General features: G+C 65.2%; 215 protein-coding genes, 1 tRNA gene, 1 pseudogene and 1 riboswitch (1 of these 218 cut by a window edge). Of the genes and pseudogenes, 93 read left to right on the top strand and 124 right to left on the bottom strand.

All coding sequences use genetic code 11. The features are described from left to right. The 3 genes from DSD28_RS01085 to DSD28_RS01075 all read left to right on the top strand — a co-directional run. Positions 1–662 carry the 3' portion of a DnaJ C-terminal domain-containing protein gene (locus DSD28_RS01085; RefSeq protein ID WP_119254507.1) on the top strand. It extends 397 nt beyond the left edge of the window, so 662 of the gene's 1,059 nt are visible here — the last part of the coding sequence; its start codon lies off the left edge, out of view; it ends in the stop codon at positions 660–662. A gap of 132 nt (positions 663–794) precedes the next feature. Next, a complete protein-coding gene (gene fabI / locus DSD28_RS01080) occupies positions 795–1,613 on the top strand; it encodes an enoyl-ACP reductase FabI (protein ID WP_119254947.1) in 819 nt (272 codons plus the stop codon). Positions 1,614–1,632: 19 nt separating this feature from the next. Then, positions 1,633–2,214: a histidine phosphatase family protein gene (locus DSD28_RS01075; protein ID WP_119254506.1), complete on the top strand. Its 582-nt coding sequence runs from the start codon at positions 1,633–1,635 to the stop codon at positions 2,212–2,214. A gap of 101 nt (positions 2,215–2,315) precedes the next feature. On the opposite strand, the gene DSD28_RS01070 is transcribed toward DSD28_RS01075, so the two are convergent. Beyond that, positions 2,316–2,576, bottom strand: coding sequence for a DUF1344 domain-containing protein (locus tag DSD28_RS01070; RefSeq protein ID WP_119254505.1), 261 nt, complete (start codon positions 2,574–2,576; stop codon positions 2,316–2,318). A gap of 275 nt (positions 2,577–2,851) precedes the next feature. Between DSD28_RS01070 and DSD28_RS01065 the strand changes: the two genes are divergently transcribed. The 4 genes from DSD28_RS01065 (at position 2,852) to DSD28_RS01050 (ending at position 9,483) form a co-directional block, all read left to right on the top strand. Continuing rightward, the gene (locus tag DSD28_RS01065) at positions 2,852–5,983 is read left to right on the top strand and encodes a bifunctional diguanylate cyclase/phosphodiesterase (protein WP_162911169.1); all 3,132 of its coding nucleotides are present in this window, start codon (positions 2,852–2,854) and stop codon (positions 5,981–5,983) included. A gap of 257 nt (positions 5,984–6,240) precedes the next feature. Then, on the top strand, positions 6,241–7,338 hold the full coding sequence (aroC, locus tag DSD28_RS01060; RefSeq protein ID WP_119254503.1) for a chorismate synthase: 1,098 nt from the start codon (positions 6,241–6,243) through the stop codon (positions 7,336–7,338). A 9-nt stretch (positions 7,339–7,347) separates the two neighbouring features. After that, on the top strand, positions 7,348–8,448 hold the full coding sequence (gene ribB, locus DSD28_RS01055) for a 3,4-dihydroxy-2-butanone-4-phosphate synthase (protein WP_119254502.1): 1,101 nt from the start codon (positions 7,348–7,350) through the stop codon (positions 8,446–8,448). Between the two features lie 75 nt (positions 8,449–8,523). Further along, on the top strand, positions 8,524–9,483 hold the full coding sequence (locus tag DSD28_RS01050) for a hypothetical protein (protein WP_119254501.1): 960 nt from the start codon (positions 8,524–8,526) through the stop codon (positions 9,481–9,483). A 165-nt stretch (positions 9,484–9,648) separates the two neighbouring features. Here DSD28_RS01050 and DSD28_RS01045 read toward each other — a convergent pair whose 3' ends face one another. Continuing rightward, positions 9,649–10,848, bottom strand: coding sequence for a winged helix-turn-helix domain-containing protein (locus DSD28_RS01045; protein ID WP_119254500.1), 1,200 nt, complete (start codon positions 10,846–10,848; stop codon positions 9,649–9,651). 382 nt (positions 10,849–11,230) lie between these two features. On the opposite strand from DSD28_RS01045, the gene DSD28_RS01040 reads away from it, so the two are divergent. The 15 genes from DSD28_RS01040 to DSD28_RS00970 all read left to right on the top strand — a co-directional run bounded on the left by DSD28_RS01040 (position 11,231) and on the right by DSD28_RS00970 (position 22,611). Then, positions 11,231–11,911, top strand: coding sequence for an energy-coupling factor ABC transporter ATP-binding protein (locus DSD28_RS01040; protein WP_119254499.1), 681 nt, complete (start codon positions 11,231–11,233; stop codon positions 11,909–11,911). Beyond that, positions 11,905–12,510: an energy-coupling factor transporter transmembrane component T family protein gene (locus tag DSD28_RS01035; RefSeq protein WP_119254498.1), complete on the top strand. Its 606-nt coding sequence runs from the start codon at positions 11,905–11,907 to the stop codon at positions 12,508–12,510. The genes DSD28_RS01040 and DSD28_RS01035 overlap by 7 nt, the downstream gene beginning before the upstream one ends. A 48-nt stretch (positions 12,511–12,558) precedes the next feature. Further along, positions 12,559–13,122: a biotin transporter BioY gene (locus DSD28_RS01030; RefSeq protein ID WP_119254497.1), complete on the top strand. Its 564-nt coding sequence runs from the start codon at positions 12,559–12,561 to the stop codon at positions 13,120–13,122. A 4-nt stretch (positions 13,123–13,126) separates the two neighbouring features. Then, positions 13,127–14,077 carry a zinc-dependent alcohol dehydrogenase family protein gene (locus DSD28_RS01025; protein ID WP_119254496.1) on the top strand — a complete coding sequence of 317 codons (951 nt, stop codon included), beginning with the start codon at positions 13,127–13,129 and terminating at the stop codon, positions 14,075–14,077. A gap of 69 nt (positions 14,078–14,146) precedes the next feature. Then, positions 14,147–15,073 carry a histone deacetylase family protein gene (locus DSD28_RS01020; RefSeq protein ID WP_119254495.1) on the top strand — a complete coding sequence of 309 codons (927 nt, stop codon included), beginning with the start codon at positions 14,147–14,149 and terminating at the stop codon, positions 15,071–15,073. 2 nt (positions 15,074–15,075) lie between these two features. Continuing rightward, positions 15,076–15,324 (top strand): exodeoxyribonuclease VII small subunit, encoded by a 249-nt coding sequence (locus tag DSD28_RS01015; RefSeq protein WP_119254494.1) that lies wholly within the window; start codon positions 15,076–15,078, stop codon positions 15,322–15,324. A 97-nt stretch (positions 15,325–15,421) separates the two neighbouring features. Continuing rightward, positions 15,422–16,345 (top strand): pirin family protein, encoded by a 924-nt coding sequence (locus DSD28_RS01010; protein WP_119254493.1) that lies wholly within the window; start codon positions 15,422–15,424, stop codon positions 16,343–16,345. 193 nt (positions 16,346–16,538) lie between these two features. Next, positions 16,539–16,862, top strand: coding sequence for an ArsR/SmtB family transcription factor (locus DSD28_RS01005; protein WP_119254492.1), 324 nt, complete (start codon positions 16,539–16,541; stop codon positions 16,860–16,862). After that, entirely contained in the window at positions 16,859–17,293 is a 435-nt protein-coding gene (locus DSD28_RS01000; RefSeq protein WP_119254491.1) for an SRPBCC family protein, read from the top strand. Before DSD28_RS01005 ends, DSD28_RS01000 begins: the two co-directional genes overlap by 4 nt. After that, positions 17,290–17,496 carry a hypothetical protein gene (locus tag DSD28_RS00995; RefSeq protein WP_119254490.1) on the top strand — a complete coding sequence of 69 codons (207 nt, stop codon included), beginning with the start codon at positions 17,290–17,292 and terminating at the stop codon, positions 17,494–17,496. Before DSD28_RS01000 ends, DSD28_RS00995 begins: the two co-directional genes overlap by 4 nt. Before the next feature lie 9 nt (positions 17,497–17,505). Further along, on the top strand, positions 17,506–17,928 hold the full coding sequence (locus DSD28_RS00990; RefSeq protein WP_119254489.1) for a DUF1801 domain-containing protein: 423 nt from the start codon (positions 17,506–17,508) through the stop codon (positions 17,926–17,928). Positions 17,929–17,967: 39 nt separating this feature from the next. Further along, the gene (locus DSD28_RS00985) at positions 17,968–18,372 is read left to right on the top strand and encodes a DUF1801 domain-containing protein (RefSeq protein ID WP_119254488.1); all 405 of its coding nucleotides are present in this window, start codon (positions 17,968–17,970) and stop codon (positions 18,370–18,372) included. Between the two features lie 250 nt (positions 18,373–18,622). Continuing rightward, positions 18,623–20,545, top strand: a complete 1,923-nt coding sequence (gene dxs, locus DSD28_RS00980; protein ID WP_162911168.1) for a 1-deoxy-D-xylulose-5-phosphate synthase — start codon at positions 18,623–18,625, stop codon at positions 20,543–20,545. A 60-nt stretch (positions 20,546–20,605) separates the two neighbouring features. After that, the gene (locus DSD28_RS00975) at positions 20,606–21,358 is read left to right on the top strand and encodes a TlyA family RNA methyltransferase (RefSeq protein ID WP_119254486.1); all 753 of its coding nucleotides are present in this window, start codon (positions 20,606–20,608) and stop codon (positions 21,356–21,358) included. Beyond that, complete coding sequence (locus DSD28_RS00970; RefSeq protein WP_119254485.1) at positions 21,355–22,611, top strand: class I SAM-dependent RNA methyltransferase; 1,257 nt, start codon at positions 21,355–21,357, stop codon at positions 22,609–22,611. The genes DSD28_RS00975 and DSD28_RS00970 overlap by 4 nt, the downstream gene beginning before the upstream one ends. 49 nt (positions 22,612–22,660) lie before the next feature. On the opposite strand, the gene DSD28_RS00965 is transcribed toward DSD28_RS00970, so the two are convergent. The 4 genes from DSD28_RS00965 to DSD28_RS00950 form a co-directional block, all read right to left on the bottom strand. Continuing rightward, positions 22,661–24,730: a methyl-accepting chemotaxis protein gene (locus DSD28_RS00965; protein WP_245424722.1), complete on the bottom strand. Its 2,070-nt coding sequence runs from the start codon at positions 24,728–24,730 to the stop codon at positions 22,661–22,663. 199 nt (positions 24,731–24,929) lie between these two features. Beyond that, positions 24,930–25,691 carry a crotonase/enoyl-CoA hydratase family protein gene (locus DSD28_RS00960; RefSeq protein WP_119254483.1) on the bottom strand — a complete coding sequence of 254 codons (762 nt, stop codon included), beginning with the start codon at positions 25,689–25,691 and terminating at the stop codon, positions 24,930–24,932. A gap of 159 nt (positions 25,692–25,850) precedes the next feature. Then, positions 25,851–27,623 (bottom strand): acyl-CoA dehydrogenase, encoded by a 1,773-nt coding sequence (locus DSD28_RS00955; RefSeq protein ID WP_119254482.1) that lies wholly within the window; start codon positions 27,621–27,623, stop codon positions 25,851–25,853. Between the two features lie 180 nt (positions 27,624–27,803). Next, complete coding sequence (locus DSD28_RS00950) at positions 27,804–28,349, bottom strand: BA14K family protein (protein WP_245424698.1); 546 nt, start codon at positions 28,347–28,349, stop codon at positions 27,804–27,806. Positions 28,350–28,524: 175 nt separating this feature from the next. Here DSD28_RS00950 and DSD28_RS00945 point away from each other — a divergent pair, with 175 nt between their 5' ends. Next, complete coding sequence (locus DSD28_RS00945; protein ID WP_119254481.1) at positions 28,525–29,616, top strand: glycoside hydrolase family 25 protein; 1,092 nt, start codon at positions 28,525–28,527, stop codon at positions 29,614–29,616. On the opposite strand, the gene DSD28_RS00940 is transcribed toward DSD28_RS00945, so the two are convergent. Continuing rightward, positions 29,617–31,551, bottom strand: a complete 1,935-nt coding sequence (locus DSD28_RS00940; protein WP_119254480.1) for a DUF2207 domain-containing protein — start codon at positions 31,549–31,551, stop codon at positions 29,617–29,619. A 14-nt stretch (positions 31,552–31,565) separates the two neighbouring features. Then, positions 31,566–32,114 carry a LemA family protein gene (locus DSD28_RS00935; protein WP_119254479.1) on the bottom strand — a complete coding sequence of 183 codons (549 nt, stop codon included), beginning with the start codon at positions 32,112–32,114 and terminating at the stop codon, positions 31,566–31,568. Positions 32,115–32,272: 158 nt separating this feature from the next. Here DSD28_RS00935 and DSD28_RS00930 point away from each other — a divergent pair, with 158 nt between their 5' ends. Beyond that, on the top strand, positions 32,273–32,470 hold the full coding sequence (locus DSD28_RS00930; protein WP_119254478.1) for a hypothetical protein: 198 nt from the start codon (positions 32,273–32,275) through the stop codon (positions 32,468–32,470). A 177-nt stretch (positions 32,471–32,647) separates the two neighbouring features. Here DSD28_RS00930 and DSD28_RS00925 read toward each other — a convergent pair whose 3' ends face one another. The 6 genes from DSD28_RS00925 to DSD28_RS00900 all read right to left on the bottom strand — a co-directional run bounded on the left by DSD28_RS00925 (position 32,648) and on the right by DSD28_RS00900 (position 37,390). Next, positions 32,648–33,604 (bottom strand): glycine--tRNA ligase subunit alpha, encoded by a 957-nt coding sequence (locus DSD28_RS00925; RefSeq protein ID WP_119254477.1) that lies wholly within the window; start codon positions 33,602–33,604, stop codon positions 32,648–32,650. A gap of 93 nt (positions 33,605–33,697) precedes the next feature. Next, positions 33,698–34,768 (bottom strand): dTDP-glucose 4,6-dehydratase, encoded by a 1,071-nt coding sequence (locus DSD28_RS00920; protein ID WP_119254476.1) that lies wholly within the window; start codon positions 34,766–34,768, stop codon positions 33,698–33,700. 209 nt (positions 34,769–34,977) lie between these two features. Beyond that, entirely contained in the window at positions 34,978–35,169 is a 192-nt protein-coding gene (locus DSD28_RS00915) for a hypothetical protein (protein ID WP_119254475.1), read from the bottom strand. Positions 35,170–35,199: 30 nt separating this feature from the next. Continuing rightward, a complete protein-coding gene (locus DSD28_RS00910) occupies positions 35,200–36,075 on the bottom strand; it encodes a S49 family peptidase (protein ID WP_119254474.1) in 876 nt (291 codons plus the stop codon). A gap of 78 nt (positions 36,076–36,153) precedes the next feature. After that, entirely contained in the window at positions 36,154–36,933 is a 780-nt protein-coding gene (locus tag DSD28_RS00905) for a tRNA1(Val) (adenine(37)-N6)-methyltransferase (protein WP_119254473.1), read from the bottom strand. Between the two features lie 235 nt (positions 36,934–37,168). Next, a complete protein-coding gene (locus DSD28_RS00900; RefSeq protein WP_119254472.1) occupies positions 37,169–37,390 on the bottom strand; it encodes a DUF2007 domain-containing protein in 222 nt (73 codons plus the stop codon). Positions 37,391–37,498: 108 nt separating this feature from the next. Between DSD28_RS00900 and DSD28_RS00895 the strand changes: the two genes are divergently transcribed. The 4 genes from DSD28_RS00895 to moaB all read left to right on the top strand — a co-directional run bounded on the left by DSD28_RS00895 (position 37,499) and on the right by moaB (position 41,965). Beyond that, on the top strand, positions 37,499–38,515 hold the full coding sequence (locus DSD28_RS00895) for a polyprenyl synthetase family protein (RefSeq protein ID WP_119254471.1): 1,017 nt from the start codon (positions 37,499–37,501) through the stop codon (positions 38,513–38,515). A gap of 163 nt (positions 38,516–38,678) precedes the next feature. After that, on the top strand, positions 38,679–40,529 hold the full coding sequence (locus DSD28_RS00890) for a tetratricopeptide repeat protein (protein ID WP_119254470.1): 1,851 nt from the start codon (positions 38,679–38,681) through the stop codon (positions 40,527–40,529). A gap of 4 nt (positions 40,530–40,533) precedes the next feature. Next, on the top strand, positions 40,534–41,430 hold the full coding sequence (locus tag DSD28_RS00885) for a 4-(cytidine 5'-diphospho)-2-C-methyl-D-erythritol kinase (RefSeq protein WP_119254469.1): 897 nt from the start codon (positions 40,534–40,536) through the stop codon (positions 41,428–41,430). Next, positions 41,417–41,965 carry a molybdenum cofactor biosynthesis protein B gene (gene moaB, locus DSD28_RS00880; protein WP_119254468.1) on the top strand — a complete coding sequence of 183 codons (549 nt, stop codon included), beginning with the start codon at positions 41,417–41,419 and terminating at the stop codon, positions 41,963–41,965. Before DSD28_RS00885 ends, moaB begins: the two co-directional genes overlap by 14 nt. A 9-nt stretch (positions 41,966–41,974) precedes the next feature. On the opposite strand, the gene DSD28_RS00875 is transcribed toward moaB, so the two are convergent. Continuing rightward, a complete protein-coding gene (locus tag DSD28_RS00875) occupies positions 41,975–42,505 on the bottom strand; it encodes a glycosyl transferase (protein ID WP_119254467.1) in 531 nt (176 codons plus the stop codon). Between the two features lie 147 nt (positions 42,506–42,652). Here DSD28_RS00875 and DSD28_RS00870 point away from each other — a divergent pair, with 147 nt between their 5' ends. The 3 genes from DSD28_RS00870 (at position 42,653) to DSD28_RS00860 (ending at position 45,300) form a co-directional block, all read left to right on the top strand. Beyond that, the gene (locus tag DSD28_RS00870; RefSeq protein ID WP_119254466.1) at positions 42,653–43,810 is read left to right on the top strand and encodes a PA0069 family radical SAM protein; all 1,158 of its coding nucleotides are present in this window, start codon (positions 42,653–42,655) and stop codon (positions 43,808–43,810) included. A gap of 299 nt (positions 43,811–44,109) precedes the next feature. Further along, on the top strand, positions 44,110–44,760 hold the full coding sequence (locus tag DSD28_RS00865; protein WP_119254945.1) for a ribonuclease HII: 651 nt from the start codon (positions 44,110–44,112) through the stop codon (positions 44,758–44,760). 108 nt (positions 44,761–44,868) lie between these two features. Further along, positions 44,869–45,300, top strand: a complete 432-nt coding sequence (locus DSD28_RS00860; RefSeq protein ID WP_119254465.1) for a nuclear transport factor 2 family protein — start codon at positions 44,869–44,871, stop codon at positions 45,298–45,300. A 97-nt stretch (positions 45,301–45,397) separates the two neighbouring features. Here DSD28_RS00860 and DSD28_RS00855 read toward each other — a convergent pair whose 3' ends face one another. The 12 genes from DSD28_RS00855 to DSD28_RS00800 all read right to left on the bottom strand — a co-directional run bounded on the left by DSD28_RS00855 (position 45,398) and on the right by DSD28_RS00800 (position 56,794). Next, on the bottom strand, positions 45,398–45,883 hold the full coding sequence (locus tag DSD28_RS00855; protein WP_119254464.1) for a F0F1 ATP synthase subunit B: 486 nt from the start codon (positions 45,881–45,883) through the stop codon (positions 45,398–45,400). Positions 45,884–45,894: 11 nt separating this feature from the next. Then, on the bottom strand, positions 45,895–46,530 hold the full coding sequence (locus DSD28_RS00850; RefSeq protein WP_119254463.1) for a F0F1 ATP synthase subunit B: 636 nt from the start codon (positions 46,528–46,530) through the stop codon (positions 45,895–45,897). Between the two features lie 88 nt (positions 46,531–46,618). Continuing rightward, positions 46,619–46,846, bottom strand: a complete 228-nt coding sequence (locus tag DSD28_RS00845) for a F0F1 ATP synthase subunit C (RefSeq protein WP_119254462.1) — start codon at positions 46,844–46,846, stop codon at positions 46,619–46,621. A gap of 66 nt (positions 46,847–46,912) precedes the next feature. Further along, on the bottom strand, positions 46,913–47,665 hold the full coding sequence (locus DSD28_RS00840) for a F0F1 ATP synthase subunit A (protein ID WP_119254461.1): 753 nt from the start codon (positions 47,663–47,665) through the stop codon (positions 46,913–46,915). A gap of 61 nt (positions 47,666–47,726) precedes the next feature. Next, positions 47,727–48,122, bottom strand: coding sequence for an AtpZ/AtpI family protein (locus tag DSD28_RS00835; RefSeq protein ID WP_119254460.1), 396 nt, complete (start codon positions 48,120–48,122; stop codon positions 47,727–47,729). Positions 48,123–48,399: 277 nt separating this feature from the next. Further along, a complete protein-coding gene (locus DSD28_RS00830) occupies positions 48,400–49,590 on the bottom strand; it encodes a cell wall hydrolase (protein WP_432430828.1) in 1,191 nt (396 codons plus the stop codon). A 235-nt stretch (positions 49,591–49,825) separates the two neighbouring features. Next, entirely contained in the window at positions 49,826–51,727 is a 1,902-nt protein-coding gene (locus DSD28_RS00825; RefSeq protein WP_119254459.1) for a potassium transporter Kup, read from the bottom strand. Between the two features lie 15 nt (positions 51,728–51,742). Beyond that, positions 51,743–52,726, bottom strand: coding sequence for a magnesium transporter CorA family protein (locus DSD28_RS00820; RefSeq protein ID WP_119254458.1), 984 nt, complete (start codon positions 52,724–52,726; stop codon positions 51,743–51,745). A gap of 138 nt (positions 52,727–52,864) precedes the next feature. Continuing rightward, positions 52,865–54,046: an iron-sulfur cluster carrier protein ApbC gene (apbC, locus tag DSD28_RS00815; protein WP_119254457.1), complete on the bottom strand. Its 1,182-nt coding sequence runs from the start codon at positions 54,044–54,046 to the stop codon at positions 52,865–52,867. Between the two features lie 124 nt (positions 54,047–54,170). Continuing rightward, positions 54,171–54,914 carry a helix-turn-helix transcriptional regulator gene (locus DSD28_RS00810; protein ID WP_119254456.1) on the bottom strand — a complete coding sequence of 248 codons (744 nt, stop codon included), beginning with the start codon at positions 54,912–54,914 and terminating at the stop codon, positions 54,171–54,173. A gap of 84 nt (positions 54,915–54,998) precedes the next feature. Continuing rightward, positions 54,999–55,736: a helix-turn-helix transcriptional regulator gene (locus tag DSD28_RS00805; RefSeq protein ID WP_119254455.1), complete on the bottom strand. Its 738-nt coding sequence runs from the start codon at positions 55,734–55,736 to the stop codon at positions 54,999–55,001. 269 nt (positions 55,737–56,005) lie between these two features. Then, entirely contained in the window at positions 56,006–56,794 is a 789-nt protein-coding gene (locus DSD28_RS00800; RefSeq protein ID WP_119254454.1) for an IclR family transcriptional regulator, read from the bottom strand. 102 nt (positions 56,795–56,896) lie between these two features. Between DSD28_RS00800 and DSD28_RS00795 the strand changes: the two genes are divergently transcribed. The 5 genes from DSD28_RS00795 to DSD28_RS00775 all read left to right on the top strand — a co-directional run bounded on the left by DSD28_RS00795 (position 56,897) and on the right by DSD28_RS00775 (position 61,050). Then, complete coding sequence (locus DSD28_RS00795; protein ID WP_119254453.1) at positions 56,897–57,658, top strand: SDR family NAD(P)-dependent oxidoreductase; 762 nt, start codon at positions 56,897–56,899, stop codon at positions 57,656–57,658. Then, positions 57,658–58,599 carry a 2-dehydro-3-deoxygalactonokinase gene (locus DSD28_RS00790; RefSeq protein WP_119254452.1) on the top strand — a complete coding sequence of 314 codons (942 nt, stop codon included), beginning with the start codon at positions 57,658–57,660 and terminating at the stop codon, positions 58,597–58,599. The genes DSD28_RS00795 and DSD28_RS00790 overlap by 1 nt, the downstream gene beginning before the upstream one ends. Before the next feature lie 15 nt (positions 58,600–58,614). Beyond that, positions 58,615–59,253, top strand: a complete 639-nt coding sequence (locus DSD28_RS00785) for a 2-dehydro-3-deoxy-6-phosphogalactonate aldolase (protein WP_119254451.1) — start codon at positions 58,615–58,617, stop codon at positions 59,251–59,253. After that, positions 59,250–60,134 (top strand): SMP-30/gluconolactonase/LRE family protein, encoded by an 885-nt coding sequence (locus DSD28_RS00780; protein ID WP_119254450.1) that lies wholly within the window; start codon positions 59,250–59,252, stop codon positions 60,132–60,134. Before DSD28_RS00785 ends, DSD28_RS00780 begins: the two co-directional genes overlap by 4 nt. A gap of 214 nt (positions 60,135–60,348) precedes the next feature. Continuing rightward, positions 60,349–61,050: a PRC-barrel domain-containing protein gene (locus DSD28_RS00775; protein WP_119254449.1), complete on the top strand. Its 702-nt coding sequence runs from the start codon at positions 60,349–60,351 to the stop codon at positions 61,048–61,050. A gap of 122 nt (positions 61,051–61,172) precedes the next feature. Here the strand turns inward: DSD28_RS00775 and DSD28_RS00770 are convergent, their stop codons facing one another. From DSD28_RS00770 to DSD28_RS00755, 4 genes are all read right to left on the bottom strand, one after another. Further along, complete coding sequence (locus DSD28_RS00770; protein WP_119254448.1) at positions 61,173–63,221, bottom strand: NADH:flavin oxidoreductase; 2,049 nt, start codon at positions 63,219–63,221, stop codon at positions 61,173–61,175. A 217-nt stretch (positions 63,222–63,438) separates the two neighbouring features. Next, positions 63,439–63,774 carry a PilZ domain-containing protein gene (locus DSD28_RS00765; RefSeq protein WP_245424697.1) on the bottom strand — a complete coding sequence of 112 codons (336 nt, stop codon included), beginning with the start codon at positions 63,772–63,774 and terminating at the stop codon, positions 63,439–63,441. 127 nt (positions 63,775–63,901) lie between these two features. Further along, positions 63,902–65,257, bottom strand: coding sequence for a putative bifunctional diguanylate cyclase/phosphodiesterase (locus tag DSD28_RS00760; protein WP_119254447.1), 1,356 nt, complete (start codon positions 65,255–65,257; stop codon positions 63,902–63,904). Positions 65,258–65,449: 192 nt separating this feature from the next. Next, positions 65,450–67,147 carry a response regulator gene (locus tag DSD28_RS00755; protein ID WP_162911167.1) on the bottom strand — a complete coding sequence of 566 codons (1,698 nt, stop codon included), beginning with the start codon at positions 67,145–67,147 and terminating at the stop codon, positions 65,450–65,452. A gap of 298 nt (positions 67,148–67,445) precedes the next feature. Between DSD28_RS00755 and mutL the strand changes: the two genes are divergently transcribed. Both mutL and DSD28_RS00745 read left to right on the top strand, forming a co-directional pair. After that, positions 67,446–69,251 (top strand): DNA mismatch repair endonuclease MutL, encoded by a 1,806-nt coding sequence (mutL, locus tag DSD28_RS00750; RefSeq protein WP_119254445.1) that lies wholly within the window; start codon positions 67,446–67,448, stop codon positions 69,249–69,251. A gap of 67 nt (positions 69,252–69,318) precedes the next feature. After that, on the top strand, positions 69,319–69,558 hold the full coding sequence (locus tag DSD28_RS00745) for a DUF2093 domain-containing protein (protein WP_119254444.1): 240 nt from the start codon (positions 69,319–69,321) through the stop codon (positions 69,556–69,558). A gap of 75 nt (positions 69,559–69,633) precedes the next feature. Here the strand turns inward: DSD28_RS00745 and lpxK are convergent, their stop codons facing one another. From lpxK to DSD28_RS00715, 6 genes are all read right to left on the bottom strand, one after another. Continuing rightward, positions 69,634–70,674 carry a tetraacyldisaccharide 4'-kinase gene (gene lpxK, locus DSD28_RS00740; RefSeq protein WP_119254443.1) on the bottom strand — a complete coding sequence of 347 codons (1,041 nt, stop codon included), beginning with the start codon at positions 70,672–70,674 and terminating at the stop codon, positions 69,634–69,636. 274 nt (positions 70,675–70,948) lie between these two features. Continuing rightward, positions 70,949–71,683, bottom strand: a complete 735-nt coding sequence (locus DSD28_RS00735) for an HAD family hydrolase (protein ID WP_119254442.1) — start codon at positions 71,681–71,683, stop codon at positions 70,949–70,951. Positions 71,684–71,694: 11 nt separating this feature from the next. Continuing rightward, positions 71,695–73,011 carry a lipid IV(A) 3-deoxy-D-manno-octulosonic acid transferase gene (gene waaA, locus DSD28_RS00730; RefSeq protein ID WP_119254441.1) on the bottom strand — a complete coding sequence of 439 codons (1,317 nt, stop codon included), beginning with the start codon at positions 73,009–73,011 and terminating at the stop codon, positions 71,695–71,697. 162 nt (positions 73,012–73,173) lie between these two features. Then, the gene (locus DSD28_RS00725) at positions 73,174–73,410 is read right to left on the bottom strand and encodes a DUF4170 domain-containing protein (RefSeq protein WP_119254440.1); all 237 of its coding nucleotides are present in this window, start codon (positions 73,408–73,410) and stop codon (positions 73,174–73,176) included. Positions 73,411–73,469: 59 nt separating this feature from the next. After that, positions 73,470–74,276, bottom strand: a complete 807-nt coding sequence (locus DSD28_RS00720) for a 3'(2'),5'-bisphosphate nucleotidase CysQ (RefSeq protein WP_119254439.1) — start codon at positions 74,274–74,276, stop codon at positions 73,470–73,472. Positions 74,277–74,280: 4 nt separating this feature from the next. Next, positions 74,281–75,627: a TldD/PmbA family protein gene (locus DSD28_RS00715; RefSeq protein ID WP_119254438.1), complete on the bottom strand. Its 1,347-nt coding sequence runs from the start codon at positions 75,625–75,627 to the stop codon at positions 74,281–74,283. A 106-nt stretch (positions 75,628–75,733) separates the two neighbouring features. On the opposite strand from DSD28_RS00715, the gene DSD28_RS00710 reads away from it, so the two are divergent. Beyond that, positions 75,734–77,536, top strand: a complete 1,803-nt coding sequence (locus DSD28_RS00710) for a monovalent cation:proton antiporter-2 (CPA2) family protein (protein ID WP_162911166.1) — start codon at positions 75,734–75,736, stop codon at positions 77,534–77,536. A 54-nt stretch (positions 77,537–77,590) separates the two neighbouring features. Here the strand turns inward: DSD28_RS00710 and DSD28_RS00705 are convergent, their stop codons facing one another. Genes DSD28_RS00705 through DSD28_RS00695 form a run of 3 tightly spaced genes read right to left on the bottom strand, consistent with a single transcriptional unit; the run spans position 77,591 to position 80,949 of the window. Further along, positions 77,591–78,460, bottom strand: coding sequence for a patatin-like phospholipase family protein (locus DSD28_RS00705; protein WP_119254436.1), 870 nt, complete (start codon positions 78,458–78,460; stop codon positions 77,591–77,593). A 41-nt stretch (positions 78,461–78,501) separates the two neighbouring features. Beyond that, complete coding sequence (gene rsmD / locus DSD28_RS00700; RefSeq protein WP_119254435.1) at positions 78,502–79,062, bottom strand: 16S rRNA (guanine(966)-N(2))-methyltransferase RsmD; 561 nt, start codon at positions 79,060–79,062, stop codon at positions 78,502–78,504. A 6-nt stretch (positions 79,063–79,068) separates the two neighbouring features. After that, positions 79,069–80,949 carry a pseudouridine synthase gene (locus tag DSD28_RS00695; RefSeq protein ID WP_119254434.1) on the bottom strand — a complete coding sequence of 627 codons (1,881 nt, stop codon included), beginning with the start codon at positions 80,947–80,949 and terminating at the stop codon, positions 79,069–79,071. Between the two features lie 70 nt (positions 80,950–81,019). Between DSD28_RS00695 and DSD28_RS00690 the strand changes: the two genes are divergently transcribed. After that, a complete protein-coding gene (locus DSD28_RS00690) occupies positions 81,020–81,469 on the top strand; it encodes a nucleoside deaminase (RefSeq protein WP_119254433.1) in 450 nt (149 codons plus the stop codon). Between the two features lie 6 nt (positions 81,470–81,475). Here the strand turns inward: DSD28_RS00690 and DSD28_RS00685 are convergent, their stop codons facing one another. The 6 genes from DSD28_RS00685 to DSD28_RS00660 all read right to left on the bottom strand — a co-directional run bounded on the left by DSD28_RS00685 (position 81,476) and on the right by DSD28_RS00660 (position 88,116). Beyond that, positions 81,476–81,961 carry a GNAT family N-acetyltransferase gene (locus DSD28_RS00685; RefSeq protein WP_119254432.1) on the bottom strand — a complete coding sequence of 162 codons (486 nt, stop codon included), beginning with the start codon at positions 81,959–81,961 and terminating at the stop codon, positions 81,476–81,478. Between the two features lie 3 nt (positions 81,962–81,964). Next, positions 81,965–82,579, bottom strand: a complete 615-nt coding sequence (locus DSD28_RS00680; RefSeq protein ID WP_119254431.1) for a hypothetical protein — start codon at positions 82,577–82,579, stop codon at positions 81,965–81,967. 175 nt (positions 82,580–82,754) lie between these two features. Beyond that, on the bottom strand, positions 82,755–85,646 hold the full coding sequence (gene ileS, locus DSD28_RS00675; protein ID WP_119254942.1) for an isoleucine--tRNA ligase: 2,892 nt from the start codon (positions 85,644–85,646) through the stop codon (positions 82,755–82,757). A gap of 266 nt (positions 85,647–85,912) precedes the next feature. Continuing rightward, a complete protein-coding gene (locus DSD28_RS00670) occupies positions 85,913–86,200 on the bottom strand; it encodes a hypothetical protein (protein WP_162911165.1) in 288 nt (95 codons plus the stop codon). 67 nt (positions 86,201–86,267) lie between these two features. After that, positions 86,268–87,248: a bifunctional riboflavin kinase/FAD synthetase gene (locus tag DSD28_RS00665; protein ID WP_119254429.1), complete on the bottom strand. Its 981-nt coding sequence runs from the start codon at positions 87,246–87,248 to the stop codon at positions 86,268–86,270. 19 nt (positions 87,249–87,267) lie between these two features. Then, a complete protein-coding gene (locus tag DSD28_RS00660; RefSeq protein ID WP_119254428.1) occupies positions 87,268–88,116 on the bottom strand; it encodes a TIGR01459 family HAD-type hydrolase in 849 nt (282 codons plus the stop codon). 319 nt (positions 88,117–88,435) lie between these two features. On the opposite strand from DSD28_RS00660, the gene groES reads away from it, so the two are divergent. The 3 genes from groES to DSD28_RS00645 all read left to right on the top strand — a co-directional run bounded on the left by groES (position 88,436) and on the right by DSD28_RS00645 (position 91,331). Continuing rightward, positions 88,436–88,732 carry a co-chaperone GroES gene (gene groES, locus DSD28_RS00655; protein ID WP_119254427.1) on the top strand — a complete coding sequence of 99 codons (297 nt, stop codon included), beginning with the start codon at positions 88,436–88,438 and terminating at the stop codon, positions 88,730–88,732. Between the two features lie 53 nt (positions 88,733–88,785). Continuing rightward, positions 88,786–90,423, top strand: coding sequence for a chaperonin GroEL (gene groL, locus DSD28_RS00650; protein WP_119254426.1), 1,638 nt, complete (start codon positions 88,786–88,788; stop codon positions 90,421–90,423). Positions 90,424–90,884: 461 nt separating this feature from the next. Further along, positions 90,885–91,331, top strand: coding sequence for a hypothetical protein (locus tag DSD28_RS00645; RefSeq protein WP_119254425.1), 447 nt, complete (start codon positions 90,885–90,887; stop codon positions 91,329–91,331). 24 nt (positions 91,332–91,355) lie between these two features. Here the strand turns inward: DSD28_RS00645 and DSD28_RS00640 are convergent, their stop codons facing one another. The 6 genes from DSD28_RS00640 to hisS all read right to left on the bottom strand — a co-directional run bounded on the left by DSD28_RS00640 (position 91,356) and on the right by hisS (position 100,154). Further along, positions 91,356–94,154: a bifunctional diguanylate cyclase/phosphodiesterase gene (locus tag DSD28_RS00640; protein WP_119254424.1), complete on the bottom strand. Its 2,799-nt coding sequence runs from the start codon at positions 94,152–94,154 to the stop codon at positions 91,356–91,358. Between the two features lie 175 nt (positions 94,155–94,329). After that, positions 94,330–95,547, bottom strand: a complete 1,218-nt coding sequence (locus DSD28_RS00635; RefSeq protein ID WP_119254423.1) for an NAD(P)/FAD-dependent oxidoreductase — start codon at positions 95,545–95,547, stop codon at positions 94,330–94,332. A 96-nt stretch (positions 95,548–95,643) separates the two neighbouring features. After that, positions 95,644–96,351: a glutathione binding-like protein gene (locus tag DSD28_RS00630; RefSeq protein WP_119254422.1), complete on the bottom strand. Its 708-nt coding sequence runs from the start codon at positions 96,349–96,351 to the stop codon at positions 95,644–95,646. A gap of 287 nt (positions 96,352–96,638) precedes the next feature. After that, positions 96,639–97,334, bottom strand: a complete 696-nt coding sequence (gene hisG / locus DSD28_RS00625; protein WP_119254421.1) for an ATP phosphoribosyltransferase — start codon at positions 97,332–97,334, stop codon at positions 96,639–96,641. Beyond that, positions 97,331–98,464, bottom strand: coding sequence for an ATP phosphoribosyltransferase regulatory subunit (locus DSD28_RS00620; protein WP_119254420.1), 1,134 nt, complete (start codon positions 98,462–98,464; stop codon positions 97,331–97,333). Before DSD28_RS00620 ends, hisG begins: the two co-directional genes overlap by 4 nt. A 175-nt stretch (positions 98,465–98,639) precedes the next feature. Further along, a complete protein-coding gene (gene hisS / locus DSD28_RS00615) occupies positions 98,640–100,154 on the bottom strand; it encodes a histidine--tRNA ligase (RefSeq protein WP_119254419.1) in 1,515 nt (504 codons plus the stop codon). Positions 100,155–100,304: 150 nt separating this feature from the next. On the opposite strand from hisS, the gene DSD28_RS00610 reads away from it, so the two are divergent. Both DSD28_RS00610 and copM read left to right on the top strand, forming a co-directional pair. After that, positions 100,305–100,625, top strand: coding sequence for a hypothetical protein (locus DSD28_RS00610; RefSeq protein WP_119254418.1), 321 nt, complete (start codon positions 100,305–100,307; stop codon positions 100,623–100,625). Positions 100,626–100,693: 68 nt separating this feature from the next. After that, entirely contained in the window at positions 100,694–101,077 is a 384-nt protein-coding gene (gene copM, locus DSD28_RS00605) for a CopM family metallochaperone (RefSeq protein WP_119254417.1), read from the top strand. A gap of 234 nt (positions 101,078–101,311) precedes the next feature. On the opposite strand, the gene DSD28_RS25715 is transcribed toward copM, so the two are convergent. Beyond that, positions 101,312–101,527 (bottom strand): hypothetical protein, encoded by a 216-nt coding sequence (locus tag DSD28_RS25715; RefSeq protein WP_162911164.1) that lies wholly within the window; start codon positions 101,525–101,527, stop codon positions 101,312–101,314. Positions 101,528–101,686: 159 nt separating this feature from the next. Continuing rightward, complete coding sequence (locus tag DSD28_RS00600) at positions 101,687–102,316, bottom strand: DNA-3-methyladenine glycosylase I (protein WP_119254416.1); 630 nt, start codon at positions 102,314–102,316, stop codon at positions 101,687–101,689. Between the two features lie 214 nt (positions 102,317–102,530). Here DSD28_RS00600 and DSD28_RS00595 point away from each other — a divergent pair, with 214 nt between their 5' ends. Together DSD28_RS00595 and DSD28_RS00590 are read left to right on the top strand one after the other, a co-directional pair. Then, on the top strand, positions 102,531–103,268 hold the full coding sequence (locus tag DSD28_RS00595) for a L,D-transpeptidase (RefSeq protein ID WP_119254415.1): 738 nt from the start codon (positions 102,531–102,533) through the stop codon (positions 103,266–103,268). A gap of 194 nt (positions 103,269–103,462) precedes the next feature. Continuing rightward, positions 103,463–104,173, top strand: a complete 711-nt coding sequence (locus DSD28_RS00590; protein ID WP_119254414.1) for a L,D-transpeptidase — start codon at positions 103,463–103,465, stop codon at positions 104,171–104,173. A 39-nt stretch (positions 104,174–104,212) separates the two neighbouring features. Here DSD28_RS00590 and glcF read toward each other — a convergent pair whose 3' ends face one another. From glcF to DSD28_RS00575, 3 genes are all read right to left on the bottom strand, one after another. Continuing rightward, a complete protein-coding gene (gene glcF, locus DSD28_RS00585) occupies positions 104,213–105,535 on the bottom strand; it encodes a glycolate oxidase subunit GlcF (protein ID WP_119254413.1) in 1,323 nt (440 codons plus the stop codon). A gap of 174 nt (positions 105,536–105,709) precedes the next feature. Continuing rightward, complete coding sequence (locus DSD28_RS00580; RefSeq protein WP_119254412.1) at positions 105,710–106,909, bottom strand: FAD-binding protein; 1,200 nt, start codon at positions 106,907–106,909, stop codon at positions 105,710–105,712. After that, on the bottom strand, positions 106,906–108,342 hold the full coding sequence (locus DSD28_RS00575) for an FAD-linked oxidase C-terminal domain-containing protein (RefSeq protein WP_119254411.1): 1,437 nt from the start codon (positions 108,340–108,342) through the stop codon (positions 106,906–106,908). Before DSD28_RS00575 ends, DSD28_RS00580 begins: the two co-directional genes overlap by 4 nt. Positions 108,343–108,603: 261 nt before the next feature. On the opposite strand from DSD28_RS00575, the gene aphA reads away from it, so the two are divergent. Then, positions 108,604–109,293, top strand: coding sequence for an acid phosphatase AphA (gene aphA / locus DSD28_RS00570; RefSeq protein WP_119254941.1), 690 nt, complete (start codon positions 108,604–108,606; stop codon positions 109,291–109,293). A gap of 23 nt (positions 109,294–109,316) precedes the next feature. Then, complete coding sequence (locus DSD28_RS00565) at positions 109,317–110,213, top strand: LysR family transcriptional regulator (RefSeq protein ID WP_119254410.1); 897 nt, start codon at positions 109,317–109,319, stop codon at positions 110,211–110,213. A 23-nt stretch (positions 110,214–110,236) separates the two neighbouring features. Here the strand turns inward: DSD28_RS00565 and DSD28_RS00560 are convergent, their stop codons facing one another. Next, positions 110,237–111,514, bottom strand: a complete 1,278-nt coding sequence (locus tag DSD28_RS00560; protein WP_119254409.1) for a DUF3422 family protein — start codon at positions 111,512–111,514, stop codon at positions 110,237–110,239. 142 nt (positions 111,515–111,656) lie between these two features. Here DSD28_RS00560 and DSD28_RS00555 point away from each other — a divergent pair, with 142 nt between their 5' ends. The 6 genes from DSD28_RS00555 (at position 111,657) to DSD28_RS00530 (ending at position 117,876) form a co-directional block, all read left to right on the top strand. Beyond that, entirely contained in the window at positions 111,657–112,451 is a 795-nt protein-coding gene (locus tag DSD28_RS00555; RefSeq protein WP_119254408.1) for a FadR/GntR family transcriptional regulator, read from the top strand. Between the two features lie 92 nt (positions 112,452–112,543). Beyond that, the gene (locus DSD28_RS00550) at positions 112,544–113,056 is read left to right on the top strand and encodes an NUDIX hydrolase (protein ID WP_119254940.1); all 513 of its coding nucleotides are present in this window, start codon (positions 112,544–112,546) and stop codon (positions 113,054–113,056) included. An 82-nt stretch (positions 113,057–113,138) separates the two neighbouring features. Then, positions 113,139–114,641 carry an inorganic phosphate transporter gene (locus tag DSD28_RS00545; RefSeq protein WP_119254407.1) on the top strand — a complete coding sequence of 501 codons (1,503 nt, stop codon included), beginning with the start codon at positions 113,139–113,141 and terminating at the stop codon, positions 114,639–114,641. An 8-nt stretch (positions 114,642–114,649) separates the two neighbouring features. After that, positions 114,650–115,387, top strand: a complete 738-nt coding sequence (locus DSD28_RS00540) for a 16S rRNA (uracil(1498)-N(3))-methyltransferase (protein WP_119254406.1) — start codon at positions 114,650–114,652, stop codon at positions 115,385–115,387. Between the two features lie 165 nt (positions 115,388–115,552). After that, a complete protein-coding gene (locus tag DSD28_RS00535; RefSeq protein WP_119254405.1) occupies positions 115,553–116,926 on the top strand; it encodes a glutamate--cysteine ligase in 1,374 nt (457 codons plus the stop codon). Between the two features lie 107 nt (positions 116,927–117,033). After that, on the top strand, positions 117,034–117,876 hold the full coding sequence (locus tag DSD28_RS00530) for a DUF937 domain-containing protein (RefSeq protein WP_119254404.1): 843 nt from the start codon (positions 117,034–117,036) through the stop codon (positions 117,874–117,876). Positions 117,877–117,879: 3 nt separating this feature from the next. Here DSD28_RS00530 and DSD28_RS00525 read toward each other — a convergent pair whose 3' ends face one another. After that, positions 117,880–120,132, bottom strand: coding sequence for a methyl-accepting chemotaxis protein (locus DSD28_RS00525; protein ID WP_162911162.1), 2,253 nt, complete (start codon positions 120,130–120,132; stop codon positions 117,880–117,882). 265 nt (positions 120,133–120,397) lie between these two features. Then, positions 120,398–120,694, bottom strand: a complete 297-nt coding sequence (locus tag DSD28_RS25710) for a DUF1127 domain-containing protein (RefSeq protein WP_162911161.1) — start codon at positions 120,692–120,694, stop codon at positions 120,398–120,400. Between the two features lie 276 nt (positions 120,695–120,970). Between DSD28_RS25710 and DSD28_RS00515 the strand changes: the two genes are divergently transcribed. Next, positions 120,971–121,924 carry a LysR substrate-binding domain-containing protein gene (locus DSD28_RS00515; protein WP_119254401.1) on the top strand — a complete coding sequence of 318 codons (954 nt, stop codon included), beginning with the start codon at positions 120,971–120,973 and terminating at the stop codon, positions 121,922–121,924. Continuing rightward, positions 121,918–122,490, top strand: coding sequence for a GNAT family N-acetyltransferase (locus DSD28_RS00510; RefSeq protein ID WP_119254400.1), 573 nt, complete (start codon positions 121,918–121,920; stop codon positions 122,488–122,490). Before DSD28_RS00515 ends, DSD28_RS00510 begins: the two co-directional genes overlap by 7 nt. On the opposite strand, the gene DSD28_RS00505 is transcribed toward DSD28_RS00510, so the two are convergent. From DSD28_RS00505 to DSD28_RS00480, 5 genes are all read right to left on the bottom strand, one after another. Continuing rightward, positions 122,487–123,362 carry a dienelactone hydrolase family protein gene (locus DSD28_RS00505; protein ID WP_119254399.1) on the bottom strand — a complete coding sequence of 292 codons (876 nt, stop codon included), beginning with the start codon at positions 123,360–123,362 and terminating at the stop codon, positions 122,487–122,489. The genes DSD28_RS00510 and DSD28_RS00505 overlap by 4 nt on opposite strands. Positions 123,363–123,444: 82 nt before the next feature. After that, entirely contained in the window at positions 123,445–123,864 is a 420-nt protein-coding gene (locus DSD28_RS00500) for an MAPEG family protein (RefSeq protein WP_119254398.1), read from the bottom strand. 103 nt (positions 123,865–123,967) lie between these two features. Further along, positions 123,968–124,327, bottom strand: coding sequence for a hypothetical protein (locus tag DSD28_RS00495; protein WP_119254397.1), 360 nt, complete (start codon positions 124,325–124,327; stop codon positions 123,968–123,970). A 144-nt stretch (positions 124,328–124,471) separates the two neighbouring features. Beyond that, positions 124,472–125,968, bottom strand: coding sequence for an IMP dehydrogenase (gene guaB, locus DSD28_RS00490; RefSeq protein WP_119254396.1), 1,497 nt, complete (start codon positions 125,966–125,968; stop codon positions 124,472–124,474). Between the two features lie 361 nt (positions 125,969–126,329). Continuing rightward, the gene (locus tag DSD28_RS00480; RefSeq protein ID WP_119254394.1) at positions 126,330–127,322 is read right to left on the bottom strand and encodes an MBL fold metallo-hydrolase; all 993 of its coding nucleotides are present in this window, start codon (positions 127,320–127,322) and stop codon (positions 126,330–126,332) included. A gap of 299 nt (positions 127,323–127,621) precedes the next feature. Between DSD28_RS00480 and DSD28_RS00475 the strand changes: the two genes are divergently transcribed. Next, a complete protein-coding gene (locus DSD28_RS00475; protein WP_119254939.1) occupies positions 127,622–129,031 on the top strand; it encodes a DHA2 family efflux MFS transporter permease subunit in 1,410 nt (469 codons plus the stop codon). Positions 129,032–129,225: 194 nt separating this feature from the next. Here the strand turns inward: DSD28_RS00475 and DSD28_RS00470 are convergent, their stop codons facing one another. From DSD28_RS00470 to DSD28_RS00460, 3 genes are read right to left on the bottom strand one after another with little or no spacing between them, the layout of a single operon-like run. Beyond that, a complete protein-coding gene (locus DSD28_RS00470; RefSeq protein ID WP_119254393.1) occupies positions 129,226–129,609 on the bottom strand; it encodes a VOC family protein in 384 nt (127 codons plus the stop codon). After that, entirely contained in the window at positions 129,609–130,325 is a 717-nt protein-coding gene (locus tag DSD28_RS00465) for an RlmE family RNA methyltransferase (RefSeq protein ID WP_119254392.1), read from the bottom strand. Before DSD28_RS00465 ends, DSD28_RS00470 begins: the two co-directional genes overlap by 1 nt. Continuing rightward, positions 130,322–131,863, bottom strand: coding sequence for a Ppx/GppA phosphatase family protein (locus tag DSD28_RS00460; protein WP_432430827.1), 1,542 nt, complete (start codon positions 131,861–131,863; stop codon positions 130,322–130,324). The genes DSD28_RS00465 and DSD28_RS00460 overlap by 4 nt, the downstream gene beginning before the upstream one ends. Here DSD28_RS00460 and DSD28_RS25705 point away from each other — a divergent pair. From DSD28_RS25705 to DSD28_RS00450, 3 genes are all read left to right on the top strand, one after another. Then, positions 131,751–132,059 (top strand): hypothetical protein, encoded by a 309-nt coding sequence (locus DSD28_RS25705; protein ID WP_162911160.1) that lies wholly within the window; start codon positions 131,751–131,753, stop codon positions 132,057–132,059. The two genes, DSD28_RS00460 and DSD28_RS25705, sit on opposite strands and share 113 nt — an antisense overlap. 41 nt (positions 132,060–132,100) lie before the next feature. Continuing rightward, positions 132,101–132,174 (top strand) — tRNA-Gln (locus DSD28_RS00455). A gap of 137 nt (positions 132,175–132,311) precedes the next feature. Next, positions 132,312–133,514 (top strand): hypothetical protein, encoded by a 1,203-nt coding sequence (locus DSD28_RS00450; RefSeq protein WP_119254390.1) that lies wholly within the window; start codon positions 132,312–132,314, stop codon positions 133,512–133,514. Between the two features lie 62 nt (positions 133,515–133,576). Here the strand turns inward: DSD28_RS00450 and DSD28_RS00445 are convergent, their stop codons facing one another. From DSD28_RS00445 to DSD28_RS00425, 5 genes are all read right to left on the bottom strand, one after another. Next, positions 133,577–133,771 carry a hypothetical protein gene (locus DSD28_RS00445; protein ID WP_119254389.1) on the bottom strand — a complete coding sequence of 65 codons (195 nt, stop codon included), beginning with the start codon at positions 133,769–133,771 and terminating at the stop codon, positions 133,577–133,579. Position 133,772: 1 nt separating this feature from the next. Next, positions 133,773–134,153, bottom strand: coding sequence for a hypothetical protein (locus DSD28_RS00440; RefSeq protein WP_119254388.1), 381 nt, complete (start codon positions 134,151–134,153; stop codon positions 133,773–133,775). A 93-nt stretch (positions 134,154–134,246) separates the two neighbouring features. Continuing rightward, entirely contained in the window at positions 134,247–134,780 is a 534-nt protein-coding gene (locus DSD28_RS00435; RefSeq protein WP_119254387.1) for a hypothetical protein, read from the bottom strand. Between the two features lie 70 nt (positions 134,781–134,850). Further along, complete coding sequence (locus DSD28_RS00430) at positions 134,851–135,048, bottom strand: hypothetical protein (protein WP_119254386.1); 198 nt, start codon at positions 135,046–135,048, stop codon at positions 134,851–134,853. Between the two features lie 310 nt (positions 135,049–135,358). Continuing rightward, entirely contained in the window at positions 135,359–135,901 is a 543-nt protein-coding gene (locus DSD28_RS00425) for a hypothetical protein (RefSeq protein ID WP_162911159.1), read from the bottom strand. A gap of 678 nt (positions 135,902–136,579) precedes the next feature. Here DSD28_RS00425 and DSD28_RS00420 point away from each other — a divergent pair. Then, on the top strand, positions 136,580–136,831 hold the full coding sequence (locus tag DSD28_RS00420; protein ID WP_119254384.1) for a hypothetical protein: 252 nt from the start codon (positions 136,580–136,582) through the stop codon (positions 136,829–136,831). Here DSD28_RS00420 and DSD28_RS00415 read toward each other — a convergent pair. The 14 genes from DSD28_RS00415 to DSD28_RS00345 form a co-directional block, all read right to left on the bottom strand. Further along, entirely contained in the window at positions 136,828–139,479 is a 2,652-nt protein-coding gene (locus DSD28_RS00415; RefSeq protein WP_119254383.1) for a phage tail tape measure protein, read from the bottom strand. The two genes, DSD28_RS00420 and DSD28_RS00415, sit on opposite strands and share 4 nt — an antisense overlap. Positions 139,480–139,490: 11 nt before the next feature. Continuing rightward, positions 139,491–141,137 carry a terminase large subunit gene (locus DSD28_RS00410; protein WP_119254382.1) on the bottom strand — a complete coding sequence of 549 codons (1,647 nt, stop codon included), beginning with the start codon at positions 141,135–141,137 and terminating at the stop codon, positions 139,491–139,493. Beyond that, the gene (locus DSD28_RS00405; RefSeq protein ID WP_119254381.1) at positions 141,130–141,537 is read right to left on the bottom strand and encodes a phage terminase small subunit P27 family; all 408 of its coding nucleotides are present in this window, start codon (positions 141,535–141,537) and stop codon (positions 141,130–141,132) included. Before DSD28_RS00405 ends, DSD28_RS00410 begins: the two co-directional genes overlap by 8 nt. Next, on the bottom strand, positions 141,534–141,851 hold the full coding sequence (locus tag DSD28_RS00400; RefSeq protein ID WP_119254380.1) for a phage head closure protein: 318 nt from the start codon (positions 141,849–141,851) through the stop codon (positions 141,534–141,536). Before DSD28_RS00400 ends, DSD28_RS00405 begins: the two co-directional genes overlap by 4 nt. Continuing rightward, complete coding sequence (locus DSD28_RS00395; protein WP_119254379.1) at positions 141,851–142,267, bottom strand: DUF3168 domain-containing protein; 417 nt, start codon at positions 142,265–142,267, stop codon at positions 141,851–141,853. Before DSD28_RS00395 ends, DSD28_RS00400 begins: the two co-directional genes overlap by 1 nt. Then, complete coding sequence (locus DSD28_RS00390; RefSeq protein ID WP_119254378.1) at positions 142,264–142,695, bottom strand: HK97-gp10 family putative phage morphogenesis protein; 432 nt, start codon at positions 142,693–142,695, stop codon at positions 142,264–142,266. The genes DSD28_RS00395 and DSD28_RS00390 overlap by 4 nt, the downstream gene beginning before the upstream one ends. Further along, complete coding sequence (locus DSD28_RS00385) at positions 142,685–142,987, bottom strand: head-tail connector protein (RefSeq protein WP_119254377.1); 303 nt, start codon at positions 142,985–142,987, stop codon at positions 142,685–142,687. Before DSD28_RS00385 ends, DSD28_RS00390 begins: the two co-directional genes overlap by 11 nt. Further along, complete coding sequence (locus DSD28_RS00380) at positions 142,984–143,925, bottom strand: hypothetical protein (RefSeq protein ID WP_119254376.1); 942 nt, start codon at positions 143,923–143,925, stop codon at positions 142,984–142,986. Before DSD28_RS00380 ends, DSD28_RS00385 begins: the two co-directional genes overlap by 4 nt. Then, complete coding sequence (locus DSD28_RS00375; RefSeq protein WP_119254375.1) at positions 143,922–144,275, bottom strand: HNH endonuclease; 354 nt, start codon at positions 144,273–144,275, stop codon at positions 143,922–143,924. Before DSD28_RS00375 ends, DSD28_RS00380 begins: the two co-directional genes overlap by 4 nt. Beyond that, positions 144,272–144,844 (bottom strand): hypothetical protein, encoded by a 573-nt coding sequence (locus DSD28_RS00370; RefSeq protein WP_245424696.1) that lies wholly within the window; start codon positions 144,842–144,844, stop codon positions 144,272–144,274. The genes DSD28_RS00375 and DSD28_RS00370 overlap by 4 nt, the downstream gene beginning before the upstream one ends. Positions 144,845–144,905: 61 nt before the next feature. Further along, entirely contained in the window at positions 144,906–146,456 is a 1,551-nt protein-coding gene (locus tag DSD28_RS00365) for a phage major capsid protein (protein WP_119254373.1), read from the bottom strand. Next, complete coding sequence (locus DSD28_RS00360; protein WP_119254372.1) at positions 146,453–146,914, bottom strand: gene transfer agent family protein; 462 nt, start codon at positions 146,912–146,914, stop codon at positions 146,453–146,455. Before DSD28_RS00360 ends, DSD28_RS00365 begins: the two co-directional genes overlap by 4 nt. Before the next feature lie 67 nt (positions 146,915–146,981). Further along, positions 146,982–148,220, bottom strand: a complete 1,239-nt coding sequence (locus tag DSD28_RS00355; protein WP_119254371.1) for a phage portal protein — start codon at positions 148,218–148,220, stop codon at positions 146,982–146,984. A 399-nt stretch (positions 148,221–148,619) separates the two neighbouring features. Then, positions 148,620–150,416, bottom strand: coding sequence for a site-specific integrase (locus DSD28_RS00345; protein ID WP_119254369.1), 1,797 nt, complete (start codon positions 150,414–150,416; stop codon positions 148,620–148,622). A gap of 229 nt (positions 150,417–150,645) precedes the next feature. Between DSD28_RS00345 and DSD28_RS26455 the strand changes: the two genes are divergently transcribed. Further along, entirely contained in the window at positions 150,646–150,912 is a 267-nt protein-coding gene (locus tag DSD28_RS26455) for a DUF6538 domain-containing protein (protein ID WP_432430826.1), read from the top strand. A gap of 458 nt (positions 150,913–151,370) precedes the next feature. Here the strand turns inward: DSD28_RS26455 and DSD28_RS00340 are convergent, their stop codons facing one another. Further along, positions 151,371–151,814 carry an NUDIX hydrolase gene (locus DSD28_RS00340; RefSeq protein WP_162911158.1) on the bottom strand — a complete coding sequence of 148 codons (444 nt, stop codon included), beginning with the start codon at positions 151,812–151,814 and terminating at the stop codon, positions 151,371–151,373. A 934-nt stretch (positions 151,815–152,748) separates the two neighbouring features. On the opposite strand from DSD28_RS00340, the gene DSD28_RS00330 reads away from it, so the two are divergent. Further along, positions 152,749–153,489, top strand: coding sequence for a hypothetical protein (locus tag DSD28_RS00330; RefSeq protein ID WP_119254366.1), 741 nt, complete (start codon positions 152,749–152,751; stop codon positions 153,487–153,489). A gap of 95 nt (positions 153,490–153,584) precedes the next feature. On the opposite strand, the gene DSD28_RS00325 is transcribed toward DSD28_RS00330, so the two are convergent. After that, a complete protein-coding gene (locus tag DSD28_RS00325) occupies positions 153,585–154,481 on the bottom strand; it encodes a LysR family transcriptional regulator (protein ID WP_119254365.1) in 897 nt (298 codons plus the stop codon). A gap of 137 nt (positions 154,482–154,618) precedes the next feature. Here DSD28_RS00325 and DSD28_RS00320 point away from each other — a divergent pair, with 137 nt between their 5' ends. Beyond that, a complete protein-coding gene (locus DSD28_RS00320; protein WP_119254364.1) occupies positions 154,619–155,392 on the top strand; it encodes an SDR family oxidoreductase in 774 nt (257 codons plus the stop codon). Positions 155,393–155,479: 87 nt separating this feature from the next. On the opposite strand, the gene DSD28_RS00315 is transcribed toward DSD28_RS00320, so the two are convergent. From DSD28_RS00315 to DSD28_RS00300, 4 genes are read right to left on the bottom strand one after another with little or no spacing between them, the layout of a single operon-like run. After that, positions 155,480–156,190, bottom strand: coding sequence for an ROK family protein (locus tag DSD28_RS00315; protein ID WP_119254363.1), 711 nt, complete (start codon positions 156,188–156,190; stop codon positions 155,480–155,482). 14 nt (positions 156,191–156,204) lie between these two features. After that, positions 156,205–157,584: a glucose-6-phosphate dehydrogenase gene (gene zwf, locus DSD28_RS00310; RefSeq protein ID WP_119254362.1), complete on the bottom strand. Its 1,380-nt coding sequence runs from the start codon at positions 157,582–157,584 to the stop codon at positions 156,205–156,207. Continuing rightward, complete coding sequence (gene gnd, locus DSD28_RS00305) at positions 157,581–158,609, bottom strand: phosphogluconate dehydrogenase (NAD(+)-dependent, decarboxylating) (RefSeq protein ID WP_119254361.1); 1,029 nt, start codon at positions 158,607–158,609, stop codon at positions 157,581–157,583. Before gnd ends, zwf begins: the two co-directional genes overlap by 4 nt. Positions 158,610–158,612: 3 nt before the next feature. Continuing rightward, a complete protein-coding gene (locus DSD28_RS00300; protein WP_119254360.1) occupies positions 158,613–161,045 on the bottom strand; it encodes a glucan 1,4-alpha-glucosidase in 2,433 nt (810 codons plus the stop codon). A gap of 170 nt (positions 161,046–161,215) precedes the next feature. Between DSD28_RS00300 and DSD28_RS00295 the strand changes: the two genes are divergently transcribed. Further along, entirely contained in the window at positions 161,216–161,917 is a 702-nt protein-coding gene (locus tag DSD28_RS00295; protein ID WP_119254359.1) for a hypothetical protein, read from the top strand. Between the two features lie 138 nt (positions 161,918–162,055). After that, positions 162,056–162,238 carry a YegP family protein gene (locus DSD28_RS00290; RefSeq protein ID WP_119254358.1) on the top strand — a complete coding sequence of 61 codons (183 nt, stop codon included), beginning with the start codon at positions 162,056–162,058 and terminating at the stop codon, positions 162,236–162,238. Between the two features lie 45 nt (positions 162,239–162,283). Here the strand turns inward: DSD28_RS00290 and DSD28_RS00285 are convergent, their stop codons facing one another. Next, positions 162,284–162,832, bottom strand: a complete 549-nt coding sequence (locus tag DSD28_RS00285; RefSeq protein WP_119254357.1) for a cupin domain-containing protein — start codon at positions 162,830–162,832, stop codon at positions 162,284–162,286. Between the two features lie 239 nt (positions 162,833–163,071). Between DSD28_RS00285 and DSD28_RS00280 the strand changes: the two genes are divergently transcribed. Both DSD28_RS00280 and DSD28_RS00275 read left to right on the top strand, forming a co-directional pair. Then, positions 163,072–164,409, top strand: a complete 1,338-nt coding sequence (locus tag DSD28_RS00280; protein WP_119254356.1) for an aspartate aminotransferase family protein — start codon at positions 163,072–163,074, stop codon at positions 164,407–164,409. A gap of 57 nt (positions 164,410–164,466) precedes the next feature. Next, on the top strand, positions 164,467–164,826 hold the full coding sequence (locus DSD28_RS00275; RefSeq protein WP_119254355.1) for a winged helix-turn-helix domain-containing protein: 360 nt from the start codon (positions 164,467–164,469) through the stop codon (positions 164,824–164,826). 2 nt (positions 164,827–164,828) lie between these two features. Here DSD28_RS00275 and modC read toward each other — a convergent pair whose 3' ends face one another. From modC to DSD28_RS00255, 4 genes are all read right to left on the bottom strand, one after another. Continuing rightward, on the bottom strand, positions 164,829–165,902 hold the full coding sequence (modC, locus tag DSD28_RS00270; protein ID WP_119254354.1) for a molybdenum ABC transporter ATP-binding protein: 1,074 nt from the start codon (positions 165,900–165,902) through the stop codon (positions 164,829–164,831). Continuing rightward, the gene (modB, locus tag DSD28_RS00265; RefSeq protein WP_119254353.1) at positions 165,899–166,600 is read right to left on the bottom strand and encodes a molybdate ABC transporter permease subunit; all 702 of its coding nucleotides are present in this window, start codon (positions 166,598–166,600) and stop codon (positions 165,899–165,901) included. Before modB ends, modC begins: the two co-directional genes overlap by 4 nt. Positions 166,601–166,768: 168 nt before the next feature. Beyond that, entirely contained in the window at positions 166,769–167,542 is a 774-nt protein-coding gene (gene modA, locus DSD28_RS00260; protein ID WP_119254352.1) for a molybdate ABC transporter substrate-binding protein, read from the bottom strand. Positions 167,543–167,712: 170 nt separating this feature from the next. Continuing rightward, positions 167,713–169,437 carry a type VII secretion target gene (locus tag DSD28_RS00255; RefSeq protein WP_119254351.1) on the bottom strand — a complete coding sequence of 575 codons (1,725 nt, stop codon included), beginning with the start codon at positions 169,435–169,437 and terminating at the stop codon, positions 167,713–167,715. 364 nt (positions 169,438–169,801) lie between these two features. Here DSD28_RS00255 and DSD28_RS00250 point away from each other — a divergent pair, with 364 nt between their 5' ends. From DSD28_RS00250 to DSD28_RS00205, 10 genes are all read left to right on the top strand, one after another. Next, positions 169,802–170,128 carry an STAS domain-containing protein gene (locus tag DSD28_RS00250; RefSeq protein WP_162911157.1) on the top strand — a complete coding sequence of 109 codons (327 nt, stop codon included), beginning with the start codon at positions 169,802–169,804 and terminating at the stop codon, positions 170,126–170,128. Then, complete coding sequence (locus DSD28_RS00245) at positions 170,128–170,496, top strand: response regulator (RefSeq protein WP_119254349.1); 369 nt, start codon at positions 170,128–170,130, stop codon at positions 170,494–170,496. Before DSD28_RS00250 ends, DSD28_RS00245 begins: the two co-directional genes overlap by 1 nt. Beyond that, the gene (locus DSD28_RS00240) at positions 170,493–172,493 is read left to right on the top strand and encodes a chemotaxis protein CheA (RefSeq protein ID WP_119254348.1); all 2,001 of its coding nucleotides are present in this window, start codon (positions 170,493–170,495) and stop codon (positions 172,491–172,493) included. Before DSD28_RS00245 ends, DSD28_RS00240 begins: the two co-directional genes overlap by 4 nt. Beyond that, positions 172,490–173,008 carry a chemotaxis protein CheW gene (locus DSD28_RS00235; RefSeq protein WP_119254347.1) on the top strand — a complete coding sequence of 173 codons (519 nt, stop codon included), beginning with the start codon at positions 172,490–172,492 and terminating at the stop codon, positions 173,006–173,008. The genes DSD28_RS00240 and DSD28_RS00235 overlap by 4 nt, the downstream gene beginning before the upstream one ends. 17 nt (positions 173,009–173,025) lie before the next feature. Next, positions 173,026–174,720 carry a methyl-accepting chemotaxis protein gene (locus tag DSD28_RS00230; RefSeq protein ID WP_119254346.1) on the top strand — a complete coding sequence of 565 codons (1,695 nt, stop codon included), beginning with the start codon at positions 173,026–173,028 and terminating at the stop codon, positions 174,718–174,720. 184 nt (positions 174,721–174,904) lie between these two features. Then, positions 174,905–176,710 (top strand): methyl-accepting chemotaxis protein, encoded by a 1,806-nt coding sequence (locus DSD28_RS00225; RefSeq protein ID WP_119254345.1) that lies wholly within the window; start codon positions 174,905–174,907, stop codon positions 176,708–176,710. A gap of 2 nt (positions 176,711–176,712) precedes the next feature. Continuing rightward, on the top strand, positions 176,713–177,207 hold the full coding sequence (locus DSD28_RS00220) for a chemotaxis protein CheW (protein WP_119254344.1): 495 nt from the start codon (positions 176,713–176,715) through the stop codon (positions 177,205–177,207). A gap of 16 nt (positions 177,208–177,223) precedes the next feature. After that, complete coding sequence (locus DSD28_RS00215; RefSeq protein WP_119254343.1) at positions 177,224–178,075, top strand: CheR family methyltransferase; 852 nt, start codon at positions 177,224–177,226, stop codon at positions 178,073–178,075. Beyond that, positions 178,075–179,163, top strand: coding sequence for a protein-glutamate methylesterase/protein-glutamine glutaminase (locus DSD28_RS00210; protein ID WP_119254342.1), 1,089 nt, complete (start codon positions 178,075–178,077; stop codon positions 179,161–179,163). Before DSD28_RS00215 ends, DSD28_RS00210 begins: the two co-directional genes overlap by 1 nt. Positions 179,164–179,269: 106 nt before the next feature. Beyond that, positions 179,270–179,974 (top strand): ParA family protein, encoded by a 705-nt coding sequence (locus tag DSD28_RS00205; protein ID WP_119254341.1) that lies wholly within the window; start codon positions 179,270–179,272, stop codon positions 179,972–179,974. Between the two features lie 536 nt (positions 179,975–180,510). Here the strand turns inward: DSD28_RS00205 and DSD28_RS00200 are convergent. Both DSD28_RS00200 and DSD28_RS00195 read right to left on the bottom strand, forming a co-directional pair. Then, the gene (locus DSD28_RS00200; protein ID WP_119254340.1) at positions 180,511–180,657 is read right to left on the bottom strand and encodes a DUF1127 domain-containing protein; all 147 of its coding nucleotides are present in this window, start codon (positions 180,655–180,657) and stop codon (positions 180,511–180,513) included. Between the two features lie 162 nt (positions 180,658–180,819). After that, entirely contained in the window at positions 180,820–181,956 is a 1,137-nt protein-coding gene (locus DSD28_RS00195; protein WP_119254339.1) for an aminotransferase, read from the bottom strand. Positions 181,957–182,027: 71 nt separating this feature from the next. On the opposite strand from DSD28_RS00195, the gene DSD28_RS00190 reads away from it, so the two are divergent. Continuing rightward, complete coding sequence (locus tag DSD28_RS00190) at positions 182,028–182,585, top strand: XRE family transcriptional regulator (RefSeq protein ID WP_119254338.1); 558 nt, start codon at positions 182,028–182,030, stop codon at positions 182,583–182,585. Positions 182,586–182,588: 3 nt separating this feature from the next. Here DSD28_RS00190 and chrA read toward each other — a convergent pair whose 3' ends face one another. After that, positions 182,589–183,977: a chromate efflux transporter gene (gene chrA, locus DSD28_RS00185; RefSeq protein WP_245424695.1), complete on the bottom strand. Its 1,389-nt coding sequence runs from the start codon at positions 183,975–183,977 to the stop codon at positions 182,589–182,591. Positions 183,978–184,244: 267 nt separating this feature from the next. Between chrA and DSD28_RS00180 the strand changes: the two genes are divergently transcribed. Then, complete coding sequence (locus DSD28_RS00180; RefSeq protein WP_119254336.1) at positions 184,245–186,806, top strand: GcvT family protein; 2,562 nt, start codon at positions 184,245–184,247, stop codon at positions 186,804–186,806. A gap of 173 nt (positions 186,807–186,979) precedes the next feature. Here DSD28_RS00180 and DSD28_RS00175 read toward each other — a convergent pair whose 3' ends face one another. The 3 genes from DSD28_RS00175 to DSD28_RS00165 form a co-directional block, all read right to left on the bottom strand. Beyond that, the gene (locus tag DSD28_RS00175; RefSeq protein ID WP_119254335.1) at positions 186,980–188,173 is read right to left on the bottom strand and encodes an amidohydrolase family protein; all 1,194 of its coding nucleotides are present in this window, start codon (positions 188,171–188,173) and stop codon (positions 186,980–186,982) included. An 84-nt stretch (positions 188,174–188,257) separates the two neighbouring features. Next, the gene (locus DSD28_RS00170; RefSeq protein ID WP_119254334.1) at positions 188,258–188,965 is read right to left on the bottom strand and encodes a L,D-transpeptidase; all 708 of its coding nucleotides are present in this window, start codon (positions 188,963–188,965) and stop codon (positions 188,258–188,260) included. Positions 188,966–188,981: 16 nt separating this feature from the next. Further along, positions 188,982–189,917: a L,D-transpeptidase family protein gene (locus DSD28_RS00165; RefSeq protein ID WP_432430834.1), complete on the bottom strand. Its 936-nt coding sequence runs from the start codon at positions 189,915–189,917 to the stop codon at positions 188,982–188,984. A 460-nt stretch (positions 189,918–190,377) separates the two neighbouring features. On the opposite strand from DSD28_RS00165, the gene DSD28_RS00160 reads away from it, so the two are divergent. Continuing rightward, positions 190,378–190,794, top strand: a complete 417-nt coding sequence (locus DSD28_RS00160) for a MerR family transcriptional regulator (protein WP_119254332.1) — start codon at positions 190,378–190,380, stop codon at positions 190,792–190,794. Between the two features lie 99 nt (positions 190,795–190,893). Here the strand turns inward: DSD28_RS00160 and DSD28_RS00155 are convergent, their stop codons facing one another. Together DSD28_RS00155 and DSD28_RS00150 are read right to left on the bottom strand one after the other, a co-directional pair. Beyond that, positions 190,894–191,460: an SCO family protein gene (locus DSD28_RS00155; protein WP_119254331.1), complete on the bottom strand. Its 567-nt coding sequence runs from the start codon at positions 191,458–191,460 to the stop codon at positions 190,894–190,896. Next, complete coding sequence (locus tag DSD28_RS00150) at positions 191,457–193,733, bottom strand: heavy metal translocating P-type ATPase (protein ID WP_119254330.1); 2,277 nt, start codon at positions 193,731–193,733, stop codon at positions 191,457–191,459. Before DSD28_RS00150 ends, DSD28_RS00155 begins: the two co-directional genes overlap by 4 nt. A gap of 517 nt (positions 193,734–194,250) precedes the next feature. On the opposite strand from DSD28_RS00150, the gene DSD28_RS00145 reads away from it, so the two are divergent. Next, the gene (locus DSD28_RS00145) at positions 194,251–195,351 is read left to right on the top strand and encodes a carboxynorspermidine decarboxylase (RefSeq protein ID WP_119254329.1); all 1,101 of its coding nucleotides are present in this window, start codon (positions 194,251–194,253) and stop codon (positions 195,349–195,351) included. Positions 195,352–195,388: 37 nt separating this feature from the next. Next, a complete protein-coding gene (locus tag DSD28_RS00140; protein WP_119254328.1) occupies positions 195,389–196,627 on the top strand; it encodes a saccharopine dehydrogenase family protein in 1,239 nt (412 codons plus the stop codon). A gap of 92 nt (positions 196,628–196,719) precedes the next feature. Here the strand turns inward: DSD28_RS00140 and greA are convergent, their stop codons facing one another. The 4 genes from greA to DSD28_RS00120 form a co-directional block, all read right to left on the bottom strand. Beyond that, a complete protein-coding gene (gene greA, locus DSD28_RS00135) occupies positions 196,720–197,202 on the bottom strand; it encodes a transcription elongation factor GreA (protein ID WP_119254327.1) in 483 nt (160 codons plus the stop codon). 101 nt (positions 197,203–197,303) lie between these two features. Continuing rightward, positions 197,304–197,513, bottom strand: coding sequence for a hypothetical protein (locus DSD28_RS00130; RefSeq protein WP_119254326.1), 210 nt, complete (start codon positions 197,511–197,513; stop codon positions 197,304–197,306). A 167-nt stretch (positions 197,514–197,680) separates the two neighbouring features. Continuing rightward, on the bottom strand, positions 197,681–198,973 hold the full coding sequence (gene rhaI / locus DSD28_RS00125) for an L-rhamnose catabolism isomerase (protein ID WP_119254325.1): 1,293 nt from the start codon (positions 198,971–198,973) through the stop codon (positions 197,681–197,683). A 24-nt stretch (positions 198,974–198,997) separates the two neighbouring features. Next, positions 198,998–201,094 carry a bifunctional rhamnulose-1-phosphate aldolase/short-chain dehydrogenase gene (locus tag DSD28_RS00120; RefSeq protein WP_119254324.1) on the bottom strand — a complete coding sequence of 699 codons (2,097 nt, stop codon included), beginning with the start codon at positions 201,092–201,094 and terminating at the stop codon, positions 198,998–199,000. A gap of 202 nt (positions 201,095–201,296) precedes the next feature. On the opposite strand from DSD28_RS00120, the gene DSD28_RS00115 reads away from it, so the two are divergent. From DSD28_RS00115 to DSD28_RS00085, 7 genes are all read left to right on the top strand, one after another. Continuing rightward, positions 201,297–202,109, top strand: coding sequence for a DeoR/GlpR family DNA-binding transcription regulator (locus tag DSD28_RS00115; protein WP_119254323.1), 813 nt, complete (start codon positions 201,297–201,299; stop codon positions 202,107–202,109). A 50-nt stretch (positions 202,110–202,159) separates the two neighbouring features. Next, positions 202,160–203,155 carry a rhamnose ABC transporter substrate-binding protein gene (gene rhaS, locus DSD28_RS00110; RefSeq protein ID WP_119254322.1) on the top strand — a complete coding sequence of 332 codons (996 nt, stop codon included), beginning with the start codon at positions 202,160–202,162 and terminating at the stop codon, positions 203,153–203,155. A gap of 64 nt (positions 203,156–203,219) precedes the next feature. Beyond that, the gene (locus tag DSD28_RS00105; RefSeq protein WP_119254321.1) at positions 203,220–204,755 is read left to right on the top strand and encodes a sugar ABC transporter ATP-binding protein; all 1,536 of its coding nucleotides are present in this window, start codon (positions 203,220–203,222) and stop codon (positions 204,753–204,755) included. 12 nt (positions 204,756–204,767) lie between these two features. Beyond that, positions 204,768–205,757 (top strand): ABC transporter permease, encoded by a 990-nt coding sequence (locus tag DSD28_RS00100; RefSeq protein WP_119254938.1) that lies wholly within the window; start codon positions 204,768–204,770, stop codon positions 205,755–205,757. Further along, a complete protein-coding gene (locus DSD28_RS00095; protein ID WP_119254320.1) occupies positions 205,754–206,758 on the top strand; it encodes an ABC transporter permease in 1,005 nt (334 codons plus the stop codon). The genes DSD28_RS00100 and DSD28_RS00095 overlap by 4 nt, the downstream gene beginning before the upstream one ends. Then, the gene (rhaM, locus tag DSD28_RS00090) at positions 206,758–207,072 is read left to right on the top strand and encodes an L-rhamnose mutarotase (protein WP_119254319.1); all 315 of its coding nucleotides are present in this window, start codon (positions 206,758–206,760) and stop codon (positions 207,070–207,072) included. The genes DSD28_RS00095 and rhaM overlap by 1 nt, the downstream gene beginning before the upstream one ends. Further along, positions 207,069–208,436: an FGGY-family carbohydrate kinase gene (locus DSD28_RS00085; RefSeq protein ID WP_119254318.1), complete on the top strand. Its 1,368-nt coding sequence runs from the start codon at positions 207,069–207,071 to the stop codon at positions 208,434–208,436. The genes rhaM and DSD28_RS00085 overlap by 4 nt, the downstream gene beginning before the upstream one ends. Positions 208,437–208,439: 3 nt before the next feature. Here the strand turns inward: DSD28_RS00085 and DSD28_RS00080 are convergent, their stop codons facing one another. The 3 genes from DSD28_RS00080 to DSD28_RS00070 all read right to left on the bottom strand — a co-directional run bounded on the left by DSD28_RS00080 (position 208,440) and on the right by DSD28_RS00070 (position 212,595). Continuing rightward, entirely contained in the window at positions 208,440–210,383 is a 1,944-nt protein-coding gene (locus DSD28_RS00080) for a MacB family efflux pump subunit (RefSeq protein ID WP_119254317.1), read from the bottom strand. 9 nt (positions 210,384–210,392) lie between these two features. Then, positions 210,393–211,670, bottom strand: coding sequence for an efflux RND transporter periplasmic adaptor subunit (locus DSD28_RS00075; RefSeq protein WP_119254937.1), 1,278 nt, complete (start codon positions 211,668–211,670; stop codon positions 210,393–210,395). A 124-nt stretch (positions 211,671–211,794) separates the two neighbouring features. After that, a complete protein-coding gene (locus DSD28_RS00070) occupies positions 211,795–212,595 on the bottom strand; it encodes a pseudouridine synthase (RefSeq protein ID WP_432430833.1) in 801 nt (266 codons plus the stop codon). Positions 212,596–212,692: 97 nt separating this feature from the next. Between DSD28_RS00070 and prmB the strand changes: the two genes are divergently transcribed. Continuing rightward, positions 212,693–213,616, top strand: a complete 924-nt coding sequence (gene prmB / locus DSD28_RS00065; protein ID WP_245424694.1) for a 50S ribosomal protein L3 N(5)-glutamine methyltransferase — start codon at positions 212,693–212,695, stop codon at positions 213,614–213,616. Here prmB and DSD28_RS00060 read toward each other — a convergent pair. From DSD28_RS00060 to DSD28_RS00050, 3 genes are all read right to left on the bottom strand, one after another. Then, positions 213,603–214,187, bottom strand: a complete 585-nt coding sequence (locus DSD28_RS00060) for a hypothetical protein (RefSeq protein ID WP_119254314.1) — start codon at positions 214,185–214,187, stop codon at positions 213,603–213,605. The two genes, prmB and DSD28_RS00060, sit on opposite strands and share 14 nt — an antisense overlap. Before the next feature lie 64 nt (positions 214,188–214,251). Beyond that, on the bottom strand, positions 214,252–215,004 hold the full coding sequence (locus DSD28_RS00055) for a CbtA family protein (RefSeq protein WP_119254313.1): 753 nt from the start codon (positions 215,002–215,004) through the stop codon (positions 214,252–214,254). A 9-nt stretch (positions 215,005–215,013) separates the two neighbouring features. Next, the gene (locus DSD28_RS00050; RefSeq protein WP_119254312.1) at positions 215,014–215,223 is read right to left on the bottom strand and encodes a CbtB domain-containing protein; all 210 of its coding nucleotides are present in this window, start codon (positions 215,221–215,223) and stop codon (positions 215,014–215,016) included. Positions 215,224–215,430: 207 nt separating this feature from the next. Between DSD28_RS00050 and DSD28_RS00045 the strand changes: the two genes are divergently transcribed. Further along, a complete protein-coding gene (locus tag DSD28_RS00045) occupies positions 215,431–216,054 on the top strand; it encodes a histidine phosphatase family protein (protein WP_162911156.1) in 624 nt (207 codons plus the stop codon). A 46-nt stretch (positions 216,055–216,100) separates the two neighbouring features. Here the strand turns inward: DSD28_RS00045 and fdhA are convergent, their stop codons facing one another. The 8 genes and pseudogenes from fdhA to DSD28_RS00005 form a co-directional block, all read right to left on the bottom strand. Then, the gene (fdhA, locus tag DSD28_RS00040; RefSeq protein WP_119254310.1) at positions 216,101–217,291 is read right to left on the bottom strand and encodes a formaldehyde dehydrogenase, glutathione-independent; all 1,191 of its coding nucleotides are present in this window, start codon (positions 217,289–217,291) and stop codon (positions 216,101–216,103) included. Positions 217,292–217,617: 326 nt separating this feature from the next. Continuing rightward, entirely contained in the window at positions 217,618–218,607 is a 990-nt protein-coding gene (nrdF, locus tag DSD28_RS00035; protein ID WP_119254309.1) for a class 1b ribonucleoside-diphosphate reductase subunit beta, read from the bottom strand. A 15-nt stretch (positions 218,608–218,622) separates the two neighbouring features. Beyond that, a pseudogene (nrdE, locus tag DSD28_RS00030) lies at positions 218,623–220,758 on the bottom strand (class 1b ribonucleoside-diphosphate reductase subunit alpha); the annotation flags it as partial. A 65-nt stretch (positions 220,759–220,823) separates the two neighbouring features. Further along, positions 220,824–221,222 (bottom strand): class Ib ribonucleoside-diphosphate reductase assembly flavoprotein NrdI, encoded by a 399-nt coding sequence (nrdI, locus tag DSD28_RS00025; protein ID WP_119254307.1) that lies wholly within the window; start codon positions 221,220–221,222, stop codon positions 220,824–220,826. 10 nt (positions 221,223–221,232) lie between these two features. Continuing rightward, the gene (gene nrdH, locus DSD28_RS00020) at positions 221,233–221,454 is read right to left on the bottom strand and encodes a glutaredoxin-like protein NrdH (RefSeq protein WP_119254306.1); all 222 of its coding nucleotides are present in this window, start codon (positions 221,452–221,454) and stop codon (positions 221,233–221,235) included. 245 nt (positions 221,455–221,699) lie between these two features. Beyond that, a riboswitch (cobalamin riboswitch) is annotated at positions 221,700–221,916 on the bottom strand. A 151-nt stretch (positions 221,917–222,067) separates the two neighbouring features. Further along, positions 222,068–222,922 carry a methylenetetrahydrofolate reductase gene (locus DSD28_RS00015; RefSeq protein WP_245424693.1) on the bottom strand — a complete coding sequence of 285 codons (855 nt, stop codon included), beginning with the start codon at positions 222,920–222,922 and terminating at the stop codon, positions 222,068–222,070. A 172-nt stretch (positions 222,923–223,094) separates the two neighbouring features. Further along, the gene (locus tag DSD28_RS00010; RefSeq protein ID WP_119254304.1) at positions 223,095–224,324 is read right to left on the bottom strand and encodes an aromatic ring-hydroxylating oxygenase subunit alpha; all 1,230 of its coding nucleotides are present in this window, start codon (positions 224,322–224,324) and stop codon (positions 223,095–223,097) included. A gap of 116 nt (positions 224,325–224,440) precedes the next feature. Further along, positions 224,441–224,941, bottom strand: a 501-nt coding sequence (locus DSD28_RS00005) for a pyridoxal-phosphate dependent enzyme (RefSeq protein ID WP_119254303.1), incomplete at its 5' end; no start/stop codon positions are given.

Raw genomic sequence — 224,941 nt, 5'->3', positions numbered from 1 at the left:
CGGCCCAGCCGCAGCCGGCCGCGGCGCAGGATGCCCGCAAACCCGCGGACGAGCCCGCCGCCACCGACGAGACGATGCCGGCGCGCGGCAGCGCTCCGGGCGGCGCCATCATCTCCGCCATCATCCGCCGCATCCGCGGCAGCCGCGCAAGGATCGACAAGGCGCCGGATCTCGTTACCGACATCACCGTGACGGTGGAGGACATCCTCAACCGGGTGCGTCCGACCATCGAGACGCCGGAAGGCCAGACGATCCGCGTACCCATCGGAGCGGGCACGACGGACGGGCAGGTCATCCGCCTCAGGGAGGCCGGATACCGCATCGAGAATCTGCGGCGGGGCGACGCCGTCGTCACCGTGCGAGTCGCGCCCGGCCGCTTCCGCACCGACGGTTTCGATCTCAGGATCGACCTGCCGATCACCATCGAGAACGCCGTCCTCGGCTGCGAGACGACGATCGACGGGCCGCTCGGCCCGATCCCTGTGACGGTTCCGGCCTGGTCGGGATCGGACCAGACGATCCGCATCGAGGGCGAGGGACTGACGAAGGACAACGGCGAACGTGGTGATCTCATTGCCGAAATCCGCCTTCTCCTGTGGGAGAAGCCGGATGCCAAGATGATCGATCTCATGCGGTCGCTGCGCGAAGGTCTCTATCTTTAATCGATTTATGATTCTTCTGTGAAACATGCACCCAATGTTACGGATGCTAACAGTTCCTGAACCCCCGCGCGCTTGAACCGCATTGCCGCCTATGCCATAGGCAATTTCGACTTTGATATCAGGGGGCAAACCATGGTTCAGGCATCTGGTCTGATGAAGGGCAAGCGCGGCGTCATCATGGGCGTCGCCAACAACCGTTCCATCGCCTGGGGCATAGCCAAGGCTATCCATGCACAGGGCGGCGAAATCGCCTTTACCTACCAGGGCGATGCCCTGAAGAAGCGCGTCGAGCCGCTGGCCGCCGAAATCGGCGCGGTGCTGGCCGGCGACTGCGATGTTTCCGACGAGGCGTCGATCGACGCCGTCTTCGACAATATCGAGAAGATGTGGGGCAAGATCGACTTCATCGTGCACGCCATCGGCTTTTCCGACAAGGAAGAGCTGACGGGCCGCTATGTCGACACCACGCCCGGCAACTTCGCCAAGACGATGCAGATCTCGGTCTATTCCTTCACGTCGGTCGCCCGCCGTGCGGAAAAGCTGATGACCGACGGCGGCTCCATGCTGACGCTGACCTATTACGGCGCCGAGAAGGTGATGCCGAACTACAACGTCATGGGCGTCGCCAAGGCCGCGCTCGAGGCGAGCGTCAAGTATCTCGCCGTCGACCTCGGCCCGAAGAACATCCGCGTCAACGCCGTCTCGGCCGGCCCGATCAAGACGCTCGCGGCCTCCGGCATCGGCGACTTCCGCTATATCCTCAAGTGGAACGAGTACAATGCGCCGCTGCGCCGTACCGTCACCATCGAGGAAGTAGGCGATGTCGGCCTCTATCTCCTGTCGGACCTGTCGCGCTCCGTCACGGGCGAGACGCACCATGCCGACAGCGGCTACCATGTCATCGGCATGAAGGCCGTGGACGCACCGGACATTTCCGTCATCAAGGACTGACGCACTTCAGGGACCCGCCTTGCTCATCTACATGATCCGACACGGCCAGACCGCGTGGAATGCAGAGGGCAGGCTGCAAGGCCAGAAGGACATCCCGCTCAACGACACCGGCCGCCGCCAGGCGGCCGGCAACGGCCATGCCCTCAAGGGCATTCTCGGCGACACCGTTCCGGATTTCGATTTCGTGGCGAGCCCGCTCGGGCGCACGCGCGAGACGATGGAGATCCTGCGCCGCGCCATGGGTCTCGACCCGCTCGCCTACCGCACCGATCCGCGCCTCGTCGAACTCTCCTTCGGCGACTGGGAAGGTCATACGCTCGCCGAGCTGAAGGCGAGCGCCCCGGAGCGGGTGGAAGAGCGCGCCCGCGCCAAATGGAACTTCATTCCCCCGGGGGAGGACGCCGAAAGCTACGAGATCCTCTGCTGGCGCATCGGCTCGTTCCTCGGCGACGTGACGCGCCCGACGGTCTGCGTCAGCCACGGCGGCGTCTTCCGCGCGGCCTTCCGGCTCAATGGCATGGATGAGGAAGAGGCAGCGAACACGCCGATCCATCAGGACCGCATCCTCAGGCTCGACGGAACGGGGATGCACTGGCTTTAGGATGCCGTGCTGATTGAAGCTGCCTGCCGACGCACCCAGCGCCCTTCGCCCCGCCCGCAGGGAGAAGATTCCTGCAGGGGGATGAAAGGCAGCGCCACCTCTTACTGCACGATCTCCAGATCGTTGATGACGCGCTTGCCGTCGACGTCGGTGTAGAACACCACCACCTTCACGCCCGGCTCGAGGCCGTCGAAGTTGAACTCCTCCGGCGCCTGGTACTTCTTGCCGTCGTCGAGCGACAGGCTGAGATTGGCCGTATCCACCTTGGTGATCACCGCCTCGACATCGGCGCTTTCCGCGGAAGCGGCGAGCGGTGAAAGGAGAACAGCCATGGCCATCAGTGTAGCGATGAGCAACCGCATCTTGCGAATCCCTGGAAATGAATCAGTCTTTTTGCCGGTCACGTCAGATGCCCCCCAAATATGGCGAAATTCGCCCGTTGCCCGTCCCGGATGGAATGGATGACGGGAAAGGGCCCGCGAATCAAGGTGACGGTATGCGTCATCCCCCGCATTGTCCGACGGGTAAACCCCCGCTGCTACCCACAGTCAGGAGGAAGCACAAGTATTTCAGTCGCTTATAAATGCAATTTTAAGGAAGCCTCCCATAGTGTTTCGCCACAACCGGGGAATTCTTTTTGCCTTTGCTCGCCGCCCTTCGCCGTCATCTGGCGTCCATCGCAGAGTGGGCGCGGCCCTCGCTCGTTCCCGCCGCGATCGCGGGCTGTGTCATCCTCACCGGCGACGTGCTCTATGAGCGGCTGAACGAGAACATCTACCGCAGCGAACTGCAAAACCATGTATCGGCCGACCTGACGCTGGCGGCCGCACGCCTGCAGAGTGAGGTAAAGGGCAATATCGCCGCCCTGCGCAGCATTTCCAACCTGTTCTCCGTCGCCCCCGATCAGGGCACCGCGCAGTTCGGCGTTTTCGCCCACAAGCTGATGGTGCAGAACAACCACTTCCGCCGGATCGGCGTGGCACCCGGCGGCAAGGTCTCGCAGGTATTTCCGCGACAGGGCGCCGAGCATTATCTCGGCACGGACTTCAACCGCTTTCCCTCCTTCCGCACCGCAGCGGAGCGCGTGCGAACGCGCGGGCGGTCGCTGATGTTCGGTCCGGTCGAATTCGCCAGCGGCGGGCGCGGTTTCCACCTCTTCATGCCCGTCTTCACCCGTGTCGACGCGCGGAGCGATTTCTGGGGCTATATCGACGGGCTGATCGACGAGCGCAGGCTGCTGATCGATGCCGGCCTGCTCCAGACCGGCCGTCATATGCGGCAGGGCGCCCCGCAGCACACCACCGACATCGAACTTGCCATCCGCGACGTGAGCGTGCCGGACAATATCGTCGATCCGTTCTTCGGCAGCGCCGACGTGTTCGACAACGAACCGGTCGTGCAGGTGCTCGATTTTCCCGGCGGTCGCTGGGAACTGGGCGCGGTTCCGGCCAGCGGCTGGCACCATCCACCCGCCAACCTCATGCAGATAAGGCTGACCGCCGCCGCCGCCGCGCTCATCATCATCGTCCCGATCTTCCTGACCGGCGGCCTCGTCAGCGAGCGGCAGCGCAACATGGCGCGGCTGCGGGCGCGCGAGCGGCAGGTCCAGTCCCTGTCGCAACGCCTCGACATCGCGCTCGACGCCTCCAAGATCGGCATCTGGGAAATCGAACTCCCCGCGGGCGGCCGCAGTTGGGACAGCCAGATGCACCGCCTGCACGGCTTTCCGGAAGACGAGACGCCGGACGACGACGAATGGCGCTCGGTGCTGCATCCCGACGACATCGCCAAGACCAAGGCGGAGATGGACCTCATCCTGGCCGGCGGCAGCGAATACCGGTCACAATACCGCATCCTCATGCCGGACGGCAGCTGGCACTATATCCGCAATGTCGGCTCGCGCCTCGTCGGCCCGAACGGCATGGAAAAACTGACCGGCATCAGCTGGGACGTCACCGAGGACGTCCTGCTCAACCAGGCGCTTCAACGCGCCAAGGAACATGCCGAGGTGCAGAATGCCGAGCTTGCGAAGCTGACGCGGCGCCTCGACCTTGCGCTCGATTCCTACCAGTGCGGCCTGTGGGAAGCGGACCTGGAGAACGAGTTAACGCTGTGGGACGAGCGCATGCACCAGCTCTACGGCCTCACCTATACCGACGGCGTCGTCACGCGCGAAATGTGGCTGGGCTCGATCCACGAGGCGGACCGGCAGGCGATCATGCACAATGTGGGCCACTGCATCGAGCACGATCTTCCCTATGTTCACGAAGCGCGCATCCTGCTTGCCGAGGGCATCATTCGCCACGTCCGCTCCGTCGGCAAGATCCACAGAGGCCCCGACGGCGGCCGCAAGCTCATTGGCCTCGCCTTCGACGTCACCGAGGACGTGATCCTCAAGCAGAGCCTCAAGGCGGCGAAGGAACAGGCGGACGCCAAGAATGTCGAACTGGCGCAGGCCAAGGATCGCATCGAGCACAATGCGCTGCACGATCCGCTGACGGGCCTTGCCAACCGCCGCAGGCTCGATGACGAGCTGACCGCGATCGCAGCGCGCAGCGGGACCGCCGACGAGCGCGTCGCCATCCTGCATATCGACCTCGACCGCTTCAAGCAGATCAACGACACGCTCGGCCATGCGGCCGGCGACGCACTGCTGATCCATGCCTCGCAGGTGCTGCGCTCCTGCGCGCGGCCGGGCGATCTCGTCGCGCGCATCGGCGGCGACGAATTCCTCGTGGTCGCCGGCGGCACGACGGACGAGACCTATCTCAGTACGCTCGCCCGCCGCATCATCGGCCTCATGCAGCAACCCGTCGAATACGAGGGGCATCTGTGCCGCTTCGGCGTCAGCATCGGCATCGCGCTCGCCGAGGGCCGCGCCATCGATACGGCGAAGCTGCTCGTCAATGCCGACATCGCGCTCTACCGCGCCAAGGCGATGGGACGGAACCGCCACGAATTCTTCACCGAGGTGCTGCAGGCCGAGATCATCTCGAACAAGCGCATCGCCGACGACATCCTCTCGGGCATCGAGAACAACGAATTCGTGCCCTATTACCAGCCGCAGATCGATGCCGGCACGATGAAGCTCGCCGGCGCCGAGGCGCTGATCCGCTGGAATCATCCGCGCGACGGCCTGCTGACGCCCGACCGTTTCCTCAAGATCGCCGAAGATCTCAACGTCATGGCGACGCTCGACCGCATCGTGCTCGAAAAGGCGCTGATCGACTGCGCCCGCTGGGCGGCGCAGGGCCTGATCATGCCGAAGATCTCGGTCAATGTCTCGGCCCGGCGCCTGCGCGACGAGAGCCTGATCGACAGCCTCACCGGCCTCTCCATCCAGCCCGGCCAGATTTCCTTCGAACTGGTGGAATCGATCTTCCTCGACGAGAGCGACGACGTCGTGCTCGCCAATCTCGAGCGCATCAAGGCGCTCGGCATCGATATCGAGATCGACGATTTCGGCACCGGCCACACCTCCATCGTCAGCCTCCTGAAGCTGAAGCCGAAACGGCTGAAAATCGACCGCCAGCTCGTCGCGCCGATCCTCTCCTCGCACAACGAGCAGGCGCTGGTGCGCTCGATCATCGAGATCGGCCGCTCGCTCGGCATCGAGATCGTCGCGGAGGGCGTCGAGACCATGGAGCATGCCGAGATGCTGAACCGGCTCGGCTGCGACCTCCTGCAGGGCTTCGCCTTCGCCAGGCCGCTCTCGCACGAGGCGTTCCTCGCCTTCGGCGCCGAGATGCGGTGGAAGATCGCTTCTTAGCTACGAGGCTGCCCCTCATCCCCCTGCCGGGACCTTCTCCCCGCAGGCGGGGCGAAGGGGAGGATGCATCGTTTCCCTCAATCGCAAGCGTTCCGCCGGCAGGAAAGCCGGGCCGCATGTTCCTTCTCCCCGCCTGCGGGGAGAAGGTCCCGGCAGGGGGATGAGGGGCAATCGCACCCCGGAAGCGCGAAACCCTTGTCCCTCCCGGCCTTTTTCCACTAAGAGAGGGCGCATATCTTTCAGGTCCGGTTCCGCTCATGTCGCACAACACTTTCGGTCACCTTTTCCGCGTCACCACCTGGGGCGAAAGCCACGGGCCGGCGCTCGGCTGCGTGGTGGACGGCTGCCCGCCCGGCATCCGCTTCACGCTCGCCGAAATCCAGGCCTGGCTCGACAAGCGCAAGCCCGGCCAGTCGCGCTTCGTGACGCAGCGCCGCGAGGACGACCTCGTCAAGGTGCTCTCCGGCGTCATGCCGGACGAGGACGGCGAGACGATAATCACCACCGGCACGCCCGTCTCCATGCTGATCGAGAACACCGACCAGCGCTCCAAGGATTACGGCGAGATCGCCCGCCGCTACCGCCCGGGCCATGCCGACTACACCTATGACGTCAAATACGGCATCCGCGACTATCGCGGCGGTGGACGCTCCTCCGCCCGCGAGACCGCGGCGCGCGTCGCCGCTGGCGGGCTTGCCCGCAAGGTCGTGCCGGGGCTGACGGTGCGCGCCGCGCTGGTGCAGATCGGCAAGCACAGGATCGACCGCAATAACTGGGACTGGAACGAGGTCAACAACAACCCGTTCTTCGCGCCCGACCCCGCCATCGTGCCTGTCTGGGAAGAGTATCTCGATGGCATCCGCAAGGCCGGCTCCTCCGTCGGCGCCGTCGTGGAAGTCGTTGCCGAGGGCGTTCCGGCCGGCATCGGCGCGCCGATCTACGGCAAGCTCGACCAGGACATCGCCTCGCTGCTCATGTCGATCAACGCCGTCAAGGGCGTCGAGATCGGCGAGGGCTTCGCCTCCGCGGAACTCACCGGCGAAGCGAACGCCGACGAGATGCGCATGGGCAACGACGGCAACCCGATCTTCCTGTCGAACCATGCCGGCGGCATCCTCGGCGGCATCTCGACCGGCCAGCCGGTCGTCGCGCGCTTCGCCATCAAGCCGACCTCTTCCATCCTCACCGAGCGCCGCTCCATCGACGCCGACGGCAACAATGTCGACGTGCGCACCAAGGGCCGGCACGATCCCTGCGTCGGCATCCGCGCCGTGCCCATCGGCGAGGCGATGGTCGCCTGCGCCATTGCCGACCATTACCTGCGCGACCGCGGCCAGACCGGCCGTCTGAAATAGGAGCCTGCCATGAGCTACGACCAGAAGCGTGTCGTCGACGCCATCCGCGCCTTCGAGGCCGGTGAGATCGTCGTCGTCATGGATGACGACGGCCGCGAGAACGAGGGTGACCTGATCGTCGCCGCCGTGCATTGCACGCCGGAAAAGATGGCCTTCATCGTACGCCACACCTCCGGCATCGTCTGCACGCCCATGCCGCGCGAGGAAGCCAAGCGCCTCAACCTCAACGCCATGGTGGCGGAGAACGATTCGGCGCACACCACCGCCTTCACCGTCTCCGTCGACTTCAAGCACGGCACGACGACGGGCATTTCGGCCGACGACCGCACGCTGACGGTGCGCAACCTCGCCAATCCGAATATCGGCCCGAGCGACTTCGTGCGCCCCGGCCATATCTTCCCGCTCGTCGCCCGAGAGGGCGGCGTGCTGATGCGCTCCGGCCATACGGAAGCCGCCGTCGACCTCTGCAAGCTCGCCAGCCTGCCGCCGATCGGCGTGATCAGCGAGCTCGTCAACGACGACGGCACCGTCATGCGCGGCCCGCAGGTTGCAAGCTTCGCGGAGAAGAACGGCCTCAAGCAGGTCTCCGTCGCCGATCTCATCGCCTATCGCCAGCGCAAGGAAACGCTGATCGAGCAGGTCGGCAGCTTCGATATCGAGACGCCCTACGGCAGGGCCAGGGCCGTGACCTACACGCTGCCCTGGGACCCGATGCAGCACCTCGCCGTCGTCTTCGGCGACATCCGCGACGGCGTCGACATTCCGGTGCGCCTGCATCTCGAAAATGTCGGCGGCGACGTCTTCGGCGCGGACCGCCAGATCGACGCCATCATGAAGCGCATCGCAAGTGAGGGCCGCGGCGTCGTCGTGTATCTGCGCGAGGGCTCCGTCGGCGTCGGCCAGTCGTCCACGGCGCGCAAGGGCATGCATGACCGCGAGGGCCATGACGAGGCGCAGGCCCGCGAGAGCGAATGGCTGGAAATCGGCCTCGGCGCGCAAATCCTGAAGGATCTCGGCATCACCTCGATCCGCCTGATGGCCTCGCGCGAGCGCCACTATGTCGGCCTCGAGGGCTTCGGCATCAAGATCAGCGCCACAGACCTCTGCTGAATTTCAGCCCCATTGAATATCCCGCATCCGTGAAACGTCTCGCGGTTGCGGGATTTTCCTTGGGGGGCGGACGGCATGTGGGACTTCAGCATCGGCAGGACCATCGGCATCCTCGCGCGGACGATGCCGTTCATCCTCATGCGCATGGCGATCTATTTCGTCATCACGCTCGCCTTCATCCTGGCGACCGGCACCGGCGCCGGCATCGGCTACGGGGTGGGCTCGCTCAGCGACAGCCCGGAATCCTTCGCCATATGGGGCGGCATCTTCGGCATGGGCTTCGTCGGCGTCGCCGTCTACTGGGCGCGCGAATGGCTGCTCTACATGGTCAAGGCCGCCCATATCGCCGTCATCGTCAAGCTGATCGACGGCGAGGCGCTGCCGGACGGCAAGGGACAGGTCGCCTATGGCCGCGAGATCGTCACCGCCCGCTTCGGCGAGGCGAACGTGCTCTTCGCGCTCGACCAGCTCATCAAGGGCGTCATCGCGGCGATCACCGGCCTTATCGGCGCCGTCGCCGCCTTCCTGCCGATCCCCGGCCTCGACGGCATCGCGCGCTTCGCCAACACCGTCATCCGCCTTTCGCTGACCTATGTCGACGAGATCATCCTCGGCTACAACATCCGCACGAACAGCGACAATGTCTGGGAAAGCTCCCGCCGCGGCCTCGTGCTCTATGCGCAGAACGGGCTGAAGATGGTGAAGAACGCCGTCTGGCTCTCCGTCTTCCTGTGGATCCTCTCCATCCTCGTCTTCGTGCTGGCACTCGCGCCGGCGGCCGCGATCCTCTACGCCTTCCCCGGCGAGATCGCCGGCCTCAGCTTCGTCGTCGCCATCGTCTTCGCCTGGGCCTTCAAGGCCGCGGTGCTGGAGCCCTTCGCCATCGCCGCGCTGATGGCCGTCTATTTCGACACGATCCGCGGACAGGTGCCCGACCCGGAATGGGACGTGAAGCTGACCGGGGCTTCGGACAAGTTTCGGGCGCTTGCGGAAAATGCGCGGGGTGCGTTCGGCGGGCGGCCAGTGGCGGCGTAGCTGCCCCTCATCCGCCTGCCGGCACCTTCTCCCCGCAAACGGGGAGAAGGGCGTTGTGGCGCTGCCTCACCCCGCGCCATGGTCGCGATGTCTGGAAAACGGCCCGGCATACCCCTTCTCCCCGCCTGCGGGGAGAAGGTCGCGGCAGCGGGATGAGGGGCCGCGCTACGCCCCCTCCCCGCGCCACCCATCGAGATACCGCACCTCCTCCACGCCGGAGAACTTCACCAGCCGCCCCAGCTCCGCCTCCAGCCGCTCCATCCGCCCCGCGGAGGCGCGCACCTTCGGCTCCCACCAGAGGCGCTTGACGTCGAGCGTGCCTGCCTTGCGGTCGGCCTTCATGTCGATGCGGCCGACGAGGCGGTCGCCTTCCAGCAGCGGGAAGACGTAGTAGCCGTATTGCCGCTTCGGCTCCGGCACGAAGACCTCGATGCGGTAGAAATAGCCGAAGAGCCGTTCCGTCCGGTTGCGGTCGCGGATCAGCGGATCGAAGGGCGAGAGCACGCGCAGCCGGTTCGGCGGTTCGGGAATGTCGCCGAGACGTTCCGGGAAATCGGCGAAGGCGTGGGAGGCGCGTGGCTTGCCGCCGTCGGCCGGCTCGATCAGGACGGGGCGAAGCTCGTCGCGGCGGGCCTCCACCCAGACCTTCGCCTCATCCGGCGAGATGAGGTCCCAGAAGGCGGCGATCTCACCGTGGGTGGCAAAACCGAGTCGCTCCAGCGCGCTGCGGCAGGCCCAGTCGACGAAGGCGTCGTGCTCCACATCCGGCTCGTGATGATGCGTCGGGACGACACGCTCGACGAGATCGTAGACCTTCTGGAAATTCTCCCGCCGGGCGATGGCGACCTTGCCGGTGCGCCAGAGATATTCCAGCGCCGTCTTGTTGGGGTGCCAGTTCCACCAGCCGCCGGACCTGTGATCGTCGGCCTTCAGATCGCGCGAAAGCACCGCGCCGCCCGAGACGATGCGCGCATAGGTTTCGTCGAAGGCCTCCTCGAAACCCGGCTCGCGCCATTTGCGCCAGCGTTCGATGATGGTGGCGTCCTCACGGCGAAAGCGGTGCTTCCAGTAGCGGAAGAAGGCGCTCGGAATGATCGAGGCGTCATGCGTCCAGTTCTCGAAAAGCTCGCCGTCCTTTTCCAGAAGCTCGGCCAGATGCTCGCGCCGGTAGGTCTGGTTGCGCGAGAAGAGGATCTGGTGGTGCGCGCGCTCGACGGTGGCGATGCTGTCCACCTGCACGAAGCCGATATCGTGGATGAGCCGGAGCAGCCCCTCCTTGCCGAGCAGGCGGCCGGGAGAGGCGCTGAGGCCTTGGCGGGCGAGGAAGATGCGCCGGGCTTCGGCATTGAGGAGAAGAATCGTCATGGGTGCATGATAGGCATATATTCTTGGTTTGTTCCATATTTTTCGACTCAACCCGCATCTCCTCCACACGCGCGAGGCCATCACCTGTGGAGTCCCACGGGGCCGCTCTCCCTTCGAAAGCAGGAGGCTGGCGCATCCATCAAGAAAGAACGCAGAGGGTGCGGCAGTTTAAGTCCCTCCCCCTTGTGGGGAGGGATTTAGGGAGGGGTCTTCCCGCGTAGCGCCCCTGCTGCGCGGGGCCACCCCCTCTGCCTGCCGGCATCTCCCCCACAAGGGGGGAGAAAGCTGAAGGCGCGGTCTTGAATGCAACCACCCCGAGGTTCCCTTTGCTCCGAGCCGTGCTATAGCTCCCGCCGATTTTCTACGAACCGGAACCCCGCTCTTGGACATCGTCTTTTCCGCCGCCACGGTGCGCTACGGCGGGCGCATCGCCCTCCATCCGCTCGACCTTTCGCTCACGGAGCGGCGCATCGGCGTGGTCGGCCTCAATGGCTCCGGCAAGACCACCATGGCCCGCCTCATCAACGGCCTCGTCAAGCCGACCGAAGGCACGGTGACGGTCGGGGGGCTCGATACGGTGAAGGACGAGGCGGCCGCGCGCGGGCGGACCGGCTTCATCTTCCAGAACCCGCAGCACCAGATGATCCTGCCGATCCTTGCCGAGGACATCGCCTTCGGCCTCAAGAATCGCGGCCTCGCCAAGGCCGAGATCGCCGAAAGGACGGACGCCATTCTAGCCCGCTTCGGCATATCGCATCTCGCGCGGCGGCGGGTTCACGAGCTCTCCGGCGGGGAGACGCAGCTCGGCGCCATCGCCAGCGTGCTCGTCACCGGGCCGGACCTCCTCATCCTCGACGAGCCGACCAACCAGCTCGACCTGAAGAACCGCGCCCTGATCGAGCGCACCATCGCCGGCCTGCCCGAACAGGTCCTCGTCATCACCCACGACCTCGCGCTGCTCGAAGGCTTCGACCGGGTGCTCGTCTTCAGCGAGGGCCGGCTTGCCGCCGATGCGCCGCCGGACGAGGCGATCCGCGCCTACCGGGAGATCGCGGCATGCTGAACGGGCTCGACATCGAGGGCAACTCGCCGCTCCACCGCATGCCGGTGCGCGGCAAGCTGATCGTGCTCTTCACGGCGGCGATCGGGCTGTTCTTCCTTTCGGACCTTCGCCTTCTCGTGCCGGCGCTCGGCCTTGCGGCCGCGCTCTTCCTTTCGACGGGTATCGGCATTGCGGAAGCGTTCCGCCGCACGCGCTTCGTGCTCTTCACGGTGCTGCTCGTGGCGGCCGCGAACTATGTCTTCGTATCGCCGCACGAGGCGGTCGTCGTCTTCTGCCGGCTTTCCATCCTCGTGCTGCTTGCCGCCGCCATCACCGCGTCGACCGGCATTTCGGCCTTCATGGACGAGATCGCACGGCTTGCCGCGCCGCTGGAACGCCTCGGCCTCGTGCGGGCGGCGGATGTAAGCCTTGCGGTCGGCCTCGTCATCCGCTTCGTGCCGGAGATTCTGGCGCGCTATCACGACATCGCCGATGCACACAGGGCACGCGGCCTGCCGTTGCGCCCGCTCACGGCCCTTGTGCCGCTGATCATCCTGACGCTGAAGGATGCGGATACGATCGCCATGGCGATTGACGCCCGTGGCTTTCGGCGTCACTAAAGTGCCGAGGCCTTTCGAGCCACTGGCCTTTTCGAACGAGGACATGAAGTGACCACCAGAGATCTCGTGCTTGTCGCCCTTTTCGCCGCCATCATGGTCGTTCTCGGCCTTCTGCCGCCCATCACGCTCGGCTTCATTCCGGTGCCGATCACCGCGCAGTCGCTCGGCCCGATGCTCGCCGGCTGCATTCTCGGCGCGCGGCGCGGCTTCCTCTCCATGCTGCTCTTCCTGTTGCTCGTCGCCATCGGCCTGCCCGTCCTGTCGGGCGGACGCGGCGGCTTTGCCGTGCTCGCCGGCCCGACGGGCGGCTATGTCGTCGGCTGGGCCTTCGGCGCCCTCGTCTGCGGCCTGATCGCAGAGCGCCTCGTGCGCGAGGGGCAGAACGAGATCGCCCAGATCGCCGCCTTCGTCGCGGCCGCCTTCATCGGCGGTGTCGTGACCGTCTATCTCTTCGGCCTCGTCTGGCTGAGCTACGCGACCGGCAATGCCTTCCTGCCGGCGGTCGCCGCGTCCGTGGCCTTCCTGCCGGGCGACCTGATCAAGGTCGGCATCGCCGCCCTTGCCGGTCGCGCCGTGCTCGCCGGCTACCCGCTGCTGCCGCAACGCGCCTGAACCCGTGCTGCGTACCGTCGCCCATGCCTTCGGCGATCCCCGGAAGGTGATCGGCCTCGAAGAGGTGGAGCGCACGGCACCCGGCCCCGGCGCGGTGGAAATCCGTATCCGCCGCGCCGCGATCAACCCTTCCGACCTCATTCCCGTCACCGGCGCCTATCGCAGCCGCACCGCCCTGCCCTTCGTGCCGGGCTTCGAGGGCGTGGGGGAAATCGCGCGGCTCGGCACGGGCGTCAGCGGCCTTGCGGTCGGCCAGCGCGTGCTGCCGATCGGCGCAAGCGGCCTCTGGCAGGAATACCTCGTCCGCCCCGCCGAATGGTGTTTTGCCGTGCCGGACGACCTTTCCGACGACCGGGCGGCCATGGCCTATGTGAACCCGCTCACGGCCTTCCGGCTGATCGATGCCGTCGAAACGCATTTCGGCAAGGCGGGCGGCCAGCGGATCGGCGTCACCGCCGGCGCTTCCGCCATCGGCCGAATGCTGCTGGTGCTCCTCGCCGAAGCCGGGTTCCACCCTGTCGCGCTGATACGCAGTGCCGCGACGGCGGCGCGGCTTGGCGAGAATTTTCACGGCGAGATCGCCGTCCAGCCGGCAGCGCCGCTCGACGGTGTGCTCGACGCGGTCGGCGGCGAGCCGGGCAATGCGCTTTTCCGGCAGATCCGCAGCGGCGGGGCCTTCATCCAGTACGGTGCGCTCTCGGGTACGCAGCTCGACCCGGCGCTGGTGACGGCGCGGCGGGACGAGGTCGCCTTCTCCTTCCTCTGGCTGCGCAACTGGGTGCACTCCGCCCCCCGCGCCGCCATCGAGGCCGCCTTCGCCCAGAGCTTCGCTGGCATCCGCGCAGGCATTCTCGGCTCGGATGTCGACGGTGTTTTCGCCCTCCGGAACCTGCCGGCGGCCCTCGCCAGGCAGGACGACCCGGCGCGCAGCGGAAAGCTCCTCATCGCGCCGTGACGGTTGAAAAGGGTGGACACTGGCCCATTTCCCGTGGACCTCGCCAACCGCAATGGGTAGCTTCCGGCCATGACGACGTTTCTCTTCGAGAACCCGATCTTCCTTGAGCACCACACGCCTGAGGGCCATCCGGAGCGGTCCGACCGCATCCGGGCGCTGAATCTCGCGCTGGAGCACGAACGCTTTTCGCCGCTGGTGCGCGAGAAGGCCCCGCAGGCCAACGAGGATTTCGTGCTGCTCGCCCATCCGGAAAGCCATTTGCGCGCCGTGATGTCGGAAATGCCCGAAGAGGGCATCAACCAGGTCGAGGCCGACACCTATGCGAGCCCTGCGAGCCTGCAGGCGGCGCTGACCGGCATCGGTGGGGCCATCGCGGCGGTCGACGCCGTCTTTTCCGGCAAAGCCGACAATGCCTTCGTCGCCGCCCGCCCGCCCGGCCACCATGCCGAGCGCGAGAAGGCGATGGGCTTCTGCTTCTTCAACAACGCCGCCATCGCCGCCCGCCACGCGCAGAAGGCCCATGGCGCCGAGCGTATCGCCATCGTCGACTGGGATGTGCATCACGGCAACGGCACGCAGGATATCTTCGAGGACGACCCGTCCGTGCTGTTCTGCTCGACGCACCAGATGCCGCTCTATCCCGGCACCGGCGCCAAGGACGAGACGGGCGCGGGCAATATCGTCAACGCGCCGCTTTCGGCCAATGACGGCAGCGACCATTTCCGCGAGGCCTTCAAGTCGCGCGTCCTGCCGCGTGTCGCAGACTTCAAGCCGGACCTGATCGTCATCTCCGCCGGCTTCGATGCGCATCACCGCGATCCGCTCGCCCAGATCAACCTCGTCGCCGACGATTTCGACTGGGCGACGGGAAGGCTGATGGAGCTTTCCGAAAAATCGGCGAACAACCGGGTGGTCAGCCTGCTGGAAGGCGGCTACGACCTGCAGGGCCTCGCCGAATCCGCCGCCACCCATATCTACCGCCTGATGAGAGGCTGACCATGACCGCTACCGCCCCCGACGTTTCCGCCCTTTCCTTCGAACAGGCCGTCGAAGAACTGGAAAAGATCGTCGCCGCTCTCGAACGCGGCGACGTGCCGCTCGACCGCTCCATCGAGATCTACGAGCGCGGCGAAGCGCTGAAGAAGCACTGCGAGACCCTGCTTTCGGCCGCCGAGAACCGCATCGAGAAGATCCGCCTCGACCGCGCCGGCAAGCCGCAGGGCACCGAACCGCTCGACGGGGCGTGAGCTTCGTTCCGGCGACACATCGTCAACAGCCGCCGCCCTATCCACGCCCCTCCTTGCCCGCTAGCATGCGGGCACGAACCAACCACAGGAGGGTGTGATGAGCTTCTTTCCGGGACAGGACCCCGAAGCGGGGGATGCGGCGGCGTGCGATGCGCTGGAAAATCTGATCATTCCGCGCACCAGCGATATCGGCGGGCTGGAGGTGCGGCGGGCGCTGCCGACGGCCAAGCGCCGGCTGGTCGGGCCGTTCATCTTCTTCGACCGCATGGGGCCGGCGCTGCTGCGCGCGGGCGAGGCGATCGACGTCAAGCCGCACCCGCATATCGGGCTCTCCACCGTCACCTATCTCTTCGACGGCGAGATCAAGCATCGCGACAGCCTCGGCACCGAGATGGTGATCGCCCCCGGCGACCTGAACCTGATGACGGCCGGGCGCGGCATCGTGCATTCCGAGCGCTCGCCGGAGAACTTGCGCGGCAAGCCGCAATCGATCTCCGGCCTCCAGACCTGGCTGGCCCTGCCCGACCATCTCGAGGAATCCGCCCCGGTCTTCTCCCACACGACGAAGGCCGAACTTCCCGCCTTCTCAGCCGACGGCATTACCGGGCACACGATCATCGGAAAGTATGAGGGCCATGCCTCGCCCGTCAGCGTGCCGACCGATACGCTTTATACGGACCTGATGCTCGCCCCCGGCGCCTCCGCACCGCTGGCGGCGGACTGGGAGGAGCGCGCGGTCTACATTCTCTCCGGCACGCTGGATGTCGCCGGCGACGTCTTCGAGGCGGACCGGCTGCTCGTCTTCCGCGCGGGTGACCACATCACGCTGAAGGCGGGGCCGGAGGGCTGTCACATCATGCTCTTCGGCGGTGCGGCGCTCGGATCCAAGCGATACATCTGGTGGAACTTCGTCTCCTCCTCCAAGGAGCGGATCGAGCAGGCCAAGGAGGAGTGGCGCACCGGCCGCTTCGATATCGTGCCAGGCGACGAGGAGGAGTTCGTGCCGCTGCCGGCAGGATGATACATAGGCGGAGAGCTATTTATTTTTCTCTTCTCTCTGTTGTCACGCTCGGGCTTGGCCCGAGCATACACCGCGCCTGCGGAAGCTCCCAATCCCCGATTCAAGCTCGGAGATGATGCCTAAGAAGTTTTGCCATTGACCAATCCATAGCTATCGAGCTATATAAAAATCCATAGCCATCGAGGTATGGATTTTGACCGAACCGCACGACATCCTCTTCCGCACATTGGCCGACCCCACGCGTCGGGCGCTTTTCGAGCGGCTGTGCCGCGAGGGCGAAAAGACCGTGGGGGCGCTGACGGCGCAGGCCGGGGTTTCGCAGCCGGTCGTCTCCAAGCATCTCGGCCTCCTCAAGCAGGCCGGCCTCGTGCGTGACCGCCACGAGGGACGGCAGACCCATTACAGCGCGCAGCTCGGCGCGCTTGCGCCGCTGGTCGACTGGACCAGCCAGATGGCCCGGTTCTGGGAGGCGCGATTCGACGATCTCGAAAATTTGCTCAGGAGAATGGACCAATGAACACGGAGATACGCTCTGTCGTCGTCGAGCGCGAGATCGCGCATCCGCCGGAAAAACTCTGGCGCGCGCTGACGCAGCCGCACCTCATCGCCGAATGGCTGATGCGCAACGATTTTGCGCCCGTCGTCGGCCACAAGTTCACGCTCAGTGGAGACTGGGGCAGCGTCGAATGCGACGTGCTGACGGTGGAGCCCGGAAAAAGCCTCACCTACACCTGGAATCACGTGCATGCTGACCCCGCTTTCGATCTGAGGAGCGTGGTGAGTTTCACGCTGACACCGACGGGTTCCGGCACGCTGCTGCGCATGGAACAGACCGGCTTCCGGCCGGAGCAGCAGCAGGCCTTCGGCGGTGCGCGCTACGGCTGGGAGCAGCACTTCACCAATCTCGAACGGGTCCTGGTAGGGCTGGAACAGGGAGGAGCGCAATGAACTGGACCCTGAAAATCCGTCAGGTTCACCGCTGGCTTTCGATCCTCTTCACGCTCGCCGTGTTCATCAACATCGCGGCGATGACGCAGGGGCAGCCGCCCCTCTGGGTCGGGCTTCTCGCCCTCTTCCCGCTCATCCTGCTTCTCGCAAGCGGGCTCTATCTCTTCGCGCTGCCCTATGCCGCTCGGTGGCGGCACGGCTAGGAGGGTGTGATGGCTGGCGAGAAGACCGAAAAGCCCGTCCTGCTTTCAGGTGGCAATCCGCAGATCGCCAAGGGCTACGGCGATGGGCCGGTCCAAGCCTATATCGCGGCGATGCCGGGTTGGAAGAGCGATATCGGACAGCGGCTGGATGCGCTGATCGAGAGGGCGGTGCCTGATGTCCACAAGGCGGTGAAGTGGAATTCGCCGTTCTACGGCATCGAGGGCGATGGCTGGTTTCTCGGCTATCATTGCTTTGCGAAATACATAAAGCTGACCTTCTTTCGCGGCACCTCGCTCGACCCGGTGCCGCCGGTCGCCTCAAAGACACCGGAAACGCGCTATTTCCATATCAACGAAGGCGACGACATGGATGAAGCCCTACTTACCGAGTGGATACGGCAGGCAAGTAGGCTTCCCGGCGAGCGCCTGTAACGACTTCCCGGCGAGCGCCTGTAACGAACGGAGACGACCATGGCTGCGATGCAAAGCGATGCACAATCCCCTTCCGACCTGATCGACGGGCGGATCGCCGAGCTTGCCGACTGGCGCGGCGAGACGCTGGCGCGCGTGCGCGCCCTGATCAAGGAAGCCGATCCCGATGTCGTCGAGGAATGGAAGTGGCGCGGCGTTCCCGTCTGGGAGCATGACGGCATCCTCTGCACCGGCGAGACCTATAAGGCCGTGGTGAAGATGACCTTCGCCAAGGGCGCTTCGCTGGAAGATCCGGCCGGGCTCTTCAACTCCAGCCTCGACGGCAATACGCGCCGCGCTATCGATTTTCGCGAGGGCGAGGCCATCAGGGAGGAGGCGCTGAAGGCGTTGATCCGCGCCGCCGTCGCGCTCAACCAATCCTCCCGTGCGAAAAAGAAGGCGTAGGGCTGCCGGGAGGCGTGCCCCGCCGGTCACGATACCGTGTCCGCAAAATGCCCCATTTTCCCAACAAGACTCGGTGCATGCGTCGGTTTGTAAGGTATCAATCCGGCGAAATACGCTCTAGACTTGCCGAAACGGTTGAAATCGCGCGCCGCATTCTGCATGTGACAGGCTAGCGCGGTACATGTACCGAACGCCCGGGCGCGCCTCCGCGAGGAGCTGCCATCTTCGGGCCCGACAACGAGGCATGAGAGTGACACAAACGCCAGCCACGCCCCTGCTCGACAAGGTCCGCATCCCGGCGGACCTGAAGGCCGTCGAAGACCGTGACCTGCCGCAACTGGCGGCGGAGCTGCGCACGGAAATGGTCGACGCCGTCTCGCGCACCGGCGGGCATCTGGGCGCAGGCCTGGGCGTGGTGGAGCTGACCATCGCCATCCACAAGGTCTTCGATACGCCGAAGGACCGGCTGATCTTCGACGTCGGGCACCAGTGCTATCCGCACAAGATCCTCACCGGCCGTCGCGACCGCATCCGCACGCTGCGCCAGGAAGACGGCCTTTCCGGCTTCACCCGCCGGGCCGAGAGCGAATACGACCCCTTCGGCGCCGCCCATTCCTCGACCTCGATCTCCGCCGGCCTCGGCATGGCGGTCGCCGCCGACCTTTCGGGCGAACACCGCAACGTCATCGCCGTCATCGGTGACGGCGCCATGTCGGCCGGCATGGCCTACGAAGCGCTGAACAATGCCGGCGCGCTCGATGCCCGCCTCATCGTCATCCTCAACGACAACGACATGTCGATCGCCCCGCCGACGGGCGCGATGAGCGCCTATCTGGCGCGCCTCGCCTCCGGCCGCACCTATATGGGCTTCCGCGAACTCGGCAAGAAGCTGACGGCCTATCTCGGCAAGAAGGTCGACCGCGCCATCACCCGCGCCGTCGAGCATGCGCGTGGTTATGTCACCGGCGGCACGCTCTTCGAGGAAATGGGCTTCTACCATATCGGCCCGATCGACGGTCATTCCTTCGAGCATCTCCTGCCCGTGCTGCGCAATGTGCGCGACAATTCCAAGGGCCCGGTCCTGATCCACGTCGTCACCCAGAAGGGCAAGGGCTATCCGCCTGCGGAAGCGGCCGCCGACAAGTATCACGGCGTCAACAAGTTCGACGTCATCACCGGCGCGCAGGCCAAGGCCAAGCCGAATGCGCCCGCCTATACCTCCGTCTTCGCCGATGCGCTGGTGCAGGAAGCGGGCTTCGACGACAAGATCGTCGGCGTCACCGCCGCCATGCCGAATGGCACCGGCCTCGACAAGCTCGCGAACGCTTATCCCTCTCGCACCTTCGATGTCGGCATTGCCGAGCAGCATGCCGTGACCTTCGCCGCCGGCCTTGCCGCCGAGGGCTACAAGCCATTCTGCGCGCTCTATTCCACCTTCCTCCAGCGCGGCTACGACCAGGTGGTGCACGACGTCGCCATCCAGGGCCTGCCGGTGCGCTTCCCCATCGACCGCGCCGGCTTCGTCGGCGCCGACGGGCCGACCCATGCCGGCTCCTTCGACACGACCTATCTTGCAACGCTCCCCGGCTTCGTAGTGATGGCCGCCGCCGACGAGGCGGAGCTGAAGCACATGGTGCGCACCGCCGCCGCCTATGACGCCGGCCCGATCTCCTTCCGCTACCCGCGCGGCGAAGGCGTCGGCGTGGACCTGCCGGCGCGCGGCGAAATCCTGGAGATCGGCAAGGGCCGCGTCGTCAAGGAAGGCACGAAGGTCGCCCTCCTCTCCTTCGGCACCCGCCTTGCCGACTGTCTGCTGGCCGCCGAAGACCTCGATGCCGCCGGCCTTTCCACCACGGTTGCCGACGCGCGCTTCGCCAAGCCGCTCGACCACGACCTCATCCGCCAGCTTGCCCGCAACCACGAGGTCCTCATCACCGTCGAGGAGGGCGCCGTCGGCGGTTTCGGCAGCCATGTGCTGCAATTCCTCGCATTGGAGGGCCTGCTCGACCAGGGCCTCAAGGTGCGTCCCATGGTGCTGCCGGACGAATGGATGGAACAGGCAAAGCCCGAGGCGATGTATGCCAAGGCCGGCCTCGACCGCGCCGGCATCGTCTCCACCATCTTCCAGGCACTCGGCCAGAAGGCCGTCGCGGATGTGGGCGCGGCGGGCTGAGGCACCCTCATCCGCTTGCCGGGGCTTGCCTCTTTGCCGCCGAAGCGGCATGAGAGGCGCATGTCCCACACCAGCGAAACCATCCGCCTCGACCAGCTCCTGCTGAATGCCGGCCTCGTCGCCAGCCGCTCGCGGGCGCGCGATGCAATCACGCGCGGCACCGTCACGGTGAACGGCCGCGTCGTCACCAAGCCGAGCGCCAGCTTTCCGGCCTCCGCCACCCTCGCTATCGACGATCCGGCACAGGCCTATGTGTCGCGCGCGGCGCTGAAGCTGACGGCGGCGCTCGATCGGTTCGGGCTCGATCCCAAGGGCCTCGACTGTCTCGATATCGGCGCCTCCACCGGCGGCTTCACGCAGGTCCTGCTGGAGCGCGGCGCGGCGCATGTCGTCGCCGTCGATGTCGGCCATGACCAGATGCATCCCCGCCTTCGCGCCGATCCGCGCGTCACCAATCTCGAAGGGCTGAACGCGCGGGCGCTCAGCCGGACCGATCTTGGCGGACGCACCATCGGCGCGGTCGTCTCCGATGTCTCCTTCATCTCGCTGAAGCTTGCCCTGCCGCCGGCGCTGACGCTGGCCGAGCCCGGTGCCTTCTGCGCCCTTCTCGTCAAGCCGCAATTCGAGGCGGGGCGCGAGGCTATCAGCAAGGCGGGGCTTCTGAAGGACCCGGACAGCGCCCCCGCCGTGGCGGCGGAGCTGGAACGCTGGCTGGTCGAGGAGATGGGCTGGCAAAACCTCGGCCTCGTGCCGTCGCCCATCACCGGCGGCGACGGCAATCACGAATTTCTTCTTGGAGGGCGAAAGCCATGACGACGGAAACCCTCACCATCGCGCGGCTCGGCAGCGGCGGCGACGGCATCGCCGAGGCGCCGGGCGGCCCGGTCTATGTGCCCTTCACGCTGCCGGGCGAGACGGTCGCCGTGGCGCGGGTGAAGAACCACGGCACCGTCATGTCCATGTCGGTCGTCTCGCCCGAGCGGGTGGAGCCGCCCTGCGTGCATTTCGGCCCGGATGGAAAGAACGGCACCTGCGGCGGCTGCACGCTGCAACATGCGAGCGACGCTCTCTACCACGACTTCAAGCGCGGCCTCGTCGTCAACGCCCTGAAAGCTAAAGGCCTGACGCCGGATGTCGCCCCGCTCGTCATCGCCCGGCCGGGCGAGCGCCGCCGCGTCGCCTTCACCGCGCGCAAAACGGAAAAAGGCATGCTGCTCGGCTTCAACCAGGCCGGCAGCCACCACATCGTTTCCATCGAGCACTGTCCCATCGCCAGCGACGGCATCGTCTCCCGGCTGGAGGACATCCGCCGGGTGGCCGCGGCCATCGCGACGTCGAGCGAGCCCTTCCGCCTGACGGTGCTGGAAACCGCGACCGGCCTAGACCTCGCCTTCGAGGGCGTGAAGAAGGTCGGCGACCGGGAGCGACGGGCCGTCACCGAATGCATCCTTTCGCTGCGCGGCATCGCCCGCGTCTCCAATGACGGCGAAATCCTCATCGAGCCGGTGAAGCCGGAGATCGACTTTGCCGGCGTGCGCGTCTTCCCGCCGGCGGGCGGTTTCACGCAGGCGACGAAGTCCGCGGAAGAGGCCATGGCCGAACTGGTGCTGGACGCGCTCGGCAAGGCCAAGCGCGTCGCCGACCTCTTCGCCGGCTCCGGCACGTTTGCGCTGCATATCGCGCGCAAGGCCAAGGTCCATGCGGTGGAGGGCGACGAGAAGGCCATCAAGGCGCTGGACCACGCCGCCCGCAACACGCAGGGGCTCAAGCCCGTAACGGTGGAGCGGCGCGATCTCTTCCGCCGCCCGCTGATGACCTCCGAACTCAAGGTCTATGACGCCGTGGTCTTCGACCCGCCGCGCGCCGGCGCGGAGGACCAGTGCAAGGAACTCGCCCGCTCCGGCGTGAAGACCATCGTCGCCGTCTCCTGCAACCCGGTGAGCCTTGCCCGCGACCTTTCCATCCTCACCGCCGCCGGCTACCGCATCCGCCTCGTCACGCCGATCGACCAGTTCCTCTGGTCGGCGCATGTAGAGGCGGTGGCGGTGCTGGAGAAAGCCGCATAGCAAAAGGCCCGGAGCGATCCGGGCCTTTCGTTTTCCTGGGCTTCTATGTTCAAGCCGCGCGGCGCGACGGGGTGGCGTGGGAGGCGGCTCCCGCCCCCAGCCTGAACTGCGCCAGCAGCGTGTTGAGGGCTGCGGCCTCGGCGGCCAGGCCATGGCTGGCGGCGGTCTGTTCCTCCACCATGGCGGCGTTCTGCTGCGTGCCCTGGTCCATCGTGTTGACGGCGGTGTTGATTTCCTGGAGGCCGGTCGACTGCTCGCGGGCGGCAGTGACGATGGCGTTCACATGGCCGTTGATCTCCTGCACCTCCCGGACGATAGCCTCGAGGGCGGCACCCGTCTCGCCGACGAGGGTCACGCCGGAGCGCACCTGATCGCCGGAAGTGGTGATGAGCGCCTTGATCTCCTTGGCGGCGTTTGCCGAACGCTGGGCAAGTTCCCGCACTTCCTGCGCCACGACCGCAAAGCCCTTGCCGGCCTCACCGGCGCGGGCGGCTTCGACGCCGGCATTCAGCGCCAGAAGGTTGGTCTGGAAGGCGATGTCGTCGATCACGCCGATGATGTTGGAGATCTCGTGCGAGGACTTTTCGATGCCCTGCATGGCGTTGACCGCGCGGCGGACCACTTCGCCGGACTTTTCGGCGCCGGTGCGGGTGCGCGAGACGAGCGAGCCGACTTCCTCGGCACGGCGGGTCGAGTCCTTGACGGTGGTGGTGATCTCCTCCAGCGCCGCTGCGGTTTCCTCGACGGAAGCCGCCTGCTGTTCGGTGCGGCGGGCGAGATCGTCCGCGGCCGAGCGGATTTCCGTCGCGCCGGCATCGATGGCGCGGGCGTTCTGGCCAACGGTCGTCATCGCTGTGTGCAGCTTGGTCAGCGAGTGGTTGAAGTCCGTGCGCAGGCGGTCGAGGTGGCCGGCGAAGGGTTCTTCGATACGGTGGGCAAGGTCACCCTCGGCGAGGCGGCCGAGGCCATCGGCCAGCGCCTCGACGGCGTGCTGGATCTCGGCGGCTTCGTGGGCCTTCATCGCCTCGCGCTCGCGGCGTTCGCTTTCGGAAAGCACGCGGCCCTCCTCGGCGGCGTTTTCGAGACGCGTGCGCTCGATGGCATTGTCGCGGAAAACGGCGACGGCGGCGGCCATGCGGCCGATCTCGTCGCGTCGCTCCTCGCCGGGGATTTCAGTGCCGACATCACCGGCGGCAAGCCTGTCCATGGCGACGGTCATGTCCTTGACCGGGCGCACGACGAGGCGCGACAGCACAGTGGCGAGGAAGCCCATCATGACGATGACGGCGAGCACGGTGGCGATCGTCGCGGCGATGCGGAACTGGTCGATGGCCGAGAAGGCCATGCCGCTGTCGATGGTGAAGCCGAGATACCATTCCACCGACGGCAGGCCCGTGACCGGCACGAAGGAGACGAGCACCGGCTTGCCGTCATAGGTCGTGTGCACGATGCCGCTGCCGATGGCGGGCGTCGCTTCGGGGAAGGCGTCTGCGAGCGTCTTGGTAACGAGCGCCTGGTTCTTGTGCACGAGGATTTGGCCGTCCTTGCTGACGAGGAAGGCAAAGCCCGCGCCGCCGAGATCGACCGAATTGACCATGTCGACGAGGGACTTCAGCGAGAAGTCGCTGCCGGCGACGCCGACGAGCTTGCCGTCACGCTTGACGGGAACCGCCGCGGTGATGACGAGGTCGCTGGTGGAGGCGTCGACATAGGGCTCGGTCAGCACGCCGCCATTCGCCTTGACGGCGTCCTGATACCAGGGACGCTGGCGCGGATCGTAGCCTTCCGGCATGTCCGACTTCGGCCATTGCGTGAAGACGCCCGCCTCGTCGCCGACATAGGTGGAGATGAACTGGCTGCTCAGGACCTCGTTGTCCAGAACGGCTTCGGTGCCGGCCGGGTCGGTGGATTTCGCGGCCGCGTTGGCGGCCATTTCGGTCAGCGCCACGCGGCCGTTCAGCCAGTTGGCGATGCTCTGGGCGGCCTGCTTGCCGGAACTGTCAATGCTCTCCTCGACGGATTTCGTCAGCACGGAGCGCTGCAGGCTGTCGATATAGAGGGAAAAGCCGGTGAAGGCGGCGATGACGACGAGGGACGCGACGACAAGGATGCGCGTCATGAGATTGGAGCGTCTGGACACGGTAGCGGTGTTCCTTCCGATCGCCGGCGCAAAAGCGCCGGCGCTATGCTGAACGGCATGCCGGAGGCGAGGTCGACCGCATCATGCGGCAGCCGGCTGGATCGCCGGGAGAATGCCGCACCATAGGAAAACGTGTTTAAGGTCCTCTTAAAATTGACGGACCACAAATGGGGGACGCCTATCCTTTGCCCCGCGCCATGAAGGCCTCGAAGGCGGCGCGCGCCTCGGGGCTCTTCAGTTGCGCGGCGAAATGGCCTGCCTCCTCGTCGATCCGCGCTGCGACCTCCGCCCGGTCGCCGCGAATGAGACTGCGGGCGATGGCAAGAGCCTTCGGCGGCTTGGCGGCAAGGCGTCGTGCGGCGGCAAGCGCCTCGTTCTCCACGGCGGCCGGCTCCACGACTGCATAAACGAGGCCGGCATCTTTTGCGGTGGCCGCCGAAAAGCCTTCTCCGGCGGCCAGCAGCGCAAAGGCGCGCTGGTGGCCCATCAGGCGCGGGGCAAGGAGGCTGGAGGCGGCTTCCGGCACGAGGGCGAGGTCCACGAAGGGCGTCCTGAATTCCGTGCGGATGGAGGCATAGGTGAGGTCGCAATGCAGATGGATGGTTGTGCCGATGCCGATGGCAAGGCCATCGACGCCGGAGACCAGCGGCTGGCCGTGGGCGGCGAGCGCGTGGAGGAAATCGATCACCTCGCGGCCCATCGTGCCGCCCATGGCGAAGGCCATGAAGTCGTTGAGGTCGTTGCCGGCGGAAAAGCAACCTTCGGAGCCGAGAAAGACGGTCGCACGCACGCCGTCGTCCGCATCGCCCGCCCTCAGCGCGTCGGTCATCGCCTGATACATGGCGCGGGTGATGGCGTTCTTCTTTTCCGCCCGGTTGAGGCGGATCACCTGCACCCCGGGGGCGCTTTCCGGGCGCTCGATCAGGATATGGTCGGTCATCGACGTGGGTTCCTTTATTCGGTTGCAATCCCCCCTCTGCCTGCCGGCATCTCCCCACAAGGGGGAGACAGATAGAGGCTTGCCACCGTTCCAAAATGATTGCCACCGGGGCGGCACATTAAGCCCCTCCCCCTTGTGGGGAGGGGTTGGGGAGGGGTGTTATTCCAGAACCACCCGCGCTGCTTCCAGGCTGGCGGCACCGGACATCACCCGGTCTCTCAGCGCCGCCGTCTCGCCGATGACATTCTCCGCGGCAAAGCGGCAGAGGGCGGCGCGTTCGGCATTGCGGCCGTCGCCGCCATCGGCGAGCGCGCCCTTGGCGAGGTATGCGCCGGTGAGCACGAGGCCGAAGAGGCGCTGGTAGGGCGTCGCGCCGGCAAGCGCTTCGGCCTGCCGGCCGTCGGCGAGCGTCGCAAGCAGCCATTCCGTGGCCGCTTCGAGATCGGCGATGGCGGCCTCGAGGCGCGCGCCCGTCTCGCCGAGTTGCGGCGCATTCGCGGCGCTCGCCTTTGCCGCGATCGCATGCAGCTCGGCGATGAAGCCGCGCACGTGGCTGCCATCCGAAAGCGGCAGCTTGCGCGTGACGAGATCGATGGCCTGAATGCCGTTGGTGCCTTCGTAGATCGGCGCGATGCGGGCGTCGCGGTAGAGCCGCGCCGCGCCCGTCTCCTCGATGAAACCCATGCCGCCATGCACCTGCACGCCGAGCGAGGCTACATCGACGCCGGCATCGGTGGCAAAGCTCTTGGCGATGGGAGTGAGGAGGCTCGCGCGCTCCGCCCAGTGCTGCGCCTCCTCGCCATGCGCCATGTCGACGGCATGGGCGCAGGCATAGGTGATGGCGCGGGCGCCCTGCGTCAGCACCTTCATGGTCAGGAGCATGCGGGCGACATCCGGATGTTCGATGATCGGACTCATGCCAGAACCCTGCCAGCCGGGCGCCTTGCCCTGCGTGCGCTCCTTCGCATAGGCGATGGCCTTCTGCGTCGCGGCCTCGGCGATCGCCACGCCCTGCATGCCGACGGCGAGGCGGGCGTTGTTCATCATGGTGAACATGCAGGCAAGGCCGCGGTTCTCCTCGCCGATGAGCCAGCCGATAGCCCCCGGCTCATCGCCGAAGCGGCCGTCACCGTAAATCATGGTGCAAGTCGGCGAGCCGTGGATGCCGAGCTTGTGCTCGATGGAATGGCAATAGGCGTCGTTGCGCGCGCCGAGCGACCCGTCGTCGTTGACGAGGAACTTCGGCACGAGGAAGAGCGAGATGCCGCGCGTGCCGGCCGGCGCATCCGGCAGGCGGGCAAGGACGAGATGCACGATATTGTCGGTGAAGTCATGCTCGCCATAGGTGATGAAGATCTTCTGGCCGAAGAGGCGGTAGGTGCCGTCGGCGCGGCGCTCGGCGCGGGTCTTCATGACGCCGAGATCGGAGCCGGCATGCGGCTCGGTGAGGTTCATCGAGCCCATCCACTCGCCCGAGATCATCTTCGGCAGATAGGTGCGCTTGAGATGGTCGGAGCCGTGGGCCGCCAGCGCCTCGACGGCGCCGATGGTCAGCGTCGGGCCGATGGCGAAAGCCATGGAGCCGCCGTTCCACATTTCGAGCGCGGCGACATGCAGCATGTGGGGAAGCCCCTGCCCGCCGAAATCGGGCGAGGCCGTCAGCGAATTCCAGCCGCCTTCCGCCCAGGCCTTGTAGAGCGCCGGCCAGCCATCGGGCATCTTCACCACGCCGTCGGCGAGGCGGGCGCCCTGCCTGTCGCCGATCTCGGCGAGCGGCGCCACTTCCTCGGTGGCGAAACGGCCGGCTTCGGAGAGGATGGCATCGACGAGATCGTCCGTGAGGTCGCCGAGATGGCCGCCTTCCAGCGCCGGGGTGAGTCCCGCCACATGCTTCAGCGTGAACGCAATCTCCTCGACCGGCGCCTTGTACATCTCTATCCTCCTCCATCGCGCCCGAACCATGGGCGCCGCTTGCTGGCCGGAAGATTATTGATTTTTACGTAAACGTCAATATTCGACAACATATTCCCGAAGAGAAACGGGCCGGCCGGCGAGGAGCCGGTCGACCCGTTTGCATGCCGCAGCGCCATCGGACGCCTTGAAGACGGAACCTCAGCGATAGGGCGAGATGCACTGGCGGCGCGGCCCGTGATAGGGCTGGAACGTGTTGTCATAGGCCCGGTACGAGCGGTAGCGGTTGGCGCACCAGCGCACATGCGAACTGCCGCCGCGATAGTAGCCGCGGTCGTTCGCCACCGCGCTGCCGATCATGGCGCCCATACCCATCATGGCGAAGGGAACCCAGGCATCGCTGTGATGGCGGTGGCGGTAATAGCCGTAGCGTGGGCCGTGGCGATAGTAGCGCGGCCCATGGCGATAGTAGCGACCCCGATCATAGCGGTTATGGCGCGGGCCATACCCACTGCGGTCATGGCGCGGCCCATACCCGCTACGGTCATGGCGATTCCAGTTTTGGCCGCCCGAATTCCGCCACTTGCGCCAGTAGCGCCGGTCCGCGACGCGCTGGACCACACTAGCACCGTCGTCGGCCGGCTGCACCTTCACCACCGGCAGCGGCATGGCCCCAGCCGGCACGACAGGCGTTGCCGCAAAGAGGGCGGAAATGGCGACGACGAGGCATTTGCTTGTAAGTCTCATGGCATTTCTCCCGGATCGATTGCCGCGCGCAAAGCGCAAGGCTTTGATGCTGAAACGCAAAACGGCCCGGATGGTTCCGCCCGCCGGAACCGGCAGGCATCGCTTAGCGCTTCGTTAACCATGATAGCCGCACCATGGGTGCTTGCGAAGGACCTGAGATTCGCAAGGAGCGTCCATGAATCCGCAGCTTTCCGGCCTTGCCGCCCTCCTCCTCCCGTCGACCCTTGCCCTTGCGGCACAGGCCGCGGATGTCGAGCCGTGGAAGACGCCGGAGAATGCCATCGTCATCGATGCCTACGAGTTGAACGAGATCGACTGGTCCGAGATGCTCGCCGACAAGCGCATCGCCGGCTTCATCTCCAAGGCCTCGGACGGATTGCCGGAAAGCTATAGCTGCAAGGGCGACCACAATGGCGACACGGTCGCGCATTGCAGGACGATGTGGCGCAAATATGCGGTGAGCCGCGAGCTCTACGAGACGCGCCGGCTGCTCGCCCGCTCGAAGGGGCTGCTCTGGGGCGCCTATCACCTGGCGCGGCCGGGCGACCCGATCGAGCAGGCCAACCATTTCCTCGACTATGCCAATCCGCGGGACGACGAGATGATGGTGCTCGACATCGAGGGCATCGATGCGGACAACTACATGTCGCTCGAGGATGCGCAGGTCTTCGCCGGCCATGTCAAGACGCGCACCGGCCGCTATCCGGTGCTCTACACCAACCATGCCACCGCCCGGTACATCGCCGCCAACCGCGACAGGTACCGCATCCTCTCGCGCCTGCCGCTCTGGTATGCCCGCTACAAGCCGGCCATCGCCGGCAGCTTCCCGATGGGCAACTGGGAGAATTACGCGCTCTGGCAGTTCTCCGCCGCGGCCAATTGCACGAAGCGCCGCTGCCCATACCGCGTGAAGGGCACGGAAAGCGATATCGACGTCAATGTGGCACCGATGGACAAGGCGGCGCTGCGGCAGGTCTGGGCCTTCGGCAGCCTCCTGCCCGAAAAGCCGTTCGAGCCGGTGGACGATATCCTCACCGCCTCCATTCCGGCGACGGGCGCGCTGAAGGCCTCCGTCGAGGCCTCGGTCGCCACCGGCGCGGCGGCGCAGACGACGGGCGTGATCACCCTTGCCTCCGGCACCGCCGCCACCTTCTCCGTCAGCGTTTCGGCCGATGCCACCGCCGGCCTTGCCGCGACGGGCGCGGCGACGGTCACCCCCGGCCGCAACCTCGTCGAAGTGACGCCGCTCAACTACCAGGACTTCTGACTACCAGCCCCCGCCGCCACCGCCGCCGCCACCCCCGCCGGACGAGCCGCCGCCGGATGAGAAGCCGGAGGACGAGCTTTTCGGCGGATCGGGCAGCGAGGAGCGCATCGTGCCCGCCATGGAGCCGGCAAAGCCGCCCATCCGGTCGGAGAAGCGGCCCGAGGAGAAGCCGTCGCCGTGATACCAGGCGGGCTGGTAGGCGGCAGCAGCCCCGGCGGCCGCGGCCGTCAGCAGCCAGCGGTCGAAGGTCTGCGACCACGGCTTCTCGACGCCGAGCGCAACCGCATAGGGCAGCAATGTCTCGTAATGACGCGGCGACATTTCCGGCGCGCCGGCCATGTTCATGCGGTCCTTTTCGGCAAGCGTCAGGTACTGGCGCAGCCCTTCGATGCCGTCCATCATCCTGCGCCCCACCGGCGTCGGCGCTCCCATCAGGAAGAAGAAGACCAGATTGGTGACGACGATGCCGCCGATGGCGGCAAAGAGCGGCAATTGCCCGGCCGCCTCCACCGAGACGAAGGTCGCCAGCGCGATGCCGCCGAAGACGGTCAGGAGGATGAAGCCGACGAAGGCGATGAGCGCGACGGCGAAGATGCGCGCGCCGAGGGTCCTCGCCTGCCGCAGGTTCTGCCCGAGCCCAGCCGCGAAGACCGAGATGAAGATCGAGGCGAAGACGGGCATGACGACGAGCGCGATGCCCTCCTCCGGCAGCGAGCCGAAGATCAGCAGCGCTGCAAGGCAGGCGAGCGTCAGGACGATACCGCCGATCGCCTGCGGCCAGTTGGCGTGGTAGTATTTCTGCCGGTGCTCCTTCTCCATCGCGTCGCGAAAATCGCGGCCGAGCTTCTGGACGCTTCTGCCGTTCGATTTCTGGATGGAGAAATGGCTGCCCGCCGCCGGCAGGGCGGCCAGCAGCGTCGCCTCGCCGGTCGGCAGCGGGCCTGGCACCGGCTTGTCCGTGCGCGTCACGGTGATGGAATTCTTGAGGTCGCTGAGTTCCACCAGTCCCTTGACGGCGAGGTTGAGGAAGGCCGCCGAGATCGCCGTCCAGCCGTGGCCGCCGAAACCCTTCTCGTCGATATAGTTGACCAGCCCCGGGGAAATGCCCTCCGGCGCATCCCAGCGCGGCACGACCACGCCGCGCGGCGGATCGCGTCCGACGGTAAGCCAGGCCCAGAGATAGTAGGCAAGGACGAGCGCGAAGCCGCCGAAGGCGAGGAAGAGATTGCGGTTGTCCTTGAAGAACAGCGCGCGCTCCTCGGCAGCCGTCGGCTTATCGATACTGCCGGCAGGCATCTTCACGCCGATGGTCAGGCCCTCCTGCGGGCCGAGCGCGCGCGTCGTCTCGAAGAGCGCGCGGTTGCCGCGGTTCTCGGCGCGGGCGTTCCTCTCCGTCGCGCCATAGGGGCCGGTGAAGTAGGTGAGTTCCTGCGTGCTGACACCCGCCGGCAGCGTCACCGTGGCGCTCGCCCGGTGGATGGGGAAGGCCCATTCCGTGCCGGTGACGTTCCAGAAGAGTTCGTCATGCGTGTCGAAGAAGCGGATCTGCCGGCTCGTCTCGTAGGTCAGGCGATAGTCGTGGAAACCCGGCGCGAGCTGCGTGTCGGACGAGCCGAAGAAGATACGGATGCCGTGGCGGATGCTCTCCGTGTGATAGGGCTCCGGCCGCCCGTCCCGCTCGACACCGAGGATCTTGAAGCCGACCTCCTTCTCGCGGCCGTCCGCGTCGGTGAAGGTCAGCGGAAAGTCGCGGTAGATGCCGCGGCGGATCCGGTTGCCCTCGGCGTGGACGCGCATCGTCTCGGTGACGGTGAGCATGCCGTTCCTCGCCACGACGATATCGGAATTGTAGCGGTCGAAATATTCCTCCGCGCGCGCCACGCCTCCCGCAAGAAGGCAGAACCACAGGGCAAGGAGGGCGGCGATCCGCGTCATCGGGCGCTCCGGGTTCAGAACTTCACCGTCGGCACGGCGCGGTCGGCCGGGTTGTCGATCTCGAAATAGGGCGCCTTGGCGAATTTGAAGAGGCTGGCGAGGAGGTTCGACGGGAAGCTCTCGACCTTCACGTTGAGATCGCGGGCCGCGCCGTTGTAGTAGCGCCGCGACATCTGGATCTCGCCCTCGATGGTCTCCAGCGTCTGCTGCAGCTCGGCGAAGTTCTGGTTTGCCTTGAGGTCCGGATAGGCCTCGGCAAGGGCGAAGATGCGGCCGAGCGCCTGGCTCAGCATGCCCTCTGCCTGCGCACGGCCGGCGACGTCGCCAGCGGGGATGGACTGCGCCCGGTTGCGCAGCTCGACGACCTTTTCCAGCGTCTCCTTCTCGTGCGCGGCATAGCCCTTCACGGTTTCGAGGAGGTTGGGGATGAGGTCGGCGCGGCGCTTCAACTGCACATCGATGCCGGACCAGGCCTCCTCCTTCATCTGCCGCGCCCGCACGAGGCCGTTGTAGATGACGATGGCATAGATGACGACCACCGCCGCGATTGCGAGACCAATCATGCGCTTCAAAGCTCCCTGTTCGCGTTTTCCGGGAGATTAGCATCCGAAACGCCGCTGGAAAGCCCCGGAGGCCGCTTTCCTGTAACCGCGGGAACCGCGCCGCCGGTCGCCTTGCCCGATAGTTGCTTCATCGACCACCCGAACCCGAAGCAGCCGCCATGAAAACCCTCGCCCTCTCCATCAACGTCCTCGGCTTTGCCGCCCTCTTCCTCGCCTATGCGACGGGCGCTTCGGTCGAGCGGCCCTCGGGTGTGCGCCGGGCCCTCCAGACCTATGCCGGCCAGCTCCCGACCGGCGCCTATCCGACGCTCAAGCCGGTTTGGCAGCTGGGGGTGACGGTTTCGGCGAAGGTTTGAAGAAGGAGAGAAAGGATTGCCCCTCATCCCCCTGCGGGGACCTTCTCCCCGCAAGCGGGGAGAAGGGGAGGATGCAAGGTTTTCCCAAAGCTTGGATGGGTAGGAAGCCGTTTCTCCATCCCCTTCTCCCCGCTTGCGGGGAGAAGGTGGCGGCAACCGGATGTGGGGCGATCCCGTTCAGGCCGCGTCCTTGGTCCAGTTCGCGCCGCCCGCATCCGTGAGCAGGAAGGCCTCGCCGCAGGCCTTGGCCAGCGTGCGCACGCGCAGGATGTAGCTCTGGCGCTCGGTGACGGAGATCACGCCGCGCGCGTCGAGCAGGTTGAAGACGTGGGACGCCTTGATGCACTGGTCGTAGGCCGGCAGCACGCATTTGTGCAGCGCGTTGGTATCGCCCGGTGCGCCGGCCGCGAGAAGCGCCTGGCACTCCTTCTCCGCGTCGATGAAGTGCCGGTGCAGCATGGCCGTGTCGGCATACTCGAAGTTATGGCGGGAATATTCCTGCTCGGCCTGCAGGAAGACATCGCCATAGGTGATCTTCTCGTCGCCCTCGCGGCCGTTGAAGTTGAGGTCGTAGACGTTGTCGACGCCCTGCACATACATGGCGAGGCGTTCCAGGCCATAGGTCAGCTCGCCCGCGACGGGCGCACATTCGATGCCGCAGACCTGCTGGAAATAGGTGAACTGCGAGACTTCCATGCCGTCGCACCAGCACTCCCAGCCAAGGCCCCAGGCGCCGAGCGTCGGGCTTTCCCAGTCGTCCTCAACGAAGCGCACGTCATGCAGCAGCGGATCGAGGCCGATGGCGGCGAGCGAGCCGAGATAGAGCTCCTGCAGGTTCGACGGGTTGGGCTTCAGGATGACCTGGTACTGGTAATAGTGCTGGAGGCGGTTCGGGTTCTCGCCATAGCGGCCGTCCGAGGGGCGGCGCGAGGGCTGCACATAGGCCGCCCGCCAGGGCTTCGGGCCGAGCGCGCGCAGGGTCGTCGCCGGGTGGAACGTGCCCGCGCCCACCTCCATGTCGTAGGGCTGGAGCACCGCGCAGCCCTTGTCCGCCCAGTAGTTGTGCAGCGTCAGGATCAGCCCCTGGAAGGAGCGGGTCGGATTCATGTGGTCGGGCAGGGCGGTGGAGGTCATCGGTTTCGTGTCCGGGCATTCTGGAAGAGCTTGCGGACTGGTGCCACGATGCGCCTGATGGGTCAAGGGTTTCGGCCTGGCGCGGACGCCGCCTCAATGGCGCTCCAGCGAACGGAAGAGGCCGGAACCGGCGGCCTGCGTGACGGCCTGCACCCGCTGCGGCGCAAGGCCCGGCACGCCGCGAATGCGGCGACGCGCGCCGCCCGGCACGCGGGCACCGTACCAGGCGGCCAGCATCGGCAGTTCGCGGCGCAGCGTTCCCGTCGCCCGCCAGCCGAGCGCCTGTAGCGCGCTTGTATCGAGCGGCGAACGGCCGGCATCGCCCGGCCGGCCTTCGGTAAAGGCGACGCCCGCGACCGGGTCCTGAACGGCCTCGAGCACCATGCGGGCGATGGAGAGGATGTCGTGGAGGTCGTCACCCGCCACATTGTAGGTGGCGTTTTCCGCTCCACGGGTGACGACGGTCCTCAGCGCCGCGCAGAAATCGGCGATGGTGACGAAGGCACGCGTCTGGTGCCCCTCGCCATGTACCGGCAGCGGCTGGCCGACGGCCGCCATTTCGAGGAAGCGCGGCAGAAGCTTTTCCGTATTCTGCCGCGTGCCGACGATATTGACCGGACGCAGCACGCGAATATCGAGATCGAAGGAACGGCGAAGGCCGGCGATCAGCATTTCGGCGGCGGCCTTGGAGGCGCCGTAGGGATTGTCCGGCAACAGCGGCGCGCTCTCGCCGATCGGCGCACCCCCGCCGGCGCCATAGACCTCGGCGGTGCCGACATGGATCATCAGCGGCACGCGGCGGCGACCCATCGCCTCGACCAGCACCTGCGTGCCGAGCGCATTGGCGACCGTGAAGCGCTCCGGTACCGCGAAGGCGCGCTCGACATGGCTTTCGCCGGCCGCATGGACGACAAGGTCGGCATCCTTCAGCATCTCCGTCACGAGATCGAGATTGCCGACATCGCCCTGCTGGATCGTCACCCGGCCGGTACGGAAGGCGGCGTCGAGATGCGACATGTCGGCGGCATAGGTGAAAGCGTCGAGCACGCGGATGCGCGCCTGCGGGCAATGCACCAGGAGATCGTCGACGATATGCGAGCCGACAAAGCCCGCGCCACCGGTCACAACGATGGTGTTGATCCGGTCGAGATCGAGCGAGGCCATGGGTAACTCCGTTCATGCGGACACGTCACGGGCCGCATCATGCAACCCTGGCCCACAGATCGCCCTGCCTGCGCGCGGGCGCAACGGCGGGGAACGTCCGCAAACGGATAAATACGCCGTTAACCTTACGGGGCATGGTTAATGTGCCGGAACGGCACGAGGGGCCTCTTTCCGCCGGTCCCGCCGCAGGACGGAGGCGTGCCGCGACGCTACTCGTCGTCGCGGCGCAAACGGTATTCGCCGGTCTCCGGATCCTTGACGAGCGTGCCCGTCGCCCCGGTGCGGCGCTCCTCCTCGGTGCGGCGGCGCTGCTTGCTCAGCCGCTCGGCATCGGTCACGAACTTGCGATAGCCGTACCAGGCAAGCCCGACGACCAGAAGCAGAAAGATGATCTGGGCCATCGCCCCTCCCCTTATCGTTTTGTCGGCGCCTTAGCCGGAAAGGCCGAAGCGACCCCACAGCGCCTTTTCCTCCGCAAGGTCGGCTACCGTCGCCACACCCGCAGAGCCTATACGCTCCGCCATGTCGCCGGAAAGCCCCCCGACGCCCGGGGTCTTTCGGCCGAAGAGCCCCTTCGGCGCCGAGACGAGCTCCAGCCGCGTCTTCGGCCCGTAGCGCCGCTTCAGTTCCGAGCGCATGTCGGCAAGGCCGTCGACAAGCCCGAGCGCCCGCCCGCGGGTGCCCGTCCAGAACAGGCCGGAAAAGAGGTCCGGGTCATCGGCAAGCCTTGCCCCGCGCCGCGCCTTCACCATGTCGATGAAGACCTGATGGATCTCGAGCTGGAGGGATTTGAGGTATTCGATCTCGTTCTCCCGCTCCGGCTGGAACGGATCGAGGATCGCCTTGTTGGTGCCGGCGGTATAGACGCGCCGCTCGACGCCGATCTTCTTCAGCATTTCCGGGAAGCCGAAGCCGCCCGAGACGACGCCGATCGAGCCGACGATGGAGGTGGGATCGGCGAAGATCTCGTCGCCCGCAAGCGCGATCATGTAGCCGCCGGAGGCCGCGACGTCTTCGACGAAGACGAGCACCTGCTTGCCCTTCTCGGCCGCCAGATCGCGGATGCGCTGGAAGATCAGACGCGACTGCACCGGCGAGCCGCCGGGCGAATTGATGGAGACGGCGACCGCCGGCGCATCCTTGTAGGCGAAGGCCTTGTCCAGCGCCGTGGCGACGCCGGCGAGGTTCAGCGCCGGCCGGAACTGGCTGCCGCCCGTCATGATCGCGCCCTGCAGCCGGACGACCGGAATGACGACCCCTTCCTTGCGGAACTTCTTCGGCACCAGTCTCTTCAAAAATCCGGCCATCGCGCGACCCTGTCTCCTGTTCGGTTGCCCGGCAGATGTATGCATGGCCGGAAAAAACGCAATGCCGCGCCTGAAAAATCAGGCCCTCGGCAGGCGTGGATAGGCCGCAAGGCCGTTATTGAGGTCGTCGACGAAGGGGGTGAAGTCGTGCTGGCCGGGCTCGTGCATGACGAGCGGCATGCGCAGCGCGAGCTTGCTGCGCGAGCCCTTGATGGCCGTGACGAGGATGCGCAGCGCCACTTCGCCGGCGCGGGCATGGAGGGCGGTGATCTCGATGCCGCCGAAGCGGCGGCCGCAGGCGGCGATGATCTCGGCGATGGATTGCGGGCGGGCGATCAGGGAGAGCTGGCCGCCGGGCTTCATGATGGCGCCGGCCGTCTTGATCCAGCGCTCGAAGAGGTCGTGCTCCATCGCATGGGCTTCCGCCTTCAGGGCATCGGGCGTGCGGCTGTCGGTGCGGTCGTTGAAGGGCGGGTTCATGATGACGTGGTCGTAGACGTCGTCGAGAAGGCCGGCCGCGATGCGCGCCTTGCCGGAAAGGGAGACATCCGCCTCCAGCACCGAGACGCGGCCCGCAAGAGCGGCATTCGCGGTAAGCACCAGCGTCTTGCGGGCAAAGCCGGCCATCAGCGGCGAGCGCTCGACAAGCGTCACCTCCGCCTTGTCAAGGCGCGAGGCGACGGCGAGGCCGGCCGCCCCCGCCCCGGCCCCGAGGTCGGCGACCCGCATCGGCCCTTCACCCGCGACCAGCGCGGCGAGCAGCATCGCATCCATGCCGGAGCGATGGCCTATGCCCTTCGGCTGGACGATGTGGAAGCGGCCATAGTGGAAAGCGTCGACGGTTTCGCGGACGGTCATGGGTGGGGAGCCTTGGCGGAGAACGAGTGGGAGGCGGCACCTGGGCAGCGCCCCATGCCCCTCATCCGGCTGCCGCCACCTTCTCCCCGCAGGCGGGGAGAAGGGACAAGCGGCGAGGTTTTGGGCAAGGGCGAATGTCTTCTGACTTGGGAAAGCCGGGCGGCATTCCCCTTCTCCCCGCTTGCGGGGAGAAGGTGGCGGCAGCCGGATGAGGGGCACTTGCCCGCCCACATGCTCACGGCCGCAACTCCGCCCCGAGCCCCGCATCCGTGAGGATGCGCCGTGCCTCGTCCTCCCGGTCCGCCTCCACCAGGAAGCGGCGCGGCAGCATGCCGAGGGAGCCTTCGAGAATGCTCATGCCCTCATCGGCGATGAGGCAGTGGATACCCGCCTCCTTCATCAGGCTTTCCGCGAAGGAGAGCAGGACGGCGTCGTTGGTACGGATCAGTTCGATCATTCCGGTCTTTTTCCAGCCTTAATTCCGAGGGCGGGACAATTCGCCTCTTGCCGCAGAAGGCCCCGCTTTCTATTGTCTTTCAACAAAAATGAACAGGAGTCCGGGCATTTGGGCGTCGTGATACCGCTTGAAGAAGGCAAAAACAAACAGGCATCGGTGAAGCCGCTCGTCGACCTTACGAAAGCCGACATGGAGCGGGTGAACCAGCTCATCCTGTCGAAGGCCGGTTCGGACGTGCAGATGATCCCGGAAGTCGCCAACCATCTGATCTCCTCCGGCGGCAAGCGCCTGCGTCCCATGCTGACGCTCGCGGCCGCCTCGATGTTCGGCTATGACGGCGACCACCACATCAAGCTCGCCACCAGCGTCGAGTTCATGCACACGGCGACGCTGCTGCACGACGACGTCGTCGACGAGAGCGACATGCGCCGCGGCAAGTCCACCGCCCGCATGATCTGGGGCAACCAGGCGAGCGTGCTCGTCGGCGACTTCCTGCTCGGCCAGGCCTTCAAGATGATGGTCGAGGTCGGCTCGCTGGAAGCGCTCGACGTGCTCTCCACCGCCGCCACCGTGATCGCGGAGGGCGAGGTTCTGCAGCTCTCCGTCGCCAAGAACATGGAGACGACCGAGGACGACTATCTCGAAGTCATCCGCGCCAAGACGGCCGCGCTTTTCGCCGCCGCCGCCGAAGTCGGCCCGATCATCGCCAATACCAGCCGGGCCGAGCGCAACGCGCTGAAGTCCTACGGCATGAATCTCGGCCTTGCCTTCCAGCTCGTCGACGATGCGCTGGACTATGGCGGCAAGGCCGCCGATCTCGGCAAGAACACCGGCGACGACTTCCGCGAAGGCAAGATCACGCTGCCGGTCATCCTCGCCTGGCGGCGCGGCACGGCGGAAGACCGCGCCTTCTGGCGCGAGGCCATCGAGGGCGGCAACAGCGACGACGCCAATCTGGAGCGCGCGCTCGGCCTCATCACCCGCTACGGCGGCCTTGCCGACACCATCGCCCGCGCCCAGCACTACGGCATGATCGCCCGCGACGCGCTCGCCCCGCTGCCGGCCTCGCCCTGGAAGGACGCGCTGCTCGAGGTCATCGACTTCTCGATCGCCCGCGTCAGCTGACCCGGCCCGAGAAAACGCGGGCGGCAGGATTTTCTTGCCGCACCGCGCCAAAAAAGCCATTCTCTGCCGTCATGAGTCCGTGACTGATTTGGGCGCCATCGTGGCACGATGTGCCATGCGCGGCTCGGGGCGAACTCCATACCTTCCGGCGAAAGGCATTTTGATGCGGCATTCCCTTCTCCTTCGGCTTCTTTCCGGCGTGGCGATTGCGGCCAGCATCGCGCTCACCGGTCCTCTGGCGGCATTCGCGGAGGACAAGCCCGCAGCAGCGGCCACAGCCGCCGCGGAGGAAACGCCGTTCGATCCGCTCAGCGTCAACACCTTCTCGGGCGCGTTCCTCGCCGCCCGCACGGCGGATTTCGACAAGGACTACGAGACCGCCGTCACGCTCTACAAGATCGCGCTGCAGTTCGACCCGACCAATTCGGACGTCAAGCAGCGCCTGATGGTAACGCACCTGATGAACGGCGACTTCTCCGAAGGCGTGAAGCTCGCCGACACGCTGAAGAACGATCCGGCCGTCGAGCGCATCACCTCGGTCGTGCGCGCCATGGAGGCGATCCGCAAGCGCGAATACAAGACCGCGGAAAAGATCCTCGCCTACAAGGGCCCGAACGATCTCGACCGCATGATGAACGACCTGCTGCTTGCCTGGGCCAAGTTCGGCGACGGCAAGCCGAAGGAAGCGCTGAAGCTCATCAGCGGCATGCAAGGACCGGAATGGCTCGCCATCTTCAAGAACTATCATGCCGGCGCGCTGGCGGCTGCCGCGGGAGACAAGACGACGGCCCGCGCACGGCTCAACGAGGCGATCCTCGACCGTAACGGCGCGAGCGCCGCGCCCGACACGTTCCTGCGCGCCGTGATGGCACTGGCACGGCTGGAAGCGCGCGAGGGCAACAGGCAGAAGGCGCTCGACGCGGTTTCCGTCGGCGACAACTTCGTCAACAGCTATGCGCCGCTGAAGGCGCTTCGCCAGAGCATCGAGGCCGGCGACAAGCAGGAGCAGCAGGTACGCACCGCCGCGCAGGGCGCCGCCGCCGTGCTCTTCTCCATCGGCGGGGCGCTGAACCGCGAGGGCGCGGAAGACATCGTCTCGCTCTATCTGCAGGCCGCCCACGCGCTCGATCCCGACAGCGACGATGTGCTGGTGCTTCTGGGCGGCCTTGCCGAGACCCAGAAGAAGCCGGAAAAGGCGATCGAATATTACCGCGCCGTGCCGGAAAAGTCGCCGATGCGCCGCATTTCCGAGCTGCAGCTCGGCCTCAACCTCAACGACACCGGCAAGCCCGACGATGCCAGGAAGCATCTTCAGGAGCTGATCGATGCCGATCCCTCCGACCTGCGCTCCTATCTGGCGCTCGGCAGCGTGCTTTCCGACGCCAAGGACTACAAGGCGATGGGCGCGCTCTACGACAAGGCCGTCGACGTCATCGGCTCCGTGCCGCAGCGCACCCATTGGACCATCTTCTTCCAGCGCGGCATCGCCTATGAACGCCTGAAGGAATGGGACAAGGCCGAGCCCAACTTCCGCAAGGCGCTGGAGCTCAATCCGGACCAGCCGCAGGTGCTGAACTATCTCGGCTATTCCTGGGTGGACATGAACCTGAACCTCGACGAGGGCCTGGACATGATCCGCAAGGCGGTGAGCCTCAAGCCCGACGACGGCTATATCGTCGATTCGCTCGGCTGGGCCTATTATCGCATGGGCCGCTTCGATGACGCGGTGGCGGAACTGGAACGGGCGGCCGAACTCAAGGCCGGCGACCCGACCATCAACGATCACCTGGGCGATGCCTACTGGCGCGTCGGCCGCAAGCTGGAAGCCACCTTCCAGTGGAACCGCGCGCTCGGCCTGAAGCCGGAAGAAGCGGAGATACCCAAGATCAAACTGAAGGTCGAGAACGGCCTGCCGGACCTGCCGAAAACCGTCCCTGCCTCCGCGGAAGCCAAGGACGACAAGCCCGCGCAGAACACCTCGCCGGAAGGCAAGGCGACAGACCGCAAGTCCTGACGCGATGCCCGTCGAAAGCCTTTCGGGCTTGGCCGTTGTCGAACCGGCACCGGCCAAGATCAACCTCGCGCTCGCCGTCGTCGGCCGGCGCGAGGATGGCTACCACCTCCTCGACAGTCTCGTGACCTTCGCCGCCTTCGGCGACCGCATCGGCCTGTCGCCCGCGGCCGAAGACCGGTTCACGCTTTCCGGCCGCTTTTCCGAGACCCTTGCTGCAGGGGGCGACAACCTCGTCATCCGTGCCCGGGACCGCCTGCGCGCTGCGCTCGCCCGACACGGCAAGGCCGCCCCGCCCGTCCACATCCATCTCGAAAAGAACCTGCCCATCGCCTCCGGCATCGGCGGCGGCTCGGCGGATGCGGCGGCGACACTGCGCGGCCTCGAGGTGCTCTGGCGGGCCCGCCTGCCGCACGGGGAGCGCGAGGCGCTTGCCCTCGGGCTCGGCGCGGACGTGCCGATGTGCCTTGCCGGCCGCCCGCTGATCGCCCGCGGTATCGGCGAGGACATCACGCCCGTCGCCCTGCCGGCGCTGCCGATGGTGCTGGTCAATCCGCTGGTCGGTGTTTCCACGCCGGCGGTCTTCAAGGCGCTCGCCTCCCGGCACAATCCGCCGCTCATCCTGAACGACGCGCCTGCCGGCTGGCTCGATGCCATCGGCGGCCTGCGCAACGATCTGGAGCCCCCTGCCCGCGCGCTCTGCCCGGATATCTCCATGATCACGGAAAGCCTTGCCGCGACGGATGCGCGCGTGGTGCGCATGTCCGGTTCCGGCGCCACCTGCTTCGCGCTATATACGAGCGAGGCGGCGGCGGAAGCGGCGGCGGCGATGCTGGCGCAGCGCCATCCCCGCTGGTTCGTCACCGCCACCCGGACAATCGGAGGCAGCGATGGCGAAGCTTGACGAAACGAGACCCTTCATTCCCGTCGGCATCGCCGTGCTCACCGTCTCCGACACGCGAACGCCCGAGACCGACCGCTCCGGCGATACGCTCGCCGCACGCATTGCCGATGCCGGCCACCGCCTCGTCGCCCGCGCCATCGCGCCGGACGATGTCGGCGCGATCCGCGCCCGGGTGGAGGCTTGGACGCGCGACGAAGCCATCGACGTCGTCATCACCACCGGCGGCACGGGCTTTACCGGCCGCGACGTGACGCCGGAGGCGCTGGAGCCGATCTTCGAGAAGCGTATGGACGGCTTTTCCGAGGTCTTCCACCGCATCTCCTACGACAAGGTCGGCACCTCGACGATCCAGTCGCGCGCGACCGGCGGCGTCCTCAACGCCACCTTCGTCTTCGTGCTGCCGGGCTCGCCCGGCGCCTGCAAGGACGCCTGGGACGGCATCCTCAAGGCGCAGCTCGACTATCGCCACATGCCCTGCAATTTCGTGGAAATCATGCCGCGCCTCGACGAGCATCTGAAACGCTCGACCGGCTGACCGCACTCTCTAATTCTGTGTTTTAATGCGCATCGCCTTCACCGCCCAGGCCGGCACGATCTCGGCGAGGAGCTCGCGCACCGCCCGGCCGTTGGCGATGTCCGCCAGCGCCATGCCCGGGCGCAGGCCCGCCGCCGCCGTGCGCTTGCTGACGAGGTAGCCTTGTTCGAGCAGCGACCTGCGGCCGAGCCGCTGGAGGAAGCCTCGGCGGTGGTTGCGGGAAGCGGCGAAGCGCGCCGGCTTCAGATCGATCGCGACATGGTCGGTGACGGCGTCCACCCAGCCCGCCAGCGGCCGGGCACCGGGCTCCAGCAGCAGCAGCCAGTCGCCGCGCGCCGACTGCACCACGTCCTTCAGGTCCCAGTCCGTCAGAAACCGGCAACCGGCGGCGTCGGCCACCCGCGCCGAGCCGTCGGTCGAACCGTGGTCGAGCACGATCACGTCACGCACCACGCCTTCGACCGCGCCCGCCACGAGCGCGGAAAGCGTCTGCGCCAGTTCCGCCTCGTCGTTGTGGCATTCCATGATGATCGTCAGCATTCCTTCCCATACCGCATCGCAGCATCGATTGCCACCATCCGGCCGCCCTGCCGGGCGGAACGGAAATTTGTTCTTGCAATGTTCTCATTTCGGCGATAGGAATATAGTCATTGAATCGGGGCGAGACGGCCCCGCCCGGAGACAGCCATGAACGATCTTGTGAGCCTCAGGCAGGGCGCATTGGCGCCCGGCCACACGAAGGACGTTGCCGATGCGCTGATGGCGCAGACGGGCATGCGGGTCGACGGCGACCGGCGGCGCGGCCGCGCAGCAAGCCTCAATTTCACCGGCCGTTTCGAGCCGGTGACGCGCGAGACATTCGACGACGGCTGGCAGACGCTGGAGGAGCTTCCCCCCTTTCGCACGGAAGTGCAGGTCGAGAAGCCCCGCACGATCATCACCCGCAACGAATCGCCGGACATTCCCTTCGACCGCTCGATCAATCCCTATCGCGGCTGCGAGCACGGCTGCATCTACTGCTTCGCCCGGCCAACCCATGCCTTCATGGGCCTCTCCGCCGGCCTCGACTTCGAGGCGAAGCTCTTCGCCAAGCCCGATGCGCCGAAGCTTTTGGAACGCGAGCTTTCCAGGCCCGGCTACAAGCCGCGCGTCATCGCCATCGGCACCAATACGGATCCCTACCAGCCGATCGAGAAGGAATGGCGCATCATGCGGCAGATCCTCGACGTGCTGGACAAGGCGAACCATCCGGTCTCCATCGTCACCAAGTCGGCGCTGGTCATGCGCGACATCGACATCCTCTCGCGCATGGCGGCGCGCGGGCTCGCCTGGGTCGGCATGTCCGTCACCACGCTCGACCGCAAGCTCGCGCGCACCATGGAGCCGCGCGCCGCGACCCCGCCGCGCCGGCTGGAAGCGATCCGCGCGCTGTCGGAAGCCGGCATCCCGACGGCGATCATGATGGCGCCGATCATCCCCGGCCTCAACGACCACGAGATCGAGCGAGTGCTCGATTCGGGCAAGGCGGCGGGCGCGCTGGAAGCGAGCTACGTCCTGCTCCGCCTGCCGCTGGAGGTAAGCCCGCTCTTCCGCGACTGGCTGCTGCGCAACTACCCCGACCGCTACCGCCACGTCATGTCGCTGGTGCGCTCCATGCGCGGCGGCAAGGATTACGACGCGGAGTTCGGCAAGCGCATGAAGGGCGCCGGCCCCTATGCCTGGCAGATCGCCCGCCGCTTCGAAATGACCGCCAAGCGGCTGGAACTGACCCGCACCCGCCGCAACCTCGCCATCGACCAGTTCATCCCGCCCTCGGGCAGCGGCGTGCAGCTTTCGCTGCTGTAAATGCGCATCGCAGGCGAGGGATGTGTCGCCACACATCTCTCTCCGGCAAGCCTATCGCTATGGAATTGGATCTCGCCATTCTTCCCTTTCTCCTCGGGGAGAAGGTGACCCGAAGGGCCCGATGAGGGGGCCTATACAGCTAACGGCATTGAATATGCCCTCCGGCCCGATAGCAGGCCGGCCTCGGCAGAACCGCTTTCCGGCCCGCGCCATCCCCTGGGCGTCCCGGAAGCTCCTCCGGCGCGCCGCATCCGCCGGAGGACTTGCAGGGAATCGGACGGATGTGCATGGTCTCCGCCATGGCCAAGAGCATATCCTCCGATTCCCGCCTCCTTTTCGACATGCCCGAAGGGCCCGATTTCTCGATGGAGATCGCGGCCCGCAAGCGGGGCCTGTGGCCGGTCGCCGGCACGGACGAAGCCGGGCGCGGCCCGCTCGCCGGCCCCGTCGTCGCCGCCGCCGTGGTGCTCGACCCGGACAATATCCCGCCCGGCCTCCACGATTCCAAGCAGCTGAGCGCGGCAAAACGTGAGTTGCTTTTCGCGCTCATCATGCAGAGCGCCTTCGTCTCTGTCGCGTCCAGCTCTTCGCGCCGTATCGACGTCATCGATATCCGCAAGGCCAGCCTCGACGCCATGCGACGGGCCGTCGCCGGCCTCGAGGTCACGCCGAAGCTGGTCCTGACGGACGGCCGCGACGTGCCACCGGGGCTCGCCTGCGAAGGCCGCGCCGTCGTCAAGGGCGATGCCCTCTCCGTCTCCATCGCCGCAGCCTCCATCGTCGCCAAGGTCATGCGCGACCGCATGATGGCCCGCGCCGAAGCCACCTTCCCCGGCTACGGCTTCGCCATCCACGCCGGCTACGCCACGGAAGTCCACCGCAAGGCTATCGCATCAATAGGGCCTTGCCGCCTTCACCGCATGAGCTTCCGGCCGCTCAAGCAGGATTGACGCGCCGACCCGTACGGGGTCTGCGGAACCCGCTTTTGGCCGGCCCCCTCCCTACACGCGTCTTCCTGGACTATGCTTCACTTGGAACGGGCGATCTGGAGCCGCGCTATGGAGAAGGCTGTAAGGCGACTACTCGAGCGGTACGAACGCTTTTTCAACCGCTCTCTGCGCGGCAAGTCAGACATGAGCGAACTCGCATCGCTTTATGCTTCCGAGTTCATAGGCGCCGCTCCCGCCGGGGTAAGAACCGGGAAGAACGACGATCAATTCAGGCGAGGCATGGCGCAGGGCCATGATCGCTACCGCGCGATCGGGACGAAGGAAATGCGGATACGCGATATCCGCCTGTCCCCGATCGATGAGCATCATTGCATGGCCCATGTCGCCTGGACCGCCACCTATGCGCGGACAGATCGGCCGGACGTCGCCATAGATTTTGACGTTCACTATCTGGTTCAGGTGCTGGACGGGGAGCCGAAGATTTTCGGCTGGATATCGGGTGACGAACAGGCGCTTTTGAAGAAGCATGGCATAGCCTGACCTTCAGCGGCGGGTCGGCTATAATCGGCGAAGCAGCCGCCAATACAAAAAGGCCGCCCCGGGGGCGGCCTTTCCAAATCGTTCTGCGAAAGGCACCTCAGTTGAGGCGGGCCTTCACTTCCTTGACGGCGTTGTCGAAAAGCGTCTTGCCGGTGGTCGCATCCGCCTTGGCGGTGATGACCTTCTCGGCAGCGGCGACGGCGAGGTCGACGGCGGCGGCGCGCACGGCGTTGATCGCGTCGGCTTCCGCCTGCTTGATCTTCTGCTCGGAGAGCACCGTGCGGCGGGCGACGTATTCCTCGGTCTTCTGCTTGGCTTCGGCGGTCAGCGCGCTTGCCTCGCGTTCAGCGGCGGCGACGATGCTGGCGGCTTCCGCCTCGGCATCCTTGCGCTTGCGCTGGTACTCTGCGAGCAGGTGCTGGGCTTCCTCGCGAAGACGCTTGGCTTCCGCCAGCTCGTTCTGGATCTTCTCGGCGCGGGCGTCGAGACCCTTGGCCATCATGCCCGGAACCTTGAGATAGGCGATGAGGGCCAGGAACAGCAGGAGGCCGACAAAGGCGTAGAATGTTGCGTCGAATTCCATCGAAACCTCCCTTACTCGCCTGCGACCGTCTTCACGGCGGAAGCGATCTCGGCCTTGGTGGCCTTGGCGCCGATCAGCTGTTCGACGACGGCGGCCGTGGTTTCCTCAGCGATGGAGCCGACATCGGCAAGCGCCTTGGCCTTGATTTCGGCGATGCGGTTCTCGGCACCGGCGATCTTATCCTGCAGCGAGGCTTCGATCTTGGCGCGTTCGGCATCGGCCTTGGCCTTGGCTTCGTCGCGGGCGGTCGAGGCAATGGCGCTGCCCTTGGCACGGGCGCTCGCGAGGTCCTGCTCGTAGGACGCAATCGCGGCATCCGCTTCCGCCTTCAGGCGTGCGGCTTCGTCGAGATCCTGCGCGATGCGGTCATGACGCGTCTCGAGGATGCCGCCGATGCGCGGAATGACAACCTTCGACATGAGAAGGTAGAAAAGACCGAAGGTGATCGCCAGCCACAGGAGCTGCGATGCGAATGTGGTCTGGTCGAAAGGCGGGAAGACGCCGGTGGCGTGCTCTTCACCATGTGCGACACCCGTTTCGGTGTGCACTTCGCCTGCCGGCTGGGCCTCATGCGTGGTAACAGCAGGAGTCTCGGCCTGGGCGATTTCGAAAGGGGTGGACTCGGCCGACGCCGGGGTCACGGACATGCTCACCTCCAGGGGGCACTCTCAATCATGTACTCAAGCGTACGGTGGACCACGGCCCAAAGGGCCATGGTCCGATCCTCTGCCGATATCAGACGGCGAAGAGGAGGAGGAGAGCGATGAGCAGCGAGAAGATGCCCAGAGCTTCCGTAACGGCGAAGCCGAATACGAGACGGCCGAACTGGCTGTCAGCAGCAGACGGGTTGCGCAGAGCGCCGGAGAGGTAGTTGCCGAAGATGTTGCCGAGGCCGAGAGCCGTGCCGGCAAGACCGAACGTGGCAAGACCTGCGCCGATGAACTTTGCTGCTTCCGCTTCCATGTTGAACTCCTTGAATGGGTTGTTGCGGCTTATGAGCGACGCCCGAGGGCGCCGACGACTGTTTCCTTAGTGACCACCCGGATGCACGGCATCGTTGAGGTACATGCATGTCAGAACTGCGAAGACATAGGCCTGCAGGAACGACACGAGGAATTCGAGACCGGTCAGGGCGACGGTCATGAGAAGGGGCAGGACGGCGCCTGCGACACCCACGGCGCCGAGGGCGCTCAGCGAGGTGACGAAGCCGGCGAAGACCTTCAGCGTGATGTGACCCGCCAGCATGTTGGCGAAGAGACGGATCGAGAGGCTGATCGGGCGCGAGAGGAACGAGATGACCTCGATCGAGACGACCAGCGGAAGAAGCGCGCCGGGCACGCCGGAGGGCACGAAGAGCTTGAGGAAGCCGAAGCCGTGCTTGTAGAAACCGTAGACGATGACCGTGCCGATGACGAGGATCGCCAGGGCGAAGGTGACGATGATCTGGCTGGTGACCGTGAAGAAATAGGGCATCATGCCGATGAGGTTCGCCGTCAGCACGAACATGAAGAGCGAGAAGACGAACGGGAAGAACTTCATCCCGTGGCTGCCCGCCCCTTCCCTCAGCATCGAGGCGATGAACTCGTAGGACATTTCCGAGACCGACTGCATGCGGCTCGGCACGAGGCCGCGCTGACCGGTGGTGAAGTAGAGGAAACCCGCGGCGACCGCGACGGTGGCGACCATGAACAGCGAGGAATTGGTGAACGAGAAATCGATGCCGCCGATTTCGATCGGAACAATCTTGTTGACCAGGAACTGATGGGTCGGATCGTTGGACACCGCTTATCTCTCTCGCTTGCCCGCCTTGCGGCGGAAGTCACCCACTATAGGGACCACGCCGTCAGGCGCCGTCCTTCGTCTCGGTTTCGTCCCGCCTGCCGCCGGCCTTGCCGGGCTCTCGCCCCGCCAGCCTGTCGACCGGATGGGGCGATGCCACCATGCCAGCCGCGCGCATGACGTTCAGAACGCCGGCACCGAAGCCAAGGAGCAGGAAAACGATCATCCCCCAAGGCCCTGTACCCGCAAAATGGTCCAAAAGATAGCCCAGAAGCGCCCCGACGATGACGGCTGCGACGAACTCGCTCGAGAGCTTCATGGCGACCGCGTAGCCTGTACGGCTCTCGGCTGCCCTCGCCTCGGCGGCTGCATCCGCCCCGTCTGTCTTGCGCCGCTCCGCGAGTTCCGCGTCGAGGCGTTTCAGCCGGTCTTCCAGACTTTCCTTTTGCTGATCGGTCATGGCGCCTTCCTCGTCTTTCTCCGCCGGTGCATTCGCCCCATTGCGGACATATTAAAGGCTAGGCTGCAAGCCATATCCGACCCCTTTTGAAGTCGGGCGCAACATAGTTTTAGGTGCCGGTATAGTCAAGGCATGGCGAAGCTTTGCGCAACACCAAAAATATCGAACAATATCAGTTAATTAACAGGATTCATGCGGAGGCCGCGACTCTCCGCCCCGGGAATCGCGCGCGGTGTGGCACGGACTCACCACACCCGCCGGACGATCGGCAGGCCCCTCAGCTCCAGCCGCCGCCATAGGTGCGGTAGAAGATATGCTTGCCGATCTTGGCCACGCGCTTCATCGTCCGCCCCCAGGGCGGGTTCACATAGGTCGCGTGGTAGTGGGTGGCCGAGCCGACGTCGTCGAGCCAGATCTTGCCGGCGGTGACGGCCATGGCAACTTCCTTGGCCGTCTTCCAGTTCCAGGGCGAGAGGATCAGGTCGGGAATGCGGTCGCAGGCGAAGGAGAACTGGCAGCGGCCGCGCCAGTTTTCGTTCTGGTAGACGACGCCGCAGATGGTTTTCGGATAGGCGGGATTGCGCACGCGGTTGAGGATGACCTGCGCGACGGCGGCCTGGCCCTTCACCTCCTCGCCGCGCGCCTCGAAATAGATGCCTTCGGCAAGGCATTTCTGTTCCTTGGCGCTGAAGACCTCCGCCGGCAGGGCCGTTGCGGCCCAGGCGTGATCGTCGGGAGAGATGTCGGGAATGAAGCGGCCGAGTTCCTCCTTGGGCTTCAGGATCGAATCGAAAGGCGATTCCCGGGCATAGTCCGGCCCGACGGGAGCATAGGCGGTGGCGAGTACGTCGGCCTTGTCGTTGGTGACGAGGCTGGCGAGCATGGGCGAGACGCCCGGATCCTTGTGCGCGGCCTTCTTCTTGTAGAAGGCAGTGGCGATGGCGATCTCCTTGCCCTTGATCTGCGGCTTGGCGAAAGCCATGCGCTCCTCGGCGTCGAAGACCGGCGAAAGCAGCGAGCTGGTGCGCTCCAGGATCGAGCCGGCGGCAAAGCCCTTCGGCGGCAGGACGGGCAGGACGGCGATGATGCGGCCCTTCTTGTCGCGACGGTTGATGCGTTCCTCGTCGGGAATTCCGCCCTTGCCCTTGTCTTCGCTGAGCACCGCCGCCTTGACGCCGCCCGGCAGGTCCACCCCGGCCCCGCTCTCGATGCCGCCGGTGGTCATGGCGTCGGCGAAGTCGATCTCGATCTCGTGCACGGAACCGGCGGGCGAGCGCGTCAGCACCATGGTCTGATTGCCACCCTTGCGGTTGAGGCCGGCAAGATAGGTGGCAAGGTCGGTCCTTGCCGATTCGGTGGGAACGATGGCGGCAAGACCGAGCCCGAGCGCCAGAGGGACTTTCCATTCCCGCTTCAGATACGCAAAGAAGCGGCCTGCCTTTGCATGACGAATGCTACGCTTACGCAACTGTCTACTCCGCACGCATGTGCAGGCCCCCGCGCCGACGGCTCGCCGGCGTGTTCTCCTGCCCGGAACTGTTCGATAGGAGCCTGCCGCGCCGAGGCACGGGCCCAAAGCGGCTCGTTGTCAGGGTAAAATGAAGCATTAACCTTGATGGTTGGTTAATGCTGATGAACCGCATCGGGGAGGCAGGTGCCTCCCCTTCACGTTTTCGTCAGACTGCGTGATCTCGCGGGTGCAGCTAGATGACGACGTGCGATCCCAGTTCCACGACACGGTTGGTCGGCAGGCGGAAGTAGTCGGAGGGATCGGTGGCGAGGTTGGCGAGCCCGATGAACAGGCGATCCTGCCACATGGGCATGCCGGACTGCGCATCGGGCACCAGCTTGCGGCGGCCGAGATAGAAGGAGGTCGACATGATGTCGAACTTGTGCCCGGCCTTGCGCATCAGCCCCAGCGCCTGCGAGACGTTCTGCGTCTCCATGAAGCCGAAGCGCATTTCGATGCGCGAGAAACGGTCGGAGATGCGCTCCACCGAGAAGCGCTCGGCCGGCACGACGCGCGGCGTGTTGGCGGTCTTGACCGTCAGGATGAAGTTCTGCTCGTGCAGGACGTGGTTGTGCTTGATGTTGTGCAGCAGCGCGGCGGGCGCGAAATCGGGATCGCTCGTCAGGAAGATCGCCGTGCCGGCGACCTGCACCGGCGCATGGGCGCTCTGCTTTTCGACGGACTTGATGAAAGCCGGCAGCGGCACCTCGATGCGGCGGGTCTTGTCGCGCAGGATGCGCGTGCCGCGCGTCCAGGTCCACATCAGCAGAACCACGGCGGCAGCGATGGTGACGGGCACGTAGCCGCCGTCATGCACCTTGAGAAGGTTCGCGCCGAGGAAGGTGAGTTCCAGGAGGAGGAGCGGTGTCAGCGCGCCGATGGCGGCAAGCGGCTTCCAGCGCCAGCGGGCACGCAGGAACTCGAAGGCCATGACGGTCGTCACCACCATCGCGCCGGTGACGGAGATGCCATAGGCCGTCGCCAGCTTCTCGGACGAGCCGAAGATGAAGACGAGCAGCATGACGCCGAAGAGCAGCACCGTGTTGACACCCGGCAGATAGATCTGGCCGGTCTGGGTTTCGGACGTGTGGAATATCTCCATGCGCGGCAGGAAGCCGAGATGGATCGCCTGCCGCGTCAGCGAGAAAGCGCCGGTGATGACCGCCTGGCTGGCGATGATGGTGGCGGCCGTCGCCAGGATGACGATCGGCAGCAGCGCCCAGTTGGGAAACATCAGGAAGAACGGATTCTCGAAGGCCTCGGGATGGGCGAGAATCAGCGCGCCCTGGCCGAGATAGTTCAGCGTCAGCGCCGGGAAGACGAGGCAGAACCAGGCCCACTGGATCGGCCGGCGGCCGAAATGGCCGAGGTCGGCGTAGAGCGCCTCGGCCCCGGTGACCGTCAGGAAGACGGCGCCGAGCACGACGAGGCCGACATAGCCCTCGTTGATCATGAAGACCACGGCGTAATAGGGATTGAAGGCGGCGAGGATGCCGAGGTCGTCGCTGATATGGCGGATGCCGCCAAGGCCCATGACGATGAACCAGATGGCGGTGATCGGACCGAAGAACTTCGACACGGCGGCCGTGCCGAGCGACTGCACGGCAAAGAGCATGACGAGGATGACGACCGAGATGGGCACGACATAGTCCCCGAGCGTCGGCGTCACCAGCTTCAGGCCTTCGACGGCGGACAGCACCGAAAGGGCGGGCGTGATCATGGCATCGCCGATGAAGAGCGCGGCGCCCACCGCCCCCATGAAGAACAGCACTGTGGCGCGCCGGCCGGCGGTCTTCATCAGGAGGGCGAGCAGCGAAAGCGTCCCGCCCTCGCCGTGGTTGTCGGCGCGCAGCAGGAAGAGCACGTATTTGAGCGTGACGATGATCGTCAGCGTCCAGATGATCAGCGAGATGAGGCCGATCACCTCGGCGCGCGTGATGCCGTCCTGCGCGACGGGGCGCAGCGCTTCTCGGAAGGCATAGAGGGGGCTCGTGCCGATGTCGCCATAGACGACGCCGATGGAACCGAGGGAGAGGAGAAACAGCGTGCGCGCCCTGCTCTGGGCCTGCGGTGCGCTACCGGGATGATGTTGCATGGGGCGATCGGGCTCTTAGAGCCAGCCTTTCCAGCGGAAGAAGAAGAACGGGAGGATTGCCGAAAGGACCATCGCGACCAGCGTCAGCGGATAGGCGGAGGCAAGATGCAGTTCGGGCATGAAGTCGAAGTTCATGCCGTAGGTCGAAGCGATCAGGGTTGGCGGCAGCAGCACGACGGAAGCGATCGAGAAGATCTTGATGATGGCGTTCTGCTCGAGATTGATGAGGCCGAGCGAGGCATCGAGCAGGAAGGTAATGTTGCCCGCCACGAAACTTGCATGTTCGGAAAGCGACTGCACGTCCCGCGTGATCGTGCGGCAGAGTTCGAGGCTCTCGCGATCCGACTGCAGGGCCGGCAGCGCATGCAGGAAGGTCAGCACACGCGACAGCGACATCAGGCTGTCGCGCGTCTTGGCAACGAGACGGTGCAAGGCCGAGACCTGCACCACGCGGTCCTCCAGATAGCGCGGCGGGCGGCGGTTAAGGTGCCGCTGGTCGCCGAACACCTCGATGGACAGCCTGTCGGCGCGGGAGACGGCGATTTCGAGGATTTCCGCGGTGCGGTCGACGACGGTTTCCAATAGGCGCGTGACCATCACGGTCGGCGAGGAACAGCCGCCGGGAATGCGGTGCATGCCGCTCTTGAAGAGCGCGAAGGAGCGCGGTTCGGCATAGCGCACCGTCAGCAGCCTGCCGGCCGTCAGGATGAAGGCGACGTCGGTCAGCTGCGGCAGGTCGCTCTCCGCCTTCACCATCAGCGAGGCGGTCATGTAGGCGGCGTTGCCGTCCGTGTAGAGGCGGCTCGAGGGCTCGATGTCCTTGAGTTCGTCGCGGGTCGGCACCTCGATGGAAAGAACGCGCTCGATCAGCGCTTCCTCCTCGCGGGTCGGCTCGACCATGTCGACCCAGACGGCGCCGGCAAGGGCTTCGGCGACCGCAGAATCTGTTTCTGCCGGCAGGGGGCGTGCCTCGCCGTTGGAACGGAAAACCGTGATCACCGGCGAATGGCTCCGGAACGGACCATCGCTCACACTCCTGGTTGGACGCCGCCGTTCAGCGGCCGGCCGCGCATATTGCTCGGCGCCGCACAAAAATCAAGCTTTCGCCACGAACGCGCCGAAAGCGTAAAGGTTCACCTATTCGAAGACGATGGAAGGCGCGCCGCGGGTGCCCTTGTCCTTCAACGCCTCCAGTTCCTGCCAGACACGGGTCGCGATCTCGCGGTAGATCTTCGCGGCCGCCCCATCCGGGTTGGAAACGACGACGGGCGTGCCGGCATCGGAGGTTTCGCGGATGTCCATGGTCAGCGGCACCTCGCCGAGGAACGGCACGCCGATGCGCTCGGCCTCCCTGCGCGCGCCGCCGTGCCCGAAGATATCATAGCGGTTGCCGGTGTCGGGAGCGATGAAATAGCTCATGTTCTCGACGATGCCGAGCACCGGCACCTCGACCTTGCTGAACATGTTGAGGCCCTTGCGCGCGTCGATGAGGGCGAGGTCCTGCGGGGTGGAGACGATGACCGCGCCGGCGAGCGGCACCTGCTGGGCCATGGTGAGCTGGGCGTCGCCCGTGCCGGGCGGCATGTCGACGACGAGCACGTCGAGCTCGCCCCAGGCGACCTCGCGCAGCATCTGCATCAGCGCCGACTGGATCATCGGCCCGCGCCAGATCATCGCCACCTCCTCGTCGACGAGGAAGCCCATGGACATGACCTTGATGCCGTAATTCTCCATCGGCTTGATGATGCGGCCCTCGATCTGCTGCGGGCGGCCCGAGATTTTCAGGAGCCGCGGCATGGAGGGGCCGTAGATGTCGGCATCTAGGATACCGACGCGAAGGCCGTTGGCCTTCAGCGCCAGCGCGAGGTTGACCGAAGTGGTCGACTTGCCGACGCCGCCCTTGCCGGACGCGACGGCGATGATGGCGCCGACGCCGGGAATGCCGGCCTTCGCACGCTGCGGCGGCTGGCCGGGCGCGGCATGGCTGTGACCTGCATGGCCGTGGGCCGCGCCGCCACCGGGCGGCGGGGGGGCCGGCGCGCGGGCGGCGGCCGGGCCGGAAGCGGCGCGCTTGTCGGCCGTCAGCGCCACCATGGCGGCCTTGATGCCGGGGATTTCCTTGACGACGCGTTCGGCGGCGGCGCGCAGCGGATCGAGCTCGCGGGCGCGCTCGGCCGGGACGGTGATGGAAAAATAGGCCTTGCCGTCGGAGATGAACACGTCCGAGACGAGGCCGAGGTCGACGATGTTGCCGTCCATGTCCGGACCGCGCACCGTGCGTAGCCGTTCCAGCACCTGTTCCTTGCTTACATCCGTCATGAGACCCTCGATGAATACCCTCGCGGCCTGGCCGCTGCCTTTATCCCCGTAGATAGTGCACGCAAAGGCCGCCGCCAAACGAATTTGCCGGCGACGGGCACTTGCGGCTTTGCGGCAGGTTGCCTCAGGCGATCAGCCCGCGGCGGATGGCCTTGACCACGGCCTGGGTGCGGTTGACCGCCTCCAGCTTGCGCGTGACCTGGTTGAGGTAGTGGTTCACCGTGTGCTCGGAGAGGCCGAGGATCTCGGCGATCTCCAGGCTCGTCTTGCCCGCCGCCGTCCAGCTCAGGCACTGGATCTCGCGGTCGGTCAGCATGACCTGTCCCGACTTCCAGGCCGAGCCGATCTCGGCAAGCCGGTTGAAGAGATGCACGGAGATCATCTGCAGCATCAGCCGGTCGTCGCGGCCGAGCGTCGCGCTCTCGCCACCCCAGACCACCGCGCCGCGATTGCCGAGCGCGTCATGCACGGGGAAGAAATGGCCGACCAGCATGCCATGGCCGGTCATCATATCGAGCAGTTCGCTGAAATCGGCATGTTCGGAGGATTCGCCGATCCATTCGCGCATGTCGTAGGTGAAGGGAACCGTGGTCAGCCGCAGCTTACGGATGCCGGCGCTCTGGCGGACCATGCGCATGGCGTCGTACTTGGCGAGGACCTCCTGCGGCCAGTTGCTGACGATGGAATAGGCCGAGAGCTTTTCCGCCTCGAAACCCGGCAGCGTGAAGACGATGAAATACCTGAGGCCGTATTCCTCGCACTTGCGGCGCATGTAGCGCACGATGTCGAACTGCGTCTCGAGAGCTGCGATCTCGGCGCCTTCGTCCTGCACCTGCTTTTCGCCGTTTCTGGTCTCGTCATCCGTCATGGTGCCCCGCAAAGAATAGTCCTCCCCTTGGGCAGTTGGAGCGGGACCGCACGCTTTCCAGAAAGTCACAAGGTTTTTTATGCATCAGTTCAAAAGCCCGGCGCGGATCGCCTTGGCGACCGCTTGAACCCGGTTGACCGCATCGAGCTTGCGCGTTGCGCGGTTCAGGTAATGATTGACAGTATACTCCGAGAGACCGAGGATTTCCGACATTTCCACGCTGGTCTTGCCGGCGGACGCCCAGGACAGGCACTCGATCTCCCGGCGCGACAGCGACACGTTCGGCCCGCGGCCGGAGCGACGCTCGACGACTTCCGTGAAGATCTGGTTCGCCAGCGCGTTGAGCTCGGCCATCTCGCGCGGCTGCAGGAGCTCGCGCGTGCCGCCGAAGGCGAGCGCGCCGCGCAGGCCCGCCGAATTGTGCGCCGGGAAATAGGCCCCGCGCGACAGGCCGTGCCGCTCGAAGAGGTCCGCGGCGATCGCTGCCTTGCCGTCGATGCGCCGGCGGTTGGTGCCGTCCGCGTCATAGACGAAGGGATTGGTGCTCTGGCGCAGGCGCTCGACGACGGGACTGCCGAAAATCAGGCCCGCATGGTCGTAGGTCCTCAGCATCTCGTCCGGCCAGGAGGTCAGGAGAACGCTGGAGGAGAAATCCGTGGAGGTCTCGGACGGGACGGTGATCAGGAGATAGCCGCGGAACCCGAAGTGCCTCGCGATGCCCTCCAGCCTTTCGGCGACGTCCTCCTCCGCGGCCAGGGCCGACAGGTTCGTACCCCATCGGTTCTGGAACTGTGCAGATGTCGTATGGATTCGATCCGCCATATCCCTTTTTCCTTCAGCAATGCACGCGCTCGCGCGGCAGAACAGCTCCATCCGCACAATGCACCTGCTTGCCTCAGGAACCCCCGTGTCCCAATGCAAGTATGTTCGAGAACCGCGCCTCAAGTCCGCGGCAAGCGACGCGGCTCGAACAAGCCGGTCAAGGGGAAAGCTAATGGCGACCCCAATCCACGTCCAGCGCGATTTTCTAATTTACCGTAAAATCGGGAGGCAAAACAACTTAGCCATAGGCTGCACGCCGCATAATCCACTTATCGTTGCGGGCCGAGCCTTGCGGCAAGTTCCTCCATGATCGCGCGCGCCGCCCGGCGCACCGACGGCGCCCATGCTTCGAGCTGCGCCTGCCCGACCCTGTAGGCCGGTCCGGTGACGGAAACGCCGGCCACCAGCCCGCGCCCGCTGTCGATGACGGGGGCGGCGACGCAGCGGATGCCCGGCTCGTGCTCCTCCCTGTCGAAGGCGATGCCGCTCTCGCGGATCCCTGAGAGCTCGGCCAGCAGCGCGGCGCGGTCCGTGATGGTCTGCGGCGTGAAGCTGCGGAACTCCAAATCTCCCAGGATCGCATCGAGCGCGGCGGCGTCGAGCACCGAAAGCGCCGCCTTACCGACGCCGGTGCAATAGGCGGGCGACGCATTGCCAATCTGGGAATTCATGCGGACGGCCTGCCGGCTTTCGACCTTGTCGAGATAGATGATCTCGCGCCCGCGCAGCACGCCGAGATGCACCGTCTCGCCCGTCTCCCCGTGCAGCGCCTCGAGGAAGGGCGCGGCGACGGCGCGGAACTCGTTACGCGCCCAGGAGGCCGAGGCGAGCTTCAACAGGCGAAGGCCCGGCACATAGGCGTGGTCGGGCCGCAATTCCAGCAGTCCTTCCTGCACCAGATGGGAAAGCTGGCGGTGCAGCGTGCCGCGCGGCTGGCCGCTGACGGCGAGCACGTCGGTAAAGCGCATTGGCCTTTCGGAAAGCGCCACCGTCTCCAGCACGGCGACCGCCTTGCCGAGCGTGCCGGTTCCGCCCTCCTCGTTCCGCGTCGTCGTCATCGTCGCAGCCCTTTTCCATCCCTTGACAGGCCGGCATCGTAGCGGAATAATTCCGAATAATCAAACTCAGTTCCAAATAATGGAACATTTCGGGAGAAAGCGATGGCTGGCCGCTATCCGGACCTCGCAGGACAGGGCGTGCTCGTCACCGGCGGCGGCTCGGGCATCGGCGCGGCGCTGGTCGCCGGCTTTGCCGCCGAGGGTGCGCGAGTCGCCTTCCTCGACATCGCCGAGGCGGACAGCCGCACGCTCGTCTCCGGCCTGGAAGGCAAGGTGGAGCACCTGCCGCATTATATAAGGACGGACCTGCGCGATATCGACGCCCTGCGCGCGGCGGTCGCCGAGGCCGCATCCGTGCTCGGCGGCATCCGCGTGCTCGTCAATAATGCGGCGCGCGACGACCGGCACGCGCTGGAAACCGTCGAGCCCGACTACTGGGACGAGAACCAGGCGGTGAACCTGCGCCACCACTTCTTCGCCGCACAGGCCGTCGCGCCGCACATGCGCGCAAATGGCGGCGGGGCGATCGTCAGCTTCTCCTCCATCGCCTTCCTGCTCAACATGGGCGAGCTGCCGGCCTATGCGACCGCCAAGGCGGGCATCGTCGGCCTCACCAAGTCGCTCGCCGGCCGGCTCGGCCCGGACAATATCCGCGTCAACGCCATCCTGCCCGGCATGGTGCTGACCGAGCGGCAGAAGCGCCTGTGGATCGACGAGGCGGCGATTGCCGGCGGCATCGACCGCCAGTGCCTGAAGCGCTCGCTCGTCGCCGCCGACATGGTCGGCCCCTGCCTCTTCCTGGCGTCGGACGCCGCCGCCGCCATCACTGCCCAAACGCTCATCGTCGACGGAGGCATGCTCTGATGACCGAACCCACCCCGCAACGCACCGCCGGGCCTGCCTATGTGGCGGTGGACTGGGGAACCTCCAGCTTCCGCCTCTGGCTGATCGGCCGGGACGGCGGCGTTCTTGCCGAGCGCCGTAGCGGCGAAGGCATGACGACGGCCGCCCGCACCGGCTTTGCCGAGGTGCTGGCAAGCCACCTTGCCGCGATTTCCGCGCCGGCGGGCCTGCCGGTCCTCATCTGCGGCATGGCGGGCGCCAAACAGGGCTGGATCGAGGCCGGCTATCTCGACACGCCCGCCGCGCTCGCCGACATTCCGGCCGCCGCCGTGCGCATTCCCGGCATTGACGCGGATATCCGCATCCTGCCCGGCCTTGCGCAGCGGGACGCCATGGCTCCCGACGTGATGCGCGGCGAGGAAACGCAGCTTCTCGGCGCCGCCGGCGAACTCGGCAACGGCGACCATCTCGTCTGCATGCCCGGCACGCACAGCAAATGGGTCCGCCTTTCCGGCGGCAGGGTCGAGGGCTTTTCCACCTTCATGACCGGCGAGCTCTTCGAGGCCATCGCCAAGAACACCATCCTCAGCCACGCCATTGCCGAGGCCGGCGCGATCTCCGGCGACAATGCCGCCTTCCGCGCCGCCGTCGCCCGCATGGTGGAAAAGCCGGCGCTCGCCACGAGCCAGCTCTTCTCCGTACGCGCCGGCTCGCTGATCGCCGGGCTTTCGCCCGAGGATGCCAAGGCGCGGCTTTCCGGCACCTTGATCGGGCTGGAGATCGCGGGCGCGCTTTCGCTCGTCGCGGAAGGAACCCCCGTCGCGCTCGTCGTTTCCGGCGGGCTCGGCGCGCTCTACAGCGAGGCGCTCGCCGCCGCCGGCCTCACCCCTTCCCTCATCGATGCCGATGCCGCCGTGCGCAACGGCCTTGCCGCGGGCGCCAGGGCGCTCTGGTCCCTTTAAAGAAAGCTGGAAACAATGAGCCGTATTCCCTTCCCCCCCATGAAGCACCCGCTGATCGCCATCCTGCGCGGCCTGAAGCCGGGCGAGACCGAGGATGTCGTCGGCGCGCTGATCGACACCGGCTTCACCGCCATCGAGATCCCGCTGAACTCGCCGGAACCGTTCAGGTCGATCGAGATCGCCGTGAAGATGGCGCCGGAAGGCTGCCTGATCGGCGCCGGCACCGTGCTGACCGTCGCCAACGTCAACCGCCTCGCCGATGTCGGCGGGCGCCTGATGGTCAGCCCGAATGTCGAGCCGGAGGTGATCTCCACCGCCGCCGCCAAGGGCATGGTGACGATGCCCGGCGTCTTCACCCCGACCGAGGCGCTTGCCGCCGCCCGGGCCGGCGCGACGGGCCTGAAATTCTTCCCGGCCAGCGTGCTCGGCCCGGCCGGCATCAACGCGATCCGCGCCATCCTGCCGGCGGACCTCGAAATCGCCGCGGTCGGCGGCGTCTCGGAGAAGAACTTCGCCGACTATGCCGCCATCGGCATCCGCAGCTTCGGCCTCGGCTCCAGCCTCTACAAGCCCGGCATGACGGGCGCCGAGGCCCGCGCCCGCGCCGTGGCCACCATCGAAGCCTATGATGCCGTCTACGGGGCAAACCGATGACCGGAACCCATGCCTTTACCGGCCGCACGCTCTGCGAGACCGCCTGCCAGCTCGGCGAGGGGCCGACCTACGATCCCGCGACGGACAAGGCCTTCTGGTTCGACATCCGCGGCCGGAAGCTGCACGAACTTCACCTTGCGACCATGACGAAGGCCGTGCACGACCTGCCCTTCCTCGGCAGCGTGCTCGCCGTCATCGACGCGGAGCGCCAGCTCATCCTTTCCGACCAGGGGCTTTTCGTGCGCAGCGTCGCGGACGGCCGGCTGACGCCCTTCGCGAAACTGGAGGACAAGGCGGGCAACCGCTCCAACGACGGACGGGTGCATCCCTCCGGCGCGCTCTGGGCGAGCACGATGGGCCGCAGCGCCGAAAAGCATTCCGGCGCGATCTACCATGTGGCGGGCGAGCGGGTGACGAAGCTCTTCTCCGACATCACCATCCCCAACAGCATCTGCTTCTCGCCGGACGGCGGCACCGCCTATTTCACCGACACGGACGTCAACCGGCTGATGAAGGTGGCGGTCGATCCGAAGACCGGCCTGCCGACCGGCGCGCCGGAAGTCCTCTCCGACGAAAGCGGCACGCCGGGGGGCATCGACGGATCCGTCTGCGATGCAGACGGGCTGATCTGGAACGCCCGCTGGGGCGCGAATGCCGTCGACGTCTACAGGCCGGACGGCACGAAGGTCGCGCGTTACGACGTGCCCGCCGCGCAGGCGAGCTGCACCGCCTTCATCGGCGGCAAGGCCGACCGGCTTCTCGTCACCTCCGCCTGGCAGGATCTCGACGATGCGGCCCGCGCGGCCGATCCCGAGGCCGGCAGGACCTTCGAGCTCGGCATTGAGGTCAAGGGGCGCTTCGAGCCGAAATTCGCGCTGTAGAGCGTTGCCGCATTTCCCATGCAAAATCGGCAGGCGGTCCGCCCCGTTCAAGGGGTTCGGGCCGCTTCTTTTGCATGGCTGCAATCAAGAAGAAGGCAATTTTCATCGGAACCAAAGCCGGGGGTCGTCGTTCCTTGTCCATCAGCCGGTGCGGACGGGCATTTCGAAACCGCCGCCGCGCCTTGATGCCAACGAGACGAAAGGCAGGTTCAAAATGACCAAGAAACTTCTTACCTCCGTTGCCGCTGGTGCACTCTTCCTGGGCGCGGCTCTGGCTCCGGTGGCTTATGCACAGGACACGAATCAGCCCGCAGCAGGCCAGCCCCAGACGATGGAGCAGCAGCCGGCCGCAGGCGCTGAGGGCACGACCCCGGGCGACACCGCAGCCACGCCGGGCACGACGCCGAGCGAAGACACGGCCCAGACCCCGGCAACCGGCACCGACAGCACGGATACGGCCCAGACGCCCGCAACCCCGAGCAAGGATACCGCCCAGGCTCCGGCAGCAGGTGGTGACTATCTGACGGCCCAGTCGGACGAACAGATCAGCGCCAACACCTATATCGGTCAGGCGGTCTATAACAGCGCCGATGAAAACATCGGCAAGATCTCCGACCTCATCATGGAAAAGAGCGGCGGTATCGACGCTGCCATCATCGGTGTCGGCGGCTTCCTGGGCATCGGCGAAAAGTGGGTTGCAGTGCCGTTCGAGAAGATCTCGATCACGCAGGTTCCGGACTCCGATGACGTCAAGCTGACGACCACGGAAACGGCTGAAAGCCTGCAGGCCGCGCCGGAATTCAAGACCAAGGCGCAGCAGGTGGCGGAACGTCAGGCCAATACCCCGGTCGACAGCTCGACGACCTCGTCGACGACCACGGGCACCGCGCCCGCCACGACCCAGCCGGCCGAATAAACCGGCGGGCTTCCCTGACCTCCAGCCCGGTGGCACGCCCTGCGCCACCGGGTTTTTCTTATGAAGCGCTCCCCACCGCAATTCCGGACGCAAAACCACTGCGCACTTTTGCTGGAATTGCTCTAAAACAGCACGCCGTAGCGCATGGCATCGTAGATGCCGGCGTGGATGTTGCGACTGTGGACGGCATCGCCGATCCGGAAGAGATCGAAGGTGCCCTCGGGATTGCGGGATCGGATCGGATTCTCCTGTCGGATGAGCGCTTTGTAGTCGACCGCCCCGAGATTGCGCGACAAGGGCTTCAGCTCGAAATAGAGGTCGGCCATTGGCATGGTGCCGTGCTCGACCACGACCTGCGCGACACGGCGCTCGGCCGAGGCGTCGGTCGAGAAATCCGAGCCGAGCGTCGCCACCAGCCCGTTGCCGTCGCGGCGCACGGCCTTGAGGCGCGTGTTGATCGTCACGCGGACGTTGCGTTCCGCGAAGGCCTTGGCATAGGGCACGTGGTTCATGCCGCCGATTTCGGGCGCGAAGAAGCGCTCCGGCGAAACGACCTCCAGTTCCACGCCGGCCTTCGCGATCAGCTCCGCCGCCGTCATGCCGGTATGCGCGCCGTTGTCGTCATAGAGCAGGACCGGGCCTTCCGGCTTCACCGCCCCGGCGATGATGTCCCAACTCGAAACGACGAGGTCGTCGCCCGCTTCCAGTTCCGGGTTCTGTGCGATGCCGCCCGTCGCGATCACCACGAGGTCGGGATCGAGGGCGAGCACGTCATCGCCGCCGGCAAAGACGTTGTAGTGGATCGGCACGCCGAGGCGTTCGAGTTCGGCAAGGCGCCAGTCGACGATGCCAATCAGTTCCCTGCGGCGCGGATTGCGGGCGGCGAGCAGGATCTGGCCGCCGGCCTCGCCGGTCGCCTCCAGCACCTCGACGGCATGGCCGCGCTCCGCCAGAACGCGCGCCGCCTCCAGCCCCGAAGGACCGGCGCCGACCACCACCGCCTTGCGCAGGGGCCCCGGCGATTTCGAGATGACATGCGGGATGGTTGCCTCGCGGCCGGTCGCCGCATTGTGGATGCAGAGCGCGCCGCCGCCCTCGTAGATGCGATCCAGACAGTAGGTGGCGCCAACGCAGGGGCGGATCTGCGCTTCCCTGCCCTCCTCGATCTTCCTGACGATATGCGGATCGGCGATATGGGCGCGGGTCATGCCCACCATGTCGAGCTTGCCTTCGGCGATCGCATGGCGGGCCGTCGCGACATCCGCGATGCGGGCGGCATGGAAGACCGGGAACTTCGTCGCCGCACGCACGTCGCCGGCAAAGTCGAGATGCGGGGACGCGGCCATGCCCTGGATCGGGATGACCTTCGTCAGATGCGCGTCATGGTCGATATGGCCGCGGATGATATTGAGGAAATCCACCTTGCCTGAATCGGCGAGGTGCCGGGCGATCTCGACGCCCTCCTCGCGCGAAAGACCGATGTCCCAGTCTTCGTCCGCCGCCATGCGGATGCCGACGATGAAATCCGGCCCCACGGCCTTGCGCACGGCATCGAGCACCATGTCGGAAAAGCGCAAACGATTGTCGAGCGAGCCGCCGAACTCGTCCTCGCGGCGATTGGTGGCGGGCGACCAGAAGCCGTCCATCAGGTGGCCGTAGGCCTCGAACTCGATGCCGTCGAGGCCGGCAGCCTGCATGCGCTGGGCCGCGGCGGCATAATCGCCGACGATGCGCTCGATGTCCCAGTCCTCGATCTCCTTGGGAAAGGCGCGGTGGGCGGCCTCGCGCACCGGCGAGGCCGAGAGCACGGGCAGCCAGTCGCCCTTGTTCCAGCCCGTGCGCCGGCCGAGATGGGTGAGCTGGATCATCACGGCGCAGCCGTGCTCGTGACAGTCGTCGGCGATCTTCTTGAGCCACGGCACGATCTCGTCGGAATAGGCGTAGAGATTGCCGAAGGCGGGCGGGGAATCCTCCGAGACGATCGCCGAGCCCGCCGTCATGGTCAGCGCCATGCCGCCCTTGGCCTTTTCCAGGTGGTAGAGCCGGTAGCGGTCCTTGGGCATGCCGTCTTCCGAATAGGCCGGCTCGTGCGAGGTCGACATGATCCGGTTCTTCAGCGTCAGGTGCTTCAGGCGGTAGGGCTGGAGCAGCGGGTCTTTCGATAGCGTCATCTCAAAGGTCCTAGCAGGTCGGCCGTGATCGTGCGGGAGATAGTCGCAAATGGCGACATCCGGGGCGACGGCCGCGGCGGCAAATCATGGCCAGCGCGCGCCCTCCCCCTCGTTGCCTTGCAGCACCTACCGCAGCGAGGCTACACAGGGCGGATCGCCGCTGTAACGCGGAAAAAAACTTACCGGCGCCATAACCTGCTTTTATGGAGACGATCCGTCAACGGCGCAGGACGGGCTGCATCTCCTCATGGAAGAAGCGGAAATAGGAGGTGATCTGCGCCAGCGCATTGGTCGACAGCTTGTACTGGATGCCAAGGCGGCCATTGGCGTACCAGCGCACCGTGCCGCTCAGCCGGCCCAGTTCCTCGCTCTCCACCGTCACGAGCTGGCCGGGCATGGCCTGGATCGGCGTTTCGATGTCGAATGCCATGCCGCTCGGCGAAAGATCGACGACGCGCGCCCGCGTCGACTGATGCATGACCTTCACCGTCGCAAAAATACGCACCTTGGAACGATCGGTCGCCCGGACGGGCATATCCTTGATGGTCGCCATCGCTGTCACCCCAGACTTGATTCTGGAGAAAACCTAGCGGAAGGCATTTGCCATCCCGATAAGAAAATGCATGCAAATTTAAGGAACTGACTTATTCGGGGACACCTGGCCCCGAGGCCTGCCCGGATCAGGAAGCGGCGCGGCCTTCCAGGCTGACATAGCGGTCGGCGAGGAAGCGCATGGTGGCGACGGCATCGGCCGGCTTGCCGTAGAAATAGCCCTGCCCCATGCCGCAGCCGAGCGCCTTCAGCTTCAGCGCCTCGGAGAAATCCTCGATGCCCTCGGCGACGACGGCAAGGTCCAGCCCCTCGCACATGGCGACGATGGCCTTGATGATATGCTCGGACGCCTTGTCGTTGGAAATGCGCGAGACGAAGGCGCGGTCGATCTTCACCTTGTCGAAGGTGAAGTCGCGCAGGCGCCCGAGGCTCGACTGGCCCGTGCCGAAATCGTCGAGCGAGATGCGCACGCCCGCCGCGCGCAGCTCGCCGATGATCTTCTGCGCCGTGTCGGCGTCGGTCATCACCGCCGTCTCGGTGATCTCCAGCTCCAACCGGCGCGGATCGAGCCCGACGCGGTTGAGGATCGCCAGCGTGTTGAACGCCGTCTTCGGGTCCATGAGCTGGGCGGAGGAGAGGTTGAAGGAGAGGAACAACTCCTTCGGCCAGGAAAGCGCCGCCTCCGCCGCCTTGCGCAGCAGCGTGTCGGACAGCGCGTCGATGAAGCCGCGCTCCTCGGCGAGCGGCACGAAGACGGCCGGCGAGACATAGCCGAGATCGGCATCGCACCAGCGCGCCAACGCCTCGAAGCCGACGACGGTATCGTCGCGCAGGCTGACGATCGGCTGGAAATGGACGTCCACCTCGTTGGCGATGATTGCATTGCGCAGCGCCTGCTCGAGCTGCGTCGCGCGCTTCATCTCCTGGGCGATCTCCTGCGAATAGACCGTGATCTGGCCGCGCCCGCGGCGCTTCGAACGGTAAAGCGCGGTATCGGCGCTCTTCAGCAGCTCGGTGAAATCCTCGCCGGCGAAGGGATAGATGGCGAAGCCGAAGGAGGCGGAAAGGCGTACGTTGCGGTCGCCGAGATCGAAGGGGGCCGACAGGACCTCGCGCAGCATCTGGCCGAGCTTTTCCGCGCCCTTGCGCTCGAAGACCAGCGGCAGCACGAAGGCGAACTCGTCGCCGCCATGGCGGGTGACGGTCGCGCCGTCGGGAATGCAGGCCTTCAGCCTGTGCGCCACCTGGCAGAGGATCTCGTCGCCGGCGCGCGGGCCGAAGAGATCGTTGATGGGCTTGAAACCGTCGAGATTGGCGATGCCGATGGCGAAGGGCGCCGGGTCCGCCTCGCGCTCACGCGCGATCTGCCGCACCTTGTCGCGCAGGCGATAGAGATTGCCGAGACCGGTGAGGGGATCGGTATAGGCCATGGCATGAAGATCAGTCTGGGAAACATCCAGCGCCGCATGATCAGCAGACTTCATCAATGATTTCCCATACTTGCGCCTGACCTCCGAGGACTGCCCTACGATGGGGCATGTCCGTTAACAAATGCATAGCAAGCGATCGTCAGTCCTTCCCACAGACCTCCCCATTTCTGGGGAGTTGACCGTCCGTTTTCAACTTGAAGCATGCCTTGCGACGGGGCACGGGGTGGCCAGTTCTCTCCGCATGCGTCAGGCGACGGATTTCTCCTGTTTGCGTGCGGCATAGCGCCGGTAGACGGCCTCGATCATTTCCGGGCTGACCGGCTTGACGATGTAATCGTCCATGCCGGCATCCATGCAGTTCTGCATGTCGACGTTCAGCGCCTGGGCCGTGACGGCGACGATGGGGGTGTGGGTGCCCGTCAGCTTCTCCGCATCGCGGATCTCCTTCGCCGCGTCGATGCCGTTCATCACGGGCATGGCGATGTCCATCAGCACGAGGCGCGGCTGGTGCTTGCGCCAGAGCATGACCGCTTCCTCGCCATTCTCGGCGATGCGGTGCGAAATGCCGAGGCCTTCGAGGATCTGCGAGAAGACGAACTGGTTGATCTGGTTGTCCTCGGCGACCAGCACCTCGACGTCGCCGACGGCGGCCGGCAGCATGGTCGTGATGTCGGTGGCGATGTACCAGTCGTCGGAAATCGGCACGGGCGTGAGGATGTCACCGAGCGGCGAGGTATCCTCGGAAAGCAGTTCGTGCTCTTCCACGAGGACGCGCATGAAATCGGAACCGATGCCTTCGGCCGAGATCACCGTCACGGGCACGCCATAGGCATTGTTGCGGATCGCGGCATGGTCCGGCACGTCGCCGTCGACGATGACGAGATCGAGGACGATCCCCTGCTCGGCCGCGTGCAGGAGGAAGGCCTGGCATTCCCGCACCGAATGGACCGCGCAGGAATCGGCGTCCTTGGCCTTGAACTCGTCGACGAGGATTTCCTCGATGCGGGGATTGCCGGTGACGACGAGCACGCGCTTTCCGGCCACTGCCGTCACGTCCTCGCGGTTCAACTGGTCGAGAAGCAGGCGGCGCTCGGCATCGCGCACCGGATCGAAGCAGTTCTGCGCGGGCACGAAGCCGCCCGGCACGCGCAGCAGCGCATCGCCCTCGTCCGTCATGACCCGCTCGCCGGCGACGAAGGCCGAGACGTCCTCCATCACCGTGACGATGGCATGATGGCCGGGCGCGCCGATGCGGTACTTGCGCGTGATGACATAGAGATCCGAGCCGTCGGCGCGGATGATATGCTCCGCCAGCATGTAGGGCTCGCCCGTCTCCAGCACGGAACGGTCGCTCGCTTCGATGCGGTCCGCGCTCTCCGCATCGGCCAGCGCCCAGACGGTGCGGCCGAGAATGCTGTCGGGATCGGTGCCGTAGACCGCGCAGAACGCCCGGTTCACCGCGATATAGGCAAGGTTGCGGTCCTTGACGACCATCGGCGAAGGCAGGGTCTCGAGGATTTCCTCGGTGAGCGCGATGCGCTCCAGATCGAGGCGCCACTGCTCTTCCTGCTTCTTCTGCTCGGAAATGTCGACGAAGGTGGTGACGTTGTAGCCGCTCGGCAGGCGGCGCTTGCGGAAATGGATCCAGCGGTCGCGCCCGAGCCGCTCGACGGCATCGTACTGCTCGCGCCAATGGGCGGAGATGCGGGCGGAGATCCACTCCTCGCGGTTGACCGGCTTGTGACGCTGGTCGGGCGAGATGCCGTAGCGCACGCCGCTGTCGAAGATCGCGCCGAGCACGTCGCGCAGGCGTGTTCCGGGCACCAGTGTTTCGGCGGGAATGGGGAAATAGCGCAGGACCTGCCGGCTGGCGAAGACGAGGCGGTCGTTCTTGTCATAGACGATCACCGCGGCGGCGAGGATATCGCACGCGGCTTCGAACATTCCCGACCGGATGTGCGCGTCTGACGGCGCTACATCATTCATTCTGGCAGTCCTCGCCTGTTGGCATTCCCGAAAACATGCTGATCGGTGCTCACGCACCTTGGGACATTGGGGAATGCCAGCGGCCAGCGACGCTGCAATCGTCCACCGGAGAACCCGGCCGGCTTGTGCTCATACAAGCGCAACGGCACGTTCGCAGCATTTTATTAAAGCCTGATTAAACCGGCCGGCGCCCAAGAGGCGGGATAAGCCGCCGCACCCACTGGCGGGCGGCCGGCGAATCCGCGAAAATGGCGCCATGACCATCAGGCAGCTTTCCGAAACCCTCATCAACCAGATCGCGGCCGGCGAAGTGATCGAACGGCCGGCGAGCGCCGCCAAGGAGCTGATCGAGAACGCGCTGGATGCCGGCGCCACCCGCATCGAGATCGCCACGGCCGGCGGCGGCAAGACGCTGCTACGCGTCACCGACAACGGCGGCGGCATGGCGCCCGCCGACCTGGAGATGGCGATCCGCCGGCACTGCACCTCCAAGCTCGACACCGACCTTCTCGATATCCGCACGCTCGGCTTTCGCGGCGAGGCGCTGCCCTCCATCGGCTCGGTCGCAAAGCTGTCGCTGCTCAGCCGCACGGCGGAGGCCGGCGAAGGGGCCGAGATCAGCGTGACGGGCGGCAAGGTGGTGCCGGTACGCCCGGCCGCCGCCAATCGCGGCACCGTCGTCGAGGTGCGCGACCTCTTCTTCGCCACGCCCGCCCGCCTCAAGTTCCTGAAGAGCGAGAAGGCGGAGGCCTCGGCCATCTCCGATGTCGTGCGCCGCATGGCGATCGCCTTTCCGCATGTGCGCTTCGTGCTGTCGGGCTCCGACCGCACGACGCTGGAATTCCCCGCGACCGGCACGGACCGGCTTGCCCGCATCGCGCAGGTGCTCGGCCGCGATTTCCGCGACAATGCCATCGAGATCGATGCGGAGCGTGAGGGCGTGCGGCTCACCGGCTTTGCCGGCGTGCCGACCTTCAACCGCGGCAACAGCCTCAACCAATTCGCCTTCGTCAACGGAAGGCCGGTGCAGGACAAGCTGATCTGGTCGGCACTTCGCGCGGCCTATGCCGAGACCATCCCGCACGGGCGCTATCCCGTCGCGGTGCTTGCCATCGACATCGATCCGGCGCTGGTCGACGTCAACGTGCATCCGGCAAAGTCGGACGTGCGCTTCCGCGATCCCGGCCTCGTGCGCGGCCTCATCATCGGCGCGATCCGCGAGGCGCTCGCGCGCGAGGGCGACCGCGCCTCGACGACCGGCGCAAGCGGCCTGATGCGCGCCTTCCGGCCGGAAGCAGCGCGCCCCGCCGCCTCATGGACCCCTTCCGCCTCGCCCTACCGACCTTTCGAGAGCGCCACGGCCTCGCCGCCGGCCTTCCGCGGGCAGCAGGCGGGCTTTGCGGAATTCGCGGCGCCCTCGGCGCGCGGCGAGCCCGCCTTCACGCCCTCCCCCTCCATCCGCGAGGAGGAGCCGCCGCAGCGCCATCCGCTCGGCGCGGCACGGGCGCAGCTGCACGAGAACTACATCGTCGCGCAGACCGAGGACGGCCTCGTCATCGTCGACCAGCATGCCGCGCATGAACGGCTCGTCTTCGAGGCGATGCGCGAGGCGCTGCATGCCCGGCCCGTGCCGGCGCAGGCCCTCCTCATTCCCGAAATCGTCGACCTGCCGGAAGACGACTGCGACCGGCTCGTCTCCCATGCCGAGGAATTCGCAAGGCTCGGCCTTGGCATCGAGCGCTTCGGCCCCGGCGCGGTCGCGGTGCGCGAGACGCCGGCCATGCTCGGCGAGATGGATGCGGCCGGCCTCATCCGCCAGCTTGCCGACGAGCTTGCCGAATGGGACACGGCGAGCGGCCTCAAGGCCAGGCTCGAATATCTCGCCGCGACCATGGCCTGCCACGGCTCCGTCCGCTCGGGCCGACGCATGCGGCCGGAGGAGATGAACGCGCTCTTGCGCCAGATGGAGGCGACGCCCGGCTCCGGCCAGTGCAACCACGGACGGCCGACCTATATCGAGCTGAAGCTTTCCGACATCGAGCGACTGTTCGGCCGAAGCTGAAAAAGCTGGAAATTTGACGGCCGGCGCGATATTGCATCGGCATCGGATGATACGGATACTGAAATCGATGATGAACCGTTTGGAAGGCCGCGGCGGCAGCCGTGAAGCGAAGATCCGTTATCTCGACGGCGATTTCCAGATCCTGATGCCGGGCTCGCACGTCACCTGCGCGATGACCGGCGAGGCCGTGCCGGTCGACGAGCTCCGCTACTGGAGCGTCGCCCGGCAGGAAGCCTATGTGAGCTGCGCAGCCTCGCTCGACGCGGAGAAGCGCGCCGGCGTGCTGCCCAACCAGAAGAGGCAGTAGGCAGTAGGCAGTAGGTGCTGTCGAAAGACGTGAGGGCGTCAATCCCTTATTGGCGACTGCCTATTGCCTAATCCCTCACTTCTTTGCCAGCCGCTGCAGCTTGCGCCGCCGGGCATTGGCGATCGCCGCGTCGATGATCGCATCCGGCCCCTTCGGGTCGTCGAAGCGGATTTCCACCTCGATCACGCGGCTCTTTTTCCTCAGTTCCTCCGAACGGCCGTGACCACCCGCGAGCCGCACGCTGTCCTTGGCCGTCGTCACCAGCTGGTAGCCGAGCCCTTCGGCATGGTCGAGGATTTCGGCCACCTCGTCGTCGGTGAGATAGTGGTGATCCGGGAAGCTGCGGGAAACATAGAGATGCGCGCCCGTCTCGTTCACCGTGCGGTGGAACTTCTCGTTGTCGGCAATGCCGGACCAGGCCATGACGACCTCGTCCTTCAGGTCCTCCGCGCCCACGGTGACGAGCGTCGCGGGATGGACCGCCTTGCCGGCCCGCGCCGCCTGGCGGATCAGCCGGTCGGCCGCATCGCCGTCACCGATCGCGAGCAGCGCGCTCGTCTGGCGCATCTGCTCGGCCAACGGCGCGCGCACCGGCCCGCCCGGCACGAGATGGCCGTTGCCGATGCCGCGGCGCGTATCGATGACGAGGAGCGCATAATCGAAGGCAAGGCGCGCGCTCTGGAAGCCGTCGTCCATGATGATGATGTCGGCCCCCTCCTCCACCAGCTTGCGCGCACCCTTCACCCGCTTGCGCGAGATGACGGTCAGCGCCTCGCGGGCGAGCAGCAGCGGCTCGTCACCGACCGCGCGGGCGCGGTGGTGGTTGAGATCGACAACGGTCGTGACGTCCAGCGAGCCGCCATAGCCGCGGGAGAGGAAGCCGGGCCGGAGGCCCCGCGCCTTGGCGGCGCGGGCGAGCGCGATGGCCGTCGGCGTCTTGCCGGCCCCGCCCACCGTGAAGTTGCCGACGCAGATGACGGGCACCGGCACCTCGGCCCGGCGACCCTTGCGCATGCGCCAGCCGGCGATCAGCCCGTAGAGGCGCGAGACCGGCCAGAGCGCATAGGCGCGCCAGTCCGGCTTCGTCCACCAGAAAGGCGGCGCTTCGGTTACCATGTCGTCTCCCGTGGATAGCCCTGCCCTGTCGTTGCGCAAGGAAACGCGAAGACCTGAGGAAAATCAACTGCAGGAAACAGCGCCGGATGGCGAGGGACGGAGGCGCTGCCCCTCATCCCGCTGCCGCGACCTTCTCCCCGCAAGCGGGGAGAAGGGGAACGAGGCGCTGGTTTCCCCGACGAAAGAAGCATGAAGGAAGCCCCCGCCGCTTGTCCTTTCTTCCCGCTTGCGGGGAGAAGGTGCCGGCAGGCGGATGAGGGGCGAGGCGGCGCGTTCACGCCGCCGGGCGCGCCACCGCCGCCTCGGGCAGCAGCGGCAGGAGTTCGGTGATGTCGTTGAGGCAATAGTCGGACGCCGCGGACAGCGATTCCCGCGAGCCGGTTCCCGTCAGCACCGCGACGGTGAGGCCGGCGCCGGCATTGCGGCCCATATGGAGGTCGTGGTTGTTGTCGCCGACGACGGCGATCTGGTGCGGCTCGAGGCCGGTCGCCTCGCAGAAGCCGAGCACCATGCCGGGCTCCGGCTTCGTGCCGAAACCGCTGTCGTAGCCGGCGACATAGTGCAGGTAGCCGTCGAAACCGAAGCGTTTCGCCGTCGCGCGGATGGAGGCCTCGTTGTCGCTGGAGGCGACGCCGAGCCAGTAGCCGCGGGCATGCATGGTGGCAAAGAAGGCGGCAAGGTCGGTGACGGCGACCGCAAGCGCGGCGGAATTGGCGAAGAGGCCGTCGAAATGCGTGGCAAGGCCTTCCACCGTGAAGGGCGCGCCGGCGGCGACCAAGCCCTCGGCGATCTCGACCGTGTTACCGGCGGCAAGCAGGCTGTCCGGCGTGACATAACCCGTGTCGGGGTCCATGCCGCCCGCCACGAGCAGCTTGCGGGCGAGCGCCTCGTCCCCGCCGGCGGCGATGCGGGCCAGCTCGTAATTCACCGGAATCCAGCTCCTGGCATAGTCGAGCAGCGTGCCGTCCTTGTCGAAGAGGATACCGGAAATGGTCGCCGCCTTGGTCATGCCCTGTCCTTTCAGGAGGTCTGGCGCGGATGGAGCCGCGCCTTCACGGTGAGCGGATTGATATAGGGCTCCAGCCCCTTGATCGTGGCGCGCAGCGCCCCGCGCATCTCCTGCACGGTCTCCTGCCCGGCATTGATCATCTGCCGGCGCGTCTCGTCGTTGGCGAGCAGGTAGTGCACGCCCTTGGCCAGCATCTCGATGTCGCGCACCATCTTGGCGCTGCCGTTGCGGGCGAGCTGCTGGTAGGCCTCGCGGAAGTTCTGCACGTTGCCGCCCGAAAGGATCGCGCAGCCGAGCATGGCGGGCTCCAGCGGGTTCTGCCCGCCCTCGGCGAAGAGCGAGCGGCCGACGAAGGCGATCTCGGTCATGCGGAGATAAAGGCCCATCTCGCCGATCGTATCGCCCAGGAAGATGTCGGTATCGGGCGTCAGCGGCTCGCCGGAGGTACGGCGGACGACCTTGAGGCCCCGCGCCGTCAGCATGTCCGCGACGGCGTCGCCCCGCTCGGGATGGCGCGGCACGATGATGGTGAGAAGGCCGGGCGCGCGCTCCTTGAGAATGCGGTGCACATTGCCGGCGGCGGCCTCCTCGCCGTCGAAGGTCGAGATTGCCGCCCAGGTACGGCGGCCCGCGATCTGGCCGAGATAGGCTTTCAGGACGGGCGGATCGACGGGCGGCGCGTCCGTATCGACCTTGAGATTGCCCGAAACGAGCACCGGCAGGGCCCCGAGCGTGCGGAACCGCTCCGCATCCGTTTCCGACTGGGCGATCACCAGCGCGAAATTCTCGAAGAGCGCGTCGGCAAGGGCATGCCGGCGCTTCCAGCGCGGGAAGGAACGGTCGGAGATGCGGCCGTTCACCAGAACCTGCGGGATATGGCGCGCGCCGAGCTCCAGAATGGTCATCGGCCAGATTTCCGACTCCGCCATGATGGCAAGGTCTGGATGCCAGTATTCGAGGAAACGGCTGACCGCCGGCTTGAGGTCGAGCGGCACATATTGGTGGATGACCTCGCTGCCGAGGCGGTCCTGCACGACCTTGGCCGAGGTGACGGTGCCGGTGGTGAGCAGCACGGCGATGCCGCGGCGGCGCACTTCCCGGATCAGCGGCACGATGGCATTGGTCTCGCCGACGCTGGCGGCATGGAACCAGACGAGGGGGCCTTCCGGCCGCGCGACGCTGGCTGCGCCATAGCGCTCCTTGCGGCGCGAGCGCTCCTCCTTGCCCTTGGCCGCGCGCAGCGCGAGATAGGGACCGATGACCGGATAGAGCGCGACGCCGCCCCAGCGGTAAAGCGAAAGCGCGGCGCGGGCAAGCCGTGTGCTCATGGGCGGCACGCCTTCGCCTGTCCGGCTGCAACGGCGGACGCGGGGCCGCCATGCATGTCTGCTGGGTTTTCTCTGACGGCTTGCCGGCTCTCGAAAATCATGAAGGACCAGTCTTTCTGCCCGGCGCGGCAAGGCCGCGCGGGGCGGTGTCGCAAATGCGGTTCAGCCCTTCTGCGGGTCGAGAAGGCGGTGCATGTGCACGATGAAATAGCGCATATGCGCATTGTCGACGGTCTGCTGTGCCTTGGCCTTCCAGGCTGTCAGCGCGGTCGCATAATCCGGGAAGATGCCGACGATGTCGAGCTTTTCGAGATCGCGGAACTGGACTTCGGTGAGGGTCTTCAGCTCGCCGCCAAACACGAGATGAAGGAGCTGTTTCGGTTCGATCGATTCGGTCATGTTTCTCTCTTTTCTTGTGCCGATTTCGGCAGACGGTTTGCGGTATTCCGAAAGAAAGGTCAATGGCCGGCAAGGTGCCGCGCGGCATCGACGAGCCCGGAAAGCCGGGCGGCACCCGCCGCCGCCAGCGTCTCGTGGCTGACGGTCGGGCGGTTGTAGGAAAGCGGCGCGCCGTCGAGCGTCACGAGGCCGCCGCCAGCGCGCGAAAGAATGAGGTCGGCGGCCGCCAGATCCCAGTCGTGCGCATTGCGCTTGACCAGCGTTCCGTCGATGCGCCCGTCCGCCACCATGGCGAGGCGATAGGCGAGCGAAGGCACATGCGAAATGCGGTGGACGCCGCCGATCATGTGCCGGTCGATACCCTGTGCCATGTCCTCCGGCGCGGCCATGCGGGTGGGGCGCGCCGCATCCGGCTCGCTCGCTGCGATGGGGCTGCCGTTCTTTAGCGCCGGTCCGTCCGCCGCCGCGGTGAAGACCTCGCCGAGCGAGGGGGCGAAGAGCACGCCCGCCACCGGCCGGCCATGATGCACGACGGCGGCGCTGACGCACCAGATGTCCTTGCCGGCGATGAAGGCGCGCGTGCCGTCGATGGGATCGATGACGAAGACGGTCTCGCAATCGAGCCGGCCGGCATCGTCGTCCGTCTCCTCCGAGAGCCAGCCGTAGTTCGGCCGGGCGGAGAGCAGCTCCTTCTTGAGGATGTCGTTGGCCGCGAAATCCGCCGCGCTCACCGGCGAGCGGCCCTCGTTCTTCCACCAGACGTCCGGTCCCTTGCGGAAGAAATCCAGCGCCCTTGCGCCCGCAAGCCGGGCAGCCCCGACCAGAAGATCGAGGTCTGCGCTCCAGGCGTGGGCGGGGCTGGGCATGGTCCTACTTTCCGGCCAGCGTCATGCCGTCGATGGCAAGCGTCGGCGCGGCGACGCCGAAGCTGCGGTCGATGTCATTCGCCGGCGTGATGCGCAGGAACATGTCGGCAAGATTGGAGGCGATGGTGACCTCGGAGACCGGGAAGGTCAGCTCGCCGTTCTCGATCCAGTAGCCGGAAGCGCCGCGGCTGTATTCGCCCGTCACCATGTTGACGCCCTGGCCGATCAGCTCGGTGACGTAGAGGCCTGTGCCGACGGAACGGATCAGGTCTTCCGGCGCGATATCACCGGGCTCCAGCGCGAGGTTGGTCGAGGCGGGGCTGACCGAGGTCCCGCCGCGCACGCCGCGGCCATTGGTGTGGAGGCCGAGCTCGCGGGCGGTGGAGGTCGACAGGAACCAGTGCTGCAGCACGCCGTCCTCGATCATGGCGAGGCGACGGCCGGTGATGCCCTCGCCGTCGAAGGGACGCGACGACGGACCGCGCACGATGAGCGGATCGTCGGTGACGGAAAGCCCTGCCTTCAGCACCTGCTTGCCCATGCGGTCGCGCAGGAAGCTGGTCTTGCGGGCGACGGCCGCGCCATTGATCGCCCCGGCGATATGGCCGGCGATGCCGCGTGAAACGCGCGGATCGTATATGACGGTGACGTTCTTCGCCGTCGGCACCTGGCGCGGATTGAGCCGGCGGACGGCGCGGGCGGCGGCCTCGCGGCCGATCTCCCCGGCATCCCTCAGCTCGGCGAAATAGAGGCTCGAATCGAAGTCGTAGTCGCGCTCCATCTTCGTGCCCTCGCCCGCGATCACGCTGACGGAGCGGCCGAAGCGGCTGGCGCTGTAGGCGCCGGAAAAACCATGCGAGGTGGCAAGGACGAGCCCGCCCATGCCGGCCGAAGCGCCGGCCCCGCCGGAATTGGTGATGCCGGAAACGGCAAGCGCCGCGGCTTCCGCGGCAAGAGCGGCTTCCGTGAGCCGGTCGGCGGAAACCTCGGTCGGGTCGTAGAGTTCGAGGTCCGGCCAGTCTTTCGCAAGGTCCGCCTCGTCGGCGAGCGAGGCGAAGGGGTCTTCCGGCGAGGCCTTGGCCATGGCGACCGCGCGCTCGGCAAGCACCTTCAGGTCGAAGCCGGGATTGGCCGAGACGCTGGCGACGCGCTTGCCGACGAACACGCGCAGCGAGAAATCGTCGCTCTCGGAGGCTTCCGTGCCTTCGACCTTGCCGAGGCGCACGCTGACCGAGGAGGAGCGGCCCCGGACGACGACGGCATCGGCCGCATCCGCCCCCGCCTGTATGGCGCGGTCGATGAGTTCGCCGGCGCGCGCGAGAAGGCTTGCGGAATCGATCGTCTCTGACATGACTTGGCCTTTCTTTGCTGCCCCATTTATTGTGCGCCGGTACGGGCATCAAGGGCCACCCTCCTTTTTTGCCCCCAGCGACCGGCTCCGAAGAGAAAGCATCCGCATGTCCTATACCCACAGCCCGTATAACGAGGTCCTGATGATGCTCGGCGGGGCGCTGCTTGCCGCGCCGATCTTCAAGCGGCTGGGGCTCGGCACCATTCTCGGCTACCTCGCCGCCGGCGTGGTGATCGGGCCGATCCTGCACCAGATCCGCGACGGGGAGGAATTGCTGGGCGTCGCCGAGCTCGGCGTGGTCTTCCTGCTCTTCCTCATCGGGCTGGAACTGAAGCCCTCACGGCTCTGGGCGATGCGGCGCGACATCTTCGGCCTCGGCATCGCGCAGGTCGCCATCACCGGCCTTGCGCTCGCCGGATTGACCTTCGCCTTCGGGCTGGAGGAATGGGACGGCGCGCTGATCATCGGCTTCGGCCTTGCGCTTTCCTCGACGGCCTTCGCCATGCAGATCCTCGACGAGCGGGGCGACATCAATACGCACTACGGGCAGCGCGCCTTTTCCATGCTGCTGCTGCAGGACCTTGCCATCGTGCCGCTTCTGGCACTGATCCCGCTGCTCGCCGAACAGAAACCCGAAGCCGGCACCAGCGCCTTCGAGGATTTCAGCATCGCCATCGCCGCCATCGCGGCGCTGCTGGTGGCCGGTCGCTACCTGCTCAACCCGTTGTTCCAGATCATCGCCCGCACCGGCGCGCGCGAGGCGATGATCGCCGCGGCGCTCTTCGTGGTGCTCGCAGCGGCCATGCTCCTGCAGATGGCCGGGCTTTCCATGGCCATGGGCGCGTTCCTCGCCGGCGTGCTGCTTGCCGATTCCTCCTACCGGCACGAATTGCAGGCGGATGTCGAGCCCTTCCGCGGTATCCTGCTCGGCCTGTTCTTCATGGCCGTCGGCCTGTCGCTGCATCTCGACGTCATCTTCGCAAGCTGGCTGACGATCCTGATCGCGACGCCCGCCGTCATGCTGGTCAAGAGCCTCGTCATCTACGGCCTCTGCCGCTTCACCGGCTCGCCGCACAACGATGCGGTGCGCATCGCGCTCGTGCTGCCGCAAGGCGGCGAATTCGGCTTCGTGCTGTTCACGGCCGCGGCGGCCGGTGGCATCTTCTCCGACGGGCTCGCCTCGCTGCTGATCGCCGTCGTCACCATTTCCATGGCGCTGACGCCGATTGCCGCCGCGCTCTCGCGCTTCCTGCTCGTCGAAGACGCGGAAGAGGAGATCGAAGAGGATTTCGAAGGGGCCGGCGCCGACGTGCTGATGATCGGCTTTTCCCGCTTCGGCCAGATCGCCGCGCAGATCCTGCTAGCCGGCGGGCGCGAGGTCACGGTCATCGACCATTCGACGGATCGCGTGCGGCAGGCGGCGAGTTTCGGCTTCCGCATCTATTTCGGTGACGGCACGCGCAAGGACGTGCTGCGCGCGGCCGGCATCGAGCGCGCCAAGATCGTCGCCATCTGCACCCAGGGCAAGGGCGCGACCGACCGCATCGTCGATCTCGTGCAGTCGGAATATCCCAATGCCACACTCTTCGTGCGTTCCTACGACCGCATCCACACCCTGGCGCTCAGGGCCAAGGGCGTGCAGCACGACGTGCGCGAGACCTTCGAATCCGCTCTCGTCTTCGGCCGGGAAACGCTGGAGGAGCTCGGCGTCGAGCCGGACGACGCGCTGGCGATCAGCGACGACATCCGCCGCCGCGACGTGGCGCGGCTGGAGCTGCAGGCGGCCGAAGGCATCGCCGCGGGGCGGCACATGCTGCATTCCAAGCCGGTGAAGCCGGAGCCGCTGGTCAAGCCGAAGAAGAAGGTGGCGGAGGAGGCCGACGAGGAGGAAGAGGAGAATGCGGCCTAGAGCATTTCCAGCAAAAGTGCGAAGCAGTTTTGCGTTCGAAAAGGCGGAAAAGCTCTAACCGATGGCGGAAAGCCGCGCATCCAGCGCGCGCTTCAATTCATCCCGGATGCCGGCGGAAGCGGCGAGGACCTCCTCGGCCTTGACGAAATCGAGCACGCGGAAGCGGCCGACCTCCGGCTGGAGGAAGATATCCGGCGCGCCCTTTTCCAGCTTCAGCGTGACGATGGAGCGCATGGTGAGCTGGGTGGCGCCGTAGAGGCTGTCGATACTGTTCGGCACCTCCGCCGTGCCGGCCGGCGGCTTGCCGACGACGTCGACGCCGATGGTGATGTCGGCCTTGCCGGCAAGATGATCGAAGGGCACCGGGTTCCAGAGACCGCCGTCGATCATCACGCGGCCGTTCAGCACCACGGGCCGGAAGACCGCCGGCAGGGCGGCGGAGGCGGCGATGGCCGGCAGCAGGGGCCCGCTGTCGCAGGTGCATTCGCACTGGGCGTAATAATCCGACGCGATGATCTTCAGCGGGATCGGCAGCTCCTCGAAGGTCTCCGGCAGGCGCTCCGGCAGGAAGGCTTTCAGCACGCGCTCCAGATTGAACTGTCCGACGCGGAAGCCCCCGGCGACCATTTGCGAAAAGCCCGCCGGGCGCAGGCTCCACAGCCGGTTCATGATCTGGCCCGGACGGCCGATGGTGGCGAGCGTGTGCTCGCGGATCTCCCGGCCCGTCATGCCCGCCGCCATCGCCGCGCCCATGATGGCGCCGATGGAGACGCCGGCGATCAGCACCGGGCGGATGCCGAGCTCGTCGAGCACCTCGATGACATGGATATGGGCAAGGCCCCGCGCGCCGCCGCCGCCGAGCGCGATGGCGACCGTCGGGCCGGAGGCCCCGGTGCTTTCAGCGGAAACGAGGGCATCGGTCATCGCTCATTCCTTTGCTGCGCAGGCCGCCGCGGGCCCGAACGTCAACCGGCGCGGTAGCGATAGAAATGCATACGCGTGTCGCCGAAGGTGCGAACCTCCAAGAGGTCGAAACCATCGACCGCGGCAGGCTGAATATCGGCGCGCTCCTCCAGGATCGCAAGGGCGCCGTCGACCAGCCAGCCGCCGCGACGGGCGGCATCGAGTGCGCGTTCGCCGAGGCCCTTGGCATAGGGCGGATCGGCGAAGAGGAAATGGAACGGCTCCATCGTGCCGATGCCGCCGAGCGCCGTCGCATCGCGCCGGAAGATCTTGGCACGGCCGATCACGCCCAGCGCCTCGATATTGGAATGGAGAAGCCCCCTGCCCTCGACGCCCTGCTCGACGAAGAGCGCCGCCCGCGCGCCGCGCGACAGCGCCTCGAGACCAACGGCGCCGGTGCCCGCGAAGAGATCGAGCACGCGCGTGCCGTCGAGCGCCTCGGGATAGGCATGCGACAGGATGTTGAACAGGCTTTCGCGCGTGCGATCCGTCGTCGGACGGATATCGTCCGACTTCGGCGTTACGAGCGAACGGCCGCGAAACTCTCCGCCGACAATCCGCACGATGCGTTACTTCCCCTTGCCGCGCGGTCGGCCACCGCCCGCTGGACGACCGCCACCGGGCTTGCCACCGGCCGGGCGTCCGCCCGGCTTGCCGCCGAAGGACTTGCCGCCGGGCTTTCCGCCGAAAGGCTTGCCGCCGTCACGGCGCGGCGGACGATCCGAGAAGGACCGCTCGCCCTCTGCGCGGGGCTTGCGCTCGCCACGGGCCGGACGATCACCGAAGGAGCGTTCGCCTTCCGCGCGCGGCTTGCGCTCGCCGAAGGGACGGTCGCCACGCGGCGGGCGATCACCGAAACCGCGCGGGGCGCGTTCGTCGCCGGCACCGGAGCGCTTGCGGCCGAAGCCGCCGCGCCCGCCCTCGTCGCGGGCTTCCGGCTCGGAGGCGCGAATCCACTCACCGTCCTCGTCGCGGGTTTTCAGGATACGCGGCTTTTCCGCCCGGTCATCGCCGGGGCGGCCGCGGGCCGGGCCCTTGCGGTCCGGATCGAACTTCTTCGCCGAACGGGTCAGCGTGCCGTCGGCCGAGCGTCCGTAGCGCTTGCCCTTGGGCGCGCCTTCGGGACGTTCGCGCGTTTCACGCTTCCCGCCCTCGGCGCTTTCCGCCTTCTTTTCGGCGACCGGACGGGCGCCGGGCGCCATCCAGACATTGGATTTGCGGGCGCGGGTCGCCGGCTCGCGCTTCGGCTTGCTATCGAAGCGGTCGTCGTCGCGGTCCCGATCACGGGGGCCGCCGCGCGACTTGTCGCCAAAGCGATCGTCGCGCTTCGTGTCGAGGCGGGCACGGGCATTCTCGCGCCGGTCGCCGGGCTTTTCGCGGCGCTCGGCCGGCTTCTCGCTCCAGGCAGGCGCTTCGCCGCGGCTCTTCTTCGCCGGCTTCTCCTCCGCATCCTCCGGGACGTGGTCGAAGAGCGGCGCATCGAAATTGGCCTTGGCGTCTTCAATGAGACGCGGGCCGAGCTGGTCGCGCAGCGTGCGGCCGCGGATTTCCTGGGCGTGACCTTCCGGCAGCTCGCCGAGCTGGAACGGGCCGTAGGAGATGCGGATCAGGCGGTTCACGTCGAGCCCGAGCGCGCCGAGCACATTCTTGACCTCGCGGTTCTTGCCTTCGCGCAGGCCCAGCGTCAGCCAGACGTTGGAGCCCTGCACCTTGTCGAGCGTCGCGTCGATCGCGCCGTAGAGCACGCCGTCGACGGCGATGCCTTCCTTCAGCTTGTCGAGATCGGCCTGCTCGATCTTGCCGTGGGCGCGCACGCGGTAGCGGCGCAGCCAGCCGGTCGTCGGCAGTTCCAGGATGCGGGCAAGGCCGCCGTCATTGGTCAGCAGCAGGAGCCCCTCGGTGTTGATGTCGAGGCGGCCGATGGACATGACGCGCGGCAGGTCTTCGGGAAGATTGTCGAAGACGGTCGGGCGGCCTTCCGGGTCGGCATTCGTCGTCACGAGGCCGGCCGGCTTGTGGTAGAGCCAGAGGCGTGTACGCTCGATACCGCGCACCGGCATGCCGTCGACCTCGATGCGGTCGGCGAAGGTGGCGTTGAGAACCGGGCTTTCCAGCACCGTGCCATTCACGCTGACACGGCCTTCCATGATCATGCGCTCCACGTCGCGGCGCGATGCGACGCCGGCGCGGGCCAGAAGCTTGGAAATGCGCTCGGGCGCGAGCTCGGCACCGGCGGAGGCGGCCGGCGCGGGCTTTGCCGCACGGGGGGCCGGCCGGTCGTCACGCGGGGCGGACTTTCCGGCGAAGGGCTTTGCCCCCGGCTTCTTGCCAGCGGGCTTGCCCTCGGCAAAGGATTTCCTGCCCGCGGTCGCCGATGCGGCGCCACGCGGCTTGGTATCGCGGCCCGAGGGCTTGCCGCCCGGCCGTTTTGGCTTGTCTTTGGATGTCATTTGTGCTGCCTGCGTTTTGCCGTGTCCTATCAGGTCAGGCGTCCGGGGTTAAGAGGAATTCGTGCCGCGCATGACAAATCGCTTCATGGACATCGCGCTCGAGGAAGCTAGGGCCGCCGGCGCGCGGGGCGAAGTGCCGGTCGGCGCGGTTCTGGTGCTCGACGGCGCCGTTATCGCGCAGGCGGGCAACCGCACACGGGCGGAGAACGACGTGACCGCCCATGCCGAGGTCGCCGTCATCCGCGAGGCCGCCCGAAAGCTCGGGCAGGAGCGGCTGACAGGCGCCGACCTCTACGTGACGCTGGAGCCCTGCACGCTCTGCGCCGCCGCCATTTCCTTCGCCCGCATCCGACGCCTCTACTACGGCGCGGAGGACCCGAAGGGCGGCGCGGTGGAAAGCGGCGTGCGCTTCTTCGCCCAGCCCACCTGCCACCACGCGCCGGACGTCTATTCCGGCATCGGCGGCACCGCGGCGGCGGATATCCTCAAGGATTTCTTCAAGGAGCGGCGGGAAAGCTAAGCGTCCTCAGCCTTCGGCGAAGCGCTTCAGCCGGTCGCCCGTCAGGCGGTAGCGGACCCATTCCTTCTTCGGCTCGGCGCCGATCGCCTCGTAGACGCGGATCGCCGGCTCGTTCCAGTCGAGCACGCTCCATTCGAAGCGGGCGCAATCCTCCGCGACCGCGACGCGCGCGAGATGGCGCAGCAGCATCTTGCCGACACCGGCGCCGCGATGGGCGGGCGTCACATAGAGGTCTTCGAGATAGAGGCCGTTCTTCGCCTGCCAGGTGGAGTAGGTCTTGAACCAGACGGCGGAGCCGGCCGGCTCGCCCGCCTCGGTCTCGCAGATCGCCGCGAAGCTCACCGAGCCCTCGCCGAACAGCGAGGTCGCGACGGTCTCTTCCGTCGCGGCGACTTCATCGAGGGCGTTTTCGTAATCCGCCAGCTCGCGGATGAAGCGCAGGATGATCGCGGCATCAGCCGCGGTCGCCGGACGAATTCGATAGACGGTCATTCGTCAGAAAGGCCACCAGGAAGAACCCGACTGCTTGGCGGCCTTGGCCTCCTTCTTGCGGCGGCGTTCCTTCTGCTTCTCGGGTTCGCCGAGATCGGCCTGCGCCTCTTCCGGCAGCTTGCGATATTCGACCGGCGGATCGCTCAGGTAGCGGCGCTTGTCGGAATAGGCGCCCTGCTGCAGCCGGCGGGCTTCGCGGTAGGCCTGCGTCTGCTCGGCGCTCGAAAGTTGCTTCGACGTCGTGTGCTGGTTGGCGAGCGGCGAGCGGTAATGCGGATCGTTGGCGTTCGCATCCGCCTCATCACGCAGGCGCTCGCGCATGTCCTCGGGATTCTCCAGCCATTCCGGATTATCCTTGGAGGATACCGATTGCTGCGGGTTGGCCAGCGCCATCTTGTCCTTCGGCACGACGAGACCACCGCGCGGCTGGTAGCGGATTTTCTTGGCGTCCTTGTTATCCGGCTGGATCATGACGGCATTGCCGAGGTCTTCCACCAACTGCTCGCCGGCGGACTTGTCCGTGCCGTAGGTCGGGCCCATGCAGCCGGTCAGAAGGAGGCTGCCGCCGAGGAGCCCGAGAAGGCCGGTACGCACCCGAATATTTCGCGTCATTCCCATGAATACCCTTCCAGCAGGCCGGTACGCCGAATACCTGTGACACGGCAAAAGTCCGCCGTGCCATGGCGGAACAATCCGACCATTTTCAGGCAGCATTACCGGATGACGTCCTCAAGCGCAATTCATCCGGGCAAATCGACGGCCGGAAAGCACCGGCCGTCAACAGGCACGCCCGTCAGGCGGCGCGGCGGAAGCCGATCTCGCGGAGCGCCGCAGCGTCGCGCGCCGAAACGTCCGGGTAATCCGCATCCGAACCGACATCGGTCGTGATGCGCCAGGAACGGGCGCACTTGGTACCCTCGGCCAGCTTCGGCTCGACGGAGACCTTGGCGACTTCGGCCAGGCGGAAGGCATCAGTCGGGCCTTCGCCGGCGACGACCGTGATGGCCGAGGTGATGCAGATTTCCGCGAAGTCCTGGCCTTCCAGCGCCTTCAGAAGCTCCGCGTCGCCAACATGGACGACCGGGGCCGCTTCCAGCGAGGCGCCGATGCGCTTTTCACGGCGCTCGATCTCCAGCGCGCCGGTGACGACCGAACGCACGTCGCGGATCTTCTCCCACTTGGCTTCCAGCGCATCGTCGCGCCATTCGGCCGGCACCGCCGGGAACTGTTCCAGATGAACCGAAACGGCATCCGGCTTGCGCGACAGCCATGCCTCTTCCATCGTGAAGGGCAGCATGGGCGCGAGCCAGGTGACGAGGCACTCGAACAGCTTGCGGATGACCGAGAGCGCGGCGCGGCGCTTCAGCGAGGACGGGGCGTCGCAATAGAGCGCATCCTTGCGGATATCGAAGTAGAAGGCCGAGAGCTCGACATTCGAGAAGTCGATGAGCGCGCGGGCGATCTTCTTGAAATCGAAGGCGTCGTAGCCCTCGCGCACCACACTATCCAGGACGGACAGCCGGTGCAGCATCAACCGCTCCAGTTCCGGCATGTCGGCAAGGGCGATCTCCTCGCCCGTGTCGTGCGCCAGCGTGCCCAGCATCCAGCGCACGGTGTTGCGCAGCTTGCGGTAGGCGTCGATGTTCGTCTGGATGATCGTCTTGCCGAGGCGCTGGTCTTCCCAATAGTCAGTCGTCATGACCCAGAGGCGCAGGATGTCGGCGCCCGATTCCTTCATCACGTCCTGCGGCGAGACGACGTTGCCCTTGGACTTCGACATCTTCTCGCCCTTCTCGTCCATGGTGAAGCCATGGGTGACGACGGCGTTATAGGGCGCGCGGCCGCGCGTCGCGCAGCTTTCGAGCAGCGAGGAATGGAACCAGCCGCGATGCTGGTCCGAGCCTTCGAGATAGACGTCGGCCGGCCATTTCAGGTCCGGGCGATCTTCGAGGGTGAAGGTGTGCGTCGAACCCGAATCGAACCAGACGTCGAGGATGTCCATGACCTGCGCCCAGCGGGCCGCGTCATGCTCCTTGCCGAGGAAGCGTTCCTTGGCGCCTTCGGCGAACCAGGCGTCCGCGCCCTCCTTCTCGAAGGCTTCGAGGATGCGGGCGTTGACGGCGTCGTCCACCAGCACCTCGCCGTTCTCGTCGGCGAAGATGGCGATCGGCACGCCCCAGGCGCGCTGGCGCGAGAGCACCCAGTCCGGGCGGCCCTCGATCATGGCGCGCAGGCGGTTCTGGCCGGCGGCCGGTACGAAGCGGGTGTCGTCGATCGCCGAAAGCGAGCGCGAGCGCAGCGTGGTGCCGTCGCCGAGTTCCTTGTCCATGTAGACGAACCACTGCGGCGTGTTGCGGAAGATGACCGGCTTCTTGGAGCGCCAGGAATGCGGATAGGAATGCTTGAGGCGGCCGCGGGCGAAGAGCATGTTCACGGCGATCAGCGCCTTGATGACACGCTCGTTGGCATCGCCCTTCTTGCCGTTGTCGTCCATGACGCGCGCGCCCTCGAAGCCGGGGGCGTCTGCCGTGTAGAAGCCGGCGTCGTCGACCGGGAACGGGATCTTCGAGGAGATGCCGCGCGCTTCCAGCTCGCGAGCCTTCGCCGTCCAGGCGTCGAAGTCCTCGCGGCCGTGGCTGGGGGCCGTGTGCACGAAGCCCGTGCCGGCATCGTCGGTGACATGGTCGCCGTCGAGCAGCGGAACGGGGAAGGTATAGCCGAGGTCCTTCAGCGGATGGGCACAGGTGATGGCGGCCAGTTCTTCCGCCGAGACGTCACGCACGAACTTGAAGGTGAGCTTCGCCTTGGCGGCGGCCTCGTCGGCAAGGCGCGTCGCGAAGATCAGCTTTTCGCCCGGCTGCGGGCCGAAATCGTTCTCGGCGCTTTCGACCTCATAGAGGCCGTAGGGGTAGCGCGAGGAGAAGGCGATGGCGCGGTTGCCGGGGATCGTCCAGGGCGTGGTCGTCCAGATGACGACGAAATTGTCCTTGAGATCGGCCGGGCCGTCGACGATCGGGAACTTCACCCAGATCATGTCGCTCTCGATATCGGCATATTCGACTTCGGCTTCGGCCAGCGCCGTGCGCTCGACGACAGACCACATGACCGGCTTGGAGCCGCGGTAGAGCTGGCCGCTTTTGGCGATCTTCAGGAGTTCACCGGCGATGCGGGCCTCCGCGTGGAAGTTCATCGTCGTGTAGGGCTTCTCGAAATCACCCTCGATGCCGAGGCGCTTGAACTCCTCGGTCTGGATCTTGATCCAGCCGGCGGCGAAGTCACGGCATTCCTGGCGGAATTCGTTGACCGGCACCTCGTCCTTGTTCTTGCCCTTCTCGCGGTACTTCTCCTCGATCTTCCATTCGATCGGAAGGCCGTGGCAGTCCCAGCCGGGCACGTAATTGGAATCATAACCGCGCATCTGGAAAGAGCGGGTGATGACGTCCTTGAGGATCTTGTTCAGCGCGTGGCCGATATGGATGTTGCCGTTGGCATAGGGCGGGCCGTCGTGCAGCACGAACTTTTCACGGCCGGCAGCGGAGGCGCGCAGCTTCTTGTAAAGCTCCATCTTCTGCCAGCGGGCAACCGTTTCCGGCTCCTTCTGCGGCAGGCCGGCGCGCATCGGGAAATCCGTCTGCGGCAGGTAGAGCGTGGAGGAATAATCGACTTTTTCGGCTGTATCGGTCATGGATATGGCTATCGTCTCGTCGCGCGGTCTTTCGCGCATGCGGGGAAATATCTGTCATCTGCACCGGCGATGACGGCGGGGACGTTCTGGAAACGCCCGAAATCCCGGACCTTCCGGCCTCGCTCAGAGCGCGCGGAAGGCCGGGCCACTAATTCGCAGAGCGATGGTCGGCCGGTGGAGCATCATGCGCGCGGTCTTACGGCCTTTTGGGCGTTTTGAAAAGACGGCAAGCGCCGCAATCGACCGCCTGGCCTTGTGAGCACCTGCTAGTTGCCGGCAAGCGGCGGCCTTGCGGGGCGCTTGCCTTCCGCGCTGCGGACGACCAGCCGCACATCCGGCATCTCATGGCGAAGGATGACAGGCATGTGCTCGCGCATCTCGCGCCGGAAGCGAGACGCGTTGCGCGTGCCCCAGACAGCGGCAAAGAGCGCGCCCGTCGCCTCGTCCTTGAAGATGGCCGCCCCGCCGAACGCTGCGGAAAGCCCGTCCGCATCGAAAGCCCCGCCGCCGCCATAGACGGTGACGACCTTTTCCAGCGGTGCGATGCTGACCACGGTATCACCCGCGGGAGCGAAACCTGCGGAACGGAAAAGATAGAGCGCGCAGGGCTCGCCGTTCATTCTAGAAACAGAGCCGCTGGTCGATGTCCCCAAGCGGGCGGACGCCGGAAAGCAAGGCCCTTGCCTCCTCCTCGTCGCGCTTCATCTGCACGACGAGCGCGTCGAGGCCGGCGAATTTCAGCTCGTCGCGCAGGTGGCCGAAAAAGGAGACGGCGGAGACTTCGCCGTAGAGATCGCCGGAGAAGTCGAAGAGGAAGGTCTCCAGCAGCGGCGCGCCGTCCGTGTCGACCGTCGGGCGGCGGCCGTAGCTGGCGACGCCGTCATGCAGGCTGCCGTCGGGGCGGCGGAAACGGACGGCATAGATGCCGTTGCGCAGCTCCGCCTCTGGGGGAAGCTGCATGTTGGCGGTGGGATAGCCGAGCGTGCGGCCGAGCTGCTTGCCGCCGATCACCTCGGCCTCGACCGTGTAGCGATAGCCGAGCTGGCCCGCCGCTTCCGCTACCTCGCCCTCGTGGAGCAGCGAGCGGATGAAGCTGGAGGAGATGACCGAGGCGTTCTCGTCGCGAAAGGCGTCGACCAGCGTGACGCCGAAGCCGTTCTCCTGGCCCGCCGCCATCAGGAAGGCCGGGCCGCCTTCCCTGCCCTTGCCGAAATGGAAATCGAAGCCGGTGACGACCTCGGAGGCGTGCAGCCAGTCGAGGAGAATGGCGCGGATGAAGTCATGGGCGGAGATTTCGGAAAAGCCGCGGTCGAACGGGTATTCGATGACGGCGGAAAAACCCATGCCTTCGAGGATGCGGGCCTTCAGCGGGGCCGGCGTGATGCGGAAGACGGGGCGCTCCGGGCGGAAGACGGTGCGCGGATGAGGCTCGAAGGTGAGGACCAGCGCCGGAACACCGCGCTCGGCCGCGATGTCGAGCGCCCGTTGCAGAACCGCCTGGTGGCCACGATGCACGCCGTCGAAATTGCCGATGGCGATGACGCCGCCGCGCAGGTGCTCCGGCAGCGGCTGTTTCGTCTCGTTCCTGTGAAATACCGTCATGACGACCGTCTCCGTCCGGTCACTGCAACCGGGGCATCCACCACTTCGGGTGGGCGTTCTCGCGGGAAAGGAAGGCGGCGAGCCTGCCCTCGTCCGTCACGCCGCCCTCGACATAGTGCTGGGCATGGATGCCGCCGGAAATGTAGAGGACGTCGAGGCCGTAGCCCTCGGCGCCGCGCACGTCGGTCGGCATGCCGTCACCGATGGCGATCACACGGGACATGTCGAAATCGCCGCGCACCGCGCGCGCCTCGGCCAGCGACTTCTCGTAGATCGGCCGGTGCGGCTTGCCGGCGATGCGGGTCGCGCCCCCGAGCTCCTCATAAAGCTGCGCGATCGCGCCGGCGCAGACGATGAGCTTGTGGCCGCGCTCGACGACCAGGTCCGGATTGGCGCAGATGAAGGGCAGCTTGCGCGCTGCCAGCGCCGAAAGCTCCGCGCGGTAATCCTCGGCGGCCTCCACCTCGTCGTCGCGCAGACCCGCGCAGACGATGGCGGCGGCGTCCTCCAGCCCGACCGGCTCGACATGCAGTCCGTCGAGCAGCGGCATGTCCTTGTCGGCGCCAATGAAATAGATCTTCTCGGGACCCTCGGCGATGAGGGCGCGGGTAACGTCGCCCGAGGTGACGATGCGGTCATAGGCCTCGTCCAGCACGCCCAGCCCGCGGATCTGCACCTTCACGCCCGGATGGGGACGCGGCGAATTGGTGATGAGCACGACCGTCAGGCCGGCGGCGCGGGCTTCGGCCAGCGCCTCGGAGGCGTAGGAGAAAGCCTCGACGCCATTGTGCAGGACGCCCCAGACGTCGCAGAGCACCACGTCGTATTGCGAGGCGATGTCGCGGAAGGATTGGATGCGTTGAGCCATCAGGGTTTTCCATGTCGAGGTCGAGCCCGGCTGACATTGCAAAGCGACGCCAAGAAAACAAGCCTCTTCCCGCAATTTTGCCCCATCCACAGGGAAACGGTCGAAATTTCATATGCCTGCCTTGATGACATGCCAAAGCGCTCCCATCTGCCGGCTGCGGTAACCATTCCGGCCGAAATAAATTCGCGGCGTCGTTCTTGACTCGAAACCCGCCGCCGCCTATCTCGGCATCGCTAGCACTCCTGAACGGTGAGTGCTAACATCAATCCATCGGATCCGTTTCGTGATCCGCAATGTCATTCGATCGAGGGATAAGACAATGGCAAGCACCACCTTCCGCCCGCTTCACGATCGCGTCGTCGTTCGTCGCGTCGAGTCCGAAGCAAAGACCAAGGGCGGGATCATCATTCCGGACACCGCCAAGGAAAAGCCGCAGGAAGGCGAAGTCGTCGCCGTCGGCTCCGGCGCCCGTGACGAATCCGGCAAGGTCGTCGCGCTCGACGTCAAGGCTGGCGACCGCGTTCTGTTCGGCAAGTGGTCGGGCACCGAAGTCAAGCTCGACGGCGAAGACCTTCTGATCATGAAGGAAGCCGACATCATGGGCATCATCGGCTGATCTGCCGATAACCCTTTTCCAATTCAGCTGATATCTCTTCAGGAGTTCTCACAATGGCAGCCAAAGAAGTAAAGTTCGGCCGCACCGCGCGCGAAAAGATGCTGCGTGGCGTCGACGTCCTCGCAGACGCCGTGAAGGTAACGCTCGGCCCGAAGGGTCGTAACGTCGTCATCGACAAGTCCTTCGGCGCTCCGCGCATCACCAAGGACGGCGTTTCCGTCGCCAAGGAAATCGAACTGGAAGACAAGTTCGAGAACATGGGCGCCCAGCTCGTTCGCGAAGTCGCTTCCAAGACCAATGACATCGCCGGCGACGGCACGACGACCGCAACGGTTCTCGCCCAGGCTATCGTTCGCGAAGGCGCCAAGGCTGTTGCCGCCGGCATGAACCCGATGGACCTGAAGCGCGGCATCGATCTCGCCGTCGCAGAAGTCGTCAAGGATCTCCAGGCCAAGGCCAAGAAGATCAACACCTCGGAAGAAGTCGCACAGGTCGGCACGATCTCTGCAAACGGCGAAAAGCAGATCGGTCTCGATATTGCCGAAGCCATGCAGAAGGTCGGCAACGAAGGCGTCATCACGGTTGAAGAAGCCAAGACCGCCGAAACCGAACTCGAAGTCGTCGAAGGCATGCAGTTCGACCGCGGCTACCTGTCGCCCTACTTCGTGACCAACCCGGAAAAGATGGTCGCCGACCTCGAAGACGCTTACATTCTCCTGCACGAGAAGAAGCTCTCGAACCTCCAGGCCATGCTGCCGGTTCTCGAAGCCGTCGTCCAGACCGGCAAGCCGCTGGTCATCGTCGCTGAAGACGTCGAAGGCGAAGCCCTCGCGACCCTCGTCGTCAACAAGCTGCGTGGCGGCCTCAAGATCGCTGCCGTCAAGGCTCCGGGCTTCGGCGACCGCCGCAAGGCCATGCTCGAAGACATCGCCATCCTGACGGGCGGCACGGTGATCTCCGAAGACCTCGGCATCAAGCTCGAAAACGTCACGCTCGACATGCTCGGCCGTGCGAAGAAGGTTTCGATCTCCAAGGAAAACACGACGATCGTCGACGGTGCCGGCCAGAAGGCCGAAATCGAAGGCCGCGTCGCGCAGATCAAGGCCCAGATCGAAGAAACCTCCTCCGACTACGACCGCGAGAAGCTGCAGGAACGCCTTGCCAAGCTCGCTGGCGGCGTTGCCGTCATCCGCGTCGGCGGCTCGACGGAAGTCGAAGTCAAGGAAAAGAAGGACCGCATCGACGACGCCCTCAACGCGACGCGCGCTGCCGTTCAGGAAGGCATCGTACCGGGCGGCGGCGTAGCCCTGCTCCGTTCTTCCACGAAGATCTCCGCCAAGGGCGAGAACGACGACCAGGAAGCCGGCATCAACATCATCCGCCGCGCCCTCCAGGCCCTCGTTCGCCAGATCGCGGAAAACGCAGGTGACGAAGCTTCGATCGTCGTCGGCAAGATCCTCGACAAGAACGAAGACAACTACGGCTACAACGCCCAGACCGGCGAATACGGCGACCTGATCTCGCTCGGCATCGTCGACCCGGTCAAGGTTGTCCGCACGGCCCTGCAGAACGCAGCTTCGGTTGCCTCGCTGCTGATCACGACGGAAGCCATGATCGCCGAGCTGCCCAAGAAGGACGCTCCGGCCATGCCGGGCGGCATGGGCGGCATGGGCGGCATGGACATGATGTAAGACCTTCGGGTCTTGCATCTGAGCCAAACCGGTTCAGTTCGGAAAGGGCGGTCTTCGGGCCGCCCTTTTTGCTTGCGGGTTCTTGCCGAAGAAATTTTCCAACCGTGCAATAATTGACAAAAAAGCCGTTGATGGTAGCAAAAAACTAACTATAACAACGCCCCAAGTGAACTTTAAAGATTCACCCGGGGTTCAGGTGCTGGTTTTCGACACGACCGGTCGGCTGTGCTGCCAGAATTCCCTCAGTCCCATGAAGCCGCTGCAAGCTCCGGAGGGAGCCCGCCGCGGTTTTCGCGCGTACGTCCGATCCGAAGATCACAGGAACCGGGCGCAGTTCAGTACATGAGAAAGTGGTTCGGCGGGCTTCGAGAGGAATGTCAGCCGGATTTTTCGTTTTCAACATGTCACGCTCGGCGAGCGGATGTGCGGATCAAATTCGAGCGGCTGCCGTGGGGTCGTAAGTGTTCAAGATAATCAAGACCGATCTCTCGTCGCCTTTCCTGCCGGGTTCGATGGACTTCGACGAAGCGGACAACGAACTGCTGACGCAATATTGCGTGACGGAGCGCTGGACCGGCGACCTTTCCAACGGCCTCTTCATGCTCGGCGAAAAGGCCGCGCAGGCGCATGGCCTGCCGCTGCGCCCCTGCGGGCTGCTCAACCTCATCCGTTGCTACGAGCCGCTCGACCGCACGCGCGTCCTGGAACTTTTCGAGCAGGCCGCAGCCTCCTCGTCGTCCTTCTGCTTCTCCACCACGATCCATGTCGACGGCGCGCCGCGCCAGCCGGTATTCTGCGTCGGGGAATCGACGGGGCTGGAAGAGAAATACGCCGGCAGCATCATCGGCGTCTTCATCTTCCCCCGCTTCCAGATCGACCTTGCCGGCCGCCGCTTCCGGCGGCAGTAGGCAGGAACCGAAAGACCAGCCGCTTCAGGCGGCTTCGCTGGCCGTTCCGCCGGGGCGGATGCGTTCGACCGGAACCGGACGGCCAAGGAAATAGCCCTGCGCCTCGTCGCATCCTTCGCTGAGCAGGATGTCGAGCTGGCTGCGCGTCTCCACGCCTTCCGCCAGCACCGGCACGCGCAGCGTCTGCCCGAGCGCGAGGATCGCGCGGATGATCGCCTTCGCCTCGGGGCTTGCCTCCACCTCGCTCATGAAGCTGCGGTCGAGCTTGATCTTGTCGAAGGGGAAGGCGCGTAGCGTTTCGAGCGAGGAATAGCCCGTGCCGAAGTCGTCGATGGCGATGGTGACGCCGAGGGCCTTGATGCGGCGCAGCGTGTTGAGGGCGCGCTCCTTGTCGCCGATGATGGTCGATTCGGTGATCTCCAGCTCCAGGCGGTGCGGGCTGAGGCCGGTTTCCTGCAGCACGCGCTGGACGAGATCGGCGACATCCGCATTGCCGAGCTGGACCGGCGACAGGTTGACCGCGATCTTGTGGTCGCTGTTCCAGGTCGCGGCCTCGCGGCATGCCTCGCGCAGCACCCATTCGCCGACCGGCAGGATGGCGCCGCATTCTTCCGCAATCGGAATGAACTCGCCCGGCGGAATGGTGCCGCGCACGGGATGGTGCCAGCGCAGCAGCACTTCGTAGCCCACCGTCTCGCCGGAATTCACCGCCTTCTGCACCTGGTAGTGAAGCTGCAGCTCGTTGCGCTCGACGGCCTGCCAGAGATCGTTGGCGATCAGGCGGCGGCTGCGGGCGGCCTCGTCCATCGACACTTCGTAGAAGCAGACGGTCTCCGTCAGCGCGTCCTTGGCGCGATACATGGCAAGATCGGCATTGTTGAGCAGGGCCTCGATATTGTCGGCATCCTGCGGATAGATCGCGACGCCGAGGCTCGCGCCGGGCTTGATGTCGTAGCCGTCGATGCGGATGTCCTCGGTGAGGCAGTTTTCGAGGCGCTGGAGGAAATCGGTAAGGTCCGACATGTCCTCGAACCGCTTGGCGGCGGCGAATTCGTCACCGCCGAAGCGGGCCACCGTCTCGTCGGCCCCGAGGCAGGCCTGCATGCGCCGCGAGAGCGTCGCGAGGACCTCGTCGCCCGCCGCATGGCCGCGCGTGTCGTTGACTTCCTTGAACTTGTCCAGATCGATGCCGATAGCGGCCACCTTGCCGCCCGATCGCCGGGCAGAATCGAGATCGGCCTCGAGCCGGTTATTAAAGCTTGCGCGGTTCGGCAGGCCCGTCAGCCCGTCATGGCGGGCGAGGAAGGAGATCTGCTCTTCCGAACGCAGGCGCTCGGAAACGTCCTCATAGGTCGCCACCCAGGCGCCGTCCGGCAGCGTGCGGTAGCGCAACTGGACCGACACGCCGCTCTGCAGCTTTTCGACGATCACGCCGCCATCGTTCGCCTGGATCGCGGCGCGGCGGCGGGCGTAGGCATCCCGCGCCTTGGTCTGCCAGACATCGGGATCGGCATAGATGTCGGCGACGCCCTGCTCGACAATCTCGCGCAGGGTCATGCCCGGCCGGATGCGGTCGCCGGGGAAACCGAAGATTTCACTGTAGCGCCGGTTGGCAAGAAGCAGGCGCTCGTCCTTGTCGAACAGGCACAGGCCCTGCGACATGTTCTCGAGCGCGAGATCGAGGTTCTTCGTCACTTCGGCCAGCCGGTCGGCATCGGCCTTCTCCCTGGTGACGTCCTTGCTGATCTTGGCGTAGCCGACCAGCATGCCGCCCGCATCGTGGATCGGATCGAGCACGACATTTGCCCAATAGCGCGTGCCGTCCTTGCGATAGCGCCAGCCCTCGCCCTCATACTTGCCTTCCTCGCGGGCGATGCGCAGAGCGCGTTCAGGCGCACCCGCCGCGCGATCCTCCTCGCCGTAGAACTGCGAGAAATGCCGGCCGACGATCTCCTGCGCCTTGTAACCCTTGTGGCGCTCGGCGCCCTCGTTCCAGTTGGCGACGCGGCCTTCCGGGTCCAGCATGCAGATGGCGTAATCCTTGACGCCCTGCACGAGCATGGCGAACTGGCGGGTGCTCTCCGTCGCGGTCAGCTCGGCCTGCCGGGCGAAGACGGCGGCCGTCAGGCCGGTGAAGAGCAGCGAGAAGGCCACCACCGCGATCAGCGGCACCATCAGGCCGGTCGAGATCAGCGTGTCGTCGCTCACCGGCATCAGGCCCGGCCGGAAGGTCACGGCGGTCATGGCGGTGAAATGCAGGGCCACCACGCCGAGCGCCATCAGCACGGTCGCCAGCGCCCGGTCGCGCACGCGCTGCTGCGGGCGCATGCAGACGAGAAGCGACAGCGCGCCGAAAAGGCCGGCACAGACGACCGAGACGGCGACATAGACGGCATCCCAGCCGAGCGTGCCCGGCAGTTCCACCGCGCTCATGCCGATGTAATGCATGGAGGTGATGCCCGCACCGAGCAGCAGGCCGCCGGCGATGACGGCGGCGCGGCCTGCGACATAGGTGGCAAGCGCGAGACCCGCCGTCGTCACGACGATGGCGACGCCGAGCGAAATCAGCGTCAGCTTCATGTCATAGCCGATGACCATGCCGGGATCATAGGCCAGCATCGCGATGAAATGGGTCGCCCAGATGCCGAAGCCGCTCGACGTGCCCGCCGCGCCCAGCCAGAGATTGCGCGCCCTGCCTTCGGCGACCCACGCCCTCTGCGCCAGCGTCACCGCGACATAGCAGGACAGGAAGCAGATGAATGCGGCAAGCACGACGAGACGAAGATCGTGCTCGACGACGATGCAGTTGAGAATGCGCAGCATGGGAACACCGGGCGGGAGGGCAAGATGGCACCACAGAGCCCGGCAACCTTAAAGACTTTGTGAATCGGCCCCGTATCCCGGCGGATTCCTGCCCGCCCGTATCCATTCGTGCTTAACAAATATCAAAACGGCCAACCGGCTGGTTTGCCACGGCAATTCCGCTCAACTTCGGATTTCAGAGCGTCAGGGCCTTGAGGTCCGCAGCCGGGTCTTCAAGCGCCGCCCTGTCCGGCGTGCGGCCCATCTCGATCAGCTTCTTGCCGACCACGTAGGCTTTCGCATCGTTGACCGCGTCGACCGCGATCAGCCTGCCATCGCGGAAGTACCAGACGGAAACGCTGCCCTCGCGCTGGCCGGGCCGCACGAGGGTATCGTCGAAGCCCATGCAGAAACCGGCGATCTGCAGCTTCACATCATATTGGTCGGACCAGAACCACGGCTTCGGCACATAGGGCGTATCGCCGCCGGCGATGACGGCCGCGGCGGCCTCCGCCTGGTCGACGGCGTTCTGCACGGATTCCAGCCGCACGCGATTGCCTTCGAAGGGCAGGACGGTGCAGTCGCCCATGGCGAAGATCGCGGGATCGGACGTGCGGGCATGGGCATCGACGACGATGCCGTTGGCAACCTCCAGCCCGGCATCGCGGGCGAGCCGGTCATTGGCCGCCACGCCGATGCCGGCGATCACCACATCCACCGGCAGCACGAAGCCGTCGGAGAGCTCCGCGCCGGTGACGCGGCCGTTTTCGCCGAGAAGGCGGACGAGGCCGGTCTTCTCGCGCACATCGACACCGCGGGCCATGTGGATCGCCTTGAGGATCGTCGCCGTCGCGGGCGATGCCACGCGCGCGAGGATGCGGTCGGCCATCTCGATGACGGTGACATGCAGCCCCCTGCCCCGCGCGACGGCCGCCGCCTCGAGGCCGATATAGCCGCCGCCAACGACGAGCGCCCGGCGGCCTTCCTGCATTTCGAGGCCGAGGCGGTCGGCATCGCGATAGTCGCGCACGGTGAACACGCCGTCGAGGTCGCCGCCGATCTCCGCCGGCAGGCGGCGGGGCGTCGCACCGGTGGCGAGCGCCAGGAATTCATAGTCGAGCATCGAGCCGTCGCTGAGCGTCACGCGCCTTGCCGCGCGGTCGATGGCGGTGACCTCCGTCGACAGGCGAAGGTCGACGCCGTTGTCGGGATACCAGCTTTCCGGGCGGAACATCAGGCGCGAGAGGTCTGCCTCGCCGAGCAGGTATTTCTTGGAAAGCGGCGGGCGCTGGTAGGGGTGGCTCGCCTCGGCGGCGACGATGGTGATCGGCCGCTCGTCCTTCAATGCGCGCAATTTGGCAACCAGGGCAAATGCGGCCTGGCCGCCGCCCGCTACAACCAGTCTTCCCGTCACGATATTTCCGTCCGTCCTTGTTTTCACCGAGACGTAACCCGCCCGGCCACGCGGCGTCAACGTGCCGCTACCGTGCTCGGACGGGTCGCGCCGGCATCAGGGCTTCGCAGGAATTTCCAGGCCCTTCTGCGCCGCTGGGCGGGCAAGGCAGCGCTCCAGCCAGGCCATGACGGCGGGGAAGCCCGCATAATCCAGCACCTCGCGCCCGCCATAGAAGACATCCGCGCCGCGCACCCACGGGAAGGTCGCGATATCGGCGATGGTATATTCATCGCCCATGATCCATTGCCGGTCCCTCAGGCGCTCTTCCAGCACGGAAAGCAGGCGCTTCGATTCGTCCCTGTAGCGTTCGACCGGATAGGAATTGTTGGCGACCTTTTCGGCGGCGAACTTGTGGAAATGACCGAACTGGCCGAACATCGGCCCGATGCCGCCCATCTGGAACATGACCCAGCACAGCATCTCGTAGCGCACGGCGGGATCGGCCGGAATGAGCTTGCCGGTTTTCTCCGCGAGATAGACGAGGATCGCGCCCGATTCGAAGAGGCCGATCGGCTTGCCGCCCGGCCCGTCCGGATCGATGATCGCGGGAATGCGGCCGTTCGGATTGAGCGACACGAATTCCGGCGACTTCTGCTCGTTGCCGCCGAAATCGACGCGGTGCGGCTCATAGATGAGGCCGAGCTCTTCCAGCGCGATCGACACCTTCACGCCATTCGGCGTCGGCAGCGAATAGAGCTGAATGACATCGGGATTCCTGGCGGGCCATTTCTTCGTGATGGGGAAGGACGACAGGTCGGACATGGGAACTCCTTACGGATGGGAGTTCATAGATAGGGCAGGCCGCCGGGCGATGTCAGGGTGACGTGGCGGGAAATTTGCGAAGGGTGAGGGTGCCAGCCCCTCATCCGGCCTGCCGGCCACCTTCTCCCCGCAAGCGGGGCGAAGGAGACGTGTGGGACCGGTTTCCCGCCCCTCGGCGTGTTTCCGTCAAACTTGCCTGCGATGGGACGGAAAACGGTGCGGCACACCCCTTCTCCCCGCCTGCGGGGAGAAGGTCGCGGCAGGCCGGATGAGGGGCAATCCTACCCCTACAGCGCCCCGCGCACCTGCTCGATGATCTCCGCCACCACCGCATCGCCCTCGTGCTCCGGCTTGCGCGCACGCACGAGGCAGGCTTCCGATTTGAGGATCACGCCGTCGGAGAGAATCTTCAGGTGGTTGGCGACGAGCGTCGAGCCGGTCGAGGTGATGTCGACGATGATGTCGGCCGAGCCGGAGGCCGGCGCGCCTTCCGTGGCGCCGAGGCTTTCGACGATGCGGTAGAGCTGGATGCCGTGATTGCCCGAGAAGAACTGCTGCGTCAGCCGCCAGTATTTCGTGGCGATGGTCAGGCGCCGGCCGTGGCGGGCGCGGAAATCCGTGGCGACGTCGCCGAGGTCGGCCATGGTGTCGACGTCGAGCCATATCTCCGGCACGGCGACCACGACATCGGCATGGCCGAAGCCGAGGCGGGCGCAGAACTCGACGCGGGCATCGGCCTCCGCCAGTCCCTCGCGCACGAGATCCTCGCCGGTCACGCCGAAATCGACGGTGCCGTTGGCGATCTCGCGGGAGATCTCGGAAGCGGAGAGGAAGGCGATCTCGATATCGTCGCGACCCTCGACGCGGCCGCGATAGGAGCGGTCGTTGCCGACGGCGGCGACGGTGAAGCCGGCGCGGGCGAGGACGGCGGAGCTGTCCTCCTTCATGCGGCCCTTGGAGGGAAGACCGATGGTGATGGTCATGCGGCGGCTCCCCCGGCGCTTGCGATACGGTCGAGCCAGAGCGAGAAGCCGACGGCCGGGATGCGTTCCTTCGCGCCGAGCAGCGTCAGCAGCCGGTCGAACCGGCCGCCGCCGACGAGCACCGATGTCTCGCCGGCCGGCGTGATCTCGAAGACGAGGCCGGTATAATAATCGAGCGGACGGCCGAAGGCGGCGCGATAGATGATCGTCGCCGGATCGACGCCTGCTTCGCGCAGCGCCGTAACGCGGGCGTCGAAGCGCTCCAGCGCCGCGCCGAGCGAAAGGCGGGCCTTTTCCGCGAAGGCGGCGAGCGCCTGCGGCGCGTCGGCGAGGCTCAGTTCCAGTGCCAGGAATTCCTTGAGCAGCGCCAGCGTGCGGCTGTCGAGCCGCGTGCTCGCGAGCTCGCGCTTCTCGCGCAGGCGGCGGGCGATGGCGGCGGGACCGCGGCTGGCATTGGTGGAATAGCCGGTCGCCTCCATCGTCGCGTCGATATGGGCGATCAGCTTCGCCTCGTCGTCGAGGATGCCGAGGCGGGCAAGGCGCTCGACCTCCGGGCCGAAGACGCCGGACGGGGCGGGATCGGACAGGTCAGCGATCAGCTTCTGCAACTGCGCCGAATTGCCGAAGGCGTGGATGAGACGCTTCTGCCAGCCGGCCGGCAGGCCGCAGGCGGCGACGACCGCCTCGAAAATTCCCTGGTCGCCGAGCGTTACGGACAGCGCCATGCCGGGAAGCCGGTTACCGATGACATGGAGCGCATCGCGCACGATGCGCGCATCGGCGCACGCGATATCCGGCTCGCCGAGATCCTCGATGCCGGCCTGGTAGAATTCGTTCGCGCCGTCGCGGCGCTGGCGGAAGACCTCGCCGAGATAGGAATAGCGCCGCGGCGTGCCCATCGCCGTCTCGATGTGGCGAAGGCAGACGGGGATGGTGAATTCGGGACGCAGGCACAGGCTCTTGCCGGTCTCGCTCTCCGTCATGAAGATGCGCCGGCGCAGGTCCTCGCCCGCCATGTCGAGGAAGGGTTCGGCCGGCTGGATGACCGGCGTATCGACGCGCTCCGTGCCGAGCCCTTCGAGGTCGGCGACGAGATCGGGCGCGAAGGCGGGCAGGTTCGTCAGAGGCATGGGAAACGCTCCGGGCGCGGGGCGGCAAGTCCCCCTCTGCCTGCCGGCATCTCCCCCACAAGGGAGGAGAAAGATAAAGGCTTGCTCACCGTCTCAAATCGAATTCGCAGGGTGCGGCACAGTAAGCCCCTCCCCCTTGTGGGGAGGGGTTGGGGAGGGGTCTTCCACACGCCCATCACCCCTGCCGCGCCCGGTCTTCGGCTTGCGCGTCGAGGATTTCGCGGACTTTCGCGACCAGATCGGCCTCCGGTACGGAAACCTGCGCGACGCGCGCTTCGCGCCAGGCGATGTTGTCCTCGATCTCGCCGGAAAGGCGCTTGCCCTCGATCAGGTCCTTGATCTGCACGAGGCCTTCCGCGCGCTCGTCGCCGCCCTGGATGATGGCGATCGGTGCGCCGCGGCGGTCGGCATATTTGAGCTGGTTGCCGAACTTCTTCCAGTTGCCCTGATACATCTCGGCGCGGATGCCGGCGGCGCGCAGCTCCTGTGTGAAGCGCTGGTAGCGGCCCATGCTCTCGATGTCACCGTCCATGACGGTGACGAGGACGGGCGCGACCACCTCCTCCTGACCGAGCTTGCCGAGGTTCTTCAGCGCCGTCATCAGGCGCGAGACGCCGATGGAGAAGCCCGTCGCCGGCACCGGCTGGCCCATGAAGCGGGAGACGAGGCCATCGTAGCGGCCGCCGCCGCCGACCGAGCCGAAGACGACCTTCTCGCCCTTCTCGTTGGTGACGGCGAACTGCAACTCGGCCTCGAAGACCGGGCCTGTGTAATATTCGAGGCCGCGCACGACCGACGGGTCGATCTTGATGCGGTCCGGACCATAGCCGGCCGAGGTGACGAGATGGCCGATCTGGTTCAGCTCGTCGACGCCTTCGGCGCCCTTCGTCGTGCCTTCGACGAGCCTGGCGAGATCCGCTGCGCTTTCCGCATAGTCCTTGATGCCGACGAAGAAGAGCACCTTCTCGATCTGTCCGGCATCGAGGCCGGCGCCCTTGGTGAAGTCGCCGGATTCGTCCTTGCGGCCGGCGCCGAGCAGGAGCCTGACGCCCTCCGGGCCGAACTTGTCGAGCTTGTCGATGGCACGCAGCACGGTGAGGCGCGCGCCTGCCTTGTCGTCGCCGCCGAGGCCGATCGCCTCCAGCACACCGTCGAGGACCTTGCGGTTGTTGACACGGATGACGTAGTCGCCGCGGGCGATGCCGAGCGCTTCCATCGTGTCCGACATCATCATGCACATTTCGGCATCCGCCTGTACGCCGGCCGCGCCGACCGTATCGGCATCGAACTGCATGAACTGGCGGAAGCGGCCCGGGCCCGGCTTCTCGTTGCGGAAGACATAGCCCGCGCGATAGGTGCGGTAGGGAAGCTGGATCTCGTTGAAATTCTCCGCGACATGGCGGGCGAGCGGCGCCGTCAGGTCGTAGCGCAGGCTCATCCATTGGTCGTCGTCGTCCTGCAGCGAGAACACGCCCTCGTTCGGGCGGTCGCTGTCGGGCAGGAACTTGCCGAGCGCGTCGGTATATTCGAAGAGCGGCGTTTCGACGGGGTCGAAGCCGTAATGCTCGTAGACCTCGCGGATCTTCGCCGTCATCTCATTGACGGCGCGGATGTCCGCGGCGTCACGGTCGACGAAGCCGCGCGGCAGGCGGGCTTTCAGCTTCTGGGGCTTTTTCTGCTTTTCGCTCATCGGGATACCCGAAATTCCGTATTTCCGTTGCGGTTTCCCTAGCGGATTGAAGGGGCAGCGGCAAGGGCGCAGGTGCGCGCAGCAGGGCAGGAGGAGCATCCTTATAGGCACCCCTTTTCTTTTGCGCAGCGTGCGCCTATCTCTCCTGCCATGAGACAGGTCCTCTTCGTCCTCGCCATTCTGGGCGCCGTCCTTTCCGGCTGGGTGCCGGCGGTCGCCGCGACGATGACGGCCGCGCAGCCGGCCGGGATGCACGCCATGCACCACATGGCCGGCGAGGATGGCGGCGGCGAGCACGGCAAGGCGAAGCCGTCCGCGCATCCTCTCGCCTGTTCGGCCTGTTTCGCCATCGAAGCCGCCCGGCTGGAGCCGATCGGCCGCGATCTCGACATTTCGAGCCCGGTTTCCGCAGCCACGCCGCAACTGGCCGGCCTTGCGCTTCCCCCGCTCGATCCCCCTCCCCGGTCCTGACGACGCTTGACTGATATCCGGGGCGCCCGCGCCCCGACCATCAACCGTATTCAGAACTGGAAATCATCATGAACGCAAAGAACATGCTTCTCGGCGCGGCCCTCGCGCTTACCTTCACCATGCCCGCAATCGCCCAGGATGCCGCCGATCATTCCGGCCATCAGGGCATGACGATGGGCCAGGCCACGGGCGACCAGAGCGCGTCCACCAAGGCCTTCGTCGACGCCAATGCGAAGATGCACAAGGGCATGGAGATCGAATTCACCGGCAATGCCGATGTCGATTTCGTGCGCGGGATGATCGCCCACCACCAGGGCGCCATCGACATGGCGAAGGTCGAGCTGGAACACGGCAAGGACCCAGCCATCCGGAAGCTCGCGGAAGACATCGTCAGCGCCCAGGAGGGTGAGATCAAGATGATGGAAGAGTGGCTGGCCAAGAACGCCAAGTGAGCCAATAGGGAGGCCCGCCGCAAGGCGGGCCTTTTCCGCAAAGGCAGTCGTGGACCCTCGGGCAAGCCGGGTGAGGCCGGAAAGCGCGGATCGCCTTGCGGCACGGCATGCGGAGCCGCCCGAGGACGCCCGTTCATCCTGCGCGCTCATCGTCGCGCCTGGCCCGAAGGCCCACGCCGCATGGCATGACCGCCATGCAAGCCCGTCGAACAGATCCTCCGCCGGCGTTAGCCGCTACTTGCCCGCGCGCTGCCGCTGGGCGGACGCCTCGACCAGCGAGGCCGCAATGACGCGGGCCATCATGAGGCTGGTTTCACGGAGATCGGTATTGCTGCCGCTGCGTGCCGAGCGGATGAGACGAAAGCCCTCGCGGAGCATGATCTCCTGCGCCTTGTCACAGGCCCATGGCTCAAGTCGAGAATCATCGAATGCAGGTGCGTTTGGCGACATGTTTCCCCTCATGTCAGATCATGCAGCACAAAGCCGCGCGCCACGACTACGCACGTGCGAATCGACCCCAGAACTTCCGATGTATGGTTGTGCCGCTCAACCTTAAGCTACATGATTCGTTGTAAAATCAAATAGCGTTTTGCCAAGGCAATACCGGATTTATGGCCGTGCGAGCAGATTTCTCTTCTTTTCGACTTCCGCGCGGCAGAAGCAGCCTTCCACATGGTCGTTCACGAGGCCCATGGCCTGCATGAAGGCATAGACGGTGGTGGGGCCGACGAAGGTCCAGCCGCGCTTCTTGAGATCCTTCGAAAGGCGCACCGAGGTCGGCGACGTCGGGTTGGCGGAAAGCGTTTCCCAGTCCATGCGGGCCGGGCGCTCCTCCGGCTTCGGCTCGAAGCCCCAGAAGTAACGGGCGAGCGTGCCGAACTCCTCGCGCAGCGCCTGCGCCCGGCGGGCATTGTTGATCGTCGAGACGATCTTGCCGCGATGGCGCACGATGCCGGCATCGGCAAGGCAGCGCGCGATATCCGCATCGCCGAAGGTCGCGACCTTGTCGAAGTCGAAGCCGGCGAAGGCGGCGCGGAAGCCTTCCCGCTTGCGCAGGATGGTGAGCCAGGAAAGGCCAGACTGGAAACCTTCGAGGCAGATCTTCTCGAACAGGCGGTGGTCGCTGGTGACCGGATGGCCCCACTCCTCGTCGTGATAGCGGCGGTAGTCCTCGAGCCCGCCGTGCCATGCGCAGCGCGTCCGCCCGTCCTCGCCCACCACCAGCCCGCGTTCCGTCATCGCCGTCTCCGTTTCCTGTTTGTTCCCGTTTACCACTTATCAACCACATTTGGAAAGCGGGCAATAACCCTACTCAAAGCTTTATCCGCCTCCTGCAATGCGAATGAACCGGCGTTTACCATTCGCTTCATCCAAGGGTGCAAGCATTTCTGCGAACCGGCGCCATTTCTTTCTTCCGGCGCATCCCGGCGACGATCAGTAGCGAGTACGTCCGATGTTGATACGAACCCTTCTTGCAGCCACCATCCTGGCCACCACGACCAATGCCTATGCGGGCGACCGCTACACGAGCCGGCCGCCGGTCATCGTCAGCCCCGACCTTGCCGCCCCGTGGCTGATGCAGCTCACCGGCGAGGGCGTGCAGCCCGCCGTCAACAGCCGCCGCATCGTCCAGCGCCAGCGGGTAGAGCAGCGCCGCGTCATCCGGCGCGACGGCGCCCGCGTCGAGCAGGTCGCCGTGACGAGCCGCGCGCAGAACCCGGTCCGCTCGAGGATCGATCCGATGTACCTGCCGCAGCTCGTTTCCTACGACAGCAAGTACAAGGCCGGCACGATCGTCATCGATACCAACAACCGCTTCCTCTATCTCGTGCTCGGCGACGGCAAGGCACGGCGCTATGGCGTCGGCGTCGGCAAGCCGGGCTTCGAATGGGCCGGCGCGCATACGATCACCCGCAAGGCCGAATGGCCGAGCTGGACCCCGCCGAAGGAGATGATCCAGCGCGAGGCCGCCAAGGGCCATTACCTGCCGGCCTTCATGGACGGCGGGCCAGCAAACCCGCTCGGCTCGCGCGCCATGTATCTCGGCTCCACGCTCTACCGTATCCACGGCACCAATGCGCCCTGGACGATCGGCTACGGCGTCTCCTCCGGCTGCATCCGCATGCGCAACGAAGACGTCGTCGATCTCTACGAACGCGTGAAGGTCGGCACCAAGGTCATCGTGATCTGACGGTTCGCCTTCCAGCAATCGCCACGCCTAAAGAACATCTCCGGCTGCCCTGCGGCCGGAGATGTCTGCTTTTCCGGCAACAGATGCCGAAGAAATCCGCCCTTACAACCGTCTTACTGCCGGCAAGCCGGCTTGCAATCGGTCAAGACTCTCGGCTAGCCTCACGATATTCAAGGAGTGAGAGGGACTATACCATGCGGAAATACGCATCGATCTTGCTGGCAGCGACGGTTGCTGCCACGGCGATGATGCCGGTCACGTCGGCAGGCGCCTTCCCGGGCGCGCAACCGGGCGACCGGATCGAGACGGCCTCCACCGTGACGCTCGTCGCACAGCCCATGAGCAAGAAGCAGGTGGCGCAGAAATACAAGCGCACCAAGGTGCGGTTCGTCACCGATCAGGCGCCGGGAACCGTCATCGTCGATACGAACAACAAGTATCTCTATTATGTCGAGGGCAAGAATCGCGCGACGCGCTACGGTATCGGCGTCGGCCGCGACGGCTTCGGCTGGTCGGGCGTGGTGAAGGTCGGCCGCAAGGCCGAATGGCCCACCTGGACGCCGCCGGCCGAGATGCGTCGCCGCGAGGCCAAGAAGGGCCGCATCCTGCCCGTCGTCCAGCAGGGCGGCGAGGACAATCCGCTCGGCGCCCGCGCGCTCTACCTCTACCAGGGCGGCCGCGACACGATCTTCCGCATCCACGGCACGAACCAGCCCTGGACGATCGGCCAGAACATGTCCTCGGGCTGTATCCGCATGATGAACCAGGACGTGGAGCACCTCTATGCCCGCGCCGATATCGGCACCAAGGTCATCGTGGTCGGTCCCGGCAACAAGCAGGGCGCGATCCAGTACAACGACCGCGGCATCGACTTCCTCGGCACGCTGTTCGGCTTCGGCGGCTGATCGCCGCCGACCTTTCAAGATAGGCGATGATGCCGGCCGTCAGGCCGGCATTTTCATGGCCAGGGCCGTGAGCGCCGCCGGCTTTTCCCCGCCATAGGCCCAGTCGAGCAGCTCGACCGTATGCAGGATCGGGATCGCCGTTCCCGTGGCGATCTGCGTGATGCAGCCGATATTGCCGGTCGCGATGAGATCGGGCTTCGTCGCCTCGATGTTCTTCACCTTGCGCGCCTTCAGCTTGCCGGAAATTTCGGGCTGCAGGATATTGTAGGTGCCGGCCGAGCCACAGCACAGATGCCCTTCCGCCGGATCGCGCACGGCAAAGCCCGCCTTCTTCAAAAGCGTCTTCGGCAGCATGGTGATCTTCTGGCCGTGCTGCATGGAGCAGGCCGAATGATAGGCGACCGTCAGCCCCCTCGCCTCCTGCTGCGGCAGGTCGAGGGTGGCGAGATATTCCGTGATATCCTTGGCGAGCGCCGAGACGCGCGCGGCCTTTTCCGCATAGGCGGGATCGAGGCGCAGCATGAAGCCGTAGTCCTTGATCGTCGTGCCGCAGCCGGAGGCCGTGACGATGATGGCGTCGAGCCCGCCCTTCTCCACCTCACCGAGCCAGACGTCGACATTGCGCCGCGCCGCTTCCAGCGCCTGCTCTTCACGCCCCATATGATGGACGAGCGAACCGCAGCAGACCTCGCCGGCCGGCGCCACGACCTCAACGCCGAGGCGGGTGAGCAGGCGGATCGTCGCCTCGTTGATCTCCGGCTTCAGCACCGGCTGGGCGCAGCCCGAGAGGATCGCCACCCGGCCGCGGCGCGGGCCGGCGGCGGGATGCGTGCCGGGCCTTGCGCTGCCGGAGGCTTTCGGCAGGCTGCGCGGCGCAAGGTCCAGCATCGCGCCGAAGGGTTCCAGTGGCTTGAAGCGCTTGAGGAGACCGGCGAAGGGGCGGCCGAGATTTGCCGCCTTCAGCGCCAGACGGAAGCGGCCGGGATGGGGCAGCACCGCTGCCAGAATGTTGCGCGTCAGCCGATTCCAGAAAGGTCGCCGGTACGTCTCCTCGATATGCATGCGGGCATGGTCGACGAGATGCATGTAGTCGACGCCGGAAGGACAGGTGGTCGTGCAGGCAAGGCAGGAAAGGCAGCGGTCGATATGGGTGACGACCTCGGCATCGGCCGGCCGGCCGTTCTCCAGCATGTCCTTGATGAGATAGATGCGGCCGCGCGGGCTGTCGAGCTCGTTGCCGAGCGTCACATAGGTCGGACAGGTGGCGGTGCAGAAGCCGCAATGCACGCATTTGCGCAGGATCTTTTCCGATGTCGCGACATGGGGATCGGCGAGCTGCTCGGCGGTGAAGTTGGTCTGCATCAGCGGGCGCCCTCCGAGGCCGTGGCATACCCCCCTCTGCCCTGCCGGGCATCTCCCCCACAAGGGGGGAGATCGGCTGGGGGCAAGGCGGTGCCACGATTCAATCTCCCCCCTTGTGGGGGAGATGCCCGGCAGGGCAGAGGGGGGTGAACAGCGTGCATCGTCATCATTTCCTCACCCCACCATCCGCGACTGGAACAGCCCGTCCGGATCGAAGCTCGCCTTTACCCGCGCCTGAAGCATCACGACCGCCTCGGCCTGCGGCTGGAACGTCTCGGTCGCCGCCAGCACCTCCGGCCGCGCGCGCAGCAGCGTCGCGTGTCCGCCGCCAACGGCCTTGACGTAGCGGCGCAGGAGTTCCGCCTCGGGATCGGCCTCCATGCGCAACCAGACGAGGCCGCCCTGCCAGTCGTAGAAGACATCGACGCCGGCTTCGAGGCGGAGCGCGGCGACGAGCTGCTGGCCGGCGAGCGGCGCGACGGAGACGCGCCAGAGCGGGCGCGGTGTGCCGTCGGCATAGGGCGCGCCGTCGCGAATCTCGCGCCAGAGGCGGCGCGAGACCTCCCCTTCCAGCCGCGTGACGGCGCCGAAGCCGGCCATGGCGGCCGCAAGCTTTTCCGCGCGGACAGCGACCGAGGCGGCAAGCCCTTCGAGGCGCAGCACGGTGGCGGCGCCATCCGGCAGCGCGCCGCCGGCAATGCGGCCGCACACGCTTTCAGGAAGGTGGGCGGCGCCCGATACCTCGACGGACATCGACATGGCCGTCGCCATGGCGGCGGCGGCTTCCGCATCGTTGAGGTTCGAGACGACGAGCGTGACGGCGGTTTCCGGCACCGGCAGAAGCCGGAAGGTGACCTCCGTCATGAGCGCCAGCGAGCCATGCGAGCCGGCGAGCAACTTCACGAGATCGAGGCCGGTGACGTTCTTCATCACCCGCCCGCCCGCTTTGACGATCTCGCCTTTGCCGTTGACGAAGCGCACGCCGAGCAGGCTGTCGCGCGCTGCGCCGGCCGTAAAGCGCCGCGGGCCGGAGGCATTGGTGGCGAAGACGCCGCCGATGGTCGGCAGGCCCGACGTGCCGAGCACGCCGCGCAGGTCGTTCGGCTCGAAGGCGAGCATCTGGCGCTTTTCGGCAAGGGCGGCTTCCACCACCTCCAGCGGCGTGCCTGCGCGGGCCGTCATGGTCATTTCCGCCGGGTTGTAGGCGACGATGCCGGAAAGGCCGCGCGTCGAGAGCACGTCCGCGCCTTCGGGCGCCGGATGCAGGCTGCGCGTGCCGCCGCCGCGAATGACGAGGGGCGTCTTCGAGAGGGCGGCGACCTGGACGAGGCGCGCGGCGGCCTCTTCGGAAAGCGGTTCGTGGATCGGCGTCATGCGGCGGGGCGCCCTTCGAGCGGGAAGACCTTGGAGGGATTGAGCAGCCATTGCGGATCGAAGGCGGCGCGCACGGCCATCTGCTGGGCAAGGTCGGCCTCGGCATATTGATGGCGCATCAGGTCGCGCTTCTCGATGCCGACGCCATGCTCGCCGGTGAGGCAGCCGCCGGCATCGACGCAGAGCTTCAGGATATCGTTGCCCGCCGCCTCGGCGCGCGCGGCATCCTCCGGATCGTTGGCGTTGAAGAGGATGAGGGGATGCATGTTGCCGTCGCCGGCATGGAAGACATTGGCGACGCGCAGGCCGTATCTGGCGACGATCTCCGCCGTGCCGCGCAGCACATAGGGAAGCTGGCCGAGCGGCACCGTGCCGTCCATGCAGATATAGTCGGCGATGCGGCCCGTGGCGCCGAAGGCGGACTTGCGGCCCTTCCAGATCAGCGCCGCCTCGGTGGCGGACTGGCTTTCCTTGACGACCTTGACGCCGTGCCGGCCGGCGATCTCGATGATGCTGGCGAGCATCGCGTCCATCTCCGCCTCGGAGCCCTCGACCTCGACGATCAGCAGCGCCTCGACATCCATCGGATAGCCGGCATGGGCGAAGGCCTCGCAGATCTCGATGGCCGGCTTGTCCATGAACTCGATGGCGACGGGGATGATGCCGGCGCCGATGACGTCGGCGACGCAGGCGCCCGCCTCCTCCGATGTGTCGAAGCCGAAGAGCACCGGGCGCGCGCCCTCGGGCCTTGCGATCAGGCGCACCGTCGCCTCCGTGACGACGCCGAGCTGGCCCTCGCCGCCGCAGACCACGCCGAGAAGGTCGAGCCCGCCGGCGTCGAGCGCCTTGCCGCCGAGCTCGACGATGGTGCCGTCGATCAGCACCAGCTTGACGCCGAGCAGGTTGTTGGTCGTCACGCCGTATTTCAGGCAATGCGCGCCGCCGGAATTCATGCCGATATTGCCGCCGATGGTACAGGCGAGCTGCGAGCTCGGATCGGGCGCGTAGAAATAGCCGTCGGCGGAGACGGCATCGGAAATCGAGAGGTTCGTGACGCCGGCCTGCACCGTGGCGGTGCGGTTGGCGTAGTCCACTTCGAGAATCTGCGCCATCTTGGAAAGGCCGACGACCACCGCGTCCTCCTGCGGGATCGCCCCGCCGGCAAGCGAGGTGCCCGCCCCGCGCGGCACCACCGGCACGCCGTAGCGATGACAGTATTTGAGGACCGCTGCCACCTGCTGGGTCGTTTCCGGCAGGGCGACGGCGAGCGGCAGGCGGCGATAGGAGACGAAGGCGTCCGTCTCGAACGGAACCAGCTCGCGCGGCTCATGCACGAGACAGCCTTCCGGCAGGAGATCGAGAAGATCGGCGACGATCTCGCGACGGCGCGACAGCACCGCCGGACGCGGCTCCAGGAACTCTATCTGATCCATTCCGTGCCTCTTCTCGCCTGTTTCCTGCGGCTTTCGCCGGGCAGGAACGTCGGGCGCTTCCGCCCATATCCCCAAGTGGTCCATTTTCTTTACCACCTTGTCCCGGCCAGTGCAAACCCATGCCGTCGCCACCGCCCGCCCGAGAGAGAGGTGGATCGCGCCGCGATCGCATTGACCGTCTGTGACACGAATGCGACAGTCGCCCGGACCGGAGTCGACGCCCCGCGCGCGCCTTCGATCGGCAGGCATGAGGAGGAAAGCATGCGCAAATCGTTCACGGCCGTCTCGGCCCTTCTGCTGCTCGCGGGCTCCGCCTTCGCCGAAGACGTGTCGAACCTCAATCCCGGCATCACGACATCCGAGCTTCTGGCGACCGCGCCGGTGCACTGGGTTTCCGTGGAGCAGGTCGAGGCTTCGCTGGAGGGAGAAGCTCCCATGGCGGTCGGCTTCGACGTGGACGATACGGTGCTCTATTCCAGCCCCTGCTTCTACTACGGCAAGATGAAGTATTCCCCGGCCTCGGACGAATATCTCGACATGGATGCCTTCTGGACGGACATCCACACCAACAATTGCGACCAGTATTCCATTCCGAAGGAGGTCGCGCGCAAGCTGATCGACATGCATACAGCGCGCGGCGACGAGATCTTCTTCATCACCGGCCGCACCCGCGGCAGCGGCGGCGAGACGCTGACCGGTGCCATCAAGAAGGCCTTCGGCATCGAGAAGATGAACGACGTCGTCTTCACCGCCTCGTCGGAAAACAAGGTGGAATTCCTGAAAGACCACAAGCTGAAGATCTATTACGGTGACGCCGATAGCGACATGAAGGCGGCGCTCGCGGCCGGCATCCGGCCGATCCGCGTCATGCGGGCGCAGAACTCGACCTACAAGCCGGAGCCGAAGAACGGCAAGTTCGGCGAGGAAGTCATCGCCAATTCCACCAATTGAACCGCAGGTGACGGAGACGGCGCGTGACAAATCTCGGCGATCTTGAAATCTTCTCCCGCGTCATCGCCATGGGCAGCATGTCGGCGGCGGGGCGGGCCCTCGGCCTTTCCCCCGCCGTCGTCTCCAAGCGCGTGAAACGGCTGGAGGAGCGGCTCGGCACCCGCCTCTTCCAGCGCACGACGCGGCAGATCTCGCTGACCGAGGCCGGGCAGGGCTTCTACGAGCGCATCGTCGGTATCCTCTCGGGCATCGAGGAGGCGGAAGCCTTCGTTTCCGGCCGCTCCGGCGCGGTGCGCGGCTCGCTGCGCATCTCCGCGCCGACCTCGTTCGGCCGCATGCATATCGCGCCCCATCTCAAGGGCTTCATGGACAGCTATCCCGAGCTGGTGGTCAACCTCGTCCTCACCGACGACTTCTCCGACATCGTCGGCGGCGGCTTCGATCTTGCGATCCGCATCGGGGAACTGTCGGATTCCTCGCTCGTCGCGCGCCGGCTCGCGCCGGTGCGGCGCGTGCTCTGCGCATCGCCCGACTATCTTGCCCGCCACGGCACGCCGGCCTCGATCGAGGACCTCGCGCATCATGTCTGCCTGCCGCCGCACACGCAGGACGCCTGGCGGCTGGAGGGTCCGGAAGGCAGCATCACCTACCGTCCGCACGGGCCGCTCTATACCAATTCCAGCGAAGTCGTGACCGAGGCCGTGCTCTCCGGTCTGGGCATCGCGCTGCGCTCGACCTGGGATGTCGGCCCGGCGCTAAGGAGCGGCGGACTGCGGCAGGTGTTGCCGGGCTACGAGGGCTCGCGCAACGTGGTGCTGTCGGCAGTCTATCCGAGCCGGCAGTTCCTGCCGGTCAAGGTGCGGCTCTTCATCGACTATCTCGCCGAGCTCTACGGCCACCAGCCCTATTGGGAGCATTGAGGCCGAAAGGCCGCCGCTTCCCCTCAGTGCCGGTCCTCTTCCGCATGGCGGTGGCGGATGGCGCGCACGAGCAGCCACATGCCGAATATGACGAACGGCACGGCGATGCCCGTCAGCGTCTCCGGCTTGATCGGCAGGCCGAGGCCGTGCGCCGCCTTCGCCACATAGCCGAAGAGCCCCACGACATAGTAGGAGATCGCCGCCACCGACAGGCCCTCGACGGTCTGTTGCAGGCGAAGCTGCAATTTCGCACGGCGGTCCATGGAGTTGAGCAGCGTCGAATTGAGCTGTTCCAGCTCCACGTCGATCCAGCTTCGAAGCAGGGCCGTGGCGCGGGCGAGCTTGCGCGACAGGTTCGCCTGCCGCTCCTCGACGGACTGACAGGTGCGCATGGCCGGCGCCAGCCGGCGCTCCAGGAAGAAGCCGAGCGTCTCGTAGCCCGGCACCGCCGTCTCGGCCAGCGTGCGGATACGCTCCTGCACGATGCCGTAATAGGCGCGGCTCGCGCCGAAGCGGTAGAGGCTGAGCGCGGCATTGGCCTCCAGCTCGGCGGCAAGGCGGGTGATCTCGGTGAGCAGCTCGTCGGCCTTGTCGCGGGCGTGCTGCTTCATGGCATTGGTGATGCCGGTCAGCCCGTCCTCGATGCGGCGGATATCGGGCGAGAGCGACTGGGCGAGCGGCAGGCCCATCATGGCGAGCGTGCGGTAGGTCTCGATGTCGAGCAGGCGCTGGACGAGCGCGCCGCGCCCGGCCTCCGTCATGCCGCGGTCGATGACAAGGATCTGCGTCAGCCCGTCGCCGTCCTGGCGGAAGTCGGTGAGGACGACGCCCTGGCCGTTCTTGATCTCGCTGTAACAGAGGCTCGTCGGATCGAAGGCGGAGATCGCCTCGCGGGTTTCGGGCGAATCCGGCCGGATTTCGAGGCGGATGCCGGAGATCAGCGTGCCGGGCGGCGAGAAGCTGTCGCCGAAAGGATGGACGGGCACCTCGCCGCCGAACTTTTCCGGCACGGGCGCATCCCAGAAATAGGTCGAGAACTCGGTATGGCGCTCCCAGCGCAGCGTCCCCTGCCCCCAGCTCAGCGCGTGGTGGCTGGAATCGCGGCCGGGCGGCGAGATGCCGCGCGAGCGCGACAGCTCCGCCATGACGGCATGGTCGACCGCCGAGCCGCCCTCCGTGAGGAACGCGAGCTGGAAGATGACGCGCGGCGACGGCACCAGCGCATACGGTCTTGCGTGAATTTCCCCGAGCGCCTGCGCACGCGCGGTCGCCTGCGGAAAGGCGAAACTGCCCTTAGCCATGCCTGCACCTTCCCCTCATGTGCAACAGCATAGTCTTAACAAATGTCAGGGATACTGAGATAGGGCGCATTGACGCAGGTCCACAGGCATGAAGTGGACAAGATTGTTGACCAGTTTCCGCCCGCATTGGTAGTGTCGCAGCGTGACCGACACCGCCTTCGACCTTTTCGCCCGCATCAGCCATAGCCGGACCTCGGACGAGGTCGTGCGGCAGATCGAGCTTCTGTTGCTCGAAGGGATCTTGCGCGACGGCGACCGGCTGCCCGGCGAGCGGGAGCTTTCCAAACGCCTCGACGTCTCCCGCCCGATCCTGCGCGAGGCGCTGAAGGAGCTGGAGAACCGCGGCCTGCTGATCAGCCAGCACGGCGGCGGCACCTATGTCGCCGACATCATCGGCCAGGTCTTCTCGCGCCCCGTCGTCGACCTCATCGCCCGCCACCAGCGGGCGACGGAGGACTATATCGAATACCGCCGGGAGCTGGAGGGCATCACCGCGGAGCTCGCCGCGCGCCGCGCGACCGAATACGACCGGCAGATGCTGACCCGCATCATGAAGGCGATGCGCGCGGCCCATGCCGGCAGCTCCTTCGATGCAGAGCTCGAAACCGACGTGGAGCTGCACAACGCCATCGGCGAGGCGGCGCACAATATCGTGCTGCTGCACACGCTGCGCGCCTGCTACCGGCTCCTGGCGCAGGGGATCTTTTTCCACCGCCACCTCGTTTTCTCCTCGGAGGAAGCGCGCGGACATCTGCTTGCCCAGCACGAGGCGATCTATTCCGCCATCATGGCGGGCGACGGACAGGGCGCGCGGCAGGCCGCCCAGGCGCATATGGACTATATCGCCGCCGCGATCAGGGAAGCCGAGCGCAGCGGGGAATGGCAGAGGATTTCCCAGCTGCGCATGCAAAAGCGCGGCCTTCCCCCACAAGCCTGACTTGCGCCGCAAATCTCGCGCAAGCAAGATGGCCGATAACGACTCAGAGCACGCTTCCCGGCGGGAGGCCGGCAAGAGGAATGAAGAAGACCTTGAACATTCTCAACCGCATCGCCAGTGACGTCCATCTCATGTTCCGCAGGCCCGTGCGCGAACAATATGGCGCGCTGTGCTATCGGGTGAAGAAGAAGAGTCCGACGGTCGAAGTCCTCCTCATCACCAGCCGCGACACCGGCCGCTGGATCATTCCGAAGGGCTGGCCGATGGACGGCAAGACGGCCGCGGCGGCGGCCGCGCGCGAGGCCTGGGAAGAGGCCGGTGTGAAGGGCGCCATCAGCGACGAGCCGGTCGGCAGCTATCATTATCTGAAGGGGCTCGCCGGCGGGATGAAGGTCGATTGCCGGGTGCGGGTTTTCCCGCTCGTCGTCGACGACGTCTGCAAGAACTTTCCGGAAAAGGGCGAGCGCCGCGCCGAATGGGTCGACTGTGCGGAAGCCGCCAACCGCGTGCAGGAGCCGGGTCTCAAGACGCTGCTCCTCGCCTTCGAGCGAAAAATCCTCTCCGAGATCGCGGCCATCCCCAAAAACGGCCCGCCGGACGCCTGAAAAGCCCCTGCCGGGCCGTTGTCATATTGCCGACGAAGCCCTGAGACGATAGTGCGAGGGGCTTTGAAACGGAGCAGCATGAATGGCGAATTCTCAGGTCCAGCTTCGCAAGCCGACGCTGGACAAGGATCTTGAAAAACTCACCTATACCGAACAGGCCACGCAGTTCGTGCTGCGCTCCTGGGCGGGCGTGGGGATTTCGCTCGTCTTCCTGCTGATCGCCATGGTCGTCGCCAGCACCTTCGCCACCGGCACCGCGGGCGTTCTGGTCATCGCCGTCACCGCCGCCCTTGCCGCCTACATGGCCATGAATATCGGCGCCAACGACGTGACGAACAATGTCGGCGCGGCCGTCGGCGCGCGCGCCATGAGCATGGGCGTCGCCCTCGTCATCGCCGCGGTCTTCGAGATCGCCGGGGCGCTTCTGGCCGGCCAGGGCGTGGCGCAGACGGTCGCCTCCGGCATCGTCGACCGCTCGGCCTTCCCGAACCCCGAGACCTTCGCCTGGGCCATGATGGCCGCCCTCGTCTCGGCGGCGATCTGGATCAATATCGCGACGCTAGCCAATGCGCCGATCTCCACCACCCACGCCATCGTCGGCGGCGTCATCGGCGCGGGCGCCGCGGCGAGCGGCTTCCATACCGTCCAGTGGGACGCCATCGCCGTCATCGTCATAAGCTGGACCGTCTCGCCGATCCTCGGCGGGGTGATCGCTGCGGCCTTCCTCTATTTCATCAAGGAAACCATCATCTACCGCGAGGACAAGATCGCGGCGGCGAAGACCTGGGTGCCGGTGCTCGTCGCACTGATGGCCGGCGCCTTCGCGGCCTTCCTCGCAAATGGCGGCACAACCGGCTCCTTCGGCCTTTCCTTCCGCGACGCGATGCTGATCGGTCTCGGCTTTGCCGTCCTCACCTATGTCGTCACCCGACCCATCGTCCGCCGCCATGCGGAGGGTCTCGACAACCGCAACCAGTCGCTGCGCACGCTCTTCCGCATTCCGCTGATCTGTTCGGCCGCGCTCCTCTCCTTCGCGCATGGTGCCAACGACGTCTCCAACGCCGTCGGGCCGCTCTACGGCGTGGTCTCGGCGCTGCGCTCCGGCGTATCCGGCGAGGGGTCCGCCATCCCGCTCTGGGTGATGGTCATCGGCGCCGTCGGCATCTCGCTCGGCCTGCTGCTCTTCGGCCCGCGCCTCATCCGCATCGTCGGCAGCGAGATCACCAAGCTCAACCCGATGCGCGCCTTCTGCGTGGCGCTCTCCTCGGCCGTCGCGGTGCTGACCGCCTCCGCCTTCGCCATCCCCGTCTCCTCGACGCATATCGCCGTCGGCGCGGTCTTTGGCGTCGGTCTCTTCCGCGAATGGTACACGCGCAATTCCGGCCGCCGCATCGACTATATCCGCAGCCGCGGCAACCAGGTCGCGCCGGAGCAGCCGCCGGTCAACACGGACGAGACGCGCCGGCGCTATCTCGTGCGCCGCTCGCATTTCATGACGATCGTCTCGGCCTGGATCGTGACGCTGCCCGTCTCGGCGATCCTCTCCGCCCTCGTCTTCCTTACCCTCCACACGCTTTTCAGCTGAGACACGTCATGCGCGCCAATTACCGGATGCAGCGCCTCTTCACCGCTGACGCCCTTGCGGCGGGCGTGGCCGTGGAGGCGTCGAAAGAGCATTTCCACTACCTGACGAACGTGCTGCGCATGGCCGAGGGCGATGCCGTGCTGCTCTTCAACGGACGCGACGGCGAATGGCACGCGACGCTTTCCTTCCCGACGCGCAAGCGCCTCCTCTTCACGCTGGTCGAGCAGACCCGGCCGCAGCCCGAGCCATCGAACCTTCACTATCTTTTCGCACCGCTGAAAGTCGGACGGCTCGACTATCTGGTGCAGAAGGCGGTCGAGATGGGGGCCGGCGTGCTCCAGCCCGTCATGACCCAGCATGTGCAGGGCAAGATCACCAGCCTGGAACGGCTGGAGGCCAATGCCGTCGAGGCGGCCGAGCAATGCGGCATCCTCTCGATCCCGCAGGTTGCCGCGCCGCGCAAGCTCGAAGATCTGCTTGCCGACTGGCCGCGGGAGCGGCGGATCGTCTTCTGCGACGAGGGCCATGGCAGCCAGAACCCACTGCCGGTTCTGCAGAAGATCGAGGAGCGCAGGCTCGCCCTGCTCGTCGGGCCGGAAGGCGGCTTTTCGGACAGTGAGCGCACGCTCTTGCGCAGCCTCGATTTCGTGACGCCCATCCCGCTCGGCCCGCGCATCCTGCGGGCCGACACGGCCGCGGTGGCGGCGATGGCCATCATCCAGGCGGCGATCGGCGACTGGCGATAGCCGGACTTGCACAAAAGCAAGAAAATCCACGCCCGTGAAAAAGTCGATTGGGTTTTTTTGAATCTGCCTTGAAAGGAATTCGCTTGCACCGCATCTAATTCCGGTTCAAGCACCCTCCCAGGCCCAGCGTTCTGCCGGGCGCCATCCGTTCAGAAGAAGACGCCCATGGCCCGTGACACCACCGACCAGACGCCCATCCGCTCCGTCGCGGACATGGCCGAGTATCTTGCCGACGGCTGCAAGCCGAAGGAAAAGTTCCGCATCGGCACCGAGCACGAGAAATTCGTCTTCTTTACGGCGGACAACAGCCCCGTCCCCTATTTTGGCGAGGCGAGCATTTCGGCGCTTCTCAACGGCATGCAGGCCAAGACCGGCTGGGAGCCGATCATGGACGCCGGCAACATCATCGGCCTTGCCGAACCCTCCGGCATGGGCGCCATCTCGCTGGAGCCCGGCGGCCAGTTCGAGCTTTCCGGCGCGCCGCTGGAAAACCTGCACCAGACCTGCAAGGAATCCAACCAGCACCTCGCGACGCTGCGCGAGATCGCCGAACCGCTCGGCATCCGCTTCCTCGGCATGGGCGGCAGCCCCAAATGGACCTTCGCGGAAACCCCGCGCATGCCCAAGAGCCGCTACGACATCATGACCCGCTACATGCCCAAGGTCGGCACCAAGGGTCTCGACATGATGTATCGCACCTGCACGATCCAGGTGAATCTCGACTTCTCCAGCGAAACCGACATGCGCCGCAAGATGCAGGTGTCGCTGAAGCTGCAATCCATGGCGACCGCGCTCTTCGCCTCCTCGCCCTTCACCGACGGCAAGCCGAACGGCCTGCTTTCCTGGCGCGGCGACATCTGGCGCGACACGGACAACAACCGCGCCGGCCTTATTCCCTTCGCCTTCGCGCCCGATTTCGGCTTTGCGGGCTATGTCGAATGGGCGCTCGACGTGCCGATGTATTTCGTCGTTCGCGACGGCAAGTATCACGACTGCACGCACGTCACCTTCCGCCAGTTCATGGCGGGCGCCCTCAAGGGCGAGATCGCCGACTACGAGCCGAATCTCGGCGACTGGACGAACCATCTTTCCACCCTCTTCCCCGATGTGCGCCTCAAGCGCTTCCTCGAAATGCGTGGCGCGGACGGCGGTCCCTGGCGGCGCATCTGTGCGCTGCCGGCCTTCTGGGTGGGGCTGCTCTACGACGACGGCGCGCTCGACGCGGCCGAAGCGCTGACGCGCGACTGGACGGTCGAGGAAGTCACGGCGCTGCGCAATGCCGTGCCGGCCGAGGGCCTCAGGGCCGATTTCCGCGGCAAGCCGCTGCTCGATGTCGCCCGCGAAGTCGTGTCGATCTCCCGCCAGGGCCTCGCCGCCCGCGCCCGCACCAATGGCGACGGCGTGGACGAGACGATCTTCCTCGCGCCGCTCGACGAGGTGCTGGCCAAGAAGGCGACGCTCGCGGAAGACATGCTGGCGCTCTACAACGGCCGCTGGAACGGCTCCGTCGAGCCGGTCTTTTCCGAATACCAGTACTGAGTCCGACCCCAAGAAAGCTGTTTGCGCGGCCGAAATTCCCGTTATAGTGCAGGCACATGCTTGGTAATGGGCCTGCCAGTGGGCCTGCCGGCGGGAAAGGGTCTGCCATGCTTTCGCTCTACGACATGATGATGCAGGCGCAGAACGGCCATGCCGTCGACCTGATGGCGCGGCAGTTCGGGCTGGCGCAGGAGCAGGCCGTCAAGGCCGTCGCCGCGCTGATGCCGGCCTTTTCCGAGGGCTTCAAGCGCAACGCCGCCAATCCCTACGACCTCGCCGCCTTCATGAAGGCGCTGACGACGGGCGAGCATGCCAAATATTTCGAGGACATGGGCAAGGCCTTCACGCCGCAGGGCCTTGCCGAGGGCAACGGCATTCTCGGCCATCTCTTCGGCAGCAAGGACGTCTCCCGCGCCATCGCCGCGCAGGCGGCGCAGATGACCGGCATCGGCCAGGAGATCTACAAGCAGTTGCTGCCCGTCATGGCGAGTACGCTGATGGGCGGGATCTTCAAGCAGTCGCTCGCGCCCTTCTTCCCCGGTGCGGATACCGGCAAGGCGTCCGCCAATCCCTTTGCCGACATGATGCAGCAATGGGCCGAGGCGACGGGCCTTGCGAAGAAGCCGGAACCGGCGAACCCCTTCGCCGACAATCCCTTCGTGCAGGCCGCGCAGGACTTCTTCGGCGGCAGGAAGGAAGCGCCGGCCAATCCCTTCACCGACAACCCCTTCGCGAAAGCCTTCCAGGACATGATGGCGGGCATGGCCGGCCAGCCGGCGGCCGAAAAGCCGAGCGCGCCGGATGCCTCGCCCGCCGATTCGCTGAAGAGCCTCGTCAACACGATGTTCGACACGGGGCTCGAGATGCAGAAGGACTACCAGCGCAACATCGAGACGATCTTCGAGACCATGCGCGGCGGCGTGGAGCCGGACGGCGGCAAGAAGGCCTGACGATCAGGCCGCCGCCGCGCGCTCCCTCTCCGCCTCGACCGGCACGTTGAAGCGCTCGACGATCGCCGCGAGCGAGCGCGTATCGCCCGCAAGCCCGGACATGCCGGCCGCCGTCTGCGAGACGGCCTGACGGTTCTGCGCCGTCACCTGCTCCATCTCGGCCATCGACCGGCTGATATCGCCGAGGCTGGAAGACTGCTGGTTGGCGGCTGCGGCGATCGAATGGATATGGTCGTTGATGCGGGCGACCTGCCCGGCAATGCCGGACAGCGCCTCGCCCGTCTGCTGCACGAGATCGACGCCCTTCGCCACCTCGACGCCGGACTTGGTGATCAGCGCCTTTATGTCCTTTGCGGCATTCGCCGAGCGCTGGGCAAGTTCGCGCACCTCCTGCGCGACGACGGCAAAGCCCTTGCCCGCCTCGCCTGCCCGCGCCGCCTCGACGCCGGCATTGAGCGCCAGAAGGTTCGTCTGGAAGGCGATCTCGTCGATGACGTTGATGATGCTGGAAATCTCGCGCGAGGCGCCCTCGATGCGCTCCATGGCCGCGACCGCATCGGAAACGACGCCGCTCGACTGGTCGGTGCTGGCCTTCGCCTCCGTCGCCATGCGGGAGGCCTCGCCGGCCCGGGCCGTGGAGTTGCGGATCGCCTCCATCATCTGGCCGACGGCCTCGGTCGTGCGCTCCAGCGCCGCCACCTGGCTTTCGGTGCGCTCGGCGATATCGCGGGCGGCGGCATCGACATGGGCGACCTTGCCGTCGATCGAGCGCGCATTGCCGGAGACGGCGGCGATGGTTTCGGCAAGGCGCCGGACGGAGGTGTTGAAGTCGACACGCAGCTCGTCAAGCCCTTCGGCGAAGGCATGGCCGATGACGGTGGAGAGGTCGCCGGCCGAAAGACGCTCCAGCGCGGTGCCGAGCGTGCCGACGGCCTCCTGCACCTGGCGCTGCTGCGCGGCCTTGGCGGCTTCCTGCGCCTGCTGCTCGCGGGCGGCATGGTCGCGCGCCTCGGTGCTGGAACGCTCCAGCGCCGCCTTTTCCAGCGCGGCGGTGCGGAAGACGGCGACCGAGCGCACCATGTCGCCGATCTCGTCGGCGCGGTTTTCCTTCGGAAGCGCAATATCGGTATTGCCGGCGGCCAGCGCGGTCATCGCCTCGACGAGCTGGTGGATCGGCCGGGTCAGCGCGCGCGAGAAGATCGTCGCCGCGAGGATGGCGAGACCGATGATCGCGGCGGTCAGGCCGAGTACGATCAGCGTGCCGCGCATCAGGCCCGCCGTCGCTTCCGCGCGGGTGATCTTGGCGATGACCGACCAGTCCGCCCCGCCGAAGGAGAGCGGCGATCCGGCGGCATAGAGCTCCGTGCCGGCCGCGTCAGTGATGATGCCATGGGCCTCGCTGCCGACCGGCAGGTTGGCGATGTCGAGGCGGACCTTCAGCGCGTCGGGCTCCGGCGTGCGGGCGGAATCGGTCAACACCGTGCCGTCGGCGCGCACCAGCACCGTTTCGCCCGTCTCGCCGAGGCCCTTGCTGTTGCCGAAGATGGCATCGATCTTGGCGTTCGGCACGCGGATCGCCATGATGCCGAGCGTGCGGCCGTTCATGGTGATGGGCGCGGCGAGGAAGGCCGCCGGCGCGCCGCCGAGCGCGGCATATTCGGAAAAGTCGGAAAAGACGATCGTCCCCGCATCCTTGAGCGCCATCGCATCCTTGAAGGCTGCGGCGAGCCCGCTTTCCTTGTAGGGGCCGTCGAGGAGGTTCGTGCCGAAATCCTCTGCCTTCGCGACGGAATAGAGCACGTTGCCCTTCGGATCGATCATGTAGAGATCGGCATAGCCCTGCGATTCCAGATGCTTGCGGAAGGTGACATGGTACTGCTTGTGCGAGCGGTCGAAATTGTCCTTCTTCGCCGTGTCCAACAGGTAGCGCTCGGCCGGCGGGTTCGGGTTGTTGGCGATGTAGCGGTCGTGCAGTTCCTTCGCCGGATCCTTGCCGAGCGCGCCCCAGGCGCCGGCGAAACCGTAGAAGGCTTGGGTGGTCGGCATGGCGGTGGAAAGGCTGATGAGGTCGAGCTTCATGCCCTCCAGATAGGTCCGCGCCTCGTTGCGGCGCCCGTCGGCGGTCGCCTCCAGCTTCTGCATCACCTGCCGGGTCACGGTCTCCGCGCTGACGATCAGCGACACGGCGCTGGCGGCGCCGATGGAAAGAAGCGTGAGCACGGCAGCGGCAAGGGGCAGTTTACGCGAAATGCGCATGGCGATCCGTCCGAGGGCTAGAGCTGGGTCCGGCTCATCCGGAAGGCAGACGGCGTCATGCCCGCGGAACGGCTCCGCGGCTGCCATGGCAACGGTAGCCGAGGGTGGTTTACCTAAGGTAAAGCGGATTTTCGGGAAATAGCCCTTTGAAAAAGCCCGACGCGGACCTTGGGAGTCGCACGCCGGGCAAGCGGCAGGGTTATTGGCTCTCACCCTGCGGGGAAGTCAGGAACCGTCCGGGAGGGAAGGACGGCGCCGGAGGAAATCAGTCCGAGCGACCCTGGCGCACATGGCGGCGGGCACGCTCGCGCGCCACGATCGTCAGATGCAAGCCGGCATCGGAGAAGAAGGAGGCCGAACGGACGGCCTGGACGTCGCTGCGGCACAGGCCCATGTCGAAGAGCTGGTGGTCGTCGAGCTCGCTCAGCCGGTTGATCGCGCGGCGGTTCTGCCATGCACGAGCAAATCTGGCGGCGGCGTTGCGGACATGGACAAGAAGGCCGGAGACCTGGCGACGTTTCGCCGGTGCCTCGATTTCCATTCTGCGGTCGATCATGCGCATGGCATTTCTCCTTTCCGGCTCCGCGCACCATCGTCCTTCGATGGGGCCCGCGCGGCACCTGTGATCGTTCGCCGCCCGCAGGGTACGGGTGACGGTGAGGGGGAACTGGACTGCAAGAAGAGCCGCCGGCCGGGAGGTCTGGGCGAAGCGGCAGATCCTGTCGGCAATGGCTGGCGGACAAGCCATCGTTCGACAATCGCTTTTTCGCAGAAAGACATTGATCAGTCCAACGAATGTTTCTAATACTATCAATCAAACAATCTTATGAGTAACGTTATGTCCGCTCCGTTAGACATCGACCAGCTCCAGACCTTCGTTGCGATCGCGGATACCGGAAGTTTCACGCGGGCGGCGGATCGGGTCTTCAAGACCCAGTCGGCCGTGTCCATGCAGATGCGACGGCTCGAAGAGCGTATCGGCAAGCAGCTTTTCATGAAGGACGGGCGCGGCAACAGGCTGACGGCCGAGGGCGAGCGCCTGCTCAACTTCGCCCGCCGGATGCTGCGCCTCAACAACGAGGCCATCGCCGCCTTCGACGACAACCGCCTCGAGGGCATGCTGCGCATCGGCACGCCGGACGACTATGCCGACCGCTACATGCCCGAGATCATCATGCGCTTTGCCAAGACGCATCCGAATGTCGAGCTCTATATCGTGTGCGAACCCTCCGTCGACCTTGCCGAGAAGATGGCCAAGGGCGAACTCGACATCGCGCTCGTCACGCACAATCCGCGCCAGCGCCAGTCCGACGTGGTGCGGACGGAGCCGCTCTGCTGGGTCATGTCGGCCAATCATCCGCTGCCGGAGAACGCGCCGGTGCCGCTCGCCGTCGGCCGGCGGGACTGCCAGTGGCGGCAGATCGCCTGCGCCGCGCTCGATTCGGTCGGGCGCGACTACCAGGTGCTGTTCACGAGCTGGTCCTCCACCGTCGTCGCCGCCGCCGTCATGGCGGGCATGGCGGTTTCGGTTCTGCCGGAATCGGCGCTGCGCCCCGGCATGAAGGTGCTGACGCAGGCGGACGGCTTTCCGCCGCTCGCGCCCGTGCAGATCGGCATCATGCGGCGGCCGGGCCTTTCGCCTTCGCTCTCCAACGCCATCACCAGCCATATCACCGCCTGTCTCGACAACATCACGCCGCTGACGGCGGCCGATGACCTGCCGGAAGCGGAAGTGAAGGTCTTCCCGCGCCTCGCGCGGCTGAGGCCGGGACAGATCCTGCCGGGATGGTGACACTCATTCCTCTGGACGGCATCCCCGCAGGCAAGGCCGGGCCGTCCAGGGTGACGGTACGGCCCGCCCGCGAAGACGAAATCGAGACGCTACGCCGGATCGAGCGGTCGGCCGCGCAGGCCTTCCGCCTCATCGAGGCCTTCTCCTGGCTGGCGATCGGCGATGTGCAGAGCGCCGAGCGGCACCACGACCTCATCGGCAAGGGCACGAACTGGGTCGCGGCCGCCGACGGCGACCAGCCCGTCGGCTTCCTGAGCGCCGAGGTCGTCGGGTCCGAACTGCATATCTGGGAGATTTCCGTCGATCACCTGCACCAGGGTTTCGGCATCGGCCGCCGGCTGATCCGCCATGCTGTCGAGCAGGCGGCGGAACGCGGCCTTGCGGCCGTGACGCTGACGACCTTCCGCACCATTCCGTGGAACTGCCCGTTCTACGAGCGGCTGGGCTTCGAGACGCTCGACGAGGCAGCGCTTCCGGCGCGCCTCGACGCGGTGCTCGACGAGGAATCCAAACACGGCCTGCCGCGCGACACGCGCTGCGCCATGCGGCTGACAGTCAAGGACTAGCCGACATACTTCTTCAGGAACGCCACCGTGCGCTGCCAGGCAAGGTCGGCGGCCGCCTTGTCGTAGCGGGCAGCGGAGGTGTCGTTGTTGAAGGCGTGGTTGACACCGTCATAGACGTGGATCTCGAAGGTCTTGCCGTTCGCCTCCAGCGCCTTGCGATAGGCATCGATGCCGGCATTGATGCGCTCGTCGAGGCCGGCATAGTGCAGCAGCAGGGCCGCCTTGATGTTCGGCACCGCCTCGGCCGACGGCTGCGCGCCATAATAGGCGACGGCCGCCTTCAGCTCCGGCGATGCCGTCGCGAAGCGGTTGACGAGGCCGCCACCCCAGCAGAAGCCGATGGCGCCGACCTTGCCGTTCGCGCCGTCGAGCTTTGCCAGGAACTGCAGGCTCGCCTCCGCATTGGCGGCCGTGGCCGCCGGATCGAGCTTGCCGATCATGTCGCGCGCCTGATCCTCGTCGTCCGGCGTGCCGCCCGAGGGCGAGAGGAAATCAGGGGCGAGCGCAATGAAGCCTTCCAGCGCCATGCGCCGCGCGACGTCGCGGATATGCGGATTGAGGCCGCGGTTCTCGTGGATGACGATGACGGTGCCGAGCGGCCCGGTCGCCGCCTTCGGGCGCACGAGATAGCCCTTCATCTCGCCCGAGCTGCCACCATAGACGACATCCTTCGCCGAAAGGCGCTCGTCGTCGGAGGCGATCATCTCGGCGCTCGCGGAATTGGCGGCAAGCAGCGGCGCGATGGCGGCCGCCGCGGCGCCGGAGCCCGCAAGCGCCGTCAGCCGCTCCATGAAGCGGCGGCGGTCGAGCGTCAGGTGGGTGTATTCGTCATAGGCGTCGATCATCGCCTGCGTGATCTGCGTCCTGTCCATGGCGGATCCTCCGGGTTTTCGGCCAGAAGGACAAGATAGGCCCCGCGCGCCGGCGCGCCCAACACAACTGCGTTACCGGGGATCAGGTCAGCGCCAGCCAGACGGCGAGCCAGAGCCAGAGCATCATCGCGACCAGCAGGCTGGCGATGAACAGCGGGCGGCGGTAGCGCAGGCGGTTCGAGGTGACATGCACATAGGCATGCGCGTAGCGCAGCGCCACGAAGAGCCAGCCGCCGACGACCGTCACCGGATTGTCGGCATCGACGAGGTAGAGGAGGATGCTCACCGCATAGAACAGCACCGGCAGCTCGAACTGGTTGGCGATAGCGTTCTTGACGACGAGGCTTTCGGCCGGCTCGTCCCGGTTCTCGCGGAACTGCTCGGCCTTGGCACGGCCGTCCCTGACAGCGCCGACGCGGCGGGTCGAGAGCAGGATATAGAGGCCGAAAATGAGCGCGGCATGCGCGATCATCGGCCAGATCGTGGCTTCCGTGGGAGACATGGGGAACCTTCGGCTTGCGTTTCAGCCACCTGCATAAGTGTTTCCGGCGAAAGCCTCAACCGGAAAGGCTGCCGTGCCGCAAGCCGAAGGAAAACGCGCCCTCCTATTGCGGCGTCAGCGTTTCGCTGCCGGAGCCGTCCTTGCCGCTGATCGTCCAGGCCCCTTCCAGCGACCCGTCGCCCTTGGCTTCGTAGACGATGAGGCCGACGGCATCGCCCAGCACATAGGCGGCCGCGAAGGCATTGTCGTAGAGCATGCAGATGCCGTTCGACGTGGTCGAGCCGGTGTGCCATTCGATCGAGCAGGTCGTCTCGCTGGTCAGCTCGATGGTCGCCGTGCCGCCATAGGCCGAACCGTCGAGATTGGTGCCCTCGACGGTGTAGGTGCCGGCATTGACGGTCTGCGCCTGCGCAGGCACGACGAGACCCAGGCCCAGCAGGGCGCCAGCCAAAATCGTCTTCATGATGTTCCCCCGATAGCCGGCGAGATTGCCGGCATTTCATCCTATGCAGACGAACGGAAAAACGAAACGGGAGTGGCACCCCGCCAAACGAAAATGCCCGGCAAAAGCCGGGCATTCCGCAAAGGTCGTGTCGGGATCGGCCGATCAGACGGCGCCCGGATAGTTCGGGCTTTCGCGGGTGATCGTCACGTCATGGGCGTGGCTTTCGCGCAGGCCCGCGCCGGAGATGCGCACGAAGGTGGCGCGCTCCTGGTATTCCTTGATGTCCTTGCCGCCGACATAGCCCATGGAGGCCTTGAGGCCGCCGGCGAGCTGGTGCAGCACGCCCGAGACCGGGCCCTTATAGGGCACCTGGCCCTCGATGCCTTCCGGCACGAGCTTCAGCGTGTCGCGCACTTCCGCCTGGAAGTAGCGGTCGGCCGAGCCACGCGCCATCGCCCCGACGGAGCCCATGCCGCGATAGGCCTTGAAGGAGCGACCCTGGTAGAGGAAGACCTCGCCCGGGCTCTCGTCCGTACCGGCGAGCAGCGAGCCGACCATGACGGCGGAAGCGCCGGCGGCGATCGCCTTGGCAAGGTCGCCCGAGAACTTGATGCCACCGTCGGCAATGACCGGAATGTCCGATGCCTGCGCCGCCTCGACGGAGGACATGATAGCGGCGAGCTGCGGCACGCCGACGCCGGCGACGATGCGGGTGGTGCAGATCGAGCCCGGACCGATGCCGACCTTGACGGCATCCGCACCCGCATCGATGAGCGCCCGGGTGCCGTCGGCCGTCGCGACGTTGCCGGCCATGACGCGGACCGAGTTCGACAGCTTCTTCACGCGGGTCACCGCATCGAGCACGCGCTGCGAATGGCCGTGCGCCGTATCGACGACGATGAGGTCGACGCCGGCATCGATGAGGCGCTCGGCGCGCTCGAAGCCGTCATCGCCGACGGAGATGGCGGCGGCGGCGCGAAGGCGGCCCTGCGCATCCTTGGAGGCGTTGGGATTGAGCTGCGACTTCTCGATGTCCTTCACCGTGATGAGGCCGACGCAGCGGCCGTCGCCGTCGATCACCAGCAGCTTCTCGATGCGGTGACGGTGCAGCAGGCGCTTGGCCTCCTGCTGGTCGACATTCTCCTTCACCGTGATGAGGTTCTCACGGGTCATCAGCTCGTAGATCTTCTGGGTCGGGTCGGAGGCGAAGCGCACGTCGCGGTTCGTCAGGATGCCGACGAGGCGGCCGGCTTTGGCATTGCCGCCGTTCTCGACGACCGGGATGCCGGAAATGCCGTGCGCCTTCATCAGCGACAGCGCGTCGGCGAGCGACGCATCGGGGCCGATCGTCACCGGGTTGACGACCATGCCGCTCTCGAACTTCTTGACCTGGCGGACTTCCTCGGCCTGCTCGGCGGGCGTCAGGTTGCGGTGGATGACGCCGAGGCCGCCGGCCTGGGCCATCGCGATGGCAAGGCGGCCTTCCGTGACCGTGTCCATCGCGGAGGAGAGGATCGGCAGGTTCAGCTCGAAATCGTGGGCGATGCGGGTCGCGATGTTCGTCTGGCCCGGCATGACCTCGGAGTGACCGGGCTGCAGGAGAACGTCGTCGAAGGTCAGGGCTTCGAGACCGGTTGCCGTTTCAATGATGCGCGCCATAGGCCAAGTTCCTTCAGTGTAATAGCAGGCTGCCCAGGGAGGACATTGGGAGTTGTCCACCTCGGTCGCTTGCAAGAAATTCTTGGAAGTTGGCGAGGGCTGGTAACACGTTCATGACGGATTGGGAATAGCAAAAAGCCGGCAATCGGTTTCGGGGCCTGCTTCTGAACAGGCGCCGCCGCCCCTCATCCGCCTGCCGGCATCGTCTCCCCGCATGCGGGGAGAAGGCAGATGTTGCACGGCATTGCCCCAAGTCCCTTCTCCCCGCTTGCGGGGAGAAGGTCGCGGCAGCGGGATGAGGGGCTTTTGCCTCCACCGCTCGAGCTGGAGACATCCGTGGCTCACCACCGCGGTCGACATCTCAAACGTCGAACTGATAGCTCACCGGCACGAAGCGATAGCCCTCGCCCGCCTTTTCCACGAAGCCGGCAGCGGGGAAGGGCATGTGGTAGCCGATGAAGGGGAGCCTGTCGGTCGCGATCATGTCGAAGACGCGCTTGCGGGTCGCCGCCGCCGCGGCCTTGTCCATGTCGAAGCGAACCTCCCAGTCCGGCCGCTGGAGCGAGAGCACGAAATGGTTCGCCGTGTCGGCCGTCAGCATCAGGGCCCTTCCCTCCGATTCGACGCGGAAGATCATGTGGCCGGGCGAATGGCCGAAGGCATCGAGCCCGGTGACGCCGGGCACCACCTCGCCCTCGTTCTCGATGAAGGTGAGCTTTTCGGCCAGCGGCTGGACCTTGGAGAGGACACCCTGGTGGCCCTGCTCGGCGGGCGTTCCCATGCGCTCCGGATTGACCCAGAAATCATATTCCGTGCGGCCGGTGACGTAGCGGGCATTGGGAAAGGCCGGCTTGCCGCCTTCCATTAGCCCGCCGATATGGTCGCCATGCATATGGGTGAGGACGACGACGGAGATCTGGTCCAGCGTATAACCGGCATATTTCAACCCTTCCAGCAGCCGCCCCATGCCGGCGCTGCGCCCGCCCTCGCCCATGCCGGTATCGAACAGCACGACCTCCGCGCCCGTATCGACGAGCGTCGGCGTGAAGCTGTTCACGAAGGTGTCGGCGGGCAGGAAATTCTCCGTGAGCAGGGCGGCGACGGCCTCGGCGGGCTGGCCGATGCCATAGGTCTCGCTCGGCGCGCCCGAAGGGCGGATGCCGTCGCGCACAGTGAGGATGCGGAAGCTGCCGAGCTTCATGCTGCGCGTTTCGATGGGGCTCGCTCTCATGTCGGTCGTGTCCGTCTCAGTCTGGGCAAGGGCGGCGCGGTTCAGCACCAGGGGCGCGGCCAATGTGCCGACGCCGGCGGCGAGAAACAAGGATCGGCGCGAGATCGTCGAAGGGTCTCCCATGGTATCGTCTCCGGTCAGGTGTTGCCTGGGCTCAGGACCCCGGCGGCAGGATGCCATGGCCCGATCTAGGGCGCGGTCACGATGCAGTCCCGCCCCATCACGGGGTTGTGATGGCCAGGAGAGGCCGCCGCGATTTGACAGATGCCGGCAACGGGCGCAGAAGACGGTGCCCGCGCAAGCGCCTGCCGTTTCCTGCCATTTCGCAAAAAGCGCCCATCTTATTTTTCTCACAATTGCGGACGCAAAACCGCTGCACATTTCTGCTGGAATTGCTCCAGAACCAGTATCGCGATCTGCCGATGAACCGTATCGTTCCCCTCATCCTTGCCGTCGCGCTCTTCATGGAGCAGATGGACTCCACCGTCATCGCCACCTCGCTGCCGGCCATCGCCGCCGATCTTGGCGTCGGGCCGATCACGCTGAAGCTGGCGCTGACCTCCTACATGGTGTCGCTCGCGACCTTCATTCCGCTGAGCGGCTGGATGGCGGACCGCTTCGGGGCAAAGCGCATCTTCCGCTTCGCCATCCTCGTTTTCGTCGCCGGCTCCATTCTCTGTGCGGTGGCGAACAGCCTCGTCGCCTTCGTCGTCGCCCGCTTCCTCCAGGGCATGGGCGGGGCGATGATGACGCCCGTCGCGCGCCTCGTGCTGGTGCGCAGCACCTCGCGCTCCGAGCTCGTCTCGGCAATGGCGCTGCTGACGATCCCGGCGCTCGTCGGCCCGCTGGCGGGCCCGCCGCTCGGCGGCTTCATCACCACCTATTTCTCCTGGCACTGGATCTTCCTCATCAACGTGCCGGTCGGCATCGTCGGCTATGTCCTCTCGGGCATCTACCTGCCGGAGATCCGCGCCGCCGCCCCGCCGCCGCTCGACTGGGCGGGCTTCTTCCTCAGCGCCGTCGCCGCCTCCGGCACGATGTTCGGCCTCTCCGTTGTCAGCCTGCCGGCACTGCCGCCGATCATCGGCATCGTCGCCACCGCCGTCGGCCTTCTGTGCGGCGTGCTCTACGTCCGCCATGCGCGGCGCCATCCGACGCCGCTGCTCGACCTGAAACTCTTCCGCGACAGCGCCTTCCGCGCCGCCTCCATCGGCGGCACGCTGTTCCGCATCTCCGTCGGCGCGGTGCCCTTCCTGATGCCGCTGATGCTGCAGGTCGGCTTCGGGCTTTCGCCCTTCCAGTCCGGCCTCGTCACCTTCACGGGCGCCATCGGGGCGATCACCACCAAGTTCGTCGCAAGGCGCGTGCTCACGCTTGCCGGCTTCCGCACGACGCTGATCGTCGCCAGCATCTGCGGCGCGGCGCTGACCTTCGTCAACGGCCTCTTCACGCCCGCGACGCCCTTCTGGTTCATGGCCGGCGTGCTGCTCATCGCCGGCTTTGCCCGATCCTTCTTCTTCACCAGCGTGAACGCGCTGTCCTTCGCCGACATTCCCGACGTCGACGCCAGCAAGGCGACCTCGATGAGCGCGGTGCTCCAGCAGATCAGTCTGGCGCTCGGCGTCGCGGTGGCCGGCGCCATCCTCGAGATCGAGACATCGCTCACCGGCTCGCCGCTGGAACTGCGCGACTTCCAGATCGCCTTCATGGTGATTTCGGTGCTGACGCTTGCCGCCGTCCTACCCTTCATCGCCATGGCGAAGAATGCGGGCTCGACCGTCTCGGGCCACCGCATGGCGGGCCGGGAGGAAGACGCGGTGACGGTGAAATGACGAGGCGTGGAGGATAAGCCCCTCACCTGCCTGCCGGCATCCTCTCCCCGCAAGCGGGGCGAGGAGCGCTGGGCGCATCGTTTTCCTGCATCTTGAGCCTTGGGGGAAAACGGTGCGACACCCCCCTTCTCCCCGCCTGCGGGGAGAAGGTCCCGGCAGCGGAATGAGGAACGCCCCCGCCTCAAGAAATCAAATCATTCCGGCTTTTCGCAGACAGCCGCCAGCTTGTTGCCGTCATGGTCGCGCACGAAGGCCGCATAGAAGCTGGCATGAAAGGGCCGCAGGCCCGGCGCGCCCTCGTCCGTACCACCGGCAGCGAGCGCTGCAGCGTGGAATGCGTCGACAGCCGCACGGTTCGGGGCGACAAGGGCGATGGTGACGCCGTTGCCGAAGGTGGCCGGCTCGCGGTTGAAGGGCTCCACGACCCAGAAGCGGCAGCGCACGTCGCCATCCGCCGCATAGCCGATCTCGCCCGTCGCTTCCTTCTGCCTTGCATAACCGAGCGGCAGCAGGACCGTATCGTAGAAGCGACCGGCGCGGACAAGATCATTGGTGCCGACCGTGGTGTAGAGAAGCATCAGGCTTCCTCGTTTTCTTCCGCCGCCTCATCCTTCGCCTTGCGGCCCTTGAAGCCCTTGGCGAGCAGGAACATTTCCACCGACTCGGCGCGCGAAGCGCCCGGCTTCACATGGATGACCTGCCTGAAATTCTGCTTGAGCATGTTGAGAAGCTCGCGCTCCGTGCCGCCCTGGAAGGTTTTGGCGAGGAAATGCCCGCCCTCGGCCAGCACCTCGACGGCGAAATGCGCGGCGACCTCGCACAGATGCATGGTGCGCAGATGGTCCGTCTGGCGGTGGCCGGTGGTCGGCGCCGCCATGTCGGAAATGACGAGATTCGGCGTGCCGCCGACGGCCTCGATGAGCTTTTGCGGTGCATCGGGATCAAGGAAGTCCATCTGCAGGATGTGCACGCCCGGCAGCGGGTCCATCTCCAGGAAGTCGATGGCCGCGACGCGCGGGTCCGTATCCGTCGAGCCCGTCACCTTGGCGGCGATCTGCGACCAGCTTCCGGGCGCCGCGCCAAGGTCGATGATGCGCCGGGCGCCGCCGAGGATGTTGTGCTTCTCGTCGATCTCCAGCAGCTTGAAGGCCGCGCGGGCGCGATAACCCTCCAGCTTGGCGCGCTGCACATAGGGATCGTTGATATGACGCTCCAGCCAGCGGCGGGAAGAGGCCTTGAGCTTGCCCTTCTTGACCTTCTGGCCGAGCTTGCGGCCGATGGGGGTCTTGGTCATGACGCCTGTCCTTCGGGCTTTGCCGGATTGCGATGGCCACCGCGCTGGTTGCGGCGGTGGCGGCCGCGGCGCCAGACGCCGTCATCGGCCATCATGTCGGTGAGCAGGCCCTCGCGCAAGCCGCGGTCGGCAACGCGCATGCGGCGCGACGGCCAGCGCTTACGGATCGCCTCCAGGATGGCGCAGCCGGCGAGCACGAGGTCCGCCCGGTCCGGCCCGATGCAGGGATTGGCCGCGCGGGCGGAAAAGTCCCAGGAGAGCAGCCGCGCCTGCATGGCCGTGACCTCGTCGTCCGAGAGCCACACGCCGTCGACGCGGCGGCGGTCGTAGCGCGGCAGGTCGAGATGAACGCCCGCCAGCGTCGTCACCGTGCCGGAGGTGCCGATGAGGTGGAAATCCTCCGGTGCATGGACGCTCTCGCCCGGGCAATCGAAATTCGCCAGCATGCCCTCGACTTCCGAGACCATGCCCGCGAAGCTCTCCGGCGTCACGTCCCGTCCGCCATGGCGCTCGGAGAGCGTGACGACGCCCACCGGCAGCGAGGTCCAGTGGGTGATGTGGTTGGCAAGCCGGCTGGAGCGGTTGTCGCCGATGCGGATGACCGCGATTTCCGAGGAGCCGCCGCCGATGTCGAAGAGCACGACGGACTTCGCCTCGCGCCCGACGAGCGAGGAGCAGCCGGAGACCGCAAGCCGCGCTTCCGTCTCGCGGTTGATGATCTCGAGCTCGAGCCCCGTCTCCTGGCGCACGCGCTCCAGAAACATCTCGCCATTATCGGCCGCGCGGCAGGCCTCGGTGGCGATGAGGCGGCTGCGGCGGATATTGCGGTTCTTCAGCTTGGCCGCGCAGATCTTCAGCGCCTCGACGGAGCGGTCCATCGCCTCGTCGGAAAGCCGGCCGCTCGCCGCAAGCCCCTCGCCGAGGCGCACGATCCGCGAAAAGGCATCCACCACCCGGAACTGGCCGGGTCGTGTCGGCTGGGCCACGAGAAGGCGGCAATTGTTGGTGCCCAGGTCGAGCGCGGCGTAGAGCGGCGCGTCGTGATGCTCGCGCTCGGCCGAACGGTGCGGCGGCGCGGCCTCGCGCCGGGGTTCGGCAACGTGCTGCGGCGGGCGTGGCACGGCGCCGGCCTCGATCGGCGGCAGGAGCCCGCCGGCTTCGGCGGTCGCCGGGGCCGGACGCGCCGCGGATTTCCGCCCACGATGCTTGCGGCGCGGCTTGCGGCTATCCGCCTGATCCTGCTGGGGGTCTTCGCGCTGGCCGACGGGCGCGAGCGGGCGCACATTCTCGCCGCCCGGATTCCTGCCGTGCCTGCGACGCTTGTTCCGGCGCGCATTGTTGCCGCTCGTCGCGGCCTGGGGGCGCTCGGCGGGCGCGGACAAACCGGCCGCCTGGCCTGCGGACGGGGAAACGGCAGAGGGACTCATGGCGCCCTTCTGCTTTCCCTTGCGACGGCGCGACCGCTTCGGCCGCCCCGCATTGTCCGCATCTCGCGCCCCGGAAACGGACGGCTTTTCGCCGCTGTCGGGGTCGTTCACTGTACTGCCTATGGCGCCGCGCAAAGCCTTAAGCTGCAAGCAGGCGCTCTCTCGATCTTCGTTGGCGCGACATTACCAGCGCCAGGCCGGTTCGCCAAATTCTTTTTATGACGCGGCGGTAACAGTGCATGCCGAACAGCAGGCCGCAATTTTTTCCAAAAAAAAACATTTGCAACACGCCGCCTTTTGTTTATAAGCCCGCCTCACAGGCACCGGCCCCGCCGGAACCAGCCATGCTGGGGAATAGTTCAACGGTAGAACGACGGACTCTGACTCCGTTAATCTTGGTTCGAATCCAGGTTCCCCAGCCATCTCCATCTTTCTCAGTAAAATCAAACACTTAAATAACATTAGCGAAAGCTAAGTGTTACAGCTTAGTAGTTGATACAGACGTGACATTGCGACTCGCCTAGCTATCGAAGATAGTTGCTGCGAACAGGGGATCGCAATGAAAGCATACAGCGAAGACTTTACCGAGATCGCTCATTGCGGCGGACAGGCGACTTTTGCCGTCCGATGCGATGAGAATGGCGCCCTAAGCATCGCAGCGGGGTTTCGCGGCTCAAGTCCCGGCCCAATGGTCATGATCGCTATCTATGCTGCGGTGCCTCAAGGGTTTCCCGTTTCAGACGTTAGGATGGGCGGCATAGGTCAAGCCTTCGAGCCAGCTTGTCCGGCTGGCTGCATGGCAGTGTTCCTAGGGTCCGACTCTCACGGTAAATGGGGCCACCAGTGCCCACGATGCAGCGGCTACTACCGCAACGGAACACATCCTGCGATATACCCACTCACATGCCCCTATTGCGGACTGAGGACACAAGCCTTTCATTTCCTCACGGAGGCGCATGTTAGATACATCAAACACTACATCGCGACCTACTACGAAGCTATCGAGGCGGACCTAGAACCCGGAACAGAGACCGAGTTCGTGATCGACATGGACGCGATTGCTAGGTCTGAAGACACCGGCAATCGCCCGGACTTCTACTATGTGTCGGAAACGCAGCAAACACGCTTCGAGTGTGTGAAGTGCGGCGAGTTTAACGATATTCGCGGACTATTCGGCTATTGCGCGTCGTGCGGCTACCGCAACAACATGGCAAGCTTGAACGATAGCTTTCAAAAGCTTCGAAGCGGACTCAAAGACAAATCGATCTCGCCCGACGCTGTTGTCAGCAGGGCAGTGTCCGCGTTCGATGCATCGTGTAGGGACGTGATCAACCAACTTAAAAAGCGCATCCCTATGAAGCCCTCTAGGATGAAGCGACTAGATCGTCTCATTTTTCATGACATCGAGAGCGCCACCTTTAACGAGGTAAAATCAGCGTTCGAGGTCGATCTGCTGAGAGGCATCGACGGCCCGACGACGGACTTCCTCAAGATGATGTTGGAACGGCGTCACGTCTACGAGCACAATGGTGGAGTGGCTGATGAACGTTACGTCGAGAGAAGCGGCGATGACGCATGGCGAGCCGGCGACCTCATTCGTGAAACGGAGGTTAACGCGCACAAGCTTTTGAACACCCTGCCAATCCTCGCTCAAAATCTCCACGACGATTTCCACGAGATTTTCCCGCTAACAGAGTGGCCGGTGGAATACTTCGAGGAACGGACTGGCAAGCGGAAACCGAAGATGACTTTCGGCAGGTAGTAATCATACAGAAGCCCGCCGATGTTCGCGGCGGGCTTCTACTGGTTGACGTGCCTAGTGTGCTACGTGGCGCTCATGGGCGGGCCGTCAAACGTGACGCCCGTCTCAATTTCGATAAGGTCAAGGATGGAGCTTGCGAGTCCATCCGGGCTGACCTTCTCGTCGGACGTAGCCGCTTCCTCGATCAGCCCGGCAATCTCAAATTCTAGTTCGTGACGACGGGTGAGCTTCGGCTTATCATGGACGATGATCGTCATGTTACGCGGCCTCCGAAACCACGGGCATCCGATAGCGAACTTCGTCGCCATCATCGTCAACCACGAACGCATCCTTGATGCGATCGAAATGGTCGCGAACCCGCTTCAAGTTAGCGAGATATGATTCGATATCGTCAATGAAGCAGTCGAGTTCGCTAGTCGGATCATCAACTTCTTCGACCGCATCCGCAAGGCTGGACGAGAGTTCTGACGTAAGACCGTGGATGCCCGGATCGCGAAGAAGGTCTTCGGGCTTGCACCGCTCGACAGTCGGACCCATGCTAAACGTGGTCTGCCAAGCATTAGCGACGAAAATCGCCCAAAGCTCCCGTTCCGTGATCGTTGCGGCGGGTGCCTGGGTCGTGGTATCTTCGAGAGACATGGTGATTTCCTTAGCTGTTATTGCTGTGTGAGATTGCGGGGCGGCAAAGCTCGGCGACCAAACTTCGCTTTGCCGTTCCCCTTCTTCCGGGCGTTAGATGCCCTTGATCTTGTATTCTGGAATGCTAATGCGACTTGCCTTGTCGAGCCGTTCCAGCATCTTGCGCAACCGCACAATGTCGGCGAGCGCCTTCTTCTTCGTGTCCGGGTCGGACAAGTCAGCGTCTTCGATTTCCTTGATGCGGGCGGTCAGTTCCTCCTTCTTGTAGGTGTTGATCGTGTTGGCGTAGATGCTGGCGAGGGCAAGTAGATCGTCAACAAGACGTTCCGCCCGCCCGATAGAGCCAGCATAACCGGCGTAGGGGTCCGCTTCCGGGTCATCCTTACCGATCCGTTCGACTTCCCCGTCCACGGAGCGTGGACCGCTATCGTCTTCAAAGGCCGGGAAGATGATCCGCGAGGCGTCTTTGTGAAGGTCGCCATTATCCCATTCTTGCCCGCTGTTTTCGTCCAACCACTGAAAGAATGGCAGCTTGAGGAAGGGATAAGTGCTTTCCGTCAATAATCGGAGACGTGACGCCTCACGGTTAAGCTGTTCGCGTTTGCGCTCTAGTGCCGTCTTTGCCATCAGTGAACTCCTGTTGTGAATGTGAAAATAGAATTCACATTCACAATTGTCAACAGGGTGTTTCATTTTTTTACACGGCCACGATTACCTCGCCCTCATCCTGCCCGTTGAAAATCTCCATTGGCCAAATGCCGAGATCGCCGAGGGCTTCCATAATGCGCGTGCGAAGGTCGGCGGGTTCGGCCGGGTCGAAGGACCGGGCGACGTTCTCGACGGTATCGATGGCGTGAAGGTAGGCGTCGGTATGGAAGTAAACGGCAGGCTGCATTTCGATTATGTCCCCGGCCCGTGATTAGGCGAGGCACATGTGATTCATGCGGCGTGATTTGGCAAGAGGGTGTATTGAAGTTTTATCAATAAAAACAATAAGTAAGCGCTTACTTAGCTCGTCTTCGCAGGCTCGAAAAAGCCCCTCACGGTTTGCGCAAACCGTGAGGGGCTATTCTTGCCAGCCGCAAAAGACTGGAAGCCGCTGCGACCGGCGTTCTCATTTATCTCCAACCAACTGGTGAGTCCGCCCGGTGATAATCGAGTTATAGCGAGATGGCCGAGCGAGCGCGTCAGAAAGTCTAAAAAAGTTAGGCCGCGATCTTGTCGGCGAGCCGCTGGACCTGCCGGGCCTTCTTCGCCTCTGCCGCTGCGGCTGCGGCGATCTTGCGGCGCTTTTGAAGTTCGAAGACAGAGATACCCGCCCGCTTGGCTTCCATCGCTTCCTTGGTGTCGAAGGCCTTCTTCCGCTCCTTGGCCTTCTGCCGGGCATAGAAGTCCTGCGAATAGAACTTCGCTAAGGCCATCTGCCGATGGTGCTCGAAACGCTCATGATATTCGGCATGAGTTTCGCCGGGGATGGCGACAACAGAACTGCCGATTGGAAAGGGCTGCTTGTAGCGGCGTTCCCATGCCGCGATCAGTTCAATCATGCCAACGAATTTCAACCCGCGAAGGTCATCAACGAATTCCACAACCTCCGGCGAGCTTTCGGTGAGCACTTCCTTCTTCTTCGCCATGTCGCGTTCTTCCTTTTCCTTGGCGCGTTTTCGCTTCTGCCTGTCATTGGCCTGTTGCTGCTTGCGAGCCGCAATCGCCTCCGGCGTCCAGCCGCTTAAATTCATCCGTCCCATGCCGTGGTGTCTCCGTTACGTGCGGCGCATGGGAACTTATAGCGGTATGCTGGAGCAACCGCGTCGAAAGTCCAAAAAATCTTGAAGCGTGACGAAATGCACCGTTCTAGCTTAGCGTGACGGGGTGCAGCGTTCTAACTCCCGGAAGCGTGACAAAGAGAGGCGTTCCGGGTGCCTTTCCTAAGCGTGACAAAATCCTCCGTTCGTAAATATATAATAGTTATATAATCTATTAGTAATTATAGAATTAGTGGAACGCGGAAACCTGTCACGCTTGGAGAAACAAGGTTCCGGCTAGTCGTTACCGCGTCTGGTCAAGAAGATACCCATACCGAAATGAGATGGCCCCGGCCGGTCGCTTCGCTCCCCGGCGCGGAACAAGTCTCGGATCGGACACGGGACGTTCCGCGTTTCCGCCGTAGCGAATCACTGAGAGGCTTTCAGGGTGCCGGACGGGTGATGAGGCGTCCAAGGCCACGAAACGCGCCAGTGACTCGCTATGAGTCAAACAGCGCCGGTCGAAACCGTTGCATCGGCGCAACATGTCACGCGGATAGTGAGCGCCTTGCATATATGCATTTAGTGACAGCGGCTCGAATTTTGCCCTGCCGGGGTCTTTACGGCTAACCGCCTGCGTCGCACCCTCCGTCCATTAGCAATCGAAGACGCGGAGACGACATGGAAATTCCCAAGCATTGGAAGCTGTATCTGGACGGCATGACAGAGCGCGAATGCGAAAGCGGTGACGTAATCTACATTGCCGATGGCGAGATCATCGGCACATGGCATGTCATTGATGACGTGTTCTACGCCTTCACTCCGAACGGTGAGACCGAGCACCTGTTTTTCGAGGCGTTCTTAGGCTTGCTATGCGAGAAGGTGAGGGACTGGCACGAAGAACGCGAGGGGCTGCTTGAAGTCCATGACTAACGGCCCCTCTGGTTCATGTAGTTGCCTACCTTCGTCTGACGGCGAAGCTCGTCAGCCACAAGGCCACGCATCTGCTGTTCGACCTGCTTCCCTACCTTCGCGGCGAGGTCTGCGTTCTGTGCCGGCTCGCCACCGTTGGCGTTGATGGTGATCGCGGGCGAGATGGTGACGACGTTCGTCGCGTTGCTGTTTGCGGCCTTGAGGTCGGGCTTGCGGATCGCGGGCGCGCCGCCGACGTAACCGCCTGCCGCGTATCCCTTGAGCGACGAATGCAGCGCGTCGAGGTTTGCCACGCCCGCGCGCCGGGTCGCCTCCTTCGAAAGCACGTATTCGCCACGATGCACGACGCCTGCGGCCTGATACTTCCCGCCGTCGCCGGTATAACCGCCCTCGCTAAAGCCGAAGAGCAAACCGAAGAGGCCACCGCCGACGCCACCCAGCCCCCCGAGCGGACCCTTGCCGAGAAGCGCGGCCTGCAACGCGGCATCGATCAAGCTGTTGATGAGGTTGCGCACCGCGCCGTTCAAGTCCTGCGTCCCGGTGAGAAGACCCGACAGGGACGACGTGAAGCTTTCCGCAAAATACTGCTGGGCGTTGCGCAGTCCGTCCGACGACGTGGCGACCTGCTGGTTCGTCGCGTCAAGCTGCTGGGTGAGGGTGATCTTCTCGCGGATCTTGGCAAGCTCCTGATCGGACAAGGTGATGCCCGCGCGCTTGGCCTCCTGCTGCGCCTGATAGACGGCAAGCTCGACACGCTGCTGCTGTGCAGACATGCCGGAAATCGACTGTTCGAAACGGGCGAGCGCAAGACCTTCCTCGACACTCTGGTTCAAGCTCTTACGGGCCGCGTCCTGCTGCCGGATGAGTTCGGTGCGCTCGCGTTCGCTATCGGTCGGCGCAAGCGGCTGGGCTGCGGTGGGCGTGCCGTTGTAAGCGTTGCGAATGGTGCCGTCGTCTACACGACGCAAACCTTCCCACTCGTTGCGAAGCTCTGCCGGATCATTGCCGCGACGGCGAAGAAGGGCGCGGGCAAGTTCGTCCTGGGTGTCCTGATCGAACAGACGATCACCGGAAAGGCCAAGCTCCTTCATCAAGCCTTCAAGCGTCCGGCCGGTGATCTGGTAGCGGCCAAGCGCGGACGAACCCTTTCCGTCGCCGTAGAGGGCGCGGTTCGCCGGATCGGCGAGCATACGGCGCTGTAAGTCGCGGACCTGATTCAAGGTCATGCCGGTGAGGTTCTGCGCGCCGCCCGTCCACCGGCCATTGTCGAGGGTCGCATTGTAGTCCCCGCCGCTTTCGACGCTGGCGATGAGGTCGAGAATGTTGTCGTGCTTGCCGAAACGGGCGATGCTCTTGGCGCGGTTCGCAAGGTCCGTGGCGTTCATAACCTCGCCCATGGTGCGGGCGTTCTGCACGGCCTTATTGTAGGCCGCGTCGATGCCGTCCGTCGTGGCGAGGGTGTCAAGTTCGGCCTTCAACTCCGGCACGAGGTTCTTGAGTTCGACAAGGGCCGTCTTGAAGTTGGCCGCCGCCGTGACGTTGCCACCGAACGCGCCGGACAAGCTGTTGCTCGCTGCGGACAGTTCCTTGAGCGCCTGCTTAAACTCGTCGCTGCCGCCCGTGACCTCATGAATCTGGTCGTCCACGGCAGACAGGGCGGCATTAAGCTGGCGAAGCTCCTGCTGCTGCAAGAAGTTGCCGGTGTTCGCCTTCTCGCGCTCAATGGCTGCGACAATACCGGCGCGCTGCTTCTGCAACCGCTTCAACTGCTCTTCCGGCGAGTTGTAGCGGTCGATGAGAGCCTTATACTTCCTCCCGCCCGGATCGCCCGGGTTGTTTATGAAGTCGATCACCTTCGAAGCGACGTTGACGCCTTCAATCGCGGCCTGCTTGGCGTAGACCGTGAAGTTGCGCCACATGGTCGAGAACTCGCGATCGATCCGCTTCGCGGCTTCAACCTGCTCGTCGGAAAACGTCGCGGCCTCGCTGCGCATCTTCTGGATTTCCGCGACGGACAGGCCGAGAACCTTCGCCATCTGTTCCGCACCGGTTCCGCCGAAGATTTCGTCAAGCTCCAAGGTCTGCTGTGCCATATCCAGCTTCTTAAGCTTGCCGATGATTTCATCCATGAAACGGCTAGGGTCCTGCAACTTCTGCGCAACGTCGGTTGCGGAATAGCCGAGGCGCTGAAACGCGGCTTCGGCGCTCCCCTTCCCGGTCAATGCGAATTCCTTGCCGCGAATATTCAATTCCTTGAGGGCGTCGGTCACGCCGTCGATGCTCATGCCGGTTGCGGTCGCAACATAGGTCCACTGCTGCCAAGCCTTCGACGTGACGCCAGCCTTGCGGGCCTCGCGGTCTACTTCGGCGATGCTGTTGGCGATTTCCTTGAGGGCGATAGCAGCGCCACCGACGCCAGCGACAACCGCGCCGCCCCTCATGAGCGGGGCGAACATGCCCTGGAGCTTTTCGCCGATGGACGCGGACGCCCGGCCCATCGTCCGTTCCATGTTGCGCGCCGACTGCTGGGCGCGACCTTCCATCTTCTTGAAGTTGTCGTTCGTCGCGTTGCGGGCGCGGGCCATATCCCGCTCATACTTCGTCATGCGGGCTTCGAGGCTGACGACAAGGCGCTGCGTATCATCCATTTCGGCTGTTCCTATGCTGCTTCTTCCCACATGTGATCCATGCGGGCGGCGTATTCGTCAGGGTCAAGTTCGTGAAGGGTCGGGGCGTTGTCGTTCGCCGCTGCCCGGAAGACGGACAGTGCGGACGCAATCGCGCCGTCGATATGATTGGAGTGGCGAGTTCCCTTGTGCATGGTCGTCAGTTCGTCGGCGCTGGTTGAACGCTTGACGACGACGCTTTCGAAGTGGTTGCGAAGGATCGGGTGCGCGCTGTGCCGGATGCGGCGACCATTCACGACACGCTCAAGGTCGCAGATCGGGCCATTCATGCCCTTCTTCGTCTGGGGAAGCTGAAGCACGTTGATGCCGTGATCCATGAGCTTGCTCATGATCGGCCCGGCAAGCGACGGGTCAAAGACGACTTCCTTCACGTCGAAGGTGCCGCAAAGGTCAATAATCTTGTCGGCGATCACGTTGGGTTCGATGACCGGGCCGTCGATCACGGTCAAAAGGCCGTCGTCACGCCAGCGAAGATAAGGAACCTGTTCGACCTTAGCCTTGTCTTCCAAGCCTTCGGACGGCAGGAAGAACCACGGGTGGACAGAAATGCGGCCATCCTCGTGACGCCATGCGCCGACAATGGCCGTGAGGTCGCCGGAACGGGAAAGGTCCACGCCGAGCCAGCACGGTAAGCCCTCAAGTTCGGAGAGGTCGAAGTTCGGATCACGCCCGGCATCATAAACGGCCATATCAAAAAGCGGATCGCGGGAAGCGGCCTGCCACATATTAAGGTGGAACTGCTGGAAGGCGAACCGTTCGGCGGGCCGGTGTTCGGCCTCGCGTGCCATCGTGCGCAATCCGCCGAGATCGGGGAAGCCGTGGGCAAGGCCGGGATTGACCTTGTGCCAAACGGCTTCGTCACGCCAGTCATCGCCGGGTTCTGCTTCAAAGATGATCGGCAGAAACGACGGGTCGTCGATCTCGCCGGTCGCGACCTTACGGGCGTAGTCGTAAAGCTCGAAACCGATGTTCTCCTGTCCACGGCCTGCGGTCGTGGCGATGATCATGAGCGTGTCGGGAACCTTCGCCATGCCGGACTTGAGCGCTTCCCAGAGGTCGCGCCCCTTCCAAGCGTGGATTTCATCAACAAGCACAAAGCTGGGCGTCTTGCCGTGCTGGGCCGCGCCGTCGCTGGAAACCGCAAGCAATTCCGCCTTGTTCGGGCGGCACATGATCTTCTTTGCCGAGTTATGGGCATCGTAGATGCGCGTTGCGGCGACGATGCGGCGATCCTCGCGCACGATGTTCGCCGCTTCCTTGAAGCCGATGCCTGCCTGTTCGCGGTCGGATGCGGCAAAGATGGCCTGTCCAGCCGGGCGAGCTTCCGGGCCGATAGTATGGAGAAGCGCCCACGCTGCGGCGATGCTGGTCTTGCGATTGCCACGGGGCAGCATGAGGAAGACCGTGCGAACGATCCGGCTTCCATCGGCATTGCGCGGGCCGTAGATGCGCCGCGTCATGCGCTCCTGAAAATCGTAAAGCTGGAAACTGCCCTTCGGCGCGGCGCTAGCCGGGTGCTTCAAGGCCGTGATGAAATCGACGGCATCCTGTCCATAGCCGAACGGGTCGGGAATGGCACTGCCGTCACAAATCCAATGCGGGAACGCGCTCTTAGGCATGGGCGCGGTTCCTGCCGACGCTCATGGGGTTGTCGCCGTCATCGTCGCTGTCGGCTGCACTGCCGACACGGGCGCGCGAGGTCGGCGACAAGCCGTATTCCGCCGCAAGCTGCCGGGCCGTCTGCATTGCGCGGTTCTGCATCCCGAACAGGGTCTTGTCCAAGGTGCCGTAACTGCGGAACATGGCCTCAATCTCGCGCACGCGGCCCACGGCGACACAATAGTTCTCGATGCCGGTCAGGTCGGCGCGGGTGATGATCCGATCTTCGATCAAGCGCGGCATGATCCGCTTCCACTCCGCACGCGCGTCATCCGTCATCCACTTAGGCGCGGTCGGTGCCTTCGTGAGCGGTGCGCGGTCGGGTGCAAGGGCGGGCTTGACGCCGCGAAGATGGGTCACGTCAGGGCCTCGCCGCGAAGTTCGAGCGCGTCACGCCTGCCGAGTTCCTTGATTTCCTTGATGCCGTAGGCAGTGCCGTCATAGGTCACGCGGTCGGCAGTCGTGATGCCAGGGCGATAACGGACACGAAAAATCACGGTGCCGGTTTCTGCCTCGCCGTAGCCGGTGAAAAACTCGCTCGCCGTCTGCTGGATGAGTTCGGCCCATACCGTCGCAACCGGCGTCCACGCTTTCACGACGCTGCCGGACGGCATGACGGTTTCCGTCTCGCGCTCGATGGTGATGCGGCGATCAAGGTTCCCGATATTGAGCATCAGACAATCCACCGAATGAGGGCTTCGACGGACAGGACGCCATGACCGTAGGCGGGGTCGGGGTCGCGCGGGAACCGGGACGCCGTGACCTTGAAGTGATCGCAATAGCCGCCTTCGATAGCGAGGTTCCGCTTTTCGAGGGCCGCGGTTACGACGCCTGCAATCTCCTTCGCCGCGTCCTGACCGGCGTCGAGCGTCCAGATATGAAGGTCGAGGTAGACCCATGCCGTGCGCTGGCTGCTGTAGTCGTGGCCGTGCAGGGCGGTGTTGCCGTCCGACATGATGATGCACGGCGTCTTGTCGGGCCGCGTGCTGCCTGCCCGGATATGGTCTGCCGGAACAAGGTCGGTCACGTCCTGCTTGCCGATGAGGCGGGCGCGGATAGCGGTCTGTAAGGCGAGGGTCGGTTCAATCATTGCTCATTCCATGCGTCTTTGACGGCCTTCTTCGCGGCGCGATTGATGCGGTTTTGCAGGCGCTTGCGGAGAAGACGGAGGGCAGGCCAAAAGAAGGGCTGCGCTTCCGCGTCGGACGTGCCGTATTCGACAAGGTGCGCGTAACGCACGTCACTGTTTCCAGCCGTCACGATGACTTCCGTTTCACCGGCAACGCGACTGCCGCCCGGCTGGCTATACGCGGGCGTCGAATGGCCGGGCATGGTGACGGCGATGCTGTCGATGAGCGCGCCGGTATCGCGGGACGTTTCCGCAAGTGCCTTCTGGGCCGCTGCGAGTTCGTTACCGGACTTCATAAGGGCAGGAAGCACGGCCTCACGCGGCGCGCGGGCGATGCGGTCGAATGCTGCCATCGTCTCGGCGAGGCCGTTGTCGGTCTTATTCGCCATCGCCGAACCACCTTTCACGGTAGCTATCGAGGATCGCGGTCACGCCCTGCGGTGCCATATCGACGGAAAGGCCGTAGGTCGCGAGGCTGCGAACCTCGTAGTAGAAGGCGACGAGCTTCAAGACGGCGAGTTTCACGTCTGCCGGGACAGGATCGAAGTCGGCGAGCGGCTTCCCGATATAGTTGGCAATCCACGCTTCCGCGCCGTCGATGTAGAGCGTGATAAGCTCATCTTCGGCGGTTCCGTCCACCTTCATGTGCTGCTTGGCGAGGTCGAGCGATACGACGGTCATGCGTCATTCCCTGAAAAAGTTATATTCGGTGTCTCTTGCGCGGTGCTCCCCGCGCCGGTCCCCGATGAAGGGGCAAAGTTCGAAGCTACCCCCGGCCTCATGTTGGCGGGCGTCGTCAGAGCGTGCTCAATGGTCCAGCCGGTCGAGATGCGTGACCGAAGGGTGCGGACATGCAAGCCGGTGATGGTGGACCATTCGCGGGCGGTCAGGGTCTTGCCGTCGAAGGTGTAAGTGCGGGCAACCCTTGGCTCGCCGTCGCTGTGGCGATAGACAACGGGCGGGCAATCGATCAACTCGTTGATGACACGTTCGGCGCTGCCATCGATCTTGATACGGCGATACAGGACGGAGCGGGCAAGACCGAAGTGTTCGGCCCATTCGGTGACGGTCTTGCCGTTCACGTTGAAAGCCTCGCGCTTCTTGTCGAGCTTTATCGCTGCCTCAAGCGAGCCGAGCCGCGACATACGAACCATGAGTGCGCCGTAGGTGATGCCGAGATGCTTGGCCCATTCGGTCTTGGACAAGGTGAGGCCATCAACGGTGAACCGCTTAGGCTGTGCCTTCGGCTTCTTGGCCTTGATCACAACGGGCTTCGGTTGCTTCAACTTGATAGGCTTAGGCTGCTTGACCTTCTCCGGCTTCGGCTGCTTTACAACAACCGGCTTGGCCTTGATCGGCATGGAAACCGTTACCGTGACGGGTTCCGGTGCGGGTGCGGCCTCAACATCGATAACCTGCGGCGTGGCTGCGGGCGCGGCCTTCGCCTTCCAGCGGCGCGGAATGAACTTGACCGGCTCGCGGTTGATCGCAGCTAGAAACTCGGTGCGCCTTTCCAGCCGACGACGCGCTGCATAGCTTATCGCGCGCTGCCGGATAGCTGCGCATTCCGCCTCAAATTCTTCCTTGTCGATCTGCCGGGCGCGTTCTGCGGGCGTCATAGCGCGCGCTCCTGCCGCTGCTTGGCAGACGAATGACAAGGCACACACAACGGCTGCCAGTTAGCCCGCGTCCAAAAGAGGCGCTTATCGCCACGGTGCGGAACGATGTGATCCACGACGGTCGCAAGGCGGGTGATGCCGTGGGTGCTGCACTCCCGGCAGTGCGGGTGTGATGCGAGGTATTCGGTGCGGGCCTTGCGCCACTCGTGGTTATAGCCACGGGCACGGGCCGAAGGACGACGGGCATCATGACGGGCATTGCGTTCGCGGGTGAGGGTGCGCTGGCATTCACAAAGAACGCCATGCGCGACGACACGGCCACAAGAGCAAATGCGGGCGGGCTTACTCATACGCCACCTGCAATCTTTGCCTTGAGGGCGCGAAGGCCAGCACGGTCAAATTCGGGGTCGAGGCCATCGGCGACATTGCGCGATGCCTGTTCGGGATCGGGTGCCTTTGCGGTCGGCTTGTCGTCCTCGCCGCTGCCGTGGATGGCCTTGAGCTTCGCGATATGGCCGGTATAGGCAAGGTCGATTTCGGTAGGCGTAGCGTTCCATGCCTGTTCGGGCGTCCAGCCAAGCCAGCCGGTCGCCTTCTCATAGAGGTCGGCATAGTATTCGCCCCATGCGATGGACTTGCCGGAAGGGCGAACGTTGACGGCCTGCGGATCGGGCGCGGGCATCAGCATGGAAACGAGTTCGGCAAGCGGGATGCGGGCGAGACCGATGAAAGAGGAAAGCGACCTTCCCGCCGCTTCTGGAGAAAGGAAGGTCGCTGCATCGTGATCGCCATTGGCTGCGGTCGCGACGATATCGGAAATGATGGTGAAGCTGCCTTCTTCGAGCGCCCGGAACATGGTCGGGAAGCCATAGCGAGCTTCGAGGGTAACAGCGGCCCGCAAGGTAGGGCGAAGCGTCACGGTGCTGTCACCGTGCGCAATCCTCACTTCTTCGTAGGCGGGCCGCTTGTAGGTCATAGGGTTATGCCGCGACCTTGAGCTTTACGAACCGGTCAGGGTGCGTCAGGTCAGCGCCGACACGCTTCCGGGCGTGGAAACGAACCTGTCCCTTGCCAGCAAGGCTATAAGGATCGCGGAGGGTCGAAAGGCCCACGCGGTCGATGATGCGATAGCCGGACAGGTCGCCGAACAGGATCGGGAACTTGCCCGCGCCGATGTCGTCCATGTCGGGCATTTCGACAATCGGACGGCCAAGCAGCGTCATCACGCCGCCTGCGGTGATCGGGTCGAGCACGAGGTAACGGCCCGTGCCATCCTTCCACTGCCGGATAACGGACAAAGTGTTGCGGTTCATGAGCCATGCGCCGTTCTGGGCGTGCGACGTGGCAATCTGGTGATACATGCCGATAATCACGTCTGCCGGGTTCGTGGACGGGAAGGCAGCGGCAACGCCGGTCTTCACTTCCTTGATGCCGGTCGCGGTCATGATGCCGCGCGGCTGGCCGGTGCCGGTTCCCTTGACGAATGCAACGCCCTCCGTCTTGCCGAAGCTTTCGGCGTAGTCGGCGAGAAGTTCGCCCTCAAGGCCATAGGCATTGTCTTCGAGAAGCTGGTTCGAAACGTCGGTGAAGGTCGCCAGTTCGAACGGGGTCAGCGTGATCTGTTCGAAGGTCATGCCGCTTTCCGTGCGGTCTTCGGTTTCGGCCACCCACGTTGCAGCGGTGCCAGACACGCGGCGCGGATACTTAATTTCCGGCGCGGAGATATTGACGACGCGGGCATACTGCCGGATCGGCGAGTATTCGTTCAACAGCTTGATAAGCTCGCTGCCGAATTCTTCCGGTGCCAGGTATCCGCCATTGGCGTCGGTCGAGACGGTGAGCGCCTTGACCTCATCCGGGCTGATACGTTCGATGCCACGGCGAAGATAGGAGACGAACGCCTTCTTCTCGGTGTTGTCGTTGTCGCCCGCCGGATGGTTGTTGTTCGCTGCGAGCGGGCGGTTCGCCTTGGCTTCGAGCTTGTCCATGCGGGCCTTGATGGCCTTCATTTCGTCAGGGGTAACAACCGGGTCGGCCTTGGCCTCCGGTGCATTCTCGATTTCGTTTTCCATATTTTCCTCAATCTGGGACTTAACGACGGTGACGTGCGCGCCGGGATGAACCGGGCGACGGCAAAGGCTGATTTCGTTGACGGTGATGGACTTGAAGACGCGGCCACCTACGGCGCGCGGCTCGAAGCCGGTGTGACGGAAGCCGATGGACAGACCGACGATCTTACCGGCCTTTAACTGCCGGTGTGCATCGCGGGCGGGTCCGATACCTTCCACGAACAAGCGGCCCTTTACCTCAAGGCCCTTGTCGGTTTCGGTGCAGGTTTCCCAAACGCCGACAACCTTTTGCTGGTCATGTTCCATGACCATCGGGACGCTGTTCGCGAAGGCGACGGTGCCCTTTTCGATTACGTCGCCGACGCTATCCGGCGAGCCGAACGGCCATGCGATGCCGGTCACGGTGCCGGTGTCGTCGATGGAAACGTCGGCCTTGATTTCGATGTTCTGCGCGTCGGTCATTCGGCTACCTGCGTAAGCGCGTCGTTCAAGGCTGCGGCGAGATCGCCGGTCGCTGCGGCCTGCTTCGTGCCTGCCGGTGCCGGCGCGTCGTCTTCGAGTTCGTCGTTCGTCCAGAAGACGGTTTCGTCCATCTCGCCGAGATCGGGCTTGGCAGGTGCTTCCGGCGTCCCGCTCCAACGGGCGTCCAGAATGTCGAAGGCGAGCGGAAACACTTCCATGACCGGGCGGGGCTTGGCGTAGGTATCGACAAGCACCTGCGCATCTGCCGGGGAAGTCCCGCCACCAATGAGGCCGGTGCGGACGATTTCGATCATGTCGGCGAAATGGAACTCCTGCCGCATGAACCGGGCGTAGAGCGCGGCGATACCGACGCCGGTCTTGCGTTCAAGCTCAAGAATCATCTCGGTCGTGAGGGCGAAGGTCTTTTCGCCGTCACCGAAAAAGGCGGTGTGCTGCATTAGGACTTGGTTGCCTTCTCATAGGTCGCAAGGCGGGCTTCGAGCGAAGCCAAAAGCTGGGCGATGGTCATGCGTTCTCCTTCGGCTGCGGGGGTTCTGCCGGGCCGGTCGTGGTCGTCGTGGTGTAGGGGTTCGCCAGTTCGTCGCCGCCCGGCAGTGCGGGCAGGTTCATTGCGGCGCGGACTTCGTTCGGGGTCATGGCGCGCATGGCGACAAGCTTGCCGAAGATTTCGGCCCGGCCTGCGGCGTCGGCACGCTGCAAGTCGTCAATGACGAACTCGAAATAGAGGGTGTCGCGTTCTTCGTCCGTGAGAAGGACAGTCGCATAGGCGTCCTGCCACTTGTCGAGCCAAGGGCGAAGGCAAAGCTGCAAGAAGCTCGCGGCCATCTGTTCCGCGTTGCTCCATGTCGCCCGTTCAAGCTGATAGAGCATGTGCGGCGGGACGCCGAAGACGCGGGCAACCTCGTTGATCTGTTCAAGGCGGTTTTCGATGAACTGCGCGTCCGTGCTGGCAAGGGCCATCTGCTGGTAGCGAAACCCATTCGGCACGATGAGCGGACGCGACTGCTTGCCGCCGCTGAACGCCGCCCGGTAGTCCTTCAAGATGTTGGCGATGGTCTTCGTGCCCGCATCGGTGTCGGGAACGCTGTTCTCGCTCCAGAACATGCCGCTGGGCCGCGCGCCGTCGCTAAACAGGTTCGAAGTGTGCTTTTCGAGGGTGAGGCCGATGCCGATAGCCTCGCGGCCAAGCTTGACCGGCGAGACGCCAGCGAAGGCCGGGATATAGAGAACGTCGCGATAGGAGAGCCGGACCTGTCCGCGTTCGGTCGAGACGAGATAGAAGGGTTCGCCGTCATCCTCACAACGGCGCTGCACCTTCGACGGGTCGAGCCGATGCAATTCAAGCGGACGGTCGTCAGATGCGCGGACAACCTGCGCATAGCCAGCGCCATGAAGCAGGGCGTCAAGGGTAAGGCCTACGCGAAGCTGCCCGGCGCTCGTCCAGTCGTTTGCCCGGCTATGGGTGATCTTGTGCGCCGGGTGATCCTTGGCCGCTTCCTTGCTGTCACTGGCTTCGCGATAGAGCTTGCAAGGCAACGATCCGATAGTTTCCGAGATTAACCGGACGGCTTGAAGAACTGCCGGGACGGCCATCGCGGAATTGGCAGTAACAACAACACCGGATGCAGTCGGGACGACGCCAAAGATTTCATTGATCGCGGCATCAGCGAGGGAATACGCCTTCTGTTCAACCGGAAAGCCGAGCGCCTTCTTTGCACTTAAAACAATACCGGGAAAGTTCATGCGTCCGTCCTCAATTAACTTGAGGGCAGAATCTCACAACAGGAACGAAAAGTGAATCCCTAAATTATAAAATATTGATAGTTGGGCCACTCTAAATCAGAAAAATTGATCATTCCGCAATATTGAATCATGCGCTCTTGCTTGTAAGAATCGGCTAAACTCATCTTATGATGGCAATGGAGAGTGGAATGGCAAAAGAGCCGAAAAACCACGGAAAGCCGTGGTCGAGTGAGGACGTGAAGGACCTCAAACAACTTGCCAAAGAAAACACCCCAACTCGAGTCATGGGCCTTAAGCTAGGTCGCACGGAAGATTCGGTCCGCGCTAAAGCTCAAGATGAGAACATATCCCTCAAGCCGACAAACCAGTCACCCTACAACAGGCGGCCAAAGTAGCCCATCACGTCAACGGCACTAGGCTGCTTAGGTCTAAACCGGGATAGGCAATTGCACGCACTAGTTCCACGCGCTGCTCAAGCATCCCCTGCGGCAGGGTGCCGTAGCGCTGTGTCATCGTGCCGGAGGTATGGCCGAGCAAGAAACCGAATTGCTCATCAAGGAAGCCCGCTCGACGGAGGGCGTCAGCCGCACCATGCCGGAAGCTGTAAAGGGACAGGCCGCGGCCTTCCTTCAAGCCGATCTTCGTCAAGTAGCGCGGGAAATCGCGGCTAAAGTCGGCGATCATCTGCCCGCGCTCATTGCGCTCTGCCAGCGGGAACAGGCGTTTTTCACCGCGCTCATTCATATCAGCATGGTAGTCGAGCAAGCCAAGCTTGATCAATTCGGGATGGACCGGGACGACGCGCATAGAGCCGTCGGTCTTCACGCTCTTGTCGCCCTCCCCCTCTGTCGTGATGTGCATGATCCAATGCCCACGATCCTCGCGCACGTCATCGACGCCTAGCTGCGCAATCTCTGCCGGACGCGCGCCGGAATAGAGCATGATCAACGGAACCCAATAGCGATGGTCACGGATAAGGACGTTACCGGGCTTGCTCCAAAAGCGCGGGGCTTCGTCGCTCTGGCATCCCGTGAAGAAGGGCGACTTGAACAGGGCGTTCATGTCTTCAACCGTGAAGGGCTTCGTCGTCTTCTCCTTCGACTTTTTCAAGAACATATCGGCGGCAGGGTTTGCCGTGAGATAGCCGTGGTTCGTCAGCCAAGTGCAAAACGCGCTGAACCCCGACAGGTAGCGATTAACGGTCGTCGTGCTGATGGTCGGCTTCTTGACCGTCTCGTTGTGCTTGACGATCTGCGCAAGCTTCATGCCGTCAAATGCCTTCGTCTCGCTCGCCTTGACCGGGTATTGCATCAAGAGCGCCTTCCACTCGCGGACGGCCTTCTTATCGATCCGATGCACCGGGCATGTGCTGCCGACGTATTCAACGAACAGGCCCACGTCCCGGCGAGCTTGCGCCAGCGTGTCCGGCTTGATCTGGTTCGGGTTCTCGCGGGCGTAGTTCTCGAAAAGCTCCATGATCGTTTCGCCGGGCGCTGCGGCCTCGCGGGCGCTGCCGGTGACAGGCTTGACGATGGGATCGGACGGCCTGCCCGTGTAGTCGCCTGCATCGCGCTCGAAAGACCGCTTCAAGCCTTCGACCTCGCCGCGCATCATCAAGCGCGCGGCGTCCTTCCAATCGGGGCTGTCGCGATCAACGATAAGTCGGTTCTGGTCAACGTAGTCGTCTACCTCGTGGGCGATGAGCGCCGTCGTCCCGTTGGCTAGGTGCTTCTGCATCTCGGTGAGCTTCGCCCGGCGCGAAATGGCGTCTACCTCGTGGGCGCGCTGCTTGGCCTGAACCTCAAGCGTGGCGTCGAGGATCGCCAGCGGGTCGGCGCTGCTTATCTCGCCGCGCTCTGCCCGCGAGAACATGGCGCGGGTCGCCTCGTCAACGTCGGCCTGCGTCGGTGCGGTGCGCCGGGCTGCCTCGTCACGTTCAAGGGTCGCTTCGTAGTGCTGCCACGTCGCATGGGCCTTGTCGTCGGCAGTCATCGTGCGACGGCTGCGGAGGTCATCAAACTGCCGGGTCCAGTTTTCGACCACGGGCCACATGAGGCGCTTCGCCTCGTTTTCCTCTTTCGTGCCGAGCGCTTTGACAAGCTCCTTCCTGCCGACGATCTCGACAAGATCGGTCGGAACCTTGATGCGGGCATAGTAGCTTGCGCCGCGACGGAGAAGGTAACTGATACGCGCCATTTCGGTCCTCGTGTAGCATCCCGGCGTTACAGTCCGGTGTTACAACTTTGATCGAAATAGGTCAATAATAACAATAAAATAAACAGAAACAAGGCGCTAGAAAAAGTTGGATTACTGTCCAGGTTCCCCAGCCAACTTCCTCCTAAATCATTGAAATCATTAAAGTGTCTCGCGCCACCTCAGGCGGGATGAAGCATTTTGCTACAAACCGCTACGCGAGCGAAGCGACGTGGCAGCTCCTTTCAATGTTGTCCGGCGCGGACGTATGTTTCATTTCCGCAGAGTCGTGCCCGCCAATTTGCGCGACAGGCTGAAAAGACGCGAGTTCGTGCGCATGTTGGGAGCCTGCTCCCGAGGACAGCGCGGCTGCGAGTGGACAAACTATATCGGCTCACCGAAAAACTTTTCGAGAGAGCCCGCGCAAATCCCGTGCTTACCAAATCGGCCACCTCGCACAGGAATTCTACAACCATATTCTGGCGAGGGAGCACGCTAGCCCCCCTCTTCCGGCGCGTATCTGACAGAGGATGGGCATGCCGCACGCGCCAAATTCTGGGCCGACGTAGCCGAACAAACGCGGAAAACCCTTGGCGGTAATACGCTCGATACCGGGCTTTGGGCATCCCATTCCGCCGCCCGGATAGCCGGTTTGTCCTGGCCCTCGCTTGACGAGGAAGAACGCTATCAGTGCAAGGAAGCGGTTCCGCCAGACCTTGACCGAGGCACGCCCGGTGGCGCGAAGACGGAGAAGCCGGACTGCCGACGCGAACGCTTCACCGCCAGCCGGCCCCATCGGGGAGAGGGCTGGCCAGCCACAATGCGGTCTTTGCATCAAAAGCCGCAAGCACGGAGATTGGAGTTGGTTTCGACCAATTCCTCGCCCTCATGCCGTGGGCTCATGAAGCTGACGGTCGCGCCGAACTTCAGCAGAGAGCAGCAGGCTCGGCAGGGAGTTCAGTCAGGCTGGAAGGTTCGGATGGCGCGCGCCAGTTCCGCATTCTCCACCTTGTCGGCCGCCTCCTCAGGATCAAACCAGCCGCGGATGCGCTGCTTGCGTTCGGGCCAATGCGTTAGCGTGCCGCGCACCCGTAGCGCGAACAGGGTCACATGGTAATGTTGCAGCACGCCCTCCGCCGTCTCCCTGACATAGCGATAGCCTGCCAGAGGGTATGTGAGGATATCGCCGATCACGCCGGCTTCATCGAAAGCCTCCATCGCCGCCGAAAGATAGGACGGCTTATCCTTCATCGGCCATCCCGTCGGAACGATCCAGCGGCCGCGCCCCCGGGAGGTCACGAGCAGCACGCGCACGCGGCCACGCTGATCCCTCCGCCACGGGACGGCTCCATATCGCTGCAACAGGACTTCGTCGGCCCGCTCCTTCAGAACATCCCTCATAGCCTTTCCCCCTCGACACCGAACCGGTGAACGGATGGGACATTCCGCTGCATGAGCGCCGGATCGATCTGGGCAACGGCCAGACGTTTGCACCACGGGCAGCGGCGAGCCGCGCGCGGCAGAGAACGATTGCAGGATATGCAGAATTGCAACGGGAGGGGATGTCTCACGGTTACGCTCCATTTGCGCGATGCAAGCGCATCGCTGAAATGAACCGCAATGATAATATTCCCGGAGCTGGCTACGTGCGGCGATCGAAAAATGGAAGGGCGCCGCTCCGGGACGAAGCACGTGCTTCGCCGGCAAGCCTGGTCATCCTGATGAACGTTTCCATGCACATGACCTGGACATAGGGTCTCTCGCGGCCCTATTCAAGGGGAGGACATTTCCCGTTTTTTCTTTTTTTTCAGTGCTTTGACTTTCCGCTTTCCATGGCCGATAGTACCGGCATGAACGCGCTTTTCACCCGCCATAGCTCCAGGTTACGTCTGATCACGAGCTCCTGACCCTGGTCGGCCCTCCTCCTGGTTAGAGGCCGCCCAGGGAGAGCGTTCATTCGCCTTATCCGAACATGTCCCGCCGCTCGGCTCCGCCGCACCCTCTTTCGGGCGTGCGAACGCGCTTGCGGGATTTGGGCCGCATCGCATCAGCCAACTGTTGGAGATCGCATTGGGCAAGCACGCCTTGCTTCTCGCCATGGACCTATCGCTCATCCACCGTGCACGCCTCGAGCCGCTCGTCCGCGATGCGACGAGGGGCACGGCCTTGCCTGACCGCATTCGTAGCCTTGTTCACTCCCGCGGGGGCGCTCTCGGGCTCACCGGCCGGTCTCGCGGAGACGCGCCAGGCCATGTCGCCGGGTTGCCGCGCCTCTGAGCGCTGGCAACCCGAACGGACCGCCTCACCCGACGATGGAACAATGCAAGGAAACGACATGCCCTTATGGACGGAACTGGCACGGATCTGCAACGCAGCCGGCGACGAGATTCTCTTACGCAGGAAGGGTGACATCCACGAGATCCGCTTCAACGGATTGGAGCTGATGTCCAACATCAATCACCGGTCGGAAACGGTCCTCGCCGAGCGGAGCCTCCGGCTTCTCGGCCGTCCGGTCCGGCGCGTGCTGATTGGCGGGCTCGGCATGGGTTTCACGCTGCGCGCGACGCTCGACTGGATCGACGAGAATGCCGAGGTGACCGTCTGCGAGTTGGTCCCGGAAATCGTCGACTGGAACCGGGATCATATCGGCCATCTGGCCGGCCATCCGCTGCGCGATCGACGGGTGGATCTTCGCGTGGTCGACATACAGCACTTTCTGAAGCGGCAGGACAAAGGCTACGATGTCATTCTGATGGACACCGACAACGGCCCCGATTTCACGGTGCGGGAGACGAATGACGCGATTTACAGCGACGATGGCCTGAAATCCGTCCATCGCATTCTCTCCCCCGGCGGCATCGCAGCTTTCTGGTCGGCAACCGTTTCGGCGGATTTCGAAGAAAGGCTTTGCGCCCTGCCCTGGCGCTGGCGACGTGACGACGTGTGCCTGATCGGCGGACGTGCCGACGCCTTCCATCATATCTATTTCGCAGGAAACAGCCTGCCTTGTCCTGACTTTCCGCCCCAAACGGCACCGCTGCCGGCCACGCCATATCCGATCCCGGAGCCTTCATAGCTGCGGGTATCGCAGCCGAGCAGGCGCTTCCGCGCAAACCACGTGCGTTGAAGCGCTTGCCGCTGCCTCCAAGCGCCCGCCGCATTGCCCCTCATTCAGAGAAGCCTCTGCCTTAGCAAAGCCTCAAGCCAGTCGGCAAAAACCTGCAGCCGGCGTGAAAGGTGCTGGCGGTGCGGATAGAGAAGCGTCACCGGCATCGGCTCCGCGCGATATGAAGGCAGCACCTCGACGAGCTCGCCGACGCTGAGATGGTCGCGAACGTCATAGGCGGGAATCTGGATCAGACCGAGACCAGCCACGCAGCAGGCGATATAGGCTTCGGCGCTGTTGACCGCGACGCGGCTGCGCATCGGCCGGGTCTTGATTACCCCGTCCTCGACCCATTCCCAGGCCTCGATGCGACCACTCGATGGCGAGGCGTAGTTGATCGCCAGATGATCGCGAAGGTCTTCCGGCGCTTCAGGCATGCCATGGTGCAGGAGATAGGCGGGGCTTGCGACATTGATCAGCGGGAGATCGCCAATCTGACGCGCGATCAGGCCTGAATCGGCGAGCGGCCCCACGCGCAGCACACAATCGACGCTGTCCTCCACCAGATTCACCGCGCGGTCCGTGACGCCGAGATCGATGTCGATCTCGGGATAGGTGTCGAGAAATTCAGGAAGTGCCGGTGCGATGACAAGCCGGCCGATACGGCCCGGAACATCGATCCGGAGCCGGCCCGAAGGCGCGGCGGTTTGGCGGAATACGTTTTCGGCTTCCTCCACATCCGCGATCAGCCGCCGGCAGCGCTCGTAAAAGGCCAGGCCGTCCTGCGTCGGCGAGACCACCCTTGTCGTCCGGTGCAGGAGCCTGGCCCCGACACGGCCTTCCAGCTCCTGCACCGCTGCCGATACGGACGAGCGCGGCATGCCGAGCATATCGGCGGCGCGCGTGAAGTTCGAACATTCGACGACACGGACGAAGATGCGGAACAGGTCGATGCGGTCCAAGCAAGGCGCCTCTATTGTACAGGAATGACGACAGGTGATTTCAGAATAACCGGCTTTATAGCATAATTGTAGACGATATCGTGCGCCCTCGAAAGCGATCGCATGACGCGGCCGCACGAAGCACGGAGGCTCGCGCCATGACCGACCATAGTATCAAGGGTAAAACCGTTCTCATCGCGGGAGGCGCGAAGAACCTCGGCGCGCTGATCGCCCGCGATCTCGCTGCCCATGGGGCAAAAGCGATCGCTATCCACTACAACAGCGCCGCCACCAGGGCCGATGCGGAGGCGACCGTCGCCGCCATCGAGGCAGCGGGCGCGGACGCGGTCGCCTTTCAGGCCGATCTCACCACGGCCGGCGCGATGGAAAAGCTCTTCGCCGACACTGTCACCGCGATTGGCAAGCCGGATATCGCGATCAACACCGTCGGAAAGGTGCTGAAGAAGCCGATGATCGAGATCTCCGAAGCCGAATACGACGAGATGAGCGCGGTCAACGCCAAATCGGCCTTCTTCTTCATCAAGGAGGCCGGCAAGCACCTCAACGACAACGGCAAGATCTGCACGCTCGTCACCTCGCTGCTGGGGGCGTTCACACCCTTCTACGCCGCCTATGCGGGGACCAAGGCGCCGGTCGAGCATTTCACCCGCGCGGCCTCCAAGGAGTTCGGCGAGCGTGGCATCTCGGTGACGGCGATCGGCCCCGGCCCGATGGACACGTCGTTCTTCTATCCGGCCGAGGGCGCCGATGCGGTTGCCTACCACAAGACGGCAGCCGCGCTCTCGAAGTTCTCCAAAACGGGCCTCACCGATATCGAGGACATCGTCCCCTATATCCGGTTCATGGTCTCGGAGGGCTGGTGGATGACCGGTCAGACGATCCTCGTCAACGGCGGCTACACGACCAAGTAACGGCATTGGACGACCTGGCGGCGACCATGGCGGCCAGGGACTACCCCGCTCCTTCGCGCGGCCCGCGTGAAGGAGCGCGGTTCCGACTCAAACGACGAGTGCCGCGTCGTGCCAGAGACGGAAACCACCCTCGAAGGCGAGGACGTTGTCACCGCGCCGGGCACCGGGCGGCATTTCGTCCAGTTTTTCGACATTGCCGCCGCCGATGACGACATCGTCGGGCTCCATTGCAGCCCGCAGCCGTTCCACGACATCGAAGACGGACTTTCGCCATTTCTTCCTGCCGCGTTTTTCAAGCCCCGCTTCCCCGACATAGGCTTCGAAGCTCTTGCCTTTCCTATAGGGCAGATGGGCCAACTCCATGGGCTGCGCGACATGGTCGACGATCATGGCCGCCCCCAGCCCGGTGCCGAGGCCGAGAAACAACATGCGCCCGCCCTCATAGGAGCCGATCGCCTGCATCAGCGCGTCATTGACGATCTTGACCGGCTTGCCGAAGGCGCCGGCAAAGTCGAACCCTACCCAGCCCGGACCGAGATTGCGTGGGTCGAGCACGATCCGGTTGTGGACGACAGGCCCCGGATATCCCATGGCGACGACATCGAAGCGCAAATCCTGGGCGAGCACTTTCAGTTGCGCCATCATCCGGGCAGGTCCCATGCCCGCACCCGAAGTAAACTTGCGCTCCTCGCCGCCCGAACTGGTGCGGATCTTGACATGGGAGCCACCGATATCGACGGCGAGAACGATCTTCTGCTCGTCGCTTGCCGGCTGATTTGCCTCGGTGCATGCATCCATCGCCTCGCCCTCCGTCACGTTCCCGGATCGACCCAGCCGCCGGGCGGGCAGAAGCCCGCCATGGCTTCCTCCGGTCCCCACGTTCCCGGCTGGTAGACGGCGGGCGGCGACGGATCATCGAGCACCGGGGCAACGATGCGCCAGGCAATCTCCGAGGCATCCTGCCGGGTGAACAATTGTCGATTGCCGTTCATCGCATCGCCGATCAGCCGCTCATAGGGCTCCATTTCGTTCCTGGTATCCGTGTCGAGGGCGCTCAGTTCCACTTTTTCACCCACCATCGCATCACCGGACGCCTTGCGGCGTGCACCGATACCGATGGCTACATCGGGGCTGATGCGAAAACGCAGATAATTCGCCTCGTCACGCGCGACGGCATCGAACACGGCAATTGGCGGCTGCTTGAAACGCACCAGAACCTCCGTCGCATGCACCGGCAGGTTCTTGCCGGCGCGGATATAGAAAGGCACGCCCTGCCAGCGCCAGGTATCGATCATGAAGCGCACGGCGGCAAAGGTCTCGCGCGGCGAAGCCGCCGCGACGCCCGGCTCCTGCAGATATCCATCGACCTGTCCGCGCACGACATCGTTTGCCGTCAGCGTGCGCACTGCCTTCAGGACCTGCACCTTCTCGTCGATCAGATCGTCTGCATTGTTGCCGGCCGGAGGCTCCATGGCCAGAAGCAGAATGATGTTGAGGAGATGGTTCTCGATGACATCCCGGATGCAGCCGACCTCGTCATAAAACCGGCCGCGGCCTTCCACACCGAAATTCTCGGCCATGGTGACCTGCACGCTATCGACGAAATTGCGGTTCCATACCGGTTCGAGAAAGGCATTGGCGAAGCGGAAATAGAGCAGATTCTGGATCGCTTCCTTGCCGAGATAGTGATCGATGCGGAAGATCGACGCCTCGTCGAAGACGATGTGCAGGACCCGATTGAGCCAGCGTGCCGATTGCAGATCGCGGCCAAAGGGCTTTTCCACCATCACCCTGGCGCCGGCGGCGCCGCCGGACTGTTCCAGCCCTTGCACCACCGGTTCGAACATGGATGGCGGTATCGCAAGATAATAGAGCGGTGACTTGTCGCTCGACAGCGCTTCCCTCAACCGGGTGAAGGTTGCCGGGCCGCGGTAGTCCCCGCTGACATAGTGGAGGAGATCGGCAAGTTTGCGGAACGCATCCTCGTCAACCTTGCCGTTGGCTGCCTCGATGCCGTCGCGCGCGCGTTCTGCCAGCTTCGCGCGATCCCAATCCTCCAGCGCCACGCCGATGACCGGTTCGGTCAGAACACCGCGCTTCACCATGGAGTAGAGTGCGGGAAGAATCTTCTTGTGGGCCAGATCGCCGGTTGCCCCGAACAGCACCAGAACGTCGGATCGGTGGCTGCTCATTCGTTCTCTCCCCCGGTCGGGGACTTCGGCTTTTCGACGTGCCCGCCGAAAGCGAAGCGCATGGCCGAAAGAAGCTTGTCGGCATATTCGGCTTCCCCGCGCGAGGAGAAGCGGTCGAACAGGGCCGTCGACAGAACGGGGGCCGGAACGCCGGTATCGATCGCGGCCTTCAACGTCCAGCGGCCTTCGCCGGAATCGGACACCCGCCCGCTGAATTTTAAAAGCTCAGGGTCGGCCTTAAGGGCGCCGGCGGTGAGGTCGAGCAACCAGGAACCGATGACGGAGCCGTGGCGCCACACCTCGGCGACCTCAGCCAGGTCGATGTCGAAGCGGTAATAATGCGGTTCGTCCAGCGGCGTCGTCTCGGCGTCCGCATCGCGGCTCTGCGCGCCGGCATTGGCCGCCTTGAGAATGTTCATCCCCTCGGCATAGGCTGCCATGATGCCGTATTCGATGCCGTTGTGGACCATCTTTACGAAATGGCCGGCGCCGCTCGGACCGCAATGCAGGTAACCATAGGGCGTGGTGCCCGCCGCACCGTCCGGCGCGTTGCCGGCGCCAGCACCGGGCGCCAGGGTGGCGAAGATCGGATCGAGGCGCTTCACCGCCTCGTCCGGGCCGCCGATCATCAGGCAATAGCCGCGGTCCAGCCCCCAGACCCCGCCGCTGGTGCCGACATCCAGGTAATTCAGGCCCTTCTTCGAGAACAGCGCGGCCTGATCGACCGCATCTCGATAATTGGAATTGCCGCCGTCGACGATGGAATCGCCCGCCTCCATGAAGTCGGCGGCCGCGCCGGCGACCTTGCGCGTGATTGCGGCCGGCAGCATCAGCCAGACGACGCGGGGTTTCTGCAGCTTGCCGACGAGATCCTCGATAGAAGCCGCGCCGACGGCGCCATCCCGGGCGAGATCGGCGACGCTTGCCGGATTGATGTCATGGACGACACATTCATGCCCGGCCTTCATCAGGCGCCGCGCCATACTGGCGCCCATGCGCCCGAGGCCAATCATTCCGATCTGCATATCTTACTCCCGTGCTGGTGACGTTGAAGAGGATTGCAAAACGGCAACGGCGTAGTTCGCATTCTCCCAATGGCCTGCGTCGCGCCAGAAAAACGTGAAGACAAGGCTAGCACCAGGATCGGCATCGGCAATGGGCAAATCGACGATATGGATGCCGAACGCCTTCTCCTGTGTCTCGCTCTCATGAACGGTCGCCCAGCCGTCGAGGCTCCAACGCACCATGGCGGCCGCCAGAACCTCGATGCGCAGGAGCTTGCCGGCGGGCAGGGAGGCGGTCTTCTGGTTGAAGCGCCATGATCGGTACGGCGATATGGTCTTGCTCCTGACATAGCGCTCGATCCCCTGTGGCGGGAGGTCGAAGACGGCGCCGTCCTTCAGCGAGCGCAACAGCTTGATGTGCTCGGAATGCGCCCAGACCAGCGGCATGGCACTGCCGGAGGCGCGGCCGTGCAACAATTCGAGATTCGGCAAGTCCTCGCCGTCCCAGACCTGCTCCGGGATCAGCCCGCCTGCATTGGCCGATCCCTCCAGCGCGCCGAGCAGACGCTCCGCCTCCTCGCGCCGCCCGGCGGCCAGTTCGTAATGCGCCCGTTCACCGGCAAGCAGCGGCCATGGTCGGCCGGTCCCCCAGCCATCGAAGGGCGCGCCGTCGTCATGCTCACCGTAACCATCGTCATTGTAGCGATACCAGAGCGGGCCTTGCGGCAGGTCGCAGCGCAGCAAGGCATCGATTACCGTGACCGTATCGCGGATGCGCGGATCGTCAGCCGCCCGCAGACCGAAACGTACCAGCGCCAGCGCATCGGGGCTGACGAGTTGGCGCACCAGCAGGCTGGAGGCCTCCGGCGGCCGGTTCTTGATGGGCACGAAGCCGTCCTTCGGCGAGGCGGCGTCGGCGGTATCCGGCGCGCCGATGCGGACATAATAGCCGGCCACGCCATGCTCCACCGCGAGAGGTGTGTTCTCGACATAGGTCCAGCGCTCGATCTGTTCATTCCAGCAATCGGCGGTCTCCCGCAGGTAGGCGGCGGCGTCCGCCTTGCCGGCAAGCGTGAGCAGGTCGGCGGCCGCCAGCAAGGCGGCGATCTCGACCGCCAGCGTGAAGGGGCTATAGCCGGCATCCTCCTCCCACCGGTCCTCGCCGGTCACCGGGCCGTTGCGAGCCACATAGGACGCGGCCTTCTCGATCATCGGCATGAAGCGCTGGAATCTCTCTTCCGGCAGATGGCCCGCACGATGCAGGGCGTCAGCGAGCAGAATGGGAAAGGCGCATTCGTCCATCTGCAGGCCCGGCCAATAGGCGGCGCCGTCCAGCCAGGCATTTTGCGGCCAGTGCCCGTCGTCCTGCTGGATGGTCTCCAGATAACCGAGGATCCGCAACGCCTCTTCCGCGTCGCCGGCGGCGAGAAAGCCACCGGCCGTCTCGACGAGGTCGCGCGGCCAGACGAGGTGATAGCCGCCGAGATCGTCATCCCCCTTGGCGGATCCCCAGGGAATCGAGAGGCTGGCCACCGCGGCTCCCGGAGGCTGCGACGAACGATGCGTAGCCAGAACCGCCGTCGATACGCGATAGGGATCGAGGGCGGTGGATGGCCCGGCGCGGTCGAGCGGCACAAGCTTGGCCTGCCATTCCCGCCACTCGGAAAGATAAACCTTTGCCGCCGTGTCGAACCCCTGCGACAGGCTGGCAATGGCGTGCTCCGCCGCTTCGTCGGGCGTATCGCCGAAGCCAAGCGCCAGGACGGCCGTGCGGGCGTCTTCGGAAAAGCCGATTTCGGCAGTGAGCGCGACATTTCCGTCTTCGGCGCACCGGAAATCGGAATCGAGGCGACCGGATGCGCGGAGCTGCTGCCAGCCATCCGAGACGCCGACATAGCCGGCGGAGCGGGCGCCCCAGGGCAGCGAGCAGGCAAGAGCAAGGCTCGTGCCGCGCCCGGTCGCGAACAGCATCGACACGCCGCCATATTCACCGATCCAGGCGGTATTGCCCATGCCGGCATTCACCAGATGCGGCGCCAGCAGGCCGTAGGCGCGATAATCTGCAATCTTGCCCTTGAGCGGGGTAAAGGTGATCTCCTGGAGGAGGCAGGGCCGCGCCGGGTCGCTCAGGATGAGTTTCTCGATACACCAGGCATCGTCCAGAGCCTTGTTGGCGAGCCGATAGGCGGGCACGCCTTTCTCCATGGCCTCGATGTCATGGCTGGCATCACGCTTTTCTTCCCAGAAGCCGCCGTCTGCCCCGGTTACAACCAGCCCGAAATCGCGCGTGCAGGCATTGTCGGGCCTCGGATAATAGATCTCGTTCAGGATGCCGTGGCTGATGGTGAACCAGAGCGGGCTGCGGAACGAGAGCGCGGTTCCGACACCGCTCTTGGCGCTTGATGTCCAGCGCGCCGCTATCCCCGGCCGCCCAGGTGCGAGTGACCCGTCCACCATCTTTCACCTCATCGCCCTTTTCGGACAAGGTTGAAACATGACCTACCCGGCGGCCTTGCGCCAGACCATGCGAAGCGCCCGGCGACGGTATTTTCGATGCCGGCATTGCGCAATCCTCGGCGGCAGGACAGATTCGGCCCGTCCGTCCCCATTTCAAGGATTCCTGCAACGTGCTGCGCAATCTCGATTTCACTTCCTGGCACAGCCTTCTCGTCACGCTGATCGGCCTGGCGCTGTTCACGCTCATCAGCATCGGCATCCGCCTTGTCATGATGGTGACGATCCAGCAGCGGCGGGAGCGCGCGAACCGGCAGATCAACGAGCGCCTGCGCACCCTGATCGCGGCCTACAAGACGCTCGGCGGCTCCTTCACCGGCAATCTCGCGGTCGATCCCACCCATTTGCGCGACCTGCGCCAGAGGGCGGAGCCGCAGGCAACGGTCGAAGGCGACGTCGATCTTTCTGCCAGCTCCGAGCGCAGCCGCCGCATCCGGGACGATGTGGAGGCGGCGCTTTCCGACATCATGCTGCTCGGCACCGAGGAGCAGGTCCGGCTCGCGGAAAAGGCGGTGCGGGAGCTGGTCGCCGGCCGGCCGGTGCACACCCATGATCTCGTCGTCTCCCTTCGCGCCTTCATTCGCGGCGCCCTCGATCTCGATCCGGTTCCCGCGGACCTTGCCATCCCGAGGCAAGGCCCGGCCCGCCCGTCTGGCGGCAGCAGCCGGGGCAAGGCGGAGCGCGGCAAGGAAGGCGCGCGCAGCGGCGGTGGCGGTGGCGGCGGCGGCATGGGTATGGGAGGTGGAGGCGGCATGGGCGGCGGCCTTGGAATGGGCGGGCACCCGGCGGACGACGAGCCGGCGCACAGGCCCTGATACTCGTCAATAGCGTGCCTGCCCCGCCAACCGGCGCTTTCAATTTGCTGCGGACTTTTCAACCAGCGCTCTTGTCAGTGCCCGTTGCCGCTGGCACGTTCAGCGCGTCTGATTCACATTCCGGGAAAAGGGAAGCCCATGGCGCACAAGTTTGAAATCTACAAGGACAAGGCCGGCGAATTCCGCGTTCGCTTCAAGTACAACAGCGAGATCATGTTCTCGACGGAAGGCTATTCCAGCAAGGCCAGCGCGCAGAACGCCATCGATTCGATCAAGAAGAACGGCCCCGATGCGCCGGTCGAGGACAACACTCAGGCCTGATCCGCCGCATTTCCCGAAAGCCCGCCTCCGGCGGGCTTTCTTCTTTCAGAAGGTCGGCGGGGTGCAGGCGCTGATGACCTCGCAGGGCACCGGGCCGACGCAGCGGAAGCGGTGCGGACGGCGGCTTTCGAAATAGTAGGCATCGCCCGGGCCGAGGATGCGGCGCTCGTCGTCGACGGTCACTTCGAGGCGACCGGACAGCACGATGCCGCCCTCCTCCCCCTCATGCACCAATGGCACCTTTCCGGTATCGGCGCCGGACTGGTAGCACTCCTTCAATATCTGCAGGCTGCGGCCGAAGAGGTTGTCGCCGATCTGGCGGTAGGAAATGCCGCCCTTGCCGATCTCCGTCAGCTCGTCCGCCCGGTAGAACGCCTTTCGCGGGCGATCTGGCTCGAAGGCGAAGAATTCCGCAAGGCCGATCGGGATGCCGTCGAGGATGCGCTTGAGGGCGCCGACCGATGGGTTCGAGGCATTCGATTCGATCAGCGAGATCGTCGAATTGGTGACGCCGGCGCGCTTGGCGAGCTCCCGCTGGGAGAGATTGTGGGCCATGCGCAGATGGCGCAGCCTGCCTCCGATATCGACCGACATGGCACTTCCTGTTTCAGATGTTCGAAATAGCGAAAACCGATGCTCCTCCATCTTTTAATTTCAAGCGCTTGACGTCAACCAGAAAAGGACTTGTTCGGCATGGCAAATCATGGCGTCAATCCCTCAGCCAGAGCATTTCCGCTTTCTCGCGAAAACGCTCTACCCTTTTCGTTTTTCGCAATTCCGGACGCAGAACCGCTACGCACTTTTGCTGGAATTGCTTTGGGAGGAGATCTGCCATGAACGTTCACAACAAACCCAACGCACCGGTGCTCGACAGCTACTGGATGCCGTTTACCGCCAATCGCCAGTTCAAGGCCGCGCCGCGCCTGCTCGCGAGCGCCGAGGGCATGTATTACACCAGCACCGACGGCCGCACGGTCCTCGACGGCACCGCGGGCCTGTGGTGCTGCAACGCCGGCCATGGCCGCCGGCAGATCGCCGCCGCCGTCGAGCGCCAGTTGACGCAAATGGATTTCGCGCCGTCCTTCCAGATGGGCCATCCGATCGCCTTCGACTTCGCCGAGCGGCTCGCAGAAATCGCGCCCGGCCCCGAGGGCGCCAAGCTCGACCGCGTGTTCTACACGGGCTCCGGCTCCGAATCGGTCGACACGGCCCTGAAGATCGCCATCGCCTACCAGCGCGCCATCGGCCAGGGCACGCGCACGCGCCTCATCGGCCGCGAGCGCGGCTATCACGGCGTCGGCTTCGGCGGCATCTCGGTCGGCGGCATCGTCAACAATCGCCGCGTCTTCCCGCAGCTTGCCGGCTCGGATCACCTGCGCCACACGCATGACCTCTCCAAGAACGCCTATGTGAAGGGCCAGCCGGAGCATGGCGCGGAACTGGCTGACGATCTCGAACGGCTCGTCGCCCTGCACGGCGCGGAAACCATCGCCGCCTGCATCGTCGAGCCCGTCGCCGGCTCCACGGGCGTCCTCATCCCGCCGAAGGGCTATCTCGAAAAGCTGCGCGCGATCTGCGACAGGCACGGCATCCTCTTGATCTTCGACGAGGTTATCACCGGCTTCGGCCGCCTGGGCGCCGCCTTCGCCACCGACTATTTCGGCGTGACGCCGGACCTCGTGACGACCGCCAAGGGCCTTACCAACGGCGCGATCCCGATGGGCGCGGTCTTCGCCAGCCGCAAGGTGCACGACGCGCTGATGCATGGGCCGGAAAACGCCATCGAGCTTTTCCACGGCTACACCTATTCCGGCCATCCGGCGGCCTGCGCGGCGGGCATCGCGACGCTCGACATCTACCGCGACGAGGGCCTCTTCACCCGCGGTGCCGAGCTGCAGGACGCGTGGCATGCGGCGATGCATTCGCTGAAGGGCCTGCCGCACGTCATCGACATCCGCACCATCGGCCTCATCGCCGGCATCGAGCTGGCACCTCGCGACGGCGCACCAGGCGCGCGCGCCTATGACGTCTTCGTCGACTGCTTCGAGAAGGGCCTGCTGATCCGCGTCACCGGCGACATCATCGCCTTCTCGCCGCCGCTGATCGCCGAGAAGAAGCATTTCGAAGACATCGTCTCGATCCTCGGCGATGCCCTCAAGCGGGCAGCCTGAGCTTTAATCCGCGGAAAACGCTGTTATAACTGGCCCGTATCCATACGGGCCAGTTTCATGTCAGCAGCCGCCAAGACCGAACCGAAGATCATCTTCCGGATCCAGCTCGAGCCGGAAGGGCGCATCGGCCGCGGCAAGATCGAGCTTCTCTCGCACATAAGGGAAACGGGCTCGATCTCGGCGGGCGGGCGGGCGATGGACATGTCCTATCGCCGGGCCTGGCTGCTGGTCGACGAGATGAACCGGCTGTTCCGCCAGCCGGTGGTGGAATCGCAACGCGGCGGCAAGCAGGGCGGCGGCGCGGTGCTGACGCCCTTCGGCGAGGCGCTGATCGCGCATTACCATGCCATGGAGGAAAAGGCGCGCTTGGCACTTGCCGAGGAGATCGGCTGGCTGGTCGCGAACCTTGCGGACTGATCCTATTCCAGCGCCACCGTCTTGATGACGGCGTGCACCGGCAGGCCGGGCGCAAGGCCGAGCCGTTCGACGGAGAACGTCGTGATGCGGGCGCGGACGTGATCGCCGCCGCAGGCGATGCGCAGGCTCGCCATGCCCTCGCCGTCCGGCTCGATGGTCTCCACCGTGCCTTCGAGAATGTTGAGCGCGGAGAGGCCCTCCGGCCGCACCGTCGCCACCATGACGTCGCGCGCCGGGATGCGCAGGCGCACCGCCTCGCCGGGCGAAACGGCAGCGCCGGGCACAAGGATCGCCGCACCGCCGTCGAGGCGGATGGTGGCAAGGCCATGCGCCGCATCGCGCGCCTCGACATGTCCGGACAGCACGCTGCCCGCCTCGCGGCGGTCGGCGGCGGAGGCAAGGCGGGGGCCGCCGAGCACGTCGGAGGCCGGCCCGACCGCCTCGACACGGCCGCCCGTCATCAGCACGACCCGGTCGGCAAGCCGCGCGACCTCGGCGACGGAATGGCTGACATAGACGATGGGAATGCCTGCCTCGTCGCGCAGGCGCTCCAGATAGGGCAGGATCTCCGCCTTGCGCTCCTCGTCGAGCGCGGCGAGCGGCTCGTCCATCAGCAGGAGGCGCGGGGAAGCGAGCAGCGCGCGGCCGATGGCGACGCGCTGCTTCTCGCCACCTGAAAGGTTGGCCGGCTGGCGGTCGAGGAGGTCGCCGATGCCGAGCAGGCCGACGACACGATCCGGGCTTTCCGGGCGCGTGCCCTTCGGCGAGAACCAGCGGCCGTAATTGAGGTTCTGCCGGACGGTCAGGTGCGGGAAGAGCCGCGCCTCTTGGAAGACATAGCCGAAGCGGCGGCGATGGGGCGGCACGAAGACGCCGCGCGCCGTATCGACCAGCACGTCGTCGTCGAGGCGCACGACGCCTTCCGCCGGGCGCGTCAGGCCGGCGATGATGCGGATGAGCGAGGTCTTGCCCGAGCCGGAACGGCCGAAGAGCGCCGTGACCCCGCCATCGGAGGTGAAGGCGGCGTCGAGGGCGAAGGTGCCGAGCCGGTGGCGTGCTTCGACGACGAGGCTCATTCGAGGTTTACCTTGCGGCCGAGGCGCTGGGCGAGGATTTCAGAAGCGAGTAGCGCGACCATGGAAATGGCGATGGCGACGACGGTGAGGCGCATGGCGCCGGCATCGCCGCCCGGCACCTGGGTGAAGGTGTAGATGGCGGCCGAGAGCGTCTGTGTCTCGCCGGGAATGTTGGATACGAAGGTGATGGTCGCGCCGAACTCGCCCATGGCCTTTGCGAAGGCGAGGATCATGCCGGCGATGACGCCGGGCAGGATGAGCGGCAGGGTCACCGTGAGGAAGACCCAGGCGGGGCTGGCGCCGAGCGTGCCGGCCGCCTCCTCCAGCTTGCGGTCGACCGCTTCGATGGAAAGGCGGATGGAGCGCACCATGAGCGGAAAGCCCATGACGCCGCAGGCAAGCGCCGCACCGGTCCAGCGGAAGGAGAGCACGATGCCGAACCATTCGGCGAGCACCGAGCCGATGGGCCCGCGCCGGCCGAACAGGATGAGCAGGATGAAGCCGGTGACGACCGGCGGCAGGATCAGCGGCAGATGGACGACGCCGTTCAGAAGCGACTTGCCCCAGAAACGGCCGCGCGCCAGCGCCAGCGCGACGAGAATGCCGAGCGGCAGGCTGACCAGGACCGCGACGGTCGAGACCCTGATGCTCAGCCGGATCGCCGTCCATTCCTCGGCACTCAAGGCAAACCAGTCCACGCCGTCTCCTATTGCCGTCCGGGTAGTGTGCCCTCATCCGGCCTGCCGGCCACCTTCTCCCCGCTTGCGGGGAGAGGGTTAGGGTGAGGGGCATCTTCACGGGAAAACTTTTCCCCGTCGAATACAACTGCCCCGGACATGGCATCCGGGGCTTTCCTGAGACTCGTCCTATTTCAGGATGGTGAAGCCCTGCTCGGTGAAGAAGGGGGCGGCCTTGTCGGACTTCAGGAAATCGAGATAGGCGCCGGCGGCCGGGCTCTGCGATTCCGAGAGGATGGCGACCGGATAGATGATCGGCGGATGGCTGTCTTCCGGGAAGGTGCCGACGACAGCGACGCCCGGATCGGCGGCGGCATCCGTCTCGTAGACGATGCCGTAGGGCGCTTCGCCGCGCGAGACGAGCGCGAGCGCGGCGCGCACGCTTTCCGCGCCCGCCACCTTGCCTTCGACGGAGGACCAGACGCCGAGCTTTTCGAGCGCCGCCTTGCCGTATTTGCCGGCCGGCACGCTGTCCACCGCGCCCATGGCGAGCTTGCCGTCGCCGACGAGGCCGGCGAGGTCGAAGCCTTCCTTGATCTCGACGGTCGAGGCATTGTCCTTCGGCGCGACGAGCACGATACGGTTGCCGAGAAGGTTGGAACGGGTGTCGTCCTTGATAAGCTTCTTCTCGGCGACGTAGTCCATCCAGGCAAGGTCTGCCGAGATGAAGAGATCGGCGGGCGCGGCCGCCTCGATCTGCTTGGCGAGCGCCGAGCTTGCGGCATAGGAGACGGCCGTCTCGTTGCCGGTTTCCTTCTGCCAGGCGGCATTGGCGGCATCGAGCGCGTTCTTGAGGCTGGCGGCGGCGAAGACGGTGACCTTCTCCGCGGCGGCGGCCGGCAGGGCGAGCGGCATGGCCGCGAAGGCGGCGACGACCAGTTTCAGAAGCAGACGACGGTTCATTCCTGTTCTCCCTTTTCCTGCCCTTGCGGCAACGTCATATCCCCTTGGATATATCGATGTTTCCGGCTTGGCCAGCGCTATATTTTCAAAAATACAGTGAAATAACCTATGGCAAAACGGCCGGAATGACCGGCCGATCGCAGGGTATCGATAATGCGGAAACGAGGGGCTCAGAACAGCGCGTCGTCGAAGAGGTCCTCGTCGCTCCGGGCGGCGGCGGGTGCGGCGGGCATCTCCACCACCGTGCCGAAGACCCGGGCGTGGACCTCGCGTTCGGAAACCATCGTGTAGGTCCGCGCGATCCGGCCGCCGAGGTCGGCGAGCGCCTCCTCGAGGCCGGCGGTGTCCGGCAGGACGGGGCCGATCAGGTCGCCGATGCTCGCGGCGCAGTCGGCGAGCACGTCGCCGAGTTCGGCGTTGAAGTCGAGATCGGCGATGGTGCGGCCGGCCTTGGCGGAGATGTCGGCGCTGCAATCGCGCAGGGCCGACATGTCCTCCTCCATGCGGTCGCCCGCGCGGCGGATATGGTCCAGCACTTCCTCAAGCCGGGCATCGAGGGAGCCATCGGCGGCATTGCCGGCCGCCCCGAGCTTGCCGGCATCGTCCTCCAGCGATTGCAGGGCGGCGAGGATGCGCTCGGCGGTCTCGTCGAGCTGGGCGGAAAAGCTGCGCAGCTCCGCCGTCACCACGTTGATCGCGCGCCCCTCCTCGCCGAGCTTGCTGCAGCGCAGATTGGTGTTGAGCGCCATGTAATGGATATCGGTGCGAACGAGCTGGATGGTCCTCACGCCCTTCAGCAGTTCCCGAACGGTCTCGACCGTGCTCGAACCGAGCGCATTGGCCTTGCCGGCCGCCTGCTCGATATCGCGCACCACGGCGCGCGCGGCATCGATATCGGCTTCCAGCATGCGCATGGCCCGGTCGGCGGAATGGCCGTCGCCGGCATCCATGTCGCCGTAGAGCGCCATCAGGGCATCGATATCCGCGCCGAAGCTGCGGATCGTGCCGACGACGGTCCGGCATTCGCGCTCGAAGTCGCGGGCGATCTCGACGAGCTGATCGCGCACCAGGTGACGCACCAGCGCCGTGAGCCGGCTGGCCGCCTCGCCGTCCAGCGCCGCGGAAGCGAGATATTCCTCCAGGAAGGTGAAGGCGGACTGGCAATGCTCGATGCGCTGGCGGGTGATGTCGCCGATCTGCATGGAGGAGAGCGTTGTCGCGACCTTCGTCTGCACGAGGCGCGCGGAGCTACCGACCTTGCCAGCAAGCTGCGAGAGATGGCGGCGCTGGGCGGTGAGGTCCGCCGCGTTGCGCGAGAGGTTGCCGGCAATGTCCGGCACGCTGCGGCGGAAGCGCTCCAACGCCTCCCCGCCCCCGGCGGACGCGGCATCGATCACGCCGCCGAGCGTGCCGATCCGGGCGCCGAGCGCATTGACCTCGCCCGTGCCGAAATGGATGCGCTCGAGGATCTCTTCCGCGAAGCCCGAAAAGTCCGGGATGGCGGCGCCGGTGATCTTGGCGGTGGTGGCGAAGGTGCGCAGGTAACGCAGCGTCTCCTGCATGTCCGCGATATGGGTGCCGAGCGACTTCTCCGTCACCGCGACGCCGGCAAGGCGCTGTTGACGGGTCTCCTCGATGGCCGGTAGGGCGGTGAGCTGGTCGACCGTCGCGACCAGCCGGCCGATCGTCGCCTCGGCGGCCTCGTCGTCGAGCGATTGCGACAGGTTCTCCAGCGACGCCACCAGGCGGTTGAGCACGTCGAGGACGGCGAGCAGCACGACGCCCCCGTCGAGGAAGCGCTGTTCAATGCGGGAACGGGCCCCCTCGAGACGGAAGACGAGTTCCGCCTCGGCCGTCTGCCGCTCAATGCGGACTGCGCTCGCTGTTCCTGACACGCCATACCCCACTTTCAAGAAATCTGGCCCGACCCTAGGGCGAACAAGGTAACGCGCAGTAAATTCGCATATCCTCATGGAGTAGAATCGGCCTCCAAAAGCCCGTTTTTCGCGCCACTACCCGAGGCTGCACCCATCCCAAGAATTAGGGATTTATAAATAATATCACTAATGTCTAATTATATTTATGCGTTATATTTTTCAACAAGTTATACCACTAAACTACCTTAGGGTGAGCCGGCGTATTTTTCCCTTTTCGACTACCATTAGATGAATTTGGCAACCGCGCTTTACGGTTCATTAAGCGTATCTGGGAATTCTGGCGCGGGAAATACTCCCTTCAGAAACGTTTATCGGGGCCTCCATGTCCTCCACCCTGCCCGGTGACGCGCCGTTAACCTTGCCGACGACGCTTACCATCAAGAACATATTGGCAGTTCAGGAGCTTATCCTGGACCATCTGAACAATAATCCGGCGGCGATACTTGATATCGACGAGGAGGCGCAGGTCGACCTCAGCTTCGTCCAGCTCGTCACGGCGGCGCGCAAGCATGCCGAGTCCCGTGCGGGCCGGCTTCTACTTGCGCGGCCGGCGGCGGGGGACCTTTACGACGTGCTGAAGCGCGGCGGCTTTCTCGACGAGATGACGTCGGACGCCGCGCATTTCTGGCTGCATCAGGAGAAGAATTGATGACCGCGAAAATCTTGACCGTGGACGATTCCGCCAGCATCCGGCTGACGACACGCGTCACCCTCAGCAATGCCGGCTATGCCGTGACCGAGGCGGTCGACGGGCTCGACGGCCTCAACAAGCTGAAGGAAGGTGAATACGACCTCGTGGTCACCGACCTCAACATGCCGAACATGGACGGCCTGACGATGATCCGCGAGCTGCGCAAGCTGCCCGCGCATACCGGCGTGCCGGTCATCTTCCTCACCACCGAATCCGACGGCGAACTGAAGGCGCAGGCCAAAGCCGCCGGCGCCACCGGCTGGCTCACCAAGCCGTTCGATCCGGAAAGCCTCGTCAAGATAGCTCGGAAGGTCCTCGGAAAATGAGCAACCCGGACCCGATCTCAGTCTTCCGGACAGAAGCGGCCGAACTGCTGGAACAGATCGAGTCCGGCCTTCTGGACCTGACCCGCAGCCTCGACGACCGCGACCAGATCGACGCGGTCTTCCGGGGCCTGCACACATTGAAGGGGTCGGGCGCGATGTTCGGCTTCGAGGCGCTGGCCGCCTTCACGCATCATTGCGAGACCGCCTTCGACCGCGTGCGCAAGGGCGACGTGCCGGCAACGCACGAGCTGGTCTCGGCGGTCCTTTCCGCGCAGGACCACATGCGCGCCCTGCTCGAAACGCCGAACGGCGACCATGACGTGATGAGCGCGAGCCTCCTCGACAACCTGCACCGCGCCGTCAACGGCGCGGGCTCGCCCGCCCCCGCGGCAAGCGTTACCGTCGCGACTCCGCCGGTGGCCGAAGCGTCCGGCGGCATGCGCGAATGGCGCATCCGCTTCAGCCTGCCCGTCAACGCCATGGCGAACGGCACCAATCCGCTCGGCCTGCTCGACGAGATGCGCGACCTCGGCGAATGCCGGATCGTCGCCGATGCGGCGAAGGTGCCCGAGCTTGCCGAGCTCGACCCGCGCGACATCCACCTTTCCTGGGACGTGACGCTGAAGACCGAGAAGCCGCGCAGCGACATCGAGGACGTCTTCATCTTCGTCATGGACGATATGGAGCTGGAGATCACCGAGATCGCCATCGAGCCTCCGGCCGCAACACCCGAGCCCGCCCCCCTGCCGAAGGCGGTGGTGGTGACGGAGCGCGAAGCGCCGGCCGTGCAGGCTGCCAACGATTCCAGGCAGGCGAAGTCCGCCGCCGAGAACGTCCGCGTTCCCGCCGAGCGGCTCGACGAGATGATGGACCGTGTCGGCGAGCTGGTCATCGCCCAGTCCCGCCTCACCCAGCTTGCGGGCGCGGCGGCCGACCTTGGCCTGCGGTCCGTCTCGGAAGAGATCGAGCGCCTTTCCGGCGAATTGCGCGACACGATGATGGTGCTGCGCATGATGCCGGTCGCCAGCCTCTTCAGCCGCTTCCGCCGTCTCGTGCACGACCTGTCGCGCGAGACCGGCAAGGAAATCGAGCTCATCACCGAGGGCGAGAGCACCGAGGTCGACAAGACGGTCATCGACCGGCTCGCCGATCCGCTCGTCCATCTCGTGCGCAACTCCATCGACCACGGCCTCGAAAAGCCCGAGGAGCGCATCGCCGCCGGCAAGGACGCGAAGGGCAAGGTCCTCCTCTCGGCCCACCAGACGGGCGGCGAGGTCATCATCACCATCAAGGACGACGGCCGCGGCATCAACCGCGAGCGCGTGCGCGCCAAGGCCGAGGCCTCCGGCCTGATCCAGCCGGGCCAGCCACTCTCCGACCCGGAACTGCTGCAGCTCATCTTCCAGCCGGGCTTCTCCACCGCCCAGCAAGTCACCAACCTTTCCGGCCGCGGCGTCGGCATGGACGTGGTGAAGAAGACGGTGGAAGCGCTGCGCGGGGCGATCGACATCACCAGCAAGCCGGGCGACGGCTCGGAAGTCTCGCTGCGCATCCCGCTGACGCTCGCCATCATCGACGGCCTGCTGGTACGCGTCGGAGAGGGCTGCTATGTCATCCCGCTCTCGGCGGTCGAGGAATGCCTGGAGCTCTCGCTCGAAGACGACCTGCGCTCGCGCGGGCGCTCCTTCATCTCGCTGCGCGACAGCCTCGTGCCGTTCCTGCGCCTGCGCGAGCTCTTCCGCACCGGCACCCAGCCCGATCCGCACCAGAAGGTCGTCGTCATCTCGACGGGTTCCGAGCGTGTCGGCCTCGTCGTCGACCAGATCATCGGCGACCACCAGACGGTCATCAAATCCATGTCCAAGCTGCACCATGACGTCGCCACCTTCTCGGGCGCGACCATCCTCGGGGACGGCAGCGTCGCGCTGATCCTCGACGTCACCCATCTGGTCGCGGCCGGACAGCATCAGGAGGCGCAAATGCGGGCGGCAGGATGAGCGAAGCAGCACGGAAACTCGACCACGACACGATCTGGGGCGTTGAGGAGGACCTTTCCGTCCTCACCTTCAACCTCAACGGCGAGACCTTCGCCATCGAGGCGACCGTCGTGCAGGAAATCCTCGACCTTCTGCCGGAGACCCACGTTCCCGGCAGCAAGCCCTTCGTGTCCAGCGTCATCAACTTCCGCGGCAAGGTGATCCCGCTCGCCGACATCCGCCTCGCCTTCGGCATGGACGCGACGGAAACCACCATAGACAGCCGCATCGTCGTCATCGAACTCGACCTCGACGACGAACCGACGCTGGTCGGCATCCGCACCGACAAGGTCAACGAAGTCACGACCCTTCCGAAGGTCGCCAGCGAGCCGCCGCCGAGCGTCGGCATGCGCTGGCGCGCCGACTACATCAACTGCCTCGTCAAGCGGGGCGGCGAATTCATCATCGTCCCGAATCTGCACGCGATCTTTTCCTCCCGGAAGGAACGCACCGGCAACGCGCAAGCGCCGAACTAGGCACTCAGGAGAGACCCATGCGCTTTACCATAAAACTCAAGCTGTTCCTGACATTCGGCTTCATGATCGCGGTGCTTCTCGGCACCGCGGGCTATGGCATCATGAGCCTCGGCGGTCTCAACACGACGCTCAGCGACGTGCTGAACGGCCCGGCCGAGCGCCTGAAGCTCACCCAGACGCTGAACAACCTGCAACTCCAGCAGATTCGCCAGCAGAAGAACATGCTGTCTTCCGCAAGCACCACCGAGACGAACCGCTATATCGGTCTCAGCGACGAGGCGCGCAAGGAATTCGACGCGACCTTCGGGCAGATCCTCGCCAAGGCGACGGAACAGGGCAAGGTGATGTGGGACAAGCTCTCCGCCTTCACCACCGATTTCCGCCGCAACGACGATCGCATCCGGGCGCTGGCGCTCGCCGGCGACATGGACGGCGCGACCCGCATCTCGAACACCGATGCGCGCGCCGTGACCAACGAGATCGACAAGCTGCTCGGCGAAGTCGTCAAGCTCGAGGAAAGCCGCCTGGACGAAGCCGAACTCGGCGCCCAGGCGCAATATGAAAGCACGCGGACGGTCATGATCGCAGCCGCCGCCATCGCGGTTCTGATCGCAGCGCTTGCAGCCACCTGGATCGTCCTGTCGATCAACCGCGGCCTCGGCCGCGCTGCGAGCGCCGTGCAGGCCGTCGCCGATGGCGACCTCACCCGCTTTGCCGACATCACCACGAAGGACGAGATCGGCGACATGCTCGGCCATGTCAACACGATGATCGAACGCCTGCGCGGCGTCGTCGCAGACGCGCTTTCCGCCTCCGAGAACGTCTCGTCCGGCAGCCAGGAACTCTCCTCCAGCTCCGAACAGCTCTCGCAGGGCGCGACCGAGCAGGCCTCCTCCGCCGAAGAGGCCTCGGCCTCGATGGAAGAAATGGCCGCGAACATCAAGCAGAACGCCGACAACGCCGCCCAGACCGAGAAGATCGCCCGCCAGTCCGCCAAGGACGCGGAAGCTTCCGGCGAAGCGGTCGGTCGCGCCGTCGGCGCCATGCGCACCATCGCGGAAAAGATCTCCATCGTGCAGGAAATCGCCCGCCAGACGGACCTTCTCGCCCTCAACGCCGCGGTGGAAGCCGCCCGTGCCGGCGAGCACGGCAAGGGCTTTGCCGTCGTCGCCTCGGAAGTGCGCAAGCTCGCCGAACGCAGCCAGGCGGCCGCCGCCGAGATCAGCACGCTGTCCGGCCAGACCGTCTCCGTCGCGACGGAAGCCGGCGACATGCTGAACCGGCTGGTGCCCGATATCCGCAAGACCGCCGAGTTGGTCTCCGAGATCTCCGCCGCCTGCCGCGAGCAGGATATCGGCGCCTCGCAGATCAATGAGGCGATCCAGCAGCTCGACAAGGTGACGCAGCAGAATGCCGGCGCATCGGAAGAGATGTCCGGCACCTCGGAAGAGCTCGCCGCCCAGGCTGAAGAGCTGCAGACCTCCATCGCCTTCTTCCGCGTCGACGGTGCCCGCAAGGAACCGAACCATGCCGACCGGCTGCGGGCGACCGCTGCGAAGATGGCTGCTCCCGCCGCCAAGCGACCGGCCGCGAGCCCTGCCCATCGCCCCGCGCCGGCGAGCGCCAAAGCGGCGCGCGGCAACGGCTTTTCCCTCGACATGTCGATGGGCGGCCCGGATGCCGACGACGCGGATTTCAGGGAAAGCGCCTGATCGGAACCAATGATGGCGGCGCGCCCGGCAACGGGCGCGCCGTGCAATCGACATCGGCGCATGTCAGCGCCGGCGAAAGGGCTGCCCCGGCGGCCCGCGGAAGGGTGAGTGTATCGGTCTTCACGCATGGGAGCGCCGCTTTGCGGCCGCTCCGCCCTCAACAGGCATCTGCAAGGAGAACAGGATGCGCCTTACCATCAAGCTGAAGCTGGGCCTCGCCTTCGGCTTCCTCATCGCCCTTCTTTGTATTTCGGCCGGCATCGGTATCCGCAGCCTCAGCGAAATGAACACCCTGCGCAACGACCTCATCGAAGGCCCGATTCAGCAGGACGACTATTCCAACGACCTCGCGGCCGCCTTCGACGGACTGGGCCTTGCCGAGGCCGACCTTCTGCTCGCGACGACGCTCGATCGGACGAACAAGGCGAAAGCCACCATCGCGGCCGAACGGGAGGCCTTCGAAAAAGCGCTGAACGACGGCCAGAACGACGCGACCGGCGAATTCAAGGCCAAGTGGCAGGAAATCCGCGACTTCTGGGACGACTATCTCGCCATCAACGACAGGATCGTCTCGCTGATGGCCTCCGGCCAGCGCGACATGGCGCTCGAGATCAATCAGACGGAAGGCGCCGTCGCCGCCGACAAGCTGGACGGCATGACGGCCGCTCTCGCCAACCTGACCGAACAGGCGATCAAGGATTCCGACACGGTCGCCGATGCCGGCTACGAGACGGCGTTCTACACGCTCGTCATCCTGACCCTCTCCGCCCTCGTCCTTTCCGTCGGCGCTGCCCTCTGGATCGCGCTCGGCATCAATACCGGCCTGCGCAAGATCCGGAGCGTCGCGGAAGCCGTCGCGGTCGGCGACCTCGACCAGAATGTCGAGATCAGGACCAATGACGAGATCAAGGACCTTGTCGACACGATCAACGTGATGACCGGCAACCTGCGCAACACGGCCACCATCGCCGACCAGATCGCCAATGGTGACCTGACCGTGACGCCGAAAGCCCTCTCCGACAAGGATACGCTGGGCATTTCGCTGGAAAGCATGGTGGAGCGCCTGCGCGGCGTCGTCGCCGATGCCCTTTCGGCAGCCAACAACGTCTCCTCGGGCAGCCAGGAGCTTTCGGCCAGCTCCGAGCAGCTCTCGCAGGGCGCGACCGAGCAGGCCTCCTCCGCCGAAGAGGCCTCCGCCTCGATGGAGGAGATGGCCGCGAACATCAAGCAGAACGCCGACAACGCCGCCCAGACCGAGAAGATCGCCCGCCAGTCCGCCAAGGACGCGGAAGCTTCCGGCGAAGCGGTCGGTCGCGCCGTCGGCGCCATGCGCACCATCGCGGAAAAGATCTCCATCGTGCAGGAAATCGCCCGCCAGACGGACCTTCTCGCCCTCAACGCCGCGGTGGAAGCCGCCCGTGCCGGCGAGCACGGCAAGGGCTTTGCCGTCGTCGCCTCGGAAGTGCGCAAGCTCGCCGAACGCAGCCAGGCGGCCGCCGCCGAGATCAGCACGCTCTCCGGCCAGACCGTCTCCGTCGCAACGGAAGCCGGCGACATGCTGAACCGGCTGGTGCCCGATATCCGCAAGACCGCCGAACTGGTCTCCGAGATCTCCGCCGCCTGCCGCGAGCAGGATATCGGCGCCTCGCAGATCAACGAGGCGATCCAGCAGCTCGACAAGGTGACGCAGCAGAATGCCGGTGCGTCGGAAGAGATGTCCGGCACTTCGGAGGAGCTCGCCGCCCAGGCCGAAGAGCTGCAGACCTCCATCGCCTTCTTCCGCGTCGACCGCGCGGCGGGCGTCCCGGCTTCCGCCCAGCGCCGCCCGGCGCCGGCAGCGGCACGCCCGGCCGCCAAGACCGCGGCCACTCCCACCCGCAAGTCCGACAACAGCGTCAATGCCCAGCAGGCCCGCGCCCGCGGTTTTGCCCTCGACATGTCGATGGGCGGCCCGGATGCCGACGACGCAGATTTCAGGGAAAGCGCTTGATCATGGCCGGCACGTCCTCCGAATCCCAGTACGTCACCTTCTCCCTCGACAATGAGGTCTTCGCGGTCCCCGTCTCGGTGGTCCGGGAAATCCTCGATCATGAGGAAGCCTTCAGGATCCCGCATGGGCCGGACTATCTGCTCGGGCTCCGGGACGTGCGCGGCCAGGGCGTGCCGGTCATCGATCTGCGTCTCCGTCTCGGCATGACGAAGACGGAGAGGACGCCGCACACGCGCGCGCTCGTGCTCGACGTGCCGATCGGCGAGAAGACCCTGACGCTCGGCCTCGTCGCCGACCGCGTCTACGAGGTCATTCCCTTCCGCGCGGAGGAGATCGAGGGTGCGCCGGACATCGGCGTGCGCTGGCCCTCCGACTACATTGCCGGTGTCGTGCGCCGCGATGGCGGCTTCGTCGTCATCGTCGATCTCGCCCGCCTCTTCTCCAGCGCGGAAGTGGCGATGATGGGAACGGCGAACCGCCTCGCCGCGACGGCGTAATCTCGAGGAGACGGGTGTGGGAGCAGCATTGCGGGCGCAGGCGGGCGAAGACGGCTTGAGCAGCCGGAATTTCGAGGCCCTGTCGCGATATATCTACGACTATAGCGGCATCAAGATGCCGATCACCAAGCTGACCATGCTGGAGGGCCGCCTGCGGCGACGCCTGCGGGCCACCGGCATCCCCAGCTTCAACGCCTATTGCGACTATCTCTTCAAGCATGACGGCATCGAGAAGGAAGCGATCTTCCTGATCGACGCGGTGACGACCAACAAGACGGACTTCTTCCGCGAGCCGAAGCATTTCGACTTCATGGAGCGGACCGGCCTGCCGGAACTGGTCGCGGCCGGGCACAAGCGGCTGCGCCTGTGGAGCGCCGCCTGCTCGATCGGCGCCGAGCCCTATACGATGGCGATGGTCATGCAGGATTTCGCCGATGCCACATCCGGCATCGACTACCGGATTCTCGCGACGGACCTTTCGACCGATGTGCTGGCCGCCGCCCGCCGCGGCGTCTATCCGCGCGACATGGTCCAGCCCGTGCCGGCCGAACTCCAGCGGCGCCACGTGATGATCTCGCGCGATGCCGCGCGCGGCGAGGTGCGCATCCATCCCCGCCTTCGCTCGACCATCGGCTTTGCCCGCATGAACCTCATGGACGGCGCCTACAAGGTAGGCGAGCCGATGCACATGATCTTCTGCCGCAACGTGCTGATCTATTTCGACAAGCCGACACAGGCGAAGGTGCTGACACGGCTCTGCGATTGCCTTGTCCCCGGCGGTTTCCTCTATGTGGGCCATTCCGAAACGGTCACCGGCATTCCCCTGCCGGTGCGCCAGGTCGCCAACACGGTTTTCAAGAAGATCTGATGCCCCTTCCGGCCAAGAAAATCCGCGTTCTCATCATCGACGACTCGGCGAGCGTGCGCCAGGCGCTGACCCATGTGCTGGAAGAGGACCCCGAGATCGAGGTGATGGGCGCGGCCTCCGATCCCTTCATGGCGGCAAAGAAGATCCAGGAGGAGCTGCCCGACGTCATCACGCTCGACGTGGAAATGCCGCGCATGGACGGCATCACCTTCCTGCGCAAGATCATGTCGCAGCGGCCGATCCCCGTCGTCATGTGCTCCTCGCTGACGGAAGAGGGCTCCGAGACGCTGATGCAGGCGCTGGAAGCCGGCGCCGTCGACATCATCCTCAAGCCGAAGATCGGCGCAGCCGACCATCTTGCCGAATCCGGCACGCGCATCCGCGAGGCGGTCAAGGGCGCGGCTGTCGCCCGGCTCGGCGCGAACCGGCGCAGCGCTGCGGCAAGCGGGCCCACGGCCAAGCTCACCGCCGATGCCGTGCTGCCGCCCCCCTCCGGTCGGGCCATGGCCAAGACGACAGAAATGGTGGCCTGCATCGGCGCTTCGACGGGCGGCACGGAAGCGCTGCGCGTGCTGCTCGAACAGTTGCCGGCCAATTCGCCGGGCATCGTCATCGTCCAGCACATGCCGGAAAAATTCACCGCCGCCTTCGCCAAGCGGCTGAACAGCCTTTGCGAGGTGGAGGTCAAGGAAGCGGCGCACGGCGACCCCGTGCTGCGCGGCCATGTGCTGATCGCCCCCGGCGACCGGCACTTGATGCTGGAGCGGCAGGGCGCGCGCTACCATGTCGCGGTGCGCGAGGGGCCTCTCGTCTCCCGCCACCGGCCATCCGTTGACGTGCTCTTCCGCTCGGCGGCCCGCGCCGCGGGCGCCAACGCCATGGGCGTCATCATGACCGGAATGGGCGACGACGGCGCGCGCGGCATGGCCGAGATGCACCAGGCTGGCGCCTATACGGTGGCGCAGGACGAGGCGTCCTCCATCGTCTTCGGCATGCCGAAGGAGGCCATCGCCCATGGCGGGGTCGACAGGATCCTGCCGCTCGACCAGATCGCCCGCGAAATCCTCGCGGCGGACCGGCGCAGATAGGGCATTTTCATCCACCATTAACCATGATGGGCGAAAGTGGCGAAGCACCATGCGAAGGTGCCTGCCCGAGCGATGACCGGCTCGACGAACCGATCCGTAGAAGCCCATGCCCGTCATCACCTTCGCCAATACCAAGGGCGGCGCCGGCAAGACGACGGCGGTGCTGCTGCTCGCCACCGAGCTTGCCCGCCTCGGCTTCCGCGTCTCGGTGCTCGACGCCGATCCGCAGCACTGGATCACCCGCTGGTACGAGACGTCGCAAAGCGCGCTCGGCAAGCTGACCGTGGTGCCCTACGTCACCATGAACTCGATCGACCGGCAGCTCGCCGAGGAGAAGGCGCGCGCCGATTTCGTGCTGATCGACCTGCCGGGCTCGCGCTCCTCGCTGCTCGCCAAGGCGGTCGGCCATGCCGACTATGTGCTGATCCCCGTGCAGGGGTCGGCCATGGACGCCCAGGGCGGCGCCAATGTTATCGAGCTCCTGCAATATCTCGAGGACAAGGCCGATATCCGCATCCGCCATTCCGTCGTGCTGACGCGCGTCAACTCGATGGTGACGACCCGCGCAATGAACGCCGTCAAGGGCCTGCTCGCCGCCCGGCGCGTACACCTTCTCGAAACGCCGATCATCGAACGCTCCGCTTTCCGCGACATGTTCGGCTGCGGCGGCACGCTCTATTCGATGGATGCGCGCCGCGTCAGCAATCTGGACAAGGCCCAGGAGAATGCCCGCGCGCTGGCGCTGGAAGTGCTGCAGCAGATTCCCGCCGCGCGACAGGCCGGCATTCCGGGCCTTCGCAACGTCGCCTGAGGCACCGCTTCTTTCCGGCGTCCCCGCCTTCCACGCTCCTGCACCTGCCTCTACCGACAGGATGGATGCTCGGGTCAAGCCCGAGCATGACGACGGAGATATAGGCATAATGACGGAGAGCAGGGGCACATCCGCCAAGCCCGGCCCGCCAGCGTTCGAACTGTTCTTTTGAGAAAATTCAGGTCCAGAAGCGGAAAAGCCTGCCGCGGGAGGAGGTGCGGCAGGCTTTCCGATAGAACCGAATGACGACTGGGAGGAGGAGTGTCGTCATTCCCGCAGTCGGCCCTGGGAGGAGGAGGAGTAGGCCTTCTGCATCCATCGAAGCTTCGTGGGAGGAGGTACGTTGCTTCGATAAGTGTGACTATATCCGATTCCTGATTATTTCATAGGCACCGTTTTGCAATGCAGCTATGCGTTATGCGCGTAACGTATATCTCAATTCCGTTGAATTAAGTCTCGCCGAGGTGATTCGTTCGCACATGCAAAAACGCCCGCCGGAAGGCGGGCGTTTTTGAAATCTTGCCTTGCGGCGTCGGTCAGAAGCCGACGGCGGCGCGGGCGACAGCCTTGATTTCCGAACGCTCGATGCCGAGGTCGCGCAGTTCGCGAGCGGACATGCGGTCGAGTTCGTTGACGGTCTGACGGTACTTGCGCCAATTGTTGAAGGAACGTGCCATGTTCATGATGATCCCCTTTCGTAGGGCTCTCTGTTCGGCACCGGTCCGTGGCGCCGCGTCTTTCGATGGCCGCCTTGTACCGTCATGCTGCGCTGCGGAAAAGCGCGAAGCTGGCACGTCACCCATGCAGTGGATGCATGGGTGAGTAAGGTTTCATTAACGAAGCAGCTATGCGGCGCGCGCGGCCTGCTCCTCGCGAAGGAAGGTGGTGAAGCGCTTCAGGCCCTCGCGCAGGATCGCTTCGCCATTGGCGTAGCCGATGCGAAGATAGCCTTCCATGTCCATGGCGCTGCCGGGTGTCAGCATGACGCCGGTGCGCTCCAGCAGCCTGGTGCAGAAGGCCTCGGAAGTGAGCGAGAGGTCGTATTTCAGGAGCGCGGTCGTGCCGGATTTCGGCTTCACCCAGGAAATCAGCGGCTCGCCCTCCACCCATTCGGCGAGGATGGCAAGGTTGCGCCGGGTGATCTCATGGCTGCGCGCAAGGATCTTGTCGCGGATTTCCAGCGCGATGGCCGCGAAATGGTCGTCCAGCATGCCGACGCTGATCGTGTTGTAATCGCGATGGATGGAAACCTTGTGAAGCAGCGCCTTCGGCCCGACGATCCAGCCGAGGCGGAGGCCCGCCAGCGAATAGGTCTTCGACATGCTGCCGGTGCTGATGCCCTTTTCATAAAGATCGGCGATGGAGGCCGTCATGCCCTCGCCCTCCTGGTCCGTGCCGCGATAGACCTCGTCGCAGAGGATCCAGGCGCCGCAGCCACGCGCGATCTCGACGACCTGCGAGAGGAAGTCGCGATCCATCAGCGAACCGGTCGGATTGTTGGGGTTGTTGAGGCAGATGAGCTTCGTGCCGGGCGTGGCAAGGCGGCGCAGCTCGGCAAGATCCGGCAGGAAGCCGTGCTCGGGCGTCAGCTTGAGAATGCCGACATCCGCCCCGAAGCTTTCGGGGATCGAATAGTGCTGCTGGTAGGTGGGCAGGACCGAGACGACGCGGTCGCCGGGCTCCACCAGCGTCTCGTGCACCAGCGCATTGGCGCCGATCGCGCCATGGGTGACGACGACATTCTCGATCGCCTGCTTCTCGTAAAGGCCGGCGATCTGCCCGCGCAGCCGATCGCTGCCCTCGATCGCACCGTAGGTAAGCTTCATCGGCAGCAGCTCGGACAGGATGTCGTCGCGCTTGCCGGCCATGTCGAGCAGCTCGGCGACCGTCAGCGATTCGACGCAGGTTTCCGCGAGATTGAGCTCGCAATGGTTCTCATAGCGGTTCATCCAGATCTCGACGCCGAAATCACGTATCTTCATGGCGGGGTCCTTTCGGGTTAGAAAGCGAAAAGCGGGCAGCAGCCCTTCGACACGAACGATAGAGCAGTATATTGCACAGTCAAGAACGCAGCGACGTCCTCGCCCATGTCTCGGGCAACCTGCGCCGCCTCAGGCAGGCGGCGGGTCTCAGCCAGGCGGCACTGGCGGAAGCCTCCGGCATCAGCCGCCGCATGATCGTGGCGCTCGAGGGAGGCGACGCCAATATCAGCCTCTCGAGCCTCGACAAGCTTGCCGCGGCGATGGGCGTCGGCTTCGTCGATCTCGTGCGCGATCCCGCCCGGGCGCCATCCGCCGAGATCAACGAGGTGACGTGGCGGGGAAAGCATGCCGAAAGCACCGCCGTCCTGCTCGGCTCCGCGCCGGCAACGGTGGAGGCACAGATGTGGCTCTGGTCGCTCGGCCCCGGCGAGCGCTACGAGGCGGAGCCGGACCCGGCCGGCTGGCACGAGATGGTGCTGGTGACGGAAGGCACGCTACGGCTCGAACTTTCGGGTACGGTGAAGGATTATCCGGCGGGCAGCTTTGCCGTCTACGGCACCGACCGGGCCTATGCCTATGCCAATCCCGGCGACGTGCCCGTGCGTTTCGTGCGCAACGTCATCGCCTGACCGTCAACCGGCCAGCAGCCGCCAGCCGATGCCGGCCAGCGCCGCAAGGCCGAGCGTCAGCAGCACAGACGCCTTCAGCCGGAAAAGCGCGAAGGCGGCCGCGGCCGCCAGCAGCGCCGAGGGCAGGACGATCGTCGCAAGGACGGGCAGTTCGATATGGAACGGGCCGGCGGCCAGCACAGTCACCCGGCCGAACAGCGTGTGAATGGCGAACCAGACGGCAAGGTTGAGAATGACGCCGACCACCGCGGCGGTGATCGCCGACAGGGCGCCGGAAAGGGCGGCATTCCCGCGTAGCTTCTCGATGAAGGGCGCGCCGAGGAAAATCCACAGGAAACAGGGAACGAAGGTGACCCATGTGGTGAGGATCGCGGCAAACGTCGCGGCCACCATCGGATCGAGGCTGCCGGGATCGCGATAGGCTCCGAGAAAGCCAACGAATTGCAGCACCATGATCAGCGGCCCCGGCGTCGTTTCCGCCATGCCGAGCCCGTCGAGCATCTCGCCCGGCCTCAGCCAGCCGTAGTGCTGCACGGCCTCCTGCGCGACATAGGCAAGCGCCGCATAGGCCCCGCCGAAGGTGACGACCGCCATCTTGCTGAAGAAGATGCCGATCTCGGTGAAGACATTGCCGCCGCCGGCGAAGACCGCGATGAGCGCGACCGGCCCGAGCCAGAGGCCGAGAAGCACCGCCGATATCTTCAGCGACCAGAGGAGATCGGGGCGGGCATGGGCCGGCGTCCCTTCGCCGAGAAGCGAATCGCGATCCTGCAGCACGGCTCCGTGCGCGGCCGCGTGGCCGGAGGCGGTGCGGAACAGGCGCGATCCCGACCGCGACCCGGCATAGCCGACGATGGCGGCAACGAGGATGATGAGCGGGAACGGCACCTTGAAGGCGAAGATGGCGATGAAGGCGCCGGCAGCAATGGCGATCATCGCCGGATTGACCAGCGCCCGGCTGCCGATGCGGAACACCGCCTGCACCACCACGGCCAGCACCGCCGCCTTGAGGCCGACGAACAGCCCTTCGACGACGCCGGCATCGCCGAAGATCACATAGACATAGCTGAGGGCGAGGATGGAAAGAAATCCCGGCAGGATGAAGAGAAGGCCGGCGGCCAGCCCGCCCCAGGTGCGGTGCATCAGCCAGCCGATGTAGACGGCAAGCTGCTGCGCCTCCGGCCCCGGCAGCAGCATGCAATAGTTGAGCGCATGGAGAAAACGGCTCTCGCCGATCCAGCGCTTCTCGTCGACGACGATGCGGTGCATGACCGCGATCTGCCCCGCCGGCCCGCCGAAGCTGAGCGCCGCGACCCGCGCCCACACGCGCAGCGCCTCGCCGAAGGAAACGCCGTGGCCCTGCAGCGCGTCCGAATTTGCAGGCGCGGTCATTGCCTCATCCATCGAATGTCCTCTCCCCGTCGAACCGGCCCGCTACATGGCCTCTTCTTATGACACGGATTCGACAGCCGCTCCCCACCTTCGCCATTTCAAAAAAGAGGTGGCGCCGGACTGGCATTCGGCTAGGGTCGCACCACCGGCCGGGGGCACCGCTTTCAGGGACTGTCGGAACTGGTCGCGGACGAGTCGCAGACAGGCTGCACTGGCGTCGAGCGAGGCCCTAAAATCGGGCGCAATTTCTCATCGGGGTCTATCAGCATGGCAGAGTTTCCGCAAAAGGCGAAGGTCGTCATCATCGGTTTGGGTGGCATCGTGGGCGCGTCCATCGCCCACCATCTCATCGAGCGCGGCTGGGACGATATCGTGGGCATCGACAAGTCGGGCATCCCGACCGATATCGGTTCGACGGCGCATGCCTCGGACTTCTGCTACACGACCAGCCACGACTATCTCTCGGTCTGGACGACCCAGTATTCCATCGATTTCTACGAGAAGATGGGCCACTACGCCCGCATCGGCGGCCTCGAAGTCGCCCGCACGGGCGATGACGCCTGGATGGAGGAGATCAAGCGCAAGCTTTCCTCCGCCCGCGCCTTCGGCACGCGCGCCCGCTCGGTCTCGCCGTCCGAGATCAAGGAAATGTTCCCGCTGATCGAGGAAGACCAGGTGCAGGGCGGCCTGTTCGATCCCGATGCCGGCCTCGTCATCCCGCGTTCGCAGACCGTCGCGGGCAAGCTGGTCGATGCCGCCGAGAAGTCCGGCAAGCTGCAGGTCTACGGCAACACGCCGGCCACCGCGCTCATCGTCGAGAAGGGCGGCATCAAGGGCGTCGTTACCCATCGCGGCACGATCATGGCCGACCACGTCATCGTCTGCGCCGGCATCTGGGGCCGCCTGATCGCCGAGATGGTGGGCGAGGACCTGCCGGTCATGCCCGTCGACCATCCGCTGACCTTCTTCGGCCCGTACAACGAATTCGAAGGCACCGGCAAGGAAATCGGCTTCCCGCTGCTGCGCGACCAGGGCAATTCGGCCTATATGCGCGACACGGGCGACCCGAAGACCACCGAGGGCGGCCAGATCGAATGGGGTTATTACGAGACCACCAATCCGCGTCTCTGCCATCCGCGCGACATTCTTGAAAAGCACGAGGCGCGCCTGTCGCCCTCGCAGCGCGACCTCGACATGGAACAGATCCTCGAGCCGCTCGAAAAGGCCATGGAGCTGACGCCGATCCTCGGCGAACTCGGCTACAACGAAGGCCATTCCTTCAACGGCCTGCTGCAGGTTTCCGCCGGCGGCGGCGCGTCCTGCGGCGAGAGCCAGAAGGTGCGCGGCCTCTGGTACTGCGTCGCCATCTGGGTCAAGGATGGTCCCGGCTACGGTAAGCTGATCGCCGACTGGATGACGGACGGCCGCACCGAGATCGACCACAACTCGATCGACTATTCGCGCTTCTACCCGCACCAGCTGGAAGAGAAGTTCATCGAGGGCCGCACCTACGAGGCCGCCCAGAAGATCTACTTCCCGGCCGTGCACAACCGCGAGCCCTATGCCTCGGGCCGCGGCGTCAAGCGCTCGCCCTTCTACGAGCGCGAGGTGGAGCTCGGTGGATACTTCATGGAACTCGGCGGCTGGGAGCGTGCGCATGGCTACAAGGCCAACGAGCACCTTCTGGAAAAGTACGGTGACCGCGTGCCGGTGCGCGAGAACGAATGGGACAGCCGCCACTTCTGGCGCGTCTCCAATGCCGAGCACCTGGCGCTGAGCGAGGACTGCGGCATCATCAACCTCTCGCACTTCCATATGGTCGATATCGAAGGTCCCGACCATGTCGAGCTCTTGGAATGGCTCTGCGCGGCGAAAATCGGCGGCGACGGCAATATCGGCAAGGGCGTCTATACCCACTTCCTCGACGACGAGGGCATGGTGCGCGCCGACTTCACCGTCTTCCGCATGGCCGACCGCTGCCGCCTCGTCAACGGCGCCGATGCCGGCCCGCGCGACTTCCACTACATGAAGCGCGTCGCCGAGGATCGCGGCCTCGACGTTACCATCACCGACACGTCGGAGAAGTTCATCACCATCGGCATCTGGGGTCCGAACGCCCGCGAGAACCTGAAGAAGGTGGTGGCCGATCCCGATGGCCTGAACGTCGAGAACTTCCCCTTCGCCGCGATCAGGCAGATCGAGATCGCCGGCAAGAACGTCACCGCCTTCCGCATCTCCTATGTCGGCGAGCAGGGCTGGGAACTGCATATGAAATACGAGGACGGCCTTGCCGTCTGGGATGCACTGCGTTCGACCGGCGTCATGGCTGTCGGCGTCGAGACCTATGCCAACTCGCGCCGCATGGAAAAGAGCCTGCGCCTCCAGAACGCCGACCTTCTTACCCAGTACAACCTCATCGAGGCCGACCTTGCCCGCCCGAAGGTCAAGGAAGCCGACTTCCGCGGCAAGGCGAAGCATCTGGAATACAAGGCGCGCGACCACCAGCCCGCCATGCTCTGCACGCTCGTCATGACGGAGAATACGGACAGGAACGGCGTCAAGCGCTACCCGCTCGGCAACCTGCCGGTCGTGGACCCGGCCACCGGCGAAATCCTGATCGACGACCTCGGCCGCCGCTCCTACACGACCTCCATCGCCTTCGGCCCGACCATCGGCAAGAACATCGCGCTTGCCTACCTGCCGCATGCCTATTGCCAGGAGGGCCGCAAGCTCAACATCGAATATTTCGACGAGAGCTACCCGGTCGAGGTGGTCAGCATCGGCTACAAGCCGCTTTACGATCCCGAGAACCTGAAGCCGCGCACGTAAGCGGCTTCACATCAAACGAAAAGGCGTGTCGGTGGAAAGCCGGCACGCCTTTTTGGTTTGCGAAGACTTTGACCGTCCATTCACTTCAAGCACGCCCTCTCTTTCGTTACCCTCGGATCAAGCCCGACCATGACGAAGGAGAGGTTGTTCGACGAGAGGTGACGGCGGAGAGATTATCGCACCACCGCGCCGTTCTCCGCGACCAGTCGGCCCTCCTTGAAGACCCGCCGGCCTTTCGGAACCGCGACAACCGCCTCCGGCACATGTTCGGCGGCGAGCGTCACGAAGTCGGCCTTGGCGCCAAGCGCGATGCCGTAGCCTTCGAGGCCGAGAGCCTTGGCACCGGCCGCGGTGACGATATCGAAGGCGGCGGCGAGGTCTTCGTCCGTGTAGAAGCCGGAGCGGTAGCCGATCATCATGGCGCGGCCGAGCATGTCGCCATCGCCGTAAGGCCACCAGGAATCGCGGATATTGTCGTTGCCGGCGAAGACGTTGACACCCTCGGCGCGCAGGAGCGCGACCGGCGGGAAGGCATGGTCTCCGGGCGCGTTGGTCATGATGGAGACGCCGGCGGCGGCGATCTTCGCACCTATGCGGCGGGCGGCATCCCGGTCGAGATTGCCGAGACCGTAGGCGTGGCTGATCGCGACCTTGTGCTGCATGCCGAGCGCCACCGTGCGGGCGCAGATCTCCTCCACCGTGAAGGCGCCGAGCGTACCGAAATCATGGAGATGGATGTCGACCCCGACGCCATGCTTTTCCGCGACGCCAAAGACGACGTCGAGATGGCCCTGAAGATCGCGGTCGAAGCTCGCCGGATCGAGGCCGCCGACGAGATCGGCGCCCATGGCGATAGCCTCGTCCAGAAGCTCCGGCGTGCCAGGGCTTTTCAGGATGCCGCTCTGCGGGAAGGCGACGAGCTGGATATCGATGATGCCGCGATATTCCTCGCGGACCTTCAGGATCGTCTCCAGCGACTTCAGCCCGACGGAACCGTCGACCATGACATGGCTGCGCATCTGGAGGGAGCCATTGGCGACGCAAAGCTCGAGCTGGTTGCGGGCGCGCTCGTCCATCGGCGCGGCCTGCGCCATGTTCTGCGCCTGGAAGGCGACGCGCTCATGCACATCGAAACCATTCGTGCAGGGTTTGTGCGGGATCCACTTGTCGCCGTAGAAGCTCGTGTCGAGGTGGATATGACCCTCGACGAAGGCCGGCACCAGCAGCGCACCGGCAATGTCGATCCTCCGCGCCGCATCCGATGTCGTGCCGGCCGGCGCGATCGAGACGACGCGTCCGTGCACGACGCCGATATCCTTCAGCGAGCCATCGGCCAGCTTCGCATTGGTGAAAAGAGTTTCCGTCATCTCGCGTCTCCATCATGCGCGACCGGGCCTGCCCGATGAGAGCAAACCATATCGCACACAATTAGACGCGAAAATCGTATACAGTCAATAGGCCGCGGCAACGGCCGGCGAACCGAGCACCACGATGGGCGTGCCGTTCTGCACGCGATTATAGAGATCGATGACGTCCTGGTTCATCATGCGCACGCAGCCGGACGAGACGGACTTGCCGATGGTCCACCATTCCGGCGAGCCGTGAATGCGGTAGAGCGTATCCTCGCCGTCGCGGAAGATATAGAGCGCACGGGCGCCGAGCGGGTTCTTGAGGCCGGGCTCCATGCCGCCGTTGCGGGAGCTGTAAGGCTCCAGCTCCGGCTGGCGGCCGATCATCTCGTCCGGCGGCGTCCAGCGCGGCCATTCGCGCTTGTACTGGATGACGCCGCGGCCGGCCCATTCGAAACCGGCGCGGCCAAGGCCGACGCCATAGCGCATGGCTTGCCCATCCTCATAGGTGAGGTAGAGGAAATGGCTCGCGGTATCGACGACGATCACGCCGGGGCGCTCGCCGGTGGGGTTCGGCACCATCTGGCGATAGAAGCGCGGATCGATCTTCTGGTAGGGGATGGCCGGCAGCGGGAACTGCTCGTCCGGCTTCGGCCCGTACATGGCGGCGTAGATGCTGGTATCAACCGGCTCGGGCTCGACGGCCACCCTTTCTCGCACGGGCACCGAGGTGCAGCCGGCCAGAACGGTGGTTGCCAATCCTGCGCTGCCGAGCAGGAAGGACCGGCGGGTTACGCTTTCACCAGTCAATACATGTCCTCACACATCAATCGTCATAGGGATCGGCAAGAGCGGCTTCGGGCCGGCTGACCGGGTACTTCGTCCGCGAGATGCGCGCGGCCATGCCCTTTGCTCCCTCCTGCTTGAGCAGCGAGCGGAAGCTCGGATGCATGCCGCCATCCGAATAGGAGAAACTGGAAACCGGCGCGGCGCCTGCAAAAGCCGCATCCAGCTTCTTTTGTTCCGCACCGATCTTCGCCATCAGTTCATTGTCGGCGCCGTCGACGGTGGCCGGGCACTGCGCCAGCGGATCGCTCGGCTCGCCGGTCGCGAATTCCTTGTTGAAGACGTAGCGGCCGCCGCAGACGGAGACTTTCGGCTGGCGCTTGGTGAAGGCGAAAGCGTCGTAGCCCTCTTTCAGGGTGCGCCAGAAGGGCATGTTCGGGTCGCCCTTGTGCTTGGCCATGTTCTCCGTGGTCATGCGGAAGGGATAGGCCTGCACCTGGAAGCGGTCCTGCCCGCTCTCCAGCGCCTTCTGGACGATGGCGTAGATCTCGCCGACGCCCTGGTCCGTCATGGCGTAGCAGCCCGAGGACGAACAGGCGCCATGCACCATCAGCGCCTCGCCCGAATAGCCGAGCGCCGATTCCAGCCTGTTCGGATAGCCGAGGTTGAACGAGACATAGTATTGCGAATTCGGGTTCAGCATGCCGGCGGAGACATGGTAGAAGCCTTCCGGCGCCTGGCGGTCGCCACTCTTCGTCTTCGGCCCGAGCTTTCCGGACCAGCGGCACATCGGATAGGTCTTGAAGAGCGCATATTTGCCGCTCGTATCGACCTTCCAGACTTCCAGCTCGCTTTCCTGCTTGAAGATGCGCACGAGCACGGGGCTCTCCGGGCGCATCTTCTTCTTCGACATCTCGGCTTTCACCTTGTTGGAAAGCTTCGGCGCCTCGGCGAGCGAAGCGACGTCCATGGCCATGCAGCCGGCAAGCAGGCCGCCGGCGACGGTCGCAGCGGCAAGACGCGCGAGAAGCGGGAGACGCAGGCGGGCAGTTTCAAGAGAAAGACGGTGGCGAAGCGCAAACATGGGTCGTTTTCGGTTTTTCGGGGTCCGTGGTGCGCCGCAGTCCCCGCGGCGCGTCTCGGTTCAGAGTCCAAGCGATTGCTTAGAACTTCGTTAATCTTACGGCCTTCATCGGCCCTCGCGCGGCGTCATGCCTCAGTTTTCGCCCCAAATCCGGGGCTGCAGTTCGGCTGGAGCTTAAATCCTCAAGCCCCTTGAGCTTCAACCCCAGCTTTGCGGCTTTCTTTCGACCTGACATCACGGCACGAACACAATATCGTCAGACGCTTGCGCCGGGCCGCTCTACCGAGAGAAAACTTGATTTGCGACGGTGCCCGCCACATCTCTTGGTGGGTTCATTGAAGAGGCGAATGCAATGCTGACGATCGGCGATCTTTCCAGGGAAACGGGCGTCAAGGTTCCGACCATCCGCTACTACGAGCAGATGGGCCTGCTCTCCCATGCCGAACGTTCCGAGGGCAACCAGCGGCGCTATTCCAGCGAGGAGCGCGACCGGCTCGCCTTCATCCGCCATGCCCGCGACCTCGGCCTCACCATCGATGCGATCCGTGAGCTGATCGACCTCAGCCAGCACCCCGAACGCCCCTGCCACGACGCGGACCGCATCGCCGCCGAGCAGCTTGCGACCGTGCGGCGCAAGATCGACCGGCTGCGCAAGCTGGAGGCGGAGCTGGAGCGCATCACCAGCCATTGCCACTCCGATCAGATCAGCGATTGCTACGTCATCCGGGCGCTGGCCAACCACGACCTCTGCACCGACGACCACGACTAGAGCACGTCCGGTGAACTCCGGTTCTCCGAACGTGTTCTAGATTCTTGTTTTTATCGCATTATCCGACGCCGAAGCGATTTCGCTTCGGCTGGAAATGCTCTAGGACGCGGCCAGCAGCTTCAGTTTCTGCAGCTGGTTTTCACGCGGCTCGTGCATGTCGAGCATGCCTTGCAGGCGGCCGTCGGCGCGGATGAGGAAAAGCCCCGCCGTATGCTCCATCGTATAGCTGCCTGACGCCGTCGGGACCTTCCGGTAAAAGGCCGAGAACGCATCCGCCGCCGCCTTCGTCTGCGCGGCATCGCCGCGGAGTGCGACGATCCTCGGGGCGAAGGATGTCATGTAGAGTTTCAGCAAATCCGCCGTGTCCCGCTCGGGATCGATGGAGACGAAGAGCGGCGTGATGCGATCGGCCGCCGGGCCGATATCCTTCAGGAGCGCCGACAGCTCGAAGAGCGCGGTCGGGCAGACATCCGGGCAATGAGTGAAGCCGAAGAAGACGAGATAGGGCTTGCCGGCAAGATCGGCCGAGCGGAAGGGATCGCCGTCGACCGTCTGCAGGGTGAAGGCGCGTTGTTTCGGCCGGTCGGCACGCGACATGAGGGCGGCGGCCGTCGCTCCGACGATCGCGGCCCCGATGAAAAGGCCGGAGAATGTCCTACGCCTCATCCCTTGATGGGCCTCAGGAGACGCAGGGCGTTCATCGTGACGAGCACAGTGGCACCGGTATCGGCGAGGATCGCCGGCCAGAGTCCGGTGATGCCGACGATGGTGGTGACCAGGAAGACACCCTTGAGGCCAAGAGCGATGACGATGTTCTCCGTGATGTTGCGCATGGTGCGCCTGGAAAGATCCGTCATCAGCGCGACGTCGCCGACGCGGCCGTGCAGGATGGCGGCATCCGCCGTTTCCAGCGCGACGTCCGTGCCACCGCCCATGGCGATGCCGATATTGGCGGCCGCGAGCGCCGGGGCGTCGTTGATGCCGTCGCCGATCTTGCCGACGACGAAGCCTTCGCGCTGGAGTTCGCCGACGATGCGCTGCTTGTCCTCGGGCATCAGCTCGGCGCGGACCTCGATGCCGAGTTCGGCACCGACGGCTTTCGCCGTGCGGGCATTGTCGCCGGTCAGCATGATCGTCTTGATACCGGCGTCGCGCAAGGTTTTCAGGCCGGCGGCGGCATCGGCGCGCGGCTCGTCGCGCATGGCGATGGCCCCGGCGAGAACACCGTCGACGATCAGCATGGAGACGGTCTTGCCGTCGTCGTTGAGCGCCGTGGTGGCTGCCTGCACCTCCGGCGAGAGCGTGACGCGATCGGCAGCGGCCTTGGGCGAGCCGAGGAAGATGTCCTTGCCCTCGACCGTGGCGGTGACGCCCTTGCCACCCAGCGCGCGGGAGCCGGTGGCGACCGGGGGAACGACGCCGTCGTCGGCAGCCTTGCCGAGAATGGCTAGGGCCAGCGGATGGCTGGAGCCGGCCTCCAGCGCGGCGGCGAGGCGCAGGACCTCAGCCGCCGGCTGGGAGAAGGCGACGATGTCGGTGACGACAGGCTTGCCCTCGGTCAGCGTGCCGGTCTTGTCGAAGGCGATGGCGGTGAGCTTGCCCAGGCCCTCCAACACCGCGCCGCCCTTCATGAGCAGGCCGCGCCGCGCGCCGGCCGAAAGCGCGGCGGCGATGGCGGCAGGCGTGGAGATGACCAGCGCGCAGGGGCAGCCGATCAGCAGGACGGCAAGGCCCTTGTAGACCCATTCGCTCCAGACGCCGCCGAAGAAGAGCGGCGGGACGAGCGCGACGAGCGCGGCGACGACGACCACGCCGGGCGTGTAATATTTGGAAAAGCGGTCGATGAAGCGCTCGGTCGGAGCTTTCGATTCCTGTGCCTCCTCGACCAGCTTGATGACGCGGGCGATGGTGTTGTCGGATGCGGCGGCGGTGACGCGGATGCGCAGGGCCGCATCGCCGTTGACCGTACCGGCGAAGACCGTGTCCCCGACTTCCTTGCGCACGGGCGTGCTTTCGCCGGTGACGGGCGCTTCGTCGATGGCGCTTTCGCCCTCGATGATCGTACCGTCGGCGGAAATGCGGTCGCCCGGACGCACGAGGATGACGGCACCGACGGCGAGCTGCTCGGCCGGTACTTCCTTCGTGCGACCCTCGCTTTCTTCGAGAAGCGCGGTCTTGGGCACGAGGGCGGAGAGCGAGCGGATGCTGTCGCGCGCCTTGCCGGCGGCAACGCCTTCCAGCAATTCGCCGACGAGGAACAGGAAGACGACGGCGGCCGCTTCCTCCGTGGCGTTGATGATGACGGCGCCGACGGCGGCGATGGTCATCAGCATCTCGATGGAGAAGGGCGTGCCGGCGAGCGCAGCCATGATGGCGCGGCGGGCGATCGGCACGAGGCCGACGAACATCGCGATGATGAAGGCATAGATCTCGATCGCCGGGAAGAGATGGCCGATACCGTAGGCGACGACCAGCGATGCGCCGGCCAGAATGGTGAGGCGGCCCTTCTTGCCCTTCCACCACGGGCCTTCCGATGGGCCGTGGTCGTGCCCATGTAGCCCTTCGATGGCCGCAGCCTTCGGCTTGGCGTCGTGGTCGTGGCCGGCGTGATCATGGTCGTGGTGGTCGTGATCATGTGCATGGTCGTGATCGTGCCCGTGGTCATGATCGCAGCCGGGGCCGTGCACATGCTTGCCCGCAGGCTTTTCCGCCGCCACGGCCGCGCCTGGCGTCACCGTATAGCCGAGGCCGGAGACCTTGCGGCGGATCGCCTCCAGGTCACTCGTCACGTCGTGCTGCACGCGCATCGTCCCGGCTGTGACGGAAACGGAAACGTCCGCGACCCCCGGCATGCGGCGCACGGCCGTATCGATCTTGCTGGCGCAGGAGGCGCAATCCATGCCCTCCACCCGGAAACGCGTCTCTTTCACATCGGACATCGCATAATCCTCTTCAGTCTGTTGAGGATGTTCTACGACCTCTAGCGACTAGAGGTGCAAGAGCCGATTTCGAAAAAAATCGGCCAAAGTACCGCATTGAATTCTGCGGCCGGCCTGTGCTAGAGAGCGCCCACTTATTGCAGGTTTCATCTGCTGGTTGGGGAGGACGCCATGTCTTGCGACGCCCTCTTCCAATCGGGGATGGGCTCGGTAGATGCCCCCCGAACGGAAGAACGCTTTACGATGCGTGCCATCGCGGCACGGTCTGGCTTAGACGCCGTTACGCCTGACGCCTCCGTGCGGCCGGCGAAGACACCGCGCCTGCCCGTCCTCCATTTCACCCGATACCTTGACCGTGCGAACAGCGCCAGGGCGCTGTCACATCGCCGTGTCCGGACGACGATACCGTAACAGACGGTTCCTTCCCTGAGCCCACGCGGAGCGGGAGGCTGACGCCTCTTCTGCCGCGATTCCTCGCGTTCCGGCGCGCGATCCACAGCAAGAAGACAGGCCCTCCATGTCCCTGAACACGCCCTACTATCTGATCGACAAGTCGAAGCTTCTCGCCAACATGGAAAAGATCGCGCTGCTGCGCGAGATTTCCGGCGCCAAGGCGCTGCTGGCGCTGAAGTGCTTCGCCACCTGGTCGGTCTTCGATTTCATGCGGGACTACATGGACGGCACCACCTCCTCGTCGCTGAACGAGGTGCGCCTCGGCCACGAGCGCTTCGGCAAGGAAACGCACGCCTATTCCGTCGCCTATGCCGATTACGAGATCGACGAGGTCATCAGCCACGCCGACAAGATCATCTTCAACTCCATCGGACAGCTCGACCGCTTTTCCGACAAGGCTTCCGGCATCGTCCGGGGCCTGCGCCTCAATCCGGGCATCTCCTCGTCGAGCTTCGACCTTGCCGACCCCGCCCGCCCCTTCTCGCGCCTCGGCGAATGGGATGTGAAGAAGGTCGAGCCGGTCATGGACCGCGTGTCGGGCTTCATGATCCACAACAACTGCGAGAACGGCGATTTCGACCTCTTCGACCGCATACTCGGCACCATCGAGGAAAAGTTCGCGCCGCTCCTGAAGAAGGCGGAATGGGTGAGTCTGGGTGGCGGCATCCACTTCACCGGCGCGGACTACCCGCTGGAAAAATTCGCCGAGCGGCTGAAGCGCTTTGCCGGCGAATACGGCGTGCAGGTCTATCTGGAGCCGGGCGAAGCCTCGATCACCAAGTCCACCTCGCTTGAGGTGACCGTGCTCGACACGCTCAACAACGGCAAGGACCTCGCCATCGTGGATAGTTCCATCGAGGCGCACATGCTGGACCTGCTGATCTACCGCGAGAGCGCAAAGCTTTCCCCGAATACCGGGCCGCACCGCTACATGGTCTGCGGCAAGTCCTGCCTTGCCGGTGACATCTTCGGCGAGTTCAATTTCGAGCAGGAACTGAAGGTCGGCGACCGCATTTCGGTCCAGGATGCCGCCGGCTACACCATGGTCAAGAAGAACTGGTTCAACGGCGTGAAAATGCCGGCGATCGCCATCCGTGAACTCGATGGCAGCATCCGCACCGTCCGCGAATTCGATTACGCGGACTACGAAGCAAGCCTTTCCTAATCCCCCTCATCAACCCCAGAAGGAGCTATTCCGGGAAATGAAGAAGAACGTGCTCATCATCGGCGCCGGCGGCGTTGCACAGGTCGTTGCGCATAAGTGCGCCCAGAACAACGACGTGCTCGGCGACATCCACATCGCTTCGCGCACCAAGGCGAAGTGCGACAAGATCATCGCGTCCGTTCATGAGAAGAAGGCGATGAAGCAGCCGGGCGTACTCGAAGGCCATGCCCTCGACGCGCTCGACATCGAGGCCACCAAGGCGCTCATCACGTCGACGAAGTCCGAGATCGTCATCAATGTCGGCACCGCCTTCCTCAACATGTCGGTGCTGCGCGCCTGCATGGATACGGGCGTTGCCTATATCGACACCGCGATCCACGAAGAGCCGGGCAAGATCTGCGAGACCCCGCCGTGGTACGGTAACTACGAGTGGAAGCGCGCCGCCGAATGCGCGGAGAAGGGCATCACCGCCATTCTCGGTGCCGGCTTCGACCCGGGCGTCGTCAACGCCTATGCCAAGCTCGCCAAGGACGAATATCTCGACAAGGTCACGGATGTCGACATCGTCGACATCAATGCCGGCAGCCACGGCAAGTACTTCGCCACGAACTTCGACCCGGAAATCAACTTCCGCGAATTCACCGGCGTCGTCTATTCCTGGCAGAACGGTGAGTGGCAGACCAACAAGATGTTCGAGATCGGCAAGGACTACGACCTGCCGGTCGTCGGCACGCGCCGCGCCTATCTGTGCGGCCATGACGAGGTGCATTCGCTCGCCAAGAACATGGACGGCGCGAATGTGCGCTTCTGGATGGGCTTCGGCGATCACTACATCAACGTCTTTACCGTCCTGAAGAACCTCGGCCTGCTCTCCGAGCAGCCGGTCAAGACGGCCGAAGGCCAGGAAGTCGTGCCGCTCAAGGTCGTCAAGGCCGTGCTGCCCGATCCGGCATCGCTCGCCCCCGGCTACGAGGGCAAGACCTGCATCGGCGACTACGTGAAGGGTCTGAAGGACGGCAAGGAAAAGACCGTCTTCATCTACAACGTGGCCGACCACAAGGAAGCCTATGAAGAAGTCGGCTCGCAGGGCATCTCCTACACCGCCGGCGTGCCGCCGGTCGCCGCCGCGATGCTGGTCGCCACCGGCGAATGGGACGTGAAGAAGATGGCAAACGTGGAAGAACTGCCGCCGAAGCCTTTCATCAACCTCCTGAACCGGATCGGCCTGCCGACCCGTATCCAGGACGAGGACGGCGACCGCGCCGTCAGCTTCTAAGCTCGATGCCCATGCCGTGGACGGCATGGGCAAGGCTGCCAAAACGGAAAGGCCGGCGTAATGCCGGCCTTTCTCATGACGGCTATCGCCAATCAGGCGATCTTCTCGATCTCCAGTTCCTGCCCGCCCATCGTCACCACATCGCCGACCGCCTTGCCCATGAGGAGGCGCGCGACGGGGGAGACATAGGAAATCGACCCCGCCTTGGGATCGGCCTCGTCCTCGCCGACGATGCGGTAGGTCTGCACGCGGCCGTCGTCCCGGTTGAAGGTGACGGTGCTGCCGAAGGCTACGGCGTCGTTCGTCGCGGGAGCCGGAACGAGCTGGGCGGTGCGCAGCCGCTCGGCAAGGTAGCGCAAATCCCGCACGGGGCCGGCCAGCTGGCGGCGGCGCTCATTGATGTCCTCGATCGCATTGGCGGCCTCATAGGCCTCCTTCGCCTCCTGAAGCTGGCGCTCGAGCACCTTCAGGCCCGTCTCCGTCACGAGATTGGGATGCGGCGAAACGGGACGGTCCGGCAGCTGGGTTTCCGCCGCCGTCTCCGCGCTCTCTTCCTTGACGAATGCAACGCTCACGCGCGAACTCCGTTATGAACACGCAATCCGGGCCGCCAAATTGCCTGGCGGCTGCCGGAATTGCTCAAAAGCCTATCCTTACGGACATTCGCGCGCGAAAGCTACCGCAGCCAGATGGCAAGGTCGGACGGCTTGCGGCCGCGACGCTTCTGCGCGCCAAGCTTTTCCCAGGCGAATTTCTTCGCCGCCGCCTCGGCCGCCTCGCGGGTCGGATAGGCATCCGGCAGCACATAGTCCTTGCCCTCGCAGCACACCAGCGCACGGCAACTGAGAACGTCGAAATGCAATTGGATATCGGTCTGTTCGTTCATTTCGCCCTCCCTTCACGGCAGGAATCGAACACGCAACGTCACCGGAAGTTCCGGGCCATCTGAACTTTGTGCGAAAGCGTACAGACGACGGAATTCCGCGCGCAAAAAAGCCCCGGCGAAAACCACATTCGCCGGGGTCGAGAGGATTTGGGGGAAGCCCGATAGACTCAGATGATGCCGCCGCCACCGGCGACGGAGGCGGGGCGCTCGGTGGCGACCCTGGCGCGGTAGCCGCTGGCCCGATAGGTCGCGACGGGGTCGACGGCGCCGCCCGTGCGGCGGCGGGCCTCGGCGAGGATCGGCTCTACATCGGTGCGGTAGGCGCGCTTGAGCGTTTCCGTCGCCATCAGGGCGTCGTTGTCCTCCTGGTAGCCGGAAAGCGCCGTGCGATCGACAAGGAGGGCCTGCGCATAGGCGCGGCGGATTTCGTTCGCGCTGTTGATCAGGCTCTCGATCGGGTCGGTGACGTTGTGCGACTGGTCGATCATGTGGGCCGGATGGAAGCCTTCGACGCCGCGTGCCTCCGCATCCACCAGCTCGTTGAAGACGAGGAAGAGCCGGTAGGGCTCGATGGCGCCGGCATCGAGGTCGTCGTCACCATATTTGGAATCGTTGAAGTGGAAGCCGCCGAGCTTGCCGAACTGGATGAGGCGGGCGACGATCATCTCGATATTGGTGTTCGGCGCGTGATGGCCGAGGTCGACGAGGCACTGGGCCTTGGGGCCGAGCGTCTGGGCGATGAGATAATTCGTGCCCCAGTCCTGCACAACCGTCGAATAGAAGGCCGGCTCGTACATCTTGTGCTCGGAGAACAGCTTCCAGTCGTCAGGCAGGCCCTTGTAGATCTCGGCCATGGCCGCGAGGTAGCGCTCGAAGGCCCTGGTGAAATTGCTCTGGCCGGGGAAGTTGGAGCCGTCGCCGACCCAGACCGTCAGCGCCTTGGAGCCGATGGCCTTGCCGATCTCGATGCATTCCAGATTGTGCTCGACCGCCTGGGCGCGCGTTGCCGCATCCGTGTGGCTGAGCGAGCCGTATTTGTAGGAATGCGCCTGGCCGGGCGCATCGGAGAAGGTGTTGGAGTTCATAGCGTCGAAGCCGAGGCCGAGGGCGTCGCCCCTGGCCTTCAGCTCCTTCGGATCGGCCTTGTCCCACGGAATATGCAGCGAGACATTGGGCGTGGCGCGCGTTAGCTGCTGGATGACGGCGCAGTCGTCCAGCTTGTCGAAGATGCCGCGCGGTTCGCCGGTGCCGGGAAAGCGCGCAAAGCGCGTGCCGCCCGTGCCGACGCCCCAGGAGGGGACGGCGACGAAGAACTTTTCGACCTTGCCCGTGACGGCCTCGATGTCGATGCCACGGCGGGCGAGATTCGCGCCGAGCGCCTCGTAGTCTTCCTTCAGCGCCGAGGCGCGCCTGTCGTTTTCCCGCGCGACGACATCCTGCGCGATCCTGAATTCAGCCATTCCATCCTCCCTGATCCACGCGGACTAGCGCGGGAAACTCTGCGCGTTGCCGGCATCCACGTTGATGATGTTGCCCGTCGACTTTGCCGAAAGGTCCGATGCGAGGAAATAGATCGCCTCGGCGATGTCCTCCGGGAAGACGTTGAGCTTCAGCATCGAGCGCTTGCGGTAATGCTCCTCCAACTCGCTCACCTCGATCTTCGAGGAGGCGGCGCGCTGTTCGCGCCACTCGCCGCCCCAGATCTTCGAGCCGCGCAGCACCGCGTCCGGGTTGACCGTGTTGACGCGGATGCCCGCTTCCGCGCCTTCCAGCGCAAGGCAGCGCGCAAGATGGATCTCGGCGGCCTTGGCCGTGCAATAGGCCGAGGCGTTGGGCGAGGAGGCAAGGCCGTTCTTGGAGGCGACGAAGACCACGTTACCGCCGATGTTCTGGCGGCGGAAGAGGCGGAACGCCTCGCGCGAGACGAGGAAATAGCCGGTCGCGAGGATATCGATATTCTTGTTCCACATCGAAAGCTCCGTGCTTTCGACCGGCGCGGAAGAGGCGATGCCCGCATTGGAGACGAGGATATCGACGCCGCCGAATTCGACGCAGGCCTCCGCGAAGGAAGAAATGACGCCCGCCTCGTCCGTCACGTTGAGCGTAACGGTGCGCACGACATCGCCGCTATACTTCTTCGCGAAATCCGCACCGACTTCCGCCAGCGCATTGCCATCGATATCGGCGAGCACCACGCAGGCACCCTCGCCCGCCAGCCGTTCTGCCGTCGCGCGGCCGATGCCGCCGGCGCCGCCCGTCACGAAGGCGACACGGCCGGCAAGGCTCTTCGGCTTCGGCATGCGCTGGAGCTTTGCCTCCTCCAACAGCCAGTATTCGATGTCGAAGGCCTCCTGCTCGGGCAGGCCCTGATATTCGGAGACGGTGGAGGCGCCGCGCATCACGTTGATGGCGTTGACGTAGAATTCACCGGCGATGCGCGCCGTCGCCTTGTCCTTGGCGAAGGAGAGCATGCCGACACCGGGAACGAGGAAAATGACCGGGTTCGGATCGCGCATGGCCGGTGAATTGCCGCGCTTGCAGGCTTCATAGTAGCGCGTGTAGTCGGCGCGGTAGTCTTCCAGCGCCTTGTCGAGACCGGCGATCACAGCGTCCACGTCGGGCTTTGCCGGATCGAAATCGACGATCAGCGGGCGAATCTTGGTGCGCAGGAAATGGTCCGGGCAGGAAGTGCCGAGCGCGCCGAGCGGCTTCAGGTCCTTCGAATTGACGAATTCCAGCACGGCGGCCTGGTCGTCGAAATGGCCGAGCTTGCGCTCGCCCTTGCCGATGCGGCCGCGGATTTCCGGCATCAGCTTCGCGGCGACGGCACGGCGCCCGGCTTCGTCGAGGCTCGTGGCGACGGCGCCGCCGAAGATCGTCTTGCCTTCCGTCTCCCCGGCGAACCATTCGATCGCCCGGTTGATGATGTCGAGCGTCAGCAGGTAGCAATCCTTGGCGTCGTCCGCCCAGGTGAAGAGGCCGTGGCTTTCGAGCACGACGCCCTTGGCCTTCGGATTCGCCTTGACGAAGGCTTCGAGGTCGAGGCCGAGCTGGAAGCCGGGGCGGCGCCAGGGCAGCCAGCCGATCTCCTCGCCGAAGATCCGCGCCGTCAGCGCCTTCGAATTCTTCGAGGCGGCGATGGCGATGATCGCGTCCGGGTGCATGTGGTCGACATGCACATGGGGCACGAAGCCGTGCAGGGGCGTGTCGATGGAGGCGGCGCGCGGGTTGAGGTTGAAGGTGCAGTGCGGCAGGAAGCCGACCATGCGGTCCTCGTCCTCCACACCCCTGTAGATGCCCTTCAGCGCTTCCAGCTTCTCCATGTAGAGCGTGGCGAAACCGTCGAGCTTGATCGTGCCGACGTCGCCGCCGGAGCCCTTCACCCACAGGACGCGGACCTTCTCGCCCGTCAGCGGATCGGTTTCCTCCACCTTGGCCGAGGTATTCCCGCCGCCATAGTTGGTGATGCGCTTGTCGGCGCCGAGGAGATTGGAGCGGTAGAGCAGCTTGCCGGGCTCGTCGAGCCTCGCGGCATAGGCGTCGTCCCAACGGTTTTCGAGAAGGCGGGGCTGGCCCGTCATGACATCCTCCCTGGTCTGTCCAATCACGGGATGCCGGCGCGGCCTCCCGTCTCCTTTGTCAGAGCTATGGCGCACCTCACCTCGCAATGTCAATCATTTTTGATCATTAAAGATCATTGTGCAGTGCAATATGCTCTTTTTTGATCGTTTCTGATTGACAAGATAAATTGAATGCGAATAAATCATACTGAGGAGGAGCCCCATGCACGAACGCGAACGCCATCGCATCATTTTGAGCGCGATCCAGGAAAAGCCCGTCGTGACGGTGCAGGATATCGCCGAACTGACCGAGGCATCCGAAGCCACGATCCGCCGCGACATCGCCGCCTTGCATGTTCAAGGCAAGCTGCGCCGCGTGCGCGGCGGCGCCGAGGCCGTGCACCCGCCGCAGCTCGGCAATCTGGCGGCGCGTCCGTTCAAGGTGTCCGAATCGATCAATATCGATCGCAAGCGCGCAATCGCCCGCCGCGCGGTAGAGCTCTGCGAGGAAGGCGACTCGATCATCATCAACGGCGGCACCACGACGTTCCAGATGGTGCATTTCATGTCGGCCCGCCGCCTGCAGGTGATGACCAATTCCTTCGCCATCGCCGAGCATCTGGTGAAGCATTCGAAATGCACGGTGAGCGTTCCGGGCGGCGCGATCTATCGCGACCAGAGCCTCATCCTCTCGCCCTTCGACAATGACGCGATCCGCAATTTCTATGCGCGGCGCATGTTCATCGGCGCACAGGGCGTCAATGCGCTGGGCATCATGGAGGCGGACGCGCTGGTCATCCAGAGCGAGCAGAAGCTGATGCGGCAGGCGGAAGAGCTGATCGTGATGGTCGATTCCAGCAAGTTCGAGCGGCGCTCCAGCCTCATTCTGTGCCCGCTGGAAAACGTGACCACGATCATCACCGACGACAGGATTTCGGACGAGGCGGCCGCCATGGTCGCTCATGCCGGCATAAGGCTCATCACGGTGAAGCCCATGGCTTCGACCGAGAAGGAGGATTCCACCTCGGCGGCCTGACAAGGCGGGCGGCCGGGAGGATCGAACGTTTCAACACTGGGAGGAAAACCATGAAACTGACCACCAAACTGCTCGCCGGCGCGGCGCTCGCGCTTGCCGCCATGGTGTCCACGGCCAATGCCGCGGACATGAAGATCGCCCTTCTCGTCAAGTCGCTCGGCAACGGCTTCTTCGAGGCCGCCAACAAGGGCGCGGAGGAAGCCGCCAAGGAACTCGGCGGCGTCGAGATCATCTATACCGGCCCGACCACGACAACGGCCGAAGGCCAGATCGAAGTCATCAACTCGCTGATCGCCCAGGGCGTCGATGCCATCGCGATCTCCGCCAACGACCCGGACGCCGTCGTCCCGGCGCTGAAGAAGGCGCAGCAGCGTGGTATCAAGGTCATCTCCTGGGATTCGGGCGTGGCGCCGGAAGGCCGCATCATGCACCTCAACCCGTCTTCCAACGAGCTGATCGGCAAGATGTGCCTGCAGCTCGCCAAGGACCACCTGCCGGACGGCAAGGGTGACTTCGCGATCCTCTCGGCAACGACGACCTCGACCAACCAGAACACCTGGATCGAGGAGATGAAGAAGCAGATCAAGGACTTCCCGGGCCTCAACCTCGTCACGACCGTCTATGGCGACGACCTGGCCGACAAGTCCTACCGCGAAGCCAACGGCCTCCTGACCTCGCAGCCGAACGTCAAGGTCATCGTCGCGCCGACGACGGTGGGTGTGCTTGCCGCCTCGCAGGCCGTCAAGGATGCCGGCAAGATCGGCGAGGTCTACGTGACGGGCCTCGGCCTGCCCTCCGAGATGGCCGGCGCCATCAAGTCGGGCGCGACCAAGGAATTCGCCATCTGGAACCCGATCGACCTCGGCTATTCCGCCACCCAGATCGCCTATCACCTCGTCAAGGGTGACACGGACGGCGCGCCGGGCTCGGAAATCGAAGCCGGCCGCATGGGCAAGATCAAGGTCGGCGACAATGGCGAAGCCGCCATGGCCGATCCCTTCGTCTACGACGCCTCGAACATCGACCAGTTCTCGAAGATCTTCTGATCCTTCGAACCAGCCTCCCGGCGGCTCCGGCCGCCGGGTTTCCTTTCCTTTTCCGGTACAGTCGATGACGAGCGCAGCAGCTTCCATTCCGGTCGCGAGGGCCGAGGCGGCGGGAACGCCCATTCTGGAGATGCGCGGCATCTCGCAGATCTTCCCCGGCGTGAAGGCGCTCGACGGCGTCGATATCGCGCTCTATCCCGGCGAGGTGACGGCGCTGATCGGCGAGAACGGCGCTGGCAAATCGACTCTGGTGAAGATCCTCACTGGCATCTACCGCCCCAACGAGGGCGAGATCGTCATGGACGGCCAGCCCGTGACTTTCGCCAATGCGCAGGCCGCCATCGATGCGGGCGTGACGGCGATCCATCAGGAGACCGTGCTTTTCGACGAATTGACGGTCGCTGAGAACATCTTCCTCGGCCACGCGCCGCGCACGCGCTTCGGCCTCATCGACTGGAAGACCATCAACGAGCGCGCCCGCGCGCTGATGCACCAGCTCGAAAGCAATATCGACCCGACGATCAAGCTGAAGGACCTCTCCATCGCCCAGCGGCATCTGGTGGCGATCGCCCGGGCGCTTTCCGTCGAGGCGCGCATCGTCATCATGGACGAGCCGACGGCCGCCCTTTCCCGCAAGGAGATCGACGATCTCTTCCGCATCGTCGAAAACCTGAAGAAACAGGGCAAGGCCATCCTCTTCATCAGCCACAAGTTCGACGAGCTTTACGAGATCGCCGACAGTTACGCCGTCTTCCGCGACGGGCGCATGGTGGGCGCAGGCCGGCTGAAGGAAACGCCGCAGGAGGAGATCGTGCGGCTCATGGTCGGCCGCGACGTGCATGACGCCTTCCCCAAGAGCAAGGTCGCCATCGGCGAGACCGTGTTCAGGGTCGAGGGCTACTGTCACGACACGGAATTCCGCGACATCTCCTTCGATCTCCGGCGCGGCGAGATCCTCGGTGTCTACGGCCTCATCGGCGCGGGGCGCTCGGAACTCTGCCAGTCGCTGTTCGGCATGACCGTTCCGGCCTCGGGAAAGACCTTCCTCGACGGGCGCGAGATCGCCATCCGCTCCTCCGCCGACGCCATTGCCGCCGGCATCGTATACGTGCCTGAGGAGCGCGGCCGCCACGGCCTCGCGCTGGAAATGCCGATCTACCAGAACATGTCGCTGCCCTCGCTCGCCCGCACCTCGGCACGCGGCTTCCTGAAAGCGATCAACGAGTTTTCGCTGGCGCGCAAATATGCAGAGCGGCTGGACCTTCGCGCCGCCGCGCTCTCCGTGCCGGTCGGCACGCTTTCGGGCGGCAACCAGCAGAAGGTGGTGATCGGCAAATGGCTCGCCACGAAGCCGAAGGTCATCATTCTCGACGAGCCGACCAAGGGCATCGACATCGGCTCCAAGGCCGCCGTGCATGCCTTCATCTCGGAACTTGCCGGCGAAGGCCTTTCCATCGTCATGATCTCCTCCGAGCTGCCGGAAATCCTCGGCATGTCGGACCGTGTGATGGTGATGCGCGAGGGGCTGATGGCCGGCCTGTACGACCGCGACGGGCTGACGGCGGAAACGCTGGTGCGCGCGGCGACCGGCAATGCATAGGGACGGATGAGCATGCAGCGTCTTCTCAAGAACCGTGAACTCCTGCTGGCCCTGATCATCCTCGTGATGATCGCGGGCTTCGCGACGCGCGCGGCCGGCTTCGCCTCTCCCGCCAATCTCGCCAATATCTTCAATGATACGTCGATCCTGATCATCCTCGCCCTCGGCCAGATGACGGTGATCCTGACCAAATCCATCGACCTTTCGGTCGCCGCGAACCTTGCCTTCACGGGCATGGCCGTCGCCATGCTGGATGCCGCCTATCCCGGCCTGCCGCTGGCGCTGCTCATCGTGCTCGCCGTCGGCATCGGTGCGGCGCTCGGCGCGATCAACGGCTTCCTCGTCTGGCTGCTGCAGATCCCGCCCATCGTCGTGACGCTCGGCACGCTCACCATCTATCGCGGCATGGCCTTCGTGCTCTCGGGGGGCGGCTGGGTGAATGCCCACCAGATGACGCCCGATTTCCTCAACCTGCCGCGCTTTCCCGTCCTCGGCCTGCCGATCCTTTCCTGGCTCGCCATCGCCATCGTGCTCATGATGTGGTTCGTGCTGACGCGCACGCCCTTCGGCCGCGCCGCCTATGCCTCGGGCGGCAACCCCACGGCCGCCGTCTATGCCGGCATCGATGTCGGCCGCTCGCGCTTCCTCGCCTTCGTGCTGTCCGGCGCGCTCGCCGGCCTTTCCGGCTATCTCTGGGTCTCTCGCTATGCGGTGGCCTATGTCGACATCGCCGCCGGTTTCGAGCTGGACAGCGTGGCGGCCTGCGTCATCGGCGGCATTTCCATTGCCGGCGGCATCGGCAGCGTGATCGGCACGGTGCTCGGGGCACTCTTCCTCGGTGTCATCAAGAACGCGCTGCCCGTCATCGGCATCTCGCCCTTCGCACAGATGGCGATCTCGGGCGTCGTCATCATCCTCGCCGTCGTCTTCAACGCCCGCGCCGAGAAGAAGAAGGGCCGCATCATCCTGCGCGACCGCGCCGCCAAGGAGAAGCTGGCATGAATACCGAGACTGCAATCCGCCGCCAGATCCCCGACCGGCTCGGCACGCCGATGAAGCGGCTGCTGGCAAGCTGGGAAGTGCTGCTCTTCTGCGTGGCCGTCCTCATCTTCATCGCCAATTCGCTGGCCTCGCCCTATTTCCTCGATGCCTGGAACCTTTCGGACGCGACGTTCAACTTCACGGAAAAGGCGCTGGTCGCCTTCGCCATGGCGCTGCTGATCATCGCAGGCGAAATCGACCTTTCCGTCGCCGCGATCATCGCGCTCGCCTCCACCGCCATGGGCGCGGCGGTGCAAATGGGCGTCGGCACGCCGGGCCTCGTGCTGATCGGCATCGGCACCGGCCTTGCCTGCGGCGCGTTCAACGGCCTGCTCGTCGCCGGCCTCAAGCTGCCCTCCATCGTCGTCACCATCGGCACGATGAGCCTCTTCCGCGGCATCTCCTATATCGTGCTCGGCGATCAGGCCTATGGCAAGTATCCCGCCGATTTCGCCTGGTTCGGCCAGGGCTACGTCGTCTGGGTCTTCTCCTTCGAATTCGTGCTCTTCCTCGCCATGGCCGTGGTCTTCGGCGTGCTGCTGCACCGGACGAATTTCGGCCGCCACGTCTATGTCATCGGCAACAACGCCATGGCCGCCCGTTTCTCGGGCATCCCGGTCGACCGGGTGAAGTTCATCCTCTTCCTTTTGACCGGCCTGATGAGCGGCATCGCCGCCGTGTGCCTCACCTCGCGCCTCGGCTCCACCCGCCCCTCCATCGCGCAAGGCTGGGAGCTGGAGATCGTGACCATGGTGGTGCTCGGCGGGGTCTCGATCCTCGGCGGGGCCGGCACCATTGCCGGCGTCGTCATCGCCGCCTTCGTGATGGGTCTCGTCACCTTCGGCCTCGGCCTCCTCAACGTGCCCGGCATCGTCATGTCCATCTTCATCGGCCTGCTGCTGATCGTCACCATCGCCCTGCCGATCGTCGCACGCCGGGTCCAGCATGCGAGGAGAGCCTGATGGAACGGCACGCCTTCAAGATGAAGCTCCATCCCGGCATGGAGGCGGAATACAGGAAGCGCCACGACGAGATCTGGCCCGAACTGGTCGCCCTGTTGCGCGAGGCCGGTGCGTCCGATTACTCCATTTATCTCGACCCGGAGACCAACATCCTCTTCGGCATCCTCACCCGGCCGGGGGACCACACGATGGCGGCTCTGCCCGACCATCCCGTGATGAAGCGCTGGTGGGCGCACATGGCCGATATCATGGAGACCAACCCGGACAATTCCCCCGTCCAGAGCGACCTCGTTCCCGTCTTCCACATGCCATGACCGCTTATCGCCGCATCGCCGTCCTCGATATCGGCAAGACCAACGCCAAGGTCGTCGTCCTCGACGCTGTAACCGGCGCGGAGATCGCAGCCGCGCGAATGGCCAACACCGTTCTGAAGGATGGCCCCTATCCGCATTACGACGTCGAAGCCCTCTGGGCCTTCACACTGGACGCCTTCCGACGCTTTGCGAAGGAACCCGGCTTCGACGCGATCTCCATCACGACGCACGGCGCCTCCGCCGCCCTGCTCGACGCCGATGGCCGGCTCGCCATGCCGGTGCTCGACTACGAGCACGAATACCCGCAGGCGATCCGCGACGCCTATGACACGCTTCGCCCGTCCTTTGCGGAAACACGCTCGCCGCGCCTGTCGATGGGCCTCAATGTCGGGGCGCAACTTCATTACCAGAAGACCATGTTTCCCGAGGCATTCGCGAGAGTAACGGCCATCGTCACCTACCCGCAATACTGGGCGGCGCGGCTGACCGGCATCGCGGCGAACGAGGTGACCTCGCTCGGCTGCCACACCGATCTCTGGAACCCACAGACGGGCGACTATTCCTCGCTGGTCGACACGCTCGGCATTCGTCCGCTGATGGCGCCGATCCGGCCGGCCTTCGATGCCCTCGGTCCCCTCCTGCCGGAGATTGCCGAAGTCATCGACGTCTCGGTCCCCGTCTATTGCGGCATCCACGATTCCAATGCCTCGCTGCTGCCGCATCTGGTGGCGCGCGCGGCGCCTTTCTCGGTCGCCTCGACCGGCACGTGGGTGATCAACTTCGCCGTCGGCGGCGATCTCGAACATCTCGATCCGGCGCGCGACACGCTCGCCAATGTCGATGCCTATGGTCGCGCCGTGCCCTCCTCCCGCTTCATGGGCGGGCGGGAGTACGAAATCCTGTCGGCAGAAATCGGCAGCGTGGCGGATGAAGCTATCCTCGCGACTTTGCCCGCGGTGATCGAAAAGAAGCTGATGCTCACGCCGAATGTCGCGCCGGGCTCCGGCCCCTTCCCCGGCCATCAAAGGCGATGGCTGAATGCGGAGGGCGCCAGCCCCGCCGAGCGGCATGCGGCCGCCTGCCTCTACCTCGCGCTGATGAACGAGGCCTGCCTCGGCCTGATCGGGGCAAAAGGACCGACGATCGTCGAGGGACCATTTGCGGCGAACCGGCTCTACCTCACCCTGCTTGCCGCATTGACCGCCCGCCCGGCCATCGCCGTGCCGGGCTCCACCGGCACCAGCCAGGGCGCTTCGCTGCTCACCGGCATCGCGCCGGTTGCAACGCAGGAGACGCGGGTCGAGCCTTCGACCATGCCGGGGCTGGAGGCCTATCGCGCGGCCTGGCTTGCGGCGATCGGCTAAGCCTCAATCGGCGCTGAGCGCGACGGCCGGCTGGAGATGCGAGGCGTTGCGCGCCGGCAGGTAGCCGAAGACGAGGCCGGTCAGGAAGGAGCAAGCGAAGGCGAGCGTCACGGGTCCTGCCGTGAAGCTGACGGGCATGCCGAAGGCCTTGGCGAGCCCGCCGATGGAGAGCCCCAGCACGACGCCGATGGCCCCGCCGATGGCCGAGACGACGAGCGCCTCGATGAGGAATTGCAGGAGGATATCGCGCCGCCTCGCGCCGGTCGCCATGCGCACGCCGATCTCGCGGGTGCGCTCGCGCACGCTCACCAGCATGATGTTCATCACCCCGATGCCGCCGACGAGCAGCGAGATGGCCGCGACGGAGCCGAGGAAGAGCTTCATCGTGTTCGACGTCTCGGTGAAGGCCTCGCGCACCGAGGACATGTTGGTGATCTGCGTATCCTCGGCCTTGTGCCGCTCGTTCAGCAGGGTCTGAATGGCATCCTGCGTGAGGTCGATGGCCGAGGCGTCCTCGACCTGAACGGTGATGGTGCGCACGTTGCGCTGGCCGAAGAGCCGCATGCTGCCGGTGGAAAGCGGTACGAGCATCACGTCGTCCTGGTCGTTGCCCCCGGCGCTCGCGCCCATCTCGGCCATCACGCCGATCACCTGGAAGGGGATCTTGTTGACCAGCACATACTGGCCGAGCGGATTGCCGCCGGTCGGAAACAGCGTCTTCGCCACCGTCTGGCCGAGCACGACGACCGGCGCATAGGTGTCCATGTCGTCCTGGTTGATGAACTCGCCGGAGGCGACGGTCCAGGATTTCGCGCGCGGGAAGGCCGGCACCGTGCCGTTGGCTGTCGTCTGGTAGTCGATATTGCCGTAGCGCACCGTGACGGAGCTCGTCATTTCCGGCACGGCGAAGGCGACATTCGGCAGTTCGAGGATCGCATCGGCATCCGACGGCACGAGGGTGACGGGGAAGCTACCGCTGCCGCCGCGGAAACTCGCCATGCTGGGGCGCACCAGCAGGAGGTCGGAGCCCATTGCGGAAATGCGGTCCAGCACGGAGTTCTGCGCGCCCGTGCCGATGGCCAGCATCGCGACCACCGAGCCGACGCCGATGACGATGCCGAGCAGCGTCAGCACCGTGCGGAAGAGATTGGCGTGCAGCGCCCGGAAGGCCATCTTGATCGCCTCCGAAATGTCGGCGATGGCGGCCGAGCCTTCCTTCATCGCCTTCTGCCGGCTGGCAGCGGCTTCGGTGGAAGGACGGGGCTTGCGGGCGCGGTCGGAGATGATCTCGCCGTCGCGGATCTCGATCAGGCGGTCGGCGGCCTCCGCCACCTCGCGCGAATGGGTGATGAGGATGATCGTGTGGCCGTCCTCGTGCATCCGGCGCAGCAGCGCCATCACCTCCTCGCCGCTCTGGCTGTCGAGCGCGCCGGTCGGCTCGTCGGCGAGGATGACGCGGCCGCCGTTCATCAGCGCGCGGGCGATGGAGACGCGCTGCTGCTGGCCGCCGGAAAGCTGGTTCGGCCGATGATCGAGCCGGTCGGCGAGCTTCAGAGAGCCGAGCAGCGCTTCGGCCCGCTCCTGCCGGTCGCGCGCCGGAAGGCCGGCATAGATCGCCGGCACCTCGACATTCTCGCGGGCGCTGGCCGTCGGGATGAGGTTGTAGCTCTGGAAGACGAAGCCGAAGGTGCGGCGGCGCAGCGCCGCAAGCTCGTCGCTCTCGAAGCCCGCGACGGGCTCGCCGTCGATCAGGTAATCGCCGGAGGTCGGCTGGTCGAGACACCCGAGGATGTTCATCAGCGTCGACTTGCCCGAGCCGGACTGGCCGATGATCGCCACGAACTCCCCCGCCTCGATATCGAGCGTGATGCCGTGCAGGACCTCAACGGCGAAGTCGCCGTTGTGAAAGGTCTTGGTGACGTCCCTAAGCGAGATGAGCGCCGTCATGGCCGCACCTCAGAACATCGGCGGCATGCGCATGCCGCGCCGCGAGTTCCGGTCGCCGCCCGAGGCATTGCCGCCGCCCGCGCTGACAACCACCTTGTCGCCCTCGGCAAGGCCGCTCTTCACCTCGACGCTGACGCGATTGCGGATGCCGGTCTCGACTTCACGCACCTCCTGCCTGCCGGAGGCCGTGACGACCGTCACCTCCGCCTTCGGCTTGCCGCCGCCCTCGGGGCGCTTCATCGACACCGCACCGGCCGGCACGACCAGCACGTCGCGCGCCGCGGCCTGTACGAAGAAGACCTGCGCGCTCATCGACATCATCAACTCGCCCTCCGGGTTCGGCACGTCGAACAGGGCGTTGTAGAGCACGACATTGTTCTCGACGGTCGGGGACGGCTCGATCTGGCGGAGCTTGCCGGTAAAACGCTTGCCCGGCTGGCCGAGCAGCGTGAAATAGGCCTCCATGCCCACTCTGAGGCGGCCGACATCGGCCTCGGAAACCTCGGCGCGCACGGTCATGGTGGAAAGGTCGGCGATGGTGACGATGGTGGGTGCGGTCTGGACCGAGTTCAGCGTCTGGCCTTCCTTGACCGGATTGGCGATGACGGTGCCCGCCATCGGCGCGTAGATCTTGGTGTAGCCGAGATCGACCTCGTCGCCGGCCAGCGTCGCCTGCTGCTTGCGGATCTGCGCCTCGGTGGCGTTGACGTCCGCCTCCGCCGCAGCAAGGTCGGCCACGGCCTGGTCGAGCGCCTGCCTTGCGGCGGCATTGCCGGCCACAAGGCTTTGCTGGCGGGCGATATTGGCCTGCTTGAATTCGAGCTGCGCCTTCTTGGAAACGAGCTGCGCCTGCAGATTGACGAGTTCCGCGCGGTTGATCTCCATGCGGTTCTCGATGGTCGCCGGGTCGATCTCGGCGAGAAGCTGGTCCTTCGTCACGGCATCGCCGATGGCGACATGCAGGGCCTTGAGCTGGCCGGAGACCTGCGCGCCGGCATCGACGGACTTCACCGCCTCCAGCGTGCCGACCGCCGTCACCGCATTCTCGATATCGCCGCGCACGACGGGCTGGGTGATGATCGCGGTCGTCGTCTCGGCGGGCGCATAGGCCTTCCAGCCGTAATAGCCGGCACCGGCGAGAATGGCGATGACCGGCAGCCAGACCCAGGCGCGCGAGCGGCGCTTGCGGCGCGCGGGCGGGGTCGCGCCCGGCATGAAGGTGACATTCGTGCGGCCGCCCTCGTCGGCGGCCTTCTCATCCGTCTTCGGTCGTGCGGTCTTGGTCATCGGCATTCCCACATGTCGAGGCCATGCCTCTTATGTCCCTTTCATCGACATGTGGCACCGGAAAGCCCCGAGGAGAAGCCCTTGGGATCATTATATTTCCGTAATGTTCGCCGAAAGGCTCATGTTATCCGGACCTGCCGGCCCGCCTTGCCGCGATGCGCCGGCGAAGGCTTGCCACCTCCTCCTCCGTCAGCATCCGCACCGCCCCCTTCTCCAGATCGCCGAGCGCAAGATCGCCGATGGAGACGCGCAGGAGCCGCAGGCATTCGATGCCCAGCGCCTCCAGCATGCGGCGGATCTGGCGGTTCTTGCCCTCGTCGAGCACCACCTCGATCCAGGAATTTCTCTCGCCTTCGCGCACGGTCCGCACCTTCGTGGCACGCAGCAGGTCACCGTCATGGCTGACGCCGCGCATCATGACGTCGAGCATCTCTCGGTCGGCCTTGCGGTCCATCTGGACGTGATAGGTCTTGGCGACATGGGTTTCAGGGTCGAGCAGCGCCTGGGCGAATTCCGTGTCATTGGTGAAAAGCAAAAGCCCCTCGCTCGCCTTGTCGAGGCGGCCGACGGGGGAAAGATGGGCGTGGTCGAGATGCTTCAGGCAATCGAAGACCGTCGGCCGGCCCTCCGGGTCATGCCGCGTGGTGACGAGGCCGCGCGGCTTGTTCAGCATCAGGTAGACGCGCTCCTCGGCGGCGACGCGCTTGCCGTCCACCGCGATCACCGCTTCGGAAAGGTCGACCCAGGTCTCGGTATCAGTCGTCACGCGGCCGCCGACCGTCACCCGTCCCTCGCGGACCAGCACTTCGGCCTGCGTGCGCGAGCAGAAGCCGAGTTTGGAGAGGGCGCGCGGCAACGTCACCCGCTTACCGCCCGCGGGCTGGCCGCCTTCACGGCCCGTTTTCGGTTTCTGCGCCTTGCGTATGCCCTTCATCTCGCCGTCCTTGGTTGACCCAAAGGCCCTTGCCATTCTAAAGCCGGGGTCGTCCAGCCAAATCCGCAAAGCCCGAAGTGAGACGCCGTTGACAAAGGACGACATTACCCACGAACTCGTGACGCTGCGCGATTACTGGCGCTATGCGATCTCCCGTTTCAACGCCGCCGACCTCAGCTACGGCCATGGCACGACGACGGCCGGCGACGATGCGGCCTTCCTGCTCCTGGATTCGCTCGACCTGCCGATCGACGCACTCGATCCCTTCCTCGACGCCCGCCTGCTGCCGGCCGAGCGCCGGCTTCTCGCCGAGCGCATCGAGGCGCGTGTCACCACCCGCAAGCCGTCATCCTATCTCACGGGCCGCGCCTATATCCAGGGCGTTCGCTTCCATGTCGACGAGCGGGTCATCGTGCCGCGCTCGCATATCGGCGAAATCCTGTTCAGCGAATATCTCGGCGAACACGGCTCGTCCTTCCTGCCGGACCCGATGGCCGTCGCAAGCGTCGTCGATATCTGCACCGGCTCCGGCTGCCTTGCCGTCCTTGCCGCAAAATTCTTCCCGCAGGCCGAGGTGGATGCGGTGGACCTTTCGGCCGATGCGCTGGAGGTCGCCGAACTGAATGTGGCCGAACACGATGTCGCCGGGCAGGTGAACCTCTTCGAGGGCGACCTTTTCGCGCCGCTCGCCGGCCGCCGCTACGACCTTATCATCACCAATCCGCCCTATGTCGACCATGAGGCGCTGGACGGCTATCCGCCGGAATTCCGCGCCGAACCGGAGATGGCGCATGACGGCGGCGAGGACGGGCTCGACCTCGTCCGCCGCATCCTCGTGGACGCGCCCGATTACCTCAACCCCGAGGGCGGCATGATCTGCGAGATCGGCTCGGGCCGGGAAATCCTCGAGGAGGAGTTCCCGCATCTCGATTTCGTCTGGCTGGAAACGGCCGAATCCCAGGATGCCGTCTTCTGGATTTCCGCCGAGGCGCTGGGCGTCAGCGGCGAATGACCCGCCGCCCGGCGACAAGACCCAGCACCGCGAGGACGGGCGACAGGGCCGCGAACAGGGTCGGGCGATGCCCGGCCACGTTCTCCCAATGCGGCGTGATGAAGTCACCGGTATAAAACGGCTCGTCCGAATAGGCGCATTGGACAAGGGCGCTGCCGCGCTCAACCATTTCGGCATCGATGCGGGAGACCAGTTCGCCCGCCGGCGTGGAAACGCTCGGCATGTCGCGCATGTGGAGAAGCAGCATCCGCGCGCCCGACAGATAGGCGTGGGAGCACTCGTTGAACGGGCTCTCCTCGTCCGCCACCGCCCGGGGCGCCATTCCCCAGAGACAATAGTAGTTCTGGATGCGGGTATAGTTCTTCAGCTTGCGGAAGACGGGATCGGATTCCTTCGCCCGGTCCGAGAGGGCGAGGATCGCGCCGAAATGATTCTCCAGCACCAGCAGGGCGCCATGAGACATGCTCGGAATGGCAAGGCCGGTGATATCGGAAGAGGATGCGCGCCGGCCATGGGCATGCGCCTCCGCGCCGAGGACAGCCAGGAACAGCAGGAGAAGGAGCGGGCGCAAGGCGGTGGCCTCCCCTCGTCTTGGAGAATGCCGCGGAGGCCGCGGCATTCCCGTGTTCAAACGATCAAAGGCCGGCCGGAACCGCGCGGTAATTGCCCGAGCGCACGAGGCTCTTCTCGGCGAGATAGCCGAAGACCAGCGACAGGACCGTCCAGAGCGTGACCTGCAGGCAGATCGTCGCCAGGCGGAAGTCGTAGAGCGCCGTTGCCGGGAAGTTCTCCGGAACCTCGTTGATCGCCGGAAGCAGGCGGAAGACGATGGCCAGGAACACCACATAGGCGATGCCCGCGACGATCGCGCCGTTCCAGCGGCCCAGATGCTCGCCGAGCCGGCGGGCAAAGGCGACGGCCAGCGCCAGCGCGAAGATCGAGGCGGCGAGCGTGACGAAGAACAGCCCGGTCCTGACGCCGATTGTTTCGGGATCGCCGACGGCCGGCGGGTTCGGCGGATATTTGAGGTCGGGAACGACCACGAGCGCGACGAAGGCGGCAAAGCCGAGCAGCAGCGCCAGCGAACGCGGGCTCAGGCGGCCGACGCGGCCATAGAGGCCGGCGAAGACCAGCGAGAAGATCCCGCCCATCGCCACGCTGTAGGTGACGACGCCGGTGAAGAGGCCGAGGCCGGCCTGCGTCTCGCGGCTCACGGCTTCGGGTTCCTCGGCAGCGCCATCCGCCGGCGCTTCCGCCGCCGCCATCAGTTCCTCGAACGCGATGGCGCGATCGACCTGGGGTTCACCGTAGATCCGGGCAAAACCGAACGCGACAAGACCGGCGACGAGGCCGGCGATCATGCCTCGCAGCAAAAGATGACCAGTCATTTCAACACCTCAATGGCAGGGGAAGCCGAGCAGATGGCGCCCGTCATGCACGAATTCGTGGACCTCAAGGCCGGACAGAAGACGGGCCGCGCCTTCCTCGGTGCTGACGAAGTAGAGCGCGAGCAGCATCAGCAGGCCGCCGAAAAGCGCCCATGGAAACAGCTGGCTTGCGGGAATGGGGGTGACGGCCGTGCCGCCGCTCAAGGTGATGTCAGACATGGTCCCTCTCTGAATACGCGTTCGCTTGTGGGCAAGAACTGGATACACCTCGAGGTCTGGCTTTCGCCGGGGCGATTACAGTGGCGCGACCGCGCCAGAATTTCACTGGCTTCCCAAGGTGGTATAGGATTCTATCAGGGGCGTTTCGCGGGAGTCAACGAAGTTCCGCCCCGCTGGGCTTCATTCTTGCCGAAAGGAACAGCGATCGTGAGCGAGGGAACGGAAGAGGTCGACATCCGGCGCGTGCGGGCAAGCCGTATCACGCTGCTCTGCCGGGGCGCGACCGCCGCCAACCGCCTCGCCCGGTTCTCCGCCGACGAGCCGCTGCTGCCGAAGGAAGCCGGGAAGGCCGGGCGCCTCGCCCGGCGGCTGCCCGCCTATGCGGCGGTGCTCCACGCGCCCGAGATCGCGGCCCGCGAAACGGCCGCGCTCTTTTCCGCCAGGACGGTTCCCTGCGAGGCGCTGCGCGATATCGATCACGGGCAATGGCGCGGCCGCAGCCTCGAGGATATCGCGGGCGAGGACCCGCCCGGGCTCCAGCACTGGATGGCCGATCCGGCCGCAAAGCCGCATGGCGGGGAAAGCATCGAGGAGGCACGGGCGCGCTGCGCGGCATGGCTCGAGGAACAGCACGGCGCGGGCGGGCATCGCCTCGCCGTCACCCACGCCCTCATTCTCAAGATCGTTCTCGCCCATGTCCTCGGGGCGCCGCTCTCCGCCGTCTGGCGGGCGGATGTCGAGCCGCTCGGCATGCTGACGCTCACCAGCGACGGCCGGCGCTGGGCGTTGCGGTTCTTCGGCTCGCCCGCAGGGCCGGAAGGCGATTCATGATGCCGCTTTGCGCCGGCCGGAAGCCGGCCGGCGCGAGGGCCCTGCCTCAGGCGGCCTTCAGGAGGTCGCCATGCGGGTCGAGGACGAACTTGGTCGCCGCGCCCTGGTCGAAGCTCTCGTAGCCCTGGACGGCGTCATCGAGCGCGATGATCTTGGCATTGACGATGTCGGCGATGGGCAGGCGGTCATGCAGGATGGCCTGCATGAGCTGGCGGTTGTACTTCAGCACCGGCGTCTGGCCCGTGTGGAAGGACTGCGCCTTCGCCCAGCCGAGGCCGAAGCGCAGCGACAGGCTGCCCTGCTTGGCGGCATTGTCCACAGCACCCGGATCCTCGGTGACGTAGAGGCCCGGAATGCCGATCGAGCCGGCGGCGCGGGTGATCTCCATCATCTGGTTGAGCACGATGGCCGGCTGCTCGCCGCCCGAATGGCCGCGCGCCTCGAAGCCGACGGCGTCGATGGCGCTGTCCACCTCGTTGGTGCCGACGACCTCGGCGATCATGTCGCCGAGCCTGTCGCTCTTGGAAAGGTCGATGGGCTCGAAGCCGACCCTGGCGGCATGCGCCAGGCGATCCTTGTTGAAGTCGCCGATCATCACCACGGCCGCGCCGAGGATGCGCGCGGAAGCGGCGGCCGCAAGGCCGACCGGACCGGCGCCTGCCACATAGACCGTCGAGCCGACGCCGACGCCCGCGCGCACCGCGCCGTGGAAGCCGGTCGGCAGGATGTCGGAGAGCATGGTGAGGTCGCGAATCTTCGACATCGCCTTGTCGCGGTCGGGGAACTTCAGGAGATTGAAGTCGGCATAGGGGATCGTGACGTAGCGTGCCTGCCCGCCGATCCAGCCGCCCATGTCGACATAGCCGTAGGCACCGCCGGCGCGCGACGGGTTCACCGTGAGGCAGACGCCGGTATCCTGCGACTTGCAGCAGCGGCAGCGGCCACAGGCGACGTTGAAGGGCACGGAGACGATATCGCCGATCTGCAGCATCTCGACGTCGATGCCCTTCTCGATGACCTCGCCGGTGATCTCGTGGCCGAGGACGAGTCCCGGCATCGCCGTCGTGCGGCCGCGCACCATGTGCTGGTCGGAGCCGCAGATATTCGTGGAAATCACCTTGAGGATCACGCCGTGCTCGATGCGGCGGCCATCCGGGGCCTCCAGCTTGGGATCGTCGATGTCGCGGACCTCGACCTTGCCGGGGCGCATGTAGACGACGCCTCTGTTCCTGCTCATATCATCTCCTCCTTTTCGTTAAACGCCGGTACCGGCCCGCTCCTCCGCGGGCAGGATGTGCTCTGGACGCCGCGCAGCCGGGCCATCGGCCGGGCCTCACGCTTCAAGGCGGGTGCGGGATTTCCGACGATCGGCCCCGGCATGGGCGGGACGGCACCTTGAACACATGCAGCAAACCACTTGGCAGGCGAAATGACGCTCGGGAATACGACATAAGCGGTGTCCGCAACGACACGCCGCCGCGGCGGCTTCAATGTCCCGAAAACGGAAACGGCCCCGCAAAGGCGAGGCCGTTTCGATCGCGCGGGAAGAGGCTCCCGGAAGGCTCAGAAATCCCAGTCCTCGTCCTCGGTCGCGACCGCCTTGCCGATGACATAGGACGAGCCGGAGCCGGAGAAGAAGTCGTGGTTCTCGTCGGCATTCGGCGAAAGGGCCGAGAGGATGGCCGGGTTCACCTTGCAGGCTTCCGGCGGGAAGAGCGCCTCGTAGCCGAGGTTCATCAGCGCCTTGTTGGCGTTGTAGTGCAGGAACTTCTTGACGTCCTCGGTGAGGCCGACGCCGTCGTAGAGTTCCTCGGTATAGCGCGTCTCGTTGTCGTAGAGCTCCAGCAGCAGGTCGAAGGCGAAATCCTTGATCTCCTGCTGCTTCTCCGCGCTTAGCCGCTCTATCGCCCGCTGGAACTTGTAGCCGATGTAATAGCCGTGCACGGCCTCGTCGCGGATGATGAGGCGGATCATGTCGGCGGTGTTGGTGAGCTTGGCGCGGCTCGACCAGTACATCGGCAGGTAGAAGCCGGAATAGAACAGGAAGCTTTCCAGGAAGACGGATGCGACCTTCTTCTTCAACGGATCGCCGGAGGCGTACTGCTCCATGATCAGCGCCGACTTCCTCTGCAGGAACTCGTTCTCCTCCGACCAGCGATAGGCGTCGTCGACGTCCGGCGTCAGGCACAGCGTCGAGAAGATGGAGGAATAGGAGCGCGCATGCACCGCCTCCATGAAGGAGATGTTGGAGAGCACCGCCTCCTCATGCGGCGTGGCGGAATCCTCCATCAGCCGCACCGCGCCGACGCCGTTCTGGATCGTGTCCAGCAGGGTGAGGCCGGTGAAGACGCGGATGGTGAGCTTCTGCTCTTCCGGCTTCAGGGTCGCCCAGGAGGGGATGTCGTTGGAAAGCGGCACCTTTTCCGGCAGCCAGAAATTGCCGGTCAGGCGGTTCCAGACCTCGAGGTCCTTGTCGTCGTCGATGCGGTTCCAGTTGATGGCGCGGATGGCGCTCGCTACCTTCGGGGTCTTGGTCTTCACTTGGATGTTCATTCTGGTCCCCAGAGGTCAGAGGGCGCAGGAGACGCAGCCCTGCACTTCCGTGCCGGACAGCGCCATCTGGCGAAGGCGGATGTAGTAGATGGTCTTGATGCCCTTCTTCCAGGCGTAGATCTGCGCCCGGTTGATGTCGCGCGTCGTCGCGGTGTCGCGGAAGAACAGCGTCAGCGACAGGCCCTGGTCGACATGCTGGGTCGCCGCCGCATAGGTGTCGATGATCTTCTCCGGTCCGATCTCGTAGGCGTCCTGGTAGTAGTCGAGATTGTCGTTGGTCATGAAGGCGGCCGGATAGTAGACGCGACCGATCTTGCCCTCTTTCCGGATCTCGATCTTCGAGACGATCGGGTGGATCGAGGAGGTCGAGTGGTTGATGTAGGAGATCGAGCCGGTCGGCGGCACGGCCTGGAGGTTCTGGTTGTAGAGCCCGCCTTCCATGACGGCCGTCTTCAGCTCCAGCCAGTCTTCCTGCGTCGGAATATGGATGCCGGCCTCCTCGAAGATCGCCCTCACCTTTTCCGTCGCCGGCAGCCATTCGGCCTCGGTATATTTGTCGAAGTATTCGCCGGAAGCGTATTTCGAATTCTCGAAGCCCTTGAAGCTGACGCCCTTTTCCACCGCCAGCCGGTTGGAGGCGCGGATGGCGTGGTAGGTCACGGTGTAGAAATAGATATTGGTAAAATCGACGCCCTCTTCCGAACCGTAGAAGATGCGCTCGCGGGCGAGATAGCCATGCAGGTTCATCTGGCCGAGGCCGATGGCGTGGCTGTCGTCATTGCCCTTCTCGACCGAGGGAACCGAGGAGATGTGGCTCATCTCGGAAACGGCGGTCAGCGCACGGATCGAGGTCTCGATGGTCCGGCCGAAATCGGAGCTGTCCATCGCGGCGGCGATGTTGAGCGAGCCGAGATTGCAGGAAATGTCCTTGCCCATCTTGGCATAGGAGAGGTCGTCGTTGAATTCGCTCGCCTCGCTCACCTGGAGGATTTCCGAGCAGAGATTGCTCATGGTGATGCGGCCGGCGATCGGGTTCGCCCGGTTCACCGTGTCCTCGAACATGATGTAGGGATAGCCGGACTCGAACTGGATCTCGGCGATGATCTGGAAGAAATCGCGCGCCTTGATCTTCTTCTTCTTGATGCGGCCGTCCTCCACCATCTCGCGATACTTCTCGCTCACTGAGATCTCGGTGAAAGGCACGCCGTAGACGCGCTCCACGTCATGCGGCGAGAAGAGGTACATGTCCTCATTGTTCCTCGCGAGCTCGAAGGTGATGTCCGGGATGACGACGCCGAGCGAGAGCGTCTTGATGCGGATCTTCTCGTCGGCATTCTCGCGCTTGGTGTCGAGGAAGCGCATGATATCCGGGTGGTGGGCGTGCAGGTAGACCGCCCCCGCTCCCTGCCGCGCACCGAGCTGGTTGGCGTAGGAGAACGAATCCTCCAGCAGCTTCATCACGGGGATGACGCCCGACGACTGGTTCTCGATCTGCTTGATTGGGGCGCCCATCTCGCGAAGGTTCGTCAGCGACAGCGCGACGCCGCCGCCGCGCTTGGAAAGCTGCAGGGCCGAATTGATCGAGCGGCCGATGCTCTCCATGTTGTCCTCGACGCGCAGCAGGAAGCAGGAGACGAGTTCGCCGCGCTGCTTCTTGCCGGCATTGAGGAAGGTGGGGGTCGCCGGCTGGAAGCGGCCGGAGATGATCTCGTCGACGAGGTCGCGGGCAAGCTGCTCGTTGCCGCGCGCCAAAGCGAGCGCCACCATGCAGACGCGGTCCTCGTAGCGTTCGAGATAGCGCTTTCCGTCGAAGGTCTTCAGCGTATAGGACGTGTAGTACTTGAACGCGCCGAGGAAGGTCGGGAAGCGGAACTTCTTGTCATAGGCGTGGTCGAAGAGGTCGCGCACGAAGTTGAAGGAATACTGGTCCAGCACCTCCTGCTCGTAATAGCCCTCGGTCACGAGGTAATCGAGCTTCTCCCTGAGATTATGGAAGAAGACGGTGTTCTGGTTGACGTGCTGGAGGAAATACTGCTTGGCCGCCTGCCGGTCCTTGTCGAGCTGGATCTTCCCCTCCTCGTCGTAGAGGTTCAGCATGGCGTTCAGCGCGTGGTAATCCAGCGCGGTGATCTCCGGGGCCTTCGCCGGCTTATCTCCCGCGGGATGAGAAAAAGCGTGAGGCGGTTTTTCGCTCGCATCCCGCGGCGTCGAAGCGTTCATCGTGTCCAAAATCGTTCCAGTCCCTGTCTGACATTGTCGACGTCCTCTACCGTGCCGAGCAGCTCGAAACGGTAGAGGAACGGCACCGCGCATTTCGCGGAGATGATGTTTCCCGCGACGGCATATCCGGCGCCGAAATTGGTGTTGCCCGCCGCGATGACGCCGCGGATCAGGCTGCGGTTGCGCGGATTGTTGAGGAAGCGGATGACGGGCTTGGGCACCGCCCCCTTCTCCCCGCCCCCGCCATAAGTCGGCGAAACCAGGACGAAGGGCCGGTCGGCCTGCGGGGCTTCACCGGCTGCGTCGAGCGGCAGGCGCAGGGCCTCGACCCCGAGCTTTTCCACGAAGCGCCGGGTGTTCTCCGACCGGCTGGAAAAATAGACGAGGCCCCCCACCGCCTTCTCCTCAGGCGAGCGCGCTGATCATGTCCGGGCGGAAGCCGGCCCAATGCTGCTCGCCGGCGATGACGACCGGGACCTGGCGGTAGCCGAGACCCTGCACGAGCGCATAGGCATCGGCATCCTCGGAAATGTCGACGACATGATAGTCGATGCCCTGGCGGTCGAGCGCGCGGGTGGTCGCGGTGCACTGGACGCAGGCGGGCTTGGAGTAGACGGTAATGGACATGGCTTTCCTCGTTTTCGATCAGGCATGGGATATCGCCCGGCCATCCGCCGATGGCCGTTCGATGAATTCTCGGTGATAAGGGCGGCCGTCTACGGACGGCCGGACGCGGGGCGCCGCCTACTCGCGCGGATGGACTGGCAACACGATCGACATGACTTCACCCCGAGGCATTTCGCGGGGGATCAGGGGAGACGGCGGGCGGCATCCTGCACAACCCAACGCTCGCCATCCGGACACCCCGCCCGTGGACGTTCATGCTCGAGGCAGGTCTCCTGGCTTGCGGGTCGCGGCATCCGTCCGCCTTCCCAAGGCATTTACGCCCCAGTGGCTCATCGAACGAATGCTCGCCGCTTACAGTTGCGGGGGCAGCTCCGGATTGACGCGGCCATCATGGCCGCCCTGGATTCCCGTCTTAGCCTTCCATCCTTTCGAATCGAAGGAACCTCGAACACAAGATATAGTAGACGAGGTAAAAAATGCGTCAACGGCTATGGTGGATTTTCCACGGTTTCATTGCGCACCAGCGAGCGGGTCCCCGGCAATCGCCTCCACATTCACCGCCATCGACTTGTGGCCGGCACGCACGACCGGTGCCTTTGCCTGGCGCGAAACGTCACCAGGAGCCGCGCTTGCGCAGCCATCCAGCCGACTTGTCCAGCCCGCCGAAGGGGAAGACGTGGATCTGCGTGATGGGGCCCGGCATCGCCGTGCGCCAGCGCTCCTCGACGGGGCCGACGACAGTTTCCGGCGAATAGCCGGCGGCGAGCGCCATGAGCCCGCCGCCATGCCGGGTCAGGACGGAAAGGGAGTTCCCGATGCCGCACATGGTTCCGTATTTGATGAGCGTCGTGATCTTGGCCGGTCCCGCGACGCCGAGATGGATCGGAACGTCGATGCCGGCGCGCACCAGCCCGTCCGCCCAGGCGATGGCCTTCTGCGCGTCGAAGCCGAACTGCGTGACGATGCGCAGGCGGGCATCCGTCCGCTCGGCGAAGTCCAGCTTGCGGCGCAAGGCTTCCAGCGCGACCACGTCGGTGAAATCCGGGCTGCCCTCGGGATGGCCGGCAATGGCGAAATCGCGGATGCCGAAGCGGTCGAGAACGCCCGTTTCCAGAACGTCGAGCGAGGACGAGAACGGCCCGGCCGGCGGCGTGATGCCGCCGCCGATCACCAGCACGTCCATGACGCCCGCCTCTTCGGCCAGGCGACCGACGCGCCGTTCCAGCGCATCCCGCGAGGCGATCCGCCGGGCGGCGAGATGCGGTACCGGCACGCAGCCGGCCTCATGCAGTCGGCGGGCGGCGGCCAGCGTTTCCGCCTCGGTCTCCGGCGCGCCGATATCCGTCAGGTAGACCCGCACGCCCCGCGGCAGCAGCGTGACGAGGTCCGCGACCGGCGGGACCTGTTTCGGCAGGGCTTCCATCGAGGCTGGAAGCCGTCCCGTTTCCGTTCGCACCTGTCCGATCATTCTCACGCTCATGCCCGTTGAAAGTAATGGCCTGCTATGACGCCCTTTTCCGCAAGGCGCAGCATCCAACGCGTCATACGCTTGACGGCTTGCGCAAAAGTATCGTGGAAGGGCGAAACGGCAAGCCCCGCCGAAGAGGCGGGGCCTTGTCGCGTCAAGAAGGCGCAGCTTTTCAGGCCCGGCTGATCTCGTCGAGATACCAGCCGATATAGCGCAGCTCGTTATGCTCCATCGGCGCGATGGGGCCGGGCACGAAATAGTGCGAACGCACGCCGCGCGCCGTGTGCTCGATGATCGTCTTGTCCTCCTCGGTCGTCACCTTCCACAGCCAGGTGAGCTTGGCGAGGTCGTAGTCCCTGCCCGCCTCCGCCTTGCCGTCGACGAGCCAGATCAGCTCCATCTCGCAGCTCTCCGCCGATTTCGGGATGAAGCGGTAGATCATGCCGTGGTCGGGATAGCAGACGAGGAAGGTCGTGCCGCCGAGATGGATGGAGGTCACGCCCCCGTCGAAGTCGCTGAAGCGGCCCATCAACGGCGCCACCGCCTTGCCGTCCTCGCTGCCGCTCTGCACCCCGTCATAGAGCGCATAGCGGAAGGCGTGGATCGCCTCGCGGCCCTCGCGCGAGGTCTGCCAGTGGTTGCCCGAGCCGACCTCGATGCCGAGCGCGCAGGTGCGCGCCTCCATCGCCTCGTTCAGCGCCTCGATCATGTGGAGCGGCTGCTCCAGCGCGTGGGTCTGGGAATATTCCGGATGCGCGGGGCCGCAATGATAGCATTCGACATAGTTCTCGACCGCCAGCTTCCAGTTGGCGGCGACAGGATAGCTCTCGCGGTGGGCGACGCGGGCGCTCGCCCAGCCATACTGGCCGCAGGTGGCATGCAGCAGGTTCTCGACCTCGGAGAAATCGAGCGGCGTCTCGGCGAAACAGATGAAGATCAGTCCCTCGACGACGCGGACATGAATCTTGCGCAGGCCATGCTCGCCGCGGTCGAATTCCTTCGGCATCAGGCGCGCGGCCTTGAGGCTGCCGTCGTTGCCGTAGGTCCAGGCATGGTAGGGACAGACGAAGACCCGGGCATTGCCCTTCTGCTTCGTGCAGACCTCCGCGCCGCGATGGCGACAGACATTGAGCATGGCATGGACGGAGCCGTCGGCCGCGCGGGCGACGATCACCTGCTCGCTGTCGATGCGGAAGACCTCGAAATCGTTGACGTTCGGGATCACGCTCTCGTGGGCGATGCAGTGCCAGTGGCGGCGGAACACCCGCTCCATGTCGCGCTGGTAGATCTCCGCGTCATGGTAGAACGGGCGGGCGAGCCCGTGCCCCGGCCGGTGCTCCGCAACGAGGCGATCGATGCGGTCGGCGTTGACGTCGATGACGGCTTCGGCAATGTGTCCCATACTGGTCGACCCTATCAGGCTGTTCGGTAAACCAGTATTCCGGGGTGCCCTCAGTCCGGCAAGATGGCGGGAAGGCCACGATTAATCGACAAGTTCGATCACGCGGCCTGCCCACCTCAGGGCGCTTGGAGAACTCCAGTATCGAGGAACGTCTCGATGGCCCTGCACCAGGGGGCGATGTCGATACCGTTCTGCGCCAGCCAGTCCGCATTGAAATACGTCCCGGAATAGCGGTCGCCGCTGTCGCAGATCAGCGTGACGAGCGAGCCCTCGCGGCCTTCCTTCATCATGCTGTCGGCAATCGAGATGAGGCCGAAGAAGTTCGTGCCCGTCGAGGCGCCGACGCGGCGGAACAGCCGGTCGGACAGCACATGCGCGGCGGCGATGGAGGCGGCGTCCGGCACCTTGATCATGTGATCGATGACCGTCGGGATGAAGGACGGCTCGACGCGAGGACGGCCGACCCCCTCGATGCGCGACGGCGTCGTGCAGGTCGTCTCCATGTCGCCGCTCTTCCAGGCGTCGTAGAACACCGAGTTCTCGACATCCGTCACGCAGAGCCGCGTGGCGAGGTTGCGGTAGCGGATATAGCGCCCGATGGTCGCCGAGGTGCCGCC

This window comes from Shinella zoogloeoides, from assembly GCF_003574625.1.
GTDB lineage: Bacteria > Pseudomonadota > Alphaproteobacteria > Rhizobiales > Rhizobiaceae > Shinella > Shinella zoogloeoides_A.
The sequence above is the reverse complement of the archived record's forward strand: the minus strand, read 5'-3'. Positions and strand labels throughout refer to the sequence as shown.

Bases quoted from the DNA above. Each gene is read 5' to 3' on its own strand.
- DSD28_RS00600 (WP_119254416.1), bottom strand. From the start codon at position 102,316: ATGACGGAACGCGGGCTGGTGGTGGGCGAGGACGGGCGGACGCGCTGC.
- DSD28_RS00470 (WP_119254393.1), bottom strand. From the start codon at position 129,609: ATGCTTCTCTACACCACGGTCGGCACCAATGATCTTGTCCGCGCCGGT.
- DSD28_RS00795 (WP_119254453.1), top strand. From the start codon at position 56,897: ATGGCTGGCCGCTATCCGGACCTCGCAGGACAGGGCGTGCTCGTCACC.
- DSD28_RS00970 (WP_119254485.1), top strand. From the start codon at position 21,355: ATGACGACGGAAACCCTCACCATCGCGCGGCTCGGCAGCGGCGGCGAC.
- DSD28_RS00545 (WP_119254407.1), top strand. From the start codon at position 113,139: ATGGCGAATTCTCAGGTCCAGCTTCGCAAGCCGACGCTGGACAAGGAT.
- DSD28_RS00130 (WP_119254326.1), bottom strand. From the start codon at position 197,513: ATGAACGAACAGACCGATATCCAATTGCATTTCGACGTTCTCAGTTGC.
- DSD28_RS00360 (WP_119254372.1), bottom strand. From the start codon at position 146,914: ATGCAGCACACCGCCTTTTTCGGTGACGGCGAAAAGACCTTCGCCCTC.
- DSD28_RS00380 (WP_119254376.1), bottom strand. From the start codon at position 143,925: ATGACGCCCGCAGAACGCGCCCGGCAGATCGACAAGGAAGAATTTGAG.
- DSD28_RS00825 (WP_119254459.1), bottom strand. From the start codon at position 51,727: ATGCAACATCATCCCGGTAGCGCACCGCAGGCCCAGAGCAGGGCGCGC.
- DSD28_RS00660 (WP_119254428.1), bottom strand. From the start codon at position 88,116: ATGGCTCAACGCATCCAATCCTTCCGCGACATCGCCTCGCAATACGAC.
- DSD28_RS00805 (WP_119254455.1), bottom strand. From the start codon at position 55,736: ATGGCGGATCGAATCCATACGACATCTGCACAGTTCCAGAACCGATGG.
- apbC (WP_119254457.1), bottom strand. From the start codon at position 54,046: ATGACGGATGTAAGCAAGGAACAGGTGCTGGAACGGCTACGCACGGTG.
- DSD28_RS00120 (WP_119254324.1), bottom strand. From the start codon at position 201,094: ATGACGGGCCAGCCCCGCCTTCTCGAAAACCGTTGGGACGACGCCTAT.
- rhaM (WP_119254319.1), top strand. From the start codon at position 206,758: ATGGAACGGCACGCCTTCAAGATGAAGCTCCATCCCGGCATGGAGGCG.
- DSD28_RS00085 (WP_119254318.1), top strand. From the start codon at position 207,069: ATGACCGCTTATCGCCGCATCGCCGTCCTCGATATCGGCAAGACCAAC.
- hisG (WP_119254421.1), bottom strand. From the start codon at position 97,334: ATGACCATCACCATCGGTCTTCCCTCCAAGGGCCGCATGAAGGAGGAC.
- DSD28_RS00900 (WP_119254472.1), bottom strand. From the start codon at position 37,390: ATGATCGAACTGATCCGTACCAACGACGCCGTCCTGCTCTCCTTCGCG.
- DSD28_RS00365 (WP_119254373.1), bottom strand. From the start codon at position 146,456: ATGACCGACGCGCAGAACATCGAAATCAAGGCCGACGTTTCCATCGAC.
- DSD28_RS00290 (WP_119254358.1), top strand. From the start codon at position 162,056: ATGGCGCACAAGTTTGAAATCTACAAGGACAAGGCCGGCGAATTCCGC.
- DSD28_RS00630 (WP_119254422.1), bottom strand. From the start codon at position 96,351: ATGTCCGACCTGTCGTCCTTCCCCATCACGAAGAAATGGCCCGCCAGG.
- DSD28_RS00925 (WP_119254477.1), bottom strand. From the start codon at position 33,604: ATGACCTCCACCGCCCTGCCCGACCACATGAATCCGACCCGCTCCTTC.
- DSD28_RS00425 (WP_162911159.1), bottom strand. From the start codon at position 135,901: ATGGGACGGATGAATTTAAGCGGCTGGACGCCGGAGGCGATTGCGGCT.
- DSD28_RS00910 (WP_119254474.1), bottom strand. From the start codon at position 36,075: ATGGCCGGATTTTTGAAGAGACTGGTGCCGAAGAAGTTCCGCAAGGAA.
- DSD28_RS00785 (WP_119254451.1), top strand. From the start codon at position 58,615: ATGAGCCGTATTCCCTTCCCCCCCATGAAGCACCCGCTGATCGCCATC.
- DSD28_RS00420 (WP_119254384.1), top strand. From the start codon at position 136,580: ATGGAAATTCCCAAGCATTGGAAGCTGTATCTGGACGGCATGACAGAG.
- DSD28_RS00640 (WP_119254424.1), bottom strand. From the start codon at position 94,154: ATGCTGCGCATTCTCAACTGCATCGTCGTCGAGCACGATCTTCGTCTC.
- DSD28_RS00010 (WP_119254304.1), bottom strand. From the start codon at position 224,324: ATGGGACACATTGCCGAAGCCGTCATCGACGTCAACGCCGACCGCATC.
- DSD28_RS00860 (WP_119254465.1), top strand. From the start codon at position 44,869: ATGGAGAAGGCTGTAAGGCGACTACTCGAGCGGTACGAACGCTTTTTC.
- DSD28_RS00985 (WP_119254488.1), top strand. From the start codon at position 17,968: ATGGCTGCGATGCAAAGCGATGCACAATCCCCTTCCGACCTGATCGAC.
- DSD28_RS00240 (WP_119254348.1), top strand. From the start codon at position 170,493: ATGAGCAACCCGGACCCGATCTCAGTCTTCCGGACAGAAGCGGCCGAA.
- DSD28_RS00995 (WP_119254490.1), top strand. From the start codon at position 17,290: ATGAACTGGACCCTGAAAATCCGTCAGGTTCACCGCTGGCTTTCGATC.
- DSD28_RS00780 (WP_119254450.1), top strand. From the start codon at position 59,250: ATGACCGGAACCCATGCCTTTACCGGCCGCACGCTCTGCGAGACCGCC.
- DSD28_RS00975 (WP_119254486.1), top strand. From the start codon at position 20,606: ATGTCCCACACCAGCGAAACCATCCGCCTCGACCAGCTCCTGCTGAAT.
- DSD28_RS00495 (WP_119254397.1), bottom strand. From the start codon at position 124,327: ATGAAGACGATTTTGGCTGGCGCCCTGCTGGGCCTGGGTCTCGTCGTG.
- DSD28_RS00510 (WP_119254400.1), top strand. From the start codon at position 121,918: ATGGTGACACTCATTCCTCTGGACGGCATCCCCGCAGGCAAGGCCGGG.
- DSD28_RS00205 (WP_119254341.1), top strand. From the start codon at position 179,270: ATGCCCGTCATCACCTTCGCCAATACCAAGGGCGGCGCCGGCAAGACG.
- DSD28_RS00720 (WP_119254439.1), bottom strand. From the start codon at position 74,276: ATGCCCAGCCCCGCCCACGCCTGGAGCGCAGACCTCGATCTTCTGGTC.
- DSD28_RS01020 (WP_119254495.1), top strand. From the start codon at position 14,147: ATGACGACGTTTCTCTTCGAGAACCCGATCTTCCTTGAGCACCACACG.
- DSD28_RS00410 (WP_119254382.1), bottom strand. From the start codon at position 141,137: ATGCCTAAGAGCGCGTTCCCGCATTGGATTTGTGACGGCAGTGCCATT.
- DSD28_RS00195 (WP_119254339.1), bottom strand. From the start codon at position 181,956: ATGAAGATACGTGATTTCGGCGTCGAGATCTGGATGAACCGCTATGAG.
- DSD28_RS00210 (WP_119254342.1), top strand. From the start codon at position 178,075: ATGCCCCTTCCGGCCAAGAAAATCCGCGTTCTCATCATCGACGACTCG.
- DSD28_RS00685 (WP_119254432.1), bottom strand. From the start codon at position 81,961: ATGACCGTCTATCGAATTCGTCCGGCGACCGCGGCTGATGCCGCGATC.
- DSD28_RS00835 (WP_119254460.1), bottom strand. From the start codon at position 48,122: ATGACCGATCAGCAAAAGGAAAGTCTGGAAGACCGGCTGAAACGCCTC.
- DSD28_RS01070 (WP_119254505.1), bottom strand. From the start codon at position 2,576: ATGCGGTTGCTCATCGCTACACTGATGGCCATGGCTGTTCTCCTTTCA.
- DSD28_RS00180 (WP_119254336.1), top strand. From the start codon at position 184,245: ATGGCAGAGTTTCCGCAAAAGGCGAAGGTCGTCATCATCGGTTTGGGT.
- DSD28_RS00115 (WP_119254323.1), top strand. From the start codon at position 201,297: ATGCACGAACGCGAACGCCATCGCATCATTTTGAGCGCGATCCAGGAA.
- DSD28_RS25705 (WP_162911160.1), top strand. From the start codon at position 131,751: ATGGCGCCCTTCTGCTTTCCCTTGCGACGGCGCGACCGCTTCGGCCGC.
- DSD28_RS00945 (WP_119254481.1), top strand. From the start codon at position 28,525: ATGAATCCGCAGCTTTCCGGCCTTGCCGCCCTCCTCCTCCCGTCGACC.
- aphA (WP_119254941.1), top strand. From the start codon at position 108,604: ATGCGCAAATCGTTCACGGCCGTCTCGGCCCTTCTGCTGCTCGCGGGC.
- DSD28_RS00015 (WP_245424693.1), bottom strand. From the start codon at position 222,922: ATGATCGGACAGGTGCGAACGGAAACGGGACGGCTTCCAGCCTCGATG.
- DSD28_RS00465 (WP_119254392.1), bottom strand. From the start codon at position 130,325: ATGACCAAGACCCCCATCGGCCGCAAGCTCGGCCAGAAGGTCAAGAAG.
- nrdF (WP_119254309.1), bottom strand. From the start codon at position 218,607: ATGAACATCCAAGTGAAGACCAAGACCCCGAAGGTAGCGAGCGCCATC.
- DSD28_RS00765 (WP_245424697.1), bottom strand. From the start codon at position 63,774: ATGGCGACCATCAAGGATATGCCCGTCCGGGCGACCGATCGTTCCAAG.
- groES (WP_119254427.1), top strand. From the start codon at position 88,436: ATGGCAAGCACCACCTTCCGCCCGCTTCACGATCGCGTCGTCGTTCGT.
- DSD28_RS00695 (WP_119254434.1), bottom strand. From the start codon at position 80,949: ATGACATCCAAAGACAAGCCAAAACGGCCGGGCGGCAAGCCCTCGGGC.
- DSD28_RS00390 (WP_119254378.1), bottom strand. From the start codon at position 142,695: ATGGCGAATAAGACCGACAACGGCCTCGCCGAGACGATGGCAGCATTC.
- nrdH (WP_119254306.1), bottom strand. From the start codon at position 221,454: ATGTCCATTACCGTCTACTCCAAGCCCGCCTGCGTCCAGTGCACCGCG.
- DSD28_RS00760 (WP_119254447.1), bottom strand. From the start codon at position 65,257: ATGAAGTCTGCTGATCATGCGGCGCTGGATGTTTCCCAGACTGATCTT.
- fdhA (WP_119254310.1), bottom strand. From the start codon at position 217,291: ATGAGCAGGAACAGAGGCGTCGTCTACATGCGCCCCGGCAAGGTCGAG.
- DSD28_RS00300 (WP_119254360.1), bottom strand. From the start codon at position 161,045: ATGGTGGACGGGTCACTCGCACCTGGGCGGCCGGGGATAGCGGCGCGC.
- DSD28_RS00375 (WP_119254375.1), bottom strand. From the start codon at position 144,275: ATGAGTAAGCCCGCCCGCATTTGCTCTTGTGGCCGTGTCGTCGCGCAT.
- DSD28_RS00275 (WP_119254355.1), top strand. From the start codon at position 164,467: ATGTCAGCAGCCGCCAAGACCGAACCGAAGATCATCTTCCGGATCCAG.
- DSD28_RS00845 (WP_119254462.1), bottom strand. From the start codon at position 46,846: ATGGAAGCGGAAGCAGCAAAGTTCATCGGCGCAGGTCTTGCCACGTTC.
- DSD28_RS00355 (WP_119254371.1), bottom strand. From the start codon at position 148,220: ATGAACTTTCCCGGTATTGTTTTAAGTGCAAAGAAGGCGCTCGGCTTT.
- DSD28_RS00575 (WP_119254411.1), bottom strand. From the start codon at position 108,342: ATGGATCAGATAGAGTTCCTGGAGCCGCGTCCGGCGGTGCTGTCGCGC.
- DSD28_RS00610 (WP_119254418.1), top strand. From the start codon at position 100,305: ATGAGACAGGTCCTCTTCGTCCTCGCCATTCTGGGCGCCGTCCTTTCC.
- DSD28_RS00055 (WP_119254313.1), bottom strand. From the start codon at position 215,004: ATGACTGGTCATCTTTTGCTGCGAGGCATGATCGCCGGCCTCGTCGCC.
- DSD28_RS00100 (WP_119254938.1), top strand. From the start codon at position 204,768: ATGCAGCGTCTTCTCAAGAACCGTGAACTCCTGCTGGCCCTGATCATC.
- DSD28_RS00715 (WP_119254438.1), bottom strand. From the start codon at position 75,627: ATGTCAGAGACGATCGATTCCGCAAGCCTTCTCGCGCGCGCCGGCGAA.
- DSD28_RS00770 (WP_119254448.1), bottom strand. From the start codon at position 63,221: ATGACGCTATCGAAAGACCCGCTGCTCCAGCCCTACCGCCTGAAGCAC.
- copM (WP_119254417.1), top strand. From the start codon at position 100,694: ATGAACGCAAAGAACATGCTTCTCGGCGCGGCCCTCGCGCTTACCTTC.
- DSD28_RS00935 (WP_119254479.1), bottom strand. From the start codon at position 32,114: ATGATTGGTCTCGCAATCGCGGCGGTGGTCGTCATCTATGCCATCGTC.
- DSD28_RS00430 (WP_119254386.1), bottom strand. From the start codon at position 135,048: ATGCAGCCTGCCGTTTACTTCCATACCGACGCCTACCTTCACGCCATC.
- DSD28_RS00590 (WP_119254414.1), top strand. From the start codon at position 103,463: ATGCGGAAATACGCATCGATCTTGCTGGCAGCGACGGTTGCTGCCACG.
- DSD28_RS00810 (WP_119254456.1), bottom strand. From the start codon at position 54,914: ATGACGGATGACGAGACCAGAAACGGCGAAAAGCAGGTGCAGGACGAA.
- DSD28_RS00535 (WP_119254405.1), top strand. From the start codon at position 115,553: ATGGCCCGTGACACCACCGACCAGACGCCCATCCGCTCCGTCGCGGAC.
- aroC (WP_119254503.1), top strand. From the start codon at position 6,241: ATGTCGCACAACACTTTCGGTCACCTTTTCCGCGTCACCACCTGGGGC.
- DSD28_RS00595 (WP_119254415.1), top strand. From the start codon at position 102,531: ATGTTGATACGAACCCTTCTTGCAGCCACCATCCTGGCCACCACGACC.
- DSD28_RS00725 (WP_119254440.1), bottom strand. From the start codon at position 73,410: ATGACCGAATCGATCGAACCGAAACAGCTCCTTCATCTCGTGTTTGGC.
- DSD28_RS01050 (WP_119254501.1), top strand. From the start codon at position 8,524: ATGTGGGACTTCAGCATCGGCAGGACCATCGGCATCCTCGCGCGGACG.
- DSD28_RS00160 (WP_119254332.1), top strand. From the start codon at position 190,378: ATGCTGACGATCGGCGATCTTTCCAGGGAAACGGGCGTCAAGGTTCCG.
- DSD28_RS00965 (WP_245424722.1), bottom strand. From the start codon at position 24,730: ATGACGCGCATCCTTGTCGTCGCGTCCCTCGTCGTCATCGCCGCCTTC.
- ileS (WP_119254942.1), bottom strand. From the start codon at position 85,646: ATGACCGATACAGCCGAAAAAGTCGATTATTCCTCCACGCTCTACCTG.
- DSD28_RS00145 (WP_119254329.1), top strand. From the start codon at position 194,251: ATGTCCCTGAACACGCCCTACTATCTGATCGACAAGTCGAAGCTTCTC.
- DSD28_RS00440 (WP_119254388.1), bottom strand. From the start codon at position 134,153: ATGTCTCTCGAAGATACCACGACCCAGGCACCCGCCGCAACGATCACG.
- DSD28_RS00165 (WP_432430834.1), bottom strand. From the start codon at position 189,917: ATGGCCATGGACGTCGCTTCGCTCGCCGAGGCGCCGAAGCTTTCCAAC.
- glcF (WP_119254413.1), bottom strand. From the start codon at position 105,535: ATGCAGACCAACTTCACCGCCGAGCAGCTCGCCGATCCCCATGTCGCG.
- rhaI (WP_119254325.1), bottom strand. From the start codon at position 198,973: ATGGCTGAATTCAGGATCGCGCAGGATGTCGTCGCGCGGGAAAACGAC.
- DSD28_RS00905 (WP_119254473.1), bottom strand. From the start codon at position 36,933: ATGACCGTCCGCGAAACCGTCGACGCTTTCCACTATGGCCGCTTCCAC.
- chrA (WP_245424695.1), bottom strand. From the start codon at position 183,977: ATGACCGCGCCTGCAAATTCGGACGCGCTGCAGGGCCACGGCGTTTCC.
- DSD28_RS00890 (WP_119254470.1), top strand. From the start codon at position 38,679: ATGCGGCATTCCCTTCTCCTTCGGCTTCTTTCCGGCGTGGCGATTGCG.
- DSD28_RS00415 (WP_119254383.1), bottom strand. From the start codon at position 139,479: ATGGATGATACGCAGCGCCTTGTCGTCAGCCTCGAAGCCCGCATGACG.
- DSD28_RS00580 (WP_119254412.1), bottom strand. From the start codon at position 106,909: ATGACGCCGATCCACGAACCGCTTTCCGAAGAGGCCGCCGCGCGCCTC.
- DSD28_RS00250 (WP_162911157.1), top strand. From the start codon at position 169,802: ATGTCCTCCACCCTGCCCGGTGACGCGCCGTTAACCTTGCCGACGACG.
- DSD28_RS00385 (WP_119254377.1), bottom strand. From the start codon at position 142,987: ATGACCGTCGTATCGCTCGACCTCGCCAAGCAGCACATGAAGGTGGAC.
- modC (WP_119254354.1), bottom strand. From the start codon at position 165,902: ATGAGCCTCGTCGTCGAAGCACGCCACCGGCTCGGCACCTTCGCCCTC.
- DSD28_RS00505 (WP_119254399.1), bottom strand. From the start codon at position 123,362: ATGGACAGGACGCAGATCACGCAGGCGATGATCGACGCCTATGACGAA.
- DSD28_RS00800 (WP_119254454.1), bottom strand. From the start codon at position 56,794: ATGACGACGACGCGGAACGAGGAGGGCGGAACCGGCACGCTCGGCAAG.
- DSD28_RS00755 (WP_162911167.1), bottom strand. From the start codon at position 67,147: ATGTTCGAAGCCGCGTGCGATATCCTCGCCGCCGCGGTGATCGTCTAT.
- DSD28_RS00050 (WP_119254312.1), bottom strand. From the start codon at position 215,223: ATGTCTGACATCACCTTGAGCGGCGGCACGGCCGTCACCCCCATTCCC.
- DSD28_RS00480 (WP_119254394.1), bottom strand. From the start codon at position 127,322: ATGGGAGACCCTTCGACGATCTCGCGCCGATCCTTGTTTCTCGCCGCC.
- DSD28_RS00155 (WP_119254331.1), bottom strand. From the start codon at position 191,460: ATGAGGCGTAGGACATTCTCCGGCCTTTTCATCGGGGCCGCGATCGTC.
- DSD28_RS00950 (WP_245424698.1), bottom strand. From the start codon at position 28,349: ATGAGACTTACAAGCAAATGCCTCGTCGTCGCCATTTCCGCCCTCTTT.
- DSD28_RS00395 (WP_119254379.1), bottom strand. From the start codon at position 142,267: ATGATTGAACCGACCCTCGCCTTACAGACCGCTATCCGCGCCCGCCTC.
- DSD28_RS00540 (WP_119254406.1), top strand. From the start codon at position 114,650: ATGCGCGCCAATTACCGGATGCAGCGCCTCTTCACCGCTGACGCCCTT.
- lpxK (WP_119254443.1), bottom strand. From the start codon at position 70,674: ATGGTAACCGAAGCGCCGCCTTTCTGGTGGACGAAGCCGGACTGGCGC.
- DSD28_RS01015 (WP_119254494.1), top strand. From the start codon at position 15,076: ATGACCGCTACCGCCCCCGACGTTTCCGCCCTTTCCTTCGAACAGGCC.
- DSD28_RS00865 (WP_119254945.1), top strand. From the start codon at position 44,110: ATGGCCAAGAGCATATCCTCCGATTCCCGCCTCCTTTTCGACATGCCC.
- DSD28_RS00915 (WP_119254475.1), bottom strand. From the start codon at position 35,169: ATGGCCCAGATCATCTTTCTGCTTCTGGTCGTCGGGCTTGCCTGGTAC.
- DSD28_RS01035 (WP_119254498.1), top strand. From the start codon at position 11,905: ATGCTGAACGGGCTCGACATCGAGGGCAACTCGCCGCTCCACCGCATG.
- guaB (WP_119254396.1), bottom strand. From the start codon at position 125,968: ATGGCGCGCATCATTGAAACGGCAACCGGTCTCGAAGCCCTGACCTTC.
- fabI (WP_119254947.1), top strand. From the start codon at position 795: ATGGTTCAGGCATCTGGTCTGATGAAGGGCAAGCGCGGCGTCATCATG.
- DSD28_RS00680 (WP_119254431.1), bottom strand. From the start codon at position 82,579: ATGGGAATGACGCGAAATATTCGGGTGCGTACCGGCCTTCTCGGGCTC.
- DSD28_RS00940 (WP_119254480.1), bottom strand. From the start codon at position 31,551: ATGACGCGGATCGCCGCCCTCCTTGCCCTGTGGTTCTGCCTTCTTGCG.
- DSD28_RS00875 (WP_119254467.1), bottom strand. From the start codon at position 42,505: ATGCTGACGATCATCATGGAATGCCACAACGACGAGGCGGAACTGGCG.
- DSD28_RS00850 (WP_119254463.1), bottom strand. From the start codon at position 46,530: ATGTCCGTGACCCCGGCGTCGGCCGAGTCCACCCCTTTCGAAATCGCC.
- groL (WP_119254426.1), top strand. From the start codon at position 88,786: ATGGCAGCCAAAGAAGTAAAGTTCGGCCGCACCGCGCGCGAAAAGATG.
- DSD28_RS00235 (WP_119254347.1), top strand. From the start codon at position 172,490: ATGAGCGAAGCAGCACGGAAACTCGACCACGACACGATCTGGGGCGTT.
- DSD28_RS00225 (WP_119254345.1), top strand. From the start codon at position 174,905: ATGCGCCTTACCATCAAGCTGAAGCTGGGCCTCGCCTTCGGCTTCCTC.
- DSD28_RS00140 (WP_119254328.1), top strand. From the start codon at position 195,389: ATGAAGAAGAACGTGCTCATCATCGGCGCCGGCGGCGTTGCACAGGTC.
- gnd (WP_119254361.1), bottom strand. From the start codon at position 158,609: ATGCAGATCGGAATGATTGGCCTCGGGCGCATGGGCGCCAGTATGGCG.
- DSD28_RS00150 (WP_119254330.1), bottom strand. From the start codon at position 193,733: ATGTCCGATGTGAAAGAGACGCGTTTCCGGGTGGAGGGCATGGATTGC.
- DSD28_RS00200 (WP_119254340.1), bottom strand. From the start codon at position 180,657: ATGAACATGGCACGTTCCTTCAACAATTGGCGCAAGTACCGTCAGACC.
- DSD28_RS00920 (WP_119254476.1), bottom strand. From the start codon at position 34,768: ATGGCCTCGCTCGATCTCGACCGGATCAACACCATCGTTGTGACCGGT.
- DSD28_RS00855 (WP_119254464.1), bottom strand. From the start codon at position 45,883: ATGGAATTCGACGCAACATTCTACGCCTTTGTCGGCCTCCTGCTGTTC.
- rhaS (WP_119254322.1), top strand. From the start codon at position 202,160: ATGAAACTGACCACCAAACTGCTCGCCGGCGCGGCGCTCGCGCTTGCC.
- DSD28_RS01000 (WP_119254491.1), top strand. From the start codon at position 16,859: ATGAACACGGAGATACGCTCTGTCGTCGTCGAGCGCGAGATCGCGCAT.
- DSD28_RS25710 (WP_162911161.1), bottom strand. From the start codon at position 120,694: ATGCGCATGATCGACCGCAGAATGGAAATCGAGGCACCGGCGAAACGT.
- DSD28_RS00445 (WP_119254389.1), bottom strand. From the start codon at position 133,771: ATGACGATCATCGTCCATGATAAGCCGAAGCTCACCCGTCGTCACGAA.
- DSD28_RS00220 (WP_119254344.1), top strand. From the start codon at position 176,713: ATGGCCGGCACGTCCTCCGAATCCCAGTACGTCACCTTCTCCCTCGAC.
- DSD28_RS00775 (WP_119254449.1), top strand. From the start codon at position 60,349: ATGACCAAGAAACTTCTTACCTCCGTTGCCGCTGGTGCACTCTTCCTG.
- DSD28_RS00345 (WP_119254369.1), bottom strand. From the start codon at position 150,416: ATGGCGCGTATCAGTTACCTTCTCCGTCGCGGCGCAAGCTACTATGCC.
- hisS (WP_119254419.1), bottom strand. From the start codon at position 100,154: ATGAGCGAAAAGCAGAAAAAGCCCCAGAAGCTGAAAGCCCGCCTGCCG.
- DSD28_RS00955 (WP_119254482.1), bottom strand. From the start codon at position 27,623: ATGTACAAGGCGCCGGTCGAGGAGATTGCGTTCACGCTGAAGCATGTG.
- DSD28_RS00435 (WP_119254387.1), bottom strand. From the start codon at position 134,780: ATGGCAAAGACGGCACTAGAGCGCAAACGCGAACAGCTTAACCGTGAG.
- DSD28_RS00620 (WP_119254420.1), bottom strand. From the start codon at position 98,464: ATGCCTCTGACGAACCTGCCCGCCTTCGCGCCCGATCTCGTCGCCGAC.
- DSD28_RS00705 (WP_119254436.1), bottom strand. From the start codon at position 78,460: ATGACCGATGCCCTCGTTTCCGCTGAAAGCACCGGGGCCTCCGGCCCG.
- waaA (WP_119254441.1), bottom strand. From the start codon at position 73,011: ATGAGCACACGGCTTGCCCGCGCCGCGCTTTCGCTTTACCGCTGGGGC.
- DSD28_RS00710 (WP_162911166.1), top strand. From the start codon at position 75,734: ATGTCCTATACCCACAGCCCGTATAACGAGGTCCTGATGATGCTCGGC.
- DSD28_RS00525 (WP_162911162.1), bottom strand. From the start codon at position 120,132: ATGCGCATTTCGCGTAAACTGCCCCTTGCCGCTGCCGTGCTCACGCTT.
- DSD28_RS00475 (WP_119254939.1), top strand. From the start codon at position 127,622: ATGAACCGTATCGTTCCCCTCATCCTTGCCGTCGCGCTCTTCATGGAG.
- DSD28_RS00330 (WP_119254366.1), top strand. From the start codon at position 152,749: ATGCCCTTATGGACGGAACTGGCACGGATCTGCAACGCAGCCGGCGAC.
- DSD28_RS00735 (WP_119254442.1), bottom strand. From the start codon at position 71,683: ATGACCAAGGCGGCGACCATTTCCGGTATCCTCTTCGACAAGGACGGC.
- DSD28_RS00245 (WP_119254349.1), top strand. From the start codon at position 170,128: ATGACCGCGAAAATCTTGACCGTGGACGATTCCGCCAGCATCCGGCTG.
- DSD28_RS00285 (WP_119254357.1), bottom strand. From the start codon at position 162,832: ATGTCGGTCGATATCGGAGGCAGGCTGCGCCATCTGCGCATGGCCCAC.
- DSD28_RS25715 (WP_162911164.1), bottom strand. From the start codon at position 101,527: ATGTCGCCAAACGCACCTGCATTCGATGATTCTCGACTTGAGCCATGG.
- DSD28_RS00400 (WP_119254380.1), bottom strand. From the start codon at position 141,851: ATGCTCAATATCGGGAACCTTGATCGCCGCATCACCATCGAGCGCGAG.
- moaB (WP_119254468.1), top strand. From the start codon at position 41,417: ATGGCGAAGCTTGACGAAACGAGACCCTTCATTCCCGTCGGCATCGCC.
- DSD28_RS00080 (WP_119254317.1), bottom strand. From the start codon at position 210,383: ATGACGGCGCTCATCTCGCTTAGGGACGTCACCAAGACCTTTCACAAC.
- DSD28_RS00960 (WP_119254483.1), bottom strand. From the start codon at position 25,691: ATGACCGACCATATCCTGATCGAGCGCCCGGAAAGCGCCCCCGGGGTG.
- DSD28_RS00560 (WP_119254409.1), bottom strand. From the start codon at position 111,514: ATGGCTAAGGGCAGTTTCGCCTTTCCGCAGGCGACCGCGCGTGCGCAG.
- DSD28_RS00790 (WP_119254452.1), top strand. From the start codon at position 57,658: ATGACCGAACCCACCCCGCAACGCACCGCCGGGCCTGCCTATGTGGCG.
- DSD28_RS00665 (WP_119254429.1), bottom strand. From the start codon at position 87,248: ATGACGGTATTTCACAGGAACGAGACGAAACAGCCGCTGCCGGAGCAC.
- DSD28_RS00230 (WP_119254346.1), top strand. From the start codon at position 173,026: ATGCGCTTTACCATAAAACTCAAGCTGTTCCTGACATTCGGCTTCATG.
- mutL (WP_119254445.1), top strand. From the start codon at position 67,446: ATGACCATCAGGCAGCTTTCCGAAACCCTCATCAACCAGATCGCGGCC.
- DSD28_RS00075 (WP_119254937.1), bottom strand. From the start codon at position 211,670: ATGACCAAGACCGCACGACCGAAGACGGATGAGAAGGCCGCCGACGAG.
- DSD28_RS00990 (WP_119254489.1), top strand. From the start codon at position 17,506: ATGGCTGGCGAGAAGACCGAAAAGCCCGTCCTGCTTTCAGGTGGCAAT.
- ribB (WP_119254502.1), top strand. From the start codon at position 7,348: ATGAGCTACGACCAGAAGCGTGTCGTCGACGCCATCCGCGCCTTCGAG.
- zwf (WP_119254362.1), bottom strand. From the start codon at position 157,584: ATGAGCAGCCACCGATCCGACGTTCTGGTGCTGTTCGGGGCAACCGGC.
- DSD28_RS00280 (WP_119254356.1), top strand. From the start codon at position 163,072: ATGAACGTTCACAACAAACCCAACGCACCGGTGCTCGACAGCTACTGG.
- DSD28_RS01045 (WP_119254500.1), bottom strand. From the start codon at position 10,848: ATGACGATTCTTCTCCTCAATGCCGAAGCCCGGCGCATCTTCCTCGCC.
- DSD28_RS00885 (WP_119254469.1), top strand. From the start codon at position 40,534: ATGCCCGTCGAAAGCCTTTCGGGCTTGGCCGTTGTCGAACCGGCACCG.
- DSD28_RS00320 (WP_119254364.1), top strand. From the start codon at position 154,619: ATGACCGACCATAGTATCAAGGGTAAAACCGTTCTCATCGCGGGAGGC.
- DSD28_RS00095 (WP_119254320.1), top strand. From the start codon at position 205,754: ATGAATACCGAGACTGCAATCCGCCGCCAGATCCCCGACCGGCTCGGC.
- DSD28_RS00105 (WP_119254321.1), top strand. From the start codon at position 203,220: ATGACGAGCGCAGCAGCTTCCATTCCGGTCGCGAGGGCCGAGGCGGCG.
- DSD28_RS00315 (WP_119254363.1), bottom strand. From the start codon at position 156,190: ATGGATGCATGCACCGAGGCAAATCAGCCGGCAAGCGACGAGCAGAAG.
- DSD28_RS00175 (WP_119254335.1), bottom strand. From the start codon at position 188,173: ATGACGGAAACTCTTTTCACCAATGCGAAGCTGGCCGATGGCTCGCTG.
- DSD28_RS00870 (WP_119254466.1), top strand. From the start codon at position 42,653: ATGAACGATCTTGTGAGCCTCAGGCAGGGCGCATTGGCGCCCGGCCAC.
- DSD28_RS00530 (WP_119254404.1), top strand. From the start codon at position 117,034: ATGCTTTCGCTCTACGACATGATGATGCAGGCGCAGAACGGCCATGCC.
- DSD28_RS01010 (WP_119254493.1), top strand. From the start codon at position 15,422: ATGAGCTTCTTTCCGGGACAGGACCCCGAAGCGGGGGATGCGGCGGCG.
- DSD28_RS00745 (WP_119254444.1), top strand. From the start codon at position 69,319: ATGATGAACCGTTTGGAAGGCCGCGGCGGCAGCCGTGAAGCGAAGATC.
- modA (WP_119254352.1), bottom strand. From the start codon at position 167,542: ATGAACCGTCGTCTGCTTCTGAAACTGGTCGTCGCCGCCTTCGCGGCC.
- DSD28_RS00450 (WP_119254390.1), top strand. From the start codon at position 132,312: ATGAAAGCATACAGCGAAGACTTTACCGAGATCGCTCATTGCGGCGGA.
- DSD28_RS00690 (WP_119254433.1), top strand. From the start codon at position 81,020: ATGACAAATCGCTTCATGGACATCGCGCTCGAGGAAGCTAGGGCCGCC.
- DSD28_RS00340 (WP_162911158.1), bottom strand. From the start codon at position 151,814: ATGAGGGATGTTCTGAAGGAGCGGGCCGACGAAGTCCTGTTGCAGCGA.
- DSD28_RS00500 (WP_119254398.1), bottom strand. From the start codon at position 123,864: ATGTCTCCCACGGAAGCCACGATCTGGCCGATGATCGCGCATGCCGCG.
- DSD28_RS00930 (WP_119254478.1), top strand. From the start codon at position 32,273: ATGAAAACCCTCGCCCTCTCCATCAACGTCCTCGGCTTTGCCGCCCTC.
- DSD28_RS00515 (WP_119254401.1), top strand. From the start codon at position 120,971: ATGTCCGCTCCGTTAGACATCGACCAGCTCCAGACCTTCGTTGCGATC.